Raw genomic sequence first — 230686 nt, 5'->3', positions numbered from 1 at the left:
CCTCGTTCCCGTCCAGCTCGATCACCCCGGTGCGGACGGCCTGGGTGCTGAGGGTGATGCGCTGCTCGGTCAGACTCGCCCGGACCTGGGCGAACAGGTCGTCGTACTGCCGGGCGGCGCGTCCGGACAGCACGGTCCTGGCGGAACGTTCGGCGGCGTCCGCGCTGGTGGGCGCGTAGGAGAAGATCCGGGCGAGGCCTTCGCCGACGTCGCCGCTGACGCGGCTGGTGGTCGCGGTGTCGGTGAGCGCGTGGTTGCGGGCCGAGGGGGTGGACCGGAGCTCGTGCGCGCCGTAGAAGAACGCGCCGCCGCCGAGGAGCAGGAGGGCGACGGCCCCCGGGAGGGCGGCCCTCCGCCACCGGACAGAGCCTCGGCCCCCGCCGTCGCCGGTGTCCCCCGTCCCGTCGGCCACGTCCCCGGCAGCCTCCCTGAACGCGCCCCCGGACGCGTCCCCGGCCCTCTCCTCGGGCGGTTCCCCGGCCACGTCCCCGGCCGGTTCCGGCAGGTCGTCGCGGACGGGCTCCGGCCTCTCCCCCGGGTCGGCCTCGGGTCGGCGACCGGTCGCCCTGCGCAGGAGTCTCGTCACTCGTCCCCGCCCTCCCCGCTCTCCCGCGCCTCGACGACGGGCACCGCGCTGAGCGCGGCGACCCTCCAGGTGTCCTCGCCGGTGCGGTTCAGGACGGCCTCCAGGCGCTTGCGGTCGGTGGTCGCGGCGGCGGCTCCACGGGGGGTGACGTCGACGCGGACGGTCGCGATGAGTTTCGCCGTACCGGCTCGGGTGTCGAGCGCGGTGAGGGCGGCCTCGGTGACCGTGGCGCGCGCCGAGGCCCCCACCGCGGGTTCGGTGGAACCCAGTTCGGCGCGGAGCGGCCCGGTGGAGGCGTCGCGCCAGGCCCGGATGCCCGCTTCGGCGCGCTCGCGGGTCGAGGCGTCGAAGGTGTTCAGGACGGTGAGGCCGTGCCGGCCCGCGGCGAGCGCCGTGTCCCGTTCACGGCCGAAGGCGAGTTCCTCGTCGGTGCGGGCCTGCGCGTAGGTCCACGCGCCGGTGCCGCAGAAGCCGAGGGCGGCGACGAGGGCGCCTATGCCGAGGGCCTTCGCCCGCCTCATCGGGTGCTCCCGGTGTTCAGGCCGAGGAGACCGGCCATGTCCGTCGGCCCGCCGCCCTGGCCGGGCAGCGCGAGCGCGCCGGGCAGGGACACAGGCGAGCCCGTCGTGGTGCGGGCGGTGCCGGAGGGCAGGGAGCCGGGCCGGGCCGGGACCGGCACGCCGCCGCTCCTGGGGGCCTGTGCGGAGCCGCGGACGTTGACCCCGGCGGCGGCGGAACCGGTGCAGGAGGCGCCGGTGTTGAGGGCGGGCGCGGTCCCCAGGTCGAGCCCGTTGCGGTAGCGGGTCGCGCCGTAACCGGAGGTGCAGGGCAGCGGCTTGAAGAAGGTGACGGCCATACCCATGTTCACGCGTCCTCCGTCGACGGCGGTGGCTCCGGCCGAGACGGCCGCCGGGACCTTCACCAGCAGTTCCTCGGTGCCGCGCTGTCGGGTGACGGCGACCTCGGCGGTGGTGAGGAGGTTGGCGAGGACGACGCTCAGGCTCGGGTCGAGGTCGCGCAGGAGGCCGCTGACCTGCCCGGCGGCGTCGGGTGTGACGGCCAGGAGGCGGCGGAGGTCGGCGTCGGAGCCCTTGAGGGTGGCGGCGAGGTCGCGCGCGCCGGTGGCGAAGCCGCGGATGGCGCGGCTCTCGTCGGCCTGGGTGCGCAGGACGACCTCCCCGTCGTGGATGAGCCGGGTGGTGGCGGGGAGCGAGCTGTCGGCGGCCTGGACGAACCTGCTGCCGTTGTCGAGGAGGACCTGGAGGTCGTCGCCGTGTCCTTCGAAGGCCTTGCCGAGTTCGTCGACGACCGTGCGCAGGGACTCCAGTGGTACGGAGTCGGTGAGGTCGTTCATGCCGGCGAGCACGTCGGTGACGGGTGCCGGGACCTGGGTGTCGTTCTGTTCGATGCGGGCGCCGTCGGCGAGGAAGGGGCCGTCGTCGCTCTCGGGGCGCAGGTCGATGTACTGCTCGCCGACGGCGGAGAGGCCGGCGACCACGGCCCGCGCGTCGGCGGGGATCCGGGGGGCGGACTTCTTGATGCGCAGTTCGGCCACGACTCCGTCGGCGGTGAGTCCGATGTCTCCGACGCGTCCCACGGACACGCCCCGGTAGGTGACGTCGGAGTGGGTGAACAGGCCTCCCGTACGGGCGAGATGGACCCGGACGGTGTAGTGGTCGGCGACGCCGACATGGCGGCCGAGGTCGGCGTAGCGGATGCCGACGAAGCCGAGGACGAGCACGGCGATGACGAGGAACGCGATGTTCTTCAGCCGTACGGTGCGGGTGATCACCGGGTGTCGCCTCCGTCCTTCGGTGCGGTGGCCGGGGGCAGCGGCAGCGCCGTCCGCGGGCCCTGGGAGGTGCCCTGCGCCGGCCGGCGGTCGGCCGGGGCCGGTGTCGTCGGGGCGGGGGTGGGTTCCTCGGTCCTCGGGATCAGCGCCGGGATCACCTCGGTTCCCGGGGCGGCGGCGAGGTGCAGGTAGGTGTTGAGGTAGTCGCCCCTGATGCCGCGCATCACCTCGTCGGTGAAGGGGTACGTGAGCAGCACCTGGAGCGATTCGGGCAGGTCGGCGCCGGCGTCCGCGAGGGCCTTGAGGGTCGGCGCGAGGGCCTTGAGGTCGGCGACCATGTCCTTCTTGCCGGCGTCGATGGTGGAGACGGCGACGCCGGACAGGGTGTCCAGGGCGCGCAGCATGGTGAGCAGGGAGCCCCGCTGGTTCTCCAGCGTCTTCAGGCCGGGCGAGAGGCCGGTGAGGACGGTGTCGACGTCCTTCTCGCGGCCGGCGAGGGTGGCGGAGAGCCGGTTGACGCCGTCGAGGGCGCGGGTGATGTCGCCGCGGTGCGCGTCCAGGGTGGTCACCAGGGTGTTCACGCGCCTGAGCATCGAGCGGACCTCGGGTTCGCGGCCGCCGAGGGCCGCGTTGAGTTCGCGGGTGATGGTCTTGAGCTGGTTGACGCCGCCGCCGTTGAGCAGCAGGGAGAGCGCGCCGAAGACCTCTTCGACCTCCGTGTTGCGGCTGGTGCGGGCGAGCGGGATGACGCTGCCGTCGGTGAGCCGTCCGCCGCTGTCCTGGCGCGGGGCGACGAGCTGGATGTACTTCTCGCCGAGGAGGCTGGACTGTTCGAGGCGGGCGCCGGCGTCGGCGGGCAGCCGGACGGCGCCGTTGATCTTCAGGGTGACGCGGGCGGACCAGTTGCCGGGGTTCAGTTCGATGGCGGTGACGCGGCCGACGGCGACGTCGTTGACCTTGACCGCGGACTGCGGCACGAGGCTGAGGACGTCGTCGAGTTCGGCGGTGACCGTGTACGGGTGGGGGCCGAGGTCGGCGCCGCCGGGCAGGGGCAGGTCTTCGATGCCGTCGAACCGGACGGGGTTGGCGGGGACCGCGCCGAGGATCACGACGAGGCCCAGGCCGAGGGCGACGACTCCGACGGCGGCGGCTCCGGCCGCCTTGCGGGAGGGCAGGGTGCCGTCTCTCATCGTTTCTCCTCTCCGGTGCTCGTGGCGGCGCTGCCGGTCACCGGCAGCGGGAGCAGGGGTCCGCCCATGCTGATCTCGTTGAGGTTGGCGCGGCCGTCGAGGGTGCGGGTGTCCTTGTTGTACGCGTTGACGAGGTTGCCGGCGGCGAGCGGGGCGACGTCGAGGGCCTCGGCGAGGGAGGCGCGCTGGTCGACGAGGGTCTGGGTGAGGGGGACGAGGCGGTCGACGTTCTTCTTGAGTTCCCCGCGGTTGTCCTTGATGAAGGTCTTGACCTGGGCGAGGGCCTTGCCGAGTTCCTTGAGGGCCCCGGCGAGGTCTTCCTTGTTCTCGGCGAAGTAGCCGACGACCTCGTCCAGGCGTTCCTGGGCGGTGCGGACGTCGCCGTCCTTGTTCTTGAGCATGGTGGTGAAGGTCTGGAGCTGGCGGAGGGTGGTGAACAGGTCGTCGCCGCTGCCGTCGAGGGTCTTGGCGGCCTTGCCGAACTGTTCGATGGAGGTGCCGATGGCGGCGCCGTTGCCCTTGAGGTTCGCGGCCCCGGTGTCGAGGAGTTCGGAGAGGGCTCCCGTGGAGTTGGCGCCGTTCGGTCCGAGGGCCCTGCTGAGGTCGGTGATCGAGGCGTAGAGCTGGTCGATCTCGACGGGCACGCGGTTGCGGGAGGCGGGCAGTCGGGCGCCTTCGCCGAGGGCGGGTCCCGTGGTGTAGGCGGGGCTGAGCTGCACGTACCGGTCGGCCACGATGCTCGGGGCGACGACGAGGGCCCGGGCGTCCGCGGGGACGCGGACGCCCTCGTCGAGGCGGAGTCCGACGCGTACGCGGGTGCCCTGGGGTTCGACGGACTCCACCTCTCCGACCCGTACCCCGAGGACGCGCAGGTCGGATCCGGCGTAGATGCCGACGGCCCGGTCGAAGTAGGCGGTGACGCTGATGCCGCCGGGGTCGAGGGCGCGTACGGCGACGACACCGCAGGCGGCGAGCAGCACGAGGGTGAGCCCGGCGACGAGGGGTTTTTTGGGCTTGGTCATCATTCACCGCTCCCCTTGGCCGTCGCCGTCTGTTTCGGCGGCAGGCATCCGGTGGTGGGCTGCGACGCTTCGGGCAGATAGGTGCGGGGCACCACGCCGCACAGGTAGCTGTCGAACCAGCGGCCGCTGCCGAGGGTGTTGCCGACGAGCCGGTAGTACGGGCCGATGAGCGCGAGCGTCTTGTCGAGCTGGCCGCTGTTCTTCTCCAGGACGCCGGTGACGCGGCTGAGGGCCTTGAGGGTGGGGCCGAGCTGCCGGTCGTTGTCGCCGACGAGGCCGCTGAGTTCGGTGCCGAGCTCCCGGCTGCCCTTGAGGAGGGCGCGAATGGCGTCGCGGCGTTTGCGCAGCTCGCCCAGGAGTGAGCCGCCGTCCTCGATGAGCGTCTCGAAGCTGGACTTCTTGGTCTCCAGGGTCTTGGTGAACTTCTTGCTGTTCGCCAGGAGCCTGGCGAGTTCGGTGTCGCGCTTGGAGACGGATCTGGACAGTTCGGAGAGGCCGGTGGCGGCGTTCCGTACGTGCGGCGGTGAGTTCTTGAAGGTGTCGGAGATCGTCTCGAAGCTCTCGGCGAGCTTCTCGGTGTCGATGGCGTCGACGGTGCCGCTGAGGTCCTGGAAGGCCTGGGTCACGTCGTACGGGGAGGTGGTGCGGGACTGCGGGATGCGGGTCCCGGGGTGCTGCCGGGCGGAGCCGAGCGGGTCGACCGCCAGGTACTTCTCGCCGAGGAGGGTCTTGACGGCGATGGCGGCGGTCGACCGGTCGCCGACCCAGGCGTCGCCGACCTCGAACGTCACCTTGACCTTGGCACCGTCGAGGGCGACGTCGGTGACCTTGCCGACCTTGACCCCGGCGATGCGCACCTCGTCGCCGGCGTCGAGTCCGGCGGCCTCGGAGAAGTCGGCGCTGTAGGCGGTGCCGTCGCCGACGAGGGGGAGCCGCTCCACGTTGTAGACCAGGACGGCGGCCAGGGCGAGGACGAGCAGTCCGGCGACGGCGACGACGACGGGGTTGCGTTCCTTGACCGGCTTGATCCGGCCGTGCGGGCTCATCCGCGGCACCTCGGTTCGGTCACGGCGATGCCGGTCGGCGGCTTGGAGCCGTCGGAGGTTCCCACGCCGCTCACGCGCGCCTCGCAGAGGTAGAGGTTGAACCACGATCCGTACGAGGAGAGGCGGGCGATGGCGGTCATCTTGGCGGGGGTGCGGGCGAGGAACCGCTCGATGAGGGGCGTGTGGTCGCCGAGGGTGCCCGAGAGCCTGCCCAGTTCGCGGATGTCCTTCTTGAGGGGGGCGCGGCCGTCGTGGAAGAGGCCGGCGGTGGTCGTGGTGAGGTCGCCCATGGCCTTGACGGCCTCGCCGAGGGGCTTGCGGTCGGTGTTGAAGCCGGTGACGAGCTTCTGGAGGGTGACGACGAGGTCGCCGAAGGCGGCCTCGCGGTTGTTGAGGGTCGTCAGGACGGTGTTGAGGTGGGTGACGACCTGGCCGATGACCTGGTCCTTGGCGGCCACGGTCTTCGTGAGGGAGCCGATGTGCCGGACGAGGCTGTCGACGGTTCCGCTCTCGCCCTGGAGGACCTGCACGAGCGATCCGGCGAGGTCGTTGACGTCGGCGGGTGAGAGGCCCTCGAACAGCGGCTTGAACCCGTTGAACAGCAGCGTCAGGTCGAGTGCGGGGGTGGTGCGCTCCAGCGGGATGGTCTCCCCCTCCCCCAGCGTGCCCGCCAGGTCCCCGCTGCCCCGGTCCAGGGAGACGTACCGCTGTCCGACCATGTTGAGGTACTTGACGGCGGCGGTCGCCGACCGGGGCAGGGTGCGGTCCTCGCGGACCGAGAAGGTGACCTGGGCGGTGCGCCGGTCGACGACGCGGACGTCGGTCACCTCGCCCACCTGGACGCCCGCGATGCGCACGGAGTCGCCTTCGACGAGCCCGGTGACGTCGGTGAACAGGGCCTTGTACGCGCGGGTGGCGGAGCCGACGCCGGTGTTGGCGATGCTGAAGCCGAGCACGGTGGTGGCGAGGGCCGTGACCAGGACGAACGCGAGGGACTTCAGGAGTGTCCCGGTCAGGCCGCGCCGTCGCGTGTGGGTGGGTCGGGTCGTCATCGGAGGGTCACCTCCGCGCCGCGGAAGGCGGGTCCGGCGAGCAGGCTGCTCCAGTCCGGCAGGTCGCCGGGCCGCTTCTGCGCGGTGGGGGCGAGGAGTTCGTTGACGAGGTCGTTCTCCTGCGGGGAGTTGGCGGGGCCGAGGCTCTGGTCGGCCGCGGCGGACGCCCGGGCCGCGGGTGCGGCCGGGAGGCCGAGGTAGGGCACGGGGTGGCAGCGGGGGCCGCCGCCGGAGCCGTACGAGGGGGTGTCCCGGCCGGGGACGTACGCGCCGCGCGAGGGGACGGTGGTGACGTCGACGTGCAGTCCGGGCTGGTTGGTGCCCTTGCCGAGCGCCTTGTCCATGGCCGGCACGAACTGGGCGAGGGTGCGCAGGGTGCAGGGGAAGGACGGGGAGTACTCGGCGAGCAGTTCCAGGGTGGGCCTGCCGGCGGCGCTGAGCCGGATGATGTTGTTCTTGTTCTGGCGCAGGAAGGCGGTCAGGTCCTGGGCGGTCCGGGTGGTGACGCCGAGGGTGCCGGCGAGCTCGCCCTCCTTCTCGGCGAGGGTGCCGCTGGTGGTGGTGAAGTCGGTGAGCGCCGTGACGATGTCGGGGGCGGCGTCGGCGTAGAGGTGGCTGACCTTCACGAGTTCTTTCAGGTCGCGGGTGAGGGCGGGCAGCTGGGGGTTGAACTCGCGCAGGTGGGCGTCGAGTTGGGCGAGGGTGTCGCCGAGCTTGTCGCCGCGTCCCTCCAGGGCCCTGGAGACGGCCGACAGGGTCGCCGAGAGTTTCTGCGGCTGGACCGCGGTGAGCAGCGGCAGGACGTTGTCCAGGACCTGCTGGAGTTCGACGGCGTTGCTGGAGCGGTCCTCGGGGATGACCGCTCCTGGGTCCAGCGGTCGCGCCGAGGGGTTGCCGGGCGGTACGAGGGCCACGAACCGTTCGCCGAAGAGCGTCGTGGGGAGCATCTGCGCGCGTACGTCGGAGGGCACGTGGCTCAGGGTTCCGGGCCGCATGGCGAGGGTGAGCCGGGCTCCGCCGTCGACGGCGTCGATGGCGCGGACCTCGCCGATGACGACGCCGCGGAGTTTCACCTCGGCGCCGAGGTGCATCTCGTTGCCGACGTCGCCGGTCTCGACGACGATCGGGTCGGATTCGGTGAAGCGCTTGTCGTAGACGGCGACCGCCAGCCAGGCGAGCAGGGCGGGCACCAGCAGGAAGACGACGCCGGCGAACCGGCGGCGGAGGGTCTCGGCACGTGAGTCGCTCATCTCACCCCGCCACCTTCACGGTCGTGGTCGCGCCCCAGAGGGCCAGCGACAGGAAGAAGTCGGTGACGCTGATCAGCACGATGGCGTTGCGCACGGAGCGGCCGACGGCGATGCCGACGCCGGCGGGGCCGCCGGAGGCGCGGAAGCCGTAGTAGCAGTGGGCGATGATCACCATCACGCTGAAGATCAGCACTTTGAGCACCGAGAGGAGGACGTCGGTCGGGGACAGGAAGAGGTTGAAGTAGTGGTCGTACGTGCCCTGTGACTGGCCGTTGAAGAGGACCGTCACGTAGCGGGAGGCCAGGTAGGAGGAGAGCAGGCCGATCGCGTACAGCGGGACGATGGCGACGACGCCCGCGATGATGCGGGTGGTGACGAGGTACGGCATGGAGCGGATGCCCATGCCTTCGAGGGCGTCGACCTCCTCGTTGATGCGCATGGCGCCGAGTTGGGCGGTGAATCCGGCGCCGACCGTGGCGGAGAGGGCGAGTCCGGCGACGAGGGGGGCGATCTCCCGGGTGTTGAAGTAGGCGGAGACGAAGCCGGTGAACGCGGCGGTGCCGATCTGTTCGAGGGCCGCGTAGCCCTGGAGGCCGACGACGGTGCCGGTGAACAGCGTCATCGCGATCATGACGCCGATGGTGCCGCCGATGACGCCGAGGCCTCCGGAGCCGAAGGCGACCTCGGCGAGCAGCCGTTGGACCTCCTTGAGGTAGCGGCGCAGCGTCCGTGGGATCCAGAGCAGGGCCCGTACGTAGAAGAGGAGTTGGTCACCGGACCGGTCGAGCCAGACGAACGGGGAGGCCATCGGTCTCAGCCCCCCTTCGGCGGGACGATCTGCAGGTAGATGCCCGTCAGGACCATGTTCACGAAGAACAGCAGCATGAAGGTGATGACGACGGACTGGTTGACGGCGTCGCCGACCCCCTTGGGGCCCCCGCGGGGGTTGAGCCCCCGGTAGGCGGCGACGATGCCCGCGATGAAGCCGAAGATCAGGGCCTTCACTTCGCTGATGTACAGGTCGGGCAGTTGGGCGAGGGCGGAGAAGCTGGAGAGGTAGGCGCCGGGGGTGCCGCCCTGGAGGACGATGTTGAAGAAGTAGCCGCCGAGGGTGCCGACGACGGAGACCATCCCGTTGAGGAGCACGGCGACCGCCATGGTGGCGAGGACGCGTGGGACGACCAGGCGCTGTACGGGCGAGACGCCCATGACCTCCATCGCGTCGAGCTCCTCGCGGATCTTGCGGGAGCCGAGGTCGGCGCAGATGGCGGAGCCGCCGGCGCCGGCGATCAGGAGGGCGACGATGAGCGGGCTGGCCTGCTGGATGACGGCGAGGACGCTGGCGCCGCCGGTGAACGACTGGGCGCCCAACTGCTGGGTGAGCGAGCCGACCTGGAGCGCGATCACGGCGCCGAACGGGATGGAGACGAGCGCGGCCGGCAGGATGGTGACGCTGGCGACGAACCAGAACTGCTCGACGAACTCCCGGAACTGGAAGGGCCGCCGGAAGACGGCCCGGCTCACCTCGGCGGCGAGGGCGAAGAGCCGGCCGGTCTGTCGCAGCGCGCCGGTGATCACGAGCCGCTCCCGGTGGCCGGCATCGACAGGGTGGGCGCGGTGGCCGTCCTCGCGTAGGTGTCGCGGATGGCGGCGCGGGCGGCCGGCGGCAGCTGGTCGAGCATGCCGAGGACGCGCTCGCGGCGGCGGGCGACGGCGGCGCGCGGCGGCAGGCCGGGCGACGGTTCGAGTTGCGGGACGATGCCGGGGGGACCGCCCGCCCGCTGGTTGGCTGGATCGACCAGCTCGGCGGCGAGCAGGGCGGCGTCCTTCTCCTCGGACATGCCGATGGGGCCTTCGCGGCGGCCGGCGAGGAACTGGGTCACGACCGGTTCGTCGCTGGTGAGGAGGACCTCGCGCGGGCCGAAGGTGACGAGGTTGCGCCGGAAGAACATCCCCATGTTGTCGGGCACGGTGGCCGCGATGTCGAGGTTGTGGGTGACGATCAGCATCGTCGCGTCGATCCGCGCGTTGAGATCGATCAGCAGCTGGGAGAGGTAGGCGGTGCGGACGGGGTCGAGCCCGGAGTCCGGTTCGTCGCAGAGGACGATCTGCGGGTCGAGCACGAGCGCGCGGGCCAGTCCGGCGCGCTTGCGCATGCCGCCGCTGATCTCGCCGGGGAGCTTCCCCTCCGCGCCGAGGAGGCCGACCAGTTCGATCCGCTCCATGACGATGCGCCGGATCTCGGTCTCCCGCTTGCGGGTGTGCTCGCGCAGCGGGAAGGCGATGTTGTCGAAGAGGGTCATGGAGCCGAAGAGGGCGCCGTCCTGGAACATGAGGCCGAAGAGCTTCCGGGTCTCGTAGATGTCGCGTTCGGGGCTGCTGACCATGTCGACCCCGTTGATGAGGACACGGCCCTGCTGCGGTTTGAGCAGCCCGATGAGTGATTTCAGGAAGACCGTCTTCCCTGTTCCGGAAGGGCCGAGCATCACGCTCACCTCTCCGGCCGGCAAGGTGAGGGTCACGTCCTGCCAGATGTTCTGCTTGCCAAAGGACATGGTCAGACCCTCAACGACTACTTCGATTCCCATCCCACCTCCAGCAAGCGTGCGTCGGATGTGCGCCGCGGGCGCACGGTAAGTCGTTGCGGATCACTCGGACAATAGGTGTGGCGCAGAATCCTTGATCCGCTCGCTCGTTTGTCACCGTGGAGACAAAGCCGGGAAGGCTTTTGTCTCCACCGAGACAGAGCGGGCCCACGGAGCCGCGCCGACCTGCGACTCGGCGCCGCCCCGGGAACGCTACGGCCGAGTAACCTTTTTCGGCAATACCGGATTCCGAGTTTTCCCGAGACGGGATCCGACAGCGGAATACTTGTCAGGCGGGAGACAGTTCCACGTCGGGACTTGTCACCGGAGAGAGCGATGGGCGGTCGTCGGGCCGGTCGGGGCGCTGAATACGGAGCGGCCACCCGGATATGAGCGATCGATCATAATTGTCGACATTGCGCACCCCGGAACCAAGTGGATTCACGCCACCGCTCACCGCCCTGACAGGCATTTCAAGCTCTTCAAAGAATCATGGACTGCGCCATTGTTCAGCTAAGTTTCCCGCAAGTAACGTCAGGTTTCGCGGCCGAGGAATACCGAGCCGCCGGCCGCTCCGCCCCCACCGCGGCCATCCCTCTGCCGGTCAATCCCCAAGGAGAGTCCCAGAGTCATGAAGAAGTCCCTCAGAAACCTCGCCGTCGTCGCCGGAGCCGCATCCGCCGCGTTCGCCCTCGCGGCGGCCCCCGCCTCGGCGGTGCCCTCGACGGTCTGGACCGTCAACCCGACGCCGTCCAGCTTCACCGCGACCAACTCCGGCAACGTCGTCCTGAGCGTCAACGGCATCGCCATGACGTGTACGAAATCGAACGCCGCGGGCACCATGGCGAGCGCCACCGGCAACCCGGCGACCGTGGCCTCCATCAGCTCCATCGCCTTCGGCGCCAGCGGCGCGCCCTGCACCAGCGTCCTCGGCAACGTGACCACGGTCGCGACCACCCCCTGGACCGTCGTCGCGCAGGACTACACCGCCGGGACCGGCGTCACCAAGGGCTACGTCGGCAACGTCGACGCCAAGGTGACCGTCGGCGCCTGTGTCTTCCGCGTGACGGGCAAGGCGTCCGGCACGTACACCAACTCCACGGGCGCGCTCGCCGTCAACAGCGTCGCCGGCGAGCTCACGGTCGTCTCGTCGACCAACTGCGGCTCCGCCGTCCCGGTCGGCGCCAAGCCGACCTTCAAGGGCACCTACCTCGTCAAGAAGGCGGGTACCACCACCATCCCGACGATCGTCGGCTCCAACCCGTAGGACGCAGGAACCCGCGTCCGCCCGGCCGGCCACCCCGGCCGGGCGGACGCGGGCTGTCCGCACCCCCGCCCCCGCGCCCCGGGGCGCCCTACCCTTACGCGCCCGCGCGCGCACGACCCGAGCGGAGCACCAGATGAGAGGCCAGCGAGCCGCCCTACGACCCTCCCGCGCCCATGCGCGCGGCGCGGCGATCGCCGCACTCGTGGCACTCGCCCCCCTTCTCCCGGCGGCGGCCGTCGCGCTGGGCTCGCACGAGGTCGACACCGAACTCCCCTACCGCTGCACCCTGCCCTCCGGAGAACAGCCGGCGAAGGTACGGATCAAGGCCACCGTCCCCGAACGGGCGGCCGTCGGCGAGGAGGTCCGGCCCACCGACGTCTCCACCACCGTGGAGCTCCCGGCCGCGGCCGTGGCCGACCTCGTCGCGCTCAAGGCCGCCACCGTACGGGCGGAGTCGCTGCTCACGGTCGGCGCCGCCCAGAACGGGCAGCGCACGGAGGCGGGCTGGCGCGGAACCGCGCAGCCCCTCGCCGTCCCCTCCGAAGGACCCCTCACGCTCACGACGACCGGTGACGTCCCGGCCCTGACGACGGACGCCGCCGGCGAACTGACCCTCACCGCCGAGGGCTTCACCGTCGACCTCGCGCCGAGCACGGCCGACTCCACGGCCACCGCGCCCCCGTCCGTCTCCGTCACCTGTGTCCCCGGCAAGGAGACGGAGGGCGGCAGGGTGCTGGCCACGGTCCCGATCGGCGCCGCTCCCACCGGGGAACCGAGTGGGCCCGCCACACCGTCGACCGGCCCCACCTCATCCACGCCCTCGGTCCCCGCTCCCTCCTCCGGCCCCTCGCTTCCGTCGCTCCCGACGGAACGGGAGACCCCCCGGGGCGGACCGCAGGCGGGCCCGAAGGACCCGGGGGCCGTCCCCGGGGCGGGCCGGGGCCCGCGGGCGGCGGACGCGGACGCGCCGGACGCCGACCCGACGAACCGGCCGGCCGCACCGCCCTGCCGCAAGGAGAACCCGACCTCCACCTCGCTGACCGCGTACATCACCGGCTACTCCAACGTGCGCAAGCTGAACGGCGCCTCGCTCATCCCGGTGACCTGCGTCCTGATCGAACAGGGCAGCCCGGAGATCGTCTTCCCGCCGGAGGGCCCCCTGCACCTGGTGCAGACCTCGGACGCCGTCCTCTCCTACCAGGGGCGCAAGCAGTCCCCGCCCTTCACCTCCACCTTCCTGACCTTCGACTTCGTGCCGGCGACGGCGACGATGATCCTGGAGCAGTCGGGGCCCATGACCGTCTCGTCGGACGTCACCCTCGCCTTCCCCGACAACATCGCGGAGACCTACGTCCGCGCCCCCCTGGTCCTGCGCGTCCTCGACGTCCGTGTCAACGGCACCCGGCTGGACGTGGGCCCCTCCTGCCGCACGGAGAAGCCGCTCACCTCGCCCGAGCCCGACCCCGCCAAGTACCCGGGAAACCACCTGGTGATGCTGGGCAAGGGGCAGCTCATCAACGGCACCGACGCCGTCGGCTACGTCCTGACCAGCGGCGGCCCGCTCACCGGCGAGGTGACCGTCCCCGCCTTCAAGGGCTGCGGCACCGGCGGCGAGAACCTCGACCGGCTGCTCACCGCGTCCATCTCGGGCCCCGGCAACCACATCAAGCAGATCCAGGGCCAGACCTGCGCCGTGGGCGTCGAGGTGCCCACCGAGGGTCAGTGCACGAAGGACCGTCAGCCGTACGTGGTCCCCAAGCCGGAGCGCTGAGCCGACGCGCCCGGCCCCACCCCGTCCCCTCCGCCCGTCCCGCTCCCCTCACCGGAAGGCCCCGCCATGCCCCTCGTCTCCTCCCGCACGCGACTCGCCACCCTCTCCGCCCTGACCGCGCTCGGCGCCTTCGTCTCCGTCGGTACGGCGACGGCGGCCGGCCCGCAGCCGAACGGCTCCTGGGCGCCGTTCGACCGCTGCCCCGTCGACGCCCCGGCGATGCTCGCGGCCGACGGTCTCGACAAGGCGCCGCAGTGCGTCTCCTCCTTCTCCGCCAGCGGCTCCATCAAGCTGGGCAAGACCACCGTGATCACCGGCAAGAGCGACCTCCAGATCGGCGTCATCCAGAACGCCGACGGCACCAGCACGGTCGTCGCCCCCGCCGCCGGCTCGATCATCGCCGACTCCGCCACCGTCCCCGGCGGTCTGATCGGCCTGATGTGTCCGAGCGACATCCCCTTCATCACCGACATCTGCCGGCAGCTGTCGGACGCCAGGCTCAACAAGATCACCGCGACCGTGGAGTCCGTCGGCACCCCCTCGGACTTCAACCAGATCGCGGGCGTCCTCACGGACATGCCGATCGTCAACATCCCGGTCCGCGTCCGCCTGCAGAACCCGTTCCTCGGCAACAACTGCTACATCGGGACGAAGGCCAAGCCGATCATCCTGCGCCCGAGCAACCTCACCTCGCCCTCCTTCGCCGTCGAGCGCTTCAACGGCGACGGCTCCGCGAACGAGGAAGGCGACATGAGCCGCCTCAACATGCTGGGCTCCACCCAGGTCGACAACACCTTCGCCGTCCCCGGCGCCAGCGGCTGCGGCCTGGGCCTCCTCGGCCTGATCGACGGCGCGGTCAACCTCAAGACGGGGCTGCCCTCCCCCGCCGGCAAGAACAGCCTCACCCTCAACGACACCCAGTCCTACCTGACCGGTCTCTACGCGCCCGGCCTCATCGCCCCCGACGCCGGGAAGGTGTTCGCGCAGAACTGGCACTCGGCCGTCAACTAGCGGCCACATAGGGGCGATTCCCGGCCGACTCGGTGGCCCACGCCCTCCCGGAACGCCAAACTCTTGCGCAAATTGTGTACAGCACACAGAAGGTGTCTTAGCTTCAGCAGTCCACGTCGGTACGCGCCTGACGGCCCCGGCGGCGCCCATCCAGCCAGGCTGGGCGCCGCGCCGTCACCCCCCACCGGTCGCGCAGGAGAACAAGGGATCGGTCCATGCCCGCAATCGCACAGTCACCGGACCTCGGTGAACCGCTCGACCCGCTTCCCAGGGAGTTCGCCGACTTGATGAGGCCGGAGATCCCCGGCCTCATCAAGGAGATCGGCGTGGAGGTACAGCGGGCCTACCCCGTGTACGCCCATCTCTTCAACGGACCCCACTCCGACGCGATCCGCCAGGGCGTCGAGCAGGCCCTGGCGGCCTTCGTGGAGCGGGTCGCCGCCCCCGGAACCCAGTCGGCCCTCCGGGACGAACTGCTGCGCAAGTTCGGCCGGGTGGAGGCCTACGAGGGCCGGGACCTCGACACCCTGCAGGGCGCCTACCGCCTCGGCGCGCGCATCGCGCTGCGCCGGGCCAAGAGCATCGGGCGCACGTACAACCTCTCCCCCACCCTGATCCTGGCCTTCGCGGACGCCCTCTTCGCCTACGTCGAGGAGCTCGAAGCCCTCTCCCGCGAGGGCTACGTCATGGTCCAGTCCCGCGCGGTGTCCGACGTGGCCACGCTGCGAAGACAACTGCTCCACCTCGTCGTCGCAGGTCCGCCCCTGCCCCGGGCGACCATCAACGAACTGTGCCAGGAGGCCTCCTGGCAACTCCCCGCCGAGTGCACCCTGGTCGCCCTCCGCACCCCGGTCGCCGAGCTCGTCCAGGCGGGTCTCGACCGGGACGTCCTCGCGGACCTCGGCCTCCCCCACCCGCACCTGCTCATCCCCGGCCCACTCACCGCCGAGCGGCTCACCATGCTCGAATCGGCCCTGGCCGGCACCCCCGCCGTCGTCGGTCTGACCGTGCCGCCGGTGCAGGCCGCCCACTCGATCCGCTGGGCGCGCCGCGTCCTCCAGCTCATCGACGACGGCGTCGTGGCGCACGCGCCCCTCGTGCACTGCGCGGACCATCTGACAACGTTATGGTTACTGTCCGATCCCGCCCTCACGGCCCACCTCGCCGCGCGTGAACTGGCCCCGCTCGACAGCCTGTCCGGCACCCGGCGCGAGCGGCTGATCGAGACCCTGCGCGTCCACGTCTCCACCCGGGCCCCCGCCGAACAGGTCGGCGAGATGCTGGGTGTGCACGCCCAGACGGTCCGCTACCGCCTGCGGAACCTGGACAACCACTTCGGCGCCCGGCTCCTCGACCCCGACCACCGCTTCGCCCTCGAAGCGGCCCTGCGCTCGCTCCACCTCCTCGGCGCGAGGCGCCCGGACTGAGGGTTCACCCCCGGGTCCCCCACCACCCGGCGAGGTGGGCACGACGTCCGGTACGGCCGTGGACCTGCCGTACCGGACGAACCGCCCGGGCTCTCCCGTACGGGCCGCCGTACCCGAGAGCCCGGACGGGCCGCCGTACCGGACGGACGGGCGTCAGGCCTCGCGGGCACCCTCGTACATCGCCTCGATGACCTCGGCGTACCCCCGCTCCACGACGGGCCGCTTCACCTTCAGGCTCGGGGTCAGCTCGCCGTGCTCGATGTCGAGGTCGCGCGGCAGCACCGAGAACTTCTTGATGGTCTGCCACCGCTGCAGATCGCCGTTGACGCGCTGGACGAAGCCGTCGACCAGCTCGTGCGCCTCCGGTGAGGAGACGACCTCGGCATAGGTCCGGCCCCCCAGTCCGTGGGCCGCCGCCCAGGGCATGACGGCACTCTCGTCGAGCGTGATCAGGGCCGTGCAGTAGTTGCGGCCGTTCCCGATGACCAGGATGTTGCTCACGTACGGACAGACGGACTTGAAGCGGCTCTCGATCTCCGTGGGGGCCACGTACTTGCCGCCGGACGTCTTGAACAGGTCCTTCTTGCGGTCGGTGATCCGGACGAAGCCGTCCTTGTCGACCTCGCCGATGTCACCGGTGCGGAACCAGCCGTCGCTCTCCAGGACCTCGGCGGTCCGCTCCGGAAGGTTGTGGTACCCCCGCATGACCCCGGGGCCCCTCAGGAGCAGCTCCCCGTCCTCGGCGACGCGGACCTCGGTGCCGGGCAGGGGCCGACCGACCGTGCCCACCCGGAAGTCCTCCGCGGGGTTGACGGTGACGGCGGCGCTGGTCTCCGTCAGGCCGTAGCCCTCCAGGACGGGCACCCCGGCGCCGGCGAAGAAGTAGCCGATGTCCGGGGCGAGCGCCGCGCTGCCCGAGGCGCTGCCGCGCAGCTCGCCGCCGAAGGCCGCCCGGATCCTGCCGTAGACGAGTCTGTCGGCGACGGCGTGCCGCAGGGTGAGCCACCGGGGCACCGTGCGCCGTCCCGTCGCCACGAGGCTCTCCTGCCCGGTCCTCGCGTAGTCGCGGGCGACCTGCCCCGCCCACAGGAAGATCCGGTACCGGACACCGCCCTCGGCCCTCGCCCTGGCCGCGATGCCGTTGTAGACCTTCTCGAAGATCCGCGGCGCGGACGCCATCACGGTGGGCCGGACGGCGGGCAGGTTGGTGACGATGCGGTCGACGCGTCCGTCCACCGCGATCACGCTTCCCGTCCTCACCTGACCGGAGATCAGGGCGTTGCCGAAGACGTGGGACAGCGGCAGCCAGAGGAACTGCACGTCGTCGGGGCGCAGCAGCCCGCTGACCTCCTGCGCGACCCCCTGGTAGGACCAGCAGTCGTGCACCAGGCGCACGCCCTTCGGGCGGCCGGTCGTCCCGGAGGTGTAGATGAGGGTGGCGAGCTGCTCCCGCTCGATGGCCCCGACCGTCGTGTCGATCAGGTCCGGACGCTCCCGCAGGTGCTCCGCTCCGCGCTTCTCCAGGTCGGCGAGGGTCAGCACGTCGACCCCCTCGACCCGGGGCAGGTCCGCCTCCGCGTCGATGAGGATCGCGTGGTCGAGCGCGGGCAGTCGATCCGTGTGGGCGGCCACCTTGGCCAGCTGGACCGCGTCCTCGACGAAGATCGCCCGGCTGCCCGAGTCGGCGAGGATGTACGCCGTCTCCTCGGCGTCGGTGCTCGGATAGACGGCGGTCACGGCCGCTCCCGCGCACATCACGCCCAGGTCGGCGAGGATCCACTCCAGCCGGGTCGAGGAGGAGATGGCCACCCGCTCCTCGGGCCGCAGTCCGAGGGTGAGCAGGCCGGCCGCGATCGCCTTGACGCGCTCCGCGGTCCCGGCCCAGGTCAGCGAGCGCCACTCCTCCGCGCCCTGAGCGCCGTGGTCCGTCGCCACCGGGTAGCGATAGGCCTCGCCGTCGGGTGTCGCCTCGACCCTGGAGAGGAAGAGGTGCGCCAGGGAGGGCGGGCGGCTTTCGAGCGGGTACTGCGCCGAACTCATGGCGGCCTCCGGGCCCGGTGTGGCCGTCAACGATTCATTGACCGGCAGGTAACTTGTGAGCGGTGTGGCGAGGCTAGGACGAAACGTCTCGGCGCGTAAGGGGGCGGGAGGATCTGGTCCCCGGATCACGGCCCGGCCGGACCGCGGCCATCACCGACGACTCAGCGACACCCGCCGTCCGCGTCGAACGCGAGGGGCCGTGACGACCGCGGGGTTGTCGCGGCCCGCCGCACGCGACGCCGTGGACGGACCGACGGCCCGGCAACTGAGCGACGCCTTCCGGGCGTTCGACGCGGCCCCTGATGCCTCGGTGGCCGCGCTGTGGGGCGAGGGCGGGACCTTCCGCGCCGGTGCGGACCTCACGTCGATCGGCACCGGGCGCGGCAACCGGAAGGAGCCGGACGGCGACGGCCTGATGGGCCCGGCCCGCCCGTCCCTGTCCGAGCCGGTCATCGCGGCCGTCGCGGGCCCCGCCTTGACCGGTCCGGGTCGTGGCGCGAGCCGGGGCGTCCGTTGCGCCGTCCGGGGGACCGGAGGCCGGTCGGCGATCTACGATCGACCGGTGGAGACGGAACGGGCCTCGGCCCTGCTGCTCGTGGCGATGTACCAGGCGAACGAGGCCAACCCGGTCGACTACACCGCCATCGACCTGCTGCCCGGCTGGGGAGAGCTGGGCGTCCACCGGCTCCGTGTGCTGGTCGGACACCTTCAGCAGGCGGGGCTCGTCCAACCCCTGGGCGCCGCCTACCAGATGATCTGGAGGGTCACTCCCGCCGGTGCCGTCCACGCCGAGAAGCTCCTGCACGACCGGGACCGTCCGATCGTGCGGTACGACGCCGCGGTCAACGGCCTGGTCACCGCCGCCATCGACGTGTTCCCCGAACACCGTCTGGATTTGGGGACCTTCGGGGAGTCGGCGCACGCGCAGGTCCTGGACACGGCACTGAGCCCCGACGAGATCGCCGCCGCGGTCACGTTCCTGGAGGAGGAGAGACTCATCACGGTCGAGCGGGTCGACGGCCACCCGGCGGCGATCACGCTCACCCCGCGCGGACGGGAGTGCGGGTGGGTCGACAAGACGGACGTCAGGGGCTACCTGACCGGTCGACGGCCGGGCGGCATCCAGCAGAACTGGAACATCTCGGTCCATGGGGGCGCGCCCCAGATCGGCCAGGGCAACGTCCAGCACAACCACGGACCGGACCTGGGACAGGTCATGAGGTTCGCGAGCGAACTGCACGAGATGGTCTCCGGCGGCTCGTTGACCGTCCCGGAGACCGTCCGGGACCGGATCGTCGAGGACGCCGAGGCGTTGGAGCGCGAGGCGGGCCGGGAGGACCCACGGCCCGGCCGGGTCCGGAGGCTCCTCGAAGACCTCCGGGAGAGCCTCATGACCTCGGACGCCCAGATGGCGCTCCTCGCGGTCCAGCGCCTCCTGTGAAGCCGCGGCACGAGCGCCGCACGGCGGCCGAGGGCCCCGAAGCCCCGGACCCACACGCACCCCCACACCCACACCCACACCCACACCCACACCACTGCGAGGATGACGTGAGCGAGCAGCAGCACAACGTCCGGAACACCTGGAACGTCACCGTCAACGGCGGAGCGCCCCAGCTGGGTCAGGGCAACGTCCAGCACAACACGTTCGGTTACGACCCCCAGCAGCTCGCCGCCTTCGCCCGCGAGGTGCTGGCCGCCGCGCGGACCACGGACCTCTCCGCCGAGGACCGGGCCGCGGTCGTCGCCGACGCCGAGGCGCTGCGGGCGGAGCTCGCCGGTGCGGCGCCCGACGCGGGCCGCGTGCGCGGGCTGGCCCAGCGGGTCTGGCAGGGCGCGCGGACGTACCTGCCCCCGGTCCTCGCGACGGGTTCCGCCCAGGCGGTCGCGGGCTTCCTGGGCATCCCGATCGGGTTCTGACCACGGGGCAGAGGCCCACGGTCTCCGGCAGCCACGACCAGCAGGGGGAATCGCTTGAGCGTCAAAGCAGCCATCGACGGCCGGCTGGCGGGCGCGGCCGCGGGGCGTCTCATCGGCCGTGTGGAGCGCGAACTGGTCCGGCGGGGGCAGGCCGGGGGAGGTCTCGCGCAGGTCCTGGCGCGCCTCGCCGACCTGGCCGCGGATCCGTCCGCCGTCCCCGCGGCCGCCCTGGTCGACGCGCCTCCCGGCGACATGACCGGGGACGAGGTCCTCCGGTTCCTCGACTCCCCGGAGATCAGGGCGATCGCGCGGCATCTGGTCGCCATCGAGCTGGCCGGCGACGGTCCGCGGGCCACGACGAAGGTGAGGCTGGCTCTGCGCGGCCGGTTCAGGGAGCGCTTCCCGGACACCGACGCCGTCGCCATGACCACGTACGCGGAACTCGTCTTCTCCCACCTGCATCGCCGCTGCGTGGAGCTGGTCGGCGCGCTGCGCGCGGCGCAGAAGCCGGACACGGACGCCGTCGACTGGGCGCACGTCACCCTGGCGAGGACCACGGCCGACTCCCTCGACTCCTACCTCTCGTCGCTGGCCCGCCCGGACCGGCCGACGGCCGGGGAACGGGAGGAGTGGACCGAGCGCTACCGCAGGGCCTTCGCGCTCCACGAGGAGATACCGCTCCCGGACCTCGGCAACCGCCGCCGCATCCACTACAGCAAGATCTTCGTCCCACCGCGTCTGGTCGACGGGCAGGCCGAGCGGCACGTCTCCTTCGACACCTTCCTCGACGCCGTCGACCGGACCGTACTGCTGGGCGACCCCGGGGCCGGTAAGTCCACGAGCAGTTCCCTGGCCGCGTGTCTCCTCTTCCGGCAGGGCCGGTCGGTCCCCTTCTACGTGGTGATGCGCGAGGTCGACTTCACCGCTTCGGGCTTCTCGTTGATCAAGGTCATCGAAGGCCAGCTGTCCCACCGGTACCAGATCAAGGTGCCGGAGGGCCTGGTCGAGGAGATGCTCCTCGACGGCTCGGCCCTGCTGCTGTTCGACGGTCTGGACGAGGTGCAGTCGGAGAGCGTGCGGCGCCGGTCGTCCGAGATCATCGAGACCGCGAGCCGTCTCTATCCGTTGTCCCGCATCCTCGCCACCTCCCGCATCGTGGGATACAGCTCGGCGCGGCTCAACCCGTCGACCTTCCACGAGTTCCGCGTCCGCCCGTTCGACGACGGCGAGGTCCGCGCGTACGTCTTCAAGTGGTTCTCGGTGGGATCGCGCCTGCCGGAGCCGCCCGGCCGGGTGACGGAGGCGTTCATGCGGGAGAGCGCGAACAGCCCGGACCTCCGGTGCAATCCACTCCTGCTGGCCTACATCTGCGTGCTGTACCGGGGGCACCGCTTCATACCCCGCAGCCGGGCGCAGCTGTACCGGAAGTGCGCGGAACTGCTCCTGGCCGACTGGGACAACTTCCAGGGCCTCCCGGTGGACAGCGAGACGGACCTGGACACGGTGCGGCACACCCTCGCCGCCCTGGCCTACCGGTCGATCACCGACCCCCGGTGGCTGGCCGGCATGCCCGAGGCCGACGTGCGGCTGGTCGCCTCGTCGGCCATGGCAGACGAGTGGGTCCCCGCCCACGAGGAGGCGCGCCGACTGGCCGGGGAGCTCGTCGACCTCTGCCGTGGCCGTGCGTGGATCTTCACGGAGATGGGCACGGAGGCGGACGGGTCGGGGATCTTCGGGTTCACCCACCAGAGCCTTCAGGAGTACTTCGCCGCCCTTCACCTCGCGCGCAACAGCGGCACCCCGGAGCTCCTCGCGGATCACCTGCTGCCCGAACTGATGGGAGGCCGGTGGGAGATCCTCGCGCAGATCTGCATGAACCTGGCCGACGAGAAGTGGGCCGGCGGGAGCAGTCGTGTCGTGACGCGGCTGCTCGAACGCGGCCGTACTGCCGAGGGCGGGGGGCTGCGGACGCTCGTCGAGTTCATGGCGCGCTGGCTCGACGTGGTGAAGATCAACGTCGCGACCATGCGGCTGCTCGTCACCCTCGCCGTCGACACCTATCTGATCAGCGGCTCGGACGAGCTGAGGAAGTTCCTGTCGCCGTCGGGGCCCTACACGGAGGCGGCCTGGACGGCGTTCCGGGAGGTGGCCGAGGAGTACCTGTCCGAGGAGTCCCTGGTGGGGACCTCACGCGGCCTCGCGATGGCGTGGCTCGTCGCGAACGTGCAGTACCTGCCCGGAGAACAGGCCGAGCGGCGGCAGGTGAGCGTCCACGCCGATCCCGTACGCGGCCACCTCGGCCGGCTCGCGGGGCTGCACCGGATCGCGTCGAGCTGCGTGCGGCGCTCCGCCGCGGGGTGGGCCCTCTGTCTGTACACCGGTGCGGCGGAGGTCCGGACGCTGGCCGGCCCGCGGGCCCGGCTCGCCGCCGGTCCGCCGGACGCCGCGCGCACGAACGTCCTGTCCGTCATGCTCGACACGGCACCGGTCCCGAACGGGCTCGGCCCCGTGTCGCCGGCCGCCTGGATCTTCGACGTCGTCGGCGGCGCCCCGCCGGACGTCCAGCGGTACGACACCGCCCTGAGCGCCCTGAGCGGGCTGGCCGACGTCCTCGGGAACCCCTTGGACACCCTGGTGAACCTCGACGTACCCCGCCTGGACAGCTCTTTCCTCACCTACTGGAACTCCGGCGGTTCCGTCCGCTGCGACAGGGCGTTCCGAGCGCTGTACGACCGGGCGGCCGAAGCGGGACACGGAGGGGAGAGCGGGGGGAGCGGGGCGCTCACGGGTCTGCTGTACCTGTGCATGGGGCTCGTGGAGATACTCGACGACAGGTACGCCGCGAGGGAGTTCCGCCGCCCCCTGTCCGTGGCGCTGCTGCTGAAGGCCCGTACGGAGGGTGCCAAGCACCTCGACCCGCTGATGCCCCGGCTGCTCCCTCCCGCCCAGAGGTTCGTGCGGAACTGGTCGGCGGGCCACGACATCTGGAGCGTGCCCGCCGCGCAGGTCTCCTGAGTCGGGTCCGGACTCCCCGGCGGCCGCGGACCTCCGGCCGCCCGACAGCCGCTGTCCGGGCTCGTCGGCGCGCGCGGTCGCGGCGTACGGCCGGTTCTCCGTCAGCCGGCCCAGCGGCCGGAGAAGAAGGTGACGGCCACGACGACGGACAGCGGCGCCACCAGGCACAGGTAGACGGTCATGAGGCGCGGTCCGCGGAGGGTCCACCCGGCGAGCGTGATCCACAGCGGCCACCACAGGAGGGTGGCGCGGGGGATGGACATGTACCAGTACGAGGTCCCCAGCGCCCAGAGGCTCAGCGCGATGTAGCAGGCCTCGGGCCACCGGCGTGCGCGGACCAGGAGCGCGACCATGAGCAGGCCGAGAGTCATGGCCAGGAGTTCGGCCTGCCAGAGAACGGCGTACGGCGTGGTCTGGACGTGTCCGAAGGCGGACTCCCAGGTCGTGCTCCAGGCGTCCCAGGGGGTGTGGAAGTCGCGGTACCAGCCGCGTTCCTGCGCGTGCTTCCACGCCATCCAGTCGCCGGTGTGGGCGTGCAGGTAGACCGTGTAGAGCAGTGGGGGCAGCGCGGGCAGGGTCAGCCAGGGCAGCAGGCGCCAGGTGCGGCGGTCACGGGCCGTCAGGGCGAAGTGGACGGCGAGCGCGGCGGCGAGGAAGAGTCCGCTGATCCGTACGGTGGTGGCGCAGGCGGTCAGGACGGCGGCGAGGGGCCAGGCGCGGCGCTGTGCGGCGAGCCAGGCCGGCAGGGCGAAGGCGAGGAAGAGGGCTTCGGTGTAGCCCACGGCCAGGAAGACCGCGCACGGGGAGAGCAGCAGCAACAGGACGGTGCGGCCCCCGCCCCCGGCCTGCGGCAGGTGGAGGCGGGCGACGCGGGCCAGGGCGAGCACGGCGACGGCCCCGGAGACGAGCGAGACGAGGAGTCCGGCGACCGTCCAGTCCGGCACCACGGTGTGGACGGCGCGCAGGACGAGGGGGAAGCCGGGGAAGAAGGCCTCGCGGTTGTCCCACGGCTCCGGCGAGGCACCCGGGTCGTCGGGGAAGTACCCGTCACGGGCGATGTGCAGGTAGTGGCTCCAGTCCCAGCGCTCGAAGACGGCGAGGGCCGGTCCCGGGTCACGGGTCTCGGGGTCGGCGGGGAAGATCCAGCGGGTGCAGTAGGCGGTGAGGAGGACGGCGAGCCGGGTGAGGAGGTAGAGCCACAGCACCTCACGATCGGCGGCGTCGGGACGGAATCGCCGGAGCCGGTCCAGAAGGGTGGAGGTGGGGGTGGACGCGGTGGCGGGGGCACGGGCCGGGGAGGACGCGGAGCCGGGCGCGCGTGTCTCCTCACCCGCCACATAAGTGAATATAAAGGGCATTCAGGACTCTCAAGGGTACGGAAGGCCGCGGGATCGCTCCCCGTCGAGGGGCGATCCCGTCGCAGGCGGCGGGGAACGGTGGAGGCGTGGGGCGGCGCGGCGGCGGGGCGCCGTTCCGGGCCGGAGCCCTCAGCCACCGGACACGCTCAGCCGTCGGGCGGCGTCGAGCCGTTCGACGTCGAGGAGGGCGGGCCGCCCGGCGGGGACGTCGTCGTGCCGATGGTCGGCGGGTTCGTGCCGGTCGGACGGTCGAAGGACGGGGGCGGGCTGGTCGTGCCCATGGGCGACGGGCCGCTCACCGAAGGGGTGGTGGCGGGCAGGACGGGGTCCGCCCGACCGGGCAGAAGCGCGGCGAGGGCCGCGCCGCCGCCTCCGACGACCAGGCAGGCTCCCGCGGCGAACACCGCGAGGCGGCGCCGCCGGGCGCCGCGGCCCCGGGCGGTGATGTCGGCCGCCGAAGGCTGCACCGACCGCGACCGCCCGTCGGCGGCGGCCTGCTGGAAGAGCGACCTGAGAGGGTCGTGGTCGTGGGGCTCAGTCACCGGGCGCCTCCTCGATACGCGGGTCCTGGAGCCGGCCGGCGAGCGCCGCCCGCCCCCGGGCCAGATGGGTCTTGACGGTGCCGGTCGACAGTCCGGTCTCGCCCGCGACCTGCTCCACGCTGAGGTCGCAGAGGTAGTGGAGGGCGAGCGACCGGCGCTGCTGCGGCGGCAGCTCGCGCAGGGCGTCGACCAGGACCAGGTGGTCCGGCCCCGGCCCCTCGACGGCCGGCGGCGCTCCCCCGCGCTTCCACGCCTCGGAGGTCCGCCGCCGGAAACGCCAGCGGCTCACCGCGAGCCGCCACGCGACGGTGCGGATCCACGCCTCGGGCTGACCCTCCCGGTCCAGCTGACGCCTGCGGCTCCAGCCCTTGACGAAGGCCTCCTGCACGACGTCCTGCGCTTCGTGCAGGTCGCCGAGCATCACGTACAACTGGCCCGTGAGTCGTGCCGCCGCTTGGGCGTAGAACTCTTCGAACTCCTCGACGGTCAACAGCAACTCCCGGATCTTCCGACTTCACCCCGCATACGCCCGCCGCGGGCCTTCCGGTTGACACCGGGCTCCGGGAACAAAGGTGATCGTCATCACGGAACCGCACCACGGGGACACGCGTCAGGGCAGCGCACCTCAGCCCCTCGGCCGATCCCGCCGCCCGGGGCCGCACCCCCGCCCGGAGAGCTCGGACGGGGTGGCGAGGTCACCAGCCCATGGCCGCGGGGTCGTCGCCGAGGGCGGCGGCGAGGAGGGCGCGGAGGTGATCGGCCTCGGGGAGCAGGACGGCCTCGATCTGCTCGTCGGCGCGGCCGGCCAGGGTGAGTTCCTGGATGCGCCGGAACAGCAGACGGTCCGCCGCGGCGATCAGGGCGGCGGCGGCCCGGGGCGCGATGGCCGGGGCGGGGCCGGAGGCGGGGTCGGGGGTGGCGTCCGGGGCCGCGGCGGCGAGCGCCTCGGCGAGCGCCTCCTCCCGCCGGTCGTGCAGTTCGCGCAGCCGGGCGGTGAGGGTGGGGCTGTCGGCCACCATGCGGGCGAACGCGGGGCCGGTGAAGCCGACGACGGGGCTGTGTTCGAGCAGGGCGGTGCGGAACGTCCGCCCCAGGGCGGTGAGCGGCTCCTCGCCGGGATCGCGTTCGGCGACGGCCCGGGCCAGGCCCTGGGTGAACGCCTCGTGGTGGTCGAGGGCCAGGTCCTCCTTGCGGGGGAAGTAGTTGGTCACGGTCTTCTTGGCCACGCGGGCCGCGGTGGCGATCTCGGCGATGGTGGTCCGCTCGAAGCCCTGCTCGATGAAGAGCCTGGTCGCGCGGTCGGAGATCAGCTGCCTGGTCTCCTGCTTCTTGGACTCGCGGAGTCCCAGCTCGTTGCTCATGGGGAAATCTTACCTCCGTAGCAACATTACGCTTGACCTATCATCAGGCCCTGTCTAAAGTTACGTCCGTCGCAAAAATCGCCCGAGTAAACGAATCCACTCCTTGCCCTGGAGCAGCCCTGAACGTCACCGCCTCCACCCTGTCCCTCACCGTCGCCGACGTGGACGCCTCGCGTGAGTTCTTCCGCACGTACCTCGGCTACCAGGTCGCCATGGCCGCGGACGGCTTCGCGTCCCTGACCCGCGGCGACGGCGCCGCCGACGTCGTGCTGCTGCGCCACGGCAGCGACGTACTCCCGCCCGAGCAGCGCGACCGGCGGGCCACGGGCCTGATCCTCGCGCTCACCGTCACCGGGATCGGGGACGAGGAACGGCGTCTGCGCGAGGCCGGTGCCCCGATCACCATGCCGCTGCGCGAAGAACCCTGGGGCGAGCGGCTGTTCCAGCTCACCGACCCGAACGGAGTGGTCGTCCAGTTCGTCGAATGGGCCACCCCCGACGAGCCGGTGCGGTCCGAAGAGGCGGAGGAGCCCGCCGCGGTCGTCATCACCCCCGCCCCCGAACACGTCACCGAGTCGCCGAACGCCCGCATGACCGGCCTGGCCGCGCCCAGCAGGGGCAGCACGGAACTGAGCACCTGGACCGTCGCCATGGAGGCCGGCCGGACGGGCCCCGAGCACGCCGTCGACCGCGAACAGGTCTGGACGGTCACCTCCGGAACGCTCGACATCACCTGCGCGGGCCGCACCGAGAAGATCCCGGCCGGGCGGACCGTCGTCCTGCCGCCGGGTGCGCTCCGCCAGGTCCACGCCCCCGAGGCGGCCGAGGCCCACGTCGCCATGCGCGCGGACGGCGTGGCCTCGGTCCCCGGCACCGAGGGCACCCGCGTCCTGCCCTGGGCCGAGTGACGGCCCGGCGCGGAACGGCCCCGCGCCGCCCCCGTGTCCGAGGGCGGCGCGGGGGCCGTTCCCGGCCCGGCTCGCCCACCGTTTTGCCGGACCGGCAACAGCGCTGGCGCGGCGGGGACACGAGGGGCGACGCTGAGCCCGTGACCGACGACATCGCAGCGGGAGCGCCCGCCCACGACACCCTCTCGCCCACCGACGGCTACCTCGGAGACCCCGCGGTACGCGCGGAGTGGGACAACAGGTACGCCGACCGGCACCGACTCTGGAGCGGCCGGCCCAACGGCGCGCTCGTGGCCGAGGTGGCCGGGCTCACCCCCGGGCGGGTCCTCGACGTCGGGTGCGGCGAGGGCGCGGACGCCGTCTGGCTCGCGCGCGGCGGCTGGGACGTGACCGCCCTCGAGGTCTCGGGCATCGCGCTGGAACGGGCGACCGGTCACGCGCGGGACGCCGGCGTCACCGTTCGCTGGGTCCACGCCACGCTCACGGAGGCGGCCCTCCCGCCGGCCTCGTTCGACCTGGTCTCCGCCCAGTACCCGGCCCTGCTGCGCACGCCCGACGCCGCCGCCGAGCGGGCGCTGCTCTCGGCCGTGGCCGTCGGCGGGGTGCTGCTGCTCGTGCACCACGCGGGCATGGACACCCAGCCGCCGAACGACAGCGGCTTCGACCCCGCCGACTACGTGTGGCCGTCGATGGTCACGGAGCTCCTCGGCGAGGACTGGGCGATCGAGGTGGACGAGCAGCGCCCGCGCGTGGCACCGGACGGCGGCGCCGGCGCCCACCACACCGACGACCTGGTCCTCCGCGCCCGCCGGCTCCGCTGAGCCCGGTCACACCCGCGCCTCCGTGAGCGGCCGGTCGGCCTGACACGGTCCCGAGCCGGGCACCCCCGTGTCAGTCCGGCCGGCTCCCGGCACGGTCCCGCTCGACGAGCCCCGCCAGGCGGGCCAGCATGCCCCGGTGGCGGAGCTGGATCGCGGCCTCGCTGACCGAGTTGTGCAGCTTCCCGCCCAGACCGCGCAGGGGGTGCTCGTCACACACGACGAGGGTCTCCTCGCCCCACGGCCTGAGCTGGAGGAAGATCCTCGCCGTGCCGAGGGACGCGAACGACGCCTCCAGCTCCAGCTCACGTCCGGAAACGGTGTGCCGGACCGTGGTCACCCCGTCGGCCGACCAGGGGCCGAACCGCACGGAGTAGCGGATCCGGGAGCCGACCTCGGGCCAGGCCGCGTCGAGCGGCGTGGACTCGGACGGACCGATCACCCACTCGCCGTAGAGACGCGGATCGGCGAGGACGGCCCACACGGCGTCCGGGGGACGGCGAATCAGCTGATGACGGGTGGCCATGGGAGTGCGCCTCCTCCGAGATCGGACCGCGGCACGTCGGACCCACTGGTCGGGCCGCGCTCAGGATCATCGTGCGCGCGGTCCGGCGCCACCGCAATCTCCCACGGCGTCCACCGCTCCCCGGCGACCTGGGCGGCGCGACGGCCGGACACGAGGACACCGGGCGATGGTGACCGTTCCACGACAGACCGCGGGGGGCGGCCGGTACGACGGCCGTCCAGGCGCCCGCGAGGTCAGGCCGTCCCGGGCCCGCCGTTGGTCGGCGGGTAGCCGGGGCGGGCCGGGACCGGCGGGGTGGGGAGCGGAGGGAGGGCGGTCCCGTGGAGCCAGGACGTGAGCAGGCCGTCCACCGGTTCGGTCGCGTAGCGGGACACATGGGCGGTGAAGCCCGCGGTGGTCACCACGCCGTGGCGGTGCACGGCGGCCCAGTCGCGCAGCATGCGGAAGAACGGCCCGTCACCCAGCGCGCAGCGGATCGCGTGCACCGTGAGGCCCCCGCGCTGGTACAGGCGGTCGTCGAACATCAGCTTGCGGCCGGGGTCGGCGAGGACCAGGTCCTGCGGCTGCGCGGCCAGCAACCGGTGCGCGGCGAGCGCCAGTTCGTGGGCGGTGCGGCCGCCGGAGCGCTCCGACCAGAGCCACTCGGCGTACTTCGCGAAGCCCTCGTTCAGCCAGATGTGCCGCCAGTCGGCGATGGTCACGCTGTTGCCGAACCACTGGTGAGCGAGCTCGTGGGCGACGAGCCGCTCCGAACCCCGTACGCCGTCCACGTGGTTCACGCCGAAGAGGGACAGCCCCTGGGCCTCCACCGGCACGTCCAGCTCCTCGTCGGCGACCACCACCGCGTACTCGCCGAAGGGGTAGGGGCCGAACAGCTCCTCGAAGAGCCGCATCATCGCGGGCTGCCGCGCGAAGTCCCGGGAGAACCTCGGCAGCAGGTGCGCCGGTACGTGGGCGCTCTGCGGAACCCCGCCGAGTCCGGGGTCGCCGAGCAGCACGGTCTGGTACATGCCGATGGAGAGGCCGACCAGGTAGCTGGAGGTCGGTGCGGTCTGCTCGTACACCCAGGTGGTCGTGGAGGCCCTGGTCGTCCGGGTCAGCAGCCGGCCGCCGGCCACCACCGTGTACGGGGAGGGCGTGTTGACCGAGATCTGGTACGAGGCCTTGTCGGCGGGCCGGTCGTTGCACGGGTACCAGGACGGCGCGCCCACCGGCTGGCTCGCGACGAGCGCGCCGTCGGTGAGCTCCTCCCAGCCGAGGCCGCCCCAGGGGCTGCGGACCGGCTTGGGGTTGCCCGACCAGTGCACCTCCACGGTGAAGGCGGCGCCGGCGGGGAGGGGCTTGGCCGGCCGGAGGCGCAGTCTGCCGCCCCGGTGGGAGTAGTGGGGCGCCCGGCCGTTCACCTGGACCCGGCCCACCTTGAACTCGGCCAGGTTGAGGGCGAACTCGGTGAGCGGCGCCCGGCCGACGATCGCGCTGATGCGGGCCGTCCCGGCCAGCCGGTTGGGGCCGGGACGGTAGTCCAGAGCGAGTTCGTACCGGTGCACGCGGTAACGGGGATCGCCGTTGGCCGGAAAGTACGGGTCCGACGCCGTTGTCCTCTGGCCGCTCACTGCCGCTTCCGCTCCCTGCGCTGTGCTCGTACGCCGTGGCCCCTTCAGGACCGCCACGCCTCGATCGGATTGCCCAGCCAGCGAGTGTCGGCGGGGACGGATTCCCCGGCCATCACGAGAGAGGCGGGTCCCAGTGTGCTGCGGGCCCCGACCGTGCTCCCGGGCAGGACGATTCCGCCCGGGCCCAGGGTGGCGCCCTCGCGGAGGACCACAGTATCCGTCCTCAAGATCCGGTCGTGGAAGAGGTGGGTCTGCAGGACACAGCCGCGGTTCACGGTGACGGCGTCGCCGAGGGTCACCAGGTCCGTCTCGGGCAGCCAGTAGCTCTCGCACCAGACACCCCGGCCGATCCGGGCCCCGAGGCCGCGCAGCCACAGGGCGAGGAGCGGCGTCCCGGGCACCGATCCGGCCAGCCAGGGCACGGCCAGGACCTCGACGAACGTGTCGGCCAGTTCGTTGCGCCACACGAAGCCGCTCCACAGCGGGTGCTCCCCCGTCCGGTGCCGGCCCACGAGGAGCCATTTCGCGGTCACGGAGACCAGCGCGGCGCTCGCCCCGGCGGCGAGCAGGACCACTCCGGACAGCAGCGCCGTCCCCGCGGTCCCGAGTCCGTCCGTCGCGGCCAGGGCGCACAGCGCGGCCACGGTCAGGACGGCGAGCGCCGCCGAGCAGAACACCGGGACGAGCCGGCACAGCTCCACCAGGCCCCGGGCCCACAGCAGGCGCGCGGGCGGGTCGTAGGTGCGGCTCCGGTCCGCGGCGGCGGCCGAGCGCGGCAGCTTGACCGGCGGCAGGCCCAGGTACGAGCTGCCCTTCTTGGCCTTCTTCGGCGTGGCCGACAGGACGCCGACCAGCCCGTCGTCGGGCACGCTGCGGCCCGGCGCGGTCATGCCGGAGTTGCCGAGGAACGCACGGCGGCCGATCACGGAGTGTCCGACGCGGACCCAGCCGCCGCCCAGCTCGTAGGGGGCGGTCAGGGTGTCGTCCGCGAGGAACGCGCCTTCGCCCACGGTCGTCAGGCTCGGGAGCGCGAGCACCGTCGACACCTCGGCGCCCCGGCCGATCCTCATCCCGAGCAGCCGCAGCCACACGGGGGTGATCAGCCCGGCGTACAGCGGGAACAGGGTCTCCCGGGACAGGTCCATCAGCTGCGTGACGGTCCAGGCCTGCCAGCCGACCCGGCTGTGCGTCGGGTGGGTCCCGGTCCTCAGCCCGAGGCTGAGCAGACGCACCGCGACGAGCAGGAGCAGCGCGTAGGCGAACCCGAAGGCGAGCGCTCCCGGCACCACGGCCGTCAGCGCGCCGAGGAGGGCCTCGGCGAGCCCGGCGCCGGCGGGTACGAACAGGCTGACGACGAGCAGCGCGGGCAGGGCGGCGAGCACGGGCAGGGCGGTGAGGAGGAAGCCGGTCACTCCGTACACGGCGCGCCAGCCGGCGGGACGCGGCGGGCGTTCCTTGGGCCAGTTCCGCTTGGCCTTGCCGAGCTTGACGGCGGGCGCTCCGGCCCAGCGCTGGCCGGTCGGGACCGGTCCGGTCACGGCGGCGCCGGGGGCCACCTCGGCGCGCTTGCCGACCCGCGCGCCCGGGAAGAGCATGCTGCGGGTGCCGACGACGGCGCCCGCCCCGACCTTGACGGGTCCGATCTCCAGCCGGTCGCCGTCCAGCCAGTGCCCGGAGAGGTCGACCTCGGACTCCACGGCGCAGCCGCGGCCGAGCTTGAGCATGCCGGTGACGGGAGGCAGGGAGTGCAGATCGACCTCGGGGCCGATCTTGGCGCCGAGGGCCCGTGCGTAGCGCTGCAGCCAGGAGCCGGTGAGGGCGGTCGCGCCGACGAGATCGGCCAGTCGCTCGGCCGTCCACAGCCGCAGGTGCACGCTTCCGCCGCGCGGGTGGTGTCCCGGCTCGACCCCGCGGAGCAGGAGGCGGGCGCCGCCGGCCGCGAGGGCCAGTCGGCCCGGCGGGCTGTAGAACAGGGCCGCGCCGGCGGCGACCAGCCACCACGACGCGGTGGGCGCCCAGGGGTAGGACCCGAACCGGTCCAGGACGTTGCCCAGGGCGAGGAGCGCCACCGTCCAGCGCAGGCCGACCAGGGTGAACAGCGGGAGCAGGAGCAGCGACTGTGTCACCTGGGTCCGGAGCGGGACGGGGGCGACGGTCCGGGCCGCGCCGCCGTCCTGTACGGACTGTTCGAGGTGGCGGGCGAGCTTCCGCAGGGTGGGCTGCTGGTAGATGTCGACGACGGCCGCGCTCGGGTAACGGGTGCGAAGCCTGGTGGTGAGCTGGGCGGCGGCGAGGCTGCTGCCGCCGATCGCGAAGAAGTCGTCGGCGGCGCAGGTGACGGCCACGCCCAGGGTCTCGCTCCACTGCTCGGCGAGCCAGGCCTCGGTGCCGTAGAGCTGCTCGACGGAGCCGGCGGGTTCCAGGTCGGGCAGCGGCCAGGGCAGCGCGTCCCGGTCCACCTTGCCGGAGGTACGGGTCGGGAGGTCGTCGACCGGCGCGAGGAGGGGCACGAGGGCGGCGGGCAGATCGGCGCGCAGTCTCTCGACCGCCGCCGCGCGGTCCCATCCCTCCTGCGTGACGAGGTAACCGACGAGCAGCTGGTTGCCGCTGCGTGCCGTGCGGACGGCGGCGGCCGCGCCGGCGACGCCCGGAAGGGCCTGGAGCGCCGCGTCCACCTCGCCCAGTTCGATCCGGCGGCCGCCGAGCTTGATCTGTTCGTCGCCGCGGCCGAGGAAGACGAGCCCCTCCGGTTCCGCGCGGACGAGGTCTCCGCTGCGGTAGGCGCGCTGCCAGCCGAGGGAGGCGAGCGGGGCGTACTTCTCGGTGTCCTTCGCGGGGTCGAGGTAGCGGGCCAGGCCGACGCCCCCGATCACGAGCTGGCCGCTGCCGCCCATGGGCACCGGCTCGCCGGACTCGTCGACGACGGCCAGTTCCCATCCGTTCAGCGGGAGGCCGATGCGGATCGGTTCCTCACCGGTCAGGAGCGAGGCGCAGGCGACGACGGTGGCCTCGGTGGGACCGTACGTGTTCCAGACCTCGCGGCCCTCGGTGACCAGGCGCTGGGTCAGTTCGGGCGGGCAGGCCTCGCCGCCGAAGATCAGCAGCCGGACCTCGGCCAGGTCCTCGGGCTCCCAGAGCGCGGCCAGGGTCGGCACGGTGGAGACCACGGTGATCTCCTGTTCCACCAGCCAGGGGCCGAGGTCGGCGCCGCTGCGCACCTGGGAGCGCGGGACCGGCACGAGGCAGGCGCCGTAGCGCCAGGCCAGCCACATCTCCTCGCAGGAGGCGTCGAACGCGACCGAGAGTCCGGCCATGACCCGGTCGCCGGGTCCGATCGGTTCCTCGGCGAGGAAGAGCGCGGCCTCGGCGTCCACGAAGGCGGCGGCGCTGCGGTGGCTGACGGCGACGCCCTTGGGCACGCCGGTGGAGCCGGAGGTGAAGATGATCCAGGCGTCGTGCTCGGGCCCGGGGCGGGCGGCGGGGGCATGGCCGGGCTCCGGGTCCCGGGTGACCTCGACGGAGTGTCCGGCGCCGAGCACCGCGCGCACCCCGGCCTCGCCGAAGACGAGTTCGGCCCGCTCGTCGGGGTCCTCGGCGTCGACCGGCACGTAGGCGGCCCCCGCGGCGAGGACGGCGAGGACGGCCACGTACAGCTCGTTGGTCCCGGAGGGCACGCGTACGCCGACCCGGTCGCCCAACCCGACCCCGGCCGCGGCGAGGGCGCGGCGTCGGCGTTCGACCTCGGCGGCCAGCGCACGGTAGGTCAACCGGGTGGTGCCGTCGTCGAGTGCGAGCTCGTCGGGGTGGGCCCGTACGGTCGCGTCGAGGATGTCGACGAGTGTTCGGGGCGCGGCGGCGGGCGCCGCGGAGAACCGGGCCGCTTTGCCGGACTCCTCGTACGTCTCCCCGCCGTCGAGCAGAGTGACTTCACCGCGCTCAGGTGTGGCTGACATCGGCCCTCGCGTCTCGCTCCCGGAAACGTCCGGGTCGCCGGTGGAGCCCGGGTCTGCCCAGGTTGTTCCGGTCCAGCGCCAAGCAGCCCGCCAGTCTAGTGCGCGAACCGGGATTTCCCCGTCGAACCGCTTGCGCGTGGCCGAGGAAGGACGGTAGGAGGCCGTGGGCGGCCACCCCGGCCGCGGTGTCCGGGGTGGGCGCCCGAGGTCGACGGTCGTGTCAGCGGTCCCGGTGGCCGGGGCGTCCGGAGTCCTCCAGGTACGCGGTGCACTCGGGGTTGTGGCAGGGGCCCGGGCGCCACACGGGCACGAAGACTCCCAGGGTCTTGTGCCGCGTCTTGACGGTCGAGGTCAGGGGCTGTTCGCAGACCGGGCAGACGAGAACTCCTCGGGGTCCGGCCTCATGCTCGGTTTTACTCATTCTTTAACCATAGGCGTGACGGCAGAAAAGGGAAGAGTCGTGCCGTATCAGGCATCCGGCGGCGGATCCGCCTCCTCGCCCCTCCCCGGGGGCACCGGGTCGGGCGGTGGTGGGGGCCGGAGCAGACTGAGGGCCACGGACCCCGCCAGGACGAGGACGATGACCGCGAGGCTGACCGGTGAGGGGATCTCGGGGATGTCGCCGCTGATCGTCTTGTGGGACGCCTGGAGGACGAGCTTGACGCCGATGAAGGCGAGGATGATCGCGAGGCCCTTGTTGAGGTAGTGGAACCGGTCGAGGAGCCCGGCGAGCATGAAGTAGAGGGCCCGCAGGCCGAGAATGGCGAACGCGTTGCTCGTGTAGACGATGAAGGCGTCGTCGCTGACCGCGAGCACGGCGGGAACGCTGTCGACGGCGAAGATCAGGTCGGCCGCCTCGATGGCCGCCACCACCGCCAGGAGCGGTGTCGCCACGCGCTTGCCCGCCTCCTTGACGAAGAACCTCATACCGGCGTACTCGTCACGGACCGGCATGATCTTGCGCAGCAGCCGTACGGCGAAGCTCTTGCCCGGCTCGAAGCTCTCCTCCTGATCCCTGAGGAGTTTGTAGCTGCTGTAGAACAGGACGGCGGCGAAGGCGAAGAGGACGGCGGTGAAACGGCTGACCACGGCCACGCCGAGGGAGAGGAAGATCCCCCGGAAGACCAGGGCGCCCATGACGCCGAAGAACAGCACGCGGTGCTGGTAGGCGCGGGGCACCTTGAAGTACGCGAAGATCACGGCGAAGACGAAGAGGTTGTCGACCGACAGGCTCTTCTCCAGCAGCCACGCCGTGGTGTACTCCGTGCCGGCCGTCGTACCGAGGACGACGAAGACGACCCCGCCGAAGACCAGGGCGAGCCCCACCCACAGCCCGCTCCAGGCGGCGGCCTCCTTGAAGCCGATGACGTGTGCGCTGCGGTGGGCCAGCAGGTCCACCGTCAACGACACCACCACCGTCGCGGCGAAGGCCGCCCACAGCCAGAAGGGGACCTCTAGCACCTCGGTCACTCCCCGACGGCCCGCGCGGGCGCGCAGGCCCTTACCTCGCATTCTGGGGCCATTCGCCCGATGGGGCGATCCGGCGCCGCGCCGGACGGCCGACGGAAGGGAGGGCGGAGGGGACGGGCGGAGGCACAAGCGGCGCGAAGAACGGCGGGAAGCCGAGGATCCCCTGGCTTCAGTCCTCTCCCTCCCGGGACTCCTGGGCCAGGAGGTCGCGGAGGACCCGCTCGTCGTCGACGGAGAGGGTGGTCACGAAGCTCGTGAGGACGGCCGCCCGGTCCGACTCCGCATCCAGCACCTTGCGCATCCGCAGGGCGGCGAGGCCCGCCCCGTCGGCGACCGCGGTCCACGCGAACGACCGACCGGTCCGTTCACGGGTCACCGCCCCCTTCACGCGCAGCCGGGTGAGGATGGTGATCACGGTGGTGTAGGCGAGATCGCCGCCGAGACGTTCCCGGACCCACCCCGCGTTCACCGCGCCGGGGGCGTCCCGCAGCGCGCCGAGCACCTGGGCCTCCAGCTCTCCCTGGCCCCGCCTCGGGGAGGACCGGTCGCGCCCGCTCCCGCTCCGGCCCGTCATGCGGTCTCCCTCCCGCCCACGCGCCCGCCCGGTGCGGGGCGGTTCATCGTACTGAGCGTTCTCCCGGACGATCGGCTCCGTTTCCGCGGTGTTGTGCTCGGCCGCCCCGCCCGTGCACCCCCGTCCGGTGGGGTGGGGTGGGGTGGGGTGGATGGGCAGGGGTGGGAGTGGGCCCGGTCTTCCGCCGGGCTCGGCCGCCCCTCCTCCCGGACGCTCGCGGTAGGACTTTTGCGGCTGTTCGGGGGGTTGTCGGCCTTCGTACCGATCCGCTCCGGGTGGGGCTTCGAAGCACCCGCGGACCCGCCTCGCTGAGGAGGCGGGCCGCAGATCGATCGGAGCTCTCTCGTGCGTACTCGACGTGCCGCCATCACGGTGGCCGCGGCAGCGGTGGCTGTTTCCCTGCTCTCCCCGGTCCTGGCTTCCGCGACGGCGGCGGGCGGCGATCCGTTCGCGCCGCAGGGCCGTGCGGCGGGCCACGGTCTGATCAGCGTGGGTCTGACCTCGGACCAGCGCCTCGTCGGCTTCGACGTCCACGACCCGGCCCGGAGCTGGTCCCTCGGGAAGATCAACGGCCTCCAGGGCGACGGCAAGCTGGTCGGGATCGACTTCCGCGTCCAGAACGGCAAGCTGTACGGCGTCGGCGACAAGGGCGGCATCTACACGGTCGACAGCAACGCCAAGGCCGTCAAGGTCTCCCAGCTGACCGTGGCCCTCCAGGGCCGGCACTTCGGCGTCGACTTCAACCCCGCCGCCAACCGCCTGCGCGTCATCAGCGACACCGGCCAGAACCTGCGCCACAACACCGACGACCCCGCCGCACCGAAGACCACCACCGTCGACGGCGCACTCACCAACCCCACCACCCCGCCGTCGACCGCCCTCGGCGTCACCGGCGCCGCGTACACGAACAACGATCTCGACACGGCGACCGCGACCACCCTCTTCGACACCGACACCACCAACGACCGCGTCTCACTGCAGTCCCCGGCCAACGCCGGCACCCTCGCACCCACCGGCGGCCTCGGAGTCAACGCCGGCCCCTCGGCCGGCTTCGACATCTACCACGAGGCCTCCAACGGCTCGAACCGCGGCTACGCCGCACTCTCCACGAGCGGCAGGCAGCGCTTCTACAAGGTCGACGTCCTCACCGGAAAGGCCACCCTCGTCGGCGCCTTCCCGGCGGCCCGCCAGGTCGTCGACGTCGCCCTCCCCCTGAACCAGCACTGACGTCACCCTCGCGGTCGGCAGGTCACCCAGGCCTGCCGACCGCCTCCCTGTCGTGCGGTGCGCGAGCCGTGAGCCGTCAGATCTCCTCGCGGAGGCCCCACGGCGAGCCGTACGCGGTGAGCAGGTCCAGGAAGGGGCGGGGCGGCAGGGCCTCCGGGCCGAGGACGCCGGTGGCGGACCAGGCGCCGTTCGCGACGAGTTCGAGGGCGACGACGGGGTTGACGGCGGTCTGCCACACCACGGCCTGGGACCCGTACTCGCGCATCGACCACTCGTTGTCGACCACGTGGTAGAGATACACCTCGCGCGCCGAGCCGTCCTTGGTGCCCTTGACCCAGGTGCCGGCGCAGGTCTTGCCGGTCATGCGGTCGCCGAGCGTCGCCGGGTCGGGCAGGCAGGCGGCGACCACGTCGCGCGGGGAGACCGCCACGGGGCCGTTCTCCGACGGGACGGTCACCTTCGTGGTGGAGTCGAGCCCCAGCTCGTGGAGGGTCTTCAGCTTGGCGATGAAGTCGTCACCGAGGCCGTACTTGAACGTCACCCGGCGGGCGTCGACCCAGCGCGGGATGAGCAGCACCTCCTCGTGCTCGACGTTGACGCACTCGACCGGACCGATGCCCTCGGGGAAGTCGAAGACCTCCGGCTCGCTGAAGGGGGCCGTGGTGAACCAGCCCCGGTCCTTCTCGTACACCACGGGCGGGTTGAGGCACTCCTCGATGGTCGTCCAGATGTTGAACGACGGGGCGAAGTCGTACCCCTCGACCGTCAGGTCGGCGCCGTCGCGGATGCCGATCTCCTCGATCTCGTCGAAGAGTTCGTCGGCCGCGTACCGTGCGAAGACGTCCGACAGGCCGGGCTCCACCCCCATGCCGACCAGGGCGAGGCGCCCGGAACGCTCCCACGGACCGGCCTGCTCGAACTGCGCGTCGCCGAGCTTCACTCCGCATCGCTCGTACGGGTGGGTGGCGTGCGGAGCGGACAGGGACATCGCCATGTCGAGATAGTGCGTGCCCGCCGCGAGCGCGGCGTCGAAGAGCGGCATCACGAACCGGGGGTCGGTCGCGTTGAGCAGGGCGTCACACCTCTCCTCGACGAGCGCCCGCCGCACCGCGTCCTCGTCGGAGGCGTCCAGGCGCCTGGCGCTGAACCGGTCCCCGTGCTCCTTGAGGGCCGCGACGGCCGCCTCGGCGCGGGCGAGGTCGTAGTCCGCGACGACCATGTGGGTCAGGAAGTCACGGCGGGCCGCGATCCGGGTGACGGCCGTGCCGACGCCACCGGCGCCCACGAGCAGTACGCGCATGTCACTCACCTTTCGTTGCCGGAGACGGTCGCCTCCACGGCTGGGACAGATGCAACGGGACACGTTCGATTAAGGTCAATCACGTTGGCATAAGAACGCCGGACGGACAGCGGGGAGAGCGGTCGTGGCGAAACAGGTGGTGCCGGAGGCGGCACGGCGCAGGCGCCGGCCGACACGGCAGGGCACGGTGCTGTCCGAGGAACTGATCGTGCGGACCGCCCTGAGGATGCTACGAGAGCACGGCAGCGACGGCCTGACGGCACGCAGACTGGGAGCGGCCCTCGGCGCCGATCCCAGCACCCTCTACCGGTACTTCGCGGGGCTCGACGACCTGACCCGGGCGATCGGCGAGGAGCTGACGGGGCGGGCCCTGGACTCCTGGACGCCCACCGGTGAGTGGCGGTCCGACCTGCGGGCCCTCGGCCTGGCCATCCACGCCTCCTACCTCGACCACCCCCAGGCCGCGGTGCTCACCGCCAGCCGGGTCACCGGCCGGCCGCGGGAGATCGCGGTGGACGAGGCGATCCTCGGCCTGCTGCGCGGCGCGGGCTTCGCTGACCCCGACGCGGTCGTCGTCTACCACGCGTTCATCGACCTCAGTCTGGCCTTCGCCGCCCTGGACGCCGGGTCGATGGTGCTGAAGGACGAGGCCCGCGCGGCGGACGAGGAGATGTGGAACTCCACCTACGCCGCCCTGCCCGCCGACACCCACCCGCACATCGCGGCCACCGCACGGCTCCTCGCGGGGCGGATGACGCACAGCGCCTACCCCGTCGTCCTCGACACGCTGCTGAACAGCGCGGCGGAACAGCTCAGCTGGGCGCGGGCGCGGCGCGCTCCCGGGACGACGAACTCCTGACACGGCCCCGGCGACGCACGCACTCGAACCCCGGCTCCAGGGCTTATGCCAACGCCCTGCGCTCCCTCCACTCAGCGCTCCCTCCGCACGGCGCGAGCTCCGCGGGTCGGCGTCGGTCCTCAGGGCGCGGGGGCGGGGGCCAGGCGGGCGACGAGGAGGGCGATGTCGTCGTCGGCCGAGGCCGGGACCAGGTGGGTGACGAGGGTGTCGCAGAGCCCGTCGAGCGAGGGTCCGGGCCGGGTCAGGAGATCGGTGAGCGCACCGAGGCGGTCGTCGATGTCGTCGCCGCGGGACTCGACCAGCCCGTCGGTGTAGAGCACCAGGATGCTGCCGGGCTCAAGGGTGATGTCGACGGTGGTGAAGGAGCCGCCGCCGACGCCGAGCGGGAGTCCGGCGGGCAGGTCGAGGAGGCGTGCGGTGCCGTCGGGGCCCACCAGGACCGGCGGCGGATGGCCGGCGCGGGTGATGCGGCAGTGACCGTCGGCCGGGTCGAGGACGGCGTAGCAGAAGGTCGCGAGCATCGGCTCGGCCAGGTCCTCCAGCGTGGCCTCCAGCTGGTCGAGGAGTTCCTCGGGCGCGAGGTCGAGGCGGGCCAGCGCGCGGACACTGGCGGAGAGGCGGCCCATGACCGCCGCGGCGAGGGTTCCGTGGCCCATGACGTCACCGATGACCAGCGCGGCCCTGCCGCCGGGCAGCCGGATCACGTCGTACCAGTCGCCGCCGACCTCGTTCACGTCACTGGCGGGGAGGTAGCGGTGGGCCACCTCGATGCCGGGAGGCGGGGTGACGTGCTGCGGCAGCATGCTGCGCTGGAGGATCACGGCCGTGTCGTGTTCGCGGTGGTAGAGGCGGGCGTTGTCCACGCACACCGCGGCACGTGAGGCGAGTTCGACGACGAGCGCCGCGTCGTCCTCGGTGAAGGGGCCGAGCGGGCGGCTGCGGTAGAAGGTGGCGAGCCCCAGGACCGTGCCGCGGGCGAGCAGCGGCACCATCATGAACGAGTGCACGCCGAGGGGCAGGAGCTTCGCCGGGGCGCTGGAGTGCCGGGCCGCCGGGGCGATGGCCTGCGCGTCCAGGTGGGCGATGCGGAAGACGCGGCGCTCGGCGAGGGCCTGGGTGTAGGGCGCGTTGCCCGGGAACGCGAGGGTACGGCCGAGGGGGGCGAGCGTCTCGGTGATCGCGGAGCCGGTGACCGGCGCTTTGCCCAGTCGGCGCAGGGCGGCGCCGCCGACGAGTCCGGAGCCGATGTCGCCGTTCGCCGCGAGGCTGTCCAGGACGTCGACGGTGACGGCGTCGGCGAGGGCCGGGACGCAGACGTCGGCGAGCTCCTGCGCGGTGCGTTCCAGGTCCAGGCTCGTGCCGATCTTGAACGTGGCCTCGTTGACGAGGGCGAGGCGCCGCCGGCCGGCCGCCGCCTCGACTTCCGCCCGCTGCTGCGCCGTGATGTCGATCAGGGTGGCGGTCAGGCCGATGGGCAGACCGTCGGCGTCCTCCAGACGTACGTAGGAGCAGGACCACACGCGGTCGTGGGCGGGGTCCGCCGGGGTGCGGCCCGTGCGGCGGAAGTCCAGGATCGGCTCGCCGTTGTCGAGCACCTGCCGCATGGCGTCCTCCATCGCGGAGGCGTTCACGTCGGGCAGGATCTGCGCCAGGCGCCGGCCGATGTGCTCGGCCTCCGGCAGGCCGTTCATGGCCTGCAGGGCGGGGTTGACGCGCAGGAACCGCAGAGCGGTGTCGAAGACCGCGATCCCGACCGGCGAGCGGGCGAACATGCCGTCCCACACGGCGGAGGAGCCGCGGACCGCGCGGGCGGCGTGCGCGTCGGCGGCGAAGACCAGCACCGTGCCGGCGCCACGGGAGTCCTGCGGAACGGATGTCGCCCACACCTCCAGTTCGACGGGGCGTCCGTCACGGTGCCAGGCGGTCACGCTCCCCGTCACCCCCGGGCCCGAGACCGCGCGCTCCCACAGCGAACGGCCCAGGCCCCGGTCCGCTCCCGGGTGCAGGAGATCGGCGATGTGCCGTCCCCTGACCTCGTGGAAGGCGTAGCCGAGGAGCCTCTCCGCCGTGCTGTCCCAGCGCACGATCGCCCCGGACCTGCTGGTGGCCACCGCGGCCACGGGAAGCGCGCCGAGCCAGCCGCCCGCGTCCCGAGCGGCACCGCTCGTCGCTTCCGCTGCCCTGTGAGCCATCGCTGTGGAGTCCCGGTCGTTTCGCACTCGGCCGTCGTCCCCAGTATCGGCATATGCGCGGGGGAACGCTCGCGGTGCGGAGTACTCGGGTTCTCCCGCCGGCGCGACGCCGTCGTGCGGCGGCGGCCGGGGCGCGTCGGCGCGCCCCGGCCGGCGCGCGCGTCACCTGGCCGGGCACTCCTTCCACGCCAGGTGGTAGACGGTGCTGATGTCACCGTCGGTGGAGTCCATGGTCATGTAGCTGGTGGTGGTCGGGCTCGACGTGCCGGCGTTCACCCGCAGCTCGGTGTTGATGTTGAAGTTCCGCTGCACACCGCAGGGGGCCCACACGAGCTGCGCCCAGTCGGTGTCGTCGGTCGCCTGCCAGTTGTCCTCGTACGGGCCCCGGAAGGTGTGCGTGCGGGAGGCGGTGCTCGGCGAGCCCTGGAAGTAGTACGAGGCCTTCTCCGTACTGCTCGCTCCGCGCTGGAGCGACGCGTAGCCCCGGTAGTCGGCGCTGGCGATCGCGTAGGTGAAGCCGTGGGGCACGTGCACCAGGAGGTTCAGCTGACAGTTTCTGCGGGCCGCCGTGGTGGGGGCGCCGCCGCCCACCTGTGCGAGGTACTCGCTGTAGGTGACGGTGAAGGCGGTGTTGTCCTCGGACACGGCGATGGCGGCGGTGCCCAGGGGGCAGCCTGAGCCGTTCACCGTGGCGATGTCGATGACGATCCTGTCCGGCGGCGGGTCGACGATCGACGACGGGCCGGCCTGAGCGGGCAGGGCCGAGGCGAACAGGGCGGCGACCGCCCCGCTCACGAGCAGGCGAGCTCTCATGGTGTTCTCCCATCCGGTGCTTCGGTTCCCGACGGGCGCGGACGCACGGGTGCGTCCGGCCACGGGCCGGGGGATGCGGCGCGCCACGCGTCGGGGCGGCGGCCGTCACGGACCTACTGCGGTGAAGACCTGGTGCGGGCGGTGGATCGGGAAGGCGGGCGGTACGCGGAGGGGTAGTCCAACCGGCAATGATTGAACTATCATGCGCATGACATCCGCCCGGCACGCCCCGCGCCTGTGAGCGGGACTGGTCGAATGCTAGAGGCCCGCGTAGGGCGAGGCAGGGTGGCGCCCGGCCATTAACCGCCTCGCGGAATGCCCGCTTTTTGGCGCGGAAGGGCTCATGGGGCACCCCGAGCCCCATGAGACGCAGGCGCCCCGTCCGACACACGTGGCCGCAGCAGATCACGCGGTCACCGCCGTCACGTGGTCAGTGCCGTCACTTGGTCAGCGACGCAGCGGCCACACCACGGCGGCGGCCCCCCGGAGCACCGCGATCGGCGAGTGGCCGACGCGGCTCCCCTGCCCCGTGACGGCGTCGAACGCTCTCAGCCGCCCTGGCCCGCGCTGCCGACCGGGCCGACCTTCACCGGCGATCCGGGGCCTTCCGTCACGGGCAGGGTGGCGGCGCCCGGCCAGTCGAGGGTGACCGTCCTCGTCTCGTTCGGCGGGGTCACCAGAAGCCCCGTGACGCGCACGCCGGAGCCGCCCGTCCTGTTGAGCGGGTAGCTGACGCCGAAGGCCACCGACTCCCCGCTCCTGAGGGTGACCGAGGTGCCCGGCTCACCCGTGCGCTTCGCGGACAGCGGCCCCGCTGCGGTCTTCAGGTCGACCCCCGCGTACCCGGACACCACGCACTCCCCGCTGCCCCGGTTCCTCAACTGCACGGCGACGGTGCCGTCGAGGTCGCCCTCGATGGTGTGGTCCATCGCGGTGACCTCCAGTTCGTCGGTACGGCACCTCCCGGTCTCCTCGCTCCCGCCGGAGCCGGTCCCGGCAGCGGCCGCGCCCTTCCCACCGGACCTCTTCCCGCCGGAACTCTTCCCGCCCGATCCCTTCCCGCCGGAGCTCTGCCCGCCCCCCTGGTCCGAACCGTCCGCGTCCGCACCACCGGCCGCGGACGCCGTGGCGGACGGAGCGGACGGGGCGGACGGGGCGGATGTGGCCGGCGCCGAGCCCTTCCCCGTACCGCCGTCACCGCCGCAGGCCGTCAGCGAGAGACCAGCGGCAACGGCCAGGGCAGCGGCGAAGGTCAGCTTGTGAGCGCGCATGGTGTCTTCCTCGGTTCTCGGTGGGCCGGGCATCGGTCGGTCGGCAGGAGCGAGCGTCTCCGGTCACCAAGAGCCGTCCGGAACGGCCGGCCGTTCCGCCCAACCACCCCGTGGTACATGCCTGTTACACAGGCGGCACGACGCACCCCCTGCGACCGGTCCGTCCCCACGGGCGGATCGCCCCTCCTTCCTCAGCGTCGGCGCGCCCCGCAGAGGGGACGCGAGGTGACGATGGTTCGCGGAGGCGTAACCCCCTCAGAGGCTCAGCCCCGCCAGCCTGCGCCGGTCGAGCGGGGAGGCGCGTCGATCGAGGCGTTGTTCGAGGAGGTGCCGGGCGGTGTCGCTGTGCCCCGCCTCCACCAGCGCGTACAGCAGGGTCTCCTCGACGATCTCGCGCTGTGCCGCGCTGCCTCCCACGCGGCGCAGGGACGGCAGCAGTCCGCGCAGTTCCCGCACCGCGGTGGCCCACTCCTCCTCCAGGACCGCTTCCAGCGCGCTGCACAGCGGGACGACGACCTCCCGCTGCACCGGGTCCGCGCCGGCCGCGTGGGTGCGCAGGCGGCGGAGTGCGGAGAGGTCTCCGGCGGCGGTGAGGGCGACGGCGCTGTGCAGGGCCGTGAACGCGGTCGCGGGTCGTTCGACCAGATCGCGGGCGACCGCGTCGAGCACGCCGTCGACCGGGACGCGGCCGGTCCAGTTCCGGGACATGCGGGCCCGCCACAGCAGGGATCCGGAGTCGACGAGGGCCCGCACCCCGTTCACCTGGCCCGGGGCGAGCTGGGCGAACCAGCGGCGGCGTACCGCCGCGGAGTCGTCGAGGGCCAGCTCGTGGAGCGCCACGTGCCAGGAGAAGTGCGCCCGGTGCACGGCGCCCCGTCCCTGGCCGCCGATCCAGCCGTCGAGCCAGTCCCGGCCGGTGCGGTGCTCGCCGGATTCGTAGTGGACGTGGGCGAGGGCGTGCACGGCGTGTCCGGAGGCGGGTTGCGCGGCGAGCGCCGCCCGGGCGAGCTCGCCGGCCTCGTCGATCCTGCCCTGTTCCTGCCGGACGAAGGAGAGGAGCGAGGTGTGGAACCAGTGTCCTTCGTAGGCGGACGCGGTCCGTTCCACCAGGCCGAGGGCGAGTGAGCCGTCGAGATCCACGACGCCGGAGAAGGCGATGGTGGGGACGGCGATGCCGAGGGCGAACGCGTCGGCGGGGTATCGGCCGAGGTGGTCGACGAGCGCCGTGTCGCCGTCGCCCGTTCCCCAGGCCGTTCCCCCGGTGGCGCCCGCCTGGGCCTCGTGCTCCCCGATGCGGCGCGTGACGACGTCGACGAACGACCGCTCCCGCTCGTCGCCGCGTTCCCGCACGCTGCGCTGGGCGTCCGCCAGCTCCCGGGCGACGTCGACGTCCGCTCCGCACTCGTGACCGAGCAGGGCGAGTGCGGCGTGCCCGAGCGCGAACCCGGGGTCGAGTTCGGTGGCCCGCGCGAACGACTCGGCCGCCTTCGCCCGTACCGTGATCACGCGGGCGAGTCCGCAGCGGAAGGACGCCGCGGCGGCGGCATGGGTGGAGAGCGGCAGCCCGAACTGGTCGGTGGGCCGGCGGCGTACCGACCGGGGGGCGCTGGTCAGCGGGGCGAGTACGGCCTCGGCGACCTCCTTGGCCTGGGCACGGATCTCGGGGATCGCGGTCGTCTCCCACAGTTCGCCTCTGCGGGGCGCTCCCAGCGTGAACAGCGGCCGCTCCCGGTGACCCTGGGCGTCGAGCAGCCTGCCGCCGTCGGTGGAGACGCCGATGCCGAGCGGTCCGGGTGCGGCGAGGCCGTCGGACAGCAGCCCGCTCCACAACGGGTCGCCGTCGGCGTCGACCCGCAGCCCGGGACCCGTACAGTCCACCACCCATGCCACGCGCAGTTCACGCCCGTCGGCGAGGGAGACGATCAGGCCACCGTCCTGGTGCGGTGCCACGGAGGCGATCCGGCCGGCGTGCACCCGGAGCCGGTGGGCGGCGCGCGCCCGGGCGACGGTCTCGGCGGTGGAGGGTGCCATGCGGTGCCGGTGCACGTTCCACCGGGTGGCGTCGCGGCCGAGGAACTCCGCCCGCTCGTCGTCGGTGAGACCCTGCCAGAGCCGTACGATCTCGGGCCGCAGCCCGTCGAACGCGGGCCGCCAGTCACCGTGGGCGCGACGCGTGGCGGCGAAGTGCCGCGTCAACTCCCGTCGGAGGCGGTGGAACGGGAGGCCGGCGAGGCCCGGCGGTGGCGGTACGGCGGGCAGCGGGGCGACCGCGTGCGGCTGGGGCAGCAGCCCGCCACGGGACACCGCGTGAACCGTGCGGCCGGGACGGTCGAGGACGAGCGCGAGGTCGACGGCGGTGAGCCCGGTCCCGACGAGGAGGACGTCGTCCGAGGCTCCGACGGCGTCGAGCGCGCCGGGCGTCCAGGGCCGCGGGACGAACCGGTCGGAGGCGACCAGTTCGGCCGGGGCCCAGCCGGCCCGGCCCGCCGCGGGCCCGGTGGCGAGGACCACGCTGTCCGCCGTCACGGTGCCGCCGTCGGCGAGCCGGAGTTCCAGCCGCCCCCCGGCGGCGTCGTCGCACCCCGTCGCCCTGGTGCGCAGCCGCCGCACGGAGACCGTGCCGTGCGCCGTGATGATGGCGCGTCCGAGCGTGTCGGCGAGATACGAGCCGTAGCGGTACCGGGAGGCGAAGTCCGCCGCGGTGACGGTGGACTCGCCGTGCCGGCAGAGCCAGCGCTTGAAGTGCCCCGGGTCGTCCGGGTAGCAGCTCATGCCGCCGACGGGCACGTTGAGCCGGTGCTCGGGGACCTCGGTGGCGTACGCGGTGCCCCGGCCGGCCTCCGGCGCGGGGTCGACGAGGACCAGATCGAGCGGGATACGGCGTCGGGCCGCCGCTTCGCACAGCTGGACGGCGACGAGCGCGCCGGCCGCGCCCGCGCCGACGACCGCCACGGTCGGTCGAGGGCGGGCGGACTCGGCGGACGGCGAGGACACGACGGGCACCACGGACACCACGGAAACCTCCGGACCAGGGGCGGGCTGGACGACCAATGTTCACTATGTCGATGAACAAAGTGGAGTGGAATGCCGCTTCAGGACAACATCGCCGCGCCGGTCCGCTGTTGACGAGCCCTTGAGAGTGGCCGCGGGCCAGGCTTCCGCCGTACGTGAGACATTGAGTCCGTGAGGATCTCAGCACGAACGGACTACGCCATCCGGGCCATGGCCGAGTTGGCCCGGTCCCCTGACCGGCCCCTCAAGGCCGAGGACGTCGCCGGACGCCAGGACATCCCCGTCCGCTTCCTCTTCGTCGTGCTCGGCGACCTGCGGCAGGCGCGTCTGGTGCGCAGTGTGCGGGGCCCCGACGGCGGCTACACCCTCACCCGGCCGGCCGCCGAGATCACCCTCGCCGATGTCATCCGCGCGATGGACGGACCACTCGTCAGCGTGCGGGACCTGAAGCTGACGGGCCTGGAGTACCAGGGTGCGGCGGCTCCGATGCCGGATGTGTGGCGCGCCGTGCGGACGAGTCTGCGCCAGGTCCTGGAGGGCACGACCCTCGGGGACCTGGCGACGGGCACCCTGCCGGAGCTCGTACGGGACCGGGCCCGCGACTACAACGACGACGTGCGGACGTACCCCTAGCGTCGACGGCCGGGGAGCGTGACCGGCCGGGGAGCGTCACCGGTCGGGGAGCGTCACCGGCCGGCCGGACACAGCACGGGTGGGTGGCATCGGAAAAACGGTTCGGCACAGGTGCGTGGTGCCGGGCAGCGGTCGGCGCGGGTGGGTCGCGCCGGGCAACGGTCTGCGCGGGTGGCCCGCGCCGGAACGGGTCGGCCGTGAGCGGGAGTTCCGGCGCACGGCCGGCGGGCGCCCGATCGTGCGGCTCGATCGGGCGCCCTGCCCGGGTCGTGCACGGAGAGGAGCGCCGTCTGCCCGCAGGGCAGGGCCAGGTGGGACTCTCCGTACACGACCCGGCGGTTGCCCTGTCAGGGCATGTCCACGAGCATCCGGCCGTCGGTGGGAACCTTCAGGGCGGCGCCGTTGGCGTAGGCGGACTCCACCCGGGCCTGCTCGGTCGCGTTGGGGACCGCGTTCACGCAGCTCGTACCCGCGCTCGAACCCGACATCAGCTGCGTGCACGGGCCCGGCTTGGTGTCGGGGAGACCCAGGCTGTGGCCGAGTTCATGGGCGGCTATGCGGGTCTTGTCGTACCCCTGGGACACCGCCTGGCTCCCGAGCTCGACGCGGACCTGCCGGCCCGGGCGGACGGGGCCGAGGGTGGCCTGGGGCCACCCGGTGGTGGCCACGATGACGATCTCGGCCCGGACGCCCGGTGCGGCCTCGACCAGCTTGACGTTGTCGACGTTCGCGTTCCATGAGGCGACTCCGGCCGCGATCGCGGCCTCCCAGCCGCCGGCCCGGCTGTCGTCGTACCGGAGGGTCACCACCGCCGCCGCGCCGGACACCGACGACTCCGGTGCGGGCGCGGGTGCGGCGCTCACGGCGGTCGCCGTGGCGAGGACGAGCGCTGCGGCCGTCGTGCCGGCCTTCAGCCATGTGCTGAGGGGCATTGCTGCTCCTTCACTCGTGGGGGACTCGGAACCCTGCGGAACCGAGAGCGTGGGAAGAGCGCGCCGGCACTCGGCCGACCGGGACGGTCGGGAGTGCCGAACCTCTGGGGCCCTCCGACGATAGGCCCCCATCGCCCCGTACGTCATGCACCTGTCAGGTAGTTGCCTCTTTTCAACTCCCCTGCAGCCGGATCGAGTTACCGCTCAGCCGTCCCGCCGACGGCTGAGGCCTGGAGGAAGTCGCCCTCCCGGCCTCGGCCCACGCGTCGGGATCTGCGGGCGTGGAGACATCGGCCGAGTCCTGGTCGCACCGGGCGTACTGACTGACTCTCACACCAGTGGAACTCCGGGACTGAGACGTGCGCGGCTGTTCACCCTTCACCCGAACGCACCACACGGTGCGAAAGGGATTCTTCCGTGCCCGGACGCCGCGCCGCGCCGACGGGACCGGTGCCCCGTCGGGTACCCGCTCCGCGCCTCCGACAGACAGCGGCGTCGCGATGATCCATGTCACTGTCGTGGGATCTTCAGAAGGCCACCGCGCAGCCCTTAGCGTTGCCGAAACGAGCCGGGCGCGACGCGGGCGGGTGCCCTCCCGGGGCACCGCGTACGCGGGGGTGTCGGCGACCCGTAGCTCATCACCGGCAGGGTGAAGGGATCATGATGTTCCGCAAGGTACTGGTGGCCAATCGCGGGGAGATCGCGATTCGCGCGTTCCGCGCCGGCTACGAACTGGGGGCCCGCACGGTAGCCGTCTTCCCCCACGAGGACCGCAATTCTCTGCACCGGCTGAAGGCCGACGAGGCGTACGAGATCGGAGAGCCCGGACATCCCGTACGGGCCTACCTCTCCGTGGAGGAGATCATCCGGGCGGCCCGCCTGGCCGGCGCCGACGCCGTCTATCCGGGGTACGGATTCCTCTCCGAGAACCCGGAACTCGCGCGCGCCTGCGAGGCGGCGGGCATCACCTTCGTGGGCCCGGGCGTCCAGACCCTGGAGCTGACCGGGAACAAGGCGAGCGCCGTGGCCGCGGCCCGGGAGGCGGGCGTCCCGGTCCTCGGTTCCTCGGCGCCCTCCACCGACGTGGACGAGCTGGTGGCGGCCGCCGAGGGCATCGGATTCCCGGTGTTCGTCAAGGCCGTCGCCGGTGGTGGCGGTCGCGGCATGCGGCGGGTCGAGGACCCGGCGACGCTGCGCGAGTCCATCGAGGCGGCGGCCCGCGAGGCCGAGTCCGCCTTCGGCGACGCGACCGTCTTCCTGGAGAAGGCCGTCGTCGATCCGCGCCACATCGAGGTGCAGATCCTCGCCGACGGCGAGGGCAACGTCATCCACCTGTTCGAGCGCGACTGCTCGGTGCAGCGCCGCCACCAGAAGGTGATCGAACTCGCCCCCGCCCCGAACCTCGACCCGGAGCTGCGGCAGCGCATCTGCGACGACGCCGTGAAGTTCGCCCGCCGGATCGGCTACCGCAACGCGGGCACCGTGGAGTTCCTCCTCGACCGCGAGGGCAATCACGTCTTCATCGAGATGAATCCGCGCATCCAGGTCGAGCACACGGTGACCGAGGAGGTCACCGACATCGATCTCGTGCAGTCGCAGCTGCGCATCGCCGCCGGCGAGACCCTCGCCGATCTCGGCCTGGCCCAGGAGTCCGTCGTCCTGCGCGGTGCCGCCCTGCAGTGCCGGATCACCACCGAGGACCCGGCCAACGGCTTCCGCCCGGACACCGGCATGATCAGCGCGTACCGCTCCCCGGGGGGCTCCGGCATCCGGCTCGACGGCGGCACCACCCACGCGGGTACGGAGGTCAGCGCCCACTTCGACTCGATGCTGGTCAAGCTGACCTGCCGGGGCCGGGACTTCGACAGCGCGGTCAGCCGGGCCCGGCGCGCGGTGGCCGAGTTCCGCATCCGGGGCGTGTCCACGAACATCCCCTTCCTGCAGGCCGTGCTCGACGACCCTGACTTCCGGGCGGGACGCGTCACGACGGCCTTCATCGAGGAGCGGCCGCACCTGCTGACCGCGCGCCACTCCGCCGACCGCGGCACCAAGCTGCTCACCTACCTCGCCGACGTCACCGTGAACAAGCCGCACGGCCCGCGGCCCGAGCTGATCGCCCCGGCCACGAAGCTGCCCGCGGTGCCCGCCGGCGAACCGGCCGCCGGCTCGCGGCAGAGGCTGCTCGCGCTCGGCCCGGAGGGCTTCGCGCGGAGCCTGCGCGCGTCGCCGACCATCGGTGTCACGGACACCACCTTCCGCGACGCCCACCAGTCGCTCCTCGCCACCCGGGTCAGGACCAAGGACCTGCTGGCCGTCGCCCCCGCGGTGGCACACCACCTCCCGCAGCTGCTGTCCCTGGAGTGCTGGGGCGGCGCCACCTACGACGTCGCGCTGCGCTTCCTCGCGGAGGACCCCTGGGACCGCCTCGCCGCCCTGCGCGAGGCCGTGCCCAACATCTGCCTGCAGATGCTGCTGCGGGGCCGTAACACCGTCGGGTACACCCCGTACCCGACCGAGGTGACCGACGCCTTCGTGCAGGAGGCCGCCGCCACCGGCATCGACATCTTCCGCATCTTCGACTCGCTCAACGACGTCGACCAGATGCGCCCCGCCATCGACGCCGTACGGGAGACCGGGACGGCGGTGGCCGAGGTCGCGCTGTGCTACACCTCGGACCTCTCCGACCCGGCGGAGAAGCTGTACACGCTGGACTACTACCTGCGGCTGGCCGAGAAGATCGTCGCCGCCGGGGCGCACGTCCTGGCGGTCAAGGACATGGCGGGCCTGCTCCGGGCCCCCGCCGCGGCGACGCTGGTCTCCGCGCTGCGCCGGGAGTTCGACCTCCCCGTGCACCTCCACACCCATGACACCGCGGGCGGCCAGCTCGCCACCTATCTCGCGGCGATCCAGGCCGGGGCGGACGCGGTGGACGGCGCGGTGGCCTCCATGGCCGGCACCACCTCCCAGCCGTCGCTGTCGGCGATCGTCGCCGCGACCGACCACTCCGACCGGCCCACCGGGCTCGACCTGCAGGCGGTCGGTGACCTGGAGCCGTACTGGGAGAGCGTCCGCAAGGTGTACGCCCCCTTCGAGGCGGGTCTCGACTCGCCGACCGGTCGCGTGTACCACCACGAGATTCCCGGCGGGCAGCTCTCCAACCTGCGCACCCAGGCCGTCGCACTCGGCCTCGGCGACCGTTTCGAGGACGTCGAGTCGACGTACGCCGCCGCGGACCGGATGCTGGGCCGGCTGGTGAAGGTCACGCCGTCGTCGAAGGTGGTGGGCGACCTCGCGCTGCATCTCGTGGGCGCCGGCGTGGCTCCCGAGGACTTCGAGGCGGCGCCGAACCGCTTCGACATCCCCGACTCGGTCATCGGCTTCCTCCACGGCGAGCTGGGCACGCCGCCCGGCGGCTGGCCCGAGCCGTTCCGCAGCAAGGCCCTCGAAGGCCGCGCCGGTCCCAAGCCGATGCGGGAGCTGACCGCGGAGGACCGCACCGGCCTGGCCGAGGACCGGCGCGCGACGCTGAACCGCCTCCTCTTCCCCGGCCCGACGAAGGCGTACGAGACACACCGCCAGGCGTACGGCGACACCAGCGTGCTCGACAGCAAGGACTTCTTCTACGGGCTGCGCCCCGGGAAGGAGTACACGGTCGACTTCGGGCCCGGTGTACGGCTGCTGATCGAACTGGAGGCCATCGGCGAGGCCGACGAACGCGGTATGCGCACCGTCCTGTCCACCCTGAACGGCCAACTGCGGCCGATCCAGGTGCGCGACAACACGGCGGCCGCCGACCTCCCGGTGACCGAGAAGGCCGACAGGTCCGACCCCGGCCATGTCGCCGCGCCGTTCGCCGGCGTGGTCACGCTGGCCGTCGCCGAGGGCGACGAGGTGGAGGCCGGCGCGACGGTGGCCACGATCGAGGCGATGAAGATGGAGGCCTCCATCACCGCCACACGGAGCGGACGCGTCTCCCGTCTGGCCATCACCAGGATCCAGCAGGTGGAGGGCGGGGACCTTCTGGTCGAGATCGGGTGACCGACTGATCGGCCGAACGGCCGGGACGCCGAAGCCAGATGGCCCGGCCGACGGGCGGCCGGGAACGCCGATGGTGTCCCGGCCGCCGGTCCCCGCGACCGGCGGCCGGAACGACGGACTGCCGGGACGCCTTCGGCACTCACCCGAGGCCACGGTGCGCGGGGCATGGGCACGACATCGGCGCCACCGCCTCAGCCCTCCTCGCGGGGACGGCGGGCCCTGAAGCCGTCAGGGCTCACGGCATCCCGACGTCAACAGCCGGGCTACGGCAGCGTGGCGGTCGTCCACTTCCCTAGCGGCGCCCGCCGAACTCCCACGGGTGCACCTCGATGGCGGCGTACCCGTCCGGAGTGAGGACGGCGCGTGCCGCGTCCCGGTTCGGAGCGCTGAGCAGCGCCGCCGTACCCACCCAGGTGTCGCCGTCGTCGGACAGCAGCGGCCCGAACGCGATCAGTGCGTCCCGGCCCGGCGGCGGGACCAGGTCCACGGGTCGGCCGCCGCCGAGGCCGAGTACCAGGTACCGGTCGTCTCCGGCCGGCCCGCCCGGGAACTCCCACATGGTGCGTCCCAGCAGGTTGCGCCACCGGCGCAGCAGCACGTCACGGTACGCGCCGGCCTGGTAGTTGGGCTCGTCGAAGGCGAACGCGCGGGCGGCGGCGGGATCGGGCAGGTCGACGAGGTGCACGCTGCCGATGGGCGTCTCGCCGTCGGCGGCGAAGACCGGACCGCGGGCGATCAGCTCCTTGGCGTACCGGTCCATGTACGACCAGTGCTCCTGCAGCAGCTCCCCGCGCAGGGTGAGGGAGTCGGGACGGTCGCGGTGGTAGCAGAAGAACTCCATGCCCCTCACCCTCTCCGACGTACGGCAGCGTCTCAACAGGCTTTCGCGGCCCGTTCCCGATCTCCGGTTCCCGCCGGCGAAGGCCGGATGGTACGAAGGACGCGTGCCAGGGAGGGGTGGGGGTACGCGGAGGCGCGTGCGCGGCCCCCGACCAGGGGGCGACCCCGGAAGGAGCGGTGGCGGTGGCGATGCGGGAGGTTCCGCTGACGGGCGGGCCGGTGGAGTTGCGCGGCGCGCTGGACGCGGAGATCACGGAGAACGGTGTGATGCCGCGCCGGCTGCCCGCGTGGACCAGGGAGCAGTACCAGAATCCGTCGGTCGACGGGGTGACGGTGATGCCTTCGGGCGTGCGGCTGGTGTTCCGCACCGACGCCCGTGAGCTGGAGTTCGAGGTGCTCACCTTCACGGGGCAGCTCGACGGCGATCCCCACCCCCGCCCGACCGGGATGCTGGAGCTGCTCGTGGACGGAGTCCTCGCGGGGCGTCGGCGAGCTCCGTTGGGCAACGTGCTGCGGATGGCGGGTCCCGGGGCCGAGCAGCGTCTGGTTCCGGGTGAGCCGGGGGTCGTGCGGTTCGCGGGGTTGCCGGTCGGCATGAAGACCGTCGAGCTGTGGCTGCCGCCGCAGACCCCGACGGAGCTGGTGGCCCTGCGCGCCGACGGCGACGTGCTGCCGCCGTCGCCGGACGGGCGGCGCCGCTGGGTGCACCACGGCAGTTCCATCAGCCACTGCGTCGAGGCCGACGGCCCGACCGGAACGTGGCCGGTGGTGGCGGCCGCGCTCGGAGGGGTGGAGGTGATCAACCTCAGCCAGGCGGGCAACGCGCTGCTCGACCCCTATGTCGCCCGGACGATCCGCGACATGCCCGCCGACCTGATCAGCCTCAAGGTAGGCATCAACATCGTCGGTCTCGCCGCCTTCCGGCTGCGGACGTTCGGCCCGGCGGTGCACGGATTCCTGGACACGATCAGGGACGGACACCCGGACACCCCGCTGCTGCTGATGTCTCCCGTCAGCTGTCCGGCGCTCGAGGAGACCCCCGGCCCGACCACGGTGGGCCCGGACGGGAGGATCATCGCCCTGGGCGACCCGGCGCAGGTGCCCGCCGGGGCGTTGTCGCTGGCGGTGGTCCGCGCCGAGCTGGAGAGGATCGTGGCGGTGCGGCAGGCACGCGATCCCCACCTCCACCATCTCGACGGCCGCGACCTGCTCGGCCCGGACGAGGTGGACGATCTCGCCGACGGCGTTCACCCCACGGCCGCCGCGTACCGCCGGATGGGCGAGCGCTTCGCCGCCCACGCGTTCGCGGACGACGGTCCCTTCCGCTGAACAGCGCCTTCTCGACGGATCGGCGGCCCGACGCACACCGATCCCGTCTCCCGGTACGCGGAAGCCGACCGTCTACGCCTGTTCGGGGCCGCCGGGCGCTTCGGCGCGCAGGCGTTGGGAGCGGAGGACCAGGAGCATCTCGAACCGGCGGTCGGGGTCGTCGAGTGTGTCGCCCCACAGTTCACGGATCTGCCGCAGCCGGTAGCGAGCGGTCTGGGGGTGGATGCCGAGGCGGTGGGCGACCTCCGGGGCCCCGCCGGAGGTCTCGATCCAGGCGAGCAGGGTGTCGGCGAGGCGCCGTGCCTGGCTGGGGCCGACGCTGTTGAGAGGGGTCAGGCAGCGGGTGGCGGCGGCGTCGATGAGCTCGGGGGAGGGGAGCAGGAGCAGTTCCTCGACGCGGTCCGTGCAGTGCTGCACCTCGCCGCGGGGCAGGAGACCGGTCTCGATCAGCCGGACGGCGGTCTCCGCCCAGCGCAGGGATTCCACCGCGACGGCGAGCGGCACCGTCGGCCCGATCGCGCCGGACCAGCCGGCCGTGGCCCGCCGGACGTGGTCGGCACGACCGGCGGTGTCGGGGTCGGGGATGACCACGCGGGGCTGCTCGCTCTCCATGTCGAGGAGGACGCCCCGGCCCAGGGCGGGGGCGACGGCCTCGCGCGCGGGCCGGATCAGCACGCCCACGGCGACGCTGGCCGGCAGCTCCCAGCCGATGCGCGCGGCGCGTTCCCCGAGGGTCTGGGTGGGATCGGGGTGGCGGCCGGACAGCAGCCGGTCGATCAACCTCCGTTGCAGTCGGAGGCGTTCTCCCTCCTGGCGGGCCGCCGCCTCGGCGTAGCCCCGTACCGACTGCTCCACCAGACCGTCCAGGTACTTGAAGCCGGATTCGGCGAGTTCGTACATGGCGGGTGCGGCGATGTCGACCTGCTGGCCGATCTCGGCGAACCGTCGCCAGGCGAGCCGGACGCCGAGGCGGTAGACGGCCTGGAGCGAGTTGAGGCTGCGTCCCTTCACCCCCTCCACCCGGCCGAACTCCTGGAAGACCTCGTCGGGCACGCACGGGTCGGCCTCCCCGGACACGAGCTGCTGGACGAAGCCCTCGATGGCGCGCCGGATCCCGGCGAGGGACTTCGGCTCGCCGGACTCGTCCTCCGTGAGGCGAGGCCTCGGGAAGTCGTGGCGGATCGTGCGGAGGATCTCCCCCGCCAGATCGGCCGACTCGGCCAGCACGATGGCCGCGAACCGGTCCACCTTCGGTTGGGGTACGTCGCTCCAGACGCGTCGGGTCATCGGCTCGCCGGGGCCGTGTCATAGGTGACCAGGGGCACGTTCGGCTGTTCGGGTACGGCGTCGAGCACGGCCACGATCCCGAAGGCGGCGCCCACGGCGAGCGCGGCGGCGATCACGACGGTTCCTGTTGCGGCGATCAGTCTGCTCATGGTGTCGGGTCAGCTCCTCGTTGGAGACGTCCCCATCCCGGCCGGCCCCCACAGCCGACCGCCAGTGTTGACAGGACATTGACATCCCGTCAAGTGCTGCCTAGCGTCGTCGGTCACAAGGGCTTGACCGGGTCCTGAGGTCCGTGCGTCTCCGTGCGAGTTGTCACCACAGGAGTCCCGGATGCGCCGTACCGCTTCACCATTGTCCCTGATCCTGCTGGGAGCAGGGGTTTTCCTGCTGGTCCTCGCCCCGTTGCTGGTGTCCCACGTCCTGCCGGAGGCCAAGCGCACCCCGCTCGACGTCGACACGACGACCGTCTTCGCGGGCACCGGAAGCTATTTCGACACCACTCGGCTCAGGACGGTGCACGACCGGCCGCTGACCGTCACGCGACAGGTCCGCGGTGACGTCGCCGACGGCGTGAAGAGCGGGAACGCCGTCTGGGACGTGTCCACATCCGTGGACATCGACGCCACACTGCCCGCCTCCGACACCCGCGATTCCCTTCAGTGGACCCTGGAGCGGTGGGTGACGGACCGGCGTACGAACGAGCCGGCGCACTGCTGCGGCGAGTCGCCCGTCTTCGACGGTGAGGCGTACCTGAAGTTCCCCTTCGACGTCGAGAAGCGGGACTACCGCTGGTGGGACGGCACGCTCGGCGCCGTCGTACCGCTCCGCTACGTGGGCCCCGGCACGGTGCAGGGGCATGAGGGAGTGCGCTTCACGGGCAGCGTTCCGCCCACCCGGACGGGCGTGCGCCAGGTGCCGGGCAAGCTGGTGGGCCTCCCGAAGCGACCGCAGGTGCTCGCCGAGGAGTGGTACGCCAACAGCGGGATCGAGCTGATCGTGGACCAGCCCACCGGGCGCATCCTCTACGCGGCGATCGGCCCCCGGAAGACCCTGCGCGCGCCGGAGGCGGACAAGGACGCCCTGGTGCTGCTGTCCAGCGGGAAGCTCGCGTTCACCGAGCCCACGCAGCGACAGCAGGTGCGTCTCGCGGCGGCGGACGGCGGCAAGCTGGAGCTGCTCGGCAGCACCCTTCCCCTGGGTGCGGGGGTGCTCGGGGGGTTGCTCACCCTGATCGGCGGGATTCTGGTGGCGCGGGGCCGGATCGTCCCGACTGTGCGCACCTGACGCTCACTTGACGACACATAGCTTCGCCTGAGCGGCGGCCAAGTTGTCATACCGGTGAGTAGCCCCGCGTCGATCACCTGCCGAAGACTGACGGTCCCCACCACGCACGGCCCCACCCCGGTCACCCCTGCCCACTTCATCCCACTCCTTCCCCCGCCTCTCCCCCAGCCAGGTCGTCCCCGTCGAACGTCCCCACCCGAACGAGTTGGAGCGCGCATGCCCCAGCACGTCCCGCCCCTGCGGCTCACCCCCGTTCCGCCCCCTCTCCAGCAGCCCGTGGCCGGGCGCGTCCAGGCTCGGGTCCGCCGGTGCGAACCGCCCCGGCGCATCGCCTTCCTCGCCCACCGCGGCATGGGAAATCCGGCCGCGGGAGGCTCGGAACTCCTCGTCGACCAGCTCGCGTCGGGGCTGACCGAGCTGGGGCACGACGTCACCCTGCTGTGCGGGGGCGACGCCGCGCGGCGCCCGTACCGCGTCGTGTCCGCCGGGAGCCCGCTCGGGCACTTCGTCGGCGCCCGGTCCGCGTTCACGCGGCACGTCGGTTCGTGCGACCTGCTCGTCGAGGTGTGCAACGGCATGCCCTACCTGTCGCCGTTGTGGCACGACGGCCCGACGGTGTGCCTGGTCAACCACGTCCACACCGATCTGTGGGCGATGCGATTCCCCCGGCTCGTCGCCCGTACGGGCCGGGTCATCGAGCAGTGGGCCCTCAGCCGGGCCCACCGGGGCAACCTGCTGGTCGCCGTGTCGCCCTCGACCGAGGCCGCGCTCCACGCGATCGGGGTGCCGGCGGAGCTGATCCGCGTCGTGCACAACGGTGTCGACGAACCCCCGCCTCGGCTCCCGCGCTCGGCGACGCCGACCTTCGTCGCGCTCGGCCGGCTCGTCGACTACAAGCGCATCGATCTGCTGCTGCGCCTGTGGGAACGGGTCAGACCGGTGACCGGCGGCCGGCTCGTGATCGTCGGTGACGGACCGGAACGCGGCCGTCTCGAACGACTCGCGGGGGCCGGGGTCGAGTTCGCCGGCCAGGTGTCCGAGGAGGAGAAGCACCGTCTGCTGTGCGAGGCATGGCTCCTGCTGCACCCCGCCGCCGTCGAGGGGTGGGGGCTCGTCGTGACCGAGGCGGGCGCGCGCGGCACGCCGACGCTCGGCTTCGACGTGCCGGGGCTGCGCGACTCCGTCCAGGACGGCGTCACCGGAGTCCTGGCCCGCGGGGAGTCGTCGTTCGCCGCGGCCTGGTGCACCCTGGCCCTCGACACCGCCGGGCGGGACGCCATGGGCGAGGCCGCGGCCCGGCACGCCGCCGAGTTCCGGTGGACGAGCACGGTGCGCCGGTTCCGTGCCATCGCGCTGGAGGCGGTGGAGCGCGCCCGCCCGCACGGCCGGGGCGAGCCGTCGGAAGGCGCGTACAGGTGAGGGATCCGTCGTTCCGTCGTTCGCTGGCGCTCTTCCGGGCCTTCCTGCGCGAGCAGGACGATCCGGGCACCGCGTACGAGCTCCTGGCCCGGGACGCCGCCGACCAGGTCGAGCGTCATGTCCGGCTGGACGGCAGGGTCGTCGTGGACGTCGGTGGCGGTCGGGGCTACTTCACGCGGGAGTTCCGTCGCCGGGGCGCCCACGGGTACCTGTTCGAGCCCGACCTCGCCGAACTGGCGTCCGGCCCGGGAGCGGGGGCCGTCGTCGCGGACGGCTATCTCCTGCCGCTGGCCGACGGCGCGGCCGATGTCTGCTTCTCCTCCAACGTCCTGGAGCACGTGCGTGATCCCGCCACCTTCCTCAGCGAGCTGGTACGGGTCACCCGGCCCGGCGGCCTGATCTACGTCTCGTACACCAACTGGCTCTCGCCGTGGGGCGGCCACGAGTGGGCGCCCTGGCACTACCTGGGTGCCGAGCGGGCCCGGGCCCGCTACGAGCGGCGCACCGGCCGGGCGGCCAAGCACCGGCTGGGCGAGAACCTGTTCGTGATCGGTGTCGGCCCGACCCTGCGCCATGTCAGGGGCCGGGGCGACGTCGAGATCGTCTCCGCGCGCTCGCGCTACTGGCCGGTCCTTCCCGGTGCCGTCACCCGGGTGCCGGTGCTCCGCGAGTTCGCGACGTGGAACCTCCTCCTTCTACTTCGGCGGTGCCCATGACCACCACTGTCCATGCCCGCCCGCCGGCCCCGCCCGGCCCCGAGACCGTCGCGGCGCCGCCGCCGAGGTCGTCGCGGCGCCCGCTGTTCGGCTTCTGGGCGGCGGTCCTCCTCGCCTTCCTGGCCGTCTCGCCGGGCCGGATGACGTTCGACACGAAGCTGGGCGTCGTCTCCGACCCGTGGAAGTTCCTCGACGACCTGGGCCGGTTGTGGCACGACCGGGCCGGCTTCGGCGGCATCGCCGACCAGTACATCGGCTACGTGATCCCGATGCTGCCGTTCCACGCCGCCGCCGACCTGGTGCGGCTGCCGGTCTGGCTGGCCGAACGGCTCTGGCTGTCGATCGTCGTCACCACCGCGTTCTGGGGCGCCCTGCGCCTGGCCGAGCGGTTCGACGTGGGCTCGCCCGCCTCGCGGCTCCTCGGCGCGGCGGCGTACGCGCTGTGGCCGACGTTCACCATCGTCGTCGGCTCCACGTCGGCCGCCGCCCTCCCCGGCGCGATGCTGCCGTGGGTCCTGCTGCCGCTCACACGTCCGGAGACGAGCGCCCGGCTCGCCGCGGCGCGCTCGGCGCTGCTGATCCCCCTGATGGGCGGAGTGAACGCCGCGTCCACGCTCGCCTCGTTGCTGCCGGTGGGCCTGTACCTGCTGTCCCGCCCCGGCGGTCCCCGCAAGCGGACGCTGATCGCCTGGTGGACGCCGTGCGTGGTCCTGGCGACGGCCTGGTGGATCGTCCCGCTGCTGCTCCTGGGGGCGTACGGGGAGAACTTCATGCCGTACGTGGAGACCTCCGCGACCACGACGGGGACCATGTCGGCGACCGAGGCGCTCCGCGGCGCGGGGAACTGGGTGGGCTATCTCCACTTCGGCGAGGCGTGGCTGCCGGCCGGCTGGACGGTCGCCGCGTCGGCGCTCGTGGTGGCCTCGTCGGTGCTGGCGGCGGCGCTCGGTCTCGCCGGCCTCGCCCGGCGGGACCTGCCGGAGCGGCGCTGGCTGGTGCTGACCGTCACGGTCACCGCGCTGATCACGCTCGCCGGGTACGGGGGCGCGCTCGGCGCTCCCTTCCACGCGACGGTGCAGGACTGGCTGGACGGACCGCTGGTGCCGTTCCGGAACATCTACAAGTTCCAGACGGGGCTCGCCCTCGCACTGGCCCTTGGTGTCATGCACCTGACGGCGCTCGCTCTTCCCCGCGCGCTGCCGGTCCGGGCACGTCGTCTCGGGCCCGCCGTGGCCGCCGCGCTCGTCCTACCCGGCCTCGCCTGGCCGTACCTCAACGGCACGATCCTGCAGCCGGGGGCGTTCAGGAAGCTGCCCACCCACTGGGAGGCCACCGCCGACTGGCTGGCCGAGCACGCGCCCCGGGACCGCGCCCTCGTCGTCCCGGCGACCGCGCACGGCATCTACACCTGGGGCTCGCCGATCGACCAGCCCCTGGACGTCCTCGCCCGGTCCCCCTGGGCGCAGCGCGACTACGTGCCGTTCGGCACCCCCGGCAACCGGCGCGCCCTGGACGCCGTCGAGCAGGCCCTGACGTCCGGCGGCGAGGTCCCCGGGCTCGCGGCCCACCTCACCCGGGCCGGGCTCTACCACGTCGTGGTCCGCAACGACCTCGACCCCGACCAGCTCGGACACGTCCCCACGGCGACGGTGAAGCGGACCCTGGAGGCCTCCGGGTACCGCCGGGTCACCGGCTTCGGTCCGCTCCTGACCGACGGACGCATCCCCGACGACACGCCCTTGCAGGTCGAGGGCCTCTACCCGCGCCAGCGCGCGGTCGAGATCTACGCGCCGCCGTCCGGGACCCCGCGTCCCGGTCCGGCCCGCCTGACCCCGGTGGCCGCCACGGCGGTGGTCAGCGGCGGACCCGAGTCCCTGCTGCCGCTGTCCGCGTCGGGCGCCGTGACCGGGAGGCCGACCGTCCTGGCCGGCGACGCCCACCCCGGGGTGGACACGCCGTCGCTCTACGCGGCCGGCGACGGACTGCGCCGCGCCGACACCCGCTTCGGCCTGGTCAACTCCGGTACGTCCCACACGTACACCGCCGACGAGCGCAACCCCGAGCGGGCCGTCCAGGACCCCGGGGCACGGCCCCGCCAGATCCTGCCCGTCTCCGGCGTCCGCCACCAGACCACCGCCGTCCTGCGCGGCGCGGAGTCGGTGACGGCCTCGTCGGTGGGGAACTGGCTGTTCCACCTCCCCCAGTACGACCCCGTCAACGCCTTCGACGGCAACCCGGACACCGCCTGGGCCGAGGGGTCGCCCGGATCGCCGAAGGGCGAGTGGCTGCGGATCGCCTTCACCGGCCCGACCACGATCCCGGGGACGCTGGACCTCACCCCGCTGGCCGGCGGCGAGGTACGCGCGGCACCCACGGTGGTACGGGTCGAGACCGACCTCGGCAGCCGGGTCAGCCCGCTGCGCTCCGACGGCAGCACCCAGCAGGTCGCCGCGCCGCGGGGCGAGGCGACGTGGCTGAAGGTGACCGTCCTCGAATCCCAGCAGGGCCGCCCCGGCCTGACCGGCGCCGGAATCGCCGAGGTCTCCGTACCCGGCGTCCAGGTGACCCGGATGCTCCAGCTGCCGACCGACGCGCCCCGCGAGGTCACCGGCGCTGTGGTGTACACGCTGAACCGCGGCAGCGATCCCGGCGGACTCTCCGCCGCGCCCGCCGAGGTGGGGCTGCACCGCCAGTTCACGGCGGCGCGGCCCGGCGACCACACGGTACGGGCCTTCGCCCTTCCCGTACCCGGCAAGGAACTCGACGACCTGCTGTTCGACCTCACCGGGCAACGGGACAAGATCGTGGTGGCCGCCGACTCGACCGCGCGACTCGGCACGAACCTGAGCCCGCGCAACCTCACGGACGGCGACCTCACCACGGCGTGGGTCGCGGGCGATCGGCCCGTGCTCCGGCTGACCTGGCCGGAGAAGACCGCGGTCGGCGAGATCGTGCTCGTTCCGGCCGGAGGACTGGCGAGCCGGCCGGAACAGGTGCGGATCAGCTCCCCCGACGGCGCCGCGATCGCGTCGGTCGACGAGAACGGGGTCGCGCGGTTCGCCCCCGTCGTCACCGACCGGATGGACGTCACGATCTCCCGCGTCGCACCGCTGACGCTGCACAACCCGGTGGCGGACGCCCAGTTGCAGCTGCCGGTCGGCCTGAGCGAACTGCACGTACCGGCCCTGGAGAAGTACCGGGCGCCGCAGCCGGACCCCGCGAAGAGGTTCACCCTGCCGTGCGGGAAGGGCCCCGTCCTCTCGGTCGACGGCCGGTTCCTGGAGACCCGGGCCGAAGGCCGGGTCCGGGACCTGACGGAACGACGCCCGATCGCCGTCTCCCTGTGCGCCGACGGCGGCCGGGTCTCCCTCGGCGACGGCACCCACACCGTCGAGGCCGGTGACACCGGACCGCTCGCGGTCACCCGCGTCGACCTGTCGATCGGTGAGCCGCGGGCGAGCTCCACCGCCCCTCGGACGATGGAGGCCTTCTCCGGCGGCGGCGACCGCCGCACCGTCCGGGTGGGCGCAGGCGAGGCCTCGTACCTCCAGCTGCACGAGAACCACAACTCGGGCTGGAAGGCCGTGCTCGACGGCCGCGAACTGCGACCGCTGCGCGTCGACGGCTGGCAGCAGGCCTGGCTCGTCCCCGCCGGCGCGGGCGGCACGGTGACGCTGGTGTACGAACCCGCCCGCCTGTACGGCACGGGTCTCGCGGTCGCCGGAGGGCTTCTGGTGGTGCTCGCCGGACTCGCGCTCGTCGGCCGCCGCCGCCGCGCAGCGGAAGCGGCGGCGGAGCTGGGCGGAGACCCGAACGGCGGGGCGCCCGCGCCCGGGCTGCTCCTGGGCACGGTGGTCCTCACCCTGGTGGGCGTCGTGGTCGCGGGGCCGCTGGCGGCGCTCGTTCCCGTGCTCGCCGTGCTCGCGTGGCTGCGTCCGAGCCTCCTCGGCCCCCTCGCCTTCGCGGCGATGACCGGGGCCGGGATCGCCGCCCTGACGGGCAGCGGCGAGCCGACCTCCCTGGGCCGGGGAGCATACGGATCGCCGGCACAACTCCTCGCCGTCGTGGCCCTGTTCGCGGCCATGGTGACGGTGGGGCGCGAGCGCGACTCCCGGACCGGCGCCCATCGCGCCGGGTCGGCGGGCCCCCGGACGACCGAGGAGGCGGACCACGGGGCCGACGGCCCACCGCCGCACCACCGGCCCGACCGGCCCGACCGCCCCGACCGGCCCGGGCAAGGGGGGTACTGATGGCCTCGGATCACCGGGTGGACATCCCGAGCCCTCCCCGCGACCGGGCACCGACACGGGTCCCGTTCGCGGTGCCCGACGAGATCGCCCGGCACTGCGCCGACGCCCGCGAGACGAACACCGTGCACATCGAGCTCCATCTGCCGGGCCGGATCCGGCCGGACCTGCTGCGCACGGCGTTCCACCAGGCCCTCTCCCGGCACCCCCGGGCGCTGATGCGGGAGCGGGAACGCGGGCCGCTCGCGAGGCGGTACGAGTGGGAGCTGACGGACCACGCCCACGGTGACGTGGTGCGCTTCCCGGCCCCGGCGCACGGAGCACTGGCGCTGGCCCGGCAGCGGTCCCTCGCCGTGGCTCCGTCGCTGCTCTCCGCACCGCCCCTGCGGCTCGAAGTGGTGGAGGAGCCGGGTTCCGAAGGCTGTGTCCTGGTGCTGACGGTGCACCACACCGCGCTCGACGGACCCGCCGCTCTGCGGATCATCGCGACCGCCGCGGAGATCTACAGCGGTCGCCCGTCCCCGCCGGTCGCCCCGCCGGTCCGTCCGCCCGCGGGGCCGGCGCCCGAGCGGACGGGCCGGGCGACGGCGGTGGCACGGGTCGCGGCCGGAACCCCGGGCACGACGCCGGGAAACGCGATGCTGGTCACCGAACTCCCGGTGCCCCGCCGGGCGTCCGGCGCCACGTACACCGTCAACGACCAGCTGATGGTCGCCACGGCCCTGACGATCGCCGACTGGAACCGTCGCCAGGGGGCACGGGAGCGGCCCCTGCGCGTCACCATGCCCGTCGACGACCGCACCCGCGGCCCCGCCATGCCGATCGGCAACGGCACCCGGCTGGTCGAGGTGGGTTTCGCACCCGCCGAGGTCGGGCCCGGCGCGGACGTCGGCACCCTGCTGCGGAGCACGGCGGCGCGCACCCGCGCGCTCAAGGGACTCGAACGACCGCCCCTGGGGCGCGGTGCCGCGATGCTCGCGGCACCGGTGCTCCCGGTCGCCGCGCGCCGAGTGCTGACAAGGGGTGCGCGACGGCTCGCCGCCCCGTGGACCTCCACCACGCTGCTCAGCAACCTCGGCCGGATCCCCTACCCGTTGGACTTCGGCGACGCGGGCCGGGCCTCCGCCGTCTGGGTGTCGGCCCCGGCCGCCCTGCCGCGCGGCCTGACGTTCACGACGGCGTCGACCGGGGGGCGGCTCCACCTGGCGCTGCGGTGGTCCCGGACGCTCCTGGGCGACGAGGACGGCGACCGACTGAACCGGATGTTCGCCGCGCACCTCGCGGCGACGGACGCGGAGGCACTGTGAGACGCGAAGGCAGTGTGGACGGACGGGACGCGCGGCCGACCTCGGGTCCGAGGCACGGCACGAGCACAGACACCGGCCCAGGCACAGGCACAGGTACCCATGGTCCAGTCACTGGCACTGGCACTGGCACTGGCACTGGCACTGGCACTGGTGGCACTGGCACCGGCGGTCCCTCGGGCCTGCGGACCTTCTACGAGAACCCCGCCGTCCCGGTGGCATCGGGCGACGCCCGGACCCGGCGGCAGGCACGCCTGTTGGCCGAGGCGCTCGGCGAGCCCGGCGCGCTCGTCCTCGACGTCGGCTGCGGCGACGGCACCGCCGCCGCGACCGCGGGGCCGATCCTCGCCGGACACCGGATCGTGGGCGTCGACTGGTCGCAGGACGCCCTGCGTCGCGCCCGGCCGCGCCTCGCCCACGTCGTGCGGGGCGAACTGGACGACGGCGGACTGCCGTTCGCCGACGGATGCGCGGACGCCGTGCTGTTCAGCGAGGTCGTCGAGCATCTCGTCGACCCCGACCGCGCCATGGACGAACTGCGCCGCGTCCTGCGCCCGGGCGGCCATCTGATGCTCTCCACCCCCAACATCGCCGCCTGGTACAACCGGGCACTGCTGCTCGCCGGCGTCCAGCCGGTGTTCTCGGAGGTGAGTCTCCGGGGCATCCACGGGCGTCCCGGGACCGAAGTGGTCGGCCACCTGAGGCTGTTCACGGCGAGGGCCCTGCGCTCGTTCCTGTATGCGGCCGGCTTCGAGGAGGTACGCGTCTCCGGCGCCCCGTTCCACGGCGTGCCGCGCGGACTGCGCCTGATCGACCGCGCCGCGTGCGCCGTGCCGTCGGCGGCGTCCATCCTCCTGGCGCACGCCCGACGGAGGTAGCGCCCGTGTGGTGGGGGGTGGGTGCCGCGCTGATCGCCAACGTCCTCTACAGCGTCGGCTTCGTCCTGGAGAAGCGGGCGCTCGGCACGCTGCCCGCGCTCTCCGCCGGGCGGCCGGTGCGTGTGATCGCCACGTTGCTGAACAGCCCCCTGTGGATGGCCGGTTCGCTGGCGCTCGCCGCCGGTTTCGGTGCCCAGCTGGTCGTCTACCGGACGCTGCCGGTCGCCGCCGCCCAGGGCATCTTCGTCTCCGGCCTCGTCCTGCTGCTCCTGCTGTCGTCCACCGTCCTCGGCGAACAGCCCACCGGTCGGGAGCGTCACGCGCTCGGTGCGGTGCTCGTCGCGCTGCTGATGGTCGTGGCGTCGGTGCGCGAGGGGGACGAGGTCGGCAGGGAGGCGCCCTGGGGCCTGGTCGTCCTGGTGGCCGTACCCACGCTCGCGACGGGAGTGGCGCTGTACGCGCGGGTCGAGCGGCGCGCGCGGCGGCGCCACCGGGTGCCGACCAACGGCATCGGGTACGGCGTGGCCGTGGGGCTGCTGTACGGCGTGAGCTCCCTCGCCATCAAGGGTGCGGCGGGCAGGCTCACGGGCGCGGGAGTGGGCGAGGTGACGCGGGCGCTGTTCGGCTCGCCCTACCCGTACCTGCTGCTGTTCACCGCCGGGGCGGGGCTCGTCATGTCGCAGACCGCGCTCCAGCGGTGCCGTGCGTCGCTGATCGTGCCCGTCTGCACGACGGTGACGGCCCTGTTCACGGCGGTGGCGGGGACGCTGGCCTTCGGGGAGAGACTGCCGGACGATCCGCTCCTGCTCTCGCTTCGCGTGGCGGGAACGGTACTGGCCCTGTCCGTGCTGCTCGCCATGGACCGCCACGACCCACCGACCGGGGACACGGCCGCACCGGCACCGGCGGCGCACCACCGAGACCGGCACCATCCGTCATCGAACAGCGAGGACTCCCGTGAACACCGACAAGATCCTGCTGCGCATCCTGGCCTGCCCCCTCGACAAGGGACCGCTCACGCTGCCCGCCGACCAGGGCGCGCTCTATAACCCCCGGCTGCGGCTGAGCTACCCCATCGTGGACGGCATCCCGCAACTGCTGCCGTCCTCCGGCCGACGCGTGTCGGCCGAGGAGCACGAGAGGTACGCGGCTTCGACGGCCGAGTGAGGACACGGGGGTTCCGGGGGAGGGCGTCGCGGAGGTCCCGGAGACTGAAGCAACGTGTGTGCGACGGAGGTCATCCCACGGGGCGACCACCGTCGCAGAACAATGCCTCGGGCGGAAGATCACAGGAGAGACCCCCACTCGGCCTCTTTCGGTCAACTGTGCCATTTTCACGGCCCCTTAGCATGCCTCAGGTGACCGAACCGACCGACGCCGTCCTCACCGGCGGGGCGCTGGCCCGTCTCGTCGACCTCGCCGTGGCCTCGCGGAATCCGGGGGCCGCCCCGTTGGAGGACGAACTCCAGCGCTTCCCCCGGCTGATGCAGGACTCGCACGCCCTCGCCTGGGTCATGCCCCTCGGCACGGTGGCCGCACTCCTCGACGCCGTGGCGGACGAGTACGGCACGGAGCGGTTCGGCGCCCGGTCGGCCGCCGTCCGCGACCGGCTCGCCCGGGCGGCCGGCGACGAGCCCGTCGACGCCTTCCTGCGCTCCCTGGCGGAGCTCGTCCGCGACCCCTGGTTCGGTGTCTGTCCGGGCTACGACGAGCTGCCGCTCTCGCAGTGGGAGGCACTCGCGCGTTTCGGCGTCGTCAACGAGTTCGCGTCACAGATGCCCACCGGTGAGTACGGCAGCGACCCGGAGGCGGAGGCACGGGAGCTGGTCGCCATGGACCACCCCGACTGCCACGGCAGGATCGCCGATCTGGCCGGCCAGCTCCAGCGCGTCCTCTACATGTTCCGTTCGGCCGCCGAGCTCGACAGGGCCTTCGCGCCCGTCATGCCGTCGGTGACGAGCGCCGGCTGCGACTGCTCCTCGATGCGGTCCACGCCCACTTCGCCGAGCAGCACTGACCCCCTCCCCCACTCTCTTCGGAAGGAGCCGCCACCATGCCCACCGACCCGAACCTCGACGTGTCCGCGGAGGAGCTGAAGCGCCTCGCGGACGACCTGGACGCCATGCGGACACACATCGACGGTCACGTGCGCAGGATGGACGCCATCGTCGACCGGGCCGAGGCACGGTGGCGCGGCGAGGCGGCGACGGCGTACCGCAAGCTGCACCGGGAGGCCGGCGCGGACGCCGTCCGGGTCCGGGAGATCCTGGGGGTCCTGGCACAGGCCGTACGGATGAGCCGCGACGGCTTCACACGCCAGGAGCTGGACGCGCTGCGGCAGTTCCGGGCCGAGTCGAAGAAGGTCGCCATCGACGCGGAGGTACGCGGCCTGTCCGGCGAGGGGCCGGGCGGCGCGGGCCCCGGCGGCGGAGCCGCGCCGACCAGCAGGATCAGCGACATGTGAACGTCCGGAGGTGTGCGCACCTCCGGAGAACAGGGGGAACAGTGAACGACGACGGTTCGATCTCCGTCGACCTGGTCGCGCTGCGCGAGATCGCCGGCGACCTGGAGAACGTGCTCAAGACGCTCAACGAGCGGCTGACCGCGCTCTACGACCGTGCGGTGCCGGTCGTCCTCGCCTGGCAGGGGGAGGCCCGCGAGGCCTTCGTCGACGAACTCGACCGCTGGGACCGTCAGATGGAGGATCTTCAGGGCGCCCAGAAGTGGCTGCACGCCATCGCCGCCACCGGGCACGCCAACTACTCCGCCGCCCATCGGGCGACGCTGCGCGGCTGGGGCGGGGCCTGACATGACGACGACACCTCCCACGCCACACGGACATCCTCCCGCACCTCGCGCCCGCGCCGACCGGGCCGCGACCTTCCCGGACCGGGCGACCGCCCAGTGGGCGACCCAGCAGGTGATCGCCCTGAACGAGCAGCTCATCCACCGCTGGCTCGCCCAGTCCACCCGGCGACGGCTCGTCATCGAGGCCGCCTGGCCTTCGCGGCCCGACCCGGTGGGGACCCTGCTCACCGGCGGGATGGCGCTGGTCGGACAGGAGCCGATCCCGGTGCGCGCGGCCCGGGTCGTGCTCCTGCGGACCGGATCCGGCGAGCCGGGCGCGCTCCCCTTCACCGTGCACTCCTCCCTGCCCGTCGAGCTGTAGAGGCCCCCGTGTCCCTGAACCCCGCCGAGCACGACCGCAAGTACGGCGAGCTCGACCAGGTCGTCCGCTCCCACCTGGGCCTCGGCCCGCACGCGCCCGAGGCGCTGGCCGGATATCTCCGGCAGACCTGGCGCACCCGGCCCTGGGCCATGGCCGTCGCCGCCGAGCAGCTGCGCACCCTCGCGGAGAATCCTCCCGGGCGGCTGCGGTTGCGGCTCGGCGAGTACTACCGGATGCCCGACGTGGGGCTGGCGCCCGAGGAGCTGCGGGGGTGGCTCACGGGCCTCGCCGACCGTCTCGACGAGAGCATGGCGACCGGACAGACCCCGCCGCCCGGTCCGCCGGTGACGCCCTGGGAGTGGCGGGCCCGCTTCCCCGAGCTCACCCAGCTGTTCGGCGGCTGGTTCACGCAGGACATGCCGGAGGAGTTCGGCGACCACGAGGCCGCGCTCGCCGACTACCTGGAGGGCACCGATCCGGGCCTGGTCGCCCAGCTGACGGGGGAACTCCACGATCTCCTCGCCCTGGGTCTCGACGAGGACTCCCTGGCCGTGGCCCTGGTGACGCTGGGCTCGGAGGTAGAGCCTCCGGTGCCGTACACCCCCGGCGCCTGGCTCACCGTGCTGGCGGCAAGGCTGCGCGGCTGACGGGTCGGGGTTCCGCCTCGGCCCCGTGCCCTCAGCGTCCTCCCTCGTCCGCGTCGGCTCCACGTGGGCGGTGGCCGCGCACGGGCCGTAGGAGCACGGTGAGCAGGACGGCCGTCAGGGTGCCGGCGACGACACCGCTGCCCAGGATCGTACGGGCCCAGCCGGGGAACCCCTCGTACAGGTTCGGGGTGAGCAGGGGCAGGAGTCCCGCGGTGAGGGCGAGCGCCGCGGTGAGGCTGCCCGTGCCGGTGCCCGACAGGTCGGCCCTGCGGAGCATCTCGACCCCCATCACGGCGATGACGGCGTAGACGACGAGGGACGATCCGCCGACGACGGCCTCCGGTATCCCGGCCAGGGCCCGGGACACCGGTGTGGCCAGGCCGAGGACGACGAGGAGGACGCCCGCCCCGGCGGTCACGAAGCGGCTGCGGACTCCGGTGAGCCGGCCGATGCCGATGTTCTCGGCGCTGGTGACCATGAGGGACGTGCCGAACAGCCCCCGCCCACCATCGAGACGAGTGCGTCGGCGCGGGCGACGCGTGGGACGTCTCGCTCGGGGGCGGGAGTCCGGCCCACGGTCTCGCTGTTGAGCACCGTCTGTCCGGTGATCTCGGCCAGGGTGGTGAGGCTGAACACGAGCAGCGGCAGGGCGGCCAGCAGATCGAACCGGGGTGATCCGAACGGCAGGAGGTCCGGCAGGGCGAAGCCGCTTCCGGCTGCGGGGCCGAAGGTTCCGAGACCGGTGGTCACCGCCACGGCGGTTCCCGTCGCCATCCCGATCAGGACGGAGGTCTGGCGCCAGACGCCGCGCAGGAGGACGTACGCGGCGACGGTCGCCGCGACCGTGAGCGCGGCCAGGAGCACCGCGCGCGGTTCACCGGTGCCGTCCGGGCCGGTGATGAGCCGGGCGGCGACCCTGATCATCGCGATCCCGATGAGCAGCACGGTCACCCCCATGACCAGGGGCGGGAAGAGCCGTACGACACGGGCGTACAGGGGCAGCACGGAGAGCAGCAGGGCCGCCGCCAGGAGGACGGCGCCGGTGGCGGTCGGAGCGCCGTGTTCCTGGGCGATCTGGAGGAACAGCGCGGTGGCGGCGCCGCCGGGCAGCATGACGAACGGCAGCCTGCCGCCGATCCGCCACACTCCGAGGGACTGGAGCAGGGCACCCACGCCGCACAGCAGCAGGACGGCGCTGAGCAGCGACGCGGTGGCGGCCGGCGGCATCTTCAGGGTGCCGGCGACGAGGAAGACGGTGGAGACGGGCGCGGCGATCATCGCCAGGACGTGCTGGGCCGCCAGCGGTGCCAGTCGCCGCGGCGGGACCGGCGCGTCGACGGCCTCGGCGGGGTGGGCCGAGGCGGCGTCGGGGTGGGCCGAGGGGGCGTCGGAGGGGGCCGAGGGGGTGTCTCTGGTGGTCGTCATGCCGTCGCCTCCAGCCACGGGATCTCGGCCGACGCGTAACGGTAGGCGCGGAAGACCGCGTTGGGCTCGGACGGGAAGAGGCCCCGGACCTCGCTCTCCTCGTAGCCGGCGAAGTGGGGGACCACGTACTCCCAGCACAGATAGCCGTCCTTCGTCACCTCGAAGAGCCGCCCGGACGGGGAGTCGGTGACGAGGGTGTTGCCGTTGGGCAGACGCTGCGCGGAGCCCATGAAGGGCGCGAAGAAGAACTCGCGGGCCGGATCGTGGTACTCCCACACGACGTCTCCGCCGGTCCGGTCGATCTCGACGACGCGGGAGAAGGGGACGTCGTGTCCGGGGCGGAAGACGCCGTTGTCGAAGACCAGCAGCCGCCCGTCGTCCAGTTCGGTGGGCGCGTGCTGCTGGCTGACCGTGCCGGGGCGGCTGCGCCAGAGGATCTCACCGGTGTCGCGGCTGATGACGACGACCGCCGAGACGCTGCGGAGGCCGGCGAGGATGTTGCCGTCCCGCAGGGGCGTGACGCTGTTGATCAGGGGCCAGTGCTCTCGGGCGTACGCCTCGTGGAGCGGGTACGAGGCGGGGTCGAGGTGTTCCGCGGCGCGCCAGGACCACAGGAGTTCGCCGTCCGGGCCCACTTCCCTGATGGTGTCGGCCCAGACGATGCCGTCCGCGGCTTCGGAACCGGGCACGCCGCCTCGTACCGCCGCGGCCTCCTCCCCGGTCAGGGGCTCCAGGGCGGTGTAGAGGATGCGGCCGTCGTCGAGGTGGTGGGCGTCGTGGTGCTGGAGGGGGTCCCTGTGCTCCCGGAGGACGGATCCGTCGGGCGCCGCCCGGAGCATGACACCGCCCCGGTACTTGTGCCACAGGGGGAAGAGTGCCCGCTCGCCCGGGAGGACGCCGTTGTAGGCGAGGGTTCCGTCGGCGAGCAGCCGGGCGTGGCGGCCGGGCCGGTAGGGCAGGTCCCAGCGGTGGACGGTGCGGCCGTGGATGTCGACGAGGTAGACCTCTCCCGTTCCGGTGAGCGGCGCGTAGAGGGTGAGGCCGTCGTACACGGCCGTCTCGTCGCAGGCGATGAGGCCGGTGGGGCGCCGGCGGCGTGAGTTCTGGTCGATCGGGGGCATGTCGGCACTCCAAGGAGTCAAAGTTTCTTTGATCAGATCAATCGACTTTGACGGTAGGGCCGTTATGTGACGGGCGTGTGTCGGCCGTACGAAACCGTCTCCGGGTTCCCGGCGCGGGGCGCGTAAGGTGCCGTCAGGCGCCGTCGACCAGGGAGAACGGTGCCGTGGGGTGGGGAAGGACGGGACATCCATGGAGGCCGTGAACACACCCCGGGTGGGTGCCGCCGTACGCCGACGGCGCAGGGCGCTCGATCTGACGCTCGCCGACGTGGCCGAGCGCAGCGGGCTCTCGTCCCCGTTCCTCAGCCAGATCGAGAACGACCGGGCGCGGCCCAGCATGCGGTCGCTGCAGCGGATCGCGGACGCGCTCGGCACCACGGCGGTGCAGCTGCTCGCGGCCTCGGACGAGTCCCGCACGATCGATCTGGTGCGGGCCGGCGACGACAGCGGCCTCGACCGGGAGGCACGCGTCCGGCCGGTCGTTCGCGGCCGCCATCAGCTGCACGCCCTGGAGTTCGTCGGCGAGCACGAGGCGGACCGCGAGTTCCGGCACCGCAACGACGAGTTGATGTACGTGGCGGACGGCGCGGCGGAGGTGGAGGCCGACGGCCGGGTCCACCGGCTGGCCCGCGGGGACAGCCTGCTGCTCTCCGGCGGTGTCCGGCACCGCTGGCGCACCACCGAGCCGGGCTCGCGGGTCCTGGTGGTCGCGATCGGCGACCACGTGGAGGTCCTGGGGTCCTGACGGGGCGGGAGCCGGCGGCTTCGCACGACGGGCGCTGCCCGGCAGGGAGTCGGCCGGACACCCGTGCGCGGTCGCGCGGATGCCCGGCCGGGGCGGTGGTGGGGCGGTCAGGACACGCGGTCGGCGGCGAGCTGGGCGGCCAGGGCGGGAATGCCGAGTGCCTGCTCCTGGGCAGGGGTGGCCTGGTAGAGCTTGTTGGTCAGCTGGTGCGGGTCGTTCGTCAGGTCGTAGTACTCACGGAACTTCACCTGGCCGGTGCCGGACACCGTTCCGTTCGCGTCGGTCGTCAGGTCGTAGTACTCGGTGTACTGCTTGTCCTTGGCGACGTACGAGGACCAGGTCGGCGCCCCGCCGGTGCCGGCGCCCTGCTTCCACCACTCCACCAGCAGGTGGTCGCGGTCGTAGGAGGAGAGCAGGGACCGGCCGTCCTGGGGCGCGGCCGGGGTGATGCCCGCGGCGTCGAGGATCGTCGGCGCGATGTCGATGTTGGCGACGACGCGGGTGTCCACGGTCCCCGCGCCCCGTCCGCCGGCCGGCCAGGAGAGGTAGAACGGCACCTCGTGCGCCGGCCGGTAGGGCACCGACTTGGCGGTCCAGCCGTGGTCGCCCCAGCTGAAGCCGTTGTCACCGATGTAGATGACGAGGGTGTTGTCCAGCTGTCCCAGGGCCTGGAGCCTGTCCTTGAACGCCTGCACCGCGTCGTCGACGGAGAGCAGGGTGCGCAGCTGCTCGGCACGGATGGCCTTGCCGTCGGCGAGGGTGCCGGTGGCTTCTTTGATGTAGGCCGGCTTGTCGCTGCGGTCGCTCTCCGGGACCGAGGGCCTGCCGTTCCACTCGGGTACGGCGGTACCCGCGTACTTCGCCTCGGGGGTGCGCGGACCGTGGGAGGCGTACGGGGTGACGTACGCGAACCAGGGCCTGGTGTCGGTGGCGGCCTTGTCGAGGAAGGTCAGGGTGCGGTTCTTGATGACGGTGGTGGTGTAGTTGTCGATCGTCTTGACGGTGCCGTCGATGTTCCACCGGGCGTTCACGTATCCGGGCTGGAGGAGTGCGAACTCCTCGAAGTGCGGCGGGTTGTCCTCCAGCGCCCAGGCGTTGAGGTACTTGCCGAACAGTCCGGTGCGGTAGCCGGCCTGCTGGAGGTACCTCTGCACGGTGGTGCTCTGGTCGAGCACGTGCGAGGCCTGGTTGTTGCGCACACCGTGGTTGTGGGCGTGCCGGCCGGAGAAGACGCTGGAGCGCGAGGGGGAGCACAGCGGGGTCGTGACATGACCGTTGGTGAACCGCACGCCCTGGTCGGCGAGCCAGCCGACGGTCTTGGGCAGGGCCCACTCGGTCTGCTTGGGCTGGTCGTCGGTGACGATCAGCAGGATGTTCGGGCGGGCCGCCGCGGCGGCGGGGCCGGCCGCGGCGATCTGGGCGAGGCCGGGTAGCGCGGTGGCGGCGGCGACGGCGGCACCGCCGAGGAAACCGCGGCGGCTCACCGGTGGACGTCGATTCTCACTCATGGGTCCGTTCCTCCTGGGCGCGTCGGCGTACGGGGGCACGACGGGCCGTCGGCTGCGGCCGACGGCCCGGAAGGCGGGGAAGAGGGTGTGCGACGGGACCCGGGCGAGGGCGCCGGGTGGGGATCCCGCGGGGAAGGAGGCGTTCAGCGCGCCTGGGCGACCGTACAGAGGGCGCTCGCCGCACGCCCGTGATCGACGTGGCGGCGCCCGGTCAGGGTTCCTGATGCCATGCCCACGACACTAGGGGCGCCCCAACTCCGTTTCCATGTACGGCGGATGAAATACGGAGCGCGGTGGTCTCCGCTTCCTGCGATCCCCGCTCCCCGCGATCCCCGCTCCCCCGCCCCGAGACGGCCCTTGAGGTGGCTCCTTGAGGTGGCTCCTTGAGGTGGCGGCCGCATCGGCCGCCGGCACCGGACGTTAGGGGGTGAGCCAGTCGCTCAGGAGTCGGCTGACCGCGGGCATCGCCACGTAGGTCATCAGCACGTTGAAGACGCAGGCCACGACAGCGCTGCTGAGCAGGAGCGGGAGCGGCGTCAGGTGTGGCACGAGGAAGAGGCTGCCGAGCACGGAGATCGGGTAGATCGCCAGGGTCGCGCTGATCGCCATCTTCCATCGGGGAGGTGCGGGACGTGTCGACCCCGGCTTGGCGAACCATGTCTCCATGCCGGTCAGTTCGCGCCGGGCGACCTCGGTGTGATGGTGCCCCTGGCAGTCGTCGAACCAGGCGGCACGCTCGGGCGACTCCTGCCAGGCCCGGCATGCCTCCGCGTCGCGGAAACGGTGGACGAGGAACCACGGGGCGTCACCCCCGGACGAGCGGAAGAAGCCGTATCCCAGGTGACCGGGGAAGGCGGCCGCGCTGTCGAGGATCCCCTTCGCCCACCGCTCGAAGGCGGCCTCGTGGCCGGGCTCCACCCGGCGGGCTATCAGGAGGGTCACCTCGCCGGTGTCGGCGGGGACGGTGGCATGCTCCAGGCTGACGGCGGTCACCCATACTCCTCATGATCACACCGCGCCCGCGCACACTCTACGCGCCGTTCGGCACAGCGGCGCCGTACCCCATGGCGCTCCTCACCTCACGGAGACCCTGCCTCCGCTCGGCGGCGCGCCGCCCCAAGGCGTCATCTCCTCCCGCGGAGGCGCGGCCGGGACCTCGGGTCATCCGCGCGGGAGCTACCGGACACGGGGAGGGTCCCTGATCGCCGGGCCCGGCGTTCGGCTGTCTCTCGTCGAGACGTCACGACCGGGCTCCGCAGACCCCTGGATCGGACCGCCTCCGCCCTCGGAACGAGGTGAGGCGACAGAGGGACAAAAGGTGCACACTGGTCACGAAGCCTTGCGTGCGCCCGCCTCCGGCCCCCGCGAGAGGCATCTCGTGCCTCCGAGCACCGCGAGGCAGGCGTCCACCCGGGCGAGCGGAGGAGGACGCATGACAACCCCACAGGGCCCCGCATCCCATGCCGGAGCGGGCGGGGAGCCCCCCGCCCACGCGGTCGACCCGGCGGACCAGTTGGAGCGTCTGGGACGCTCCTGGATGTGGCTCCTCGGGGCCGCGCTGGCGACACTCGTGCCGGGCGTTCTGCTGCTCGTCTGGCCGGACGCGACGCTGCACGTCCTCGCCGTACTCATCGGGCTGTACCTGCTGGTGATCGGCGGCTTCCGCTTCGTGGCCGCGTTCGGCCGCGACAGCGGAGACCGCGTGCCCGGCCTGATCGTGGCCGTCCTGTGCGTGCTCGGCGGGGTGCTGTGCCTGAGGAACCCGCTGCAGACGATCGCAGCGCTCTCGCTCATCGTCGGCGCCGTCTGGCTGGTGTCCGGCATCGTCACCCTGTACACCGCCATCGCCGCCAAGGACATGCCGCACCGCGGCGTCGTCATGGCGGTCGCGGCCCTCGGCATCGTCGCGGGAATCGTGGTCCTGGCGCTGCCGACCGAATCGGCCCGGGCGCTGACCAGGCTGCTCGGCCTGTGGCTCGTCCTCCTCGGCCTGGCCGAGACCGCGGTCGCCCTCAGCTGGCGTTCCGCCCTGCGCAGGGCGGGAATCCCGGGCCGCGACACCTCCGGCCCGCCCCTCTGACGCCGGTCTCTCGGGCGGGCGCGCGGCGGCACGGCCGGATCAGCCCTCCGTCGGCCCGCCGCGCGGGTCAAGGGTCCAGTTCTGGCCGACGAGGTCGTGGCCGGCGCGGGCGCGCGGAGGCCCGCGTGTCCGTGGCACGCCCGACCGGAGCGGCCTCAGGCCGGACCGGGGGTCCTCGCGTCCGTGTCGGCGGCCCTTGGCGCGGCGGGAGCAGGCATCGGGGAGTGCCGCCGGCGGTCACGGAGATCCACGCCGTCACCCGCTTCCGCCGCTGTTTCGGGGCTGTCCCCGAAGGCGCCCGGGCGGCCTGCTTCGGAGGCGCCCACGAAGGCGTCCTCCATGGCGTCCTCCGCGTCGTCCTCCAGGGCGTCCTCGCCGTAGAGGGCCTGCACCCAGTTGGACTGGTAGACGGTGTCGAGGTAGCGCTCGCCGAGGTCGGGGGCGATGGCGACGGAGGTGAGCCCGGGCCGGCCGTGCTCGGCCAGCCACTTCGTGGCACCTCTGACCACCGTGCCGGTGGAGCCGCCGAAGAGGAAGCCGCGCCGGGCCAGTCGGCGGCAGGTGCGGATGCCGTCGGCCTCTTCGACGGACACCGCCTCGTCCACGTAGTCCCTGTCGAACAGCGGTGGCGGGACGCTCATGCCCAGGCCGGGAATCATGCGCCGGCCGGGAGGGCCTCCGAAGGTGACCGAGCCGACGCTGTCGACGGCGACGATCCGCACGGGCCGGTGCCAGGTCCGGAAGAAGCGCGCGCAGCCCATCAGGGTGCCCGTGGTGCCCACCCCGACGAACAACACGTCCAGCTGCGGGAACCTCCGGCCGATGGCGGGCGCCGTCCTCAGGTAGTGGGCCTTCCAGTTGTCCGAGTTGGTGTACTGGCTGAGCCAGACGAAGCGGTCGTCGGACGCGCAGAGTCGGCGCACATGGGCCAGTCGGGCGCCGAGGAGGCCGCCGTCGGCCTTCGCCGTGGCGATGACGTGTACCTGGCTGCCCAGGGCCTCCATCGTCAGCCGGGTCGAGAGGTTGCACCGTGAGTCCGTGACGCAGACGAAGCGGTACCCCCTGCTCGCCGCGATCATGCTGAGGGCGACGCCGAGGTTCCCGGAGGAGGATTCGACCAGGACCGAGTCCGGCTTCAGGACCCCGTTCCGCTCGGCGGCCTCGACCATCTCGCGGGCGGCCTTGAGCTTGATGGATCCGGCGAAGTTGAACCCCTCGCACTTGAGGAACAGCGAGCATCCGAACAGGTGCCGGAGGTCGACGTAGAGGTCCTCTTCGTTGAATGCCTCGGGGGCGGTGATGACGGGCACGATGGTCACTCCTCGGTCGTGGCGAGCACCCGGTGTCCCGTCGGGCGGTGTGCCGGGCCTCGCTGCCGCGGGATCGGGTCCACCTGCCGGGGACGCGGGGGAACGTCCGTTGTGGCACGGGGCTTTCGGGCTCAGCCGTAGCGGCTCAGTTCCGTGAAGAAGTCGTCGACGAGGTGCAGGCCGCCGCGGCTCGCCACCTCGTCGTAGACGAGGTTGCCGACGGCGAGATCGAGCACGCCCAGACCGAACGGGGAGAACACCGCGGGCCGGTCGCGCGGGATCGCCACCTCGCCACCGACGACCTGGTCGAGCGTGCCGTCCACGAAGTCCCGGTTGCCCGTGAGCTGCTCGGCCAGGTGGGGTGACGTCGCCGCCCGGAGGCAGTGGTCGATGTCGTCGACGATGTTGGTCGACGCGAGCAGGACCGTCGGCGCGAGGTCGCGGAGCGAGACGTGGAGCACCACGGGGTTGTGGGCGAACCATGACGCCTCGTGGACGTGCGGCTGCGCGGCCACCGTGGCGAACACGACGAGATCGCTCTGGCGGATCAGCTGCTCTCCTCCGCTGTGGACCGTGATCCGGGCGGCCGTCCCCGCCTGTTCGAGGTAGGTGCGGAATCCGGCGGAGCTGTCGGGCGAGAGGTCGTAGACGCCGATGTCGTCGAACGACCAGCCGGTTCCCACCAGGAAGGTGTGGATGTAGCGGGCGATCAGTCCCGCGCCGAAGAACCCGACGCGCAGGGGTCGCGGCCTGTCCCTGCTGAGCCGGTCGGCGGCGGACGCGGCGGAGGCGGCGGTCCTGGTGGCGCTGATGATCGAGCTCTCGATGCAGGCGAAGGGATAGCCGGTCACCGGGTCGTTGAGGATGAGGACGGCGGAGGCCCGGGGAATCCCCGCGGCCACGTTGGCGGGGAAGCTGGAGATCCACTTGAGACCGCTGACCGGTGCTTCGCCGCCGAGCGAGGCGGGGAGCGCGATGATCCGCGCCGTCGGCCTGTCGGGGAAGTGCAGGAAGGACGAGGGGGGGTTGACCGACTGGCCCGAGCCGTGCAGCCGGTAGGTCGCCTCGACGAGCTCGACGACCTGCTTCTCGCGTCCGATGAGGGCGCTCTGGACCTGGGATCCGGGAATCACGGCGAACGGCGGGGGGCCGGTGCGGCCGGCGGCCGGGGGTACGGAGCGGGTGGTGGTCATCGGTCGGCCCTCCCGAAGAGCGGCGAGCAGTCGTCCATGCGGACCGGATCCGCCATGGCGACGACGACGTCCCGGGGCCCTGTGTACGGTTCCCGGCTGTGCGCGGTGCTGATGTTGTCGATGAGCAGCAGGTCGCCGGTCTGCCAGGGGATGCGTACGGTGTGGGCCTCGTAGACCGAGTTGATCAGGCGCACGGTGTCGTCGCTGATCGGGTCGCCGTCGCCGTAGGCGGTGTCGAACGGCAGGCCATCGGATCCGTACTCGTCGACCAGGTACTCCCGGATCTCCGGGGCCAGTGTCCAGGCGTTGAGGAACGCGATCTGGTTGAACCAGCACGGCACGCCGGTGACGGGGTGGTGGACGACGGCGTTGCGGCGCTGGCGCGTGCGCAGTCCGCCGTCCGGCCGCCGGTCGAAGTCGATGGCGTGGGCGCGGCAGTAGTCCTCGACGGCGGCCGGATCGTCGGTGCCGAAGGAGTCGGAGACGCTCGCCCCGATGTCGTCGTTGTAGTTCCGTGTGAGGAGCCATCCCTCGCGCGCGAAGCGTGAGGTGAGCTCGGCCGGCAGTGCCTGGAGGACGGCGTGGGCGTCCGCGACGGCGGTGGCCCCGCCCTCGTCCGGCGCGCGGAGGCACGCGCAGAGCAGCAGTCCGGGGAACTCGACGGTGTAGCTGAGCTCGTGATGCATGCACATGGGTTGGTTGGGCGGCCACGTGGCCGAGGAGTAGAGGCCTTCGCCGTACGCCTCGCGGGCGGCGAAGGCCTCCCTCTCGGTCACCGCTCCGGCGGTCAGGTGCCGGGCCAGCACGCGCAGGTCGGACACCTCACGCAGTCCCAGGCCGCGGACCATGAGCGAACCGCGCTCGGCGACGAGGGCGCGCAGGGTGTCGCGCTGCTCGACGGCCCAGTGCGTCAGTCCTTCGGCGGCCTCGGTCTCGTAGGGCGTGGGTGCGGTCGGGGAGGTGTTCCTCGGCAGCAGTGTGGAGGTCATGGCCTTCGTCCTTTCGTCGCGACGCTGGGGGTGGGTGGGACGGGTCGGGGGGCGCGGCTGTCGATCAGGGTGGCCAGGTCGGCGAGGACGGGGTGGCTGAGCACGTCCGGCAGGGGCACGACCCTGTCCAGGTGGAGGGCGAGCCGCACCGCGGAAAGGGAGGTTCCGCCCTGGTCGAAGAAGTGGTCCCGTCGCCCGACGCGGTCCCGTGGCAGGCCGAGGACGGTGGCGAACGCGTCGGCCAGGCGCTTCTCCGTGGGGGTGCGGGGCGGCTCGTGGGCCGCGTCGGCCGAGGTCAGCGTCTGCGCCAGCCCGGCGAGGGCCTTCTTGTCGACCTTGCCGTTCGCGGTGAGGTCGAGTGCGTCGCGCCGGTGGAGCGCCGAGGGGACCATGTAGGCGGGCAGGGACCTGGCCAGTCGCTCCACCAGGACGTCGGTGCCCAGCGGGGCGTCGGAGGTGTAGAAGCCGACGAGCGACGTCCGGTCCCCGGTCGGCGTGACGACCACGGCCGCGTCGCGGACTCCGGGGACCGCCAGCAACGCGTTCTCGACTTCCCCTGTCTCGATACGGAAGCCGCGGATCTTCACCTGCGTGTCCCGGCGGCCCAGGAATTCGAGCTTCCCGTCCGGCAGCCAGCGGCCGTAGTCTCCGCTCCGGTACAGGCGCTCGCCGGGGCGGTGCGGGTCCGGCACGAAGGCGTGCCGGGTGCGTTCGGGGTCGTTGATGTACCCGCGGCCGACGCAGACGCCCGAGAAGACGATCTCGCCGGGCGCGCCCAGGGGTACGGGTGTCAGGTCCTGGTCGACGACGTAGACGTACACGTTGGGGATCGGGCGCCCGAGCGGGACGCGCGCGCTGTCCGGGGCGGCCTCCATCACCTCGTGGTTGGTGTCGTCCGAGGTCTCCGTCAGTCCGTACGCGTTGACCAGGCGGGTCCCGGGTGCGGCGGCGAACCACCGGCGCACGAGGTCCCTCTTCAGCGGCTCGCCGGTCACGGACACGCACCGCAGGTCCGGCAGTGCGCGCGGCCGCCTCTCCAGTGCGGACAGCACGACGTCCAGGTACGAGGGCACCAGCTGGACGACCCCCGCCCGTCCGCCGGCGATCGTGTCGAGGAACCGCGGGACGTCCAGGATCGCGGTCTGTTCGACGATCAGGGTGCGTCCTCCCACCAGCAGGGCCGACACCAGCTGCCAGAGCGAGATGTCGAAGCACTGCGGGGCCGTCTGGGCGACGACACCGCCCTCGTGGATCCGCAGGTCGTCGATCTTGGCGTACAGGTGGTTGAGCATCCCCGCGTGCTCGCAGACTGCGCCCTTCGGCTCGCCCGTGGAGCCCGAGGTGAAGTAGACGTACGCGGGGCGGGAACCTTCGACGGTGACACCCAGGTCGGCCGAGTCGGCGCCGCTCAGGCTCTCCTTGTCGATGGAGAGGGTGCGGGTGCCGGGCCGACCTGCCAGGGCGCGGTCGAGGTGGTCCGTACCCGGTGCGGTCAGTACCAGATCGCAGTCGGCTCGGGAGAGCATCCTGGCGATGCGATCGGGCGGGAAGTGCGGTTCGACGGGCATGTAGACGCCGCCGGCCTTGAACACCGCGAGGACGGCCGCCATCCAGTCAAGGCCGCGTTCGGCCGCCACGGCCACCACGTCCTCGGAGCGCATCCCCGCCCCCAGCAGCGCCCGGCCGAGCCGGTTGGCGCGCGCGTTGAGTTCTCGGTACGTCCACGTCTCTCCCGCGCACTCGGCCGCGATCGCGTCCGGGCAGGACTCCGCCCGCTCCTCGAAGAGTTCGTGGAACCTGCGGTCCGGCAGCGGCCGGGACCGCCCCGCGAGTGCGTGGATCTGGAGGAGGCGCTCTTCCTCGGAGACGAGGCTCAGGTCGGCGGGCGCGGAATCCGGAACGGAGGCGAGCTGTTCGAGGGCGGCTCGGTGGTAGTGGGCGACGCGGGCGGCCGCCTCGGCGTCGAGGCGGTCGGTGCGGAATCGCACGCGGAGCACCGGCCGACCGTCACGGCGGGCCAGAGCCACCGCCAGCACCGGGCCGTCGGCCGCCGGCCGTCCGAGGTCCGCCGTGCCGAGGAGCGCGTCGGGCGGCCCCCGGCCGTCCGACGGCTCCGGCGGTGACTGCTCGGAGCGGGCGGGAGCGGACGCTTCGGCGCGGGCGGGCGCGAACTCCTCGGTGCGTACGGAGACCTCGGAGCGTTCCACAGTCGGCTCGGCGCGTTCTCCGGCGGGCTCCGCGGGCGACTCGGCTCGCGCCGGGGACAACTCGGTCTCGGCGGCGGCCAGCAGCTCGCGCCAGGTGGGGACTTCCGCCGTCAGGGACCACGGCACCCAGCGTCCACCGGGCTCGATCACGCGGCCGCCGGAGACCACCGTGTCACCGGAGAGGGCGGAGAGCACCTTCGCGTGGGCCGCGAGCAGCACGGCGGAGACTGTCACTCCGGCGTCGTCGGCCGCGCGGTGCAGCGCGGTGAGCAGGTCCTCGGTGACGGGCGTCTCGTGCAGGGCACGGCCCGGAGTCGGGGTCGGCGACCACGGGGGCACCCGGGTGAATCCCGCGGTGGTGTTCCCGTCGACGCGGGTCCGCGAACCGGTCGGGGTTGGCGCGGTCATCACAACGCTCCTTCGTCGCCACGGTGGGTACGGCCGGCCGGTCTGGCCGGGTTGCCTCCCCAGACCGCCCCCTGTGGGACCACCTCGCCCTTCATGAGGAAGGAGTCCGCTTCGAGCACCGATCCGTCGCCGACGGTGACGCCGTAGTGGACGAAGGCACCCACCCCGAGGGTCACCTCGGAACCGATGGCGATCCGGTCGGACTTGAAGGTGCCGTCCTCCTGCGAGTGGCATTGGGCGACGCTTCCGGCGTTGAGCGTGCAGTGGTCGCCGAGCGACACCATGGTTCGCTCCGTGAGGCTGCAGCCGTCGTCGAAGAGCCTTCTGCCGACGTCGACTCCGAGGAGCCGCCACACCAGGCCCTTGAACGGAGTGCCGTCGAAGATCCGGACGTAGGTCTCGGAGGGGACCTTCCAGTAGCGCTCGCGCAGCCAGAAACGTCGGTCGTAGATGGAACAGAACAGCGGCCCGGGCGGGTGGCGGAGGGTCACGGCGCGTTCCACCAGCACGAAGTAGGCCGTGCTGAACAGGAGGACGAGGACGTTGGCCAGCGCCAGTGCCGAGACGCCGAAGGTCGCGTGGAGATCGGCGGCGGCGGAGAACGTGAGCGTGACGCAGAACAGGTAGATCCATCCCACGGCGAGGTGGACGGCCATGGTGGCGACGTTGTGGCGGTTCTTCGCCGCGAGGCGGCGGCGCAGTTCCCCGCCGCTCTTCTCGTCGTCGAACGTCCGGTCCCGCCGTACCGACCGCGGGATCTCGAAGCTGGGTGAGCCGAGCAGGCCGACGCCCTCACGGAGAGGGCCGTCGAGCGGGACCCTGACCTTGGTGGCGAGGAGGCAGTCGTTCCCCGTCCGGCCGCCCGCCGGGTAGGCGATGCGGTTGCCGAGGAAGTTGTGCGCTCCGATCTCCGTCCTGGACACGCGGAACGAGGTACTGGAGTAGTCGGCGTTCATCAGCGAGAGCCCGTCCGCGACCATGGTTCCGGTGCCCACCGCGCTCAGGGTGGGGCTCTCGTGCTTGACCTGCGTGCCGAAGTTCGACCCGGTCTGTTGGACGGGGGAAAGGGCGTACCCGAGGGCGCGCAGGTAGGGGACGACGGCCGAGCTGTCGCCGAAGAGGCGCGTCAGGAACCGCCGGTTGGTGAGGAACGTGCTTGCCCGGTGCACACCGTGGTGGAGGCCGAAGAGCGGGTAGACCCTGCCGGGTGTGATGATCCGGTGGAGCATCCTCGGGGCGATCGCCAGGAGCAGCGCGAGCGGAACCGCGCCGAAGTACACCAGCGCGGACACCGCGAGGATGTCGAGGTAGAAGACCCAGGTCGTCAGGACCGCGGGCCCGGTCTCCAGGACGGCGGTGAACTGCGGTGCCCCGGCGAGCAGCATGTCCACCCCGCCGGCGACCAGCGGCACGTAGACGAAGATCGCGGTCAGCAGTTGCAGGACGCCGTGCGCGGTTCGCCGTGCCGTCCCGCAGTCGCGGGCGGGTACGGACGGGAAGTCCTCGTCGCCGGGCTGCGCGGGTGATCCGTACCAGTGCTCACCGGCGGGCACCGTCTGCCCGGCGTGGAGGGCCGAGGCGTGGCCCAGCCGGGAGCCGTCGCCCATCGTGGTGTCGATGTCGAGCACCGTCGACTCGCTGACGATCACATCGCTCCCGAGGGTGACCCTTCCCGTCTGGATCACCTCCGCGGACGCCCGGTAGCAGCTGAGGCGCGCGTCCTTGCGTACGAGCGAGTCGTCGCCGACGGTCAGCAGGTCGGTGCAGACCGGCAGGCTGCGGGTCAGGACCAGCGAGCGGCGGCCGATGTGGGCGCCCAGGGCCCTGAGGTAGAGCGTGTAGAGGGGCGACCCCACGAAGAGGACCAGCGGACTGGAGCGGGTCAGCGTCTTGACCACCCAGAAGCGGACGTATCCCAGACTCCAGACCCGCAGCTCACCCGGTGTCCACCGGCCGACGAGGATCCACTTGAGGAGGATGGGGAGGACGCTCAGGACGGTCAGGGTGACGAGGCCGAACGCGACCGCACGCAGATACGTGTCGAAGAGTCCTTCCCCGGCGGCGATCCATCCGTACCCGAGCGTGGCGACCAGGGCGACGAGATACGCGTAGCCGAGGAACGCGACGGTCTGCAGGACGCCGCAGAGGACGTAGTGCGGGCGGCCGGTCGGCTCCGGCGACGCGGCGGTCGTTCGCCCGGCCGCCACCGGCTCGGCAGAAGTCGTCGGCGGGGGGCCGGCGTCGCAGGCGGACGCGAGAGCCCGGATCGTCGGGTGGCTGTAGACGTCCTTCATGGATACGGGGGGCAGGTCCGGGTTCTTCCTCACCCGCGCGCAGAAGTGGGCCATCACCAAGGAGTCGGCGCCCAGCTCGTCGAAGAAGTGACGGTCGTCCGGCACGCTGCCGGCTCCCATCACCTCGGCGAGCAGGGTGGCGAAGCGCTCGCGGGTGACAGCGGCGGGGTCCGCTCGGTCGGCGGCCGGTACGGACCGCTCGGCCGAACCTGCCGGCAGCACTTCGAGTTGATCACGCCTCATCGGAACTCCTCGGGACGGCAACGTCCGCGAACCGAAGGACAGGAGCGAGAGCCGTCCGAATCGGTCGGTACCACGCGTGTCTCGATCAGCGGTCGATCGTCACAGGGGATTCGGACCCGGGGGGCGGCCGTATGAGGGTGGCGGCGCGCTTCTCAGCGCATGGACGTGGATCTCACATGGTGGGACCCGGAGTCCGGGTGCCGTGTGTCCATGACCAGCGAGAGCGGGGGTCACCGCCAGTGAGCCCATGAGCGGCGGGGCGGTGACCCCCGCCAGTGAACGGCGGAGTCAGCGGTCGGCACCTCGGAACAGCAGGCGGAACGGTCAGCCACCCCTGAACAGCGGCGGCGGTCAGCACCCCGGAGGAGCGGCCTTCTTCCGCCCCACGGCGACCGCTGCGGCGAAGCCCGGCGGCACCGGCAGATCGGCCAGGATCCACTCGGGGTGAAGGGCCGGACGCGGTCCCGCTCCCACATAGGAGACGGCCGTGTCCTCGTTGAGGCCGACGCCTCGGGCCTTGAGCAGGGATTCCTTGCGGGTCCAGCACCGCGCGACGGCCGGCGGCCGGTCGGCCTCGGCGAGGCGGCCGATCTCCGCGGCCTCCCTCGGATGCATCCGGGGCGCCAGATCCGCGGCGGCGCGTTCGTCCGGGACGGCCTCGACGTCGACACCCACCGGCTGCGACGCCAGGGCGATCACCACGAGCTCCCTCGTGTGCGAGAGGGAGAAGTGGACGCCACCACCCCGGACGTACGGTCGCCCGTGCGGACCTCCGCAGGCCGTGCAGGGCTCGCGCGACAGCTCGACGCGTTCCGGAGTCGTCGCCAGCCGACCGGCGAGGAGGGCGCGCAGCCTGACGTGCGCCACCAGGTAGGCGTCGCGGTCCGCACGGGCGGTGAACGCCCCGAGCCGCCTGGTCTCCTCCGCGTCGAGCCGGTCCGTGTGGAGCGCGGCCTCCGGGGCGTTCTCGGTCACGTTCCCGCACCACAGCGTCTCCACGCCCGGTGGTCGCGGGTGATCCTCGAATGTCACGGTGTCCGCTCCTCGGCCGGCCCCGGCCCGGTCCCCTGCGGCGGGGCGTTCCGCGGGTGGGCCACCGGCGCCCCGGCTGCGAGGAACCCGATCCGGCTGCCCGTGACCCGCGGAAGCGACCCGTACCGCTTACACGTCTGTGCCTCCATGCTAGGGGTCCGTTCCCGGGCCGAGGGATCTTCCGGGCCGCCTCGCCCCCCAGCCGGGCGCGCCGCTCCCCCACCCCGGCCGCACGGCGCGCCAAGGTTTCCCGGGCGTACGCTGAAGGGACTCCCGTCCCACCGTCCGAGCAGCGTTTCCGAGGGCGAGATGACCGACCCCTTCGGCTTCCTCACCACTCCCCGGGAACCCGTCCCCGCGAGGAGTTCCGAGGAACGTCTCGGCGACTGGAGCGAGGTGTACGCGGGCCAGTTCTTGCTTCCCCTGATCTCTCGGCAGGCTCGTCGCTGTATGGACTGCGGCGTCCCCTTCTGCCACGGGGGCTGCCCTCTCGGCAACCTCATACCCGAGTGGAACGTCTACGCCGCGCACGGCGACTGGCTCGCCGCTTCGGAGCGGCTCCACGCGACCAACAACTTTCCCGAGTTCACCGGGCGCGTCTGCCCGGCGCCCTGTGAGGACGCCTGCGTCTTGGCGCTCACCGAGGAACCGGTGACCATCAAGAACGTCGAGCAGGCCATCGCCGACGAGGCCTGGTCCCTGGGCCATGTTCGCGCCCACCCGCCGGAACGGCCGACGGGCAGGTCGATCGCGGTGGTGGGCTCGGGGCCGGCCGGGCTGGCGGCGGCCCAGCAGCTCACCAGGGCCGGCCACGGCGTCACGGTCTTCGAGCGGTCCGACCGCATCGGCGGGCTGCTCCGCTACGGCATCCCCGCGTTCAAGCTCGAGAAGCGGCATCTCGAACGGCGCATCGCACAGATGCGGGAGGAGGGCACTCGGTTCCGCCCCGGCGTCGACGTCGGCACCGATCTGGACGTGACCGCGCTGAGAGACGCGCACGACGCGGTGATCGTGGCCGTCGGCGCGACGGAGCCACGCGAACTCGGCGTACCCGGGAGGACGTTGGAGGGTGTTCACCTCGCCATGGAGTACCTGACAGCGGCGAACCGCGTCGCCGAGGGCGACCGCGAGCGGCCGTCCGTGACGGCCGAGGGCAGAGACGTGGTGATCATCGGAGGCGGCGACACGGGGACGGACTGCCTCGGTACGGCGCTGCGCCAGGGTGCCGCCTCCGTCGTCCACCTCGACATCAACCCGGTGCGGGGCACCTCACGACACGCGGAGGAGCCGTGGCCCCTGGTGCATCCGAGGATCCACCGTTCCTCGCACGCCCACGAGGAGGCCCTCCACCGTGACGGCGCCGATCCGAGGGTGTTCTCCGCGGCCTCCGTACGGTTCGACGAGGGCGCCGACGGGCGGGTCGGGGCGGTGCGCATCGCCCTGGTGGACCCGTCCGACCGGACTCCACGCCCGGGAACCGAGCGGAGCCTGCCCGCGCAACTGGTCCTGCTCGCCCTGGGGTTCCGCGGCCCGGGGCACGACACCCGCCTGGCCGCGGGGCTCGGACTCGTCCCCGACGACCGGGGGAACTTCGCCCGCACCGCCGATTTCGCGGCCCGCAGGACGGACGGGAGCCCGTCGACGGGCGGGCCGGGACCGGCGGGGGTCTTCGTGGCCGGCGACGCCGGGCGCGGACAGTCCCTCGTCGTCTGGGCCCTCGCGGAGGGCCGGTCCGCCGCGGCGGCGGCGGACCGCTACCTGATGGGGTCCAGCAGCCTGCCCGCTCCGGTCGCGGCCACGGACGGACCACTGGTGTAGCGCGGGGAGCCGGGGGCGAGCACGCTGCGGCGCGGCCGGTTCATTCGCTCCAGTACCGGGCGAGGGCGCCCTCCCGGTACGGCGCGGGGCTCACGCTGAGTTCGCCGGCGAAGGGGCGGTCGAGGACGAGGACCAGGAGCAGGCTGAAGCCGATCAGGGCGGCGACCGAGGCGACGAAGAGCAGTTGGACGCGCAGCTTGCGCATGCCGTACAGGAAGGTGAGCGGGATCAGGACGATCGCTCCGCCGAAGGCCAGAACCTGGAGCAGCGGGGGCAGTTCCTGCTCGGCCATGGTCAGGCGGGCCCGGCGCTGGGCGGCGACGTCGTTGAGATGGCTGACGGCCTCCCCGTAGAAGACCTCCTCGCGCGGGCTCTTCGGGTCGTACGACTGAAGCACGTCGAAGGCGGCCTGAAGGTGCCTTTCCGTGGCCCCGTAGCTCGGCTGCCCGGCGCGCATCCGGGGCCACTGGTCCTCCACGACCGCGTGGACGTAGCCGCTCAGCGCGGCGTCGAGTTCGGCACGGACCGCGGGCGGGAAGGCGGCGGCGTCGCGGGCGATGAGCGCCATGTCCGTGGCCTCCGACGCGACGATCGTCTGCGTGCTGTCCAGCTGCGTCCAGAGGGTCACGATGACGAACGCGAGGATGATCCCGTAGATGGCGCCGAACATCCCCAGCGTCACCCCCACCATGTCGTTGTGCTCGCCCCTGGCGAGCGACGGGTAGCGGCGGCGGAGCGCGACGCTGCCGGCGACGGCGACGAGGACGGTCCCGCCGACGGTGATCGCGGCCAGGGTGAAGGTGCTGAGTTGGTTGAGCAGCCAGAGGGACATGTGGGGGAAGTCTAGGAGCGCGACGCGCGACGGCCCCGTCGCGGACGGCGTCGCGCTCGCGGCCCGTCTCCCCCGTTTTGACGGCCCCTCAGGCCCTGGTGGCGGACGCGGAGCGCACGGGCGTCCCGCGGAACTCCACACCATCGGGTGAGCCTCGCGAGCGCCGTCGGGTCCACCGGGGCCGAGGAGCTGCCCGGCGTCCGACCGAGAACGTCTGGCGCGGGCCGCGCCGATGTCCTCCACGACGTTGAACGATCCGTCGGGCACGGGGGCCGTCACGGAGTGCTCGGGGTGCGCCGTGAGGGGCGTCGGGGCTCTCGACCGCTCGGTGCGCGGGCGGCGTGCGGCCGGTCGCCTCAGGGCGCGAACGACAGCATGCGGGGCTCGTGTTGGGTGTCGTCACCGTTCAGGCCCCCCGGCGCGAGCACGAGGCGGTCGCCCACGTAGGCGTTCTCCCCGACGACCCCCATCCCGAACTCGACCCTCGCCGTGGACGCGGGAAGCCGCAGCACGTCCTTCACGGTGTCCGCTCCCCCGGGACCGATGCGGAGGACGCGCCCGGGTTCGCTCCGCGTCCCCGGCTGGTAGACGAGCCCGGTTTTGCCCGGTCCGACGCGCAGTGGGAAGTAGCCGTACGAGGTCCCCCCGGCCTTCACCCCCCAGACCAGCTTCCCGGTGCCCAGGTCGTAGGCGCCCACGCGGTCGGTGCCGCCCAGGAGCACGAGGCCCCCGCCGACGACGGCCTCCCGGCACGCCTGGGCGTCGGCGGAGGTGTCCACCGTGTCGCCGCAGTGCTTGAAACCCTTCGGCCGCGGGTCGATGGTTCCGCGGACCCGGCCGTCGGGGCCGAGGGCCAGCACCCGCCAGTCGTCGGCGTGGGTCTCCCGGTGCACGGTGGTGATCACCGCCGGGGCGACGGAGAGCACCTGCCCGATCCTCCGGCCCGGCTCGGTCCGGTGGCGCCACCGGACCTTGCCCGTGGCCGGGTCGATCTCCCGGATCTGGTCGTACGCCTTCTCCGTAGCGATCGCGCAGCTGGCGAGCACCAGGAGCCGGCTGCCGCCCGCGACCCGGCCGGGGTAACACTTCCCTGGGTTCTCCAGGGGGATGTCGTACAGCCTCCTCCCGTCGGCGACCCGGTAGGCGGCGGCCTTCATACTCTGGACGATCGCCACGGTGCCGCCGCTGATCGCGCTGTCCACGATGATCGTGCCGTCCGCCGCGCCGGTCTCGGTCAGCCGCTTGTGCCAGCCCTCCTTTCCGGTGCGCAGGTCGATCATCCGGAGCTGGTTGCACCGGGCGCCGGTCCAGGCCTCGACGTTCTGCAGGACGATGACGACCTTGCCGTCGGGGGTCGGGTTGACCGGGGTCTCGCAGACGGGGGTCGGGAGGGTGACGCTCCACACCTCGGCACCGTCGCCGAGCCGGTGGGCGACGACCCTCTTGTAGACGGCCTGGACGACGGTGTCGCCGACGATCCACAGGTTCTCGGTCGGGATGTTCCGGCGGGGCAGGTCGGTGCGGTCGTCGACGATCCAGGCGCTCGCCTCACCGGCCTTGCGCTCCTGGGCGATCTCCTCGGTGGTGGGGACGCGGGAGGGCGTCGGGGTGGGGCGGGCACTCGCCTTCGGCGGCGCCGTGGTGGGCGGGGCGCCGCTCTCCGATCCGGCGCGGTCCTGTCCGGCGCCGTACGATCCCCCGCGCTCCGGTCCGGAGCGCGCGTCGAGGAGGTACACGCCGACGCCGCCGAGCAACAGCAGCGCGAGGGCCGCTGCCGCCACCGGCCACCATCGGCGGCGCGGGCGGGGAGGCGGCGGGCCGTAGCCCTCGGGCGCGTACGGGTTGTCCGGCGCGGGCCAGGGCTGCGGGCGATGCCTGTACCAGGGCTCGTGCGACTGCGACATGCGGTTCCCCTACACCTACGACGATGTGAGCGGCCTCCCCGGAGAGCGGTTCTTCGGAGAGCTGTTCTGGACCGTGGCCGGTGCGGTCCGGTCCACGGGGGCGCTGCGGCGGCCCGTCCCGGGCCTGATGACTGCGCGGAGGCTGCGTGCGGCCGCCCTGTGCGGGACCGGGAGGTCCGGGAACGACGGCACCGGGGCGTCCACCGGGAGGAGCCGTCGACCGTCCTCGGGTACGTCCCTCGGGGTGCGGCGTTCCGCGTCGCGCGGGGCCTCTAGGGTGGGCTCACGCCCTTGTCGAGTTGTCTGCGCAGTTCGTAGAGGGCCTCGGGGGTGGCGACTCGGACCAGAAGGTCCAGCAGCCGGTCGGTGCCGGCCTCGTCCCCGGCGCGCACGGCATCGACGATGCCCGCGATGACGTCGTACACGGCGGTCGGCACAGGGGCGTCCGTCACACTCCCGCGGGCAGCCTGCTCAGGGTTGTTCCCGCCGCCCGGATCCTCGGTCACCGCCTCATGCCGCAGGGCGTTCGCCCGCGGGCTCGGCGACGACGATCCGAAGGTGCGACGGAGCGTACTTGCCCGCCTTCCTGGTCATCTTCGCCAGATCGAACCTGGAACGCGGCACGGCGACATGGATCGGCGCGGGCATCGCCTCGTTCGGCGGAAGGACGGACGCGCCGTGCGGCAGGGACGCGCCGGGGCGCAGCCGGGCCCCGATGAGCGCGTACTCCTCGCCGGGCGGGGTCGAGACGACGAACTGGGTGACGTCGGACCACGGCAGCGGGGTCTCGCCGAAGCGGGCGCCGGCCGCGTCGAACTGGAAGGCCGTGCGTCGCTGCTCGAACCAGGAGACGATGAAGGGGGCCGCCGCGACCAGGATGACACCGCCCTTCATGTCGAGTGCCCAGCCGAGCAGGGCGGCGACGGCCAGGACACCCGCGATCGACCCCCACAGGAGTGCCAGATCCCGTGCGGAGAACGGGTGGGTGACGCGGTAGCGCTCCCATCGCCCGCCGCGGCGGGTGGGCGGGAGACCGGATGCTCCACGGGTCTGGGACACAGTGATCGACCTTTCTCGATGACGGGTTCGGGCGCCGTACGGATCACGCCGGGGTGTCCACGACGGACCGGCGGGGCCGGGCTCGTGACGGGACGCCCGGGGGCACCCCCGGGCCTCGCGGCCGAGTCGGGTGTGCCGACCCGTCCGCCCGGCGCCCGTACAGGCCGGACGCCAAGGGCACCGCGACCTGGCCGCGCAAGGCCGACCACGGGCCTGACAGACTCTGGCGGAACGCGCTGCTCTTCCGATGAACTCCTGTTGAAAGGGGCTCCGGTGGCGAGTGGCACCGGACGCACGGGGGCATGGGGATTCGACGTGAGCGTGAATTCATCGGGGACGGGCACGGACGCCGCCGACACCTGGAGCGACCTGCGCGTCGATCTGCTCGGGCCGGTCCGCGCCCGGCGCGGCGACGCGCCCCTCGCGCTGGGTCCGGTGCGGCGGCAGGCCGTGCTCGCCTCGCTGATCCTGCGGGCCCCGGCGTTCGTCACGTACCAGCAGCTCCTGGACGACGTGTGGGGGGACGAACCCCCGGGCACGGGGCACCGGGTCCTGCCGAGCTACGTCTACGCGCTGCGCAAGGCACTGGACGCGCCTGACACCGGGGCGGAGCGCTCCGTCGTCCGCGGCGGACGCGGCGGCTACCGGCTCGCCGCCGACGGAGTCCGCACCGACCTGGTCGAACTCGCCGAGGAGACCGCGAGCGCCCAGCGCGCGAAGGCCGCCGGCGACCTCGACGCCGCGCTCGAGCACGGAGGCCGGGCTCTGGAGCTGCTTCACGGGGAGCCGCTCCCCGGTCTGCCGGGCCCGTTCGCCGACGCCCAACGACGCCGCCTCGGCCAGCAACGGCGCGCGTTGCGCCTGGACCTGGCGGAGTGTCTGGTGGGGCTCGGACGCGGCACGGAGGCCCTGGACGCCCTCCTGGCCGCACCTGTCGCACAGCAGTACGAGGAGCCGTTCGCCGCGCTGCGCATGCGGGCCCTGTACGGCAGCGGTCGGCAGGCCGAAGCGCTCTCCGTCTACCGCGAGACGCGTCGACGGCTCGTCGACGAGCTGGGCGTGGAACCCGGGGAGGAGCTGCGGCGGGTGCACCAGGCGCTCCTGCGCCGGGACGATGCGCTGTTGCTCGGCCGGACGGAAGGGACGCGCGCGGCGACCACGGCGGCCGCGGGGCGCACCGGGCCCCGGGGCCGCCCGCTCGGGCCTCCGGTTCCGGACGGGTCCGGCCTGTCCGGGGGGTCCGGGGTGTCCGCGAGGTCCACGGGGTCCGCAGGGTTCGGGGGGTCCGCAGGGTTCGGGGGCCGGCACGACCCGGACACGGACACGCACCCAGACACGTCGCACGACGTGCACGCCTCGCAGGCACCGCACGACCCACGCGACCCACGCGACCCACGCGACCCACGGTTTCCGCATGACCCGCGCGACCGGCCTCGTCCCCGCCCGCGTCGCAACGACCTGCCCGGAAACATCGCGTGTCTGGTCGGGCGCGAGACGGAACTCGCGCTGCTCACCGCCCCCACGCCACCCGGGGCCGTGTCCGTGACGACGGTCGACGGCACGGCGGGCGTCGGCAAGACCGCCCTCGTGGTCCGGGCCGCCTGGACGCTCGCCGACGCCCACCCCGACGGCTGCCTCTTCGTCGACCTGCACGCGTACGGCGCCGCCCATGAGCAGGTCGCCCCGCAGCGGGCCCTGCGCCGGATGCTGCGGGCGGTCCTCGACGAGGGTGACGTGCTGCCGAGCCCCCCGCCCGGCCCCGACACCCGCGACGAAGACGTCGGGGACGACCTGGCGGACCTCGTGACGGCCTGGCGTTCGGCCACCAGCGGGCTGCGGCTGCTGCTGGTCGTCGACAACGCGCGCAGCGCCGAGCAGGTGCGGCCGCTGCTCCCCGCGGGAGCGGGCAGCCGGGTCCTGGTGGTGGGCCGGCAGCGACTGACCGGCCTCGACGCCGACCTGCGGCTGACCGTGGAGCCGCTCGGCACGGACGAGGCCGTCGGACTGCTCCGCGAACTCCTCGGGGAGTCCCGGGCCTGCGGCGAGCCCGAGGCGGCGCACGCGCTCGTACGACGGTGCGGCGGCCTGCCCCTGGCCCTGCGCATCGCGAGCGCCCGGCTGCAGAGCCGCCCCTCCTGGACCCTGGCCTTCCTGGTCGACCGGATGTCCGACGGCACGCGGGGCCTCGACGAGCTGAGGGCCGAGGACCGCAGCGTGGAGGCCGCCTTCCGGATGTCGTACGACCAGCTCGGTCCGGAACTGCGGCGCGGCTTCCGCGCGTTGGGCGTGAATCCCACCGCCCGCTTCGACAGGCTCACCCTCGCCGCCATGCTGGGCGGCTCCCGTGAGGATGCCGAGGACGTCCTGGAGGACCTGGTCGACGCGAGCCTGCTTCAGCAGCCGCGACCCGGCCGGTACCGGCTGCACGATCTCGTACGGGCTCATGCGCGGCGCGTCGCCTCGGAGGCGCCCGGGGAGGCCGCCACGAACCTTGACGCCGTCCTGTCCCTCTATACGGCGGCGGGCCGCATGGCCAGCGACTGGGGACCCAGCGGCTTCCCGCCCGTCCCCGATGCCGACGGTGCGGCGATCCCCGGACCGTCCTCCGCCGGTGCGCCCTTCAGCAGTTGGCGGGAGGCCTCGGCGTGGCTGGAAGCGGCGGAGGGTGAACTCGTCGACGTGGTGGCCCATGCCGTCGCCGCGGGCCAGGGCGACCACGCGTGCCGGATCGCGGAATCCCTGGTCGACCACCTGGCCGGCCAGGGGCACCACCACGAGTGCCGTACCGCGCTGGACCTCGCCCTGACCTGTGCGGACGAATCGACCGACCGGCGGATGCCCGCCGCACTGCGCAACTGCATGGGGCTGGTCGACGTCTACCAGGGGCGGTTCCGGCAGGCGAGGACCTGGTTCGCCGAAGCCCTACGGTACGGCCGGGCGTCCGGTGACCTGCGGGAGGAGGCCCGGGCCATCGCCGGGACGGGCATCACGCTGGGACAGCTGGGACACGAGGAGGAGGCGATCGCCCAGCTGAGCAGGGCGGTGGAGCTGGCGGCCGAGGTCGACGACGACTGGCTCACGGGGATGTCGCACTGCAACCTGGGCTTCCTCCACCACCGGCGGGAACGGCACGAGCAGGCCCTCGCGCACTACGACACGGCCCTCGCCCTCGCCGAGAAGAACGGCCGGCCCAGGACGATCAGCAGCACGCTCTGCTTCTCCGCCGAACTGGAACTCGCCCTCGGCAGGCCCGCTGAGGCCGCGAGCCTGCTGCGCCGGGCCGCCGAACTGGCGGGCGAGGTCGAGGACCTGCCTCTGCGCACGGCGTCCCTGTCGCGGCTCGCCGCCGCGGAGCACAGCCGGGGGAACCTCCGCTCGGCCGTCGACCTCCACCACGAGGCCCTGTCCACGCTCACCCCGCACACGAGCACCTGGCTGGAGATGGGGGTCCGCATCCGTCTCGGCAGCACGTACACGGCGACGGGTCGTCGCGCCGAGGCGCGGCGGGAGTTCCGTACCGCCCTCTCCCTGCCAGGAGCAGGTGACCACCCCCGCGAATACCGGATGGCACGCGAGGGCCTGGACGCCACCGGTGCCCACCCGGACGCCCCACCTGCCCGGGTCCGTACGGACATCGGCTGAGGAACCGGCCCCGAGACGCCGACCGCAGGTCACCGACCGGCGGCACCGGGCGGCCTGCCCGGTGCCGCCACCGCGGTCCTCGACCGCGTGTCACCGCTGGAATCCATGCTTCCTCCCCACACCACGGCCCCTCCCCAGGGCCCGAGGCACGGAGGATATCCGGCCCGTGGACGGGGGCCGACCAGGTGGTGGACTGGAGCCGACCAGGAGGTTCCCGGCTGTCGGCCACGGAGCCGGGATCCCGCGAGCGGCCGGCGGGGACGCGCCCCCGGCGCGCCGCTGCCAGCGGTCGCCGCCGCTGCCGTGCGAGGCGAGGATGGTGCGCGAGTCGTGGCGGACATTCCTCGGAAGGGCGGCGCCCATGGAGCATCATCCTCGCGCCGGGGTGGGGCGGGCGCGGCTGGGGCTCCAGGCCGTGGACGAGATGCTGGCCGCCCAGCGGCAGCGGATCGCCACCTACACCCAGTCCCACCGGCCGCCGTCCCGGCAGCACGCGGGCCCGGTGGCACGAACCTCGGCGCGGGTCCCGGGCCCCGTGAGGGAGCTGCTGGAAGCCCTGCCGATGGCGGCGATGCTGATCAGGCCGGTGACCGGCGGCGACGGCAGGATCGAGGACTTCCTGTACGTGGCGCAGAACGAGGCCGCCCGCGACTACGCCGCCGCCTACCTGCCGGAGGAATCCGTACCGCGATGGTCCGGCCCGGTCCCGCTGTTCGAACGGTTCCCGGTCATGGAGAACACGGGACTGCCCCGGATGCTCGCCGACGCCCACCACGAACGCGCGGCTCAGGGGCCGGAGCCGGTGGAGTGGTTCGTCCCCCGCCCCGCCGGACCTCCCGCGCGGCTGAGCAGCGAGGTCCGCGTCGCCCCCTGCGGTCAGGACCTCCTCGTCACCTGGGAACCGGGGCATCGCGTCCGGATGGCCCGGGCCGCCCAGAAACTGGTCAGGACCTGCTGGGCCGAGTGGAACCTCGCCGACGGCACGGTCGAGCCGTCCCTCGGCTTCGCCTACGTCCTCGGCCTCGACCCGGCGGACCCCGTCCCCGACCTGCGTGGTCTCGCCTCCCTCGTCGCCGCCGACAGCCTGCCCGAGTTCTACGGTCTGCTCTACGACGTGCTCCTGCGCAAACGACGCTCCGCGTGCGAGCTGCGCATGCGGGGCCCCGCCGAACGGTTCATCCGCCTGGTCGCCGAGCCGGTACGCCCCCGGGGCGGCCCCGTGTGGGCGGTGCGGGCCGTCCTCGTCGACGTCAGCGACGATCACCGCCGCCGCGCCCTGACCCGGGCCGCCGACGAGGAGGCCCGCCGCCAGCGCTCACGCGCCGCGGCACTGACCGAGGTCGCCGACGTGCTCCGCGACGCCGTCCTGCCCCGCTTCGAGGACGAGCTGGCCTCGTACGGTCTCGACACCGCCGTCGTGTACCGGCCCGACTCCACCGGTTCCGGCGTCGGCGGGGACTGGTACAAGGCCCGCAGACTCCCCGACGGCCGGCTTCTGGTCGCGCTCGGCGACGCCCGTGGGCACGGTCTGGAGGCGGTGACCCTCATGGCGAAGCTGCGCTACGCGCTCGCCGGTCTCGCCTACACGGAGGAGCCGGTGGAGGAGCTGACCCGGTGGCTGAACGAGGTCGCCTGCGGCGACGGGATCGAGTCGACCGCCACCGCCGTCATCGCCCGCTACCACCCCGAACGCTCGCTGTTCCGCTGGACCTGCGCCGGCCACCCCCGCCCCGTGCTGCTGCGCGGCGGCCGGGCCACCCAGCTCGCCGACCCGCCGGGCAGCCCCGGGCTCGCACTCGGAGTGCTGCCGGGCACGACCTATACGGCGGCCGAGACCGTCCTCGCCGACGGCGACATCGTCCTCCTGTACACCGACGGCCTCGTCGAGCGCCGTGACACCGACCCCGACGAGGACAGGGCCCGCTTTCTCGACGCGGCGGAGCGGTGCGCACGCGAGACGGCTCCGGCGGCCGGGCACGACGGGCTGCAGGAGTACGCCGAACGTGTCCTGGACCGTCTCGACGGCCCCCACCGCACCGACGACGCGACCCTCCTCGCGCTGCGTCGCGTCCCTGCCGCGCAGGAGCCCGCCGACCTGCGGTGACGTCGACGTCAGCCCCTTGGATCCGGCCGGTCCGGACGCCGGGCACGCGCCACGTTTCAGGACGGCCCGCCCGGGCAGCCGCCGTGGGACGGACGACTTCCCGAGGGAGCGAGGCCGATGTCAACAGGAACGATTCTGGCCATCGTCATCGGCGCTGTGGTGGTGATCGCGCTGATCGCCGTGGTCGTCACCCTCAGCATGCGACGCCGACGTCGTCTCCGTGAGCAGTTCGGGCCGGAGTACGACCGGACGGTCGAGGACGCCGGGAGCAGGCGAGCCGCCGAGGACGAACTGGGGGCCCGTGAGAAGCGCCATGAAGAGCTGGACATCAAGCCGCTGTCGAGTGGGCAGCGGGAGCGCTACGCCCAGGAGTGGCGCGGAGTCCAGGAGGAGTTCGTGGACCGGCCCGAAGGCGCGGTGCACGACGCGGACCGGCTCGTCACGTCCCTCATGCACGAGCGCGGGTATCCCACCGAGGATTTCGAGCAGCAGGTACGGGACCTCTCCGTGGAGCACGGGCGCACGCTGGAGCACTACTGGGCGGCGCACGAGATCAACACCCTCAGCACCACGCAGCGGGCCACCACCGAGCAGTTGCGGGGAGCCATGGTCCACTACCGGGCTCTCTTCGACGATCTCCTCACCAACGGAAGCTCGGCCGGTCCCGGCCGGAGCTGATACGGAAGGTGCGCCATGCGCGATCGTGAAGCACCGTCGCGGACCGCGAGCGGGCTGTCGACCGAGGACATCGCCCAGCGGGGCGGTCGCGGGACGGACCCGGAAGGCGAACGGGAGCGGGAACGGGGCACCGAGAACGCGCCCGTGTACCCGGGAGAGAGCACGGCCGTCGGTGACACCACCGATTCGGGCGGAGAGTTCGGACGAGGCGAGGCTCCCGAGGAACGCACGCGGGAGGAGACGGACGCCGGAGGCCGAGCCCTGAGGGAGACGGACACCGGAAGCCGGGCCCGGCAGGGGACGGACGCCGGAGACTCCGCCCGCGAGGAGGCGGAGGCCGCAGGTCCCGCCCGGGAGGGGGCGGGCGCCCCACGCGCGGCCCGGCAGGAAGGGGACTCCGCGGAACCGGCCCGGCAGGGAGCGGGTGCCGCCGAACCGGCCCGGGAGGAATCGACGGCGGAGGACCGGGGCGACGACTCGGCCCGCCTGCTGGACAGCCAGGACGACGCGTCGTTCCGCGACCGCTGGAGCGACGTCCAGAGCATGTTCGTCGACGACCCCCGGGAGGCCGTGCTCGCGGCCGACGCCCTGGTCGCCGATGTCATGCGGCAGCTCGCCGCGACCTTCGCCGACCACAAGAGGAACCTCGAAGGACAGTGGGGCGAAGGGGACGCCGTCGACACGGAGAGCCTGCGGGTGGCACTGCGCCAGTACCGGTCGTTCTTCAACCGGCTCCTCTCCCGGTGACCCGGGGGCGACGAGGAGGCCGGGCGCGGCGCTGACAGGACAGCGCCGCGCCCGGCCTCCTCGCCCGCGTCTCGGTCGCCCCCGTCTCGGTCGCCCGAGTCTCTGAACGGTCCCGTCTCGGAGCGGTCCCCCGCGGGTGACCGCTCCTCGGAGCTGTCCCGTCGCCGGCACGCCTCCCGGAGCGGTCCCCCACGAACGCCTCCCCCGTCAGGTCGCCCCCTCGTCGGGATCCTGGATGACGTGCATGGCGGCCTCCTCGGCGGACGCCGCCCCCGCGTCGATGCCGACATCGCGCGCGCGTACGTTGTTCTCGTGGGGGAAGTCGGTGGCCGGCGCCAGCCGTCCGGCCCGCTCACGGCCCGCCTGGGGGTCGACGGGCTCGCCGTCGCCGTCCGCCAGATCCCCGATGCCGTCCCCGGCGGGGCTCTCCAGGTCGGGCCGCTCCCGGGCGAGGCGGCCGTCGAGGCTCTCACCCCTGCGCTGCCCCTCGGCGGTGGTGTCGTTCCGCTCGCTCGCGTAGGGGCGCTCGGGAGGCGAGTACCCCTGGTCGAGGAGGGCGTCCGTGTCGGGCTCGTCGATGCTGTCGTCCCTGTCCGGCTGGAGTTCCGAGGGCTCGTCCTGCGGCTGGGGCTGGTAGACCTCGTCGCCGCGGCCGTCGTTCTGGCTCATGGGGGGTCCTCTCGTCTGCGCGGTGTCCGTCCAATGTCCACCGCGTCACCCCCTGGCGCCTCCCCGGAAACGCGCGGATCACGCACGCAGCCGCCACGCACCCGTCGACCGAGGGCGGCACCGCTCCCCGGCGCACCCTTGTGGGCCGTACGGAGGAGCGCCGGAGATCCGGGGACATTCGGGTGGCCTGCCCGGGTAGCCGGATCAGGGGGGCCGATGTGAAGGGAACGCGCGATGACGTCGTACGGCTACTTCCTGTCCTGCGAGGAGTTCACCCCCGCCCAGCTGCTGCACCAGGCGCGTCTGGCGGCGGACGCGGGCTTCACCCGCCTGGCCATCTCCGACCACTTCCATCCATGGACCGGCGCACAGGGCAGCAGCCCTTTCGTGTGGTCCATGATCGGCGCCCTGTCCCGGACGGTGGAGCTGCCCGTGACCACGCTCGTGACCTGTCCCACCGTGCGGCTGCACCCGGCCGTGACCGCGCAGGCCGCGGCGACGTCCAGCGTGCTGCTCAGCGGCCGGTTCGCGCTGGGGGTGGGCACCGGTGAGGCCCTCAACGAGCACGTCCTCGGTGACCGGTGGCCCGCCTTCGACGAGCGGGCGGAGATGCTGGAGGAGGCGGTGGAGGTGATGCGGAAGCTGTTCACCGGCCGCGAGACCAGCCACCGGGGCCGGCACTACACGGTCGACAACGCCCGCCTCTACACCGTCCCCGAGAACCCGCCGCCGGTCCTGGTCTCCGGCTTCGGCCCGAAGGCGGCCGCGCTCGCCGGACGGATCGGGGACGGGTTCGTGACCATGGGTCCCGACGTGGAGGCCATCGCGTCGTTCCGCGACGCGGGCGGCGCCGGCAAGCCCGTGGTCGGCGGCCTGAAGGTCTGCTGGGGCCAGGACCGGGAGGCGGCCGTCGACACGGCGCACCGCATGTGGCCGACCGAGCAGCTGCCGGGGGAACTGAACCAGATCCTTCCCACGCCGGCCCACTTCGAGCAGGCCACCGAACTCGTCACCCGACAGCGAGTGGCCGACTCCGTGCCGTGCGGCCCGGACGTCGAGGAGCACGTCGACGCCGTCCGCGCGTACGTGGACGCCGGGTTCGACGAGGTGTACGTCGGGCAGATCGGGCAGGACCAGGAGGCCTTCTTCACGGCCTACCGCGAGAAGGTCCTCCCGGCCCTGGGCGGCTGACACAGGGCCCGATCGGGTGATCGCGCCCCCTTCCCCCGCGTGCCGCGCCGGGGGAAGGGGCGCGATCACCCGTGCGGGGGCGCGTGGGGCCTACCACCCGAGGAAGGGGTGTACCTGGGTACACCCCTTCCTCGCGGTCCCCGGCCGGACTGTCGCCGGGCGGGGTGACGTCTGCTCACCCGGGGCGGGTGCCGTGATCGCGCGCGGCCGATCGGGCCGCGCGCCGGCCCCGCGGTCCTACCGGAAGAACGCCAGGTAGTAGTCGACGAACTTCATCTTGTGCGGTCCGGTCGCGTCGTCCTCCCCGGGAACGAACTCGGGGGCGTTCTTGATCTGCTCCCTGGTGCAGTCGACGAAGACGGTCTCCGCCGCGGGGTCGACGGCGGTGACGACTCCGGCCGGGATGACGACCTGTCGGCCGATGATCCACGGACCGGTGTCCACGACCAGGTGACTGCGGCCGACCTCCGCCGAGTGCTTGTCCACCTTGCCGATGCCGCCGTCGGAGCACTCGACCTTGTATCCCGTCAGATCCACCTCTGTCGCGTGGGTCGCGGTCTCGCCATAGGTCCAGACATCACGAGTCATGTCCGCTTCCTTCCTCCCGTGCGGCCGGTGGCCGTCGTGTTCTGCCGTTCCGTCTATCCGGAAAGCGTCACTTCACACGGCTCGGCCCGTCGAGGGTGATCGTCTGCGGCGCGTCCGGAGTCTGCTGGGTGGTCACGCGGTGGGAGACCGGGTCCACGACGCCCCGGGTCCCCGCGGGGGCGGCGCCGATGGAGCCCGTCAGCGTGACACCGAGGGCGGCCAGGGCCGCGCTCTTGGCGAGCAGTCGCCCCGGGCGGCGGGGGGAGGAGGTCCTGGACCCCGACTTCGTGGGTGTGGTCCGCCCGCTCGGGGACGTACCGGGCGAGCGGCGGACTCCGGACCGGTGCGCGTGGCCCTCGGGCGGCGCCACCGGCTGTGCGGCGTGCCGGGGGCCGGTGGGCCGGGCGTCGCACGCGGCGAGGATCGGCAACGCGGCCAGTGCCTTCTGGCAGGTGTGGGCGTCGGGTCGGCTGTCGGCCTCGTGCGCCGTCATGGCCTTCAGCAACTGGCCGAGCTCCGGGGGGAGTCCGTCGGGCAGGGTCGGCGGGCGGTGCAGGCGGGCGAGCGCCGCCTCCAGGGGCGGGCCGTCGTACTCCCGTTCGCCTTTGAGGGCCTCCAGGAGCACGAGGCCGAGGCTGTAGACGTCGGCCCGCGGCCCCGTGGTCCAACCGAGCGCCTGTTCCGGGGCCATGTAGGAAGCCGTCCCCATGAGGACGCCCTCACCGTCGGCCGCGGGGTCGGTCGCGCCGCGCGCCGCGTCGTCGGGCGCGGCCGTACGGACGTCGGTGGTGGCGGTGGCGAAGCGGCGGGAGATCCCGAAGTCCGTGAGGCGCGGGGCGTCCGTCGGGTCCAGGAGGATGTTGGACGGCTTGACGTCACGATGGACGATTCCCCGCCCGTGCACATGGGCGAGCGCGGAGGCCAGCGCGACCCCCATGCGGCAGGCCTCGGTCACCGAGAGCGCGGAGCGGGCGATGCGCCGGCGCAGGGTCGTCCCTCTGACGAGCTCCATCACCAGGAAGGGGCGGCCTTCGTCGCGACCGGAGTCGAAGAGGGTCACCAGACCGGGATGCTGCATCTGGGCCAGGAGACGTCCCTCGTCCTCGGAGTGCTCCTCCGTCCGGGCGTCGCCCCTGCGGAAGACCTTCACCGCGACGGGCCTCCGCAGCCGCAGGTCCACGGCCTCGTAGACGTCGGCCGCTCCCCCTCTCCCCAGCAGGCCGTCGAGCCGGTACCGGCCGGCGACCGCGTGAGCCGTCAGCCGGGGATCGGGTTGGACGCGCCACGGACGGACCTGCATCGGTGCTCCCTGTGTTCCGTTGCCGCCTTCTGCCGTCCGCCCTTTCGTCGGCGAGCGGTGTGCCGCCCCTCGCCCCCGCTCGGATCCGGACCGTCCGGCCCGGGGCGGTGGTCGCCTCCGAAACGCCGCGGCCGTGCGGCCGCCGCGTGCGGACCTCGGGGTCCGGCTGCCCCGGATGCTCCGGGACATCCCTGTGACTGCCGGACATTTGAGCGACAGGAGCGTCCGGACGCGTTCGGGCGGCGAAGGCCGCCTTTCGGACGGCCCCGGGGAGAGTGGCGTGAACTCTCCTCCCCGGAGCGGGAAGCCGCCCACCGGGTCCCCGCCCACGACGTGACCGACCGCGAGACGCTCGAAGGCGCGCGTGGACTCGCCGACAGCCCCGGGACCGCACGTCCCGACGACTTCGCCCCACGGGTCGTGCACATCGTCCACACCGAGGGCCCACGCCCCTGCGCATCCCGGTCGGCGTCGACGCGTACGGATGCCTGGACGTCGTCCGGACAAGCAGCCCGCGAGGAGTACGCGGCGATGCGGGCCCTCGCCGGTGGTCCGCCGCCCGCGGTCTGACGGACCGTGCCGGGGCCGTGAGGCCCGGTCGGCGGGCCGGCGGGAGCCCTCTCCGTCCGTGGCAGGACGGCCACGGACTGGGCGCGGTCGTGCGGAGCGGAGGACATGCGCGGGGCTGTTGTCACCCGTGCGTTCCGCATAGGTGGAAGGTGACAGCGGCGACTGTCGGGGCTCTCGGGTGACGTGACAGCGTCGTGTCCGTCACCGACCGAGGGAGTGCGCAGTGAACAAGGGGTACGCGGTGTTCTGCGACGCCGACCGTCACTTCTACGACGCGCCGCACCGTCTGGTCTTCGCCGAGGGAGCGGGCGGCTCCCTCTACCGGGCGGCCACTCTCCCCGTACCCGACGGCTGGACGTCTCACCGTACGGGTGACTGGCTCGCCCTGCGCCCCCTGGACCACCCGCTCCCGTCCCAGGGCTGGAAGATCCACGTCTCGGCCTGTCTCGACGACGCGGAGGCGGTCCTCGCCACGGTCCGGGAGTACTGTCTGGGACAGGACGTGGCCTTCAAGTTCGTCCCCAGCCGGTACCTGCTGCACCAGCGCAACGCCAAGTACGCGGACCGCTCGGCGAGCGGCAAGTTCATCACCGTGTACCCGGCCGACGACGCGGAGTGCGAGCGCGTGGCGACCGATCTGGCGGGGCTGCTGGAGGGCCGATCGGGTCCGTACATCCTCAGCGATCTGCGCTGGGGCTCGGGTCCCGTGCACCTGCGGTACGGCAGCTTCACCCGCCGCCACTGCTACGACGAGCACGGGGAGCTGCGGCCGGCCGTCGAGGACGGGTCCGGCACGCTCGTGCCCGACCGGCGCGATCCCGTCTTCCACGTGCCCGCCTGGGTGACTCCGCCGGCCTTCCTGCGCCCGCACCTCGACGCGAGGGCCTCGGTGACCGTCCAGGACATGCCGTACGACATCGAGAAGGCCCTGCACTTCTCCAACGGCGGCGGAGTGTACGAGGCCCGGGACCGGCGGACGGGGCGGCGGGTCGTCCTGAAGGAGGCGCGGCCGTACGCCGGTCTCGCCGCCGACGGCGCGGACGCCGTGACGCGGCTGCACCGCGAACGCGAGGCGCTGGAACGGCTCTCGGGACTCGCCTGCACGCCGGAGGTCCTCGACAGCTTCACGGTGGGCGACCACCACTTCCTCGCGATGGAGTTCGTGGAGGGCAAGCCGCTCAACACCTTCTTCGCGCGGCGGCATCCGCTGATGGAGGCCGATCCGCCGGCGGAGCGGCTCGCCGAGTACACGGAGTGGGCGCTGCGGATCCACGGGCTCGTCGAGCGGGCCGTGGCCGCGGTGCACGCCCGCGGGATCGTCTTCAACGACCTGCATCTGTTCAACATCATGGTGTCCGAGGACGAGTCCTCGGTGGTGCTGCTGGACTTCGAGGCGGCCCAGCCCGCCTCGGAGGGCGGTCGCCAGACCGTCGCCAACCCGGCGTTCGTGGCGCCCGCCGACCGGCGTGGCTTCGATGTGGACCGGTACGCCCTCGCGTGCCTCCGGATCGCGCTGTTCATCCCGCTGACGAGTCTGCTCGCGGTGGACCGGGCCAAGGCCGCGCACCTGGCGGAGGCCGCCGCGGCGCGGTTCCCGCTGCCTCCCGGCTTCCTGGACGAGGCGGTTCGGGAGATCACGCGCGAGCCGGCCGGCGGCCGGCCCGGCGGGGGGCTGCGGGCGCCCGACCGTCCGGCGGGCCCCTCCCGGTTCCTGCCCACGGAGCCGGGAGACTGGCCGAACAGCCGTGACTCCATGGTGGGCGCGATCCTGGCGTCGGCGACGCCTGAGAGGGAGGATCGTTTCTTCCCCGGTGACATCGCGCAGTTCGCCACGGCCGGCGGGGGCATGACCGTCGGGCACGGCACCGCCGGAGTCCTCCACGCCCTGCACGAGAGCGGGGCCCCTCGATGTCCGGAGGCCGAGGACAGGCTCCTGCGGTATGCCAAGGAACCCGACTCCGGCACACCGCTCGGCTTCTACGACGGGCTCACCGGTGTCGCGTGGACCCTCGACCGGCTCGGGCACACGGCCGCCGCGCTCGACCTGGCCGCACTCGTCCTCGAACAGGACCACGAGGGCCTCGCCCCCGACCTGTACGGAGGGACGGCCGGGATCGGCCTCGCCCTGGACGCCCTGGCCACGGCCACCGGTGAGAGCGGCCTCCACGCGGCGGCCCTCCGATGCGCCGAGCTGTCCGCCCGTCCGCTCCGGGCGCCCGCCCGGACGGCGGGGGCGCCCGGCAAGGTGCGCACCGGGCTCCTGTACGGAGCCGCCGGACGGGCCCTGCTGTTCGTACGGCTCTACGAACGCACCCGGGACACCGCCCTGCTCGACCTCGCCGCCGAGGCGCTCCACGACGACCTCGGCCGCTGCGTCCGCGGCGTCTCCGGGACCCTGCAGGTCGACGAGGGCTGGCGCACGATGCCGTACCTCGGCGCGGGCAGCGTGGGCATCGGCATGGTGATCGACGACTACCTGATCCACCGGCGCGACGACGCCCTGGACCGGGCGCGCCACGAGATCGTGCGGGCGGCGCAGGCCACCTTCTACGCCCAGCCGGGTCTCTTCCGCGGCGTCGCCGGGATGGTGCTCCACCTCGCCCGTACGAACGTCGGCGGGCCCGGTACGACACCGGAGGACGTACGCCGCCAGGTCGGTTGCCTGAGCTGGCACGCCATGTCCTACCAGGGCCGGCTCGCCTTCCCCGGCGAGCAGATGATGCGCCTCTCCATGGACCTCTCCACCGGCACCGCGGGCGTCCTGCTCGCCCTCGCGGCGGCCCTGGGCGACCGCCCGGCCCACCTGCCGTTCCTTCCGCCGCTTCCGCGGCCCCACGAACCGGCCCCGTGACGGGGTCGCCCCGCACCACCCGTCCCCTTACGAAAGGAAACAATCATGAACCTGTTCGACCTTCAGTCGCTGGAGACCCCCAAGGACGAGGCCATCGGCGATGTCGAGACCGGCAGCCGCGCGAGCCTGCTGCTCTGCGGTGACAGCAGCCTCAGCATCACGACCTGTAACTGACCCGATCCGGCTTCCCGCACGGCGCCCCGAGCGCCGGTGAGGAGTCACGGGGCCCCGGGAGCGCCGCTCCCGGGGCCCCGGCCGTCGGGGCCGGACTCCGGCGGCCCGGCCCGGACGTCGCTCCCGGAGGGGAAGAGAGGGGATCGGATGGCCTCGCCGACCGGTTCCGACGGGCTGCTCCGCGGCGCCGTACGGCACACGGCGGGCACCACCGCGGCGCTGCTGCTCTGCTCGGTCGCCGGCGCGGCCTGCTCGCTCGCCGTACCCGCGCTCGCCGGCACGACCCTGGACCTGCTGCTGCGTCACCGGCCCGGGGCGGGGACGTGGCTGCTGTGGACCGCCGTACTGCTCGCGGCGGAAGTCCTCCTGGAGACCGGCTCGGTGCTCCTGACGCAGCTCGCCAACGCCCGCGCCACCGCCTGGATCCGGCTGCGGGCCCTGGCCGGTCTCCTCGGCACCGCGCCGCACCGGGCGGCGCCCCACTCGGGCGGCGACGTCGCCGCCCGGCTGTGCGTCAACGCCACGGACAGCGGCACCGCCCCGGCGGCTCTCGCGACCTCGGTGTCGTCCGTGCTCGTGCCGATCGGAGCACTCGTGGCCCTGGCGCTCATCCACCCCTGGACCGCCGCCGTCTTCGTGGCCGGTCTGCCGCTGCTCCTGCTGTTGCTCCGCGCGTTCGCCACCCAGTCCACCGACTCGGTCGGCCGCTACCAGCGGGCACAGGGCGCCGTCGCCGCCCGGCTGGCCGAGGCGCTCGCCGGCGCCCGTACCATCGCCGCCGCCGACACGGCACGGCACGAGGCGGAGCGCGTCCTCGCCCCGCTGTCGGACATGACCCGGCACGGCACGCGCATGTGGCTCGTCCACGGCCGCGCCGTGGCCCGGAGCGGTGTCCTGCTCCCCCTGCTCACCACCGCCGTCGTCGCGGTGGCGGGGGTCGGTCTCGCCGCGGGTGAGGTCAGCGTGGGCGAACTGCTCGCCGTCTCCCGGTACGCGGCGCTCGCCGCCGGGATCGGAGGCATCGCGGCGCCGCTCGGCACCCTCGTCCGAGCCCGCAGCGCGGGACGCCGCACCGCCGAACTCGCCGATCTGGCGCCGATGCCGCACGGCTCCGCCGCCCTGCCGGCCGACGCGCCCGGGAACCTGGAACTGCGGGGAGTGCGGGTGACGCGTGGCGGCGTCCCCCTGATCACGGACGTGACGCTCGCGATCGGCGGCGGGTCGACGGTCGCCGTCGTGGGCCGCTCCGGAGCGGGCAAGTCCACCCTGGCGGCCGTCGCGGGCAGGCTGACCGACCCCGACGCCGGGCGCGTCCTCCTGGACGGAGTCGACCTGGCCGAGCTGTCGCGCGCGGAGCTGCGCGGGGCGACCGCGTATGCCTTCGCGCGTCCCGTCTTCGACGGCGGCGCCACCCCCACGGTCGGTGCCGCGCTGGCCGCCGGGACCGGACCCGCCCGGGGCCCCGCCACGGCGGCGAGGGTCCGGGACGCCGCGACGGCGGCCTGCGCCGACACCTTCGTCCGACTGCTGCCGCTGGGCTACGAGACCCCGGTGGACGACGCCCCGCTCTCCGGCGGCGAGGCCCAACGCCTGGGGCTGGCAAGGGCGTTCACAGGCGGGGGCCGGCTGATGATCCTCGACGACGCGATGTCGAGCCTCGACACGGCCACCGAACGGCAGGTGGAGATCGCCCTCGGCACGCCCTCACGGGCGTGCACCAGGCTGATCGTGGCCCACCGGGTGTCCACCGCCGCCCGGGCCGACCTGGTGGTCTGGATGGAGGCGGGCCGCGTGCGGAGGTCCGGGCCGCACAGCCTGCTCTGGGAGGAACCGGAGTACCGCGCGGTGTTCACGGCGGAGGCCCCGCCGGCGGACGCCCGGCGGTCGTCCGCCGGGCCGGACGCCCTCCCGAGGTCCGTCGGCTCGGGCGCTCTGCCGTCGTCCGCCGGCTCCGGCGCCCTCCCGGGGACCGCCGACTCGGGCGCCCTGCCGTCGTCCGCCGTCTCCGGGACGGGAGCGGGCGAGTGACTCCCGCTCCGGGCCCGGGGCAGGCGCGGGAACCGGCGCCGCCGAAGGCGGCAGACCGTCCCGCACCGGCGGTCGCCTCCGGAGAGACGGACACGGCCCGGCGCGTCATGGCCTGGCTCCGGTCCCTCCTCCTGCGCCGCAAGGGCGTCCTGGTGAAACTGGCGGCCTGGTCGGCCGCCGAGTCCGCGCAGACGTTCCTCGGCGGCTACTGCGTGGCCCGCTCCCTCGACGACGGATTCCTGAGGGGCGCTCCCTCCACGGGGCTCCTCTGGCTGGCGGGGGCCGCCGTGGCCGTCCTGCTCGGCGCTCCCGTCGTCCGGGGGGTCTTCGCCCAGCTCCCCCACCTCACGGAACCGCTGCGCGACCAGCTCGTACGGGGGTCGGTGGTGCGCGCCCTGCGCACCGCGACCACCACCGGCGGAGGCGCGGACGCCACCGCGGTGTCCCGGCTGACGAGCCAGACCGAGATCGCCCGGGACAGCTTCGCCGGACTGGTGCTCGCCACCCGCTCCTTCGTCTTCGTCGGCGTGGGGGCCCTCGTCGGCCTGCTGTCGCTCGCCCCGCAGTTCCTCCTCGTCGTGCTCCCTCCCCTGGTCCTGGGCCTCGCCCTGTTCGCGGCCTCCCTGCGGCCCATGGCGCGGGCCCAGCACCGCTACCTCGACGCGGACGAGGTCGTCGGCCGGCGCGCCGAGATCACCCGTACCGCTCTGCGGGACACCGTGGCCTGCGGCGCCCAGGACGCGACCGCCGCGCGGAACCGCCGTGCCGTCGAGGAGGCGGCGGCCGCCCAGCGCGCCCTGGCCCGCTGGGCGGCCGTCCGCACGTTCTCCGTGGCGACGGCCGGACAGCTGCCGGTGCTCCTGCTCCTCGCCACGACACCGTGGCTCCTCCGCCAGGGCGTCACGGCCGGGGCGGTGGTGGGGGCGCTCACCTACGTCCTCCAGTCGCTGCTCCCCGCCCTGCACACGCTGATGACCGTCCTGGGCGCCGCGGGCGCGCGGCTCTTCGTCGTCCTCGACCGGCTCACCCGGCCGCTGCCCGCGGCCCCTCCCCCCGCCGCCGCGCCCGGCCCGCGCCGTGCGGGCCGGGCGACCACGGCGCTGGAGCTGCGCCACGTACGAGCCGCGTACGGCCCCGGGGCCCGCCCCGTCCTGGACGCGCTGGAGCTGACCGTCGAGCAGGGTGAGCACATCGCCGTGGTCGGCCCGAGCGGCATCGGCAAGTCGACCCTTCTGCACGTCGCCGCGGGCATGCTCGCACCCGATCAGGGTGACGTACGGCTCTTCGGCCGGGCGGTCGCGGCCTGCCCGCCCTCGGAGCTCACCGCCCTGCGCGTGCTCATCCCCCAGGAGGCATACGTCTTCACGGGCACCCTGCGGGACAACCTGCGGTACCTGCGGCCCGACGCCGACAGGTCCGCCGTCGACCGGGCCGTGGACGCGCTCGCCCTGGAGCCGCTCGTCGACCGGGTGGGCGGCCTCGACCGCACGCTGACGCCCGACGCCCTGTCCCTCGGCGAACGCCAGCTGATCGCGCTGGGGCGCGCTCACCTGGCCCCCGCCCCGCTGTTGCTGCTCGACGAGGCGACCTGCCACCTGGACCCCGTCGCGGAGGCCACGGCCGAGCACGCCCTCAGCGCCCGGCCGGGCACCCTGGTCGTGGTGGCCCACCGGTTGTCGTCGGCGCTCCGGGCGGACAGGATCCTCGTCCTCGACGGCACCCGGGCCGCGTACGGAACGCACGGGGAGCTACTCGTGCGTTCCGCTCTCTACCGCGACCTGGTGGGGCACTGGAGCGAGGTCCGGGGGTGAGCGGACCGCGTCCGCGGGGCGCCGCCGGGCAGGGCTCAGGTCCACCCGGCGCCCTGGGCGATCCGAATGGCGTCCACGCGGTTCCGGGCGCCGACCTTGCGGATGACGCTCGCCATGTAGTTGCGGACGGTGCCCTTGGTCAGGAAGAGCGTCGCGGCGATCTCGGCGACCGGCGCTCCGTCGGCGGCCAGCGAGAGAACGCTCAGCTCACGCCGGGTCAGGGGCATCTCCGCGGCCTGCAGGAACCCGACCGCGAGCGTGTCGTCGATGAAGCGCTCCCCCTTGGCCAGACGGTGCACGGCCTCCAGTAATCGACACTTCGGACCGTTCTTGTCGACGAAGCCGGTCGCCCCCGCGGCATGGGCCCGTCGCAGCACCCCCGGCCGCTGCCCGGGGACGAGCGCCAGCAGGGCCGAACGGCCCGCCGAGCCCTCTCCCGACGGTGGTACGGCAGCGACCGCGGGCCGCATCGCCGAGGGTGGCAGACACTCGGCGTCCGCCACGTACACGTCGGGCTCCGACATCCCCGACGCCGGGCCGTGCGGCCATCGGGGCAGCGAGGAGACCACCATGACCCCGCTCGACCGCAGCAGTTCCACCAGCGCGGTCCGCAGGAGCTGCGCCTCGTAGACCACCGTCACTCGTATCATTCCCACCCCTTCTGTCCTCCGTCGTGCCAGGGGTGCACGACGCGAGCAGCCACCCTCACCCCTCTGCCCTTGCCGCACCGCAGGGAACACAGCACCGGGTGCACAGGGGGCGCACTCCGGAGCGCCTCGGCCGGATCCGGTTCGTTCCCCCGAAGGGGACGCAGGTTGACGGCGTGGGATGCCGCCTGTGCCGAACCAGGAATGTCCAGATCGGACCCGTACGGCGCGCGGTGGCGGGAGTGCGCCCCGGGGCGCCCTGGGGGGGCGGGCGCGTAGCGACGAACCCGCGTGGGCCGGTGCCCCGTATCCGCCGTATAGGCGTTCGGTTAGGCTGACCTTGCCTGGCGAGCGGTGCGGGTCCGGGCGCCGCAGGTGGTATCCCAGAGGTCGGAACGGCAGAGGCGGGGCGCAGGTGAGAGACGGTGACCGGGCTTGCGCGCCCTGTGCGTCCGGTGAGATGGGACGCCCATGCGGGTGACGAGGGAGGCGGGCTTCGGCCCGGCGTCCAGGAGGAGGCGTCGTGGGTAAGGTCGCGCTCACGGCCGCAGCCCTGTACGTCATCGTCCTGCTCCGCGCCGGAGGGACGTTCGCCGTCGGATGGCTCGCCGGCGCCGGCGCCCGGCGCAGCAGATACGCCGGACGGATCTCTTCGGCGAAGTTCCAGCGCGCCGAACGGGCGATTCAGCGGTGGGGCGCGCCGGTGGTCGCCGTCTCCTTCCTGACCGTCGGGTTCCAGACCGCCGTCAACTTCCTCGCGGGCAGCATGCGCATGCCGTTGCCGCGCTACCTCCCCGCCCTGTTCGTGGGCGGAGCGGCCTGGGCGCTGATCTACGCGACGGTGGGGCACGGTGTGTTCGAAGTGCTGGGAAGGCTCTTCGCCGAGCGGACGGCGCTCGGGGTGTCCGCCGTGGCCGCCCTGCTCCTCGCGGTGTGCGGGGTGGTGGTGTATCGCAGAAGGAGGGCGGTCCCGTCCTCCGGTGACCCCGTGGCCGACGAAGCGTAGGCCCGCCCCCTCCCGTACCGTCCGTGGGGGCGGTGGAATGGCAGGTACGTTCGATGCATACGACAGAGCCGACGGAAGCCCGCGTCGACGAGGCGCGCACCGTCCTGGTCGCGCCTTCGGCGTTGCGGGACAACGGCTTGATCAGGGACTTCCTCGGGTCCGTCATCACGCCGGAGGAGCTTGCCGCCGGTTCGCACGACCTCGCGCGGAAGACCGTCTACCTGTGCGGTGACCTCTCCGGGATCGGCGACCGCCCGCTGGACGCGGCGGCCCGGGTGTTCGTCGTCCGGGAGCTGTCACACGGTTACCACGAGGACGTCGACAGGGCGTGGACCCTGGTCGGCCTCGGCCGGGTCCCCCTCCGCGTGCACGGCGTCGGCGTGTACTACCGCCGCTTCTTCGGCATCGACGCCGACTACTTCGGACGGATCCGCGCGGAGCACGCGTTCCAGTCCCTGACGGAGTCCACCAAGCCCGGGACGGCCCACCGCAGCGGGATCTACCTGACCCCCGTCACACGAAGCGGTGACGCTCTGCGTTTCCGGCTGCTCCGGTGCTCCACGAACCTCTCGGGGCCGACCGAGGGCTTCCGCCCCACCGACACCCACATCGTCGAGGCGCTGAACCGCGAGGCCGCCGCCGTCTTCCGGAACCAGGCACCGCTGAACCACGTCCTCGCCCAGATCTACCACAACACCCTAGCCACGCCCGAGCGCAAGCAGTCCAAGGCCAGGATCTCGGCCCACGCGGACAAGACCAAGGACATGCCCGTCAACGGCCTCATGGCCTTCTGCACCTTCTACGACCGGCTGGACAAGCTGCGGCCCCTGGCCGAAGACGCCTTCGACTACGGCGTGAAGGGGGCCAGCGGGCTGACGAGACTCCACTTCCGCCTCAAGGAGCCGGCCGCACGACACGACGGGGTCGCACTCCCCTCGCAGTTCACCGTCACGCTCCACCCCGGCTCCGTGTTCCTCGTGCCGCTGTCCACCAACCGCCTGTACACGCACGAGATCCGGCCCTCGGGGTTGGACGCCGCACTGCTCCCGACCCGCCTGGGATACGTGGTGCGCTGTTCGAGCACCGAGGCCGTCCACCAGAACGGCCACACGTTTCTCGACAGGGCCGGCGACCTGGTGCGACTGGGACCACCCACACCGTCCGGCATGGACGAGCTGCGCAGGCTGTACGCCGAGGAGAACAGGACCTCGTCCTTCATCGACTACGGCGACCGGTTCCTCTTCAGCATGAACACGGGAGACTACCTTGCGCCCCGGGTCTAGGATCTCGGACGCGATCCGCTCGTACGCCCTGCCGGCCGAGGAGAACCTCTTCGCGGAGCTGTCCGCTTCGGCTCACCTGGAGGACACGGGAAAGGGCCGGCGAGGTGCCGTGCTCACCAGGACGGACGAGGCGGGCGGGGTGCCTCTCGTCCGTACCACCACGCGATACGGCAGCCCGGCGCAGCCTTTCCGGGCGCTGCACGACCGGCTGGCGCGACGGATTCGGGAACGTGCGGCGCTTCCGGTCGGATTCGACAACGCGCTCGTCGAGCGGTACACGAACGCCTACAGAACCATGGGCGCCCATTCCGACCAGGCCCTCGATCTGGCCGACGAGTCGTTCATCGCCGTCTTCTCCTGCTATCGACACCCCGAAGCGGGCCCGCCCAGGAAGCTGATCTTCGAGTCGAAGGAATCCGGCGGCGAGACGTTCGAGATCCCCCTCGCCCACCACGGTGTCGTCGTGTTCTCCGTCGAATCCAATCGACGACTCAGGCACAGAATCGTTCTGGACGCGCCCGCCCAGGCGGCGGACAACGAATGGCTGGGTGTGACGTTCCGGACGTCGAAGACCCTCCTTCGGTTTCGGAACGGCCAGGCCTTCCTTCCGCAGGGTGCGCGCCTCGTGCCGGCGGACGACGAGCAGAGGCAGGAGTTCTACCGGATGCGGCGGCGTGAGAACCACGAGACGGACTTCGTCTACCCGCCGCTGGCGTACACCGTCAGCGAGAGCGACCTGATGCCGCCCGCCCGGCCTGGGCACTAGAGACCGACGCGCGTCACGACGCTGGTCATATGACCTATTCGCAGCGCCGAGGCCTCCTCTCACACTGGTTCCGGGGGCTCTCGGGCCGCACGGCCTCGCGGATCGGCTCCCTCACACCACCCGAACCGAGGAGCCCTGTGCACACCGTCCGCAGCGCGGCGTCCGTTCCCGTCGCCGACCGCCCCGAGTGGTGGCAGCAAGGGGTACGGCACTGGTTGGCTCCGCTCCGGGTCCTCCCCGTCGGGACGCGCTCCTGCGCCGGGCTGCTCCGGGCCGATGACCTCGGTTACGTCCGCATGGTGTCGATCGAGGCCGAACCGATGCGGATCAGCAGGACGCCCCGGCTGGTGGCGACCGCGCCCGACGACCGACTCGTCCTCGCCGTGCAGACGCGCGGGACCGCCGCGCTCCACCAGGACGGGCAGAGCGTCCTCGTCGAGCAGGGCGAGCTGGCGCTGCTCGACCTCCGCCGCTCCTTCGCGCTGGAGCAGCGGGCGGAGTTCCGCACGCTCCTCCTCCGCGTCCCCCGATCGGGGCTCGGCGCGTCGGAGAGGCGGGCGGACCGGGTCACGGGCAGGGCCTTCGCGACGACCGGTGGCGTCGGGGCGGTCCTCGGACCGTTCGTCACCGGCCTCGAGGCCTGCGTCGCCGGCGCGTCCCCGGCGGTCCGGGACGGCTTGGGCGGCCATCTCGCCGACCTGATCGCCACCTGGATCGAGGAGGCGACCGAGGACCCGGGCACGGGCAGGATCCAGCACTTCCCACACCTCCAGCACCCCCAGCACCCCCAGCACCCCCAGCACCGGGACCCTCGCCCGCACCGGAGCCACCTGCTCGCGCGCATACGTGGGTTCATCGACGAGCGTCTTCGCGACCCCGGGCTCTCGCCCTCCGTCATCGCCGAGAGCCATCGCATCTCCCTTCGTTCCCTGCACCACCTCTTCGAGGCCGAGGAGACGACCGTGTGCCGGCTGATCAAGCGCAGGCGCCTGGAGGAGTGCGCACGGGAGCTCGCCCGGCGCGGCGACGGCCGCACCCTCAGCGCCGTGGCGCAGGGTTGGGGCTTCCGGAGTCCGGCTCATTTCAGCCGCTCCTTCAAGGAGGCGTACGGACACGCTCCCCGCCACGTCCGTCCCGACGGCCCCGCGGTCGCGGGGCGCTCCTCCTCGGGCTGATCACCGGAGCGCACGTTCCAGGCGTGCCCCGTCGGGTGACCCGGACCGTTCGTGCCGGGAACGGCTCCACGGCCCCGATGCCCGTGCGTGCACTGTCGATGCCCTACACCGCAGGGACGGGGCGTCGGCCGGGAAACACCTGGTCCGGCCCGGTTTCCCGTACCTAGACTGCAGCCCGAGCGGTCACGCAGGAGGGTTTCGATGACGACGACGACGTGGGGAACCTCGGCACTTCCACTGGCGGATCGGGCCGACGCTCTGCGTCAGACCATCAGGGAGCAGCTCGTGCCGGTCGAGTTGGTGCTCCCACGGCGCGCGGACGACGTCTTCGCCGACGTGGCGATCACCAACCTGGGCTCCATGCAGGTCAGTTCGGTCAAGGCGAACCCGGCGAGGGTGCACCGCACACCTCGGCTCGCGGACGCGGACGACTGGGAGGAGGTGCTGTTCGTCAGTCTCCAGGTCTCCGGCGAGAGTTCGGTGATCCAGGACGGGCGGCACGCCGTCCTGAGACCGGGTGAGATCGCTGTCTACGACACCCGGCGTCCGTACACCCTGCTCTTCGACCGGGGTGTCGACATGCACTTCTTCCGGATCCCGCTGAGCGACCTCGCCCTGCCCGACGCGGCCGTCGGCGAGGTCACGGCCCGCACGCTGGGCGCCGAGGGCACCGTCCCGGGGCTCACCGCCGGGTACCTCGCTCAGCTGGCCGCCCATCCCCACCTGCGCACGGGGCCGGCCTCGGAGTTCCTCGCCTCGCCCAGCACGGAACTCGTCCGCGCCGCCATCGCGGCGGAGGCCGACCGCCCCACGCTCGCGGCGGGTCCGCTCCACGAGACGCTCGGCGTCCGCATCCTCGCGTACATGCGCACCCACCTCGCCGACCCCGGGCTCTCCCCGGCGTCGGTCGCCAGGGCCAACCACATATCCGTGCGCTACCTGTACGCGATCCTGGCGCGTGGCGGCGTCGGCTTCGGCGAGTGGGTGCGCACGCACCGCCTGGAAGCCTGCCGCAGAGAGCTCGCCCGTCGTCCGCCGAGCACGGACACCATCTCGACCATCGCCCGCCGGTGGGGATTCAAGTCGACGTCGCACTTCAGCCGCGCCTTCAAGAACGCGTTCGGCGTCTCCCCGCAGGCCTGGCGCGACGCCCACGTCCCCACTGTCCGCCCTTCCTCCGAGGCCGACAGCCGCCCGCGTCCCTGACCGGACAGGGCCCGTCCGACTCCGCGCGGACCCGCGCCCCTGACCGCACCGGGCGAAGCCGTGGGCGTCGGCGGAACCGACGAGTGTGCCGTGCGTGCACACGGCATGCCCAGCACGGCACAGCTGCGATCGTCGCGCGGTTCTCCTCACCTCGCCCTCGAACACGCTGGCAATAATCAGTGGTTCGCGCCTATGTGGAGGAAATCTCCCTGCGACCAGGGGACATGAGGGGGCTGTCGTGTCGTTGTCCGGTGGGAGGGGTCTGGTGGGCCGGGAACGCGAGACAGGGCTGTTGGGACGCGCTCTCGACGAGGTCCGCGGCGACGCCGGCGGCGCCGCGGTCCTGCTTCGGGGGGAGGCGGGGATCGGCAAGACCGCCCTGCTGGACTGGACGGAGGCGCGTGCGCGTGAGCGTGGCTTCGCCGTCCTGCGGGCCGTCGGCGCCGAAGCCGAGGCCGAACTGCCCTTCGGGGCGCTCCACCAGGTCCTGTGGCCGCTGCTCGAACGGTCCCGGTCACTCGCACGCCGTCAGCGCGAGGCCCTGGAGAGCGCCCTCGGGCTCCGCGACGGGATGCCCCCCGGTGGTTTCATGGTCGGCGCCGCCGCCCTCGCGCTGCTCGCGGAGGCGGCGCGTGCCCGGACACTGCTGCTGCTGGTGGACGATCTGCACTGGGTGGACTCCTCCAGCACCGCGGTCTTCGCCTTCCTGCACCGCAGGGTCGGCGAACTCCCGCTGGCGATCGTCAGCACGACCCGGCCCGACGGCGCCGCGGTCGACGGCTGGCCCGCGCCCCCGGTGGATGTGGAGGCACTGGGGCACGCGCAGGCCGACGCGCTGCTGCGGCGGTCGCATCCACGCCTTGCGGCCGTGACGGCCGACCGGGTCCTGTCGGAGGCCGGGGGCAACCCGTTGGCTCTGGTGGAGCTGCCGCTCCAGCTGCACCAGGACCACGTCCGGGGCATCGTCCCGCTGCCGGACCGGCTCCCGCTGGGTGAGCGTCTGGAGCGGATGTTCGCCGACCGGCTCGCCTCGCTCTCCGGCGAGGCCGCCCGTGTGCTGCTGCTGACCGCGCTCGGCGGCGGCGCGGCGACGCGGAACATCGGGACGTGGCTGCGGGCGGTGGCGGGCGAGGACTCCGAGGAGGTGCTCGAAGACATCGCGGGCAGCGGCCTGGCCCGCCTCGACGGCGCGGGCGGACTCGCGTTCCGCCACCCCCTGGTCCGCAGCGCCGTCGTCTCCATGGCCTCGGGGACGGAGCAGCGGGCGGCACACCGGGCCCTCGCGGACGGTCTGCCCGCGGACGATCCACGCCGGCTGGTCCACGAGGCGTCCGCCGCGCTCCTCCCCGACGAGGGGCTGGCCGGCCGGCTGGAAGCGGCCGGGCAGCGGATCGCGCGGCGCGGCGGTGACGCGGAGGGGGGGCTGCTCCTGGACCGCGCCGCCGCGCTCAGTACCGACCCGGACGCCCGCGCCCGGCGGCTGACCTGGGCCGCCGTCACGGCGGCCCGGAGCGGGCAGCTGCGGTACACCGCGCGGCTCGTCGAGGAGCTGAAGCGCGGTCCGGTGCCGCCCGACATCGCCCCGTTGTTCGCGTACGCGGTCGTGTACGTGGACCAGAGCCACCGGGTCGACTTCTCCTCCTCCGTCGCCCTGCTGCCCGAGGCGCTCGACGCGCTGGCGGCGCGGGACACCGAGGCGTTCGGCGGGCTGGCCGAGCAGGTGTACTTCAAGCTGCTGCTCGCCGCCACGTACACCGACGACCTCCGGGCCTGGCGTGCCCTGGAGCGGCATCGGGCGCACGTCTCCCCGCTGGCCCGGCTCTGTCATCGCGCCTGGTCCGACCCGGCCCGTACGGCGCACGGGGTGTCCGAGGAGCTGTGGGCACTGGTCGAGGGGATGAGCGCGGAGCAGGAGGCCGGCGGCGGCTGGCTGCTGCTGTGGACCGCGTCCGCCGTCGACGTCGCGCACGGGGAGCTGTGGCGGCGCTTCACCGGCCAGCACGCGTACGCGACGCAGGGCTCGATCGCGAAGGCCAGGAGCTACCAGGACTACCTGCACGGGCGCTGGGACACGGCCGAGGACTGTCTGCGGGAGGCGGAGGCGGCCGACGAGCTCGGCTACCACTGCAACGCGCTGATGTTCCGGCTCTACTACGCGCACTTCCTCGCCGGGCGTGGGGACGAAGCGGGTCTGGAGGAGGCCGAGCGGCTCGTCCGGCCCGCGGCGCAGCGGGCCAGAATGCGGTTCGTCACCGGCCGGCTCACGCACCTGCGGGGGCTCGTGGCCCTGGCCCACGGGCGGTACGAGGAAGCGTGGTCGTACGTCTCGACGCTCACCCCGCCGGGCGTCCTGCCGCGTGGTCTGCCCTGGTTCCACCTGCTGTTCCTCGACGTCGTGGAGGCCGCCTCGCACACCGGTCGACGGCGGGACGCCGAGGCGCACCTGGCCGCCGGGCGTGCGGCGCGGATGACGGAGATCTCCCCGCACCACGCCTTCCTCTTCACCGCCGCCGTCGCCCTGGCCGCCCCGGACGAGGAGGCGGAGTCCAGGTTCCGGGAGGCGTACGCCGTGCCCGGGTCCGAACAGTGGGTCTTCGAACTGGCCCGGCTGCGGCTCGCGCACGGTTCCTGGTTGCGGCGCCGACGCCGCGCGGAGGCCCGGGACGTGCTGGGCGAGGCTCGCCGTACGTTCCGGGAACTGCGGGCCGTGCCGTGGGTGGAACGCTGCGAGCAGGAGCTGCGGGCGGCCGGCCATCCCGTGGGGCCGGCGGCGAGTGGGCCCGGGCTGCTGACCGGGCAGGAGTCGCGGATCGCCGAACTCGCGGCGACGGGTCTCTCGAACAAGGCGATCGGCGCCCGTCTGCGGCTGTCTCCGCGTACGGTCGCCGCCCATCTGTACAAGATCTTCCCCAAGTTGGGGATCACGTCCAGGGCGGCCCTCGCGCAGGCCCTGCGCGGCGGTGAAGGACGACCGGAGGGCTGAACGTCGGGCGGGAACGTCGGGCGGGGGTGGTGGGTGCGTGCCCGTAGGTGGGCACCCACCACCCCGACCGGGTCCCGCTCCGGTGTCAGTCGGCGAAGCGCCGCACGAAGGTGAGCGCGGTGTCGGCGACCTCGCGCCAGCCGTTGTCGATGGTCAGCGCGTGTCCGCGGCCCTTCATCTCCACGATCTCGGTGACCGCGCCCTCGTTGCGCTCCTGCTTCCTGAAGGAGGCGTGGGCGATCGCCCATGGCACGGTGTTGTCCTTCTCGCCCGAGATGACAAGCAGCGGGCCGCGTTCCGGGTTGAGGGTGTCGACCTTCACCTCGGTCCACGGGTTGACGTTCGCCACGGCCGCCTGGAACAGCGGCTCACCGGGGGCGGGAACGGCGAACTCCTCGTACAGCTCCCTGGCCTCCACCTCGCTGACCGCGTTCGCGAAGGAGTAGCGGAACTGGTCGTACGTGAGGGGTACCGCCCGGTGGTAGTTGGCCGGGTTGCCCAGGACCACGCTCGCCGCGCGCAGCGAGGAGATCGGCAGCGGAAGGACACCCCGGAACGGAGCGGGATCGATGGCCACCGACGCGGCCGCGAGGCCTCGACCGGCGATCATCTGCGTGATGAGGCCTCCGAAGGAGTGCCCGACGACGACCGGCTTCCGGTCCAGACGTCCGATCAGATCGGCGAAGTGGTCGGCGACCTGACCCACGCTCTTGCCCGCGAGGACCTCGGGGTGGGCGTTGGCCTCGGCCACGGTCTCCGGATCGTCGGGCCAGCCCGGCGTCAGGGGCGCGAAGCCGGCGTCCTCGAAGACCCGCGCCCACCGCTCCCAGCTGCTGGGGAGCAGCCAGAGGCCGTGGACGAAGACCACAGGGGTACGGTCTCCCTGGTTGATGCGCTCGATGCTCTCGAGGTCGGCCGATGCGCTCATGACTCGTGTCCTTACTGGGGAGGGCGGGGCGGACGTGGGAGGGGCCGGACGGGGTCCCCGGCCGGACCTCTCGGGGATTCTCAGGACCGGTCGGCGGGGACGGAGCGGGCAGCCGAACGGATGAGCTCGGCGACCGCGCCGGGGCGGCTCCGCAGGGGCAGGTGCGAGGTGGGTACCTCCACCGTGCGCGAGCCCGCGCGCTTCGCCTGGAAGCGCTGCAGCTCCGGCACGATCCCCCGGTCCCGCGTGGCGACGAGGTTCCAGGACGGGATCGTCCGCCAGGCCGCCGCCGTGGCCCGGTCCCCGAACGCGGCGGCGCTCACCGGCCTTTGCACGGCCTCCAGTTCCCGGGCCGTGGAGGCCGGGACGTCCTGGCAGAAGACCGGGTGGAACCGGTCCGCGCGGATGTACAGATCGAGGCCGGGCGCTCCGTCGGGTCCCGGCGCGGGCACGGCCGTCAGCGCGGGGTCCAGCAGGGAGCCGGGGAAGCGCGCCGACAGCTCCCCCAGGACCTCGCCCACGTCCGGCACGAAGGCCGCGACGTAGACCAGGGCCTTGACGTTCGCGGCACCGGCCGCCGCTTCCGTGACCACCGCGCCTCCGTAGGAGTGCCCGGCCAGGACGACCGGCCCCGGAATCGTCGCGAGGACGGACCGTACCTGGGCCGCGTCGATCGCCAGTCCGCGCAACGGGTTGGCGACCGAGCGCACGGCGTACCCCCACCGCCGCAGGTGCTCGGTCACCGGCCCCCAGCTCGAACCGTCCGCGAACGCTCCGTGGACGAGGACGATCGTCGGCTTCTCCGTGTGGTGCCGGCCGGTCGCGCTGTCCGCCGCCAGGGCGGGCGCGGCGGGCAGCCCCATGGTGGCGGCACCCGCCGCCACCGCGGCTCCCGCGGCCACGATGCCGCGGCGGCTCACCGGATGGGATTCGGTCATGTCGTCGTTCTCCTCGGGCTGGTGGGATTGGCCCTCACGCTAGGAAGGCGTCGCCCCGCGCGGGATGACGGGCCGTGCAAGAAGGTGTCCCGACGACGCACGTCTACCGCGCGGGAGTCGGGTCGTGGTCGCCGTGCCGGAGGCGGTGCCAGTGGCTGGGTGAGATCCCGTAGACGGCGCGGAACTGGCGGCTGAAGTGGGCGGAGCTGGTGAATCCCCAGCGTTTGGCGACCGCGGACACCGACACCGAGGGGACCCCCGTCCTGCCCAGTTCGCGGCGGCACTCCTCCAGTCGACGCCGCTGGATCCACCGGCTGAGCGTCGTGCCCTCGTGGACGAAGACCTTGTGTACGTAGCGGACCGACACATGGTGGTGGGCGGCGATCGTCTCCGGGCGGAGGGACCGGTCGCCCAGGTTCTGGTTGACGAAGACGCGGACGCGGTGCGCCATGTCGAGGCGGGCGGCGTTCTGGTCCGTCTCCCCGGTGCCCGTACGTGCCGGGGCGGTCAGCTCCGAGGACAGGGCGCCGAGCAGGTCGGCGACGGTGCCGGCGAGCCCGTAGGCGACAGAGCCCCGGGACGTGGTGACGAGGTCCGCGACGGTCTTCAGGAGCGGCGCGAGGAGGGGGACGACCCCTTCGCCGGTCCGCGGGTGGACGCCCCACAGCACGTCCGTGCGTGCGGCGGGCAGCCCCAGGAAGTCCCGGGGGATCCTGAGGAGATGAAGACGGAAGTCGTCGAGCTCCGTCACCGCGAACGGGGCGGCCATGTCGAGGACGAGGACGTCGCCCGGCGCGCAGGGAAGCGTACGGCCGTGGGTGGTGATCCGAGCCGTGCCCGCGGTGTGGATGCCGACCCCGATGATGTCGTGGGCGTCGCCGGCCTCGTACGGAAGGGTGGTACGGGAAGCAGGACGGGAAGTCGAGAGCACGGACGACGGGCCCACGAGGCGCTGCGGGGCGCCTTCGGTGGTGGTGACCCGGAGGGCTCCCCAGCGGTGGGACGTGCTTCTGCCGCTGAAGGACAGTCCGGTGGGGAGGTGGAGTTCCTCGCGCGGGTGGGACCGTCGGTCGGCGACGGGCACGGTGGTGGACGCCGGGCTCATGAAACCCCCTGGTGCGACGTGTCGTTCGGCGGAGCGCCGGCTGACGTTGGCAGCCGGGAGAGCCCCGGGACAGGTGTCCCGGACCGCACGTTCGAGTCTGCTCACCCACCTACACGGAGGGTTAGGTCATCTGACTGCGCCCCGGGATGCGTCGCTTCCGCGCCGTCCGGGCGGAGACGACAGACAGCCGTGGCGCCCCCGGACCCAGGGGACACCACGGCTGCCTCACCGGTGGGAGTGCTTACTTGGGCATGAGGACGGTGTCGACGATGTAGACGGTGGCGTTGGCGGTGGGAACGTTGCCGCAGACGACCTTGGAGGATTCGTTGACGGTGTACGCCTCACCCGAGCCCTTCGTGGTGACCGTGCCCGTCTGCAGGGTCTCGAAGGAGCCGTTCTCCAGCTGCTTCGGGGTGAGCTTCTGGCCGACGACGTGGTAGGTGAGGATCTTGGTCAGGGTGGCCTTGTCGGCCAGCACCTTGTCCAGGTCGGCCTTCGGGATCTTCGCGAAGGCCTCGTTGGTCGGGGCGAACACGGTGATGTCCTTGGCGTTGTTGAGGGTGTCCACCAGGCCGGCCTGCTTGACGGCGGCCACCAGGGTGGACAGCGCCGGGTTGTTCGAGGCGGCCGTGGCGACGGGGTCCTGCGCCATGCCGTCGAAGGAGCCGGCGCCGTCCTTCGGCACGGAGGCACAGGCCGGGCCGAAGGGGCCGTCCGCGGCCATGTCGGCACCGGTGGAGGGCGTGCTCTCCTTCGTCGCGGATTCCGAGGCCGCGGAACCGGCCTCGGCCTTGGTGTCCGAGCCGGAGTCGGAACAGGCGGCCAGCGAGAGGGGCAGCACCGCGGCGGCGGCCACGGCTACGGCGGCGCGACGGAGGCGAAGGGCGTTCATGGTGGAGATCTCCTTGGAAACGGGGGATGAAAGGGTTCGTTCGGTAGGTGGTCAGTCGGCGGTGACCACGACGGAGTGCCATCCACTGGCGCCGTCGGGCACGGTCCGCGTGCGTCGTTCGGTCTGGGTCTCGCCGGTGCGGTCGGTGGCACGGACGGTGAGCGTGTGCGTCCCGGGGGCGGCCTGCCAGGGAAAGGACCACTGGCGCCAGGTGTCGCGGGTGGCCTCGGGGGCGAGTTCGGCGTCCTGCCACGGGCCGTCGTCGACGCGGATCTCGACGCGGTCGATGCCGCGGTGCTGCGCCCAGGCGACTCCGGCGACCCTCACGGTTCCGGTCCTGGGGCGCCCGAACGGCTTGGGGGTGTCGATGCGGGCCTGGGTTTTGACGGGTGCCTCGCGGGCCCACTTCCGCTTCACCCAGTAGGGGTCGTAGGCGTCGAAGGTGGTGAGCTCGATGTCCTCGATCCACTTGCAGGCGGAGACGTAACCGTAGAGGCCGGGGACGAGCATGCGGACCGGGAAGCCGTGCTCGAAGGGGAGCGGCTCGCCGTTCATGCCGACGGCGAGCAGCGCGTCGCGGCCGTCCATGACGTCCTCCACCGGAGATCCCAGCGTCATGCCGTCCACGGAACGTGCCACCAGCTGATCCGCCGGACCGCCTCGGGACGGGGGACGCACACCGGCCTCGGCGAGCAGCTCGGCCAGGCGTACGCCGAGCCAGCGGGCGTTCCCGACGTACGGCCCGCCGACCTCGTTGGACACGCAGGTCAGGGTGATGTCCCGCTCGATCAGCTCACGCCGCAGCAGGTCGTCGAAGGACAGCCGCAGTTCCCGCCGTACTCCCTCGCCATGGATCCGCAGTGACCACTCCCCGGTGCTCACCTGGGGAACCACGAGGGCGGTGTCGACGCGGTAGAAGTCCCTGTTCGGCGTGGTGAACGGGCTGACGCCCGGAACCCGCAGCGCCGCGCCGGCGGGAACCGGCGGCGCCGGTGAGGCAGGCCGGGTCAGCACCACGGCCGCCCTCGAAGCGACGGCGTCCCGCGCCCGCGACGAGTTCAGCGCCCGTCCGACCCCGCCCGCCACGGTTCCGCCGACAGCGGCCGCTCCGGTCGCCACCAGGAAACGCCGCCGATTCCACGCCCGTCCCACGTCGGCGTCCCGGCTCTCCGCCGGCGCCGTGAGCAGGCCGGCCAGGACGTACAGGAGTACGCCTCCGATCAGGCCACCGGCAAGGGACGGCACCGCGTCGGAGAAGGACTCCGAGTCCGGCCGCTCCAGAGCCGCGGCGGCACCGACCACACCGAACAGCGCCACTCCCGCCGCGGCGATCCGTCGCCACCGGAGGGAGAGCACGCCCAGTGCCATGGCCAGCAGAGCGATCACCACAAGGATCCCGGCCCGCAGGACGAGCTTGTCGTTCGTCCCGAAGTTCCGGATCGCCCAGTCCTTCACCGCGGCGGGCGTACGGTCGATCGCCGCGCCTCCGACCGCCGTCAGCGGACCGGACTCGGGCCTCACCCACGCGGACACCAGCTCCGCCGCGGCCAGGGCGACGTAGCCGGAGACCAGGCCCGCGAGGGCCGCCCACAGCGCGCGTACGAGAACGGTCCTGTTGTTGCTCACGAGGGGACTTCGGTGCCGCGCCCGTGGCGGATGGGTGACTCACCCCACCCAGTGAGAATCCGCCGGGAGGTTGACGACTCGCGCCCGGTGCGCGACGACCGATGTCCGCGCCGCGCCCGTACGCGCCCCCTGCCCGCGGGCCTCCCCGTCCACGCCGAACCGGTATCCGCCCCCTTCCCGAGGGGCCTCCATGTCAGCGCCGCCTGAGATGCTCCTGCGTATGAAGCGGGAGATCGTGCCGGACCTCGTCCAGATCACCGGGGTGCGGGAGGTCACCCCCGGGCTCCGGCGTCAGCTCGTCGACTGCTGGATCGCCGTCACGAACTCGGGTGGTGCCGCGGGGTTCCCTTTCCCGCCCGTCCGCGACGGCGAGGTCACACCGGTCGCGGACGAGCTCCTCGCCGGTCTCCACCCGGCGCGCAGCCGACTCGTCGTCGCCACCTGCGGTGAGGCTCTTGCCGGATGGGTCGTCCTGAAGCTCGATCCCTTTCGACTCGTGGCGCACTGGGGCACGGTCCATCACCTGCAGACCCACCCCGGCTTCCGTAACCGGGGCGTCGGATCCGCGCTCATGCGGGAGTTGCGGAGGATCGCGCGTGACGAGCTCGGGCTCGAACAGCTCCGGCTCGCGGCCCGGGGCGAGGAGGGGCTGGAGGAGTTCTACGGCCGCCTCGGTTGGCGTGAGGTCGGCCGGTGGCCAGGAGCCCTGCGCTTCACGCCCGACGACACGCGGGACGAAGTCCTGATGCTTCTCGATCCGCTCTGACCGACAGCCCGGGCCTCAGTCGGCCGCCTCGACGTCAGCCCGCGCCGTCGTAGACACGGACCACGGGCGGCGTGGCTCGGCCGTCGCGCGGGGGCTCTCGTGGAGCGTCCCACGGGCCAGGCTCCGGTGGTCCGCTGGGTGAAGGGGCCGGTTCGCCAGGGGGCGCCAGCCGACGCGGGTCCTTGCGGGCCACGGGCCCCTGGTCGAAAGCGACGCCGTGTCCCGCGTGGACGAGGGCGAGCACGAACTCGGCGATGACCGGCGGCCGAACCCCGTCGGCCGGGCCCTGTGGAAGGAGAGGGAGCGCTACCGGACGGCACGACCGAGCGCGGGCTCGCAGTGCTCCTCAGGAAGCGTCACGAGACCGTCTACCGCCTGGACCGTGTGACAGGCTTCCTGCACCAGTTCAAGCAGCAGCCGTGACCGACCCCAGAAACGGAACAGTGCGCCCATGACCGACGAGAACAGCCACGCCACCGAGGTACGGGACCGATGGGCCCGGCCGGAGAACGCCCCCGCCCTCGACGGCATCCGCGCCGCGCTCGCCGACGGCGGCGACTGGCGCGCCCTCGTGCGCGAGTGGACGCTGCCCTGGGAGACCGAGCACGACCTGGCCGGCATCCCGCTCGCGGGCGTGGGTCTCGGCGGCGTGGACCTGACGGGCGTCATCCTCAGCTACGCCGACCTGAGCGGCTGCGACCTGAGCGGCTGCGACCTCACCGACGCGTTCCTGACGGGCACCGACCTGCGCGACGCCACGCTGGTGAACGCCACCCTCACCCGCGTCAACGCCGGGCTCTGCGACCTCAGCGGCGCCGACCTGAGCGGCGCGACCGCGGACGACGCCGTGTTCTCCCGAGCCCGCCTCGTCGGCACCCGCCTTGCCGGCGCCTCTCTGCGCCGGGTGAAGTTCGTCGCGGCCGAACTCGGCGACGCGGACTTCTCGGGCGCGGACCTGTCGGACGCCGTCGTGGTCGCGGCCAGGACGGCGGGCATCATCCTGGACGGCGCACACCTGGAGGGGACCCGCCTCGGCTCGCCGCGCCGGTGAGTGCTCGAGTCCTGGCGCTTCGGTCGCCCGACGGTCGAGAGACCCTCACGGCGACTGAACGCACTCGCATCACTTGAACGCACTCGCATCACTCCGGCTCTGGGCAAGACCGATGTGAGGACGGACCCCGCACCCGGGTGCTCGGTCCGGCCGTGCGCACGTCCAGAGGGACGCCGCCGATGCGGTAGCCCTGTTCGTCGAGGAGATGGCCGCTGAGCTTCAGCGGCCACAGTGCCACGGCCCGGTCGGTGATCTCCAGACCGGGTACGCGCTGGGCGAGCCGTACCTCGAAGCGCTGCACGTCGGTGAGGGACTTCACCCAGGCGATGATGAGGACGTTGTTCCGGCCGGTGACGCCGGCGCACAGCCGGACCTCCCGGGCGCCGGTGACTCCGCGCGAGACGCGTTCCAGCTCTGCCGCGGCCGCCCGCCCCCATTGGATCACCGTGACCGGCCACTCCGACAGGGGGCGTGCGACCTCGCAGCGGGTGTGGAGCATGCCGGCGGACCGTGTCCGGGCTCGCCCCCCAGGCGTCGGCGAGCGCTCGGTAGGTGGCGCGGCCGTTCATGGAAAGGGCGGCGATGAGGGCGTGGTCCAGGTCGGTCGGCGGGAAGACGGGTGCCTCGGCGCGGGCGGGCTACACCACCGCCTTCCTCACCGCCGCCGCGGTGATGGTCACCGCGGGCGCCCTCGCCCTGACGACCATCCGGCCGGAGCGCGACGCCCACCGCCTCGGCCTCGATCACGCCGTGGCGGGGGCCACCCCGAGGGAGAGGAAGATCCCCGGAAGACCAGGGCACCGATGAGGCCGAAGGACAGCACTCGGTGCTGGTAGCGCGGGGCACCTTGAAGTACGCGAAGGTCACGGCGAGGACGAAGAGGTCGGGGAGCCGGGTGAGCCGAGTCCCGCCAGCAACGCCTCCGCATGAGACGCACCGCTCTCCTCCACCACCTCAGCCATCGTCTGAGGCGACCGCACCGGGGCGAACCGGACCTCTCCGTCGCGGTGGAGGATTCCGTACACTCCCGGCCTGGGCAGGCTGTTGTACGCCCAGGGAGCAGAGAAGTAGTAGGCCCCTGTGTCGTGCAGGACCACCAGGTCGCCTTCCGAGAGTTCCGGCAGCAGGCGTTCATGTGCCACCACGTCCCCGGCGAAACAGAGCGGGCCCGCGACGTCCTGCGGCACGGCGGAGGTCGTCTTCGGCAGACCGTCCGGCCCGTGGGCTGTGATCCTCACCGGCCAGGCGTCGGGCATGAATACGGTACGGGCGGCCACCTGCGCTCCGGCGTGAGTAACCGCGATCCTCCGGCCCCCGGCTTCCTTGACGTACTCGACCATCGCCGCGGTGAAGCCGTTCTTGGCGAGGAGCGACCGGCCGAATTCCGTGACCAGCTGGTAGCGGCCGTCCAGCAGGGCCGGTTCGGTGTCGGTGAGGGTCCGGACGTAGTCCTGGTGTGTCGGCGTGATCGTTTCGTCGGAGAAGTTGACCGGCAGCCCTCCGCCCAGGTCCAGGCTGGTGATCTGACGTCGGCCCACGTACTCGTCTATCTCCTCGGCGAGTCGGTGCAGCGCGGCGAGGCCCTTCGCGATCAGTGGCAGCGGGCAGCCCTGCGAGCCGACGTGCGCGTGGAGACGGGTGAGCCAGGGGCGCCGCAGGAAGGCCTCGAGTACGCGTGCGCGGGCCCCGGGGTCGTCCAGGGCGACCCCGAACTTGGAATGCGGGGTCGCCGTGCTCATCGCCGCGATGGTGCCGCCCCCGAGCTGCGGGTTGACGCGAAGGCCGATCACGGACCGGGAACCGCTGGGCCGCAGGGTGTCGATGCGATCGAGTTCGGCGAGGTTGTCCGCGTTCAGCGCGATGCCCAGGGTGAGCGCCTCCCGGATCTCGGCGCGGGTCTTGGCCGGGGAGTCCAGGACGATGCGCTCGGGTGCGAACCCCGCGGCCAGTGCCAGCCGGGTCTCCCCCGGGCTCGCCACTTCACAGCCCATTCCGGCGTCTGCGAGCAGCCGCAGCACCGGAACGAGCGGACACGCCTTGACCGCGAAGGCGTGCAGGACGTCCGGTACATGGGCGAAGGCCTCATGGAGCGCGGTGACGCTGTCACGGACGCCCTGGACGTCGATGAAGCCGACGACGGGGTGATCCTGTCCCAGGACTCCTTCGAGAGTCGCCCGTCTCAGTACGGTCTGGATCTTCTCTTGGTGCAGCACGCGTCTTTCCCTCGCTTCCAGCGGGTGTGGCGCCCGGTCACCTCAGGTGAGCGGGCAGGCGGGCGTGGTCTCGGTGGTTCTCCGGACGAAGGCCCCGGCCTCCGGCGGACACGCCCTACCGAGGCCGTTCCGGTACGGCAGGTCCGTCGGAGGCCGGTCATTCGACGTCCAGTCGCAGTACGTCGTCGATCGTCTCTCTCCGGACGATGACGCGTGCCGCGCTGTCGCGCACGGCGACGACGGGCGGACGGGGCTGGCAGTTGTAGTTGTTCGCCATGGAGCGGTGGTAGGCGCCGGACGCGGGAACGGCGAGGAGGTCCCCGATCGCGAGATCGGTCGGCAGCCGCGCGGAGTCCACGACGATGTCTCCGGACTCGCAGTGCCGGCCGCAGACGGTGACCGTCTCGACGGCGCTCCTCGTGGTGGTCCGGCCCGCGCGGGAAACCGTGTAGGAGGCGTCGTACAGAGCGGGCCGCATGTTGTCGCTCAGACCGCCGTCCACGGACACCCACGTCCGCAGTCCTTGCTGGCGCTTGATCGTGCCCACGGTGTAGAGCGTCACCGTGGTGGGCCCCGCGATCGCCCTCCCGGGCTCGACGGCCAGCCTCGGCATGGGGATTCCCGCCTCGGCACACGCCTTCTGGACCCGGTCGATGATGACGGGGGCGAGGTGACGCACGTCCAGGGGCCTCTCCTCGGGAAGGTAGGCGATGCCCAGTCCTCCTCCCAGGTCGAGTCGTCGCAGCAGCACTCCGTGCGTGCGTGCGGTGTCGGCCATCAGGCCGACGAGCCGGTCGGCGGCCAGCTCGAAGACGTCGGGGCGCAGGATCTGCGAGCCGAGATGACTGTGCAGGCCCACGAGTTCCAGGCCGGGCGCCCTCAGGACCTGGGATATCGCGCGGTGAGCGCTTCCGGTGGACAGGGAGAACCCGAACTTCTGGTCGTCGGTGCCGGTGGTGACGTACGCATGCGTGTGTGCCTCCACGCCCGGAGTCACCCGGATGAGGACCTGCTGGCGCACGCCGTGCTGTGCGGCGATGGCCGACAGCCTCGCTGTCTCGTCGTCGGAGTCGATGACGATCAGCGAGACGCCGTAGGCGACGGCCTCGGCGAGTTCGGCTGTCGACTTGTTGTTGCCATGGAAGATGACGGAGGCCCCCGGGATTCCCGCGCGCCGGGCCGTGCGCAGCTCACCGGCGGAGCACACGTCGATTCCCAGGCCCTCTTCCTTGAGCCACCTGGCGACCTGGTGGCAGAGGAACGCCTTGCCGGCGTAGAAGACGTCGTGGCCGGTGAAGGCGTCGCGCCAGGATCGGCACCGCCGGCGGAAGTCCTCCTCGTCGAGGACGAAGGCGGGGGTGCCGAACTCCTCGGCGAGGTCGCTCAGAAGCACTCCGCCGATCTTGAGGCCTTCGGTGCCGCTCGTGGTCGTGGCGGGCCACAGATGATCAGGAATGTGCACGGTGGTTCACCCTTCGGGACGGCACTCAGTAAGTGGTCAGAAACCGGTGGAGGACGCGGACACCGAATTCGAGGCCGGTCAGGGGCACTCGCTCGTCCACTCCGTGGAACATGCCGAAATAGTGCAGATGGGGGTCGAGCAGGAGGGGCGTGAACCCGTAGGTGCTGATCCCGATCTTCGCGAAGGCCTTGGCGTCGGTCCCTCCGGACTGGACGAACGGCACCGGATGCGCGTGGGGGTCCTGGCTGCGGAGCGCTTCGGCCATCGCGGCGAAGGCAGGCCCTTCGTGATCGGCCGCGACCGCCTCTTCGCAGTTGATGAACTCTCTTGTCACCTTCGGGCCGAGGAGCCGGTCGACGGTCTCCAGGAAGGCGTCCTGTGCGCCGGGAAGGAACCTGCCGTCCACCTCCGCGTAGGCGTGTGAGGGGATGACGTTGACCTTGCGGCCGGCGTTCAGCACGGTGGGATTGACCGTGTTGCGGGTGGTGCAGTCGAACAGCTCTCCCAGCTGTCCGAGGCGGTTCGCCTCCTCCTCCAGTCGGGTGCGGTCGATCCGGCACCCGAGCGTTCGGTCGAGGGTGTCCAGCAAGGTGCGGACGGCCGGAGTGAGACTGGTGGCCCATCGGTGGGCCGTGAGTCGCGAGAGGGCGTGGACGAGTTCCGCCACGGCGTTGTCCTCTCCGGGGCCCGAACCGTGTCCCGCCGTGCCCTGCGCGCTGAGCCGCATCCACGCGGTGCCGCGCTCTCCCACGGCGATGGGGTACACGCGCGCGTCCGGCCCGGCATGCGTCGGCCTCGTGGTGATCGAGAAGCCGCCGGACTCGCTGATCGCCTCCTTGACTCCGGCGAAGTGGTCCCTGTGCTCCGTCACGACGTGCCGGGATCCGTGTTCTCCGGTCGCCTCTTCGTCCGCGAGGAGGGCGAGGACCAGGTCACGGCGGGGCCGGTGTCCCGTGCGGGCCCAGGCGCGCACGAGGGAGAGGGTCATGGCGACGGTCCCTTTCATGTCGACCGCGCCACGCCCCCACAGGCAGCCGTGGCGGAGGTCTCCGGAAAGGGGGTGGAGCGTCCAGTCACCGGGCTCGGCGGGCACTGTGTCGAGGTGCCCGTGCACGAGCAGGGGAGGGAGAGAGGGGTCCTGCCCCGCGATCCGGGCGAGGACGCTCGTGCGGCGGTGCCTCGGTTCGGTGAGGGTGGTGGAGACACCGGCCTGTTCCAGGGCTTCGGCGACGTACTCGGCGGCTTGCCGCTCGCCGGGTCCTGTTCCGTCCCCTGCGTTGGTGGAGTCGATGCGCAGAAGGTCCGAGCACAGTTCGGCGACGTCGGTGGCGTAGCCGTCGTGCAGCCCGTGCGGTGGTGCGGGGGTCACGAGGTTCTCCACGGAGAGTAGGGGACGGGGGTGTCGGCGGTCAGCCGAAGTGGTCCTCCATCGCGGTGCCCGCGATGGAGGTGCACACCTTGAAGGTTCTGGCCGCCGTGGTCGCGTCGGGTGCCGTGAAGGCGATGCCGCGCGGGCCGTGGGGTTCGACGGTCGGGACGGCGAGGACCGCCGCGGCCAGATGGGGGGCGTGGAAGTCGAGCTCGAAGCGGAGGGACCGTGCGGGGGCGCCGCCCGCACGCGGTGTCTCCGCGTCCGGGCGCTCGCTTCGGACGCGATGCCGGCGAGCGGCCTCCACGGCCTGCTCACGCAGCAACTCGGCGCTTCGCGCGGGAGGAAGACAGAGGGCGGCGTACCGGCTGACGCACTCCTTGACCGCCACGACGCGGGCCCCGGGGGCCCAGGTGCCGGCGGCCTCGCAGGTGAGGTCGTCGCCGGTCACCAGGACGACGGGGACACCGTGCTCCTCTGCGATCAGCGCGTTCATGCGGCCCTCGTCGGCCGGCTCGCCGTCGATCCGGAACGCGGTCAGCCCGGTTCCGAGATAGGTGTGCGCCAGGACTCCCTGCTGTCCGGCGCCCGTGTGGTAGCCGAGGAAGACGACCGCGTCGGCCCGTTCGATCCCCTCCATCATGCCCAGCGGTTTGTGACGGCCGGTGAGCAGGCGCGCACGCGGGTCGAGGGCCTCCAGGAGCAGGTTGCGCTGTGTGTAGTGGGCGTCATTGACCAGGACCTCGCTCGCGCCGCCGGCGAGGAGCCCGTCGACGACGGCGTTGACGTCGCCGGTGAAGAGCGGGCGCATCCGCTCCCAGGAGGCGGTGCCGGGTTCGACGTCGTCGGGGCACGTGACGCCGGTGACGCCTTCCATGTCCGCGGAGATGAGAACACGCGTCACCGCGGGGTCCTTTCCCGGAGGGGGAGGGTGAGGCGGTGCAGGGCCGTCTCGAGTACCGCGCCCGCGCCGAGGGGGACGGTCAGCTGGCGCCTTCCGTGACCTGCCGGCAGTCCCGTCGCCACGGGGACACCGAGGTCCGACAGACGGTCACGCAGCAGAGCCTCCACCTGGTCCGGGGGGCCGCAGTCGGTGAAGTCACCGAGGACGACACCGGCCGTGCGCCGCAGGACACCGGCGCGCCTGAGCTGGGTCAGTGCCCGGTCCAGGCGGTAGGGGTCCTCGCCGACGTCTTCGAGCACGAGGATGCGGCCTTCGGTGTCGGGAGCCGTGGGGGTTCCGACCGATGAGGCGAGCATGGTGAGGTTCCCCCCGGTGAGGGGTCCCTCGGCCGTTCCCGGGACGAGGACGGGGCCGGTGAGGGGAAGAGAGCGCGGCGACGGCCCGAAGAGGGCCGCATGAAGGCCTTCGGCGGTGGACCTGTCTTCGTGGACCGGCCGGCAGGCGGGCATGGGGCCGTGAAGCGTCACCAGGTCGAGCCGCTCGCCGAGTGCGTGATGAAGGCAGGTGATGTCACTGGAACCGACGAGAAACTTGGGACCCGCGGCCGCGAGGCGCCGGTAGTCGAGGCGGTCCGCGATGCGCTGGGTTCCGTATCCGCCCCGTGCGCACACGACCGCTCGGACCTCGGGATCGAGCCATGCTTCGGTGAAGTCCTCGAGGCGTTCGTCGTCGGTTCCCGCGAGGTAGCCCTGGTGGGTGGTGAGGAGCCGGGGCGTGATGCGCACCCTGAGGCCCCAGCTCTCCAGCAGATGCCGGGCCGCGGTCGTCTCAGGTACCTCCACCGGACCGGCGGGGGCGACGACGGCGACGGTGTCGCCCCGCCGGAGGAGCGGAGGGTGCGTGCGGTACGGCTCCGGGAGCCCTTCCGCGGTGGCCCGCCAGGCGGTGCCGGCCGTCATGAGCGCTTCCCGGAGGCCGGGGAGCCGACGGGTCCGCTCGTGCCCGTACCGGAACCGCTGGGAGCGGTGAAGATCCGCTCGTAGAAGCGGATCTCGGCGTCGAGGGCCGCCCGGATCGTCTCGGCACGCCGCCAGCCGTGCCGTTCTCCCGGGAACTCCGCGTGCTCGTAAGGCCGGCCGGCCGCTCGCAGGGCCTGGGCCATGGCGGAGGACTGCTCGGGATCCACGATGGCGTCCTCCAGGCCGTGGAGCAGTAGGGCGGGGCCGCTGGCATGGCCCGCCGCGAGGACCGGGGAGCGCTGTTCGTACAGCGCGGCACTCTGCGGCAGGGGGCCGATCAGCCCGTCCAGGTAGCGGGACTCGAAGTCATGGGTGGTGGCCGCCCAGGTGAGGGGGTCGGTGATGCCGTAGAAGGACACCGCACCGGCGAAGGTGTCCGTGTGGGTGAGGGCGGCGAGCGCGGTCCAGCCGCCCGCGCTTCCTCCACGGATCGCCAGTCGGCAGGGATCGGCGAGTCCTTCGCCCACCAGGGCCTGTGCGACGGTCACACAGTCCTGGACGTCGACGACGCCCCAGGCGCCGTTCAGACGCTCTCGGTAGGCGCGGCCGTATCCGACGGACCCTCCGTAGTCGACGGTCGCGACGCCGATGCCACGGCTGGTGAAGTAGGCGATCTCGAGGTCGTGCACCATCGGGTAGTCACCGGTGGGACCGCCGTGCACGAAGATCACCCAGGGCGGGCTCTGTCCGTCCGGCGTCGTGTGGTGGGGATGGGTGGGAGGGTACGTGTGGGCGTGCACCAGGCAGTCCCCGCTCGCGGGGTCGCCCTTCGCCGGCTTCTGCGCGTCGCGGTGGAAGGTCCTGGCCGTGGGACGCGGCAGCCAGGCGGGGTCGACGGACGGGATCGACGAGGAGGAGACGACGCGTACGTCCTGGTCGTCCGCGGCACCGGTGCCGGGGAGGGCCGCGGTGAAGACGCCGTAAGGGAGGGTCGTGCCGGCTCCGGCGGCGACCAGACGGCTCGCGTCGGCGTCGATGCTCTGGACGAAGTCGGTGTAGGGCAGGCCGAGATCGGTCAGTGCGGGGAGTCCGGGGCCGGCGTCGGGATCCACGAGGGAGATCCGTCGACCCGCACCCGTTCCGTTGATGGCCACGGCCCGGCCGTCGGGAAGTGGAGCGAACCACGAGGCGCCCGGTTTCCACAGGGCACCGCCGAACTCCTCCTCGGCGGTGGCGACGGCGCGTGCGGGGCCTTCGTGGGCGGGCACGATGTGCAGATTCCACCAGCCGTCAGGGTCGGTGACCGCCCAGAGGTTACGGGGGTCCCTCCATTCGGCCTGGGTCACGGACTCCCTGGGGCCGCCGGCTCTGACCCTGTGGACGCCGGCGGTCCCGTCGTTCTCCAGCGGTGCGACGCACAGCTCCGTGCCGTCCCACGGCATGTTCGGATGGTTCCATCCGATCCAGGACAGATGAAGGCCGTCCGGTGACAGCCGGGGGCACGTCATGAAGTGATGGGTCGCCGCGATCGTTCGTTCGGCGCCCGTGCCGAGTGAGACGGCCACGACGGCACGTTCGACGTCGCGTACTCCGTCGAGGCGCGTCTCGCGGACGGCCCACACCTCGTCGCGCGACGGCGGCAGGTAGAGATCGCCGTAGGTGACGTTCTCGCGCGCGGACGTCAGGGGCCTGGGCACGTCGTGACCGTCCGGGTGGTGGACGTACAGGCGCTGGTCGTGCCAGTGGGTGAAGACCAGACCGTCACCGGTGGGGCGCCAGGCACGGCCGCCGTACTCGTGAAGGCTGTTGCGGGCGTCGAATCCGGGCGGGAGAACGTCCTCGACCGTGCCGTCCGGTTTCGCGCGTACGACGCACCGGCGGCCGGCCTCGTGCGGTCGCGGTTCGTCCCACCACACTGCGTCGCCGACCAGGGAGACCCACCCTGGCGTGCCGTCCTGGCGGGCGACGGTCGCGGCGCTGATGTCGGAGGCCCAGGCCCGGAACGCGGTCGGCGCGATCTGAGCTGCGGAGGAGTACTTCATAGGGTTACCGCCTTGCGCCCGTGTGAGGGGGCATCGGGAAGATCATCACGGAGGGCCCTGGCCGGATCGAGCGCGTTCCGGGCCGGGCTGCGGTGTGGGTTCGTCGTTCGCGGAGCGGAATGCGGGCCTGGTACCTCACCGCTGGTCCGTCTACGGCGTACGGGGGAGCACATGTGCGGACGGGTGCCGCATGGCGGCTTCAAGGCGCGGTGTCGCGCAGCTGCGGAGTCGTTCCGCGAGATGACGTGCGCCGATGAACCGAACGCGGGATACGCGCCTCAGGGACACAGTGCCGGGGCGGCCTGCGGCGGCGAACAGATGTGGACGTTCGTGTCCCGTGGACTGCGGCCGTATGGCGGAGCCGTTCTCATGACGTACACGTTAGGGAGGCACCACGGCAGCAGCGATCAACAAAAAGTCCCGCCTCGGGAAGTGGGACACGACGTTTCGTCGGACCTCGGAGGCGGGGAGGCAACGGGCGTGCGAGCGCTACCAGTTGGGGTCGAGACCGGGTACGTTGGCGGGGAGGGGCAGGTCGCGCGGGTGCACGAGGTAGACCACTCCCCCGCCGCCGGACGCCGAGAGCCATACGCGTTCGAACTCGCCGCGGGGGTAGATCCTTCGCACCTCCTCGTCGGTGGCCGAGAGCGGGTCGTTGGCCACCACGTCTCCGTCGGCCGTGAACCCACAGACGATCTTGATGCTTCCGGCCGGCGAGTAGCCCGCGCCCGCGAGTTCGCCGATACGGAAGCTCTGGGCCGTGGCGATCGGTATGCCCGCGCAGATGAAGCGTTCGAGCTCGCTCAGCGAGCGCAGGCGCGTGACCATTCCGCCGAACCCGTAGCGGGCGGGATAGGCGGCGTTGAAGGCCCAGTTGCCGCACCCCTTGTAGGCGTAGTCGTAGACCGCCCGGGCGGTGAAGTCGACCTGGGGTGCGGTGTCCGCGGGATCGATCCACGCCATCTCGCCGTCACCCGGGCCGCGCCCGAAGTACTCGACGAGCATCGCGGTGCAGGTCGGGGCCGACCACGCTTCTCCGCCTCCGTCCCATTGCGGACTGTGGCCGGTGTGCAGCTCCTGGGAGCGGCGCGGGACGTCGAGGACCTTGCCCCAGGCGCCGGCGGGGCCGCTCACCGCCCGCCGGTGGTCGGGGGGTGTCGACGAGGCGGCGAGGTGGAGGGCTTGCACGAGGGGACCCTCCGCGACGCCCCGGGTACGCGCGAGCCGAATGTCGAGCTCGTAGGCCAGGACGGGCCGGTCGGCAGCCGCGACGAACACGTCGACGTCCGCCGTTCCGAAGGGGCCCGTCTGACCGGGCACGGTGGTGCGGTGCACCACGTCGTCGTCCGACGCCCAGTGCGCCATGACGTACCAGGGTGAGACGTCTCCCTCCGCGTCGCGGACCCGGAGCCTCACCGTCAGCCGGGTTCCGGCAGGCGTGAGCGCCGTCCACGACGGAATGAGCTCCTCGGCGGGAAAGGGCAGTTCACGCCAGCCGGTCGAGCAGGTCGCGTAATCCCATTCGAGGGCGGCGTGGCCGTGCTGGTCCACGAAGGTCTCGTCGCCTTCGACGGACTCCAGGCGCAAGGCCCCGTCCGACCACGCCGTGCCTCTGAAGGTGGCGGCGGCGAAGTGACAGGCTTCCGACCAGCGGTGCAGCACCGCCTGAGGCACGAACGGGTCGTTCCTTCGCCCATGCTTCTCGCCTGTCACGGTCTTCCTGCCGCTCTCTTGTAGCTCCGGTACGACCCAGCCCGACGCCGGTGCCGGGGCAGGCCCACATGGTAACGGCCTGGAGTTCCCGATCAGGAGCTCCAGGCCGCGCCAGGGCCCGCCCATGATCATTTCGGTACGCGAGGCAGCCTGGCGGCGGATGTGAGGACCACGTCGTCCGCCTTGACGAACATGATGCGGTGGCCGAACTGGACCTGGTGGTACCTGAGCGCGCCACGGACCACGGTGTGGCCGGCGAGCTCGAAGGTCTTGGAGTGGTAGTACTCGCCGTTCACCGTCTGGCCGACGCTGTACAGCTGTCCCGGGCGAAGCGCGTACTGCAGTGGCACGAGGGGCTGGACGGGGATGGCGGCGGGATACGCCTCGGGCTCGGGGTAGGCGCGCCCGTAGAGCGGCGCGCTGTCGAGCCCGGGCCGCAGCCGCGCCACCAGCCCCTTGGCGGGCAACGTCTTCGCGCACCGGGGGGCGTCCTTGAACCAGCCCTTCTGCCCGAGGTACCACAGGGCCGTCCAGTCTCCGCGGCGTTCGGCGACCACGTACTTCTGCCCTGTGCTCACACGGGCGGCGTGGTTGTAGACGGACCAGGTGCCGGGGGAGGGACGGATGCCGATGTCGGTGAGCAGGGGGGCGTCGTCCCGGGGTTCGGTGCGCAGTGTGAGGGAGGCCGATCCGTGCACGGGGCAGAGGTCGGCGGGGGTCGCTCCGCAGTAGTACGGCTCCGTGTTCGAGCCGTAGTCCGGGTGGATGGTCACCAGGGGTGAGGTGGCCCCGCCCCGCGCCTTGAAGGGCTTGCCCAGAAGGTCGAAGTAGTGGTCCCAGTCCCAGTAGGGTCCGGGGTCCTGGTGCATGCCGGCGACGTTCGCGGGCGTGGTGCCCGGCACGTTGTCGTGCCCGATGACGTGGGCCCGGTCCAGGGGGACGTCGTACTTCTCGGCCAGGTAGCGGACGAGGCGCGCCGAGGTCCGGTACATCGCCTCGGTGTACCACTGGCCTCCCTGGGCCAGGAATCCCTCGTGCTCCAGCCCGACGGCCTTGGAGTTGACGTACCAGTTGCCGGCGTGCCACCCGACGTCCTTGGCGCGCAGGTGGTTGGCGATGTGACCGTCCGCGGAGCGGAGGCTGTAGTGCCAGGACACGTAGGTGGGGTCCTGGACCAGCTTGAGAGTGGTGTCCCAGGTGGCTTCGGTGTCGTGGACGACGATGTAGTCGATGGACTGGTTGTACGGACGGTCGGAGAGGTCGTGGTTGCCGAAGTCGCCCGGCTCCTCCGAGAGCATCCGGTAGGGGGCGGGCGTCCAGTCACAGCCCAGGTCGCGAGGACATTCGGCCCCCGGGACGGTGGCCCTCAGTTCCAGCCTCTCCAGTTGCCGGGTCTCCGGCCGGACGGGCACGGGAGGCAGGGTGACGACGGTTCCGTCGTCGGTGCGTCGCGACTCGCCCGTGTTGATCAGCGAGAAGGCGTCGTCGGCGAATCGGCGCGCCGCAGCGGCCTCGGTCGCGCCCGAGTAGGCGGCGACCGCCGCGTACCACTGTGCCGGGTCGGCGCTCGGGGGAAGACCCGCGGATCGCTGGTGGGCCGCGAGGAGCGCGGCGCCGCCCTCGATGTTGGCCCCGGGGTCGGTCCTGAGGCGGTCGGCGGGAAGTCCCGTGAGTGCGGCCGCGCGGCCCAGGGTCTCCAGCGCGGCGGGGAAGCGGTCGGGCTCGTCGGGTGTCCCACGGTGTGCGAGGGGCGGCCGGGAGGTGTCGCCACGCGGATTCTCGTCGCCGTCCGAATGGTGGGGTGCCTCGGCGAGCGCCGCCCGGGCGTCGGTCAGGTGCATGGGACCGTAACCCGCGTCGACGCTGGGCGCGCCACGGTGGTCGTCCCAGCGGCTCTGCAGGTAGGACACCGCGAGCAGGACCGTCTGGGGTACCCGGTACCGCTCGCCGGCCGAGCGGAAGAGGTCCGCGCGGGACGGTGCCCCGGACGCGGCGGTGTGCTTCGTGTCGACGGGTGACTGCGCCCGAGCGGGGACCGTGGCGAGCGTTCCGGTCAGCAGGACCGTCACGGCTGCCGCCGCGCAGGCTGACCGTCGGCGCTGGGTACGTCCTCTTGTCACGTGTTCCTCCTTCATGCCGTGCTTTCGACGGGGAAATGACAGGCTGTCGGGTGATCGGCCCCTTCGCGCGGGCGCAGTTCGGGTTCCACCAGGCACTGCTCGCGGGCGTAGGGGCAGCGGGTGCGGAAGCGGCACCCGGACGGTGGTGAGGCCGGGGAGGGCAGGTCGCCTTCCAGGAGGTGCTCGTCGTCGGCCGTGCGTCGCCTCGGGTCCGGTACGGGGGCCGCGGCGAGGAGCGCCCGGGTGTAGGGGTGGCGGGGAGTCGTGTAGATCTGCTCGCGGGTGCCGGTCTCCACGACCTTCCCCAGGTACATCACCGCGATCCGGTCGCAGAGGTGCTGTACCACCGCGAGGTCGTGCGAGATGAAGACGCAGGCGAGGTCGAGGTCGCGGCGGAGGTCCCGCAGCAGGTTGAGGACCTGTGCCTGGACGGAGACGTCGAGGGCCGACACCGGCTCGTCGCACAGGAGCAGTTCGGGCCCCAGCGCCAGTGCGCGCGCGATTCCGAGACGCTGGCGCTGCCCGCCGGAGAACTGGTGCGGGTAGCGGTCCCGGTGGGTGGGGTCCAGGCCGACCGTTTCGAGGAGTTCGGCCACGCGTCGGCCGCGGGCGGCCCTGGGCACCGCCTCGGGGTGGATGGCGAACGGTTCTCCGACGATCTGGCCGGCCGTCATCCGCGGGTTGAGCGAGGTGTACGGGTCCTGCAGGACCATCTGGACGCGTCGGCGGACCGTGCGCAGTTCCTTGGCGGAAAGGGAGAACGGATCCTGCCCGTCGATCGTGACCGCGCCCGAGGTGGGCCGGTCCAGGGCCATCAGGAGAGAAGCCAGGGTCGACTTGCCGCACCCGGATTCGCCGACGATGCCGAGTGTCTCCGCGCGCCTGACGGTCAGGTCGACGCCGTCGACCGCTCTGACCGCCCCGGTGGGGCGTTTCCACAGCACGCCTTCCGTGATCGGGAAGTGGCGGGTGAGCGCCGTGGCCTGGAGGAGGGGGGGAGCTGCCTCAGCCGACGGGGACACGGTGAACCTCCTCGGCGAAGTGGCAGGCACTGCGATGTCCTGCGGGCGAAAGGGTCTGGAAGGGGGGTGCTTCGCTGCCGCAGCGCGGCTCGGCCCGGGGGCAGCGGGGATGGAAGGCGCATCCGTCGGGGACGGAGGACGGCAGGGGCGGAGCACCGGTGATGGGGACGAGCGGTTTGCCGATGCGGTCCAGGCGGGGTACCGAATGGAGCAGGCCCCGGGTGTAGGGGTGGCCGGGGTGGGTGTAGAGGTCTTCCGCCTCCGCGGACTCCACCGTGCGGCCGGCGTACATCACGGTGATCCGGTCGGCGGCCTGGGCGACCACGCCGAGGTCATGGGTGATCAGCAACAGGCCCATACGGGTCTCGTCCTGGAGCTGTTTGAGCAGTCGCATGATCTGGGCCTGGACGGTGACGTCGAGGGCCGTGGTGGGTTCGTCGGCGATGACGACTTCCGGATCCAGGGCGAGCGCCATCGCGATCATGACGCGCTGGCGCATGCCGCCGGAGAACTGGTGCGGGTAGTCGTGGACCCTGCGGGAGGCGGCCGGGATGCGGACGCGGTCCATGAGGGCGACGGCGCGGGCGAGTGCGTCCTTGCGTCCCATTCCTCGGTGCACCCTGTACATCTCGGCCAATTGGTCGCCCACCGACATCACGGGATTGAGCGCCGTAAGCGCGTCCTGGAAGATCATGGAGACACGCGTGCCCCGTACCGCGTGGTGGCGCTCGGGCGGCATCGAGAACAGATCCTCGCCACGGAGCCGGACGGCACCGCGGGTGATGTGCGCCGGCGGGGTGTCGAGCAGCCCCATGACGGCCTGTGCCGCGACGGACTTTCCCGATCCGGATTCACCGAGCAGTGCCAGGGTCTCGCCTTCGCGAAGGGTGTAGGACAGCCCGTTCACCGCCCGGATGATGCCGCGTCGCGTGCGGAACTCGACGCAGAGGTCCTCGACCTCCAGGAGCGGATGCGCGGTGGTGGACATGTGCGCTCATTTCAGCCGGGGGTCGAAGGCGTCGCGTACGGCGTCCCCGAGCAGGATGAAGCTCAGGACGGTCGCGGACAGGAAGAGGGCGGGGAAGAGCAGCAGGTGGGGGTGGTCGAGGACGAAGGCCTGGGCCGCGTTCAGCTGGAGCCCCCAGGAGACCTGGGGGTACTGGAGGCCGACTCCGAGGAAGTCGAGCGTCGCCTCGCCCGAGATGACCGCCCCGACGTTCAGCATGGCGACCACGATGACGGGGGTGATCGCGTTGGGAAGGATGTGGCGCAGCATGAGGCGTACGGGGCGGGCGCCCAGCATCCGGGCGGCTCGCACGTAGTCGGCCTCGGCCAGTGCGATGACCTGGGAGCGCATGATGCGCGTCATGGTCGTCCAGCCCAGCGCCGTCAGGACGAGGATCATGGCACCGAGGCCGTGATCGGGGAAGGCGACCAGGATGACGGTGGCTCCGAGCACGAAGGGCAGACCGAAGAAGATGTCGGTCACCCGGGACACGGCGGCGTCGATCCAGCCGCCGTGGAAGCCGCACAGGAGTCCGAGTACGACGGCGATCAGGAGGGAGCCTGCCGTGACGGTGAGACCGGCGATCAGCGAGGGCCGGGTGCCGCGGATGACCTGTGCCAGGTAGTCACAGCCTTGCAGGTCGAATCCGAAGGGGTGGTCGGCCGAGGGACCCAGCTTGGAGTCGGCGAGGTCACAGCGGTCTCCTCCTTCGGTGAGCAACGAGGTGAGGACTCCGGGTGCCAGAGCCATCGCCGTCATGAGGAGGAGGGTGATCAGGGCGGCCCACACCGTGGGGCGCCGCCGCAGTTCGAGCCAGGCGTCCTTGCTGAGGGAGGCCCGCTCCGACGACGGTGGGCGCGCCGTGTCGGACGCCGCGGTGTCCTCGGCCGCGTCACGCGTGGCCTCCAGGGTCCTGGTGGTGTCAGTCATGACGGATCCTCGGGTCGAGCAGCCCGTAGAGCAGGTCCACGAGCAGGTTGGCGAGCAGGAAGATGAGGACGAGGGCGGTTGTGGTGCCTACGACGACGGGACCTTCACGGAGCTGGATGGACTGGAAGAGCTGCTGGCCGACGCCCGGCAGGTTGAAGATGTACTCGGTGACGATCGCGCCGGCCATGAGTCCGCCCAGCTCCAGGCCGAGGAAGGTGACCACGGGGATGAGCGAGTTGCGCAGGGTGTGTCTGACCACGACGCGACGCCGGCTCAGCCCTTTGGAATGGGCGGTGCGCACGTAGTCGGCCCGCAGGTTCTCGATGAGGGAACTACGCGTGAGTCTGGCGACGTAGGCGAGACCGAACGAGGCCAGGACGAGACCGGGCAGGAGGTAGGCCAGTGGCCATCCTGCTTCGGTGCCTGCCACCGGCAGCCAGCCGAGCTGCACGCCGAAGACGAGCTGGGCCAGGTATCCGACGACGAAGACCGGTATCGAGATGACCAGAGTGGTGCCGAAGAGCACCGCGCTGTCGTCCCACTTGCCTTTTCGCAGACCCGCCCAGACACCGAGAGCCATGCCGAGGACCAGCTCCAGGACCCATGCGGTGAGGCCGAGTTGCAGCGTGACGGTCCATCGGTCGGCAAGCAGGTCCGACACCTCGCGGCCGGTGAAGGTGGTTCCGAGGTCACCCGTGAACAGGCCGGTGAGGTAGTGCGTGTACTGCACCCACAGGGGGTCGTCGAGGTGGTAGCGGGCACGCAGCTCGGCGAGGACCGCCGGCGGTACCGGCTTGTCACCGGCGAGGCCCTGGATGGGGTCGCCGGGCAGGACGAAGACAAGCGTGTAGATGAGGAAGGTGGTGCCGAGGAGTACGGGCAGGGCATGCAGCAGGCGACGGGCGACGAATCTCCACACGACGGACGGTCCTCAGGGAATAGGTTTGTGTGAAGCACCGGAAGAAGTACTCCGCAGAGGGGTCGGCTACGGCGTCACTCGTTGACGGTGACGCGGTCCAGGTGCAGACCGGCGGCGTAGGGGTCGATGACGACGTTTCCGATCCTGTCGCTCCACGCCGACTGGTCCTGCCAGTTCCACAGCGGGATGTACGGCAGCTCCCGCAGGGCGATGTCCTCCGCCCGCTGGTACGCCGCGATGGCTTCCGCGCCCTGAGCGGCGTTTCCCTTCGCCACGAAGGCGGCGAACTCCTTGTTGCTCCAGCCCGACCGGTTGCCGGGGTAGTAGAGCCCGTCGAGGTAGTTCTGGATGCTGGGGTAGTCGATCACCCAGTTCTGCCGGAAGGGTCCCTTGTTCTTTCCTGAGTTGAGCAGCGAGGACAAGTCGGCGGGCGCCATCTTGCGGAACTTCACGTCCTCGATGCCGAGGTTGTCCTTGAGCTGGTTGGCGACCGAGGTCATCCACTGTTCGTAGGTGGGGTCCGAGTTGGAGAAGTGGAGCTCCAGCGGGCCGTCGAAGCCGCCGGCCGCTTCGAGCAGCTGCTTGGCGGCCGCCGGGTCGTACGCACAGGTCTGGCCGCAGGCGTCGGGGCGGTGTCCGGGGATCATGTCGCCGACGATCGAGGTGGCGGGCTTGTAGACGCCGTTGTAGATGGCCTGGGTGATGCCCTTGCGGTCGATGGCCATGGAGATGGCCTTGCGGATTCGGGGGTCCGCGAAGCGCGGGTCCCTCACGGGCAGTCCGAGGTAGTCCATGGTCCCGCTGGGGCGGATGGAGAAGCGCTCGCCGAAGAGACGCTTGGCCTGTATGGAGTTGGCGGCGGGGACCGTCGTCAGGATGTCGACGTTGCCCGCCTGCAGTTCGGTGAAGGCGGTCTCACGGCTCGTGTAGATCTTGAAGTCGATGCGGTCGGCCATGGACTTGCGGGTACCGCGGTAGGCGGAGAACTTCTCCAGCTTGATCTTCCGGTTGCGCTCCCACTGGCCGTCGAGCCGGTAGGGGCCGTTGCCTATCGGTGCGATGTCGAAGGCATCCGGATCGGCCGTGGCCGCCTTGGGAAGGGGGGCGAAGGCCGGGAACGACAGCAGCATGGGGAACTGGCCGAAGGCCGCGTTCAGGGTGACCCGCAGGGTCGTCTCGTCGAGTACCTGGAGGCCGGCCAGGGTCCGCGCGGACGGCTTGACGCCCTCCTCCGCCGGGTTGAGCGCCTCGTATCCCTTGATCTGGGCGAAGTAGTAGTTGGCGTCCCAGCCGTTCGGCCCGTAGGCGGCGGCGTTCCACGCGTCCGCGAAGCTGGCGGCCGTGACCTTCTCGCCGTTGTGGAACGTGGTGCCGGATCTGAATTTTATCGTCCAGACGACGTTGTCGTCGGTGGCCCAGGAGACGGCGGCCAGCGGTTTCACACTGCCGTCCTTCGGGTCGAGGGAGGCGGGCGGGTCGAAGAGCCCCTGCAGGACCTGGAGGGAGTAGCTGCTGGTGGTCTTCCCCGGCAGGAGGTGATCCGGCTCTGTCAGCGCCACCGAGTAGGCGCCTCCGGGCTTGCCGGACGGGTTCTTCGACTTCGCCGGCTCGCCCTGGCCACAGGCGGCCAGGGCGAGGGTGAGAACGGCGGATGCCGCGAGGGCTGTGGAGCGGGTGGGGTTCATGGGGCGTGGTGCTCATTTCGGGAAGGCGGTCCGGAGCGCACGTGGGACGGCGGCTGAACGGACGGCTCTCGGAAGGAGGTTGGGGCGACACGGTAGAGACCTGGCCGGCGAGGAGACGATCGACAGGATGTCCAGCCCTCCTGCGGAGCGGTGGACATCGGGTCGTTACCGCCGTGGATCCACGAGGACGAGCATGGGCTCTGGCACATCGACTGTCCCCTGGGCTCCCGCTGCTGTCGTGGGCCTCCGACTGCCGGCGGCGGTCACACGAGCCGTGCGGTTCAGGAGGGCAGCGGCTCGCCGACGCGTCGGCGTGGCCACCACCTCGCGACCGAAACAGACGATACATATTCCGGATCAGATCAGCCAGGCTTACGTACGTTACGTACGTTACGTGCGCGACGAGGGCAGGACGCCTGCGGCACTCGTCGCGCGGTCTCTTGACGGCACCCTGACGCCGGACACGACAGTGTTCCCGCTCCCACCCGTCGCCACATCGCCCGCGGAGGCATCCATGACACCGAAACGCACCGCTGGTTCCTCGCCGCGCCCCGCCCTTGATCGCCGCACGGTCCTTGCCGCCATCGCGGCGGCAGGCTGCACCACAGCGCTCACCTCGGTGCCGGCCCATGCCGCGGCCCCTTCCGCCGATCCCGTCAGACGGCAGATGCGAGGCATGTGGATCGCATCCGTGGTCAACATCGATTGGCCGACCCGTACGGGCCTGGACGCCGCGGCGCAGCGTGCGGAGTTCGCGCGGCTGGCGGACGACGCCCTCGCGTGGGGATTCAACGCCCTGTTCGTCCAGATCAGGCCGACGGCCGACGCTTTCTGGCCCTCGCCCTTCGAGCCCTGGTCTCAGTGGCTCACCGGCACGCAGGGACAGGATCCCGGGTACGACCCGCTGGGTTTCATGGTCGAGACAGCGCACAACCGAGGCCTCGCGTTTCACGCCTGGTTCAACCCGTACCGGGTCTCCATGCAGTCCGACCCGTCCGCGCTGACTCCCGGCCATCCGGCCCGCACCCATCCGGAGTGGACCGTGTCCTACGGCGGCAAGCTCTACTACGACCCCGGCGTGCCGGCCGCGCGTCGCTTCTGCCAGGAAGCCATGCTCGACGCGGTCAGGCGGTACGACATCGACGGTGTTCACTTCGACGACTACTTCTACCCGTATCCGGTAGCGGGTTCCGACTTCCCCGACGAAGAGACTTTCAGGACCTACGGATCGGACTACGCGGACAAGGCCGCCTGGCGTCGCCACAACGTGGACCTCATGGTCCGTGAGATGAGGGACGCCGTACGTGCCGTGCGCCCGAACGCACTCTTCGGCATCAGCCCCTTCGGCGTGTGGCGCAATGCCACGACGGATCCGCGCGGCTCTCGAACCGCTGCCTTCCAGTCGTACGACGGCCTGCACGCGGACACCCGAGGATGGGTTCAGCAGGGTTGGCTCGACTACGTCGCGCCGCAGGTGTACTGGCACATCGGGTTGCCGGTCGCCGACTACGCCGTCCTCGCTCCATGGTGGGCCGAGGTGGTCAGGGACACGGACACGGAACTGTGGATCGGGCAGGCGGTCTACAAGTCGGGGGCGGCGGGGCAGCCGACTCCGTGGCAGGACGGCAAGGAGCTGACGCGCCACCTGACGCTGAATGCCACGCTCCCCGAGATCGGCGGCGACCTCTTCTTCAGCGCCAAGGACGTCCGCGCCGATCGCGTGGGCGACTTCGCCGCCATGCGGATCGCACACTGGCGGCAGCCCGTCCTCGGCCCTCTGCCGGCCAGGCTGGACAAGGGTCCTCTCCCGCCCCGGCCCGACGTCGAGGTGCTGCGGGAAGGCGGTACAGGCGCCGCGACCCTCCTCATCACCGCAGGGGCGCCCGGCAGCAGGAGAAGCCCCTTCCGTTACGCGGTCTACCGCTTCCCGGGCAAGCCCGGCCACCACCACGAAGGTGGGAGTGCCTCCCTCGTCGCAGTGGTTCCCGGCGGGAGGCAGGCCGTCTACCACGACTCCGAAGCGCCGGCGGGATGCTGGTACGCGGTGTCGGCCGTGGACCGCCTCCAGCGCCAGGGCCGGATGTCCCGACCCGCGTACTGACACCCGTGCTCCTCACCGGCCGATCCCCGTGTCGGGAGCGGCCGGTGAGACATGCGCTCCTCCCCTGTCACCTCGACGGTCACCCGCATCGCCCACCGCGGTCCGCAGCACTGTCGCCCCAGGTATGCGCGGCGTCCCTCCGCCCGATCAACTCCACGGAAGGGCATGCCGGATACCGGAGCGGACGACCATCGGCGGGACGCTGGACATACGGTCGACAGGCGGACCCACTTCATGGACCATGCGTCCCATGCCTCTCACCGTTCGCGATCTGTTGGCCATTCCTTCTCTCCACCTGCGTCTGGTGGCGGGCAGCACGGGCCTCGGACGGGTGGTCGAGGCAGCGCACGCGACCGAGAACACGCGTCCCGCCTCCTGGCTCGAAGGCGCCGAAGTGGTGATGACCAGCGGCCTGTTGCTGTCGGCCGACGAGACCGGCTGCGCGGCATATGTGGAAGATCTCAGCGGCGGCCACGCCGCTGCCCTCATCGTGGGGGTGGGTCCCGGCCTTCCCTTGCAAACGGTGCCGGCCGCTCTGAGCCGGCACGCCGAGCAAGCCGGAATACCCCTGCTCACCGCGCCGCCGAACGTCTCCTTCGCCTCCATCACCAAAGCGGTCTTCGTGGCTCGCGCGTCCGAGGAACGACGCCTGTTGGAACGGACCCTTCGAACGCAGCGGCGCCTGTCCTCGGCAGCGGCCTCCAGCGACGGGCTGGCGGGACTTCTTTCGTCCTGGTGCCAGGCGATGAACTCGGGCGTGGCCGTGTGCGATCCCTCAGGAAGGCTCCTCGGTTCAGCCGGGACCGACGGACAGAAGCTGCTGGCGGACGCCGCCTCGGTGATCGACACCGTCGCGCTGCACGGACTCCGGGGAAGCGGCGGTGCGGACCTGCCGTGCGGGAGAGTCGTGGTGCAGCCCCTCGGCACGACGCGCCTGCGTGGTTTCCTCGTCCTGCTCGACGCGGACTCGCCCGAGGCCCGGTTGCTGATCAGCGTCCTCGTGTCACTGCTCTCCGTCGAACTGGAGCGCCGTCACCTGGCGGACGAGCCGCAACGCCGTCGTCGAGCGGCCATTCTCGCCAGGCTGTTCCACACGGACATCACAGCGGATCAAGCACGCGCCCTGCTGCGGACGGCCGATGTCCCCTCGTCGACCGTCCGGGCCGTGGCGGTGCAGGCCGCCGGGGAGCCGGTCGAACTCGCGGCGGACCTCGCCCTGGCAGTGCCAGGAGGACTCGCACGCGTGACAGGTGACACGGTCGAGATGGTCGTCTCGGAGACACTGGACACGTCGGCCGTGCTCCGCCGGTTCGCGCCGGGCCGTCCAGCGGGGATCGGCCCGGCCGTCGCTCCGCAGCACGCGGCCCTCTCCCTGCGACAGGCGATCTCTCTGCTCTCCTCCAGTGCCGAACTGGGACGCCCTGTCAGCGCCTCGGAGGCGGGTTCGGTCAGGCTCCTGCTCAACCTGGGCAGTCCCGCGACGCTGGCGGCCTTCGCCGACACCGTACTGGCTCCGCTCGATGCCGCGGACCCGGGCGGGGAACTCACCGAGACGCTCCGCGTCTGGCTCGAGACGAACGGCTCCTGGGCAGAGACCTCCACGCTGCTGGGCCTGCATCGGCACACCGTCCAGAACCGCATCGAGAAGGTGGCCAGGCTGACGGGGAGGCAACAGGACCGCGCGGAGGACCGGGTCGACCTCTGGCTGGCGCTGACGGCACGAGCGGTCGGCGCGCCCCTCACCCATCAGCAGAAATACGGCAACGCCGTTTTCCCCCAGGGATAAACAGTCCAAGCCGCCCGTGGACGGATCGACATCCCGTCCATGTCCAGAGGGCCGCGCGGGTTCCTAACGTACGCCTGTCGCGCTGACCCCCGCGGACAACGGCCAAGGCGGTCCGCTTCCCCATGGGGTGACCCCCTGCCGAGGTCACCGGGGCCGACCGTCGTACGAGCAGAGAGGACCGTTCGTGACCTCACCATCCGCGACTCCCTCCGCGCGGAGCTCCCGTTCCAGAGCCAGGCGAGCGATGATCACCGGCCCTGCGGCGGCACGGAGCGGCGGCGACCGGCCGATGACGGTCCTCCGGGTTCGCCGGGCCCTCGATCTGTCCTCCATGCGCGGTACCCGCGCGGGAGGACCGTTCCACCTCCCCCCATCACACAGGAGAAACAGTATGAGACTCCGGTCCGTCCTCACCGCCCTGGCCCTCGTCCTCGGCGCGTTCCTCGCGCCCGGCGTGGGCGTCCTCACCGCCGCGGGCGAGGCCCACGCGGTCACCAAGATCAGCCACTCCACCGCGACCTCGATGTTCCAGTCGTCCGGGATCACCTGGTCCTCGTCCGGAGGCTGCTCCAACCGCAACAACCCCACGTGCACCTCGTTCGACCAGCTCAACCTCGCCACCGCCCAGGGCGCCCAGACCCTCAGGAGCGCCAGCGGCTGCGCCCTCAACATCACCGGCGGCACCGAGACCGGCCACGCGGGCGGCACGTACTCCCACTGGAACGGCTACAAGCTCGACTTCAGCAAGTACACCTGCCTCGGCAACTACATCAAGAACACCTTCACCTACATCGGCGTACGCGGTGACGGAGCCCCGCAGTGGAAGTCCGGCGCGGGCAACGTCTACGCCGACGAGGGCAACCACTGGGACGTGACCTTCTACAACTGCGGCGGCTGCTGACCACCCACCCCCGCGTGGTCGGTGGCCCCGCGACGGGTCACCGGCCTCCAGAGCCGACGTGACGTCCCTTCCTTCCGCCGAACGCGTCGCCCGGCAGACCGTGGCTCCGGCTCCGGAGGCATCGGCGGGTCCCGCGTCTCCCCCGGCCCGCGCGCAGAGGACCCGACAGCTGGCATACGCGTGGGCTGCGGGCATGACATGCCCGGCTGCGCACCGCTCACGCCTCCGAACAGATACGTCCGACTCGCCTTACCTGGAGGACTGTTGACCCGGAAAATGTCCCGCCGCGCCGCACTGCTCGCGGCAGTCGGCAGTGCACTCGTACTGCCCGTCGTTCATTCTGGAACCGCGCATGCCTTCGCCAAGCTCCCGCCAGGGAGGCGCGGCCACTCCATCGCGACGAACCCCCGCGACCCCGACGCGGTCTACGGCTCCGACGCCGCCCGGAACGCGCACGCCGAACCGTTGAACGCCGCCGTCGGCTGTGCCACGGATCGCGGAGGACGCAGCTGATGGCCACGTTCGTCACGCGCGCTCAGTGGGGCGCCCGAGCGCCCCTGAGCGTCAGCGGTGCCATCACCCCGGCCCAGGGCGGTGTGGTCGTCCATCATGTCGACGCCGTGAAGACGGCCAAGGCCGACCACGCCGACTGTGCCGCTCAGGTGAGGGGTATCCAGAACTTCCACATGGATTCCAACGGCTGGTCGGACATCGCCTACAGCCATCTCGCCTGCGTCCACGGCTACCTCTTCCAGGGGCGTGGCGAGAACGTTCGCACGGCCGCCCAGGGCACCACGCAGGGAAATGACGACTGGTACGCGGTCTGTGCGCTGACCGGTGGCACCAGCGGCGGCTATGACGTCATCACCGCCGCGCTGATCGACGCCATCAGGTACGGGATCAACCGCCTGCGGGTGTCGGGCGGAGCGGCGCGAGCCATCACCGGCCATCGCGACCACCACTCGACCGCCTGCCCCGGCAATCTGTACGCCCGGGTCATCAGCGGGGAGGTCAACCCCGGTGGCGGCCCCCTGCCCCACCCCGGGATCAGTTTCCGCCAGTCCCCGGCCACCGTCCACGCGAGCGTAGCGACCTGGCAGTACCGGATGAACAGCGCGCACGGCTATTCCCTCACCGTGGACGGCCAGTACGGACCAGGCTCCGACGCGGCCTGTCGCAGCTTCCAGTCGAGCAAGGGTCTGAGTGTGGACGGCGTCGTCGGGCCGGCCACTTGGGGCGCCACGTTCGCCTGACGTGATATCCGACGTGCGCCGTCGAACGATGCGTCGACCTTGATCACTCGGTTCGACATCCGTCGTCCTCGGAAGCGGCCTTCGTCTGAGCATGTGCCCCGGCCGAGGAGCACATGTCCAGCACGAAGGCCGTACGCACGAGTTGGCCGCGTCAGAGACACACGGATATCCCTCCCAGACCCAGCACGGGAGTCAGCACCGCACCACCAGAACGTGCCCGGTCAGTACAACCCGGACAGCCCCTCTCCCGGCCCCTCTCAGGCCTTCGGCAGGGTCGCGACAGCAGGCCATGGAGGCCGGGCGCACACGGCACACCCGAACTATGGTGTCCCACCACATACGCCCCTGACCTGCCGCTTCCTACGGTATGGCGACACCGAATCGTCCCCGTACCTGCCTGGAAGTGGTGCACATGGCCGCCGCAACACCCTCCCCCACGCCACCCAACTCCCTCAAGCGGATCGTCGCCGCCAGTCTCATCGGGACGACCATCGAGTGGTACGACTTCTTCCTGTACGGGTCCGCCGCCGCGCTCGTGTTCAACAAGTTGTTCTTTCCCGACTCCGATCCGCTGGTCGGTACCCTGCTGTCCTTCCTGACGTACGCGGTCGGGTTCGCCGCCCGGCCCCTCGGGGCGCTCGTGTTCGGGCACTACGGGGACCGGCTCGGGCGGAAGAAGCTGCTGGTGCTCAGCCTGCTGCTCATGGGTGGGGCCACGTTCGCCATCGGATTGCTGCCGACGCACGCGACCGTCGGGTCCGCCGCCCCGGTGCTGTTGACCGTGTTGCGGCTGGTGCAGGGCTTCGCCCTCGGCGGGGAGTGGGGCGGGGCCGTACTGCTCGTCTCCGAGCACGGGGACGCCAAGCGGCGCGGGTTCTGGGCCTCCTGGCCCCAGACCGGCGCGCCCGCCGGGCAGTTGCTCGCCACCGGTGTGCTGTCGGCGCTGACCGCGCTGCTGTCGGACGCGGCCTTCCTCTCCTGGGGCTGGCGCGTTCCCTTCCTGCTCTCCGGTGTGCTGGTGATCGTGGGCCTCTGGATCCGGCTCTCGGTCGACGAGTCGCCCGTCTTCAAGGCGGCCCTCGCCGCCGCCGAGGAGCGCAAGTCCGTCGCCGGGCAGGTCGAGAGGATGCCGCTGGTCGCGGTGGTGCGACACCACTGGCGGGACGTCCTGATCGCGATGGGCGCGCGCATGGCCGAGAACATCTCGTACTACGTGATCACCGCCTTCATCCTCGTGTACGCGACCACCCAGGTCGGCCTCTCCAAGCAGACCGCCCTGAACGCCGTCCTCATCGGCTCCGCCGTCCACTTCGCCGTCATCCCGCTCTGGGGGGCGCTCTCCGACCGGATCGGCCGCCGTCCCGTGTACCTGATCGGCGCGGTCGGTGTCGGTGGCTGGATGTTCCCCTTCTTCATGCTGATCGACCGGGGCACGTTCGGCTCCCTGCTGCTCGCCGTGACCGTCGGCCTGGTCCTGCACGGGGCGATGTACGCGCCGCAGGCCGCCTTCTTCTCCGAGGTGTTCGCGACGCGGATGCGCTACTCCGGTGCCTCCATCGGCGCCCAGTTCTCCTCCGTGGCCGCCGGCGCGCCCGCCCCGCTCATCGCGACCGCGCTCCTCGCCGACTACGGCAGCTCGACCCCGATCTCCCTGTACGTGATCGCCGCCGCCCTGCTGACCGTGGTCGCCATCGTCTGCGCCCGCGAGACCCGCGACCGTGACCTCGGGGACATCGAGGAGGGGACCCCGGTGGACGCCAGGGTCGGCGTCGACGCCTGAGTCTCCGACACCCGCCCACGCCGAGGCCCGTGCCCCGCTCGCGATCGAGTCGGGCACGGGCCTCGGCGTGGTTCCTACCGTCCCGAGACCGCGTCCGAGAGGCCGTGCAGGCGCAGCGCCAGTTGTATCTCCAGGGCGCGGGCGGGCGACTGCCAGTCGGGGCCGAGGAGCCGGCCGACGCGTTCCAGCCGCTGGGCCACCGTGTTGACGTGGACGTGGAGTTCGTCCTTGGTGCGGGCGGGGCTCATGCCGCTCGCGAAGTAGGCGTCCAGGGTGCGTACGAGGTCGGTGCCCCGGCGGCGGTCGTAGGCGACGACCTGGCCGACGGTGCGGTCGACGAAGCCGTCGATGTCCCGGCCGTCGGCGAGCAGCAGACCCAGGAAGCCGAGGTCCTCCGCGGCGGCGCCCTGTCCGGAGCGGTGCAGGAGCCGGAGCGCGTCGAGGCAGCGGCGGGCCTCCTCGTACGCGACGGCCACCTGGTCCGGGCGGTCGAGCGGGTCCCGTACGGGGGCGGAGGCGCCGACGGTGACCGGTTCGCGCAGGGTGCCGCCGAGGCTCCGGGCGGTCTGCCGGGCGAGCTCGGCGGCGCTCTCGCCGGGGCCGAGCGGCAGCAGCAGCACCGTGCCCCCGTCGCGCGCCGAGGCGAGTCCGTGCCGGGTGGCGGCCAGGTGGGTGGCGGCCGACCAGAGGCGCTGACGGTCGGCGCTCTCACGGCCGCCGGCGTCGGTGTCGGCCGCGCCGCCGGCCCGGTCGATGCGGGCGGCGAGCACGACGTGCGGGGCTGCGCTGTCGGTACGGAGCCGGGCCGCGCGCTCACGGAGCAGGCGGCGGTCCCGGTCGGGGGCGTCGAGGAGGTCGTCGAGGAGTTCGCCGCGCACGCGCTGCTCGGCCTCGCCCGCGGAGCGGCGGGCGAGCAGGAGCAGGGAGGTGACCAGGGCCGCCCGTTCCAGGGTGCGCTGGTCGACCGGGTCCAGGTCGGGCTGTCCGTGGAGCACGAGGGCGCCCAGGGTCTCGCCGCCCGCGGAGACGGCGGCCACCCAGTCGTCGCCCTCGCGGACCGCGTGGCCCCCGGAGCGGCGGGCGGCTCCGGCGCCCTCCTCGGTGAACTCGACGGTTCCGCCGAGGACTTCGGAGACGGCGTCGGCCACGTCGTGGACGCCGCCGCCGTGCAGGACGAGTTGGGAGAGCCGGTCGTGGACCTCGGAGGCCCGCTCGATCACGCCGCTGTGCTCGCGGATGATGTCGTTGGCGCGCTCCAGCTCGGCGAGGGCGGAGCGGGTCTCCGCGAGGAGGTTGGCCGTGTCGATGGCGACGGCGGCGTGCGCGGCGAAGGAGCAGAGCAGAGCGACCTGCTCGCGCTCGAAGACCCTGGCCCTGCGGTCGGCGGCGAAGAGGACGCCGATGACCTGGCTGCCGAGGCTGAGCGGGACGCCGAGGATGGCGACGAGGCCCTCGTCCCGTACCGCCGTGTCGATGGTCCGCGTGTGCTGGAAGCGCCCGTCGCCGAAGTAGTCGTCCGTGACGTAGGGGCGGGCTGTCTGGGCGACGAGCCCGCCGAGGCCCTCGCCCATGCCGAGCCGCACCTGCTGGAAGCGCGCGGAGACGGAACCCTCGGTGACCCGCATGTAGGTGTCGCCCGCGGCCGGGTCGTTGAGACTCAGGTAGGCCACCTCGGTGCCGAGCAGGGAGCGGGCGCGTTGGACGATGGCCCGCAGCACCGCGTCGAGGTCGCGGAGTCCCGCGAGGTCGTGGGCGGTCTCGAAGAGCGCGGACAGCTCCGCCTCGCGGCGGCGCCGTCCCTCCAGCTCGGCCCGGACCCGCAGGGCGAGCTGCTTGGCCTCTTCTAGCCCGGCCAGCTCCTCGGGGCCCGCGCCGCTCGCGCGGGCGAGCAGCACGGGGCGGTCGTAGGCCTCCGTCGCGGCTCCTCGGGCGAGGAGTTCGAGGTAGGAGACGTGTTCGTGGGACATGGACACAGGGATACCTGCCGAACGTGTGGTCGCACCACCCCTGTGGACAACCTTCCCGGGAGCGACAGGGGGCTCGCTCAGTGGGCGGTCCAGCCGCCGTCGAGGGTGAGGGAGGTGCCGGTGATGAACGAGGCCTGAGGGGTGCAGAGATAGAGGACGGCCTCGGCGACCTCCTCCGGTTCGATGAGCCGCTTGAGCGCGGAGTCCTTCAGCAGGACCTCGGTGAGGACGCGCTCCGGGGGGATGCCGTGGGCGGCCGCCTGGTCGGTGATCTGCCGTTCGACGAGCGGGGTGCGGACGTAGCCGGGGTTGACGCAGTTGGAGGTGACCCCGTGCGGGGCGCCTTCGAGGGCGGCGGTCTTGGAGAGGCCCTCCAGACCGTGTTTGGCGGCCACATACGCGGACTTGAAGGGGGAGGCGCGCAGGCCGTGGACGGAGGAGAGGTTGACGATCCGGCCCCAGCCCTGGGCGTACATGTGCGGCAGGGCGCCCCGGATGAGCCGGAAGGGCGCCTCCAGCATGACCGTGAGCACGGTGTGGAAGACGTCCGGCGGGAACTCCTCGATGGGGCGGACGAGCTGGAGTCCGGCGTTGTTGACGAGGATGTCGGCGCCGGCGGCGGCCGCCTCGGCGGCGTCGAGGTCGGTGAGGTCGAGGAGCCGGGGTTCGAGGCTCCCGGGGAGCCCCGCGGCCTCCTCGGCCAGGGTCTCCAGACCCTCGGCGGCCCGGTCGACGGCTCTGACCTCGGCCCCCGAGGCGGCGAGCCGCAGCGCGCAGGCGCGCCCGATGCCGCCGGCCGCGCCGGTGACGAGCGCGGTGCGGCCGCTGAGGTCGAGGACGACGGCACGGGGCTGGGGTGCGGCGGCGACGGAACCGGGGCCGAGTCCGGAGTCGGAACCGAGTCCGGAGTCGGGACCGGGATCCGCTGCGGCACCGAGGGCGGTGATGGGGGCGCTCATGCTCCGCACCCTATGAAGGGCCCTCTCCCCCACCGATGTGTGTCGGACCCACAGTTCAGCCGGTTGCTGTGGTGCTGAACCATGTGGGTTCGTCGGCCAGCGCCTTCTCGATCCTCAGGTATGAGAAACGCTTCATCTCCGGCAGGTCGTCCACGTCGAACCAGCCGACCTCGGTCGACTCGTCGTCGTTGACCCGGGCTTCGCCGCCCACGGCGCGGCAGCGGAAGGACACGTCCATGAACTGGCACCGGTCGCCGTTGGGGTAGACGACGGGCTTGCGGAGGGTCTCGACGAGCACGATCCGCTCGACCTCGACGTGGACGGCGGTCTCCTCGTACACCTCGCGCACCGCGCCGTCGGCGGGCTGCTCACCGGGTTCGAGGATGCCTCCGATGACCGCCCACCGTCCGTTGTCGGACCGCCGGCCGAGCAGCACCCGGCCCCGGTCGTCGAAGACGACGGCGCTCACCCCGGGCAGGAAGAGAAGCTGGTGGCCGGCCGTCTCGCGCAGGGACCGGATGAAGTCAGGGGTAGCCATGCACCCGACCCTAGATCACGTACGGATCGGGCCGGGACGGCCGGTCCTCACTCCGCCCGGGTGCGGCGGGCCCGCACCGAGCGGAGGGCCGACCAGCCGAGACCGGCGGCGGCGAGCGCCACGAGCAGGGCCTCCGGCAGGGTGCCCATCCGGGTCGCCGGCGTCAGCGAGGAGCGCAGGGGCACCTTCTCGACCAGGACGTCCGGGGTGAACATCTTCGTCCGCGAGACGATCTCGCCGTCGGGGCGGATGATCGCGCTGACCCCGCTGGTGACGGGCACGACCACCGAGCGGCTGTGCTCGACGGCCCGCACCCGGGACATCGCGAGCTGCTGGTAGGTCATCTCGGTGCGGCCGAAGGTGGCGTTGTTGCTGGGAACGCTGATCAGCTGGGCGCCGTGCGTGACGGTGTCGCGGACGGCCCAGTCGAAGGCCGCCTCGTAGCAGGTGGCGAGGCCCACCTTCGTACCGGCCAGGTCGAAGACGCCGACCTTCGTGCCGGCGCCGAAGTCGCGGCTCACCCGGTCGACGTTGCTGTTGAAGACGCGGACCAGGGGCCGCATCGGGATGTACTCGCCGAAGGGCTGGACGTGCCGCTTGTCGTAGGTGGCGACCGGGCCGCGCTCCGGGTCCCATTCGATGAGGGTGTTGCGGAGCTTGCCGGTCTCGGGGGCGACGACCGCGCCGATCACGGTGGGGACGCCGATCGCCCGGACGGCGCCGTCGATGACGTCGGCCGCGTCGGCGTTGGCGTACGGGTCGATGTCGGAGGAGTTCTCGGGCCACAGCACGAAGTCGGGCCGGGGCGCGCGGCCCGCCTCGACGTCCTGGGCGAGTTCGTGGGTGCGGGCGACGTGGTTGTCGAGGACGGCCCGGCGCTGGGCGTTGAAGTCGAGGCCGAGGCGCGGCACGTTGCCCTGGACGGCGGCGACGGTGGCGGTGCCGTCCTCGGCCGAGTCGTCGACGAGGGGCAGCGCCGCGAGGGCTCCGGTGACCGGGACGAGCACGGAGAGCGCGGCGACGGCGAGGGGGCCACGCGGGACGGTGCCGGTCGCGCGGTGGGCCCGGACCTGCCGGCAGGTCTCGTAGAGGCCGAAGCCGCAGAGGGCGACGGCGAAGCCGAGGACCGGGGTTCCACCGACGGCGGCGAGGGGCAGGAAGACGCCGTCCGCCTGTCCGAAGGCGATCTTGCCCCAGGGGAAGCCGCCGAAGGGCACGCGCGCGCGTGCCGCTTCCGCGAGGATCCACACCCCCGCTGCGAAGACCGGCCACCACGGCAGTCGGGAGACGGCGGCGATGCCGAGGCCCGCGGCGGCCACGAAGAGGGCTTCGAGGGCGGCGAGGGCGAGCCAGGGCACGGGGCCGACCTCCTCGCCGGTCCAGATGAGGAGCGGCAGCAGGAAGCCGAGCCCGGCGAGGTGTCCGAGGCCGAACCCGGAGCGGAGGCGGCGGCCCCGCAGGGTCCAGCCCAGCAGGGCGAACGCGGGCAGCGCGAGCCACCACAGCGGGCGCGGCGGGAAGCTCAGGTAGAGCAGGAACCCGGACAGCAGGGCCGCCCCGGGTCGCACGAACCGCGGCAGCCGGGAGACCGGCTCGGGCGCGGGGTCGGTGCCGGACGCGTCGACGGGGGTGATGGTGGCGCTCACCTTGCGGAGTCTACGGGTCGTTCCTGTCGAGGGGCCGGGCGGTGGGGCCGGGCGCGGGCCCGGGTGATCTGCGCCGATTCCCGCGCCCGGGCGGAGTGCGTCGTCCTCGGCGGTCAGACGCCGGTGGGCGTGGGCGGTCCCGGCGGGGCGGGGTGGCGGAGGTGGTCGCGGATGACGCGGACGGCGGATTCGGCGTCGTCGACGGTGACGGTGAACGTCCGCCCGTCGCCCAGCCGCAGGATCAGGCCCTCGCCCCGCCGCACGACCACGGCCGTGCCCCTCTCGGGGCGCCAGCGGTAGCCCCAGCCGCCCCAGTGGCGCGGGGTGACGCTCGGTTCGAAGTCGGCGCCGACGACGTGCGAGAGGAGGATGCGGCGGCGCGGCACGCCGATGTGGCCGCAGCGGACCTCCATGGCGCGGTCGTCCACCCGCACGGCCACGTGGACGAAGGCGAGCGTGCCGAAGAGGACGAGCACTCCGGCGGCGACGCAGCCGACGACGGCCATCAGGAGGGGTGCGATCCCGGAGGTCCAGGCCGACACGACGGCGAGCGTGATGCCGAGGCCCACGCAGGCGGCGCCGGCGAGTGCGGCGACCCACTGGAAACGGTTGGTGGCGCGGCCGGTCCAGACGGCGGGCGTCCGCTCGTCGGGGTGGTCGTCCGGGTCGTACTCCCTCATATCGGGAAGCGTACCCAGGATCCCCGGGGACAGCGCGGCGGAGCGGGGTCATCCGCTCACGCTCGGTGAGCGGGCGCGGGTTCAGGTCACCTCCGGTGGGCCCGGGCCCAGGAAAGGGGTCCGCTCAGTGGGCGGCCGCAGCCGCGTCGAGGAGGCGGCCTTCGGCGTAGCCGAGGGCGGTGGCGGGGAGGGGGCCGGGGCGTCCGCTGAGCAGGACGGAGATGTTCCCGGTGGGGTCCGCGTCGGGGGCGGGCTCGGCGCCGACGCGGCGCAGGGCCTGCGCGGCGACGGCGTCGGCGGAGCCGTGGAAGACGAGCGGGGGCAGTCCCGCGCGGCCGCGGGCTTCGAGAGCGGCGAGGATGCGGCCCTCGACCAGTTCGTAGTGGGTGCAGCCTAGGACGACGGCGCGGACGTCCCGGGGGGTGAGCGCGGCGGCGGCGGCGACGGCGCGGTCCACGGCCTCCGGGTCGGCGTGCTCCACGGCGTCGGCCAGCCCCGGGCAGGGCACCTCGGTGACCTCGGCGCCGTCGGCGAAGTCGCGGATGAGTCCGCGCTGGTAGGCGCTGCCGGTGGTGGCCGGGGTGGCCCAGATGGCGACCTTGCCGCCGGCCGCGGCGGCGGGCTTGATCGCGGGCACGGTGCCGATGACGGCGATGTCCGGTTCGAGGGCGGCGCGCAGGGCCGGGAGGGCGTGCACGGTGGCCGTGTTGCAGGCCACGATCAGTGCCTGGGGGCGGTGCTCGGCGGCGGCGAGCGCGACGGCCAGGGCGCGCCCCGTGAGGTCCTCGGGGGTGCGCGGGCCCCACGGCATGCCGTCGGGGTCGTTGGAGAGGAGCAGATCCGCGTCCGGCCGGAGCCGCCGCACCGCGGCCGCCGCCGGGAGGAGGCCGATTCCGGAGTCCATGAGCGCGATCTTCACCCGGTCACCCTAGCCGATGGGCCTTGCATCCCCCGCGATCTGGGGCAGACTGCCGCGAATGAGCACTCTCGCCTGGTTCGCGCTCGTCTCCCTGTCCGTCTGGGTCTGGCTGCTGCTGGGCCAGGGGTTCTTCTGGCGTACGGACCAGCGTCTGCCGCCGGTCGACGGTGGGCACGCGCGCGGGGACCGGCCCGGCCGGGGCGGCCCGTGGCCGCGGGTGGTTCTCGTCGTGCCGGCGCGGGACGAGGCGGAGGTGCTGCCGCTGAGCCTGCCGTCGCTGCTCGCGCAGGACTACCCGGGCGTCGCCGAGGTGATCCTCGTGGACGACGGCAGTACGGACGGCACGGGGAAGCTCGCCGCCGAGCTGGCCGACGGGTGCGGCGGCCTGCCGCTGACCGTGGTGTCGCCGGGTGAGCCGGGGCCGGGCTGGACGGGGAAGCTGTGGGCGCTGCGGCACGGCATGGCGCTGGCACGCGCGCGTGGACCCGAGTTCCTGCTCCTGACGGACGCGGACATCGCCCACGAGCCGGACAGCCTCCGCCTCCTGGTGTCGGCGGCGGTCGGGAACGATCTGGACCTGGTGTCGCAGATGGCCCGGCTCCGGGTGGCGAGCCCGTGGGAGCGGCTGGTCGTGCCGGCGTTCGTCTACTTCTTCGCGCAGCTCTATCCCTTCCGCTGGATCAACCGGGCGCGGCCGCTGGCGACGGCCGCCGCGGGCGGCTGCGTGCTGCTGCGGACGGAGACGGCGGTGGCGGCGGACGTGCCCGAGGCGATCCGGCAGGCGGTGATCGACGACGTGTCGATGGCGCGGGCGGTGCGGCGGGCCGGCGGGCGGATCTGGCTGGGGCTGGCGGAGCGGGTCGACAGCGTGCGCCCTTATCCGGGGCTCGGCGAGCTGTGGCGGATGGTGGCCCGCAGCGCCTACGCGCAGCTGCGGCACAACCCGCTGCTGCTGGCGGGGACGGTGGCGGGCCTGGTGCTCGTCTATCTGGTACCGCCGGTGTGCCTGGTGGCGGGCGTGGTGGGCGGGGACGCCGTGGCGGCCTGGGCGGGGGGTGCGGCCTGGGTGGTGATGGCGGGGACGTACGTGCCGATGCTCCGCTACTACCGGCAGCCGCTGTGGCTCGCCCCGCTGCTGCCCTTCACCGCGTTCCTCTATCTCCTGATGACGGTGGATTCGGCGGTACGCCACTACCGGGGGGTCGGTGCGGCGTGGAAGGGCCGGACGTACGCGCGTCCGGAGGCGGCGCCGGACCGGTGACCGTGGTGGCCTTCTGGTGACCGTGGTGGCGCACCCGTGACCGTCGGCGCCGGACCGGTGACGGTGGTGGCCCTCCGGTGACCGTGGTGGCGCCCGGGGCGAGCGTGCCGCCCTTCTTCACGGAAATGGTTTTCCCGACACGGGGAGTAGCGCCGTCAATTCGGCGTGTACACATCGCCCGGGGCAGCCTCGGATTGACACTTTAAGCATGCCCATGATCACTTCCCCCGCCCGTTCTCGGCACCTTTTCTTTATGTGTTCTTCATGCCCGGGGCACCGAGCCGGCCCCGGGGCGACGGACCCGCCGGTAACCCCCTCCGAACTCGGCTTTTACACGATCTTGGCGCGTTCCGCCGCCCGTTTTTGGCACGTTCGCTCGGATTGGGGATCCGCTTCTTCACGAAGCCCGTCAAACAACCCTCTAATCAGGCTCCCCAACCAGCACATCGTGGGCTTAACTTATGTGCCATGACCTCCCCCCGCTCCACCTATGGAGGCGGTTACCACACCGCGCCGTCCTTCCCGGACACCCCGATCTACGACTCCCTGGTCGCGGAGCGGGGCACGCCTCAGATCGCCCCGATCCGAGTGCCCGCCGCCTACGACACCGGCAGCAGCTTCCCCTCGAGCGGCTCCTACCTGCCGGCGCTTCCCGCGGCACTGCCCGCCCTCCCGGCGGCGCCCAGCCCGCAGCCCTCCTACGGCAACGGCTACGGATACCCGCAGCCCACGCCGCAGATGGCCCCCGTGCCCCTGCAGCACGCCCCCGCCCCGTACATCCCGCAGCAGCAGGTGGCCCCGCGCGGCTACCAGGGCGGCCAGTACCCGCAGCAGGCGCGCCCCGCGCCCGCGGGGTACGAGGCGATGCGTCCGGCGGCACCCCGGCCCGCCCCCGCGCCCATGCAGTACGAGGACCCGTACAACCGTCCCTACCAGGGCGGGGGTTACTGACAGGCCCTCACCACCGGCGGCGTCGGGGCCGGAGCGGCTGGCAGGATGACCCCATGGCGACTCCCGTTCTCCGCTCCGTCCACGTCCATCCGGTGAAGGCCATGCGCGCGCTGGCCCTCGCGGAGGCCGAGGTCCAGCCCTGGGGGCTGGCCGGGGACCGCCGCTGGGCGGTCGTCGACGCGGCGGACAAGGTCGTGACCCAGCGCCGTCACCCCCGGATGGCGCTGGCCACGGCCGAGCCGCTGGCGGGCGGCGGGATCACCCTGTCCGCGCCCGGCCACCCGCCGCTGACCGTCGAGGTGCCGCACCCCTCGGCCACGGTCACGGTGGAGATCTTCGACAAGCCGGTGGAGGTCGTGCCGGCCGACCGCGCGGCGGCCGGCTGGCTCTCGGCGTACCTGGAGGGCGATTTCCGGCTCGTCCACATGGACGCGCCCGAACACCGGCGCCCCGTCGACCCGGCGTACGCGCGGCCCGGTGAGACCGTCAGCCTCGCGGACGGCTATCCGCTCCTCGTCGCCACCTCGTCCTCGCTCGACGCCCTCAACTCCCTCATCGCGCAGGGGGACCACGCCGACGAAGGCCCCCTTCCCATGAACCGCTTCCGGCCGAACCTGGTGATAGAGGGGAGTTCCCCCTGGGCGGAGGACGGCTGGACGCGGCTGGCCGTCGGGGAGGTCACCTTCCGTGTCGCCCGGCCCTGCGGGCGCTGCGTGGTCACCACGACGGACCAGTTCACCGCCGCGCGCGGCAAGGAGCCGCTGCGCACCCTCGCCCGGCACCGCAAGAGCGACGGCCGGGTCGTCTTCGGCCAGAACCTCGTCCCCGAGCACACGGGCACGGTCCGGGTCGGCGACGCGGTGAAGATCCTCGACTGACCCGTGGCCGACCCGGGCCCGCCCGGCACCCGCACCCGCACCCGCACCCGCACCCGCACCCGCACCCGCACCGGGACATGGCCGACGGGACCCCCGTCACACTTCACCGGCCCGACGGGCGCGGAACACTCCCCCGGGGCAGACTCGTCGGAGGAACGGCGGTGGACGACGAGGGGGTTCCGACGTGCGCGCAGCCATCGGCCTCTGGCGCTGGCGGCACAACTCGCTGCGACGGACCACCGATCTCGTCGAGGCCTGGGTCGCGTTCACGGCACTCGTCCTGCTCTGCGTCGTGGTGCCCCTGACCGGCTGGGCGGCCGGCGCCTCCGCCCACGGCTCGCTCCAGCGCGCGGTCCGCGCCCAGCAGGAACAGCGGGTGCCGGCCACCGCCCGGGTGCTCCGCCCGGCCGACCGGCCCCCGAGCGGCGCGCGGACCGCCGACGCGGCCGGGGAGGAGCGGCTCCGCCGCCCGGTGGTGGCCGAGTGGACCGCACCGGACGGCACGGCCCGGACGGGAACGGTGACGACGGCCCGGCGGAACTCCGCGCCCGGCGCCACCTTCCCGCTCTGGACGGACCGGGACGGTCATCCGGTGACGGCTCCGATGCACGCGGACACCGCCCGCGCGCATGCGGTCATCGCCGGTCTGACGGCCGCACTCCTCGCGGGCCTCCTGGTGGAGACCGTCCGCCGCCTCGCCGTACGCCGGGTGGTGCTCCTGAGGTACGCGCGCCTCGACCGCGCGTGGGCGGCGACCGGGCCGGACTGGGGCCGCACGGGCACCGGGAGCTGACGGGGCGGGAGGGCCTCGCGGGGGCTCCCGCGGAATCGTCTGCCGCGCGATCGAGCCCGACCGACATCGACCACCCGCGACCGTCCCCTGACCGCGTGTGACCCGCGCGGACGCCCACCCCGTGCCCGCACGCCCGCGGCCCCGCGACCCGTCAACCCGTCGGCCCCGCGCGCGCTACGGTGGGGCATCGGATCAGCGGCGAGGCATGAGGCGGGGGCAGGACACACCCATGGCACAGGGCACGGTCCAGGTGACGCACACCGGCACATCGCGTTGGCGGCGCCGCACGGGTGAGTACCCCTCGCTTGCCGCCGCCCTGGAGGCCGCCGGGGACGGGGACGTGCTCACCGTCGCCCCGGGCACCTACCGGGAGAACCTCGTGGTGCGGCGTGCCGTCACCCTGCGCGGCCCCGAGGGCGCGATCGGCTCGGTGCGGATCGCGCCGCCGGACGGAGTGCCGCTGACGCTGCGCGCCTCCGTCACCGTCCAGGACCTCCACATCGAGGGGCAGGACGTCGCCGCCCCGGCGCTGCTCATCGAGGACGGCACCCCCGAACTCCTCGACCTGCGGATCATGACCCGCTCCGCCGCCGGGATAGAGGTGCGGGGCGCGGCCCGGCCGACGGTCCGCCGCTGCACGGTCGACAACCCGGCCGGGATCGGCATCGCCGTACTCGACGGCGCGGGCGGCGTGTTCGAGGAGTGCGAGGTGGTGTCCGCCGGACAGGCGGGGATCTCGGTGCGGGGCGGTGCGCATCCGCGTCTGGAGCGCTGCCGGGTGCACCACGCCTCGGGCGCCGGGATCGCCGTGACCGGCGAGGGCAGCGGCCTGGAGGGCGTCGGCTGCGAGGTGTACGAGATCAAGGGCTCCGGTCTCCAGATCGCGGCCCGCGCCACGGCCCATCTCACCGACTCCTCGGTGCACCGGACCTCGGCCGACGGCATCACCCTCGACACGGACGCGGTGCTCACCCTCTCGGACTGCGACATCCACGACGTCCCGGAGAACGCCGTCGACCTGCGCTCCCGCTCGGTCCTGACCCTGACGCGGTCGACCGTCCGCCGCTTCGGCCGCAACGGCCTCTCCGTGTGGGACCCGGGGACCCGGGTGGACGCCAACCAGTGCGAGATCCACGACAGTACGGGCGACTACCCGGCGGTGTGGGTGAGCGACGGGGCGACCGCCGTTCTCGACTCCTGCCGGGTGCACGACGTACCGGACGCGCTGTTCGTCCTCGACCGGGGATCGCGGGTGGACGTCGTCGACAGCGATCTCTCGCAGGTGCGGAACACCGCGGTCTCGGTGAGCGACGGGGCGACCGCCCAGCTCGACGACTGCCGGATCCGGGAGGCCTCCACGGGCGCCTGGTTCCGGGACCACGGCAGCGGCGGCACCCTCGGCGGCTGCACGATCGACTCCGTACAGACCGGGGTCATCGTCACGAAGGGCGCCGACCCCACGATCGACCGGTGCACGGTCACCTCGCCCGCCGAGGCCGGCTTCTACGTGTCGGCGGAGGGGCGCGGCTCCTTCACCGGCTGCCGGGTCACGGGCAGCGGCGGGTACGGCTTCCACGTCACCGACGGCTGCCGGACCACCCTGCGCAAGTGCCGTACGGAGCGCTGCGCGCGCGGCGGTTACGAGTTCCCGGAGGAGGGCGCGAGCGCGGAGGACTGCACCAGCGACGAGAGCGCGGTCCGCTCCTCCGTACCCGACGGCGGGACCGTCCTGACGGCCACCCAGACGGCGGGGCTGCTCGGCGCGGTGCCCGTTCCGCGTACCACTCCGGTCGCGGCCGTCCCGGTCGAACCGGAGCCGGTGCCGTCCGCCCGCTCCTCGCAGGACGTGCTCGGGGAGCTCGACGCCCTCGTGGGCCTGGAGAGCGTCAAACTGGAGGTGCGGACCCTCACCAACATGATCGAGGTGGGGCGCAGACGCCAGGAGGCGGGGCTCAAGGCGGCCTCGGTCCGCCGCCACCTGGTCTTCACGGGCAACCCGGGCACGGGAAAGACGACGGTGGCCCGGCTGTACGGCGAGATCCTGGCCTCCCTCGGCGTCCTGGAGCGCGGACACCTGGTCGAGGTGTCCCGGGTGGACCTGGTGGGCGAGCACATCGGCTCGACGGCGATCCGGACCCAGGAGGCCTTCGACCGAGCGCGCGGCGGGGTGCTGTTCGTCGACGAGGCCTACGCGCTCTCGCCCGAGGACTCGGGCCGGGACTTCGGCCGCGAGGCCATCGACACGCTGGTGAAGCTGATGGAGGACCACCGGGACGCGGTGGTGGTCATCGTCGCCGGGTACACGGCGGAGATGGAGCGCTTCCTCACCGTCAACCCCGGTGTGGCGTCCCGTTTCTCCCGGACCATCACCTTCGGCGACTACGAGCCGGACGAGCTGCTCCGGATCGTCGGCCAGCAGACGGACGAGCACGAGTACCGGCTCGCCCCGGGCACCGACGAGGCGCTCCTCACGTACTTCACGAAGCTGCCGAAGGGCCCGGCCTTCGGCAACGGCCGTACGGCGCGCCAGACGTTCGAGTCGATGGTGGAGCGGCACGCGGGCCGGGTCGCCGCGCTCACCGAGGCGAGCACGGACGAACTGACCCTGCTCTATCCGGAGGATCTCCCCGAACTGCCCTGACCGATCTGTGTGTCCGGCTCGCGCTGGTGCGGCAGGGCGGGCGGGAGCCGGTCGAGGAGATCGGTGCGCCGCTCGGCGAACGCCGGGTCGGCCTGGTAGTCGGAGTGGCCCAGGATCGGTTCGGGCAGCGGGTGCCGGCGGGTGCGGCCGTAGACGACCGGGTCGAGCAGGACCGCCGCGTCGACGGTCGGCCGGCCGCCCTCGGCGGGGACCCTGACGGGCCCGCCGATGGGGTCGGTGGCGCGGTACAGATTGCTCCAGCAGTGCACCGTACGGTTCAGGCCGCGCAGCGCCTCGGGGCCGAAGTAGGCGGGGAACCAGCGCCCGTAGAGCCGCTCCAGGGGTGAGCCGTACGTGAGGAGCGCGACCCGGCCCCGGGTGGCGGGCGGCAGCTGCCAGACGGCGGCCGCGGCGAGGACGCTGCCCTGGGAGTGACCGGAGATGACGAGCCGGCCGCCGGTGCTCCGCGTCCAGGAGCTCATCCGCCAGGTCAGGTCGGGGACGGCCCGCTCGGCGTAGCAGGGCGGGGCGAAGGGGTGGGCGGCGCGGGGCCAGAACGTGCCGACGTCCCAGAGGATGCCGATGGTGCGGCGGGCCGAGGCGTCCTTGTAGGCGCGGCGGCCCCAGGTGACGAAGAGCAGGAAGCCGAAGCCGATCATCCAGGAGCCGACGGCCTGGGTGACGGAGGCCAGGGAGGCGACCGCCGGGTGGGCCCCGTCGAAGGCCCGGCCGGGGACGTTGCCGCTGGCCCAGGCGCCCGCGACGGAGGCGGCTCCGAGGAGCAGGGTGGCGCCGGAGACGACGCCGACGAGGACGGGCGCCGAGTCGGTGAGCGAGGCCCGTGCCCGGCCCGTCGCGATCTGCCCGGTGCGGACCGGGTCGCGTTCGTCGGCGGCGTCGTAGTCGGCCTCGACCTGGGGGCGCAGGCGCTCGGCGGCGAGCACCGTGCGGACGGCGAGGAGGACGGCGGGCGCGAGCAGCAGCAGGAGCAGGACGGGGATGACGGAGGCCTGCCAGCTGAGCAGCACGGGAGGAGCTATCCGGGGGCCCGCGTCGCCCATGCCGGGGGTGGCGGGTCCGTCGAGCCAGTCGGCGACGCGCTGGGCCACTCCCCCGGACATGACTCCGGCGAGGGCGCAGGCGAGCATGGCGACGGCCGGTCCGCCGAGGCCGCGCAGCGCGGTACGCGGGTCCCTGCGGGGCCGTTGGAGGAGCAGGGCGACGGCGCCGAGGGCGACGACGAGGCCGCCCTGGACCAGGGTGAGGGCGCCGAACACGGCGTCGCCGGGGAGGGACCCGCCGGATTCCCAGCCGGGGCGGGACCAGCCGGCGTACAGGGCGGTGAGGGCGAGCAGGGCGAGGGAGAGGCCGGGGAGCCGGGAGACGAGGGCGCGTTCGACGCGCAGGTCGAGACGGCGCTCGCTGCGGCCCCGGCGGCAGACCACCGAGAGGACGAGGACGGCCAGCGCGGCGACGGCGGCCTGGAGGGCCCGGCCGAGGACGGCCCCGGCTCCCGGGACGGTGGCGTCGTACCGGGCGGTGGCCGTGGCGAGGGCGGCGGCGACGGTGAGGAAACCCGCCGCGGTGTGGGCCGCTCTGAGGCGGGCGACGAGGCGGCGGCCGTACCAGAAGCCGGGGCGGCCGAGGGCGGGCCGCGGCTCGACGGGACCGGGGGCGCGCTCCCCGTGGTCGGCCGGCTCCGTGTCGGCCTGGAGCCGGGGACCGGTCCCGAGTCCTCGGGCGGTCCCTCGGTCGACACGGAGGGACGGTGGGGCGTCGAGGCCCGGGGCGGCGCCGAGGTCCGGGGCGGCGCCGAGGTCCGGGTGGGGCCGGTGCCCCGGAGCCGGCCGGGGCTCCTCCACCGGGTCGTCGTAGCCGGTGGGCGGGCGCTGCGCCTCGTACGCGCTCCAGGTCCGGTTCGACAGGTACCAGAGGAGGCCGACGAGGAGGGCCGGAACCAGGGCCGCCAGGGCGAGCCGGCGGCCGGGCAGGGACCACCAGCCACCGCGCCCGGCGGAGAGGAAGCCGAGCCAGGAGTGGTCGTCGGCGCAGCCGGTGCTCGCGGCGCACTGCCAGGCCGTCAGGTCGAGCGCGACCTCGCACGCGGCGGCGGTGAGGAGCACGGTGAGGGTGAGGGCGACGAGCCGGACGAGGACTCCGTACAGCCGGGCCAGCCCCGGCCGGCCCTGGGAGGGCGGGCGCATCCAGTGCGCCAGGTTGGCGACCATGAAGGGCAGGAGCAGCAGCCACAGGGCGCGGGCGCCGTCCCCGGAGGTGAGGTTGGACCAGCAGTACGCCTCCCGCACCGGGCCGGCCGCGTACCGCTCGGGGTGGTCCTCGGCGTCGAGGTCCTCGGCGCGCCGGTGCATGGCGGCGGTCCGGTCGCCGGTGATCCGTACGGTCCTGGGGTCGTCGAGCATGGACTGGGGGGTGGCTCCGCCGACTCCGTGGACGAGGAGTTCGAGCGCCGCGCCCCCGCCCTTGGGGGCGGGTGTGGCAGGGGACACTGAGGGGACTTCCTCTCAGGGTGGGAAGATGCGACGTCGGCACCAGGATCGCGGACGGTCGTGCGCCTGCGCACCGTTCCTCACCGAATCCGACACCCATCCCCTTGTCTCCTGCGGAAGGACCGGCCCCGGCGGTGACTGACAACCAGAACCTCCTCGCGGAGCAGCGGCGTGCCCTGATCCTCGACGAGGTACGGCGGCGCGGCGGTGTACGGGTCAACGAACTGACCCGCCGCCTGAACGTCTCGGACATGACGATCCGCCGCGACCTGGACGCGCTGGCCCGGCAGGGCATGCTGGCGAAGGTGCACGGCGGGGCCGTTCCCGTGGTGGAGGCGAGCACCCACGAGCCGGGCTTCGAGGCGAAGTCGGTGCTCGAGCCCAGTGCCAAGGACGAGATCGCGCGGGCGGCGGCGGCCCTGGTCGCGCCGGGCACGGCGATCGCCCTCTCCGGCGGTACGACGACCTACGCCCTCGCCCGCCACCTGCTCGACGTGCCCGACCTGACGGTGGTGACCAACTCGGTACGGGTCGCCGACGTGTTCCACGAGGCCCATCTCGCGGGCGGTGGCGGTGAGTCGCGGCGCGGGGCGGCGACGGTCGTCCTGACGGGCGGGATGCGCACGCCCTCCGACGCGCTGGTGGGTCCGGTGGCGGACCGGGCGATCCGCTCGCTCCACTTCGACCTGCTGTTCCTCGGGGTGCACGGGATCTCGGTGGAGGCGGGGCTCTCGACGCCGAACCTGGCGGAGGCGGAGACCAACGGGTGCCTGATGCGTTCGGCGCGCCGGGTGGTGGTCGTCGCCGACCACACCAAGTGGGGCACGGTGGGACTGAGTTCGTTCGGCGCGCTGGACGAGGTGGACACCTGGGTGACGGACGGCGGCCTGCCCCCGGGCGTACGGACCGAGGTCACGGAGCACCTGCCGGGACTCGTGGTGGCGGGCGAGGAGCAGGCGTGAGCGTCTTCCGGGTCGAGCGGACGGCGCCGCTGGCGCCCGAGGAGACGTGGCGGCGGCTCACGGACTGGCCGGCCCACGGCCGTCAGGTGCCGCTGACCCGGACGAGGGTGCTGACGCCGGGGCCGAACCGGGCGGGGACCCGGTTCACCGCCCGCACCGGGCTCGGCCGGCTCGCGTTCGACGACCCGATGGAGGTCGTGCGCTGGGAGCCTCCGGCGGCGGGCCGGTCCGGGGCGTGCCGGCTGGAGAAGTCGGGCCGGCTGGTCAGGGGCTGGGCGCTCGTCGAGGTGATGGATTCGGGCGACGGCGGCAGCCGGGTGGTGTGGACGGAGGAGTTGTCGGTACGCGGGGTGCCCCGGGTCTTCGATCCGGTGCTGTCGCGAGCGGGACGGTTCCTCTTCGGCCGCGCGGTGGACGGGCTGCTGCGGAAGGGCTGAGCATCCCCGGGGGAGGCAGTGACCGACCTCGGCGGAGAGGCGGCCGCCGACGTGGCTTTCGTGGACCTGGTGGCCGTCGACGTGGTGTCCGTAGACATGGCGGCCGCCGACGTGGAGGCCGTCAAGGGGCGGGACCCGGGGGCCTCGGCCTCCGCCGCCCCCTGTGCTGTTGACAGCATGTCAGCTAAGGTCGCACTTCCGTCCGCGACCCGGGAGGTACGGTCCATGGCACGCCGACTCAGGCCGGTGGAGCTCGACTTCACCGCGTCCGCACCCGTCCGCCTGGTCCTCACCGCGACCCTGACGGCCCCACCGGCCGCCGTCTTCCGGTCGCTCGCGGTGGAGGTGGGCAGTTGGCCGCACTGGTTCACCGCGATCACCTCCGCCGTCCCGACGGGGGACGGCGCGGGCCGTACCGTCCGGCTGCGCGGCGGGGTCCACTTCGAGGAGACGATCCTGGCCGCCGAGCCGGAGGTCCGCTACGCCTACCGGGTGGACCGGACGAACGCGCCCGGGGTCACCGCCATGGCGGAGGAGTGGCACCTCTCCCCCGCCGGGACCGGAACCCGGCTGCGCTGGACGATGGCCGTCGACGGCGCCGCCCCGCTCCGGATCGGGCTCCGCCTCGCCGGGCCGGGCGTGGGGCTGTCCTTCCGGGACGCCGCGCGCAGGCTCGACCGGCGGCTCACTCCGGCCAGACCCCGGTCGCCAGGAACCGTTCGATAGCGGCGCTGTAGGGGGCGATGTCCAGCCCCTGGGCGGCCAGCCAGTCGTCGGAGTAGTACTTGTCGAGGTAGCGCTCGCCCGGGTCGCAGATGAGCGTGACGACGCTGCCGGTCCGCTCGTGGGCGACCATCTCGGCGATGATCTTGAAGGAGCTCCACAGGCCGGTGCCGGTGGAACCGCCCGCCTTGCGGCCGATCGCGGTCTCCAGGGCACGGACGGCGGCGATGCTCGCCGCGTCGGGCACCTTCATCATGCGGTCGACGGCCCCGGGCACGAAGCTGGGCTCCATGCGGGGGCGGCCGATGCCCTCGATCCGCGAACCGCAGTCGGAGGTGGCGTGCGGGTCGTGGTGCGTCCAGCCGTCGAAGAAACAGGAGTTCTCGGGGTCGGCGACACAGATGCGGGTGTCGTGCTGCATGTAGTGGACGTAGCGGGCGATGGTCGCCGAGGTGCCGCCGGTGCCCGCGGTGGCCACGATCCAGGCGGGCTCCGGGTAGCGCTCCAACTTCAACTGCTGGTACATCGATTCGGCGATGTTGTTGTTGCCGCGCCAGTCCGTCGCCCGCTCCGCGTAGGTGAACTGGTCCATGTAGTGGCCGCCGGTGCGTTCGGCGAGCGCGGCGGCCTCCTCGTACATCGTGCGCGAGTCGTCGACGAAGTGGCACTGCCCGCCGTGGAACTCGATGAGCCGGCACTTCTCCGGGCTGGTCGTGCGGGGCATGACGGCGATGAAGGGGACGCCGATGAGCTTCGCGAAGTACGCCTCGGAGACGGCGGTCGAACCGCTGGAGGCCTCTATGACGGGCTTGCCCGGCCGGATCCAGCCGTTGCAGAGGCCGTACAGGAAGAGGGAGCGCGCGAGGCGGTGCTTGAGGCTGCCGGTGGGGTGGGTGGACTCGTCCTTGAGGTAGAGGTCGATGCCCCACTTCTCGGGCAGCGGGAAGCGGAGCAGATGCGTGTCGGCCGAGCGGTTGGCGTCGGCCTGGACCTTGCGGACGGCCTCCTTGAGCCAGGACCGGTACGCCGGATCGCTGCGGTCGACGTCGACGGTCACCGCGGCGGTGGCTGCGGCGATGGTCACGGCGCTCGCCGTACTGTTCTCCGCGCTGTTCTCCGTGGTGCTCATCCGCGCCTCTCCTCGGTGACTTCCATGGGGGTGCCCCCTGCCGACGATACCGCTCCCACCTGGGCAAACGTTTCCTTTGAGTCTCCATAGGGATGGCTTGCGGAAGGGCCACTGGTGCGGGCCGCGACGGCCCGGCACACTGGGAACGGCAACCGGGCGAGAGGGGCGGATCGGCATGTCGGAACCCGAGTTCAGCGCCAGGGGCGTGGGGATCGCCCGCTGGCTGCGTTCACTGACCCGCGCGGGCGAGGTACGGATCGAGGACGGCCGGCTCGCCCTGCTCACGAGCTACGGCAGCGAGATCGACAGCGCCCCCGTCGGCGCGGTCCGGGCGGGGCGCCCGTGGTTCGCGAAGCCCGACGAGGCGGTGGCCACCGTGAACGGCACCCGCTACCGGCTGACGCTGCACAGGAACGGCGACGCCGGGAACGACGACCACGAGGCGTCGGAGGAGCCCGGGCGCTTCCTGGCGGCCCTGAAGCGGGCGGCGGGGCGGCGGTGAGCTAGGACTCGGCTCTTCGGGCGGTCGCGCACCGACGGCCGACCGCCGTCGGTCACCCGTCGCGACGGGCGACCCGTCGCCGGTGCCCCGTCGCCGGTTGCCGGTTGCCGGTTGCCGCCGGTCGCCCGTCGCCGCGAGTTGCGGTGCGGTCACGGGTGGCTCACGCTGGAACCACCTCACCGAGGGTTGACCGGTGGTGACACAGCGTGCAGGTCGCCACCCTGCCATACCGCACCAGAGATCCGAATCTTCGTCTTCTTCCGGACTACTTCGGGGAGTCGCAGCCGTGATCAGCGAGCCGAGCAGGTACTACGCGGTGGAGCTACAGGCCCTGCCGTCGCGGATCGGACAGGTCCGCAGGATCGTCTCCGCGCACCTCCGACATTGGCACGTCGACGCACTCGTCGACCATGCCGTGCTCGGTCTCACCGAGCTTCTGACCAACGTCCACCGGCACGCCCGGCCGGACAAGGGGTGCACCGTCGAGATCGAGCTGCTGCTCGACCGGCTGACGGTCTCCGTCCGGGACCACGACCCCCGCATACCGGAGGCGTGCACCCGGGACCCGCTCGACCCGGCCGAGGGCTTCGACGCCCTCGACGCCTGCGAGGAACTGGCCACCTCCGGCCGGGGGCTGGCCATCGTCGGCGCCGTCAGCGAGAGCTGGGGCGTGCGCTCGTGCGGGGCCGACGGCAAGGTCGTGTGGTTCACGCTCACGGCGCCGCCGTCGCCGAGCGACACGGTCGAGACGTGTCGGCAGGTCGGGTACGGCGCCGTGGCCGAGAGCGCCTTCACGGAGTACGGACCGTTCCCCGGTGTGCCCGTCGGCACCTCGGTCGCCCCGGTCCTGGCCCCGGTGGCCGCTCCGGCGCCCGCCGTCACACCCGCCGTCGTCACCGCCAGCGCGGTCCGGGCCGTCGTCATGGCGGCCCGCGCGGCCCACCGCCCGGCCCGTCCGGTCCCGGCGGGCTGAGCTGGCCACGCGGGCCTTGGGGCGGGGCGGGCGGTGGGCCGCGCGGGCCCGGACCCCGGTGCCTCGCGACCGTAGACGTTCCGGACTGTACCTACTGGTATGTACAGTGGCGGCATGAGCATGAACACGTCCGAGCGGCTGATCGAGGCGACCCGCGAGCTGCTGTGGGAGCGGGGATACGTGGGGACCAGCCCCAAGGCCGTCCAGCAGGCCGCCGGGGCGGGGCAGGGCAGCATGTACCACCACTTCGCGGGCAAGCCCGACCTGGCGCTCGCCGCGATCCGGCGCACGGCGGAGGAGATGGGGGCGGTGGCCGAGGCGGTCCTGGGCGGCGAGGGCACGGCGTACAGCCGGATCGAGGCCTACCTCCTGCGCGAGCGTGACGTCCTGCGCGGCTGCCCGGTGGGGCGGCTCACGATGGACCCCGAGGTCGTCGCCGAGCCCGCGCTGCGCGCCCCGATCGACGAGGTCATCGGCCGGCTGCGGATCCGGCTCGCCGAGGTCGTCCAGCAGGGCCTGGACCGTGGGGAGTTGAGCGGCTCCCTGGACGCGGACGAGACGGCGGCGACGGTCCTGGCGACCGTGCAGGGCGGGTACGTACTGGCCCGCGCCACGGGGTCGCGGGCGCCCTTCGACAGCGCGGTGCGGGGGCTGTTGGCCCTGCTCGCCCCTCGTGACGCCGACTGACCGTCCCCTCCGGAGAGAGAAACGGAGCCCCTTCCGTGCACGCGATGCAGTACGAGATCACCCTGCCCGCCGACTACGACATGGAGATCATCCGCAGACGCGTGGCGACGAGGGGGCATCTGCTCGACGCCTTTCCCGGGCTCGGTCTGAAGGCGTACCTGATACGGGAGCGGGGGGACGGGCCGTCGGAGTCGCCGTCGTCCCCCTCGGCGTCGGCGTCGGACTCGCCCGTCAACCAGTACGCGCCCTTCTATCTGTGGGCCACCCCCGAGGGCATGAACTCCTTCCTCTGGGGTCCGGGGTTCCAGGGCATCGTCGACGACTTCGGCCGGCCCGTGGTGCAGCACTGGACCGGGCTGTCGTACGAGGAAGGGCCCGCGGCCGCCTCGGTTCCGGGCACCGCGACGCGTCGCAGGACCCCGCTCGGGGAGGCCGTCCCGCCCGGCGCGGCGGTCGCCGACGCGGTGACCCGGCACGCGCGGGACGCACGGCGGGACGGGGTGGTGGCCTCCGCCCTCGCCGTGGATCCGCGCCACTGGGAGCTGCTGACCCTCACTCTCTGGGCGGGCGCGGAAGCGCCCGCCGACGAGGGCGAGCGCTTCCAGGTGCTGCACCTTTCGGCTCCCGGACGAGCGGGGTTGGGGGCGGGGCGGCAGCGGTGACCCGCGCCCTGCCGACCGCCGTTGCCCCTACGCCACCGCGACGAGGGTGAGGTACGTGATGCCGAGGACGCGCCGGTAGCCGTTCAGCCAGGTCGCGCGCTGCCGGTCGACGCGCTCGCGGGTCTCGGCCGCCAGCGGGTGGTCCGGGTGGGCGGCGAGCCACACCTCGGTGTCGTACCGGTAACCCGACTCGAACTCCTCCCACTCCTCCGCGCTCGCCGTCTCGATCCACGCGGGCCGGAACCCCGCCTCGATCGCGAGGTCGACCAGAGCACCGAGGGACAAGTGGTCCCCGACGTGCGCGCCGGGCCACATGGCGGCCAGCTCCGCCTCGGTGGGCGTGCGCTCCCAGAAACCCTCCCCGAGCACCACCCGCCCGCCCGGCCGCACCAGCCGGCGCAGCTCGCGCAGGGCGGCGGCGGGGTCGTGGGGCTGTTCGGGGTCGCACAGCGCCTGACTCGACCCGAGACAGAGGATCGCGTCGACGGGGCCCCGGCCCGTGCCGAGCGCCGACTCCTCGACGAACTCGACGCGGTCGGCGATCCCCCGCTCCTCGGCGAGCGCCCGGCCCCGGGCCAGGTCCTCGGCGTTGATGTCGATCCCCACCCCCTTGGCCCCCTGGGCGGCCTCCAGGACCCGCAGGAGCAACTCTCCCCAGCCGCAGCCGATGTCGAGCACGTCGGCGGGCCCCGTGTCGGCGAGCCGCCCGATCAGGCGGGTGGCGCGGGCCTCGGAGAGCGGGCCGTGGAAGGTGAGGCCGCCGAGGCGCGGAGGAAGATCGTTTTCTGAAGAGGTCATGAGGCGGAACGGTACGTCCTCCGGTCGCTCCGGCCCAGGGGGTTTCCCATCGGCCGGGACCCGCCCGGTCATAGAGCGCTCGCGGCGCCCACGGCCTAGCCTGGTACGGGTGTACACCACGCGCGTGTCCCGCCACATCGACGCTCCGCCCGCCACCGTCTACCGCGCCCTCCTCGACCCGGGGGCCGTCCCGCGCTGGCGGGTGCCGTACGGGATGACCTGCGAGGTGCACGACTTCGACGCGCGCGAAGGGGGAACGTTCCGGGTCTCCCTCACGTACGAGACGGCGGACGGCGTCGGCAAGTCGGGGGCGCGCACGGACACGTACCACGGGCGCTTCGTAGAGCTGCTGCCCGACGAACGTGTCGTCGAGATCCTCGAGTTCGAGACCCCCGACCCGCGCCTGCGGGGCGCCATGACCGTCACGACGACGCTGATCGCCCTGGAGGGCGGCACGGACGTGGTCCTCGTGCACGAAGGCGTTCCCGACGCCGTTCCCGACGCCGACAACGAGGCGGGCACGCGCACGGCCCTCGACCGGCTCGCCGCGCTCGTGGAGGAGCGGCCCTGACGTCAGACCGCTTCGCGGCCCAGTGCCGCCAGCGGGTCGTCCAGCACCGGCTGCCAGGCCAGTTCGGCCGCGCCGACGAGGCTGTTGTGGTCCAGGGTGCAGGGGAGGATCGGCACCCCGCCACTGCGGCCCCAGAGGCTCCGATCCGCCACGACCGCCCGGAGCCGCTCGGGGTCGGCGTCCAGGAGCTCGCGGTGCAGCCCCCCTAGGATGATGCGGTCGGGGTTGAGAATGTTCACCAGACCGGCGAGACCCAGTCCCAGACGGTCGATCAACTCCCCCACCGCGACCCGGACCCCCGGATCATCGGGGCTGGTGCGCAACAGGTCACGGGACTGCTGGAGCAGCGAGACCTCAGGTCCCGGCGCGCGGCCCGCCACCGTCAGGAAGGCGAGCGGGTCGGTCTCGACGTCCAGACATCCCCGGCTGCCGCAGTGACAGGGACGGCCCTCCGGATTGACCGTGAGGTGACCCACCTCCAGGGCGAGGCCCGCGCTGCCGGTGTGCAGGCGGCCGTCGAGGACCAGCGCGCCGCCGACACCCCGGTGGCCGGTGGCCACGCAGAGCAGGTCCCTGGCGCCACGGCCCGCGCCGTGGCGGTGCTCGGCCAGGGCCGCGAGGTTCACGTCGTTGCCGGTGAAGGCCGGACCCTCGATACCGGCGGCCCGTACCCGCTCGGCGAAGATCTGCCGCACCTGCGCTCCGGCCGGCCAGGCGAGGTGCAGCGGGTTGAGCGCGGTGCCTTCGGGCTCCGCGACGGCGGAGGGGGCGGCGAGGCCCGCGCCGACGCAGCGGCGGCCGGTCTCGTGCAGCAGGGCCGCACCCGCGTCGACCACGGCGCCGAGGACCTGGGCCGGGTCCGCGGAGACGGTGACGCAGCCGGGGGCGGTGGCGACGATGGTGCCGCCGAGACCGACGAGAGCGGCGCGGAAGCCGTCCGCGTGCACCTGGGCGGCCAGGGCGACGGGGCCCTTCTCGTCCACGGCGAGACGGTGGGACGGCCGGCCCTGGGATCCGGCGGCGGCGCCGGGGTTGGAGTCGACGCGGATGAGGCCGAGAGCCTCCAGCTCGGCGGCGACGGCGCCGGCGGTGGCTCGGGTGACGCCGAGTTCGGCGGTGAGGACGGCCCTGGTGGGTGCCCTGCCGGTGTGCACCAGCTCCAGTGCGGGGCCGAGCGCGTTGCGCCCTCTGTCCAGCCGTGTCCGGGTCGTCGTCGCCTTGCCGTTCATGGGGGCGAGTCTCCCATGATCAGGGGGTGGGGCGGTTCCGGGTGGGGGTCTGGGGGGGGCGGGAGGGTGGTCGGACTGTCTGTGGTGGGGCTGGGGGGTGGTGTTCCGGTGGGGCGGGGCGGTGGTGGCCCGGTGGGGCGGGGTGGTGGCCCGTGGTGGGGTTCCCGGTCGGGGGTGGGGCGTCTCCGCCCGGGGGTGGGCCGTGGGGGCCGCTCCGGGGCCGTGTCCGGGACTGCATGATTTACGGCGCGTTCTGGGCCTTGGAACGTGGGCGCACTTCCTACGCGCCACAAATCACGCTCTACGTCCCGAACACGGCCCCCGCGCGTCCCCCACTCCCGCGCGTGGCCGGCTGACCCGTGGAGGACTGACCCGTCGGAGGAGCGACCCGCCGGAGGAGCGATCCGCCGGGAGGGCTCACCCCGTCGGGATGACTGACCCGCCTGGAGGGCTGGCCCCGAAGCCGAGCTTGGAGGTCGAGTCCGGAGGCCGAGAGCCGTGGGTGGGGTGGGTGCCCCGTAGGGGTTGGCGTGGGTGGGGTGGGGGTCCATGCGGGCCGGCGTCGATCGCGTCCTGGGGTGGGTGGCTCGTTGGGGCTCCTGGCGTGGTGGGCGAGGGGGCCGTGGGGTGAGTGGCGTCGGGTGGGGCTCGTGTGTGGGGGTCTCGGGGTTCGTTCGCCGTTCGCTTGATTGCGGGTGGGGCATCCCCCTATCCTGAGTTTGTGCCGCTACTAAACAAAGTACGGACGGCCACATCAGGGGGCTCCGGCGGAGACACCGTCGCGCACTCCCTGTCCCGCCTCCGCCTCGCCCTGACCCTCTTCTTCGCCCTCGACGGCTTCCTGTTCGCCGGCTGGGTCGTCCGGATTCCCGCCGTCAAGCAGCAGACCGGCGCCTCCGCCGGCGATCTCGGCCTCGCCCTCCTCGGAGTGTCCGCCGGTGCCGTCATCACCATGACGCTGACGGGTCGCCTCTGCCGTCGGTACGGCTCCCATGCCGTCACCGTCACCACCGCCGTACTCCTCTCGTTCTCCGTCGCCCTGCCGGCGCTCACCCGGTCCCCGCTCGCGCTCGGCCTCGTCCTGCTCGTCTTCGGCGCCGCGTACGGCGGGATCAACGTCGCCATGAACAGCGCCGCCGTCGATCTCGTGGCCGCGCTCCGGCGCCCCGTGATGCCGAGCTTCCACGCCGCGTTCAGCCTCGGCGGCATGATCGGCGCAGGGCTCGGCGGGCTGCTCGCCGGAGGGCTCTCCCCCACCACGCATCTGCTCGGGCTCACCGTCGTCGGCCTGGCTCTGACCGCGGTCGCCGGGCCCGTACTCCTGCGTCACCCCTCCCCCGGGCCGCGGCCCGAGTCCCTCGCGGCCGGTGCCGGGGACGGACCGTCGCGCGGATCCCGCCGTGTCGTCGTCGTCTTCGGGGTCATCGCGCTCTGCACGGCGTACGGCGAAGGGGCACTCGCCGACTGGGGGGCGCTCCACCTGGAGCAGGATCTGGGCGCGCACCCCGGGGTGGCCGCCGCCGGATACTCCGTCTTCGCGTTGACCATGACCGCGGGCCGGCTCTCCGGAACCGCCCTGCTCGAACGCCTCGGCCAGACCCGCACCCTGGTCGCGGGCGGTGCGACGGCCGCGGCGGGCATGCTGCTCGGCGCGCTCGCGCCGACCGTCTGGGCCACCCTGCTGGGCTTCGCGGTCACCGGTCTCGGTCTCGCCAACATCTTCCCCGTCGCCGTGGCCCGCGCCGGCGCCGTCGCCGGTCCCGCCGGGGTCGCGACCGCGTCCACGCTCGGGTACGGGGGAATGCTCCTCGGTCCGCCGTCGATCGGGTTCCTCGCCGACTGGTTCTCCCTGCCGGTGGCCCTCACGACGGTCGCCGCGCTCGCCGCCGGCGCCGCCGTGATGGGGTACTGGGCCCGTAACGCGGGAGCCCCGCAGGCGAGTTGAGGGCCGTACTCCTGGTGCGACGTCGGGTGCGGGCTGCCAGAATCCGGCCTTGGAGATGAAGAGTTCCGAGCCCCGGACCCTGCGGGTGCGGGCGAGCGACACGGGCGACGTCTGGACCGTGCGGCTCTCGGCCGAGCGGCCCCGGGCGGAACGCGGTGGCGGGGCGGCGGAAGCCGACACCGAACTGAGCGGTCCCGCCGACCGGTTGTACCTGACCCTGTGGAACCGGCTGCCCGTCGGCGCCGTGACGATCACCGGGGACGAGGGGCTCGCCCGGCTGTGGCGCGAGACCTCGGGGATCGGGTGATCTAGGCCAGCATCCGGGTCAGTACGTCGCGCTGCAGCGGCAGTACCTCCGCGTGGCGGGCAAGGCCCTTCTCGGTCAGCCTCACCTGGACACCGCGCCGGTCCTCGGGGCACATCCCGCGCAGGACCAGGCCGTCCTTCTCCAGGCGCGCGACCAGCCGGGACAGGGCGCTCTGACTGAGATGGACCCGTCCGGCCAGCTCCTGGACGCGCCAGGAGGCCGGGCCGTCCTCGGCCGCGCCCTCGGCGAGGACGTCGAGGACCTCGAAGTCGCTGGCTCCGAGTCCGTGGGGATGGAGCGCCCGGTCGAGCTCACAGGTCGTACGGGCGTGCAGGGCGAGGACGTCACGCCACTCGTCCACGAGCGCGCGTTCGGACTTGTTCGCTGCCATGACCGCACGTTAGCAGAAACGACCTCTTTTGTTGCACGGGAATTAAATGCACTTGCATTCAATGCATGCGCATGTACCGTGCTGCCCATGACCTCTCCGCTCACCGACGCGCCCGACTCCGTCCAGGAACGCTGGAGTCCGCGTCTCTGGGGCACCCTGCTCGTGCTCTGCGCCGCGATGTTCCTCGACGCCCTCGACGTCTCCATGGTCGGCGTCGCCCTGCCCTCGATCGCCACCGACCTCGGCCTCTCCACCGCCACCCTCCAGTGGATCGTGAGCGGCTACATCCTCGGCTACGGAGGCCTGCTGCTCCTCGGTGGCCGCGCCGCCGACCTGCTCGGCCGCCGCCGGGTCTTCCTCATCGCCCTCGCCGTCTTCGCGCTCGCCTCCCTGCTCGGCGGCCTCGTCGACTCCGGACCGCTGCTGATCGCCAGCCGCTTCATCAAGGGCCTCAGCGCCGCCTTCACCGCCCCCGCCGGCCTGTCGATCATCACCACGACCTTCAAGGAGGGCCCCAGCGCAACCGCGCCCTGGCCATCTACACCACCTGCGCGGCCACCGGCTTCTCCATGGGCCTGGTCCTGTCCGGGCTGCTCACCGAGCTGAGCTGGCGCTGGACCATGCTGCTCCCCGCCCCCGTCGCCCTGATCGCCCTCGTCTTCGCGCTGCGCCTCATCCCGCACAGTGCCCGCGAGGACTCCGTCGGCGGCTACGACCTGCCGGGCGCCGTCACCGGCACGTCCGCGATGCTGCTGCTCGTCTTCACCGTCGTCCAGGCCCCCGAGGTCGGCTGGACCTCCGCCCGCACCCTGCTGTCCTTCCTGGCGGCCGCCGCCCTGCTCGTCTCCTTCGCCCTGATCGAACGGCGCAGCGCGAGTCCCCTCGTACGGCTCGGGGTGCTGCGTTCCGGCTCGCAGGTACGGGCCCAGCTCGGCGCCGCCGCGTTCTTCGGCTCGTACGTCGCCTTCCAGTTCATCGTCACCCAGTACATGCAGTCCCTGCTCCACTGGTCCGCGCTCCAGACGGCCCTCGCCTTCCTGCCCGCCGGTGTGCTCGTGGCCCTCTCGTCCACGAAGATCGGCGGCATCGTGGACCGCTTCGGCACGCCCCGGGTCATCGCCACCGGCTTCACGCTGCTCGTCGTCGCGTACGCGCTGTTCCTGCGGATCTCGCTCACCCCGCAGTACGCCGCGGTCATCCTGCCGTCGATGCTGCTCCTCGGCGCTGCCTGCGCCCTGGTGTTCCCCTCGCTCAACATCCAGGCCACCAACGGCGTGGACGACCACGAGCAGGGCATGGTGTCGGGGCTGCTCAACACCTCGATCCAGGTCGGCGGCGCGCTGTTCCTCGCCGTCGTCACCGCCGTGATCACGGCGGACGGCGCCGAGGGGGCCGCCTCCCCGCAGGCGGTCCTGGACCACTACCGTCCGGGCCTGGCCGTCGTCACCGTCATCGCGCTGGCCGGGCTGCTCATCACCCTGCCCGGGCTCCGGAGGCAGCGGGGCGGGGAACCGTCGGTCGTGGTGGCCCGTTCCACGCCCGCCGAGGCGAGCGGGACGGCCGCCGAGGACGCTCCCGCGAAGGTCGCCGTCCGCGACTGAGGCACGGCGCTCGCTCAGCCCAGCCGGCCGGGCCTGCGAGAGTGTCGGCGTCGGCCTTGACGACGTACACCTCCCAGGACTCCTTTCCGGGTCCGTGGACCCACACCTTGTCCTGGAGGGCGTAGCAGCAGGAGGTGTCGGTCTCCGGGAGGGTGGCCAGACCGGCCCGCGCCAGCCGGTCGGTGGCGGCGGCGACGTCCTCGGTGGAGCCGACCTCGACGCCGAGGTGGTCGAGGCGGGTGTCCTCACCCGCCTCGCCCTCGATGAGGACGAGCTTGAGCGGCGGCTCGACGAGGGCGAAGTTCGCGTAGCCGGGGCGACGCTTGGCGGGCTCCGCGCCGAACAGCCTGGAGTAGAAGGCGATCGATCCTTCGAGGTCGGCGACGCGCAGGGCGAGCTGAACACGTGACATGACGGGGCTCCCCGATCGGGTTCCTGTACGGCGATCACCTGGGCCACGGCATCGAACGCCGCGAACCTTGTATCGATGACTGTCGATATCTTGCTCCCCAGGTTGCCCCTGGAGAGACAGCCGTCAATGTCGACACATGTCGAATATGAAGCTGCCGCTGCTCGAACCGGACGGCGCCGAGGCCTGCTGCTCGCCGATGGTCCGGGAGCCCCTGGGCGCGGAGGCCGCCGTCGACCTCGCGCGGATGTTCAAGGCTCTGGCCGACCCCGTCCGCCTCCGACTGCTGTCCCTGATCGCCTCGCACGAGGGCGGCGAGGCCTGTGTCTGCGATCTGACCGGGCCTTTCGACGTTTCCCAGCCGACCATCTCCCACCATCTGAAGGTGCTCCGGGAGGCCGGTCTGGTCGGCTCCGAGCGGCGCGGGACCTGGGTCTACTACTGGGTGCTGCCCGCCGCCCTGACGCGACTCTCCTCGCTGCTCCGGGCTCCCGGGGAGGCGACCTCGGGGCCCGTCGCGCCCGAGGGGGCGGTGGAGTCGGTCGCGGCGGTCGAATCGCTCGGGGCAGCCGGGGCGGCGGGGACCGCCGGGGCCTCCCGGTGAGTTCCACGGCTCCGCTCGGGCGCCGTGCGGCTGCCGAGTTCGTCGGCACCGGCGCACTCGTCGCCGTGGTGGTGGGCTCCGGAATCCAGGCCTCCCGGCTCAGCGAGGACGTCGGAGTGCAGCTGCTCGCCAACGCGGTGGCGACCGTGTTCGGCCTCGGCGTCCTCATCGCCCCTGCTCGGCCCCGTCTCGGGCGCCCACTTCAACCCGGTCGTCACCCTGGCGTCCTGGGCGACCGGCCGCCGCTCCGGCGACGGCGCCGGCCCGCGCGGGCGCGAGGTCGCCGCCTACCTGCCCGCACAGATCGCCGGGGCGGGCCTCGGCGCGGTCCTCGCGGACGCGATGTTCGCCGAGCCGCTGGTCCGGTGGTCCACGCACGAGCGGTCCGCCCCGCACCTGTGGCTGGGTGAGGTCGTGGCGACCCCGGGCCTTGTGCTGCTGATCCTCGGACTGAACCGGGCCGGGCGCGCGCACCTCGCCCCTGCCGCCGTGGCCGCCTACATCGGCTCGGCCTACTGGTTCACCTCGTCCACCAGTTTCGCCAACCCGGCCGTCACCGCCGGCCGCGCCCTCACCGACACCTTCGCCGGCATCGCACCCGGCTCGGTGCCGATGTTCGTCGTGGCCCAGCTGGGCGGACTGATCGCCGGACTCGCCCTGTTCGGCCCGCTCTTCGGCCGCCGCACGGCCGGGTCCGGGTCCGCGGTCGCATCCGCCGGCGCGACCGCGACCGTACCCGCACCCGAGCCCGCGGCCGTACCCGGTCCCGCACCGGAGCCCGCGGTCCCGCCCACGTCCGTCCCCGTACTCCCGTCTCCTCCCGCCCGTGAAGGAAGTGCCCACCCGTGAGCGCCACCCCGGTCCCGTCCGTCCTGTTCGTCTGTGTGCACAACGCCGGACGCTCCCAGATGGCCGCCGCGTTCCTCACCCACCTCGGGCGGGGAGGCGTCCAGGTGCGCTCGGCCGGGTCCGCTCCGGCCGACGCGGTGAACCCGGCCGTCGTCGAAGCCCTCGACGAGGTCGGGATCGACATCTCGGCCGAGACCCCGAAGGTGCTCACCGTCGAGGCGGTGCGGGAATCCGACGTGGTCGTCACCATGGGCTGCGGCGACGCCTGCCCGTACTTCCCGGGCAAGCGGTATCTGGACTGGCGCCTGGACGACCCGGCCGGCCAGGGCGTCGCCGCCGTCCGGCCGATCCGCGACCGGATCGAGCACCTCGTACGGGAACTGCTCGCCGACCTCGGCATCGAGGGGGCTGCCGCGTGACCGGCAGCGTGACCGGTCGGGCCGGGGACTCCGCCACCGGTCGGGCCGAGGGGTCCGTGCGGATCGCCGCGATGCTGCCCGCGCACGCCGATCAGGTGCGGGAGATCTACCGGCTCGGCATCGGGGGCGGCGACGCCACGTTCGAGACGGCCTGGGAGGCGTTCGACGGCACCCGGGCACCGGGACACCGTCTGGTGGCCGTCGACGAGGACGGCCGGGTCCTCGGCTGGGCGGCCGTCACGCCCCTCTCCGACCGGTGCGTGTACGCCGGAGTCGTCGAGCACTCCGTCTACGTACACCCCGACGCCCGTGGTCGCGGCACCGGACTGGCCCTGCTCACGGAGCTGCTGGCGTCCACCGAGGCGGCCGGGGTCTGGACGGTCCAGTCGGGCATCTTCCCGGAGAACACGGCCAGCCTCGCCCTCCACACGAGGGCCGGCTTCCGCGTCGTCGGCACCCGCGAGCGGCTGGGGCGCCACCGGGGAGTCTGGCGGGACGTCGTCCTCGTCGAACGCCGTAGCCCCGCGATCGACTGACCGGACCCCGGGCGCTCCCGCGCACCGCGCCGGGCCCTCCCGCGCACCCCGCCGGGCGCTCCCGCAGCCCGCGTCCGGCTCAGCCGCGCGGCAGCAGGCCCACGTCCTGGCCGAGTCGGCGTGCGGCCGTCGCGAAGAACGTGTCACGGTCCTCGACGATGTTCTGGAAGTGGCCGAACACCTCGAAGGAGACGAGGCCGAACAGCTGCGACCAGGCGGCCACGAGCGTGACCGCGAGGGCCGGCGGGAGATCCGGGGCGACGTCGGCGGCCAGGCGGGCGGCTTCGGGGGCGAGCGCCTCCGGGAGCGGGGCGAGGGCGACGCCCTCGCCGTGGTGCGCGCCACGGGTGATCTCGATGAGGACGAGGCCGACGCGGGCGGCGGGTCCGATGGTGTCCTGGGGCGCCGTGTAGCCGGGCACCGGGGAGCCGTAGATCAGGGCGTACTCGTGCGGGTGGGCGACGGCCCAGGCGCGGACCGCCCGGCAGACCGCGGTCCAGCGGTCCAGGGGCCGCTGCCCGGCGGTCGCCGAGGCCGCCTGTTCGGCGGCGGCGCCGAGGGCGTCGTAGGCGTCGACGATCAGGGCGGTGAGCAGGTCGTCGCGGCTCGGGAAGTAGCGGTAGAGCGCGGACGACACCATGTCCAGCTCGCGGGCGACCGCCCGCAGGGACAGCTTGGCGGCGCCTTCGGCGGCGAGCTGGGTGCGGGCCTCGCCCTTGATGGCGGCGGTGATCTCGATGCGGGCGCGGGCGCGGGCTCCTTGAACGGTCGTCATGGAGAGCAGTGTATCCACTTTCGGAGCGGTGATTCGAAATGAGAGCACTGCTCTTGCCCGGAGGCGCGGACGCGTGCACACTGGTCTCAAGCGAGAGCAGTGCTCACACTTTGCTTCCGCGGCCGCCCTCGGCTCCGATCCCGCCCGCAGGAGGACCCCCATGACCCCTCAACCCGCCGCCCAGCCCGCCGGCTCGAACGGCACCCCCGGCCCCACCGGCCCCACCGGCCCCACCGGCGCGAACGGCTCCGCACCCGCCGCCCACGTCATGAAGCCCGGCTGGATCACGGTGAACGTCCTCAACCGCACGGTCGCCTGGTTGACCCGCCGCGGCATCAGCGTCTGGGGGTCCCGCGTTCTGGCCGTCCGCGGCCGCAAGAGCGGCGAGTGGCGCCGTACCCCCGTCAACCTCCTCACGGTGGACGGCGTCCGGTACCTCGTGGCCCCGCGCGGACACGTCCAGTGGACCCACAACATGCGGGCCGCGGGCGGCGGGCAGCTGATCCTCGGCAAGCACACGCAGGAGTTCAACGTCACCGAGGTGGCCGACGACGACAAGCCCGCGCTGCTCCGCGCCTACCTCAAGCGCTGGAAGGCCGAGGTCGGCGTCTTCTTCGGCGGCGTCGGCCCCGACTCCTCCGACGCGGAGCTGCGCGCCATCGCCCCCAAGCACCCCGTCTTCCGTGTCACGCCGACGGGCCCCGCCACCCCGGCCGCGTGAACCGGCCGGAGTGGCGGAGCCCGTCCGCCGCACTCACTTCGTCGCCCGCGATCGCCTCGACCGCTTCGCTCGCCTCAGCCGATTCGCTCGCCTCAGCCGCTTCGCTCAGACCGCTTCAGGGGCCTGCGGCTTCTCGGGAGCCCCGGCGTCCGGGGAGTTCGGCGCCTCGCCCTGGACCTCGTCGAGGACTTCGCCCTCCGGCGCCGACCGCTCCCGCTGGCCCACTCCGCGGCCCGCGGGTCCGACACCCGTCGTGGTGTCCATCCGCCGGTCCAGCATCTCCAGCGCCCGTCGTGCCATGCCGTTCGAGCGGACCATGCCGCCGAGCGTCGCCGAACCCCGCGTGATGTCCGCGAAGGCGTTCCAGGCCGGGCGCAGCCCGGTGAGCGTCGCGTGCAGCAGTCCCGGGCGGCGCTCGAAGACGGTGAGCATCCGACGGCCGACCGCCATCTCGACACCGAGCCCGGCCTTGATGGCGAAGGCGTAGTTCAGGGCCTGACGTCGGGCGTCGACCGCGTCGTTGGCCTCGGCGACCCGTACCGCCCACTCACCGGCGAGGCGGCCCGAGCGGAGCGCGTACGAGATGCCCTCGCGCGTCCAGGGCTCCAGGAGCCCGGCCGCGTCGCCGCAGACGAGGACCCGGCCGCGGGAGAGCGGCGAGTCGTCGGTGCGGCAGCGCGTCAGGTGACCGGAGGAGATCGTGGGCTCGAAGCCGGCGAGGCCGAGCCTCGCGACGAAGTCCTCCATGTACCGCTTGGTGGCGGCGCCCTCGCCGCGCGCCGAGATGACGCCGACGGTCAGGGTGTCGCCCTTGGGGAAGACCCACCCGTAACTTCCGGGCATCGGGCCCCAGTCGATGAGGACGCGGCCCTTCCAGTCCTCGGCCACGGACGGGGGCACGGGGATCTCCGCCTCCAGGCCCAGGTCGACCTGGCCGAGCTTGACCCCCACATGGGCGCCTATGCGACTGGCGCTGCCGTCGGCGCCGACGACCGCGCGGGCGAGCACGGTCTCGCCGTCGGAGAGGACCACGGCGACGGTCCGCCGGTCCGGGACGGCCGGGCCGTGCTGCTCCACGCGGGTCACCGTCGCGCCGGTCCGCAGTTCGGCTCCGGCCTTCTGGGCGTGCTCGACGAGCTGCGCGTCGAACTCCGGGCGGTTGATGAGCCCGAAGAGCGTCCTGCGCGAGCGGCGGGTGCGGGCGAAGCGTCCGTCCAGGGAGAAGGTGACGGCGTGCACCCGGTCCTGGAGGGGCAGTTCGAAGCCGGGCGGCAGGGAGTCGCGGGAGGGGCCGATGATGCCGCCGCCGCAGGTCTTGTACCGGGGCAGTTCGGCCTTCTCCAGGAGCAGGACCCGGCGTCCGGCGACGGCCGCCGCGTAGGCCGCGGAGGCGCCGGCCGGTCCGGCGCCGACGACCACGACGTCCCAGACGTCGGCCGACTCGTCGTCCTCGTCGTCCTCGTCGGCCACGTACGCCGCGTCCGCCCCTGCCGTCCAATCCGCCGTCTCGTCCGGCGAGGCCGGGCCGTCCGACACCGCGTCATCCGTGACGTGGACGGCCGCGTCCGCGGCCCCGTCCGCACTCCCGCCCGGGGTCCCGTCCGTGACCTCGTCCGACGCGGCGGTGTCCGGTACCGATTCCCTCGCCGACTCCACACCGATGCCCTCAGGAGCCGCGCCTTCGGGCGCGGTGTTCTCCGGACCGGCGTTCTCTGCGTGCTCGCTGCTCACGATGTGCTTCTGCTCCTGATCCGACCGGTGGTCTGCTCCTGACGCATCCTACGGCGCGGTAGCCGGAGCCCCGCGCCGTAGGATCGGCGGTGCGTTCGACGTACCACGACATACGCCGAACGCCGTCCTCACGTCGTAACGTCGCACCCATCAGGAGCGTGCCCATGACCTCGAATCCGATCGCCGAGACCGTACGGTCCCTGATGCCCCGGGCCAAGGCCGAGCTCACGGAGCTGGTGGCCTTCGAGTCGGTGGCGGACGAGGCCGTGGCGCCCCGCAGCGAGTGCGAGGCCGCGGCCGGCTGGGTCGCGGACGCCCTGCGCGCCGAGGACTTCCAGGACGTGGCGCTGCTCGACACCCCCGACGGTTCGCAGTCGGTGTACGGCATCCTGCCCGGCCCGGCCGGGGCGCCGACCGTCCTTCTCTACGCGCACTACGACGTACAGCCGAAGCTGGACGAGTCCGCCTGGCTCACCCCGCCGTTCGAGCTGACCGAGCGGAACGGCCGCTGGTACGGGCGCGGCACCGCCGACTGCAAGGGCGGCTTCATCCTGCACCTGCTCGCGCTGCGCGCCCTCAAGGCGAACGGCGGCGTGCCCGTGACGGTCAAGATGATCGTCGAGGGTTCGGAGGAGCAGGGTACGGGCGGTCTGGAGCGGTACGCCGAACAGCACCCCGACGTACTGGCCGCCGACACGATCGTGATCGGCGACGCGGGCAACTTCCGCGTGGGTCTGCCGACCGTGACCGCGACCCTGCGCGGTATGACGATGATCCGGGTGGGGATCGACACCCTGGAGGGCAACCTGCACTCCGGTCAGTTCGGCGGTGCCGCGCCGGACGCGCTGGCCGCGCTGATCCGCGTACTGGACTCGCTGCGCGGCCCGGACGGCTCGACCGTCATCGACGGGCTGCCGGGCGACCAGGTGTGGGAGGGGCTCCAGTACCCGGAGGAGGACTTCCGTCAGGACGCCAAGGTCCTCGCCGGGGTGGCGCTGCCGGGCGCCGGCACGGTGGCCGACCGGATCTGGGCGCGTCCGGCCGTCACGGTCATCGGCATCGACTGCCACCCGGTGGCCGGGGCCACCCCCTCGATCCCGGCGTCGGCCCGTGCCCAGCTCAGCCTGCGGGTCCCGCCGGGCCTGGACTCGGCCGAGGTGACGAAGCTGCTCTTCGCGCACATCGAGAAGCACACCCCGTGGAACGCCCGGGTCTCCCTCGAACAGGTCGGCCAGGGCCAGCCGTTCCAGGCGGACACGTCGAGCCCCGCGTACGCGTCGATGGCGGAGGCCATGCGGATCGCCTACCCCGGTGAGGAGATGCAGACGGCGGGCATGGGCGGCTCGATCCCGCTCTGCAACACGCTGGCGTCGCTGTACCCGGAGTCGGAGATCCTGCTGATCGGTCTGAGCGAGCCGGAGGCGCAGATCCACGCGCCCAACGAGTCCGTGTCGCCCGAGGAGCTGGAGCGCCTGTCGGTGGCCGAGGCGCACTTCCTGGTCAACTACGCGCGTTCGAAGCAGGCCTGACGTCCCGTCGCGGCCGGTTCCGGCCGACCGGCCCCGACGGACCGTCCCCGATCGGCCGGCCCCGATCGGCCGGTTCAGCGTTCGGCCGGTTCAGCGTTCGGCGAAGCTCGCCGAGAGCGTAGAAGCCCACGGCGGACCCGCGCGGGTGCGTAGGTTCGCCGTATGGAAGCCCTCCGGATCACCCCGCGCCTGCACCTCCTCGACTTCTCCATCGGCCAGGCCTACCTCTGGCGGGACGAGGAGGAGCTGACCCTGATCGACGCCGGCTGGGCCGGTACGGCGACCGGGACGGCCACGGCGATACGGGCGGCCGGACTGGACCCGGACCGGCTGCGCCGCATCGTGCTGACGCACTGCCACCGGGACCACGTCGGTGCGGCGCGGGAGCTGGCGGACCGGTACGGCGCCGAGATCCTCGCGCACCGGCTGGACGCGCCGGTGATCCGGGGCGAGGCGCCGGTGCCCGAGCCCGACCTCCTGGAGTGGGAGCTCCCGCTGTTCGAGCACGGTCTGACGGTGCCGGAGGCGCCGCCGACCCGGGTGGACCGGGAGGTCGAGGACGGCGAGGAGCTCGGTTTCGGCGACGGCGCGGTGGTGGTCCACACCCCCGGCCACACCCCCGGCTCGATCGCCGTCCATCTCCCGCGCCACGGAGTGCTGTTCACCGGGGACACGGTGGCGTCGGTCCAGGGCGTGACCTTCGGCGTGTTCCACGTCGACCGCGCGCTCGCCATGGACTCGATGCGCGCGCTCGCGAAGCTCGCGCCTTCGGTGCTGTGCTGCGGCCACGGCGCCCCGGTGACCCAGGACACGGCGGCCCGGCTCGCCGCCGCGGTCGCGTAGCGACGACGTCCGCGGAGGCCGCGCGGAGAGACAGCGGCAGCGCCGAGGCGCGCGTCGGTGCCTCAGCCCACCGGGACTCCCGCCTCCAGGTTGAGCACCGTGCCTCGTTCGCGGGCGCGCAGGGCCCAGCGGAGGCGCCGGTAGCGGACGGGGGGCAGGAGGTCGGCGGCCTCCTCCTCGGTGACGAAGCGCCAGCCGCGGAGTTCGGCGCCGGGGAGGTGGAGGCGTTCGGTGTCGGCGGGGCCGAGTCTGCCGCCGTCGAAGAGGAGGCGCAGCCCGCCATGGCCGGGGGGCTGGGGGCGTTCCCAGTCGACGAGCAGGAGGCGGGGTACGGCGTCGAGTTCAAGGCCTATCTCCTCGGCCACCTCGCGCATCCCGGCGCGGGCGGGAGGTTCCCCGGTCTCGACGACACCGCCGGGGAACTCCCAGCCTGGCTTGTAGGTGGGGTCGACGAGCAGGAAGCGGTCCTGCTCGTCGAAGAGGAGGACGCCGGCGGCGAGGGTCTCGCCGGTGGGCTCGGGGGTCTGGACGATGGAGCAGGGGGCGGCGAGGCCGGAGCGGACCGCGTCGGCGACGGACCGGGCGGCCTCGGTCACGGTCAGGGCCGAGGTGTCGACGGTGTACGCGTCGGCGGCGAGCCAGTCGAGCGCGGCCCGGTAGGGCGCGACGTGGCCGTGGCACCACTCGCGGACGCGGGCGTCGACCTCGGGGTCTCCGTACTCCGCCCGGCTGTCGATCCGCTGACGCAGGATCGTTTCCTCCGCAGCGAGCAGGATGTGGCACACCTCGATGCGGCGGGCGGCGAGCCCGCCGAAGATCTCGTCCCGGTACTCCTGGCGGAGCAGGGTCATGGGGACGACGAGGACGCCGCCGACCTCGGCGAGCAGCGCGGCGGCCGTGTCGACCACCAGCCGCCGCCAGATCGGCAGGTCCTGGTAGTCCTCGACCTCGGCGAGCCGCTTGGCCGGAAGGAGGCGGCGCAGCCCCCCGCCGGTGAGCTCGGGGTCGTACAGCGTGCTGTTCGGGATCAGATCGACCAGCTCGCGCGCGGTGCTGGACTTTCCCGCGCCGAACGTCCCGTTGATCCAGACGATCACGATTCCCCCTCTTCGGTAGCCCCCAGTGGCTTGCCCGCAACACCCTGCCACGGAAACCCGCGACGGCGTGTCTCGGCATGTGCGTGACACTTCCGGGCAGCCGTCGTTGAGAACGGCAAGCACGAGGGGGTGCGGAGAATGAGTCGTAGGGTTCTCGAACGTTTCCCGGCCGGCGGCCCGCGGGGCAGCTGGCCGGCGGAGGAATTCGCCGGGGCGCGACGGGACGAGGGGGTGCCGGCCCGGGTCGTGATGGACCTGGAGTCCGACACGTTCCTGGTGATCGTGGAGCAGCGGACGGCGGAGCGGGTACGGGAGGAGTGACGGGCGCGGGGGTTCGGTGCCCCGGCCTGTCCGGCGGCGCCGGGACTCCATCGGCGCACCAGGCTCGCCCCGCACACCCGGCTCGATCGGCACGCCCGGCATGCCCGGCTCGATCGGCGCACCCGGCACACCCGGTGCGCCCGGCTTGCCGCACGTGGGTCTCCCTCGCCGGCGCCACACCGCCCGGGATCCGGCGCACTCCACACCACCCGGGGACGGGCACCACTCCACACCGCCCGGGTCCTCCGCGCCGGGCCGCAACACCCGGGGCTCCCGGGCCACTTCACGGCGCCCCGGGATCCCCGCCGCGCTCCGGCGTCAGGACAGCGAGTCCGCCCCCGCGCGCCCGCTCGTCCCGCTCGGCGCGGCGGCCGCCGCGGCCGCCGCGCCGAGGAGGCCCGCGTCGGCGCCGGTGAGGGCCGGGACGACGGTCAGGTCCCGGACGAAGGAGAGCGTGGCGTACCCGCCGAGGCTGCGCCTGAGCGGGGCGAAGAGGATCTCGCCCGCGCCCGCCACCCCGCCGCCGACGACCGCGATGTCGATCTCGACGAGGGCCGCCGTCGCGGCGATGCCCGCCGCGAGCGCCTGCGCGGCCCGCTCGAAGGAGGCGACGGCGATCGGGTCCCCCGCGCGCGCGGCGGCGGCCACCGCGGCGGCGGAGACGTCGCCGTCGGGCCCGGGGCGCCAGCCGTTCTCCAGGGCGCGGCGGGCGAGGTTCGGGCCGCTGGCGACGCGTTCGACACAGCCGCGTCCGCCGCAGGCGCAGGGCTCGCCGTCCATGTCCACCACGATGTGGCCGATGTGACCGGCGTTGCCGGTGGGGCCGGGGTGGACCCGACCGCCGAGGACGAGGCCGCCGCCGACGCCCGTGGAGACCACCAGGCACAGGGCGTTGTCGTGGCCGCGGGCGGCGCCGAGCCAGTGCTCGGCGGCGGTCATGGCGACGCCGTCGCCGACCAGGGTGACGGGGCGTCCGCCGGTCGCCCGGTGGACCCGTTCGACGAGCGGGTAGTCGCGCCAGCCGGGCACGTTGACCGGGCTGACCGTGCCGCGGAACGCGTCGACGGGGCCCGCGCTGCCGATGCCGACGGCCCCCGCGGACTCCCACAGGGGCGAGGCGGCGAGCTCGGCGAGCACTCCCTCGACCGCCCCCATGACCGTCTCGCCGTCCTCGCGCGCGGGCGTGGGCCGTCGGGAGCGGACACGGACGCGACCCCCGCCGTCGACGAGGGCGCCGGCGATCTTGGTTCCCCCGATGTCGAGGGCGACGACGAGACCGTCGGCGGGGCCCGTGGCGGGATCGGTGTGCATGGGCGCGGGGTCTCCACTCGGCGGCGGCGGAACGGTGTTCCGCGGGCGGACGGACGGAACGGTGTTCCGTACAGTCTCCCCTGCCGTGACAACGTTGTCCAGGCCCTATGCTTCGACCAGAGGCACGACACCGATCCCGACGGAGGAAGCGCACACCGTGGCCGAAACCGCCCGCCGCCCCGAGCACCGCTACGGCAACCGGCCCACGATGAAGGACGTCGCCGCACGCGCGGGCGTCGGCCTGAAGACGGTGTCCCGGGTCGTGAACGGCGAGCCGGGGGTCACCCCGGACACCGAGCGCCGGGTCCAGGAGGCCATCGAGATCCTCGGCTTCCGCCGCAACGACAGCGCGCGGGTCCTGCGCAAGGGCAGGACCGCGACCGTCGGACTCGTCCTGGAGGACCTCGCCGACCCGTTCTACGGGCCCCTCAGCCGGGCGGTCGAGGAGGTCGCGCGGGCGCACGGCGCCCTTCTCATCAACGGCTCCAGCGCCGAGGACCCGGACCGGGAGCAGGAGCTGGCGCTCGCGCTGTGCGCGCGGCGGGTCGACGGGCTGATCGTGATCCCCGCCGGTGACGACCACCGCTATCTGGAGCCGGAGATCAGGGCGGGTGTCGCCACCGTCTTCGTCGACCGCCCCGCCGGTCTGATCGACGCCGACGCCGTCCTCTCCGACAGCTTCGGCGGGGCCCGTGACGGGGTGGCCCATCTGATCGCCCACGGGCACCGCAGGATCGGTTTCATCGGTGACCGTCCCCGTATCCACACCGCGTCCGAGCGGTTGCGCGGCTATCGCGCGGCGATGGAGGACGCGGGCCTTCCGGTGCGGCAGGCGTGGGTATCGCCGGGGTCCACGGACCCGGAGCGGGTGAGCGCGGCGGTACGGGAGATGCTTGCCGCGCCGGAGCCCGTGACGGCGCTGTTCGCGGGGAACAACCGGGTCATGGTCACGGTGGTCCGGGTCCTCGCCGGGCAGTCGCGGCCGGTGGCCCTGGTCGGCTTCGACGACATCGAGCTGGCCGATCTGCTCGGTGTCACGGTCATCGCGCAGGACGCGGCCGCGCTCGGACGGACGGCGGCGGAGCGCCTGTTCCGGCGCCTCGACGGGGCCGACGAGGCGCCGGAGCGGGTGGTCCTGGGCACGACGCTGCTCGCCCGTGGGTCGGGCGAGATCGCGCCGTCGAGCGACTGAGCGGGCTCGGCGGCGGGGTTCCCGCTCCGCCGCCGAGCCGGCGGGGTTCCTACTCCGCGGAGGCCGTCAGGTCGCCGCGGCGCGGGGCGGCGAAGCGGTCGAGCGCGGCACGGTCCATGCCGGTGAGCGCGTCGACCTCGGCGGTGTCGAGGGCGCCGCAGTCGATGCCGCGCAGCAGGTAGGAGCTGAGGGCCTTGGCGGTGGCGGGCTCGTCCATGACGTCGCCGCCCGCGTGGTTGGCGTAGGCGGAGAGGCGCTTGGCGGCGGCCTCGAAGCCCTCGCGGTAGAAGGCGAAGACGGCGGCGTAGCGGGTGGGGATGTGCCCGGGGTGCATGTCCCAGCCCTGGTAGTAGGCGCGGGCGAGGGCGCGGCGGGTGAGGCCGTAGTGGAGCCGCCAGGCCTCGTGGACGTGCTCGGTGGTACCGACGGGCAGCACGTTGGTGGAGCCGTCGGAGACGCGGACGCCGGTGCCGGCGGCGGCGACCTGCATGATCGCCTTGGCGTGGTCGGCGGCCGGGTGGTCGCTGGCCTGGTAGGCGGCGGAGACGCCGAGGCAGGCGCTGTAGTCGAAGGTGCCGTAGTGCAGTCCGGTGGCGCGGCCCTCGGCGGCGCCGATCATGCGGGCGACGGCGGCGGTGCCGTCGGATGCGAGGATGGACTGGCTGGTCTCGATCTGGATCTCGAAGCCGAGGCGGCCGGCGTCGAGGCCGTGGGCCTTCTCGAAGGCCTCCAGGAGGCGGACGAAGGCGGAGACCTGCTCGGGGTAGGTGACCTTGGGGAGGGTGAGGACGAGGCCGTCGGGGAGGCCGCCGTTCTCCAGGAGACCGGTGAGGAAGACGTCGGTGGTGCGGATGCCCCGGTCGCGTACGGCGGATTCCATACACTTCATCCGGATGCCCATGTACGGGGCGGCGGTGCCGTTCCGGTACGCCTCGGAGATCAGCCGGGCGGCGCGGGCGGCGTCCGCGTCCTCGGCGGCCCCGCCCTGTCCGGCGTACCCGTCCTCGAAGTCGACGCGGAGGTCCTCGATCGGCTCGCGCTCCAGCTTGGCGACCACGCGGCTGTGGACGTCCTCGGCGAGGTCGTCGGAGAGGCCGAGGACGGCGGCGAAGGAGGCGGCGTCGGGGGCGTGCTCGTCGAGGGCCGCGAGGGCCTGGTCGCCCCAGGAGCGGATGGTGCCGGCGTCGAAGACGTCGCCGGGGACGTAGACGGTGTGGACGGGCTGGCGGGTGCCGGGGTCTCCCGGGTAGCGGCGGTCCAGTTCGGCGTCCACCGCCGCGAGGGAGGCGCTGATGCCCTCGCTGACCGCGCCCGCGAGGCTCGTCGACACCTTCTCCTGCTGACCCATCCCACATCCTCCTGTTTTCCGCTTCACGGAATCAACAATCCGTATAGCGAAGTTAGTAGTCCGTCGGGACCCACGTCAATGGGTGTCCGAAACGGCCGGGGGCCGCGTGGCGATGATCACCACGCGGCCCCCGGACCGTACAGAAACGCAGGTCAACCCTGTCGAGCTCAGCCCTTGCGGCTCTTGACCTCGTCGGTCAGCTGCGGGACGACGTCGAAGAGGTCGCCGACCACGCCGTAGTCGACGAGGTCGAAGATCGGCGCCTCGGCGTCCTTGTTGATCGCGACGATCGTCTTCGAGGTCTGCATGCCGGCGCGGTGCTGGATCGCGCCGGAGATGCCGGAGGCGATGTACAGCTGCGGCGAGACCGACTTGCCGGTCTGGCCGACCTGGTTGGAGTGCGGGTACCAGCCGGCGTCGACCGCGGCGCGCGAGGCGCCGACGGCGGCACCGAGCGAGTCGGCGAGCGCTTCGATGATGCCGAAGTTCTCGGCACCGTTGACACCGCGACCGCCGGAGACCACGATCGCGGCCTCGGTCAGCTCCGGGCGGCCGGTCGACTCGCGCGGGGTGCGGGCGGTCACCTTGGTGCCGGTGGCCAGCGCGCCGAAGGAGACCGTGAGGGCCTCGACGGCGCCGGCGGCCGGGGCGGCCTCGACGGGGGCCGAGTTCGGCTTGACCGTGATGACCGGGACGCCCTTGGAGACACGGGACTTGGTGGTGAAGGAGGCGGCGAACGCGGACTGCGTCGCGACCGGGCCCTCGTCACCGGCCTCCAGGTCCACGGCGTCGGTGATGATGCCGGAGCCGATGCGGACCGCGAGGCGGGCCGCGATCTCCTTGCCCTCGGCGGAGGAGGGGACCAGGACGGCGGCCAGGGAGCCGGCGGCGGACACCGACTCGTAGGCGGCCTGGAGGGCGTCGACCTTCGGGACGACCAGGTACTCGGTGAACTCGGGGGCGTCGGCCGTGAGGACCTTCACCGCGCCGTGCTCGGCGAGGACGGCCGCGGTGTCCGCGGCGCCGTTGCCCAGCGCGACGGCGACCGGCTCGCCGATGCGGCGGGCGAGGGTCAGCAGCTCAAGGGTGGGCTTGCGGACGGCTCCGTCGACGTGGTCGACGTAGACGAGAATCTCAGCCATGGGACTTCAATCTCCTGCGAACGAAAGGGACGGTCTGAGGGGCTCGCGCGAGCCTTAGATGAACTTCTGGCCCGCGAGGAACTCGGCGAGCTGCTTGCCGCCCTCGCCCTCGTCCTTGACGATCGTGCCGGCGGTGCGCGCCGGACGCTCGGCGGCGGAGTCGACCGCGGTCCACGCGCCGGCCAGGCCGACCTCGTCCGCGTCGATGTCCAGGTCGTCCAGCTCCAGGGACTCCACCGGCTTCTTCTTGGCGGCCATGATGCCCTTGAAGGACGGGTAACGCGCCTCGCCCGACTGGTCGGTCACGGACACGACCGCCGGGAGGGAGGCCTCCAGCTGCTCGGAGGCGGAGTCGCCGTCACGGCGGCCCTTCACGACGCCGTCCTCGATGGAGACCTCGGAGAGCAGCGTGACCTGCGGGACGCCCAGACGCTCGGCGAGGATCGCCGGGAGGACACCCATGGTGCCGTCGGTGGAGGCCATGCCGGCGATGACGACGTCGTAGCCGGTCTTCTCGATCGCCTTGGCGAGCACCAGCGAGGTGCCCATGACGTCGGTGCCGTGCAGGTCGTCGTCCTCGACGTGGACGGCCTTGTCGGCGCCCATGGAGAGCGCCTTGCGCAGCGCGTCCTTGGCGTCCTCGGGGCCGACCGTCAGCACGGTGACCTCGGCGTCGTCCGCCTCTTCGGCGATCTGCAGTGCCTGCTCGACGGCGTACTCGTCGAGCTCCGACAGCAGGCCGTCGACGTCGTCGCGGTCGACCGTCAGGTCGTCCGCGAACTTACGGTCTCCGGTCGCGTCGGGCACGTACTTCACACAGACAACGATCCTCAAGCTCACGCCGGCTCTCCTACTGCATCGTCATAACTGGGCTGCCTTGTTGCTCGCAGCATAGGCGCCTGAAGGGCGGGTTTCCGGTCGGGGCGCCGGACGCCCCGACCGAAATATTACTCGCCAGTACATCCAGTCCGTTGCCAGTAAGCAAGCGCTCAGCGGTGTGATCTGCCCAACGCGCGGAGAGCGGCGCGTACGGGAACCCTCAGTCGCGCAGCGCGTTGAAGCGTCCGTGGTGGTAGAGGAGCGGCCGGCCCGCCCCCTCGGGGTCTCCGGCGATCGCCTGCGCGATCACGATCCGGTGGTCGCCGGCGGGCACGCGGGCCACCACACGGCAGACCAGCCAGGCGAGTACGCCGTCGAGCACGGGCACGCCCTCGGGGCCCACGCTCCAGCGGGTCCCCTCCCCGAAGCGGTCGGCGCCGCTGCGCGCGAAGGTGGCGGCGAGCTCCTGCTGGTGCTCACCGAGTATGTGCACGCCGATGTGCTCGGCCTCGGCGAGCACGGGCCAGCTGGAGGAGGAGGTGCCCACCCCGAAGGAGATCAGCGGCGGTTCGGCGGCGACGGAGTTGAGCGAGGTCGCGGTGAAGCCGACGGGCCGCTCCCCGTGGGCGGTGACCACCGCGACACCGGCCGCGTGCCGGCGGAAGACGGAGCGGAGCAGATCGGGTGAGGCCTGCCGGGGGGCGCCTATCGTGGGAACGGCGCGGAGCTCGGGCGAAACCGTCATGGAGTTGTCCTTCTGCGAGGGCGGCATGGATTAGGTCCTGGGGTCGTCAGACGCCCGGACAGCGCGCGCTCGCGTTGCGGGCCAGGTCCACGTGGGTCCGGCCGTAGAGAAGGAGTTCTGGGGGCACTCCGTCAGAGTGACGATCGTTGTCGCGTGCAGTCAAGTGCGTACCGCGATGTGGGAGAAGTGTCACCGCGTCAGACCGCCCGCCCCAGGGCCGCGATGACGTCCACCCTGCGCGGCTGTCCGGCGGCCCGGCGGACGACGCGGCCCGTCCGGTCGAGGACGAGGACGGTGGGGGTCCGCTCGATGCCCAGTTCGCGTACGAGATCGAGCCGCTCCTCGGCGTCGATCTCCACATGGCCCACCCCCGGCACCATCGCGGCCACCTCGGCGAGGGTGCGGCGGGTGGCGCGGCAGGGCTGACAGAAGGCGGTGGAGAACTGGACCAGCGTGGCCCGCTCCCCCAGTGGGACGCCGAGCGTCTCCGGTCCGAGCGTCTCGGTCACCCTTCTTCCCCTCTCTTCACGGTCTCTCCGGCGTTGTCACCGGGTGCAGCGTCGGACGGGAGCGTTCGATTCCCGCCACGACCACCGCGAGTGACGAGAATCTCCCTGTACGAAGCCGCGTGGACTGGTCACGGCGGCCCGCATGGGGCACGATCTGCCCAAAGCCGAAAACCTACGGCTGCGTAACTTCGCTCGGGGGACCCCTCCCCAGGCACACGAAGAAGAGGTTCCTCCCCGATGGCAGAACTTGTCTATCGACCGGTCGTCGGTGCCGCGCTCACCCTGTTCAAGGCACTCGACCTGAAGATCGAGACGCAGGGCTCCGAGCACATCCCGCGGACGGGAGGGGCGGTGCTGGTGAGCAACCACATCAGCTACCTCGACTTCATCTTCACCGGTCTCGCGGCGCTGCCGCAGAAGCGCCTGGTGCGCTTCATGGCGAAGGACTCGGTCTTCCGGCACAAGGTCTCCGGACCGCTGATGCGCGGCATGAAGCACATCCCGGTGGACCGTTCGCAGGGCGAGCACGCCTACGAGCACGCGCTGGAGTCGCTGCGGGCCGGTGAGATCGTCGGCGTCTTCCCCGAGGCGACCATCTCCCAGTCGTTCACGCTCAAGGGCTTCAAGACGGGTGCGGCGCGCCTGGCGCAGGAGGCGGGCGTCCCGCTGATCCCGATGGCACTGTGGGGTACCCAGCGGATCTGGACGAAGGGCCGTTCGCGGAACTTCAGGCGGAGCCACATCCCGGTGACGATCCGCGTGGGCGAGCCCATGGACGCGCCCACCGACCAGTACGCGGGCGCCATCACCCGGCGGCTGCGCGAGCGCGTCCAGGAGCTCCTGGAGGCCGCGCAGCGCGCCTACCCGGTCCGCCCGAAGGACGCGAGCGACACGTGGTGGGTGCCCGCGCACCTCGGTGGTACGGCTCCGACGCCGGCCGAGGTCAAGGACGCGGGCTGACGGCAGGACGCCGGCGGGGACTCTCCGGCCCGCCCCGACGCGGAATCGTCACTCCGGTTCCCGGACGGTGATCCGGGCCCCCGGGCTGAGCCTCTCCAGCGACTCCGCCAGTTCGGAGCCGGCCGCGAGCAGCTCCTCCCGGGTCATGGGGGCGAGCGATTCGAGCAGGAAGACCGCGTCGACCGTGTCGTCGTCGATGCGGGTACGGGGACCCTGGCGCCAGTTCCAGCGGCGACAGGTCACGCCCTCCTCGTCGCACCAGACGACCTCCCCGGGCGCGGGGTGCTCCACCGCCTCCTCCCCTCCCGCCACGGTGACGAAGGACTCGTCGCCGGTGGCCCGCACGAGGCTCATGGCGCCCCTGATCCGGCCCAGGTCCTCACCGCCGACCGGGATGAGATGGGCGACGCTCACCGCGTTGTAGGCGTCGACGAGCCGGTTGACGCGGGGCAGTCCGCCGTCGGCGAGCGCCCGCCTGGCGAGCGCCTCCGCGGAGTTGCGGGTCCGGGAGGGCTTGGCGCCGAACGCGGTGTACGCGGCGCGCCAGGCGGCGATGTGCGGGTCCTGGTCCGGGGTGCGGCCGTCGAGGCGCGCGGCGAGCCGTCGCGCGGCCTCGTCGAGGAGGGCCGAACTGGTGTCGTCACTGGGCCCGTTGACCAGGCCGTGGGCCTCGACGACGAGCGCGGTGAAGCCGGGGACGAGGGTGCGCACCTCGTCGGAGACGGTGAGCGTGAGGGTCATGATCCGCCGTTCGCTGATGTCCGGGGCACAGGGTCCAGTTCAGTCTAGAGCACTGAATAATTCACTGTGCTGCACTGTCCTGCGCGCGCACGCGGAAACGGCCGGTCCCGAAGTCGGTGACTTCGGGACCGGCCGTTCTCGTCGGATCGCGAGCGCTACCGCGCCAGCTCCTCCTTCAGCGCCTGGAGGAAGGCGTCGACGTCGTCCTCCGTGGTGTCGAAGGCGCACATCCAGCGCACGTCGCCGGCGGACTCGTCCCAGAAGTAGAAGCGGAAGCGCTCCTGGAGCCGCCGGGTGACGTCGTGCGGCAGCCGGGCGAAGACCGCGTTGGCCTGCACCGGGTAGAGGATCTCCACCCCGTCGACCTCGCGCACCCCGGCCGCGAGGCGCTGGGCCATCGCGTTGGCATGGCGGGCGTTGCGGAGCCACAGGTCCTTCGCGAGGAGGGCCTCCAGCTGCACCGACACGAAGCGCATCTTCGACGCGAGCTGCATGGACAGCTTGCGCAGGTGCTTCATGTGGCTGACCGCGTCGGGGTTGAGGACGACCACGGCCTCGCCGAAGAGCATGCCGTTCTTCGTGCCGCCGTACGAGAGGACGTCGACGCCCACCGCGTTGGTGAACGCGCGCATCGGGACGTCGAGCGAGGCGGCGGCGTTGGCTATCCGGGCGCCGTCGAGGTGCACCTTCATGCCCTTGGCATGGGAGTGCTCGACGATCGCGCGGATCTCGTCCACCGTGTAGACGGTGCCCAGCTCGGTGTTCTGGGTGATCGAGACGACCTGTGGCATCGCCCGGTGCTCGTCCTCCCAGCCCCACGCCTGCCGGTCGATCAGCTCGGGGGTGAGCTTGCCGTCCGGGGTGGGCACGGTGAGCAGCTTGAGGCCGCCCATCCGTTCCGGCGCGCCGCCCTCGTCCACGTTGATGTGTGCGGACTCGGCGCAGATGACGGCGCCCCAGCGGTCGGTGAGCGCCTGGAGGGCGGTCACGTTCGCGCCGGTCCCGTTGAAGACCGGGAAGGCTTCGGCGGTGGGGCCGAAGTGGCTGTGCATGATCCGCTGGAGGTGCTCGGTGTACTGGTCCTCGCCGTAGGCGACCTGGTGGCCGTCGTTGGCGAGGGCGAGGGCCGCGAGGACCTCGGGGTGGGCGCCGGCGTAGTTGTCGCTGGCGAAGCCCCGGACCGACGGGTCGTGGTGACGACGTGCGTCGGTCCTGGGGCCGAGGGCCGCGGTCACGGCTTGGGGGTCAGCCACAGACGCTGTCCATTCACTTCCTGGGCGGGCCTGCTCCACAGGCCGGCGATCTCGTCGGCCAGGACGGTGACGTCGGTGAAGCCCGCGAACTTCGCGTTGGGGCGTTCGGCGCGCATGGCCTCGTGCACCAATGCCTTGATCACCAGGATCGCAGCAGCCGCCTGCGGGCCGTCGTCGCCCCCCAGCTTGCGGAACGAGTCCGCCATGGCCAGGGTCCAGGCCTCCGCGGCCGCCTTGCCGGCGTTGTACGCGGCGTTGTTCGCGAGCGGCTTGTGCGCGCCGACCTGGCTGATCAGGGCGTAGCGGCCGCGGCCGCCGCTCCGGAGCAGTCCGTCGTGGAAGGCGAGCGAGGTGTTCTGGACGGTGCGGACGAGGAGCTTCTCCAGGAAGTCCCAGTCCGTGAGGTCGGTCTCGGTGAAGGAGCCGCTGCCGCGCCAGCCGCCGACGAGGTGGACCAGGCCGTCGATCCGGCCGAACTCCTTCTCGGTCTTGTCGGCCCAGTCGCGGGTGGCGGCCAGGTCGAGGAGGTCGACGGTGTCGCCGACGACCTTGGCGCCGCCGTGGGCGTAGCGGGCGGCGTCCACGGCCTCCGCGAGGCGCGCCGGGTCGGCGTCCGAGCCGACGACGGTCGCGCCCGCCTCGGCGAGACGCAGGAGCGTCGCGCGGCCCGCCGGGCCGGCCGCGCCGGCGACCGCGATGACGGCGCCGTCCAGCGGCCCGCCGTTTCCGTTCGCGTTCATGGGCGCGGCCTCCTCGGTGTCGTCCGTACGAGCGCTCACGCGGCGGCCCGCTCGGTGCGCGGGACGTCGGCGGCGGTGATCCCCTTGGTGTCGGCGATCACGCCCTTCAGCTTCTTGGCGAGGGCCTCAAAGAACATGCTGAGCGGAAACTCGTCCGGAAGCACGTCGTCGACGAGCTTGCGGGGCGGCAGCGACAGGTCGAGGGCGTCGGGGCCCTTGGCCCACTTCGATCCCGGGTGCGGGGCGAGGTAGGTGGAGACGAGTTCGTACGCCTTGAACCAGTGGACGAGCTTGGGGCGGTCGATGCCGTCGCGGTAGAGCTTCTCGATGTCGCCGCAGAGCTGGTTGGTGACCTCGGGGGCGCGCTGCCAGTCGATCTTGAGGGTGTTGTCCGTCCAGCGCACCACGTCGTTCTTGTGGAGGTACGCGAAGAGGAGCTGGCCGCCGAGGCCGTCGTAGTTGCGGTTCCGGTCGCCGGTGAGCGGGAAGCGGAACATCCGGTCGAAGAGGACCGCGTACTGCACGTCACGGCCGTGCGTGTTGCCCTCGGCCTCCAGCTTCACGGCCTCCTTGAAGGCGGTGAGGTCGCAGCGGAGCTCCTCCAGGCCGTACATCCAGAAGGGCTGGCGCTGCTTGATCATGAAGGGGTCGAAGGGCAGGTCGCCGTGGCTGTGGGTGCGGTCGTGGACCATGTCCCAGAGCACGAACGCCTTCTCGCAGCGCTCCTGGTCGTCGATCATCGCGGCGATGTCGGCCGGCAGCCGGATGCCGAGGGTGTCCACGGCGGCCTCGGTGACCTTGCGGAAGCGCGCGGCCTCGCGGTCGCAGAAGATGCCGCCCCAGGTGAAGCGCTCGGGGGCCTCGCGGACGGCGATGGTCTCCGGGAAGAGGACGGCCGAGTTGGTGTCGTACCCGGCGGTGAAGTCCTCGAAGGTGATGCCGCAGAAGAGCGGGTTGTCGTAGCGGGTGCGCTCCAGCTCGGCGAGCCACTCCGGCCACACCATGCGGAGCACGACGGCTTCGAGGTTGCGGTCGGGGTTGCCGTTCTGCGTGTACATCGGGAAGAGCACCAGGTGCTGGAGCCCGTCGACACGGTCGGCGGCCGGCTGGAAGGCGAGCAGCGAGTCCAGGAAGTCCGGGACCGCGAAGCCGCTCTCGGCCCACTTGCGCAGGTCGGAGACGAGGGCGCGGTGGTAGGCGCCGTCGTGGGGGACGAGCGGGGAGAGCTGCTCGACCGCGGCGGTGACGCGGTCGAGGGTCAGCTCGGCCAGGGAGCGGGCGGGGGCGCCCTCGCGTTCGAAGTCGATGGAGCCGTCCGCGCTCTGCCAGGCGCGGAACTCCTCCACGGCATTCTTGAGCTCGGGCCAGGCGGGGTGGTCGATCACCCGGGCGGCGGTGGATATCCCCCCACCGGTCACGTCCTGCACAAGAATTTCCGTCATGCCTCTTCCTTCACAGGAGAACCTCGCGTCAAGACACCGTAACCATTGACGGTTCTTTGCCACAAGGGGAGCAAGAGAAATTATCCTGCGCGACCCCCCTGATCGCAGAAGTTTTTCCTGTCAGTCAGGGTTGAAGCCACCCTTCCGCCGCCCTGCTCAGCCCAGCGGCTTCACCAGGAGCTCGAACTCCAGGTCGTCGCGCTGGGGCAGCCCGAAGCGCTCGTCGCCGTACGGGAAGGGCGTCGTCAGCCCCGTACGCCGGTAGCCGCGCCGCTCGTACCAGGCGATCAGCTCCTCGCGCACGGAGATCACCGTCATGTGCATCTCGCGCACGTCCCACAGCTCGCGCACCCGGCGCTCGGCCTCCGCGATGATCTGCTTGCCCAGACCCGCGCCCTGCAGTTCGGGGCGGACCGCGAACATGCCGAAGTAGGCGGCGTCGCCGCGGTGCTCCAGCTGGCAGCAGGCGACGATCCCGCCGTCGCGCTCGACGACCAGGAGCCGGCTGCCGGGCGCGGTGATCACGGCGGCCACGCCGTCGGGGTCGGTGCGCTGCCCCTGGAGGATGTCCGCCTCGGTGGTCCAGCCGCCACGGCTGGAGTCGCCCCGGTAGGCCGACTCGACGAGCGGGACGAGTGCGGGGACGTCGTCCAGGACCGCTTCGCGGTAGCTGATCCGGCCGGTCTCCTGCGACGTGGCGGTGTCCATGTGAACGGGGGCTCCCCTCGGGCGCTGACGATCGGCGTACGCGATCGTCCCGAGCCTAACGCGACCCCTTCACTCCCCCTCGTACGCCTGTGCGCACCCGTGCGCCCGCGTGTTCACCAACGGCGGCGGGCATCTTCCGGGGAGGGACGGCGTCGAGGGGGAGGTGTGGCGTGCACGGACCCGCCCTGTCCGGGTGGCTGATGGTCGCGCTGTGCGTGACGACCGGCGCGTACTGCCTGGCGCGCATGCGCGCGTGCACCGGGGAGGAGCGCCGGGCCGCGGGCGGCGAGGCCGTCATGGGGTTCGGGATGGCGTCCATGGCCCTGCCCACGGCGGCGCTCACGCCGCCGGAGTGGAGCTGGGCGGTGTACGCGGTGGTGTTCGGCGCCGCGGCGCTGCACGGCCTCCTCGCGGTCCGGCGCGGCGGACACCATGTGCACCACCTCGTCGGCTCGCTCGTCATGGTCTACATGGCGCTGACCATGGCGGCGCCGGCCCCGGGGGCGCACGCGGGGCACACGGCGGCCACGGCGGGCGGCGTACCGGTGCTCACGGGCGGGCTGCTCCTCTACTACATGGCGTACGTGCTGCACACGGGCGCGAGACTCGTCCCGGTCGCGCTGCCGGTCCCGGCCCCCCTGGCGGGGGCGGGCGACGGGGGGGCCGCGAGACCCCCGGTGGGGGCGGGAGGCACCGGGCCGGCCTGGGCGACCCGGCCGGAACTGACGCTCGCCTGCCGGCTGTCGATGGGGCTCGCGACCCTCGCCATGCTGGTGACCCTCTGAGGACGGGCGGACGGAGGTTCGCGGGAGTCGCGGTCGCCTCCGAGGGCGGCTCGGGGATCAACGAAACCGTGGCGTACGTCACTTGCCGTCCGAGGCCATACCCCCGCACCGTACCGCGCTCATAGGCTGGCGCCCATGTGGGTCTCCCTCGTGCTGTTCCTGCTCGGCCTCCTGACCGCCCTCGCAGCCCCCCGGCTGCTGTCCCGGGCGGACTGGGTCGAGCGAGAACCCGTGGTGGCCCTCTGGGTCTGGCAGTGCGTGGTCGCCGCCGTGCTGCTGAGTTTCGCCCTCTCCATGACGTTCAGCGCGTCGACCGCCTGGCAGGCCGTACGGGGGCAGCTCTTCGCCCCCGCGCCGCGCGCCGTGGTCGACGCCTACGAGCTGGGGACGAGCGGACCCTGGTCCGCGGTGCTCGCGGTGGCCCTGGCGGCCGGCGGGGTCTGGTCCGGGGCGATGCTCGGCCGGGAGTTCAGCCAGGCCCGGACCCGGCGCCGGCTGCGCCGCTGCGATCTGCTCGTCCGCGCGCCGCTGTTGCCCGGGGAGGAACCCGGCAGCGAGCGGCTCGTGGTCCTGGAGGGCGAGCGGGCGGACGCCTGGTGGCTGGCGGGGACCACGCCGCAGCTCGTCATCACCACGGCCGCGCTGCGGCGGTTGAAGGGCCGCCAGCTGGACGCCGTCCTGGCGCACGAGCAGGGCCACGCCCGCGCCCGGCACGACTGGCTGCGGCACTGCTCCGCCGCGCTGGCCGCCGGCTTCCCGGGCATCCCGGTCTTCGCGGCCTTCCGCGAGGAGATGCACCGGCTGGTGGAGCTGGCCGCCGACGACGTGGCCTCGCGCCGGTTCGGGCGTCTGACGATCGCGCTCGCCCTGGTCGAACTGAACGAGGACCGGGGTGTGTTCGGCCCCGGCCCGGCCCCTTACGGGGATCTGCCGCGGCGGGTGAACCGGCTCCTCGCCGCGACACCCCGGCTCACGGCCGGCCGCCGCCTCCGGCTCACCGCGGCCGCGTCCCTGGTGCCGGTGGTCCCGGTGCTCGTGGCCCTCGTCCCGGCGCTCAGCGCGCTGGGATAGGTGGTTCCTCGTCGATCACGCCGGAAGGGGTGCGGCGGCGCGCGCGGGACGACCGGAGGATCATGCGGGGCCGGATGTCGGGCAGGATCGAGGCATGCGCTCCTCCGCTCTGGTCTCCGGCGTCCTGTTCCTCCTGTTGCTCGTCCTCGTCGCGGCGGGGTGGACACCCCTGCTCTCCTTCGACCGTTCGGTGGCCGAGGCGCTCCACCGTGACGCCGTCGCCGACCCGGGACTCACCGGCCTGAACCGCGTCCTCAGCGACTGGGTCTGGGACCCATGGACGATGCGCGCCCTGGCCGCGGCCGCCGTGGTGCTGCTGTGGATGGGGCGGGAGCGGCGGCTGGCCCTGTGGGTGGCCGGGACGAGCCTGCTGGCCGTGGGGCTCCAGCAGGGTCTGAAGTCGCTGGTGGGGCGGGAGCGGCCCGAGTGGGACGACCCGGTCGACTCGGCGCGGTTCGCCGCATTCCCGTCCGGGCACGCGATGACGGCCATGGTCACCTGCGGGCTGCTGCTCTGGGTCATGGCGCTGCGCTGGCGTGACGAGTGGCGCGGCTGGGGCGCCCTCACCGTCGCCGCGGTCGTCTCGGTGCTCGGCGTGGGCTGGACGCGGATCTACCTGGGCGTCCACTGGCCCACGGACGTCCTCGGGGGCTGGCTGCTCGGCTGGTGCTGCGTGGCCGTGTCGGTCCTTACTTACCGCTGGAGCGCGCGACGCGGCCTCTGGACCGGGGCGGGGATCGCGGCTGCCGGAGCCGGGGGGACCGGGGCCTCCGGGAGGGACGGATCCGGGGCCGGGGGCGCCGGGGCCGGAGACGCCCAGGACGGCGGCATCGGCGGCGGGAGCAGAATGGGGGAAGCACGATGAAGCCGCCTGTTCTGGACGATCCCCCGTGTCGCCCAGAACAGACGGCATCCCCGGCGGCCTGCCACGGAGGCATGCCGACGGGATGCGCCGAGTATATTGGCCGGCAGCCAGTCAACGCAGGAGTCCAGCATGTCCCCGCGTAGCCCATCGGTCAATGAAGAGCTCCGGCGCAGGTCGCGGGAGCGCATTCTGCAGGCCACGGTGGAGCTGGTCGACACCCATGGCTACGAGGCGACCACGCTCGGCGACATCGCGGAGCGGGCCGGTACGGCGCGGGGACTGATCTCGTACTACTTCCCGGGCAAGCGGCAGTTGCTCCAGGCGGCGGTGCACCGGCTGATGCACCTCACGCTGGAGGCGGCGCTGGAGCGCGAGCCGCGCTCGGAGGACGGCCGCGAGCGGCTGGCCCGCGCGATCGACGCGATCCTGGGGCTCGCGGCGGAGCGGCCCACCCTGATGCGGACCCACATGGCGGGCATCCTGCAGGCCGAGGGGTTCGTGCGGTGCGAGGAGCAGCAGCGCCTCGCCTTCCTGCTGCGCGACACGGTCACCCGGTACGGCTCCGAGGACGTGGACACGGACTATCCGCTGCTGCGCGCCCTGTTGATGGGCGCGGTGGTGGCGGTCCTGCTTCCGGGCGCGCGGATGCCGCTGGCGCGGCTGCGGTCGGAGCTGTTCCACCGGTACGGCCTCGACTGGGAGGCGGGCGTGCCGCCGGACGGGGGTCCGCCCGACGGCACGCCGCCGCTCAGGCCGTCAGGCGGCCGTCACGGTCCCGCTCAGTCGTCGAAGTCGAAGTAGTCCGGCTGGGTCTGGACGTTGAGCTCGTCCATCCGGATCCGCTTCGCGGCGTCGGTGCGCCGGTCGGAGAGCTTCAGGACGTCGAAGCCCTTGGCGATGTCGTTCGAGTAGATGTAGCCGTTGTAGTAGTACGCGGACCACGAGCCACCGGTCGCGATGGTGGTGGCCGAGAGCGGACCGCGCTCGAAGTAGGCGATCTCCTTGGGCTTGCGGGAGTCGGTGAAGTCCCAGACGGAGACACCGCCCTGGTACCACGCCTGGACCATGAGGTCCTTGCCCTTGACCGGGATCAGCGAGCCGTTGTGGGCGACGCAGTTCTCGGTGTCGGCCTGGTGGCGCGGGATCTTGAAGTAGCTGCGGAAGACGAGCTCGCTGCGCTTGCCCTTGCCGACGATGTCGTAGATGCCGTTGGCGCCGCGGTTCGGGCCGACGGCCGCGTTGCAGGTGGCCGCGCCGCCGCCGCCGAGCTCGTCGGTGAAGACGATCTTGTTGGCCTTCTGGTTGAAGGTCGCGGAGTGCCAGAACGCGAAGTTGACGTTGTCCTGGACGCGGTCGATCACCCGCGGACGCTCGGGGTCCTCGATGTCGAAGAGGATGCCGTCACCCATGCAGGCGCCGGCCGCGAGGTCCTTCTCCGGCAGGACGGTGATGTCGTGGCAGCCGGTGGTCTTCGAGACGCCCGGGTTGGTGGGCGCGCCCGGGTTGCCGCCGCCGTCCGGGCCCTCGCCCGGGAAGAGGACGGGGAAGGAGACGATCCTGGACTTCTCGGGCGCCTTGCGGGGCACCTTGATGACCGAGATGCCGTCGTGCGGGGGCTGGCAGTCCGGGAACGCGGCGCTGGGCGAGTACGAGGAGACGTAGACGTACACGTCCTTGCGCTTCGGCACCAGCGTGTGGGTGTGCGATCCACAGGCGGTCTCGACGGCGGCGACGTACTTCGGGTTCCTGACGTCGCTGATGTCGAAGATCTTCATGCCCTCCCAGGATTCCTTGACCGAGGCGGGCTGCGTGGTGCTGGCGCAGGAGTTGTCGCTCCGGGAGGAGTCCGTCGAGAGGAACAGCAGGTCCCCGGAGACGGAGATGTCGTTCTGGGAGCCCGGGCAGAGGACCTGGGCGACGGTCTTCGGGGCCTTCGGGTTGCTGATGTCGAAGATCCGGAAGCCGTCGTAGTTGCCGGCGAAGGCGTACTCGCCTTGGAACGCGAGGTCCGTGTTGAGGCCCTTGAGCGCGTCCTTGGGGATGTTCGCGAGGTGCTGGATGTTCGAGCTGTGGACGATCTCGTCCACGCCGGGTATCTCACCGCTCTGGATGGCGGAGCGCGCGTCGGCCGCCTGCTCCGAGGAGACCTTGCCCTGGACGAGGGCGTCTCCGGGATCGGGTGTGGCGGCCACGGGGCCTGCCGCGAGCAGTGTGGCCAGCAGACCGGCCGCGGCGGATGCCACGCCCAGGCGTCTGAGCCGTGCACGCGGGTCACGCGTGTGGGACGTGGTACGCGGGGTACGCAACGAAGTCACTCCGTCCTCCCTGGTATCCGTTCAGCCTTGAACGGGTGTTGGACCTCGGCAGTATCTTCCTTGCCGTGCACATCTCAACAGATGGCAACACAGACGTAATGAAGGATTTTGATCGGTCACCCCGAGAAAAGTGCTAGGAACGGTCACTGTCGCCGCAAGAAAATCTGGAGGTCACGTTGTTGATCCGCCGTCACCGGGCCGTCGTCGCCGTGGCCCTGTCCGCCGTCGCCGCACTCGCCCTGGCCGCCTGCGAGTCGGGACCGGACAAGGCCGCACCGAAGGCCGCGGCATCGACCGGAACCACGGTGGTGGCCCCGGGCAAGCCCGGGGAACCGGCCCGGCGGATATCCCCCGAGGAGGCCGCCCGGCTGATGCCGGACGAGAGCCCCAACGGCGCGGACTTCACGTATGTCCAGATGATGATCGCGCACCACCGGCAGGCCCTGACCATGACGGCGCTCGCCCCGCGACGGGCGGGCTCGACTCAGGTCAGGAAGGTGGCCGAGCGGATCGCGGCGGCGCAGCAGCCCGAGATCGGCGCGATGGAAGGTTGGCTGAAAAACAACGGTGGACCGCGTGAACAGGCCGGCCACGACCACCACTCGATGCCGGGCATGGCGACCGAGGCGCAGCTGAAGGAGCTGGGGAACGCGAAGGGCGAGGCCTTCGACGAGCTGTTCCTGAAGCTGATGATCACGCACCACCAGGGGGCGGTGACGATGGCGGCCGAGGTGCTGAGCGAGGGGAACAACGTCCTCGTGGAGGAGATGGCGAACGACGTGATCGCCCAGCAGACCGCGGAGATCAGCCGGATGCGGTCGCTGTAGGAGGCGTCCACCCGGGCGTCACTCCAGGCCGCGCCCGGGCGTCACTTCAGGCCCCGCCCCGCCCGGGGCGCGGGCGCGGGCGCGGGCGCGGGAGCGGGAGCGGGTGGGACAGGGGCGGACGGCGCCGGGCCGTCAGACGAGCTCGCCGTCGCGGGCGGCCTGGGCGTCGGCCGCCGCCAGTACGGTGGCGAGGAGTTCCGGGAAGAGCGCGTCGAGGTCCTCCCCGCGCAGCGCGCTGAGCTTGGCCGTCCCCCGGTACGTCTGCTGGATGACGCCGCTCTCGCGCAGCACCCGGAAGTGGTGCGTCGTCGTGGACTTGGTCACCGGGAGGTCGAAGTACGAGCAGCTCAGCTCGGCGCCCTCGCGCGCCAGCTCCCGCACGATGCTCAGCCGCACCGGGTCCGCGAGCGCGTGCAGCACCGATTCGAGACGGATCTGGTCACGCGTGGGGTGTTCGAGGGCGCGGGGGCTCGTGGTGGTCGTCACGGTGGCGGCTCCACTTCATCCGGGATACGGACCCATTGTACGAGATCTCTCGTAGTTTGACAGGCGCCGTACTACGATGGTTACCGTACTAGCGTCCTTCGAGGCATCCCGAAACGGAGTCCGTCATGAGCGTCGCCCTGTTCCAGCCCTACACCCTGCGATCCCTGACCGTGCCCAACCGGGTCTGGATGGCACCCATGTGCCAGTACTCGGCGGAGATGACCGGACCGAACGCGGGAGTCGCCACGGACTGGCACTTCGCCCACTACGCCTCCCGGGCCACCGGCGGCACCGGGCTGATCCTCGTCGAGGCCACGGCCGTCTCCCCCGAGGGGCGCATCAGCCCGGCGGACCTCGGCCTCTGGAACGACACCCAGACCGAGGCCCTGCGGCGGATCGCCGACTTCCTCAAGGAACACGGCACCGTGCCCGGCATCCAGATCGGGCACGCGGGCCGCAAGGCCTCGACCAGGCGCCCCTGGGAGGGCCGCGGGCCCGTCCCCGAGGGCGGTCCCGGCTGGCAGCCCGTCGCCCCCAGCCCCGTCGAGTTCGCCGAGGGCTACCCGGTCCCCACCGAGCTGACCGTGGAACGGATCCGGGAGATCACCGGACAGTTCGCGGACGCGGCCCGCCGCGCCCTCGACGCCGGTTTCCAGGTCGTCGAGGTGCACGGCGCCCACGGCTACCTCATCGGCGAGTTCCTCTCCCCGCACAGCAACCACCGCACCGACGCGTACGGCGGCTCCTTCGAGAACCGGACCCGTCTCGCCCTGGAGGTCGTCGACGCGGTCCGGTCCGTATGGCCCGAGGAACTCCCCGTCTTCTTCCGCGTCTCGGCCACCGACTGGCTTGAGGAACAGGGCTGGACGGCCGACGACACCGTGCGGTTCGCCGCGCTCCTGCGCGAGCACGGCGTCGATCTCCTCGACGTCTCCTCCGGAGGCAACGGCGGCCCCGCCCGGATCCCGGTGGGCCCCGGCTACCAGGTGCCCTTCGCGGCCCGCGTCAAGGCGGAGACCGGGCTGCCCGTGGCCGCCGTCGGCCTCATCACCGAGAGCGAGCAGGCGGAGAAGATCGTCGCCAACGGCGAGGCCGACGCGGTCCTGCTCGGCCGCGAGCTGCTGCGCGACGCCTCCTGGGCCCGCCGCGCCGCCCGCGACCTCGGCGCGGAGACGCACGCGGCCCCGTCGCCGTACGCCTGGGCGATCTGACCGCCGGGGCCCGGCGGCCGCCGCCGGGCCCGTCAGGACGGCCGTCCGGGCCGGGTGGTTCCGGGGCGGCTCGGCGGGCGCCCCGCGACGCGGGGCTGTCGCGGGGCGGCGGGGCGGGTGCGGGAGTGTCCGGGGGCCGTTGTCAGTGGGCGGGTGCAGACTGGCCGGTGTCCGCGACAACGGCGTCCTGGAGGTGGCAGACATGCCCGACGTACTCCTCACCGTAGGCACCCGCAAGGGGCTCTTCATCGGCCGCAGGCACGACGGCCGATGGGAGTTCGACGATCCGGCGTTCCCCGCGCAGGCGGTCTACTCGGTGGCCGTCGACACGAGGGGGCCGACCCCGCGCCTGCTCGTGGGCGGGGACAGCGCCCACTGGGGGCCGTCCGTCTTCCACTCCGACGACCTCGGCAGGAGCTGGACCGAACCGGCGCGCCCCGCGGTGAAGTTCCCCGAGGACACCGGCGCCTCCCTGGAGCGCGTCTGGCAGTTGCATCCGGCGCCGGAGCACTCGCCCGGCGTCGTCTTCGCGGGCACGGAGCCGGCCGCGCTCTTCCGGTCGGCGGACGGCGGGGAGTCGTTCGAGCTCGTCCGTCCGCTGTGGGAGCACCCGACACGTTCCCGGTGGGTGCCCGGCGGGGGCGGCGAGGCCGTGCACACCGTGGTGACCGACCGGCGCGACCCGGACGCCCTGACGGTCGCGGTGTCGACGGCCGGGGTGTTCCGCTCACAGGACGGCGGGGCCGCCTGGGCACCGTCCAACCAGGGCGTGTCGGCGGTGTTCCTGCCGGACCCGAACCCCGAGTTCGGGCAGTGCGTCCACAAGATCGCCCAGGACGCGGGCGACCTGGACCGGCTCTACCTCCAGAACCACTGGGGCGTCTTCCGCAGCGACGACGCGGGGGCCAGCTGGACGGACATCGGATCCGGACTCCCCTCCGACTTCGGCTTCGCGGTCGCCGCGCATCCGCACCGCGCCGACACCGCCTACGTCTTCCCGATCACCGCGGACTCCGACCGGGTGCCGGCGGGCCGCCGGTGCCGGGTCTACCGCACGACCGACGCCGGAACCACCTGGGAACCGCTGACCCGGGGACTGCCCGAGGGCGACCACTACGGCACGGTGCTCCGCGACGCGCTGTGCACGGACGACGCGGACCCGGCGGGCGTGTACTTCGGCAACCGCAACGGCGAGTTGTACGCGAGCGCGGACGACGGCGACACCTGGCGGCTCCTCGCCGAACACCTGCCGGACGTGCTGTGCGTCCGGGCGGCGGTGATCTGAGACCGGCCTGGACCCCGCGCCCGCTCCCCGGCACCCCCTCCGTAGGAGACGCGAGTCCCGTACGGAGGGGCCGGGGTCAGGGCAGGCGCCAGTCCACGGGCTGGGCGCCCAGGTTCAGGAGCATCTCGTTCGCGCGGCTGAAGGGCCGGGAGCCGAAGAAGCCCCGGTCCGCGGACATCGGGGACGGGTGCGCCGACTCGATCGCCGGCAGGTCGCCGAGGAGCGGGCGGGCGTTGCGGGCGTCGCGGCCCCAGAGGATCGACACCATCGGCTTGCCGCGGGCGGCCAGCGCGCGGATGGCCTGCTCGGTCACCTCTTCCCAGCCCTTGCCGCGGTGGGCGGCCGGCTTGCGCGGGGCCGTGGTCAGCGCCCTGTTGAGGAGGAGAACGCCCTGTCGGGTCCAGGGGGTCAGGTCGCCGTTCGACGGGCGGGGCAGCCCCAGGTCGGTGTGCAGCTCCCGGAAGATGTTCTCCAGGCTCCCCGGCAGCGAACGGACCTCCGGCGCGACCGCGAAGCTCAGTCCGATCGCCATCCCCGGCGTCGGGTAGGGGTCCTGACCCACGATCAGGACCCGTACGTCGTCGAAGGGCTGCTGGAACGCGCGCAGCACGTTCGGCCCGGACGGCAGGTACGTCCGTCCCGCGGCGATCTCCGCACGCAGGAAGTCGCCCATCTCCGCCACACGCCCGGCCACCGGGCTCAGGGCCTCCGCCCAGCCGGGCCCCACCAGTTCGTTCAAAGGTCGCGCTGTCACGGTCCGTCACTCTACCGGCCTACAGTGACACCCCGGTCCGGCGCCGGTGAACCCTCGGTACGGCGTCGGTGACACCCCGGTCCGGCGTTCCCGCCGGCCCACCCCCTAGACTCCGCCCACTCCCCCGCCCCACCCGCTGCGAGGACGGTGCACCGTGGTTTCCGTGAACGAGCCCTCCACCCCCTCCGGCCCGTCCGGCGGCCTGGTCGTCGGCATCGACTCCGGTGGTTCGGGGCTCCGGGTCGCCCTGGCCGAGGCGGCGAGCGGCGTCGTGCTCGGCACCCGCGCCTCGCGTGAGCCGGTGCGGACCGGACCCGGCGGGATCTCCGCCCGGCACTTCCTCGACCAGGTCCTGCCGACCGTGCGGGCCCTCACGGAACCCCTGGGCGCGCGGCCGGTCGTCGCGGTGGCCGTGGGCGCCGCCGGGATGGCGACCCTCGGGGACGAGCTGCGGGCCGAACTGCCGGCCGCCTTCGCCGAGGCGTGGGGGGTGCGGCGGCTCGCCCTCGCGGCCGACGCGGTCACCGCGTACGCCGGAGCGCTCGGACAGCGGCCGGGCGCCGTCGTCGCGGGCGGCACCGGCATGATCGCGCTCGGCACGGATCTGACCTCCTGGCGGCGGGCCGACGGCTGGGGGCACCTCCTCGGGGACTGCGGCAGCGGCGCCTGGATCGGCCGGGCCGGACTGGAGGCGGCGATGCGCGCGTACGACGGGCGACGCGGCGGTTCGGCGGCGCTCCTGGCCCGCGCCGAGAAGCTGTTCGGACCGGCGGCGGGACTGCCCGCCACGCTCTACCCCCGTACGGACCGGCCCGCGGTGCTCGCCTCCTTCGCCCCGGAGGTGGGCCGGTGCGCCGCCGAGGACCCGGTGGCCGCGGACATCCTGGCCAGGGCCGCCGGGCACATCGCCGAGGCCGCCGCCGCGGCGTGCCCCGCGGGGCCCGGGGCGCTGGTGGCGTTGACGGGGGGCCTGTTCAAGATGGGCGACCCCTTGCTCGTACCGCTGCGTGCCGCGCTCGGGGAGCTGGTCCCGCACGCCCGGACCGTGGCCCCCGGGGGAGATCCGCTGGCCGGGGCGGTCGCCCTCGCGTCCGGACTCGCCACCGGCACGCTGCGGCTGCCGGGGGACGTCTCGCTGCTCCGCCTGTTCTACGACGGGGCGGACGAGGTCGACGGGACTCACGGGGACTGCGGGGCGGACGGGGACTGCGGGGCGGACGGGGCCTCGTAGGCGGAGGCATCCGCCCAGGTGGGAGGCGGTGTGTCGGGGTGGAACGGAGACGTGGACCTCGACCGGAGGGGACATAGGGGGGCAGAAGCCGCGTGACCGTACCTCAACCGACGGCGCGCCGGGCGAAACCAGTAGCATGCGGCGCCATGAGCTCCCCCAATGGGCCTGCTTCCGGCCTGCCTGTACGAATGCCTCGACCCCGTCAGTCCGGGCGGCACCGTCGCCCCGAACCCGCGGCGGCGCCCGAGGGCGCTCCCGCACTGGTTCTCGCTGTGCCCGGCGCGCCCTCCGCCGCCATACGCTCGCTGGCCGAAGAGGTCGTGAGCATCGCCCGTTCCGAGCTGCCCGGTCTTGAGGCCCTGATCGGCTTCCTGGAGGGCGACGACACCGAGTACCCCACGCTGGGGACCGTGCTCGCGCACGCCGCCGCGCTGCGCACCCAGCGGTACGAGCTGGCCGTGGCCGCCGGCCGCGAGGCCAGCGCCCCCACGGGCCCGGCCGCGGTCGTCGTCCCGCTGCTCGCCGGTCCGGACAGCGCGCAGACGCGCCAGGTGCGCCAGGCAGTGATGGACGCGGGCAACACCGCCGAGCTGACCGACGTCCTCGGCCCGCACCCGCTGCTCGCCGAGGCCCTGCACGTGCGTCTCTCCGAGGCGGGTCTGGCCCGCGCCGACCGCGCCCGGCTCTTCACCGTCGCGACGGCCGCCGACGGCATCATCCTGGCCACCGTCGGTGGCGAGGAGGCCGTGCAGGCCGCCGGGATCACCGGCATGCTCCTCGCCGCGCGCCTCGCCGTGCCGGTGATGGCCGCCGCGCTCGACCAGGAGGGCTCGATCGCCTCCATCGCCGAGCAGCTGCGCGCCGCCGGTTCGGAGCAGCTGGCGCTCGCCCCGTACCTGATCGGCCCCGAGCTGGCCGAGGGGCTCCTCGACGAGGCGTCGAAGGAGGCCGGGTGCGCGGCCGCCGAACCGCTGGGCGCCTACCCCGCGATCGGCAAGCTGGTGCTCTCGCAGTACACGACCGCCCTGGGCATCCCGCCGCAGCAGCCGCAGGGCGTGCCCTCGCTCTGAGGACCGCCACCACCGCCCGTATGCCGAAGGGCCCGCCACATCGGTGCGGGCCCTTCGGCGTACCCCGCGTCATCGGGGGCGGCCGGTTCAGCCGAAGACGACGCAGGAGGCGGCGGGGGCCTCGATCGCTCCCCCGCGGGCGGGGATCCCGGTCTCCGGGTCGAGGGTGAACCAGGTGACGTCGCCGGAGCGCTCGTTGGCGGCGTACAGGTGGCGCCCGGACGGGGCGAGGGTCAGATCGCGGGGCCAGGTGCCGCCGCAGGGGACGGTGGCGACCAGGGCGGCCTCGGCGCCGGCGGCGCCGAGGGCGAGCACGGCGAGGGTGTCGTCACCACGGACGGCGGCCCAGAGGAAGCGCCCGTCGGGGGCGACGACGACCTCGGACGGGTAGCTGGGGCCGGTGGTGCCCTCGGGGACGACGGTGGTCTCGCCGAGGGGTTCGAGCACCCCGGTCCCGGCGTCCCAGCGGCAGACCGTGAGGGTGGGCTCCAGCTCGTTCAGGACGTACGCGTACGCGCCCGACGGGTGGAAGGCGAGATGGCGCGGGCCGGTGCCCGGGCGCAGCGCGGTCTCGCCGTGGAGGGTGAGGGTCCCGGTGACGGGGTCCAGGGCGCAGACGCGCAGGGAGTCTGTGCCGAGGTCCACGCTGACGATCCACCGGCCGCTCGGGTCGGGGAGGACCTGGTGGGCGTGCGGGCGGGACTGGCGCGCCGCGACCGGTCCGCTTCCCTCGTGCCGCAGGACGGTCGTGGCGGGGCGGGCGGTGCCGTCCTCGGCGAGGGGCAGCGCGGTGACGCTGCCGGAGGTGTAGTTGGCCGTGAGCAGGTGCCCGGCGGCGACGGCGAGGTGGGTGGGGGCGGCGCCTTCGACGGGGACGGGTGCGCCGAGCGGCAGGGGCGCGGGCCCGGCGATGTCGAAGGCGGCCACGGCGCCCGCCTCGGTCTCGGAGACGGCGTGCAGCACGGGGCCCGCGAGAGCGAGGAAGGACGGGTCGGCGACGGCGTCGCTCCCGCCGGTGACGGTCAGCTCGCCCGTCGTCTCGTCCACGTCGGCGGCGAGCACGCCGCGCCCGCCCGCCGAGGTGAAGGAACCGATGTACGCCCGCACCCCGCTCCGGCCCCGAACCGTCCCTGTGCCGCCCACGGCGCCTCCCCTGTCCCCGGGGCCGGTCGCGGTCGACCGGCCTTCGTCCGGCCGACGGTAGCAGGCGGTCTAGACCAGAACGGGGCGGCGGGTGGCGGGCGGGCCGGGCACCGCGTGCCCGGTCCCCGCGTCAGGCCGCCGGGACAAGCGGGGCGCGCGGCGACGTCCGCAGAGGGGCCGCGAGGTCCACGAGGGCCTGTTCCAGGCCGTGCAGGTGGCCGAGGGCCGCCTCCGCGCCGGGATGATGGTGCGGGACGCCGGCGGGACGCTCGACCGTGGCGCCCACCGGACGGGACGGGGGTACGAGGGCGTGGACGGCGGCCTCCACCCGCCAGGCGGCGGCCGTGAGCCGGGCGTCGTGCGAGGCGTCCGGGTCGGCGGCGACGGCGGCGAGGCCCCGGATCTCGCGGGCGCAGTCGTCCAGGAGCGCGAGCACGCGGCGGGCGCGTGCCTTGCGGGCGCGCAGCGGGCTCAGGGGGTGCACGAGCGGCGCGAGGGAGAGCCGGGCCCGGCCGAGCAGCAGCTCCAGCTCGGCGGCGTGCGGGGCGGGGTCGGCGTCCGGGTCGCCCGCGAGCCGGCGGGCGGCGGCCGTGGTGCAGGTGTGCACACAGGTCACGGCCCGCTCGATCCAGGCGTTGGTGGCCGCGTGTGTGGTCACCGGCAGCAGGGCCACGCCGATCGCCGCGCCGATCGCGCCGACGGCGGTCTCCTGGAAGCGGAGGAGGAGTAGTCCGGGGTGCAGGACGCCGAGCAGTCCGTACAGCAGCCCCGCCATGACGGTCACGAAGAACATCATCCAGCTGTACGAGAGCGGGGCGGTGTAGAAGATGCCGAACACGCAGACGGCGACGAGCAGGGCGGTGGGGGTGGTCGCGCCGCCCAGCGGGACCGCGACGAGCAGCCCGGCGGCGATGCCGGTGACCGTGCCGAGGACCCGGCGGAAGCCCCGGACCAGCGTCTCGCCGCGCGAGGCGGTGTTGACGAAGATCCACCAGGCGGTGCCGACGGCCCAGTACCAGCGGTCGTGCGAGATCAGCTGGCCCGCGGCGAGGGCGAGGGTGCAGGCGACCGTGGCCTGAAACGCCTGGCGGGTGGTGGGGCGGGCCAGGCCGGTGCCGGGCATCGGGGCGGGTGCGGCGGGCGGCGGGACGCGCCGCTCGACGCACCAGGCCCCGAAGCGGACCGCTCCGGCGGCGGCCAGCGCGAGCGTGACGGCCGCGTACAGCTCGGGCAGCTGCGCGGGGAGCGCGTGCAGGAACTGGGTGACGAAGAACTGCATGAAGGCGAAGATGCCGAGCGCGTGCCCGCGCGGCCCCCACCGGCGGGCGTAGACGCCGGCGAAGACGACGAGCATCCAGGCGGTGTCGCGGAGGAGCGGTGCGTCGTGGAGGAGGGTGGCGAGCGCGAGTACGGGGAATCCGGCGGCCGGCAGCAGGGCGGTGGTGACGGCCTGGCGGCGCACGGTGGGGTCGCCGACGGTGAAGAGCGCGAGGAGGGCGGCGAGACCGGCCGTGATGGAGGCGGTCAGGGAGAGGCCGAACAGCTCGGCCAGGGCGACCGCGAGGGTGATGCCGAGGACGGCACGGAGCGAGATCCTGAGCCGGACGAGCCCCGGGTCCGGGGCCATGAAGTACTTCCGCACGGCGGCCAATCCCGCCCCCCTGTTCCTGTTCCGCGCCGCGCGCGAGGCTCCCCGGGGGTGGTGGGGGCTCGGACACGACGAAGGCACCGCGGGCCGGTCCGGCCTCGTCGCCGGACGGCGCTGCGCGGCGCCGAAGGTGTGTGATGGCTCCAAGGATAGGGGCAAGGGGGTACGGCGGCTCAACCGATGGACGGAGAGCTGGGCCAATGGTCCACCGCCCCGGGCCATCAGGTGACCGGGAGGAGCCAATGGCTCAGGAGCGGTTTCGCCCGGCCCGTGCGTCAGCCGTCCTCGGCCCGTGCGTCAGCCGTCCTTGAAGGGGCTCGCGTCGAGGTGGGCGAGGAGGTCGGCCGGGTCGTCGTACACGGCGGCGGCGCCCGCCTCGATCAGGTCCGCCCGCGGAAGGCCGCCGCAGAGGAGGCCGACCGCGACCACGTGCGCGCGGCGCGCGGCCTTCATGTCCCACACGCTGTCGCCGACGAACACGGCCCGGTCCGGGGCCACCCCCACCAGGGAGAGCGCGTGCTCGATGGGGTCGGGGGCGGGCTTGCCCTCCTCGACGTCGTCGGCCGTCGCCGTGGCCGTGATCGCGTCGTCCGCGTCGACGGCCCGGCGCAGCGCCGTCAGCTCGCGGTCCTTGGCCGAGGTCACCAGGACGACCCGATGGCCACTCTCCGCGAGCGTCCGCAGCAGGTCGGCGGCGCCGTCGAAGGCGTGCAGCCGCTCGAACCAGGTGCCGTAGAGGGCGTCGTGGGCGGCGCTGAGGCGGTCGTCCCGCGACCGGTCCCGGCCGGGTCCGAGCAGGTGCTCGAGGAGGCTCCCGCCCGGCAGGCCGATCGCGCGGTGGACGGCGTGCGACGGGACGTGGTGTCCGTCCTGCCGCAGGGCCTCCCACCAGGCGACGACGTGGAGCGGGTTGGAGTCGACGAGGGTTCCGTCGACGTCGAAGAGCGCGGCGCGGTCCATGGTCGGGGCTCCCTTCGGAGACGGAACCTACGATGCCTCTCCGGCACGTACCCCGCCGGGCGGGGCGCATGCCCGGCCTGCCTGCCGGGACTGCCCACCTGCTCCCGGCCCGCTTGCCCGGCCCGCCTACCTGCCTGCCTGCCCGCCTGCTCCCGGCCTCCCGCCTGCCGCCTCCCCGCCTCCCCGCCTCCCGCCCGGCCCTGCCCTGCCCTGCCCTGCCCCGCAGTGCACCAGAGTGGAGCGATCCGAATGGAAGGAGGCCTGCGGAGCATGGCGGTGGACGAGCTGGACACCCGGATCCTGCGGCTGCTCATCGAGCAGCCCCGGACGAGCGTGCGCGAGTACGCGCGGATCCTGGGGGTGGCGCGGGGCACCGTGCAGGCCAGGATCGACCGTCTGGAGCGCGACGGGGTGATCACCGCGACCGGCCCGGTCCTCTCCCCCGCCGCCCTGGGGCACCCGGTGCTCGCCTTCGTGCACGTCGAGGTGACCCAGGGGCATCTGGACGAGGTCGGCGACGCGCTCGCGGCCGTGCCGGAGATCGTCGAGGCCTTCTCCATCACCGGCGGGGGCGATCTGCTGACCCGTGTGGTGGCCCGGGACGCCGGGCACCTGGAGGACGTCATCCAGCGGCTCATCCAACTGCCCGGCGTCGTCCGCACCCGGACCGAGATCGCGCTGCGCGAGCGGGTGGCGCACCGGCTGCTGCCGCTGGTCGAGGCGGTCGGGCGGCGTCCGGGCTCCGGCTGAGCCGGGGGTCCGTCCGATTGTCGATCACCGCCCGTACGACCTAACGTGTCGCCCATGCAGTCCTACACCATCGGCCAGGCGGCACGTCTGCTCGGCGTGAGCCCCGACACCGCGCGCCGCTGGGCGGACGCCGGCCGGGTCACGACCCATCGCGACGACAACGGGCGCCGTCTCATCGACGGCCGCGACCTGGCCGCCTTCTCCGTCGAGGTCGCGCAGAGCGGCCCGGGCGACGAGGACGTGCCGTACACCTCGGCGCGCAACGCGTTCGCCGGCATCGTCACGGCGGTGAAGCTCGGTGACGTCGCCGCGCAGGTGGAGATCCAGGCGGGCCCGCACCGGCTCGTCTCGCTCCTCACCCGCGAGGCCGTGGAGGAGCTGGGCCTGGAGGTCGGTATGCGGGCCACCGCGCGCGTGAAGTCGACCAGCGTGCACATCGACCGCGCCTGACACGTGACCGCACGGTCGTGTGGTCATGGGGGCGTGGCCGCGCGCCGCCTCGGCCGAGCGGCGAGACGGTCACGCGGCGGCGCGGTCCACGAGGCGGCGCGGTTCACGCGAAAGCGGGAAGGCGCGGGCGTACGGGCCTGTGGCAGGGTTCGAAGCCCTCTGCCCTCCCATTGATCCGGAGCGTCCGATGGCGGTACCCGCACGGCTCGTCCCCCTCCTCGACCAGTTCGACTTCGGCCGGCAGCGGCTGACCGACCGTATGGCGGGGCCGGTCGTGGACAGCGGGAACGGCACGGACGTCCAGGTCGGTCCGATGACCGACGCGGAGTACCTCTGGGAACCGGGACCGGGCTGCTGGTCCGTCCGGCGCCGCGCCGACGGCCCCGGGCCCCGCGCCACCGTGCTGACCGGTGTCGGTGACTGGGGCCGGGACGCGACTCCGCCACCGCATCCGTCTCCCCCGCCGTTCACGACGATCGCCTGGCGGCTGAGCCACCTCAGCGAGCTGCTCGCCCTGCGCACCGACCACACGAACGGCGGCCACACCCTGACCCGTGACGACCACGCGAGCAGCGGGGACGCGAAGACCGCCGTCGCCGCCTTCGACGCGGCGGCCGGCGCGTGGCGCGACGCCCTGCTCTCCACCGACGACGCGGCGCTCGACACCGTCGGACACAGCACCTACCCGCACGGCAGCGATCCGGAGGACCCCTTCCTCGACGTCGTCTGGTGGGTGAACCAGGAGCTGCTGCACCACGGGGCGGAGATCGCCCTCCTCCGCGACCTGTACCGGCTCCGGCACCCGGGCGCACCGGCCTGACCCGTGGTGCTCAGCGGGTCGTACGGGCGAGCAGCATCGCCACGTCGTCCTGGGCGGGTGCCGCGAGGAGCTGTTCCAGGATCTCGTCGCACAGCGTGTCCAGGGGACGGTCCAGGTGCCGCAGCGCCCGGCCCAGCTGCCGCATCCCCTCGTCGAGGTCGCGGTCGCGCGCCTCGATGAGACCGTCGGTGTAGAGCACGAGCAGGCCGCCCACCGGCAGCGCGACCTCCTCCGTACCGAAGTCGTGGGCGCCCGTTCCCAGCGGGGTTCCCGGCGGTCCGTCGAGGAAGGTGATCGTCCCGTCCGGGGTGGCCACGGCCGGCGGGGGATGGCCGGCGCGGGCGATGACCCAGCCGCCGGTGGCCGGGTCGTGGACGGCGTACACACAGGTCGCCATCGTGTCCTCGCCGAGGTCGGCCACGACGGCGTCGAGGGAGCTGAGCATCGACGCCGGGGGGATGTCGTGCCGGGCCAGGGTCCGTACGGCCGTCCGCAGCTGCCCCATGACGGCCGCCGCGTGGATGCCGTGTCCCATCACGTCGCCGATGACGAGTCCCGTCCTGCCGCCGGGCAGGGCGATCGCGTCGTACCAGTCGCCGCCGACATCGTGGGCGCTCGCGGGCAGATAGCGGCCGGTCAGTTCGAGCCCGGTGACGACGGGGAGGGCGCTGTTGGTGAGGCTCCGCTGCAGGGTGAGGGCGGCCTCGCGCTGGGTGGTGTAGAGGCGGGCGTTGTCGATGTTGAGGGCGGCGCGGGCCACGACCTCGTCGATGAGGACGGAGTCCTGCGCGTCGAAGGGCTCGCGGGTCCGCAGCCGGGTCACCGTGACCGCGCCGAGCACCTTGCCCCGGGCCACCAGGGGAACGAGCCGCGCCGACCCCATCCGCGAGGCGAAGTAGGTGCGGAGCGCCTCGGTGCGCGGGTCCGTGAAGAGCGCCGGGATGTCGGACGTGAAGAGGTTCGTGGGCCGCCCGCGGGCGACGACCTGCTCGTACACGGAGTCCAGCGGGATCTGGAAGGTCTGCCCGGGGACGAGCGACGACGTGGGGGCCGTCGGGTCGGGGAACCGGGCCGCGAGGCGACGCAGCACGCCCCGCGTGGAGGCGGCGGGGTCGTCGGGTTCGAGGACGGCCTCCAGCATCTGTACGTCGGCGGAGTCGGCGAGCTGGGGGACGAGGAAACGCACTGCCTCCTCGGCCGTCTGCTTCAGGTCCAGGGTCGTGCCGATCCGGGCGCCCGCCTCCGCGAGCAGCGCGAAACGGTGACGGGCCCGCTCGACCTCGCTGTGGGCCTCCTGGCTCTCGGTGATGTCGACGAGGGAGGCGATGAGCCCGAGGGACCGGCGGTCGGTGCGGTCGATGAGCGGGGCGTACGAGCAGGACCAGATGTGGTCGCGGTCGGGGTCCGCGGGGGTGCGGCCGACCCGGCGGGCGTCGACGACGGCGTTCCCGCTCTCCAGGACCTGGCGCATGAGGGACTCCAGCGAGGCGGCGTTCACGCCGGGCACGACCTCGGTGAGCCTGCGGCCCACGTGCTCGGCCGCCGACACCCCGTTCATCCGGGCCAGCGCGTCGTTGATGCGGAGGAAGCGCAGGTCGGGGCCGAGCAGGGCGAGGCCGATCGGCGACTGGGTGAAGAGGCTCTCCATCGCCGCGAGGTTCTCCCGCATGCGCAGGACCTCGGAGGTCTCGACCGCGATGAGCATCGCTCCCGGCCGCCCCGCCGGGTCGGCGGCCGGCACGATCCACATCTCCATCGCGATCGTGTGGCCGTCCCGGTGGCGTACCGGGAGCGTGCCGACCATCGTCTCGCCCGCCTGCACGCGTCGGGTCAGCCGTTCGGCCAGTTCACGGTTGGCGTCGGGGACGAGCAGCGGGGTGGCGAGCAGTCCGAGCACGTGCTCGGGGCGGTGGCCGAGCAGATCCTGCGCGGCGAGCGACCACTCGACGATGCGGCCCTCGGCGTCCTCCCGCCACAGGGCGATCGGCAGCAGCTCGCGGAGCACACCGGCGTCACCGACGGCCGCCCGGGGCGGCTGCGGAACCCTGCTCGACGACTGGTGAGTCTCCAACGCATCGACCTACGCATCGGCCCGGCCCCGGGGGGCATTCCCTGTCGAATCACCCTAACCGAGTACGTGACGGCGGGCGCTGCGCAGTGCGGCCGATCGATGGGGCGGGGGCGGGGGCGAGCGTCTGTGGCGGGGGCGGGGGCGGCGGCGGTCGGGCGTCTGTGGCGGGGGCGGGGGCGGGGGTCGGGCGTCTGTGGCGGGGGCGGGGGCGGGGGTCGGGCGTCTGTGGCGGGGGCGGTGGCGTGCGGCGTCGCGCGTCGGCGGCGGCAGAGGGGCGTCGCGGCTCCGGTGGCGGGCGGCGCCGAGGCCCGGTGGCGGCGGGTGATGCCGAGGGTTCCGTAGTTCTACGGATGTGCGGGCGGCGCGGGACTGCGAGAGTCGGTCCGACCTCTGTGTGCGCGCGTCCCGCCGCGGAGGCCGGTCGTCCCCCTCCCCCGTTCCTTCCGCATTCCCACTCCCCGGAGCACCCCCCATGAGCAGCCGCTCGCCCGACGAGTTCCGCCTCGGTGCGCCTCCGTCCGGCCCTGGAGCCCGCGCCGGCGACGAGCCCGAGGACCCGCACGAGCTGCTGCACCGGGCGCGGCGGCTCACCGCCCATGGTCACCCCTGGGCCGGGAGCGCCTGGGAACGGGCCGCCACGGCACTGCGCCGGGCCGGCGGGTCCCTCACCCCCGGGGACCACGCCGACGCCCTGGACGCGACCGCCCTCGACTGCCGGGGCGCGGCTCTGCCCGCGGCGGGACCGCTCTTCTTCCGCGCCGCCGACCTGCACGAACAGGCCGGGCAGCGCGGCAAGGCCCTGGTCTCGCGGGCGCGGGCGGTCGCCGTCGGCCCCGGCCCGGGCGCGACCGCCTTCGCCCGGCTCACCGAACTGTGCGAGCGGGCGGTCGCGCTCCACGCGATCGGGCGGGCCGGCGCCGCGGAGACCGCGACGGTACGACTGCTGCACGCCCGCGCCCGCGCCGATCTGCTGGACACCGCGCCCGACCCGGCCGCCGAGGCCGGGGCCCTGCGGGAGGAGCTCACCCGGCTCCTCGCCTTCGCCGCGCCCCACCGGGCCGACCCCGCCGTCCTCGGCGTGCTCTCCGACACCCGCGCGCTGCTCGGCCGGATCACCGCGTCCGACGACCCGGCCGCCGCCCTCGCCCATCTGAGGGCCGCGATCGAGGACCACCGCGCGGGAGGGCGGCCATGGCCGGCCACCGACCACGAACTCCTTCTCGCCGCCGTACTGCGGGCCACCGGCGCCCACGAGGAGGCCGCCGCGCTGCTGCGGACCGCCCTCGCCTCCGACGTACCGGAGACACCGCTGCGCGCCGCCGACCGGGCCCGGCTCTGTCTCGCCCTGGCGTGGACGGTCGCCGGGCCGGACGGGCCGGGGCTCACGGCCGGAGGACAGGAAGAGGGCGCGGACGGGGACGAGGGGATGTCCCTCCTCGCCGAGGCCGTACGGCATGCCGACGGTACGGCCCAGGACGTCCGCGTCGGCGCCCTCGCACGCCTCCGGCTCGGCGTGGCGTACGCGGAGCGCGGCCGCTGCCACGAGGCCCGCGAGCTCCTCGAACAGGCACCGGCCGGGCTCGTGGACGACGGGGACACGGCGGCTCGCGTCCGGGCGAGGGCCTGGCTCGCGGAGTGCGCGCTGCGCCTGGGCGAGCCCGGGCGGGCCGCCCGCGAGTACGCGCTCGCGGCGGCGGAGACCCTGACGTGGGACGACCGGCGCCACGGAGCGGCCCTGAGCCACCGGACGGCGCACGCGCTCGGCGTGGCCGGTTCGCCCGAGAAGGCCGCCCGCGCCTACGAGCGGGCGGCCGACCTGTGGCGGGCCGCCGGTGACCACGCCGCCGCCGCGCGGTCCCTGCGCGCCCGGGCCCGGCAGGTACGGGCCGTGTGGGGCGACGCCACGGCCGAGGTCGTCCTCGCGGAGGCCGCCCGGGAGGCCGGACGGGGGTCGCACCGGGCGTCCGGGCCGGTGGAGCGCGATCGGCCGGGCCGGACGCCGGAAGGGACCTGCCGCCCGCCGACCGGGGACCGCGCACCGGACGGTACGGTCGGTGCCGACGCCGTGCCCGGCCTCGACGCCGCCTGCGCCGAGGCGGAGGCCGGTGAGGACTCGGGCCCGGAGGGGGCCCGGCGGGGCCTGCGCGAGCTCCCCGAGGCGTTCGGGCCGCGGGGGCGCTACCAGGTGAACGTGTACGGCGACGTGGGCGGGGACGGGCCATGGGCCACCACCGCCCCGGGGACCCGAGTGCAGGGGTGCGTGTGAGCAGAGTGATCGACGGCCGCTTCGAGCTGGTGGAGCGGCTGGGCGGCGGCGGCATGGGGACGGTCTGGCGCGCCCGCGACCTGGCCCTCCACCGCGACGTGGCGCTCAAGGAGGTCCGCCCGCCGGACCCCGCGATGGCCGAGCACGACGTCGAGGGCGCCCGGATCCTGCGCGAGCGGGTCCTGCGCGAGGCACGCGCCCTGGCCCGGATCGACCACCCGAACGTCGTGACCATCCATCACATCGTGGACGCGGGCGAGGGGACGTACCCCTGGCTCGTGATGGAGCTGGTCACCGGCGGTTCCCTCCAGGACCGGCTCGACCGGGGCACCATGACCCCCGCCGAGGCCGCCACGATCGGCCGCGAACTGCTCTCGGCCCTGCGGGCCGCCCACGAGCGGAACATCGAGCACCGCGACGTGAAGCCCGCCAACGTCCTGCTGCGTCCCGACGGCCGGCCGGTGCTCACCGACTTCGGCATCGCCGCGATCCAGGAGTCCACCGTCCTGACGGCGTCGGGCTCGATCATCGGCTCGCCCGACTACATGGCGCCCGAACGGATCCGGGGCGGCGGCGCCAGCGGTCCCGCCGCCGACCTGTGGTCGCTCGGCATGCTCCTGTACGTGGCGGTCGAGGGCCTGCACCCGTTGCGCCGGGAGAACACCCTCGCGACGCTGGCGGCCGTCCTCTCCGACGACGTGCCGCCCCCGCGGCGGGCCGGCGAGCTGACCGGGGTACTGAACCGCCTCCTCGTCCGCGACCCGGCCGCCCGCCCGGACGCGGAGGAACTCGACCGCGCGCTCGCCGCCCTCACCCAGGCACCCCCGCCGGCCCGGCCGGCCGGACGTCAGGACGCGACCGTCGGCGGGACGACCTCCTTCCACCTGGCGCCGCCACTGCCTTCGGCTTCGGGAACGCCCGCGGCTCCTGGAGCAGGTGGGACCTCGGGGGAACCCGCGGCTCCTGGAGCAGGCGCGACCTCGGGGGGACGAGCGGCGTCGGCGACCGATCCGTCGGCCGGATTCCCGGCGGACGTTTACGCGGGCGGCCCACCGGGGCCTGCTTTCCCGGGCGGCCCGCCCGCCGCTGCTTTCCCCGGCGGCTCGCCGGCTGTTGCCTTCCCGGGTGGCTCCCCCGTCACCGTTCCCTCGGCCGGTTCTCCCACGGACGGCACCGAGCGGCGTCGGCGGAGCCGTACCGGCCGGTTCCTGGGGGCCGCCGCCGTGGTGGTGCTCGCCGTCGGCATCCCCGTCGCCGCCATGAACTGGGACTGGCGGCCGGGCGATCCCGGCAGCGGGCCGAGCGGCGCGACGCCCTCGCGACAGGGGCCGGTGGCCCAGGGACCCGCCGCGTCGAAGACGCCGACGCCGACGCCCTCGAAGGACGCGGAGCCCGTGCGGCGCGACCTTCTGACGCCCGCCGGGGTCCGGGCCGCCATCGCCGCGATCAAGGCCTCGGCGGGCGGGACCACCGTCACCGGATTCGTCGTGTACCCGGACTACGCGATCTCCGAGTCCGTCGTCAAGGGCAGCACGAAGCGCTACGACCGGTACATCTACCGGGGCGGCGACGTGGCCGTCCGTCAGGGATCCGGCACCGCGTTCCCCGGCTCGGTCCCGGTCGACCTGAACTCCTTCTCGTGGGACAACCTGCCGGCCCTCATGAAGCGCGCGGAGAAGGAACTCGGCGTCGCCGAGCCCACCAGCCGCTACCTCGTCCTCAGCCCGGCGTCGACACTCACCGGGAACAAGGCGGGAATGAGCGTCTACCTGTCCGACTCGTACGGCTCCGCCTACCTCCAGGCCGACGCGCAGGGGCGGGTGACCGCCGCCTACCCCCGCGAGGACTGACCGCCGCCCGCCCCGTCCCTGACGACGAGGGAGGCGAGTCCGGCCCGGGTCTCCACCCCCGTCTTGCGGTAGACCCGGGCGACATGGCTCTCGACCGTGCGCGGGCTCAGGCAGAGCCGGTCCGCCACGGCCTGGTTGGTCAGCCCCTCGGCGACCAGGACCGAGATCTCCCGCTCGCGCGGGGTGAGGACGGCGAGCCGTCCCCCGGCCGGCCCCTCCGGAGGTACCGGCCGGGTGCGGTCGGCGAGGTCGACCAGCATGCGGGCGCCGCCCTCGGCGGCCAGCCGGCGGCCCCTGCGCCACTGCGCGGCGGCCCTGGCCGCGTCACCCGCCTCCTGGGTCCGGGGCGCGGCGAGCAGCAGGCTGTGCGCCTCGCGCAGGAGGGCTCCGGAACGGGCGCTCTCACGCGCCGCGTCGGTGAACGCCTGCGCGGCGGCGGCCGGTTCGCCTCTTCCCGCCAGCACCTGCCCCCAGGCACGCAGGGCGGCGGAACGCTGGACGGGCAGCCCGAGCGGCTCCGCCTCCGCAAGGGCCCTGCGGGCCACCCGCTCGGCCTCCGCGAGGTCCCCGGTGGCGAGGGCCGCGCCCGAGAGGAGTTCGAGGTAGCCGGGGCGCAGCGAGGGCTGGAGCCGGGAGAGGTCCCGGTCGCCGCCGGCGCGCACGAGCACCTCCCGCACCCGGTGCGGGTCCCGGCCGAGCGGCACGGCGTAGCCGAGGAGGCTGCGGGTCTGGGTGGCCCACCAGCCCTCGGCCGTCCCCACCGTGGCCGCCGCCTCCCCGGCGGCGCGCGGCGCCTCGGGGTCGCCCAGGGGCCGGGCGTGGAGGAGGACCACGGCCCTGATCGCCCCGCTGAATCCGACCAGTTCGGCGCCGCCCAGGGTGCGGGCGACGGCGAGGGACTCGTCGGCCAGGTCGAGCGCGGTCGCGACCCTGCCGGTCAGGAGGTGGACGTACGCCGAGCAGAGGAGGAGCTGCGAGAGCGCGAAGGGGCGTCCGGCGCGGCGGGCCATCCCGATGCCCCGGGTGGCGTGACGCTCGGCCGCCCCGTACTGCTCCAGGAAGACCTCGGTCCAGCCGAGCCGTACCAACGACTCCGCGTGGGAGGCCAGTTCGCCGTCGGTGAAGGCGTCGGTGAGGGCGGCGGCCTCCGCCGCGTGGACGCGGGCCGCGGCGGTGTCGCCCTCGTACGCCTCGCCCAGCGCGGCCAGCGTGAGGACCTCCGCCGTGCCCGCTTCGTCGCGCCGTCGCCGGGCCTCGTCGAGCGTTCGGGTGAGGACGGGGCGGACCTCGGGGTACCGGGCGGCGAACAGGGCCCGGCAGCCCCACTCGACGACGAGCCAGGTCCGCAGGTCGGCGCGGGGTCCCGGGGTCCGTTCCAGTTCGCGGCGGAGCAGCGCGTCCGCCTCGGGGTAGCGGCCCAGGTGACGCTCCATGAAGGCGCAGAGCAGAACAGCGTAGGTCCGCAGCTCGGCCGTCCCCTCGTCGGTCGTACCGCCGGGGCCACGGGCGTCGTCGGTCGTACCGTCGGGGCCACAGGCGTCGATGAGCTGGTGGAGGAGGTCCCGGCTCTCCGCCACCCGGCCCGCCGATCCGAGCGCCCGGGCCCGCCGGAGCGTCAGCTCGCGCCGGGTGGCGAGGTGCTCGTGGGTGTCGGGGAGCAGTACGAGGACGGCCGCGAGCCAGTGGGCGGCGCGGGCGGGGTCGGCCGGGCCGATCCGCTCGGCGGCCTCGACCAGCTCGCCGGCCACGGCCGGGTCCCAGGCCGTCGCGGCACGGACGAGGTGCGGGGCGCGCTCGGTCACCGGAGCCCCGGCCCCGGCGAGGGCGTCGGCCGCCCTCCGGTGCAGCTCGCGGCGGCGCCAGGGGTCGAGCGTGCTCCGGACGAGTTCCGCCAGGGCGGGGTGGCGCGGCACGAGGACACGCCCGTCCTCGGCGGGCCGGACGAGATCACGACGGGTCAGCGCTCTCAGGGCCCCGTCGGTCGTGGACCGGTCGGCGGAGTGCGGGGTCGTCCGGGCGACGGCGGCGAGGAGCTCGGGCGTCGCGCGGCCCCCGAGCACGGCGAGCGCCTCGACGAGCGCCCGTTCCGCCCCGCCGAGCGGGCCGAACTCGTCGAGGAGCACCGCCATCGGTCCGGTGCCGGGTGCCTCCCCCCGGCCGGTACGGGCGTGTGCGAGGGCCCGGTGGTAGAGCGGGTTGCCGAGGCTTTCGGCGTGGATCTCCCGGGCGAGGTCCGACGCCAGCCCGGGCACGAGCCCGTCGGCACAGTCGTCGGGCGTCAACGGCCCGAGGACGAGCCGGGTGAGGTCCCCCGAGTCGGCGGCCCGGGCGAGGACCGAGGTGAGCGCGGGCTCGGTCTGCCGCTCGCGGCGGACGAGGACGAGGAGGACGGGGCCCCGCGGCGGATGCCGCAGGAGCTGGTCGACGAGGGCGACGGAGGCGGGGTCGGCCCGGTGGAAGTCGTCGAGGACGAGAACGAGCCCGGAGGAGGTCGGAACCCGGCGGATCGCCGCGGCGATCCGCCGCGCCTGCGCGAGGCGGTCCAGGCTGGGCGCCGTGAAGCCCCGCCGGTCCGAACGACCGGCCCGACGTGAACGACCGGCCCGGTCCGGCTCGCCGTCGTGGTCGGGGCCACCGACCCAACCCGGCTCGTCGGCCCGGTCCAGCACACTGGCACCATCCCTCCAGCCCGGTCCACCCGCACCCTCCGGACCACCCGCGCGAACCGCACCGCCCGTCCGGACCGGTCCACCTGGACCGTCCAGGCCACTCCTGTCGGCCGCACCACCCCTCCAGCCCGGTCCACCCGCACCCTCCAGGCCGCCCGCGTCAGCCGACGCGCCTTCAGGGGCCCGATCGCCCCAGCCCGCCGGGCCGG

At 72.9% G+C, this 230686-nt stretch carries 194 protein-coding genes and 5 pseudogenes (2 of these 199 running past the window's edge); 96 read left to right on the top strand and 103 right to left on the bottom strand.

Annotation, left to right across the window (positions count from 1 at the left end; all coding sequences use genetic code 11):
• The 11 genes and pseudogenes from ACRRSS_RS14050 to ACRRSS_RS14000 form a co-directional block, all read right to left on the bottom strand.
• Nucleotides 1-586: the 5' portion of a hypothetical protein gene (locus ACRRSS_RS14050; protein WP_435971539.1), read on the bottom strand. Its footprint begins 134 nt before the window's first position; 586 of the gene's 720 nt are visible here — the first part of the coding sequence; its start codon is at nt 584-586; its stop codon lies off the left edge, out of view.
• Nucleotides 583-1107 (bottom strand): hypothetical protein, encoded by a 525-nt coding sequence (locus tag ACRRSS_RS14045; RefSeq protein ID WP_435971538.1) that lies wholly within the window; start codon nt 1105-1107, stop codon nt 583-585. Before ACRRSS_RS14045 ends, ACRRSS_RS14050 begins: the two co-directional genes overlap by 4 nt.
• Entirely contained in the window at nt 1104-2378 is a 1275-nt protein-coding gene (locus tag ACRRSS_RS14040; RefSeq protein WP_435971537.1) for an MCE family protein, read from the bottom strand. The genes ACRRSS_RS14045 and ACRRSS_RS14040 overlap by 4 nt, the downstream gene beginning before the upstream one ends.
• Entirely contained in the window at nt 2375-3568 is a 1194-nt protein-coding gene (locus tag ACRRSS_RS14035; RefSeq protein WP_435971536.1) for an MCE family protein, read from the bottom strand. The genes ACRRSS_RS14040 and ACRRSS_RS14035 overlap by 4 nt, the downstream gene beginning before the upstream one ends.
• Nucleotides 3565-4590, bottom strand: coding sequence for an MCE family protein (locus ACRRSS_RS14030; protein ID WP_435975326.1), 1026 nt, complete (start codon nt 4588-4590; stop codon nt 3565-3567). The genes ACRRSS_RS14035 and ACRRSS_RS14030 overlap by 4 nt, the downstream gene beginning before the upstream one ends.
• On the bottom strand, nt 4590-5636 hold the full coding sequence (locus ACRRSS_RS14025; RefSeq protein ID WP_435971535.1) for an MCE family protein: 1047 nt from the start codon (nt 5634-5636) through the stop codon (nt 4590-4592). The genes ACRRSS_RS14030 and ACRRSS_RS14025 overlap by 1 nt, the downstream gene beginning before the upstream one ends.
• Complete coding sequence (locus tag ACRRSS_RS14020; RefSeq protein ID WP_351906020.1) at nt 5633-6688, bottom strand: MCE family protein; 1056 nt, start codon at nt 6686-6688, stop codon at nt 5633-5635. Before ACRRSS_RS14020 ends, ACRRSS_RS14025 begins: the two co-directional genes overlap by 4 nt.
• Nucleotides 6685-7938 carry an MCE family protein gene (locus ACRRSS_RS14015; protein ID WP_435971534.1) on the bottom strand — a complete coding sequence of 418 codons (1254 nt, stop codon included), beginning with the start codon at nt 7936-7938 and terminating at the stop codon, nt 6685-6687. Before ACRRSS_RS14015 ends, ACRRSS_RS14020 begins: the two co-directional genes overlap by 4 nt.
• 1 nt (nt 7939) lies before the next feature.
• Nucleotides 7940-8746, bottom strand: a complete 807-nt coding sequence (locus tag ACRRSS_RS14010) for an MlaE family ABC transporter permease (protein ID WP_189801008.1) — start codon at nt 8744-8746, stop codon at nt 7940-7942.
• 5 nt (nt 8747-8751) lie between these two features.
• Nucleotides 8752-9501 (bottom strand): annotated as a pseudogene (locus ACRRSS_RS14005) (MlaE family ABC transporter permease); the annotation flags it as partial.
• A gap of 11 nt (nt 9502-9512) precedes the next feature.
• Nucleotides 9513-10526: an ABC transporter ATP-binding protein gene (locus tag ACRRSS_RS14000; protein ID WP_435971533.1), complete on the bottom strand. Its 1014-nt coding sequence runs from the start codon at nt 10524-10526 to the stop codon at nt 9513-9515.
• Between the two features lie 628 nt (nt 10527-11154).
• Here ACRRSS_RS14000 and ACRRSS_RS13995 point away from each other — a divergent pair.
• From ACRRSS_RS13995 to ACRRSS_RS13980, 4 genes are all read left to right on the top strand, one after another.
• Nucleotides 11155-11790 carry a hypothetical protein gene (locus tag ACRRSS_RS13995; RefSeq protein WP_435971532.1) on the top strand — a complete coding sequence of 212 codons (636 nt, stop codon included), beginning with the start codon at nt 11155-11157 and terminating at the stop codon, nt 11788-11790.
• 133 nt (nt 11791-11923) lie between these two features.
• Complete coding sequence (locus tag ACRRSS_RS13990; protein ID WP_435971531.1) at nt 11924-13561, top strand: DUF6801 domain-containing protein; 1638 nt, start codon at nt 11924-11926, stop codon at nt 13559-13561.
• A 66-nt stretch (nt 13562-13627) separates the two neighbouring features.
• Nucleotides 13628-14572, top strand: a complete 945-nt coding sequence (locus ACRRSS_RS13985) for a hypothetical protein (RefSeq protein ID WP_435971530.1) — start codon at nt 13628-13630, stop codon at nt 14570-14572.
• A 215-nt stretch (nt 14573-14787) separates the two neighbouring features.
• Nucleotides 14788-15999, top strand: a complete 1212-nt coding sequence (locus ACRRSS_RS13980) for a helix-turn-helix domain-containing protein (protein ID WP_435971529.1) — start codon at nt 14788-14790, stop codon at nt 15997-15999.
• Nucleotides 16000-16152: 153 nt separating this feature from the next.
• Here the strand turns inward: ACRRSS_RS13980 and ACRRSS_RS13975 are convergent, their stop codons facing one another.
• Nucleotides 16153-18039, bottom strand: coding sequence for an AMP-dependent synthetase/ligase (locus ACRRSS_RS13975; RefSeq protein ID WP_435971528.1), 1887 nt, complete (start codon nt 18037-18039; stop codon nt 16153-16155).
• 149 nt (nt 18040-18188) lie between these two features.
• Here ACRRSS_RS13975 and ACRRSS_RS13970 point away from each other — a divergent pair.
• From ACRRSS_RS13970 to ACRRSS_RS13960, 3 genes and pseudogenes are all read left to right on the top strand, one after another.
• Nucleotides 18189-18523, top strand: a pseudogene (locus ACRRSS_RS13970) (crotonase/enoyl-CoA hydratase family protein); the annotation flags it as partial.
• A 1064-nt stretch (nt 18524-19587) separates the two neighbouring features.
• Nucleotides 19588-19956, top strand: coding sequence for a hypothetical protein (locus ACRRSS_RS13965; protein WP_435971527.1), 369 nt, complete (start codon nt 19588-19590; stop codon nt 19954-19956).
• Between the two features lie 54 nt (nt 19957-20010).
• Nucleotides 20011-22971, top strand: coding sequence for an NACHT domain-containing protein (locus ACRRSS_RS13960; protein ID WP_435971526.1), 2961 nt, complete (start codon nt 20011-20013; stop codon nt 22969-22971).
• Nucleotides 22972-23072: 101 nt separating this feature from the next.
• Here the strand turns inward: ACRRSS_RS13960 and ACRRSS_RS13955 are convergent, their stop codons facing one another.
• The 4 genes from ACRRSS_RS13955 to ACRRSS_RS13940 form a co-directional block, all read right to left on the bottom strand.
• Nucleotides 23073-24329 carry a mannosyltransferase family protein gene (locus tag ACRRSS_RS13955; RefSeq protein ID WP_435971525.1) on the bottom strand — a complete coding sequence of 419 codons (1257 nt, stop codon included), beginning with the start codon at nt 24327-24329 and terminating at the stop codon, nt 23073-23075.
• A 146-nt stretch (nt 24330-24475) separates the two neighbouring features.
• Nucleotides 24476-24871: a hypothetical protein gene (locus ACRRSS_RS13950; protein ID WP_435971524.1), complete on the bottom strand. Its 396-nt coding sequence runs from the start codon at nt 24869-24871 to the stop codon at nt 24476-24478.
• Entirely contained in the window at nt 24864-25361 is a 498-nt protein-coding gene (locus ACRRSS_RS13945) for a SigE family RNA polymerase sigma factor (protein WP_435971523.1), read from the bottom strand. The genes ACRRSS_RS13950 and ACRRSS_RS13945 overlap by 8 nt, the downstream gene beginning before the upstream one ends.
• Nucleotides 25362-25566: 205 nt before the next feature.
• Entirely contained in the window at nt 25567-26232 is a 666-nt protein-coding gene (locus ACRRSS_RS13940) for a TetR/AcrR family transcriptional regulator (protein WP_435971522.1), read from the bottom strand.
• Nucleotides 26233-26264: 32 nt separating this feature from the next.
• Between ACRRSS_RS13940 and ACRRSS_RS13935 the strand changes: the two genes are divergently transcribed.
• Together ACRRSS_RS13935 and ACRRSS_RS13930 are read left to right on the top strand one after the other, a co-directional pair.
• Nucleotides 26265-27140, top strand: a complete 876-nt coding sequence (locus ACRRSS_RS13935; RefSeq protein ID WP_435971521.1) for a VOC family protein — start codon at nt 26265-26267, stop codon at nt 27138-27140.
• Between the two features lie 140 nt (nt 27141-27280).
• Nucleotides 27281-27961, top strand: a complete 681-nt coding sequence (locus tag ACRRSS_RS13930; protein ID WP_435971520.1) for a class I SAM-dependent methyltransferase — start codon at nt 27281-27283, stop codon at nt 27959-27961.
• A gap of 70 nt (nt 27962-28031) precedes the next feature.
• Here ACRRSS_RS13930 and ACRRSS_RS13925 read toward each other — a convergent pair whose 3' ends face one another.
• The 6 genes from ACRRSS_RS13925 to ACRRSS_RS13900 all read right to left on the bottom strand — a co-directional run bounded on the left by ACRRSS_RS13925 (nt 28032) and on the right by ACRRSS_RS13900 (nt 36094).
• Nucleotides 28032-28484, bottom strand: a complete 453-nt coding sequence (locus tag ACRRSS_RS13925; protein WP_435971519.1) for an SRPBCC family protein — start codon at nt 28482-28484, stop codon at nt 28032-28034.
• Between the two features lie 233 nt (nt 28485-28717).
• Complete coding sequence (locus ACRRSS_RS13920) at nt 28718-30097, bottom strand: M1 family metallopeptidase (protein WP_435971518.1); 1380 nt, start codon at nt 30095-30097, stop codon at nt 28718-28720.
• A gap of 44 nt (nt 30098-30141) precedes the next feature.
• Nucleotides 30142-34050, bottom strand: a complete 3909-nt coding sequence (locus ACRRSS_RS13915; protein WP_435971517.1) for a Pls/PosA family non-ribosomal peptide synthetase — start codon at nt 34048-34050, stop codon at nt 30142-30144.
• Nucleotides 34051-34270: 220 nt separating this feature from the next.
• Complete coding sequence (locus tag ACRRSS_RS13910) at nt 34271-34471, bottom strand: hypothetical protein (protein ID WP_435971516.1); 201 nt, start codon at nt 34469-34471, stop codon at nt 34271-34273.
• Between the two features lie 47 nt (nt 34472-34518).
• A complete protein-coding gene (locus tag ACRRSS_RS13905; RefSeq protein WP_435971515.1) occupies nt 34519-35511 on the bottom strand; it encodes a TerC family protein in 993 nt (330 codons plus the stop codon).
• Between the two features lie 178 nt (nt 35512-35689).
• Nucleotides 35690-36094, bottom strand: a complete 405-nt coding sequence (locus ACRRSS_RS13900) for a BlaI/MecI/CopY family transcriptional regulator (RefSeq protein WP_435971514.1) — start codon at nt 36092-36094, stop codon at nt 35690-35692.
• A 345-nt stretch (nt 36095-36439) separates the two neighbouring features.
• Between ACRRSS_RS13900 and ACRRSS_RS13895 the strand changes: the two genes are divergently transcribed.
• Nucleotides 36440-37321: a DUF4394 domain-containing protein gene (locus tag ACRRSS_RS13895; protein ID WP_435971513.1), complete on the top strand. Its 882-nt coding sequence runs from the start codon at nt 36440-36442 to the stop codon at nt 37319-37321.
• Nucleotides 37322-37397: 76 nt separating this feature from the next.
• Here ACRRSS_RS13895 and ACRRSS_RS13890 read toward each other — a convergent pair whose 3' ends face one another.
• Nucleotides 37398-38621, bottom strand: a complete 1224-nt coding sequence (locus tag ACRRSS_RS13890) for a saccharopine dehydrogenase family protein (RefSeq protein ID WP_435971512.1) — start codon at nt 38619-38621, stop codon at nt 37398-37400.
• 124 nt (nt 38622-38745) lie between these two features.
• Between ACRRSS_RS13890 and ACRRSS_RS13885 the strand changes: the two genes are divergently transcribed.
• On the top strand, nt 38746-39480 hold the full coding sequence (locus tag ACRRSS_RS13885) for a TetR/AcrR family transcriptional regulator (protein WP_435971511.1): 735 nt from the start codon (nt 38746-38748) through the stop codon (nt 39478-39480).
• A gap of 119 nt (nt 39481-39599) precedes the next feature.
• Here ACRRSS_RS13885 and ACRRSS_RS13880 read toward each other — a convergent pair whose 3' ends face one another.
• The 4 genes from ACRRSS_RS13880 to ACRRSS_RS13865 all read right to left on the bottom strand — a co-directional run bounded on the left by ACRRSS_RS13880 (nt 39600) and on the right by ACRRSS_RS13865 (nt 46708).
• Nucleotides 39600-41672 carry a SpoIIE family protein phosphatase gene (locus ACRRSS_RS13880; RefSeq protein WP_435971510.1) on the bottom strand — a complete coding sequence of 691 codons (2073 nt, stop codon included), beginning with the start codon at nt 41670-41672 and terminating at the stop codon, nt 39600-39602.
• Nucleotides 41673-41834: 162 nt separating this feature from the next.
• On the bottom strand, nt 41835-42485 hold the full coding sequence (locus ACRRSS_RS13875; protein ID WP_435971509.1) for a DUF4360 domain-containing protein: 651 nt from the start codon (nt 42483-42485) through the stop codon (nt 41835-41837).
• A 548-nt stretch (nt 42486-43033) separates the two neighbouring features.
• Nucleotides 43034-43756 carry a DUF4232 domain-containing protein gene (locus ACRRSS_RS13870; RefSeq protein WP_435971508.1) on the bottom strand — a complete coding sequence of 241 codons (723 nt, stop codon included), beginning with the start codon at nt 43754-43756 and terminating at the stop codon, nt 43034-43036.
• A 255-nt stretch (nt 43757-44011) separates the two neighbouring features.
• Complete coding sequence (locus ACRRSS_RS13865) at nt 44012-46708, bottom strand: FAD/NAD(P)-binding protein (RefSeq protein WP_435975325.1); 2697 nt, start codon at nt 46706-46708, stop codon at nt 44012-44014.
• A 231-nt stretch (nt 46709-46939) separates the two neighbouring features.
• Here ACRRSS_RS13865 and ACRRSS_RS13860 point away from each other — a divergent pair, with 231 nt between their 5' ends.
• The gene (locus ACRRSS_RS13860) at nt 46940-47401 is read left to right on the top strand and encodes an RrF2 family transcriptional regulator (RefSeq protein ID WP_435971507.1); all 462 of its coding nucleotides are present in this window, start codon (nt 46940-46942) and stop codon (nt 47399-47401) included.
• A 347-nt stretch (nt 47402-47748) separates the two neighbouring features.
• On the opposite strand, the gene ACRRSS_RS13855 is transcribed toward ACRRSS_RS13860, so the two are convergent.
• Entirely contained in the window at nt 47749-48333 is a 585-nt protein-coding gene (locus tag ACRRSS_RS13855; protein ID WP_435971506.1) for a snapalysin family zinc-dependent metalloprotease, read from the bottom strand.
• 663 nt (nt 48334-48996) lie between these two features.
• Between ACRRSS_RS13855 and ACRRSS_RS13850 the strand changes: the two genes are divergently transcribed.
• A complete protein-coding gene (locus tag ACRRSS_RS13850; protein ID WP_435975324.1) occupies nt 48997-52371 on the top strand; it encodes a pyruvate carboxylase in 3375 nt (1124 codons plus the stop codon).
• 292 nt (nt 52372-52663) lie between these two features.
• On the opposite strand, the gene ACRRSS_RS13845 is transcribed toward ACRRSS_RS13850, so the two are convergent.
• On the bottom strand, nt 52664-53212 hold the full coding sequence (locus tag ACRRSS_RS13845) for a YciI family protein (protein ID WP_435971505.1): 549 nt from the start codon (nt 53210-53212) through the stop codon (nt 52664-52666).
• A 188-nt stretch (nt 53213-53400) separates the two neighbouring features.
• Here ACRRSS_RS13845 and ACRRSS_RS13840 point away from each other — a divergent pair, with 188 nt between their 5' ends.
• Nucleotides 53401-54540, top strand: coding sequence for a GDSL-type esterase/lipase family protein (locus ACRRSS_RS13840; protein ID WP_435975323.1), 1140 nt, complete (start codon nt 53401-53403; stop codon nt 54538-54540).
• A 72-nt stretch (nt 54541-54612) separates the two neighbouring features.
• Here ACRRSS_RS13840 and ACRRSS_RS13835 read toward each other — a convergent pair whose 3' ends face one another.
• Together ACRRSS_RS13835 and ACRRSS_RS13830 are read right to left on the bottom strand one after the other, a co-directional pair.
• Nucleotides 54613-55827 carry a helix-turn-helix domain-containing protein gene (locus tag ACRRSS_RS13835; RefSeq protein WP_435971504.1) on the bottom strand — a complete coding sequence of 405 codons (1215 nt, stop codon included), beginning with the start codon at nt 55825-55827 and terminating at the stop codon, nt 54613-54615.
• A complete protein-coding gene (locus ACRRSS_RS13830) occupies nt 55824-55976 on the bottom strand; it encodes a hypothetical protein (RefSeq protein WP_435971503.1) in 153 nt (50 codons plus the stop codon). The genes ACRRSS_RS13835 and ACRRSS_RS13830 overlap by 4 nt, the downstream gene beginning before the upstream one ends.
• Before the next feature lie 181 nt (nt 55977-56157).
• Here ACRRSS_RS13830 and ACRRSS_RS13825 point away from each other — a divergent pair, with 181 nt between their 5' ends.
• The 13 genes from ACRRSS_RS13825 (at nt 56158) to ACRRSS_RS13765 (ending at nt 69491) form a co-directional block, all read left to right on the top strand.
• Complete coding sequence (locus tag ACRRSS_RS13825; RefSeq protein WP_435971502.1) at nt 56158-57111, top strand: DUF3068 domain-containing protein; 954 nt, start codon at nt 56158-56160, stop codon at nt 57109-57111.
• A 216-nt stretch (nt 57112-57327) separates the two neighbouring features.
• Nucleotides 57328-58530, top strand: coding sequence for a glycosyltransferase family 4 protein (locus ACRRSS_RS13820; protein WP_435971501.1), 1203 nt, complete (start codon nt 57328-57330; stop codon nt 58528-58530).
• Nucleotides 58527-59246, top strand: a complete 720-nt coding sequence (locus tag ACRRSS_RS13815) for a class I SAM-dependent methyltransferase (protein ID WP_435971500.1) — start codon at nt 58527-58529, stop codon at nt 59244-59246. The genes ACRRSS_RS13820 and ACRRSS_RS13815 overlap by 4 nt, the downstream gene beginning before the upstream one ends.
• On the top strand, nt 59243-63496 hold the full coding sequence (locus tag ACRRSS_RS13810) for an alpha-(1->3)-arabinofuranosyltransferase domain-containing protein (RefSeq protein WP_435971499.1): 4254 nt from the start codon (nt 59243-59245) through the stop codon (nt 63494-63496). The genes ACRRSS_RS13815 and ACRRSS_RS13810 overlap by 4 nt, the downstream gene beginning before the upstream one ends.
• Complete coding sequence (locus ACRRSS_RS13805) at nt 63496-64800, top strand: condensation protein (protein WP_435971498.1); 1305 nt, start codon at nt 63496-63498, stop codon at nt 64798-64800. The genes ACRRSS_RS13810 and ACRRSS_RS13805 overlap by 1 nt, the downstream gene beginning before the upstream one ends.
• 179 nt (nt 64801-64979) lie before the next feature.
• On the top strand, nt 64980-65675 hold the full coding sequence (locus ACRRSS_RS13800) for a class I SAM-dependent methyltransferase (RefSeq protein ID WP_435975322.1): 696 nt from the start codon (nt 64980-64982) through the stop codon (nt 65673-65675).
• A gap of 5 nt (nt 65676-65680) precedes the next feature.
• Entirely contained in the window at nt 65681-66724 is a 1044-nt protein-coding gene (locus tag ACRRSS_RS13795; RefSeq protein ID WP_435971497.1) for a hypothetical protein, read from the top strand.
• Nucleotides 66633-66842 carry a Trm112 family protein gene (locus ACRRSS_RS13790; RefSeq protein WP_435971496.1) on the top strand — a complete coding sequence of 70 codons (210 nt, stop codon included), beginning with the start codon at nt 66633-66635 and terminating at the stop codon, nt 66840-66842. The genes ACRRSS_RS13795 and ACRRSS_RS13790 overlap by 92 nt, the downstream gene beginning before the upstream one ends.
• 191 nt (nt 66843-67033) lie before the next feature.
• Entirely contained in the window at nt 67034-67771 is a 738-nt protein-coding gene (locus ACRRSS_RS13785; RefSeq protein WP_435971495.1) for a hypothetical protein, read from the top strand.
• Nucleotides 67729-68139 carry a WXG100 family type VII secretion target gene (locus ACRRSS_RS13780; protein WP_435971494.1) on the top strand — a complete coding sequence of 137 codons (411 nt, stop codon included), beginning with the start codon at nt 67729-67731 and terminating at the stop codon, nt 68137-68139. The genes ACRRSS_RS13785 and ACRRSS_RS13780 overlap by 43 nt, the downstream gene beginning before the upstream one ends.
• 41 nt (nt 68140-68180) lie before the next feature.
• Nucleotides 68181-68483, top strand: coding sequence for a WXG100 family type VII secretion target (locus ACRRSS_RS13775; protein ID WP_435971493.1), 303 nt, complete (start codon nt 68181-68183; stop codon nt 68481-68483).
• 1 nt (nt 68484) lies between these two features.
• Entirely contained in the window at nt 68485-68844 is a 360-nt protein-coding gene (locus ACRRSS_RS13770) for an RNase A-like domain-containing protein (RefSeq protein WP_435971492.1), read from the top strand.
• 8 nt (nt 68845-68852) lie between these two features.
• Entirely contained in the window at nt 68853-69491 is a 639-nt protein-coding gene (locus tag ACRRSS_RS13765) for a contact-dependent growth inhibition system immunity protein (RefSeq protein WP_435971491.1), read from the top strand.
• Nucleotides 69492-69522: 31 nt separating this feature from the next.
• Here ACRRSS_RS13765 and ACRRSS_RS13760 read toward each other — a convergent pair whose 3' ends face one another.
• The 3 genes from ACRRSS_RS13760 to ACRRSS_RS13750 are packed head-to-tail and all read right to left on the bottom strand — an operon-like array spanning nt 69523 to nt 72037.
• A complete protein-coding gene (locus ACRRSS_RS13760) occupies nt 69523-69969 on the bottom strand; it encodes a solute carrier family 23 protein (RefSeq protein ID WP_435971490.1) in 447 nt (148 codons plus the stop codon).
• On the bottom strand, nt 69906-70916 hold the full coding sequence (locus ACRRSS_RS13755) for a solute carrier family 23 protein (protein WP_435971489.1): 1011 nt from the start codon (nt 70914-70916) through the stop codon (nt 69906-69908). Before ACRRSS_RS13755 ends, ACRRSS_RS13760 begins: the two co-directional genes overlap by 64 nt.
• Nucleotides 70913-72037, bottom strand: a complete 1125-nt coding sequence (locus tag ACRRSS_RS13750; protein ID WP_435971488.1) for an aryl-sulfate sulfotransferase — start codon at nt 72035-72037, stop codon at nt 70913-70915. The genes ACRRSS_RS13755 and ACRRSS_RS13750 overlap by 4 nt, the downstream gene beginning before the upstream one ends.
• Before the next feature lie 190 nt (nt 72038-72227).
• Here ACRRSS_RS13750 and ACRRSS_RS13745 point away from each other — a divergent pair, with 190 nt between their 5' ends.
• Complete coding sequence (locus ACRRSS_RS13745) at nt 72228-72782, top strand: helix-turn-helix domain-containing protein (RefSeq protein WP_435971487.1); 555 nt, start codon at nt 72228-72230, stop codon at nt 72780-72782.
• Between the two features lie 107 nt (nt 72783-72889).
• Here ACRRSS_RS13745 and ACRRSS_RS13740 read toward each other — a convergent pair whose 3' ends face one another.
• Entirely contained in the window at nt 72890-74290 is a 1401-nt protein-coding gene (locus tag ACRRSS_RS13740) for a sulfatase family protein (RefSeq protein ID WP_435971486.1), read from the bottom strand.
• Between the two features lie 420 nt (nt 74291-74710).
• Entirely contained in the window at nt 74711-75283 is a 573-nt protein-coding gene (locus ACRRSS_RS13735; RefSeq protein ID WP_435971485.1) for an antibiotic biosynthesis monooxygenase, read from the bottom strand.
• 439 nt (nt 75284-75722) lie between these two features.
• Between ACRRSS_RS13735 and ACRRSS_RS13730 the strand changes: the two genes are divergently transcribed.
• Entirely contained in the window at nt 75723-76370 is a 648-nt protein-coding gene (locus ACRRSS_RS13730) for an HdeD family acid-resistance protein (RefSeq protein ID WP_435971484.1), read from the top strand.
• Nucleotides 76371-76525: 155 nt separating this feature from the next.
• Here ACRRSS_RS13730 and sbnA read toward each other — a convergent pair whose 3' ends face one another.
• The 6 genes from sbnA to ACRRSS_RS13700 form a co-directional block, all read right to left on the bottom strand.
• Nucleotides 76526-77680 carry a 2,3-diaminopropionate biosynthesis protein SbnA gene (gene sbnA, locus ACRRSS_RS13725; protein ID WP_435971483.1) on the bottom strand — a complete coding sequence of 385 codons (1155 nt, stop codon included), beginning with the start codon at nt 77678-77680 and terminating at the stop codon, nt 76526-76528.
• Nucleotides 77681-77811: 131 nt separating this feature from the next.
• The gene (sbnB, locus tag ACRRSS_RS13720) at nt 77812-78873 is read right to left on the bottom strand and encodes a 2,3-diaminopropionate biosynthesis protein SbnB (RefSeq protein ID WP_435971482.1); all 1062 of its coding nucleotides are present in this window, start codon (nt 78871-78873) and stop codon (nt 77812-77814) included.
• The gene (locus ACRRSS_RS13715; RefSeq protein ID WP_435971481.1) at nt 78870-79862 is read right to left on the bottom strand and encodes a TauD/TfdA family dioxygenase; all 993 of its coding nucleotides are present in this window, start codon (nt 79860-79862) and stop codon (nt 78870-78872) included. The genes sbnB and ACRRSS_RS13715 overlap by 4 nt, the downstream gene beginning before the upstream one ends.
• Nucleotides 79859-82477 carry a non-ribosomal peptide synthetase gene (locus ACRRSS_RS13710; protein WP_435971480.1) on the bottom strand — a complete coding sequence of 873 codons (2619 nt, stop codon included), beginning with the start codon at nt 82475-82477 and terminating at the stop codon, nt 79859-79861. The genes ACRRSS_RS13715 and ACRRSS_RS13710 overlap by 4 nt, the downstream gene beginning before the upstream one ends.
• Entirely contained in the window at nt 82477-85014 is a 2538-nt protein-coding gene (locus ACRRSS_RS13705; protein ID WP_435971479.1) for a Pls/PosA family non-ribosomal peptide synthetase, read from the bottom strand. The genes ACRRSS_RS13710 and ACRRSS_RS13705 overlap by 1 nt, the downstream gene beginning before the upstream one ends.
• A 351-nt stretch (nt 85015-85365) precedes the next feature.
• Complete coding sequence (locus ACRRSS_RS13700; RefSeq protein WP_435971478.1) at nt 85366-86046, bottom strand: 4'-phosphopantetheinyl transferase family protein; 681 nt, start codon at nt 86044-86046, stop codon at nt 85366-85368.
• A 309-nt stretch (nt 86047-86355) separates the two neighbouring features.
• On the opposite strand from ACRRSS_RS13700, the gene ACRRSS_RS13695 reads away from it, so the two are divergent.
• Complete coding sequence (locus ACRRSS_RS13695; protein WP_435971477.1) at nt 86356-87864, top strand: glutamate synthase subunit beta; 1509 nt, start codon at nt 86356-86358, stop codon at nt 87862-87864.
• 40 nt (nt 87865-87904) lie between these two features.
• Here the strand turns inward: ACRRSS_RS13695 and ACRRSS_RS13690 are convergent, their stop codons facing one another.
• The 4 genes from ACRRSS_RS13690 to ACRRSS_RS13675 all read right to left on the bottom strand — a co-directional run bounded on the left by ACRRSS_RS13690 (nt 87905) and on the right by ACRRSS_RS13675 (nt 91659).
• Nucleotides 87905-88696, bottom strand: coding sequence for a DUF4239 domain-containing protein (locus ACRRSS_RS13690; protein ID WP_435971476.1), 792 nt, complete (start codon nt 88694-88696; stop codon nt 87905-87907).
• Between the two features lie 356 nt (nt 88697-89052).
• Nucleotides 89053-90600, bottom strand: coding sequence for an outer membrane protein assembly factor BamB family protein (locus ACRRSS_RS13685; protein ID WP_435971475.1), 1548 nt, complete (start codon nt 90598-90600; stop codon nt 89053-89055).
• A 272-nt stretch (nt 90601-90872) separates the two neighbouring features.
• A complete protein-coding gene (locus tag ACRRSS_RS13680) occupies nt 90873-91037 on the bottom strand; it encodes a hypothetical protein (RefSeq protein WP_435971474.1) in 165 nt (54 codons plus the stop codon).
• Nucleotides 91038-91110: 73 nt separating this feature from the next.
• Nucleotides 91111-91659: a hypothetical protein gene (locus ACRRSS_RS13675; protein ID WP_435971473.1), complete on the bottom strand. Its 549-nt coding sequence runs from the start codon at nt 91657-91659 to the stop codon at nt 91111-91113.
• 315 nt (nt 91660-91974) lie between these two features.
• Between ACRRSS_RS13675 and ACRRSS_RS13670 the strand changes: the two genes are divergently transcribed.
• The 4 genes from ACRRSS_RS13670 to ACRRSS_RS13655 all read left to right on the top strand — a co-directional run bounded on the left by ACRRSS_RS13670 (nt 91975) and on the right by ACRRSS_RS13655 (nt 98830).
• Nucleotides 91975-95301 (top strand): AfsR/SARP family transcriptional regulator, encoded by a 3327-nt coding sequence (locus ACRRSS_RS13670; RefSeq protein WP_435971472.1) that lies wholly within the window; start codon nt 91975-91977, stop codon nt 95299-95301.
• 361 nt (nt 95302-95662) lie between these two features.
• On the top strand, nt 95663-97405 hold the full coding sequence (locus ACRRSS_RS13665) for a PP2C family protein-serine/threonine phosphatase (protein WP_435971471.1): 1743 nt from the start codon (nt 95663-95665) through the stop codon (nt 97403-97405).
• A 117-nt stretch (nt 97406-97522) separates the two neighbouring features.
• Nucleotides 97523-98083 carry a hypothetical protein gene (locus tag ACRRSS_RS13660; RefSeq protein ID WP_435971470.1) on the top strand — a complete coding sequence of 187 codons (561 nt, stop codon included), beginning with the start codon at nt 97523-97525 and terminating at the stop codon, nt 98081-98083.
• Nucleotides 98084-98098: 15 nt separating this feature from the next.
• Complete coding sequence (locus ACRRSS_RS13655; protein ID WP_435971469.1) at nt 98099-98830, top strand: hypothetical protein; 732 nt, start codon at nt 98099-98101, stop codon at nt 98828-98830.
• A 207-nt stretch (nt 98831-99037) separates the two neighbouring features.
• Here the strand turns inward: ACRRSS_RS13655 and ACRRSS_RS13650 are convergent, their stop codons facing one another.
• Nucleotides 99038-99499, bottom strand: coding sequence for a DUF5709 domain-containing protein (locus tag ACRRSS_RS13650; RefSeq protein WP_435971468.1), 462 nt, complete (start codon nt 99497-99499; stop codon nt 99038-99040).
• Nucleotides 99500-99733: 234 nt separating this feature from the next.
• On the opposite strand from ACRRSS_RS13650, the gene ACRRSS_RS13645 reads away from it, so the two are divergent.
• Nucleotides 99734-100690: a TIGR03557 family F420-dependent LLM class oxidoreductase gene (locus tag ACRRSS_RS13645; RefSeq protein WP_435971467.1), complete on the top strand. Its 957-nt coding sequence runs from the start codon at nt 99734-99736 to the stop codon at nt 100688-100690.
• Between the two features lie 237 nt (nt 100691-100927).
• Here ACRRSS_RS13645 and ACRRSS_RS13640 read toward each other — a convergent pair whose 3' ends face one another.
• Both ACRRSS_RS13640 and ACRRSS_RS13635 read right to left on the bottom strand, forming a co-directional pair.
• On the bottom strand, nt 100928-101278 hold the full coding sequence (locus ACRRSS_RS13640; protein ID WP_435971466.1) for a PRC-barrel domain containing protein: 351 nt from the start codon (nt 101276-101278) through the stop codon (nt 100928-100930).
• 67 nt (nt 101279-101345) lie between these two features.
• Nucleotides 101346-102578 carry a serine/threonine-protein kinase gene (locus ACRRSS_RS13635; protein WP_435971465.1) on the bottom strand — a complete coding sequence of 411 codons (1233 nt, stop codon included), beginning with the start codon at nt 102576-102578 and terminating at the stop codon, nt 101346-101348.
• A 333-nt stretch (nt 102579-102911) separates the two neighbouring features.
• On the opposite strand from ACRRSS_RS13635, the gene ACRRSS_RS13630 reads away from it, so the two are divergent.
• The 5 genes from ACRRSS_RS13630 (at nt 102912) to ACRRSS_RS13610 (ending at nt 110012) form a co-directional block, all read left to right on the top strand.
• Nucleotides 102912-103148: a hypothetical protein gene (locus ACRRSS_RS13630; RefSeq protein WP_435971464.1), complete on the top strand. Its 237-nt coding sequence runs from the start codon at nt 102912-102914 to the stop codon at nt 103146-103148.
• Nucleotides 103149-103371: 223 nt separating this feature from the next.
• A complete protein-coding gene (lanKC, locus tag ACRRSS_RS13625) occupies nt 103372-105999 on the top strand; it encodes a class III lanthionine synthetase LanKC (protein ID WP_435971463.1) in 2628 nt (875 codons plus the stop codon).
• Between the two features lie 45 nt (nt 106000-106044).
• Nucleotides 106045-106173, top strand: coding sequence for a SapB/AmfS family lanthipeptide (locus ACRRSS_RS13620; RefSeq protein WP_030325150.1), 129 nt, complete (start codon nt 106045-106047; stop codon nt 106171-106173).
• Between the two features lie 147 nt (nt 106174-106320).
• Nucleotides 106321-108201, top strand: coding sequence for an ABC transporter ATP-binding protein (locus tag ACRRSS_RS13615; protein ID WP_435971462.1), 1881 nt, complete (start codon nt 106321-106323; stop codon nt 108199-108201).
• A complete protein-coding gene (locus tag ACRRSS_RS13610; RefSeq protein WP_435971461.1) occupies nt 108198-110012 on the top strand; it encodes an ATP-binding cassette domain-containing protein in 1815 nt (604 codons plus the stop codon). Before ACRRSS_RS13615 ends, ACRRSS_RS13610 begins: the two co-directional genes overlap by 4 nt.
• Before the next feature lie 35 nt (nt 110013-110047).
• Here the strand turns inward: ACRRSS_RS13610 and ACRRSS_RS13605 are convergent, their stop codons facing one another.
• Entirely contained in the window at nt 110048-110662 is a 615-nt protein-coding gene (locus ACRRSS_RS13605; protein WP_435971460.1) for a helix-turn-helix transcriptional regulator, read from the bottom strand.
• Nucleotides 110663-111182: 520 nt separating this feature from the next.
• On the opposite strand from ACRRSS_RS13605, the gene ACRRSS_RS13600 reads away from it, so the two are divergent.
• From ACRRSS_RS13600 to ACRRSS_RS13575, 6 genes are all read left to right on the top strand, one after another.
• Nucleotides 111183-111665 (top strand): DedA family protein, encoded by a 483-nt coding sequence (locus tag ACRRSS_RS13600; RefSeq protein ID WP_435971459.1) that lies wholly within the window; start codon nt 111183-111185, stop codon nt 111663-111665.
• A gap of 53 nt (nt 111666-111718) precedes the next feature.
• Nucleotides 111719-112948 carry a hypothetical protein gene (locus ACRRSS_RS13595; protein WP_435971458.1) on the top strand — a complete coding sequence of 410 codons (1230 nt, stop codon included), beginning with the start codon at nt 111719-111721 and terminating at the stop codon, nt 112946-112948.
• On the top strand, nt 112932-113714 hold the full coding sequence (locus ACRRSS_RS13590; protein WP_435971457.1) for an alpha-ketoglutarate-dependent dioxygenase AlkB: 783 nt from the start codon (nt 112932-112934) through the stop codon (nt 113712-113714). The genes ACRRSS_RS13595 and ACRRSS_RS13590 overlap by 17 nt, the downstream gene beginning before the upstream one ends.
• 137 nt (nt 113715-113851) lie before the next feature.
• On the top strand, nt 113852-114889 hold the full coding sequence (locus ACRRSS_RS13585) for a helix-turn-helix domain-containing protein (RefSeq protein WP_435971456.1): 1038 nt from the start codon (nt 113852-113854) through the stop codon (nt 114887-114889).
• A gap of 201 nt (nt 114890-115090) precedes the next feature.
• Nucleotides 115091-116095, top strand: coding sequence for a helix-turn-helix domain-containing protein (locus ACRRSS_RS13580; protein ID WP_435971455.1), 1005 nt, complete (start codon nt 115091-115093; stop codon nt 116093-116095).
• 238 nt (nt 116096-116333) lie between these two features.
• The gene (locus ACRRSS_RS13575; RefSeq protein WP_435971454.1) at nt 116334-119078 is read left to right on the top strand and encodes an ATP-binding protein; all 2745 of its coding nucleotides are present in this window, start codon (nt 116334-116336) and stop codon (nt 119076-119078) included.
• A gap of 85 nt (nt 119079-119163) precedes the next feature.
• Here ACRRSS_RS13575 and ACRRSS_RS13570 read toward each other — a convergent pair whose 3' ends face one another.
• The 5 genes from ACRRSS_RS13570 to ACRRSS_RS13550 form a co-directional block, all read right to left on the bottom strand.
• Nucleotides 119164-120006, bottom strand: coding sequence for an alpha/beta hydrolase (locus ACRRSS_RS13570; RefSeq protein WP_435971453.1), 843 nt, complete (start codon nt 120004-120006; stop codon nt 119164-119166).
• A gap of 80 nt (nt 120007-120086) precedes the next feature.
• Nucleotides 120087-120944: an alpha/beta hydrolase gene (locus ACRRSS_RS13565; protein ID WP_435971452.1), complete on the bottom strand. Its 858-nt coding sequence runs from the start codon at nt 120942-120944 to the stop codon at nt 120087-120089.
• A 103-nt stretch (nt 120945-121047) separates the two neighbouring features.
• Nucleotides 121048-122049: a helix-turn-helix domain-containing protein gene (locus tag ACRRSS_RS13560; protein WP_435971451.1), complete on the bottom strand. Its 1002-nt coding sequence runs from the start codon at nt 122047-122049 to the stop codon at nt 121048-121050.
• Between the two features lie 241 nt (nt 122050-122290).
• A complete protein-coding gene (locus ACRRSS_RS13555; RefSeq protein WP_435971450.1) occupies nt 122291-122941 on the bottom strand; it encodes a fasciclin domain-containing protein in 651 nt (216 codons plus the stop codon).
• 51 nt (nt 122942-122992) lie between these two features.
• Complete coding sequence (locus ACRRSS_RS13550; protein WP_435971449.1) at nt 122993-124567, bottom strand: molybdopterin-dependent oxidoreductase; 1575 nt, start codon at nt 124565-124567, stop codon at nt 122993-122995.
• A 190-nt stretch (nt 124568-124757) separates the two neighbouring features.
• Between ACRRSS_RS13550 and ACRRSS_RS13545 the strand changes: the two genes are divergently transcribed.
• From ACRRSS_RS13545 to ACRRSS_RS13535, 3 genes are all read left to right on the top strand, one after another.
• The gene (locus ACRRSS_RS13545; protein ID WP_435971448.1) at nt 124758-125333 is read left to right on the top strand and encodes an N-acetyltransferase family protein; all 576 of its coding nucleotides are present in this window, start codon (nt 124758-124760) and stop codon (nt 125331-125333) included.
• Nucleotides 125334-125621: 288 nt separating this feature from the next.
• The gene (locus ACRRSS_RS13540) at nt 125622-125756 is read left to right on the top strand and encodes a polymorphic toxin type 28 domain-containing protein (protein WP_435971447.1); all 135 of its coding nucleotides are present in this window, start codon (nt 125622-125624) and stop codon (nt 125754-125756) included.
• Nucleotides 125757-125784: 28 nt separating this feature from the next.
• A complete protein-coding gene (locus tag ACRRSS_RS13535; RefSeq protein WP_435971446.1) occupies nt 125785-126384 on the top strand; it encodes a pentapeptide repeat-containing protein in 600 nt (199 codons plus the stop codon).
• A gap of 88 nt (nt 126385-126472) precedes the next feature.
• On the opposite strand, the gene ACRRSS_RS13530 is transcribed toward ACRRSS_RS13535, so the two are convergent.
• Nucleotides 126473-126883 carry an Lrp/AsnC ligand binding domain-containing protein gene (locus ACRRSS_RS13530; RefSeq protein ID WP_435971445.1) on the bottom strand — a complete coding sequence of 137 codons (411 nt, stop codon included), beginning with the start codon at nt 126881-126883 and terminating at the stop codon, nt 126473-126475.
• A gap of 83 nt (nt 126884-126966) precedes the next feature.
• Here ACRRSS_RS13530 and ACRRSS_RS13525 point away from each other — a divergent pair, with 83 nt between their 5' ends.
• On the top strand, nt 126967-127191 hold the full coding sequence (locus tag ACRRSS_RS13525) for a hypothetical protein (RefSeq protein ID WP_435971444.1): 225 nt from the start codon (nt 126967-126969) through the stop codon (nt 127189-127191).
• Nucleotides 127192-127247: 56 nt separating this feature from the next.
• Here the strand turns inward: ACRRSS_RS13525 and ACRRSS_RS13520 are convergent, their stop codons facing one another.
• From ACRRSS_RS13520 to ACRRSS_RS13460, 13 genes are all read right to left on the bottom strand, one after another.
• Nucleotides 127248-128597: a diaminopimelate decarboxylase gene (locus tag ACRRSS_RS13520; RefSeq protein ID WP_435971443.1), complete on the bottom strand. Its 1350-nt coding sequence runs from the start codon at nt 128595-128597 to the stop codon at nt 127248-127250.
• Nucleotides 128598-128754: 157 nt separating this feature from the next.
• Nucleotides 128755-130059 carry a diaminopimelate decarboxylase gene (gene lysA / locus ACRRSS_RS13515; RefSeq protein ID WP_435971442.1) on the bottom strand — a complete coding sequence of 435 codons (1305 nt, stop codon included), beginning with the start codon at nt 130057-130059 and terminating at the stop codon, nt 128755-128757.
• A 25-nt stretch (nt 130060-130084) separates the two neighbouring features.
• The gene (locus tag ACRRSS_RS13510) at nt 130085-131428 is read right to left on the bottom strand and encodes a M20/M25/M40 family metallo-hydrolase (protein WP_435971441.1); all 1344 of its coding nucleotides are present in this window, start codon (nt 131426-131428) and stop codon (nt 130085-130087) included.
• Between the two features lie 40 nt (nt 131429-131468).
• Entirely contained in the window at nt 131469-132332 is an 864-nt protein-coding gene (locus tag ACRRSS_RS13505) for a M55 family metallopeptidase (RefSeq protein WP_435971440.1), read from the bottom strand.
• Nucleotides 132329-133291 (bottom strand): S66 peptidase family protein, encoded by a 963-nt coding sequence (locus ACRRSS_RS13500; RefSeq protein ID WP_435971439.1) that lies wholly within the window; start codon nt 133289-133291, stop codon nt 132329-132331. The genes ACRRSS_RS13505 and ACRRSS_RS13500 overlap by 4 nt, the downstream gene beginning before the upstream one ends.
• Nucleotides 133288-135333: a S9 family peptidase gene (locus ACRRSS_RS13495; protein ID WP_435971438.1), complete on the bottom strand. Its 2046-nt coding sequence runs from the start codon at nt 135331-135333 to the stop codon at nt 133288-133290. The genes ACRRSS_RS13500 and ACRRSS_RS13495 overlap by 4 nt, the downstream gene beginning before the upstream one ends.
• 489 nt (nt 135334-135822) lie before the next feature.
• Nucleotides 135823-137007, bottom strand: coding sequence for a C39 family peptidase (locus ACRRSS_RS13490; RefSeq protein WP_435971437.1), 1185 nt, complete (start codon nt 137005-137007; stop codon nt 135823-135825).
• Between the two features lie 167 nt (nt 137008-137174).
• Nucleotides 137175-139181, bottom strand: a complete 2007-nt coding sequence (locus ACRRSS_RS13485) for an N-acetylmuramoyl-L-alanine amidase (protein WP_435971436.1) — start codon at nt 139179-139181, stop codon at nt 137175-137177.
• Nucleotides 139178-140188: an ABC transporter ATP-binding protein gene (locus ACRRSS_RS13480; protein WP_435971435.1), complete on the bottom strand. Its 1011-nt coding sequence runs from the start codon at nt 140186-140188 to the stop codon at nt 139178-139180. Before ACRRSS_RS13480 ends, ACRRSS_RS13485 begins: the two co-directional genes overlap by 4 nt.
• Nucleotides 140172-141176, bottom strand: a complete 1005-nt coding sequence (locus tag ACRRSS_RS13475; protein ID WP_435971434.1) for an ABC transporter ATP-binding protein — start codon at nt 141174-141176, stop codon at nt 140172-140174. The genes ACRRSS_RS13480 and ACRRSS_RS13475 overlap by 17 nt, the downstream gene beginning before the upstream one ends.
• 6 nt (nt 141177-141182) lie before the next feature.
• A complete protein-coding gene (locus tag ACRRSS_RS13470) occupies nt 141183-142124 on the bottom strand; it encodes an ABC transporter permease (RefSeq protein ID WP_435971433.1) in 942 nt (313 codons plus the stop codon).
• On the bottom strand, nt 142117-143043 hold the full coding sequence (locus ACRRSS_RS13465; protein ID WP_435971432.1) for an ABC transporter permease: 927 nt from the start codon (nt 143041-143043) through the stop codon (nt 142117-142119). The genes ACRRSS_RS13470 and ACRRSS_RS13465 overlap by 8 nt, the downstream gene beginning before the upstream one ends.
• 74 nt (nt 143044-143117) lie before the next feature.
• Nucleotides 143118-144728 carry a peptide ABC transporter substrate-binding protein gene (locus ACRRSS_RS13460; protein WP_435971431.1) on the bottom strand — a complete coding sequence of 537 codons (1611 nt, stop codon included), beginning with the start codon at nt 144726-144728 and terminating at the stop codon, nt 143118-143120.
• Between ACRRSS_RS13460 and ACRRSS_RS13455 the strand changes: the two genes are divergently transcribed.
• From ACRRSS_RS13455 to ACRRSS_RS13435, 5 genes are all read left to right on the top strand, one after another.
• Nucleotides 144727-146829, top strand: coding sequence for a glycoside hydrolase family 10 protein (locus ACRRSS_RS13455; protein ID WP_435971430.1), 2103 nt, complete (start codon nt 144727-144729; stop codon nt 146827-146829). The genes ACRRSS_RS13460 and ACRRSS_RS13455 overlap by 2 nt on opposite strands.
• 250 nt (nt 146830-147079) lie before the next feature.
• Entirely contained in the window at nt 147080-148615 is a 1536-nt protein-coding gene (locus ACRRSS_RS13450) for a PucR family transcriptional regulator (protein WP_435971429.1), read from the top strand.
• A 391-nt stretch (nt 148616-149006) separates the two neighbouring features.
• The gene (locus ACRRSS_RS13445) at nt 149007-149516 is read left to right on the top strand and encodes a hypothetical protein (RefSeq protein WP_435971428.1); all 510 of its coding nucleotides are present in this window, start codon (nt 149007-149009) and stop codon (nt 149514-149516) included.
• Between the two features lie 512 nt (nt 149517-150028).
• Nucleotides 150029-150769, top strand: coding sequence for a peptidoglycan recognition protein family protein (locus tag ACRRSS_RS13440; protein WP_435971427.1), 741 nt, complete (start codon nt 150029-150031; stop codon nt 150767-150769).
• A 412-nt stretch (nt 150770-151181) separates the two neighbouring features.
• On the top strand, nt 151182-152549 hold the full coding sequence (locus ACRRSS_RS13435; RefSeq protein WP_435971426.1) for an MFS transporter: 1368 nt from the start codon (nt 151182-151184) through the stop codon (nt 152547-152549).
• 74 nt (nt 152550-152623) lie between these two features.
• Here ACRRSS_RS13435 and ACRRSS_RS13430 read toward each other — a convergent pair whose 3' ends face one another.
• The 6 genes from ACRRSS_RS13430 to ACRRSS_RS13405 all read right to left on the bottom strand — a co-directional run bounded on the left by ACRRSS_RS13430 (nt 152624) and on the right by ACRRSS_RS13405 (nt 159258).
• The gene (locus ACRRSS_RS13430; RefSeq protein ID WP_435971425.1) at nt 152624-154516 is read right to left on the bottom strand and encodes a helix-turn-helix domain-containing protein; all 1893 of its coding nucleotides are present in this window, start codon (nt 154514-154516) and stop codon (nt 152624-152626) included.
• A gap of 77 nt (nt 154517-154593) precedes the next feature.
• A complete protein-coding gene (locus tag ACRRSS_RS13425) occupies nt 154594-155475 on the bottom strand; it encodes a 3-hydroxybutyrate dehydrogenase (protein ID WP_435971424.1) in 882 nt (293 codons plus the stop codon).
• A 55-nt stretch (nt 155476-155530) separates the two neighbouring features.
• Nucleotides 155531-156013: an NUDIX hydrolase gene (locus tag ACRRSS_RS13420; protein WP_435971423.1), complete on the bottom strand. Its 483-nt coding sequence runs from the start codon at nt 156011-156013 to the stop codon at nt 155531-155533.
• Between the two features lie 47 nt (nt 156014-156060).
• The gene (gene lnt / locus ACRRSS_RS13415) at nt 156061-157659 is read right to left on the bottom strand and encodes an apolipoprotein N-acyltransferase (protein WP_435971422.1); all 1599 of its coding nucleotides are present in this window, start codon (nt 157657-157659) and stop codon (nt 156061-156063) included.
• 113 nt (nt 157660-157772) lie between these two features.
• Nucleotides 157773-158339 carry a hypothetical protein gene (locus tag ACRRSS_RS13410; RefSeq protein WP_435971421.1) on the bottom strand — a complete coding sequence of 189 codons (567 nt, stop codon included), beginning with the start codon at nt 158337-158339 and terminating at the stop codon, nt 157773-157775.
• A gap of 124 nt (nt 158340-158463) precedes the next feature.
• Nucleotides 158464-159258, bottom strand: a complete 795-nt coding sequence (locus ACRRSS_RS13405) for a glutamate racemase (RefSeq protein ID WP_435971420.1) — start codon at nt 159256-159258, stop codon at nt 158464-158466.
• Nucleotides 159259-159316: 58 nt separating this feature from the next.
• On the opposite strand from ACRRSS_RS13405, the gene ACRRSS_RS13400 reads away from it, so the two are divergent.
• The 5 genes from ACRRSS_RS13400 to ACRRSS_RS13380 all read left to right on the top strand — a co-directional run bounded on the left by ACRRSS_RS13400 (nt 159317) and on the right by ACRRSS_RS13380 (nt 165782).
• A complete protein-coding gene (locus tag ACRRSS_RS13400) occupies nt 159317-160519 on the top strand; it encodes a glycosyltransferase (RefSeq protein ID WP_435971419.1) in 1203 nt (400 codons plus the stop codon).
• Between the two features lie 468 nt (nt 160520-160987).
• A complete protein-coding gene (locus ACRRSS_RS13395; protein WP_351897628.1) occupies nt 160988-161470 on the top strand; it encodes a DUF6643 family protein in 483 nt (160 codons plus the stop codon).
• Between the two features lie 53 nt (nt 161471-161523).
• The gene (locus tag ACRRSS_RS13390; RefSeq protein WP_435971418.1) at nt 161524-162348 is read left to right on the top strand and encodes an MOSC domain-containing protein; all 825 of its coding nucleotides are present in this window, start codon (nt 161524-161526) and stop codon (nt 162346-162348) included.
• 184 nt (nt 162349-162532) lie between these two features.
• Entirely contained in the window at nt 162533-163141 is a 609-nt protein-coding gene (locus tag ACRRSS_RS13385; protein ID WP_435971417.1) for an Rv1733c family protein, read from the top strand.
• Nucleotides 163142-163370: 229 nt separating this feature from the next.
• The gene (locus tag ACRRSS_RS13380) at nt 163371-165782 is read left to right on the top strand and encodes a right-handed parallel beta-helix repeat-containing protein (RefSeq protein WP_435971416.1); all 2412 of its coding nucleotides are present in this window, start codon (nt 163371-163373) and stop codon (nt 165780-165782) included.
• Here the strand turns inward: ACRRSS_RS13380 and ACRRSS_RS13375 are convergent.
• On the bottom strand, nt 165752-168289 hold the full coding sequence (locus tag ACRRSS_RS13375) for a hypothetical protein (RefSeq protein ID WP_435971415.1): 2538 nt from the start codon (nt 168287-168289) through the stop codon (nt 165752-165754). The genes ACRRSS_RS13380 and ACRRSS_RS13375 overlap by 31 nt on opposite strands.
• 134 nt (nt 168290-168423) lie before the next feature.
• Here ACRRSS_RS13375 and ACRRSS_RS13370 point away from each other — a divergent pair, with 134 nt between their 5' ends.
• The 3 genes from ACRRSS_RS13370 to ACRRSS_RS13360 all read left to right on the top strand — a co-directional run bounded on the left by ACRRSS_RS13370 (nt 168424) and on the right by ACRRSS_RS13360 (nt 170414).
• Nucleotides 168424-169251 carry a DeoR/GlpR family DNA-binding transcription regulator gene (locus tag ACRRSS_RS13370; RefSeq protein ID WP_435971414.1) on the top strand — a complete coding sequence of 276 codons (828 nt, stop codon included), beginning with the start codon at nt 168424-168426 and terminating at the stop codon, nt 169249-169251.
• Complete coding sequence (locus ACRRSS_RS13365; protein WP_435971413.1) at nt 169248-169688, top strand: SRPBCC family protein; 441 nt, start codon at nt 169248-169250, stop codon at nt 169686-169688. Before ACRRSS_RS13370 ends, ACRRSS_RS13365 begins: the two co-directional genes overlap by 4 nt.
• A 225-nt stretch (nt 169689-169913) precedes the next feature.
• Complete coding sequence (locus ACRRSS_RS13360; protein WP_435975321.1) at nt 169914-170414, top strand: SRPBCC family protein; 501 nt, start codon at nt 169914-169916, stop codon at nt 170412-170414.
• On the opposite strand, the gene ACRRSS_RS13355 is transcribed toward ACRRSS_RS13360, so the two are convergent.
• Nucleotides 170374-171540 carry a PLP-dependent cysteine synthase family protein gene (locus ACRRSS_RS13355; protein ID WP_435971412.1) on the bottom strand — a complete coding sequence of 389 codons (1167 nt, stop codon included), beginning with the start codon at nt 171538-171540 and terminating at the stop codon, nt 170374-170376. The genes ACRRSS_RS13360 and ACRRSS_RS13355 overlap by 41 nt on opposite strands.
• Nucleotides 171541-171715: 175 nt before the next feature.
• Here ACRRSS_RS13355 and ACRRSS_RS13350 point away from each other — a divergent pair, with 175 nt between their 5' ends.
• The 4 genes from ACRRSS_RS13350 (at nt 171716) to ACRRSS_RS13335 (ending at nt 174364) form a co-directional block, all read left to right on the top strand.
• A complete protein-coding gene (locus ACRRSS_RS13350; protein WP_435971411.1) occupies nt 171716-172042 on the top strand; it encodes a hypothetical protein in 327 nt (108 codons plus the stop codon).
• A gap of 286 nt (nt 172043-172328) precedes the next feature.
• Nucleotides 172329-173015: an ATP-binding protein gene (locus ACRRSS_RS13345; protein WP_435971410.1), complete on the top strand. Its 687-nt coding sequence runs from the start codon at nt 172329-172331 to the stop codon at nt 173013-173015.
• Between the two features lie 99 nt (nt 173016-173114).
• Nucleotides 173115-173702, top strand: a complete 588-nt coding sequence (locus ACRRSS_RS13340) for a TetR/AcrR family transcriptional regulator (protein WP_435971409.1) — start codon at nt 173115-173117, stop codon at nt 173700-173702.
• A gap of 35 nt (nt 173703-173737) precedes the next feature.
• Nucleotides 173738-174364, top strand: coding sequence for a DUF4865 family protein (locus ACRRSS_RS13335; RefSeq protein ID WP_435971408.1), 627 nt, complete (start codon nt 173738-173740; stop codon nt 174362-174364).
• 27 nt (nt 174365-174391) lie between these two features.
• Here ACRRSS_RS13335 and ACRRSS_RS13330 read toward each other — a convergent pair whose 3' ends face one another.
• Complete coding sequence (locus tag ACRRSS_RS13330) at nt 174392-175162, bottom strand: SAM-dependent methyltransferase (RefSeq protein ID WP_435971407.1); 771 nt, start codon at nt 175160-175162, stop codon at nt 174392-174394.
• Between the two features lie 109 nt (nt 175163-175271).
• Here ACRRSS_RS13330 and ACRRSS_RS13325 point away from each other — a divergent pair, with 109 nt between their 5' ends.
• Nucleotides 175272-175733: an SRPBCC family protein gene (locus ACRRSS_RS13325; RefSeq protein ID WP_435971406.1), complete on the top strand. Its 462-nt coding sequence runs from the start codon at nt 175272-175274 to the stop codon at nt 175731-175733.
• 2 nt (nt 175734-175735) lie between these two features.
• Here the strand turns inward: ACRRSS_RS13325 and ACRRSS_RS13320 are convergent, their stop codons facing one another.
• Entirely contained in the window at nt 175736-176962 is a 1227-nt protein-coding gene (locus ACRRSS_RS13320) for an ROK family protein (RefSeq protein WP_435971405.1), read from the bottom strand.
• 721 nt (nt 176963-177683) lie between these two features.
• Between ACRRSS_RS13320 and ACRRSS_RS13315 the strand changes: the two genes are divergently transcribed.
• Nucleotides 177684-178907: an MFS transporter gene (locus tag ACRRSS_RS13315; RefSeq protein WP_435971404.1), complete on the top strand. Its 1224-nt coding sequence runs from the start codon at nt 177684-177686 to the stop codon at nt 178905-178907.
• 34 nt (nt 178908-178941) lie between these two features.
• Nucleotides 178942-179214: pseudogene (locus tag ACRRSS_RS13310) on the top strand (maleylpyruvate isomerase family mycothiol-dependent enzyme); the annotation flags it as partial.
• Nucleotide 179215: 1 nt separating this feature from the next.
• Here ACRRSS_RS13310 and ACRRSS_RS13305 read toward each other — a convergent pair.
• Nucleotides 179216-179605, bottom strand: coding sequence for a MarR family winged helix-turn-helix transcriptional regulator (locus ACRRSS_RS13305; protein ID WP_435971403.1), 390 nt, complete (start codon nt 179603-179605; stop codon nt 179216-179218).
• Between the two features lie 87 nt (nt 179606-179692).
• Between ACRRSS_RS13305 and ACRRSS_RS13300 the strand changes: the two genes are divergently transcribed.
• Complete coding sequence (locus ACRRSS_RS13300; RefSeq protein ID WP_435971402.1) at nt 179693-180211, top strand: MFS transporter; 519 nt, start codon at nt 179693-179695, stop codon at nt 180209-180211.
• Nucleotides 180175-180891, top strand: a pseudogene (locus ACRRSS_RS13295) (MFS transporter); the annotation flags it as partial. The gene ACRRSS_RS13300 and the pseudogene ACRRSS_RS13295, both read left to right, overlap by 37 nt.
• A gap of 187 nt (nt 180892-181078) precedes the next feature.
• On the opposite strand, the gene ACRRSS_RS13290 reads toward ACRRSS_RS13295, so the two are convergent.
• On the bottom strand, nt 181079-181618 hold the full coding sequence (locus ACRRSS_RS13290; protein WP_435971401.1) for an ArsI/CadI family heavy metal resistance metalloenzyme: 540 nt from the start codon (nt 181616-181618) through the stop codon (nt 181079-181081).
• 196 nt (nt 181619-181814) lie between these two features.
• On the opposite strand from ACRRSS_RS13290, the gene ACRRSS_RS13285 reads away from it, so the two are divergent.
• The 4 genes and pseudogenes from ACRRSS_RS13285 to ACRRSS_RS13270 all read left to right on the top strand — a co-directional run bounded on the left by ACRRSS_RS13285 (nt 181815) and on the right by ACRRSS_RS13270 (nt 184023).
• On the top strand, nt 181815-182219 hold the full coding sequence (locus ACRRSS_RS13285; protein ID WP_435975320.1) for an ArsR/SmtB family transcription factor: 405 nt from the start codon (nt 181815-181817) through the stop codon (nt 182217-182219).
• Nucleotides 182216-182900 (top strand): annotated as a pseudogene (locus ACRRSS_RS13280) (aquaporin); the annotation flags it as partial. The gene ACRRSS_RS13285 and the pseudogene ACRRSS_RS13280, both read left to right, overlap by 4 nt.
• A 164-nt stretch (nt 182901-183064) precedes the next feature.
• A complete protein-coding gene (locus tag ACRRSS_RS13275) occupies nt 183065-183487 on the top strand; it encodes an arsenate reductase ArsC (RefSeq protein ID WP_435971400.1) in 423 nt (140 codons plus the stop codon).
• A 71-nt stretch (nt 183488-183558) separates the two neighbouring features.
• Nucleotides 183559-184023: an N-acetyltransferase family protein gene (locus ACRRSS_RS13270; RefSeq protein ID WP_435975319.1), complete on the top strand. Its 465-nt coding sequence runs from the start codon at nt 183559-183561 to the stop codon at nt 184021-184023.
• A gap of 79 nt (nt 184024-184102) precedes the next feature.
• Here the strand turns inward: ACRRSS_RS13270 and ACRRSS_RS13265 are convergent, their stop codons facing one another.
• The gene (locus tag ACRRSS_RS13265) at nt 184103-184798 is read right to left on the bottom strand and encodes a TetR/AcrR family transcriptional regulator (RefSeq protein WP_435971399.1); all 696 of its coding nucleotides are present in this window, start codon (nt 184796-184798) and stop codon (nt 184103-184105) included.
• 268 nt (nt 184799-185066) lie between these two features.
• Here ACRRSS_RS13265 and ACRRSS_RS13260 point away from each other — a divergent pair, with 268 nt between their 5' ends.
• On the top strand, nt 185067-185519 hold the full coding sequence (locus ACRRSS_RS13260; RefSeq protein WP_435975318.1) for a nitroreductase family deazaflavin-dependent oxidoreductase: 453 nt from the start codon (nt 185067-185069) through the stop codon (nt 185517-185519).
• Nucleotides 185520-185624: 105 nt separating this feature from the next.
• Here ACRRSS_RS13260 and ACRRSS_RS13255 read toward each other — a convergent pair whose 3' ends face one another.
• The gene (locus ACRRSS_RS13255) at nt 185625-186989 is read right to left on the bottom strand and encodes a geranylgeranyl reductase family protein (protein WP_435975317.1); all 1365 of its coding nucleotides are present in this window, start codon (nt 186987-186989) and stop codon (nt 185625-185627) included.
• 425 nt (nt 186990-187414) lie between these two features.
• On the opposite strand from ACRRSS_RS13255, the gene ACRRSS_RS13250 reads away from it, so the two are divergent.
• The gene (locus ACRRSS_RS13250; protein ID WP_435971398.1) at nt 187415-188779 is read left to right on the top strand and encodes a dipeptidase; all 1365 of its coding nucleotides are present in this window, start codon (nt 187415-187417) and stop codon (nt 188777-188779) included.
• Nucleotides 188780-188941: 162 nt separating this feature from the next.
• Nucleotides 188942-189622 (top strand): MBL fold metallo-hydrolase, encoded by a 681-nt coding sequence (locus tag ACRRSS_RS13245; RefSeq protein ID WP_435971397.1) that lies wholly within the window; start codon nt 188942-188944, stop codon nt 189620-189622.
• Nucleotides 189623-189684: 62 nt separating this feature from the next.
• Here ACRRSS_RS13245 and ACRRSS_RS13240 read toward each other — a convergent pair whose 3' ends face one another.
• Entirely contained in the window at nt 189685-190719 is a 1035-nt protein-coding gene (locus ACRRSS_RS13240) for an NUDIX domain-containing protein (protein ID WP_435971396.1), read from the bottom strand.
• Nucleotides 190720-190857: 138 nt separating this feature from the next.
• Between ACRRSS_RS13240 and ACRRSS_RS13235 the strand changes: the two genes are divergently transcribed.
• On the top strand, nt 190858-191040 hold the full coding sequence (locus tag ACRRSS_RS13235) for a hypothetical protein (RefSeq protein ID WP_189831520.1): 183 nt from the start codon (nt 190858-190860) through the stop codon (nt 191038-191040).
• A gap of 318 nt (nt 191041-191358) precedes the next feature.
• On the opposite strand, the gene ACRRSS_RS13230 is transcribed toward ACRRSS_RS13235, so the two are convergent.
• Nucleotides 191359-192351 (bottom strand): ROK family protein, encoded by a 993-nt coding sequence (locus ACRRSS_RS13230; protein WP_435971395.1) that lies wholly within the window; start codon nt 192349-192351, stop codon nt 191359-191361.
• A 157-nt stretch (nt 192352-192508) separates the two neighbouring features.
• Here ACRRSS_RS13230 and ACRRSS_RS13225 point away from each other — a divergent pair, with 157 nt between their 5' ends.
• Nucleotides 192509-193543 (top strand): LacI family DNA-binding transcriptional regulator, encoded by a 1035-nt coding sequence (locus tag ACRRSS_RS13225; protein WP_435971394.1) that lies wholly within the window; start codon nt 192509-192511, stop codon nt 193541-193543.
• 49 nt (nt 193544-193592) lie between these two features.
• Here ACRRSS_RS13225 and ACRRSS_RS13220 read toward each other — a convergent pair whose 3' ends face one another.
• From ACRRSS_RS13220 to ACRRSS_RS13200, 5 genes are all read right to left on the bottom strand, one after another.
• Entirely contained in the window at nt 193593-194891 is a 1299-nt protein-coding gene (locus tag ACRRSS_RS13220; protein ID WP_435971393.1) for a DUF6986 family protein, read from the bottom strand.
• A gap of 167 nt (nt 194892-195058) precedes the next feature.
• A complete protein-coding gene (locus tag ACRRSS_RS13215) occupies nt 195059-196033 on the bottom strand; it encodes an electron transfer flavoprotein subunit alpha/FixB family protein (RefSeq protein WP_435971392.1) in 975 nt (324 codons plus the stop codon).
• 54 nt (nt 196034-196087) lie between these two features.
• On the bottom strand, nt 196088-196873 hold the full coding sequence (locus tag ACRRSS_RS13210; RefSeq protein WP_055599476.1) for an electron transfer flavoprotein subunit beta/FixA family protein: 786 nt from the start codon (nt 196871-196873) through the stop codon (nt 196088-196090).
• 199 nt (nt 196874-197072) lie between these two features.
• Complete coding sequence (locus ACRRSS_RS13205) at nt 197073-197597, bottom strand: flavin reductase family protein (RefSeq protein ID WP_351897709.1); 525 nt, start codon at nt 197595-197597, stop codon at nt 197073-197075.
• 197 nt (nt 197598-197794) lie between these two features.
• Nucleotides 197795-198106, bottom strand: coding sequence for a TlpA family protein disulfide reductase (locus ACRRSS_RS13200; protein ID WP_351897711.1), 312 nt, complete (start codon nt 198104-198106; stop codon nt 197795-197797).
• Between the two features lie 237 nt (nt 198107-198343).
• Here ACRRSS_RS13200 and ACRRSS_RS13195 point away from each other — a divergent pair, with 237 nt between their 5' ends.
• Nucleotides 198344-199066, top strand: coding sequence for a lysophospholipid acyltransferase family protein (locus tag ACRRSS_RS13195; protein WP_435971391.1), 723 nt, complete (start codon nt 198344-198346; stop codon nt 199064-199066).
• A gap of 48 nt (nt 199067-199114) precedes the next feature.
• Here the strand turns inward: ACRRSS_RS13195 and ACRRSS_RS13190 are convergent, their stop codons facing one another.
• From ACRRSS_RS13190 to ACRRSS_RS13170, 5 genes are all read right to left on the bottom strand, one after another.
• Nucleotides 199115-199807: a B3/B4 domain-containing protein gene (locus ACRRSS_RS13190; RefSeq protein WP_435971390.1), complete on the bottom strand. Its 693-nt coding sequence runs from the start codon at nt 199805-199807 to the stop codon at nt 199115-199117.
• Between the two features lie 155 nt (nt 199808-199962).
• The gene (locus ACRRSS_RS13185; protein ID WP_351898086.1) at nt 199963-201042 is read right to left on the bottom strand and encodes a threonine aldolase family protein; all 1080 of its coding nucleotides are present in this window, start codon (nt 201040-201042) and stop codon (nt 199963-199965) included.
• Entirely contained in the window at nt 201039-201800 is a 762-nt protein-coding gene (locus tag ACRRSS_RS13180; RefSeq protein ID WP_435971389.1) for an SDR family NAD(P)-dependent oxidoreductase, read from the bottom strand. The genes ACRRSS_RS13185 and ACRRSS_RS13180 overlap by 4 nt, the downstream gene beginning before the upstream one ends.
• A 35-nt stretch (nt 201801-201835) precedes the next feature.
• Nucleotides 201836-203242, bottom strand: a complete 1407-nt coding sequence (locus ACRRSS_RS13175) for a DUF6421 family protein (protein WP_435971388.1) — start codon at nt 203240-203242, stop codon at nt 201836-201838.
• Between the two features lie 156 nt (nt 203243-203398).
• Nucleotides 203399-203950 (bottom strand): GNAT family N-acetyltransferase, encoded by a 552-nt coding sequence (locus ACRRSS_RS13170; RefSeq protein ID WP_435971387.1) that lies wholly within the window; start codon nt 203948-203950, stop codon nt 203399-203401.
• 170 nt (nt 203951-204120) lie between these two features.
• On the opposite strand from ACRRSS_RS13170, the gene ACRRSS_RS13165 reads away from it, so the two are divergent.
• The 4 genes from ACRRSS_RS13165 to ACRRSS_RS13150 all read left to right on the top strand — a co-directional run bounded on the left by ACRRSS_RS13165 (nt 204121) and on the right by ACRRSS_RS13150 (nt 207472).
• On the top strand, nt 204121-204735 hold the full coding sequence (locus ACRRSS_RS13165) for a DUF5134 domain-containing protein (RefSeq protein WP_435971386.1): 615 nt from the start codon (nt 204121-204123) through the stop codon (nt 204733-204735).
• A gap of 135 nt (nt 204736-204870) precedes the next feature.
• The gene (locus tag ACRRSS_RS13160) at nt 204871-205806 is read left to right on the top strand and encodes a M56 family metallopeptidase (RefSeq protein ID WP_435971385.1); all 936 of its coding nucleotides are present in this window, start codon (nt 204871-204873) and stop codon (nt 205804-205806) included.
• Nucleotides 205807-205900: 94 nt separating this feature from the next.
• Nucleotides 205901-206671, top strand: coding sequence for a phosphatase PAP2 family protein (locus ACRRSS_RS13155; RefSeq protein WP_435971384.1), 771 nt, complete (start codon nt 205901-205903; stop codon nt 206669-206671).
• 129 nt (nt 206672-206800) lie between these two features.
• Nucleotides 206801-207472 carry a TetR/AcrR family transcriptional regulator gene (locus ACRRSS_RS13150; RefSeq protein WP_435971383.1) on the top strand — a complete coding sequence of 224 codons (672 nt, stop codon included), beginning with the start codon at nt 206801-206803 and terminating at the stop codon, nt 207470-207472.
• On the opposite strand, the gene ACRRSS_RS13145 is transcribed toward ACRRSS_RS13150, so the two are convergent.
• A complete protein-coding gene (locus ACRRSS_RS13145; RefSeq protein ID WP_435971382.1) occupies nt 207451-208986 on the bottom strand; it encodes an LVIVD repeat-containing protein in 1536 nt (511 codons plus the stop codon). The genes ACRRSS_RS13150 and ACRRSS_RS13145 overlap by 22 nt on opposite strands.
• 176 nt (nt 208987-209162) lie before the next feature.
• Between ACRRSS_RS13145 and ACRRSS_RS13140 the strand changes: the two genes are divergently transcribed.
• Nucleotides 209163-209813 (top strand): DUF305 domain-containing protein, encoded by a 651-nt coding sequence (locus tag ACRRSS_RS13140; RefSeq protein WP_435971381.1) that lies wholly within the window; start codon nt 209163-209165, stop codon nt 209811-209813.
• A gap of 132 nt (nt 209814-209945) precedes the next feature.
• Here ACRRSS_RS13140 and ACRRSS_RS13135 read toward each other — a convergent pair whose 3' ends face one another.
• Entirely contained in the window at nt 209946-210299 is a 354-nt protein-coding gene (locus ACRRSS_RS13135; protein WP_435971380.1) for an ArsR/SmtB family transcription factor, read from the bottom strand.
• Between the two features lie 125 nt (nt 210300-210424).
• Between ACRRSS_RS13135 and ACRRSS_RS13130 the strand changes: the two genes are divergently transcribed.
• The gene (locus ACRRSS_RS13130) at nt 210425-211510 is read left to right on the top strand and encodes an NADH:flavin oxidoreductase/NADH oxidase (protein ID WP_435971379.1); all 1086 of its coding nucleotides are present in this window, start codon (nt 210425-210427) and stop codon (nt 211508-211510) included.
• Between the two features lie 202 nt (nt 211511-211712).
• Nucleotides 211713-212795 carry a WD40/YVTN/BNR-like repeat-containing protein gene (locus ACRRSS_RS13125; RefSeq protein WP_435971378.1) on the top strand — a complete coding sequence of 361 codons (1083 nt, stop codon included), beginning with the start codon at nt 211713-211715 and terminating at the stop codon, nt 212793-212795.
• A gap of 76 nt (nt 212796-212871) precedes the next feature.
• Here the strand turns inward: ACRRSS_RS13125 and ACRRSS_RS13120 are convergent, their stop codons facing one another.
• Complete coding sequence (locus ACRRSS_RS13120; protein WP_435971377.1) at nt 212872-213549, bottom strand: uracil-DNA glycosylase; 678 nt, start codon at nt 213547-213549, stop codon at nt 212872-212874.
• A 163-nt stretch (nt 213550-213712) separates the two neighbouring features.
• Between ACRRSS_RS13120 and ACRRSS_RS13115 the strand changes: the two genes are divergently transcribed.
• Nucleotides 213713-214780, top strand: coding sequence for an N-acetylglucosamine kinase (locus tag ACRRSS_RS13115; RefSeq protein WP_435971376.1), 1068 nt, complete (start codon nt 213713-213715; stop codon nt 214778-214780).
• Nucleotides 214781-214926: 146 nt separating this feature from the next.
• Nucleotides 214927-215850, top strand: coding sequence for a sirohydrochlorin chelatase (locus ACRRSS_RS13110; RefSeq protein ID WP_435971375.1), 924 nt, complete (start codon nt 214927-214929; stop codon nt 215848-215850).
• Between the two features lie 87 nt (nt 215851-215937).
• Here the strand turns inward: ACRRSS_RS13110 and ACRRSS_RS13105 are convergent, their stop codons facing one another.
• The 3 genes from ACRRSS_RS13105 to ACRRSS_RS13095 all read right to left on the bottom strand — a co-directional run bounded on the left by ACRRSS_RS13105 (nt 215938) and on the right by ACRRSS_RS13095 (nt 219601).
• Nucleotides 215938-216993 (bottom strand): lactonase family protein, encoded by a 1056-nt coding sequence (locus tag ACRRSS_RS13105; protein WP_435971374.1) that lies wholly within the window; start codon nt 216991-216993, stop codon nt 215938-215940.
• Nucleotides 216994-217123: 130 nt separating this feature from the next.
• Nucleotides 217124-218620, bottom strand: a complete 1497-nt coding sequence (locus ACRRSS_RS13100; RefSeq protein WP_435975316.1) for an FUSC family protein — start codon at nt 218618-218620, stop codon at nt 217124-217126.
• A gap of 318 nt (nt 218621-218938) precedes the next feature.
• Nucleotides 218939-219601, bottom strand: coding sequence for an HAD family hydrolase (locus ACRRSS_RS13095; protein WP_435971373.1), 663 nt, complete (start codon nt 219599-219601; stop codon nt 218939-218941).
• A 270-nt stretch (nt 219602-219871) separates the two neighbouring features.
• Here ACRRSS_RS13095 and ACRRSS_RS13090 point away from each other — a divergent pair, with 270 nt between their 5' ends.
• From ACRRSS_RS13090 to ACRRSS_RS13080, 3 genes are all read left to right on the top strand, one after another.
• Nucleotides 219872-220351 carry an Lrp/AsnC family transcriptional regulator gene (locus ACRRSS_RS13090; protein ID WP_351897750.1) on the top strand — a complete coding sequence of 160 codons (480 nt, stop codon included), beginning with the start codon at nt 219872-219874 and terminating at the stop codon, nt 220349-220351.
• A gap of 54 nt (nt 220352-220405) precedes the next feature.
• Complete coding sequence (locus tag ACRRSS_RS13085; protein ID WP_435971372.1) at nt 220406-220801, top strand: TOBE domain-containing protein; 396 nt, start codon at nt 220406-220408, stop codon at nt 220799-220801.
• Between the two features lie 187 nt (nt 220802-220988).
• On the top strand, nt 220989-221621 hold the full coding sequence (locus ACRRSS_RS13080; protein WP_435971371.1) for a DinB family protein: 633 nt from the start codon (nt 220989-220991) through the stop codon (nt 221619-221621).
• A gap of 10 nt (nt 221622-221631) precedes the next feature.
• Here ACRRSS_RS13080 and ACRRSS_RS13075 read toward each other — a convergent pair whose 3' ends face one another.
• Entirely contained in the window at nt 221632-223692 is a 2061-nt protein-coding gene (locus ACRRSS_RS13075) for a SpoIIE family protein phosphatase (protein WP_435971370.1), read from the bottom strand.
• 472 nt (nt 223693-224164) lie between these two features.
• Between ACRRSS_RS13075 and ACRRSS_RS13070 the strand changes: the two genes are divergently transcribed.
• Both ACRRSS_RS13070 and ACRRSS_RS13065 read left to right on the top strand, forming a co-directional pair.
• The gene (locus ACRRSS_RS13070) at nt 224165-225958 is read left to right on the top strand and encodes a hypothetical protein (RefSeq protein WP_435971369.1); all 1794 of its coding nucleotides are present in this window, start codon (nt 224165-224167) and stop codon (nt 225956-225958) included.
• Nucleotides 225913-227808, top strand: coding sequence for a protein kinase domain-containing protein (locus tag ACRRSS_RS13065; RefSeq protein ID WP_435971368.1), 1896 nt, complete (start codon nt 225913-225915; stop codon nt 227806-227808). Before ACRRSS_RS13070 ends, ACRRSS_RS13065 begins: the two co-directional genes overlap by 46 nt.
• Here ACRRSS_RS13065 and ACRRSS_RS13060 read toward each other — a convergent pair.
• Nucleotides 227790-230686: the 3' portion of an AAA family ATPase gene (locus ACRRSS_RS13060; protein WP_435971367.1), read on the bottom strand. 394 nt of this gene lie beyond the right edge of the window; 2897 of the gene's 3291 nt are visible here — the last part of the coding sequence; its start codon lies beyond the right edge, outside the window; it ends in the stop codon at nt 227790-227792. The genes ACRRSS_RS13065 and ACRRSS_RS13060 overlap by 19 nt on opposite strands.

Source organism: Streptomyces sp. Qhu_M48 (genome assembly GCF_051305195.1).
Classification (GTDB): domain Bacteria; phylum Actinomycetota; class Actinomycetes; order Streptomycetales; family Streptomycetaceae; genus Streptomyces.
The sequence above is the reverse complement of the archived record's forward strand: the minus strand, read 5'-3'. Positions and strand labels throughout refer to the sequence as shown.

Coding starts and splice junctions, on each gene's coding strand:
- ACRRSS_RS13090 (WP_351897750.1), top strand. CDS start 219,872: ATGGCGGTGGACGAGCTGGACACCCGGATCCTGCGGCTGCTCATCGAG.
- ACRRSS_RS13900 (WP_435971514.1), bottom strand. CDS start 36,094: ATGACGGGCCGGAGCGGGAGCGGGCGCGACCGGTCCTCCCCGAGGCGG.
- sbnB (WP_435971482.1), bottom strand. CDS start 78,873: ATGACCACCACCCGCTCCGTACCCCCGGCCGCCGGCCGCACCGGCCCC.
- ACRRSS_RS13260 (WP_435975318.1), top strand. CDS start 185,067: ATGAAGCCCGGCTGGATCACGGTGAACGTCCTCAACCGCACGGTCGCC.
- ACRRSS_RS13805 (WP_435971498.1), top strand. CDS start 63,496: ATGGCCTCGGATCACCGGGTGGACATCCCGAGCCCTCCCCGCGACCGG.
- ACRRSS_RS13535 (WP_435971446.1), top strand. CDS start 125,785: ATGACCGACGAGAACAGCCACGCCACCGAGGTACGGGACCGATGGGCC.
- ACRRSS_RS13215 (WP_435971392.1), bottom strand. CDS start 196,033: ATGGCTGAGATTCTCGTCTACGTCGACCACGTCGACGGAGCCGTCCGC.
- ACRRSS_RS13525 (WP_435971444.1), top strand. CDS start 126,967: ATGAGGGCGTGGTCCAGGTCGGTCGGCGGGAAGACGGGTGCCTCGGCG.
- ACRRSS_RS13740 (WP_435971486.1), bottom strand. CDS start 74,290: ATGAGTGAGAATCGACGTCCACCGGTGAGCCGCCGCGGTTTCCTCGGC.
- ACRRSS_RS13160 (WP_435971385.1), top strand. CDS start 204,871: ATGTGGGTCTCCCTCGTGCTGTTCCTGCTCGGCCTCCTGACCGCCCTC.
- ACRRSS_RS13910 (WP_435971516.1), bottom strand. CDS start 34,471: ATGAGTAAAACCGAGCATGAGGCCGGACCCCGAGGAGTTCTCGTCTGC.
- ACRRSS_RS13460 (WP_435971431.1), bottom strand. CDS start 144,728: ATGAACCCCACCCGCTCCACAGCCCTCGCGGCATCCGCCGTTCTCACC.
- ACRRSS_RS13265 (WP_435971399.1), bottom strand. CDS start 184,798: ATGACGACCGTTCAAGGAGCCCGCGCCCGCGCCCGCATCGAGATCACC.
- ACRRSS_RS13125 (WP_435971378.1), top strand. CDS start 211,713: ATGCCCGACGTACTCCTCACCGTAGGCACCCGCAAGGGGCTCTTCATC.
- ACRRSS_RS13150 (WP_435971383.1), top strand. CDS start 206,801: ATGTCCCCGCGTAGCCCATCGGTCAATGAAGAGCTCCGGCGCAGGTCG.
- ACRRSS_RS13450 (WP_435971429.1), top strand. CDS start 147,080: ATGCCTCTCACCGTTCGCGATCTGTTGGCCATTCCTTCTCTCCACCTG.
- ACRRSS_RS13875 (WP_435971509.1), bottom strand. CDS start 42,485: ATGAGAGCTCGCCTGCTCGTGAGCGGGGCGGTCGCCGCCCTGTTCGCC.
- ACRRSS_RS13545 (WP_435971448.1), top strand. CDS start 124,758: ATGTCAGCGCCGCCTGAGATGCTCCTGCGTATGAAGCGGGAGATCGTG.
- ACRRSS_RS13230 (WP_435971395.1), bottom strand. CDS start 192,351: ATGCACACCGATCCCGCCACGGGCCCCGCCGACGGTCTCGTCGTCGCC.
- ACRRSS_RS13640 (WP_435971466.1), bottom strand. CDS start 101,278: ATGACTCGTGATGTCTGGACCTATGGCGAGACCGCGACCCACGCGACA.
- ACRRSS_RS13565 (WP_435971452.1), bottom strand. CDS start 120,944: ATGACCGAATCCCATCCGGTGAGCCGCCGCGGCATCGTGGCCGCGGGA.
- ACRRSS_RS13155 (WP_435971384.1), top strand. CDS start 205,901: ATGCGCTCCTCCGCTCTGGTCTCCGGCGTCCTGTTCCTCCTGTTGCTC.
- ACRRSS_RS13615 (WP_435971462.1), top strand. CDS start 106,321: ATGGCCTCGCCGACCGGTTCCGACGGGCTGCTCCGCGGCGCCGTACGG.
- ACRRSS_RS13360 (WP_435975321.1), top strand. CDS start 169,914: ATGGCACGCCGACTCAGGCCGGTGGAGCTCGACTTCACCGCGTCCGCA.
- ACRRSS_RS13300 (WP_435971402.1), top strand. CDS start 179,693: ATGACCTCTCCGCTCACCGACGCGCCCGACTCCGTCCAGGAACGCTGG.
- ACRRSS_RS13205 (WP_351897709.1), bottom strand. CDS start 197,597: ATGACGGTTTCGCCCGAGCTCCGCGCCGTTCCCACGATAGGCGCCCCC.
- ACRRSS_RS14025 (WP_435971535.1), bottom strand. CDS start 5,636: ATGAGCCCGCACGGCCGGATCAAGCCGGTCAAGGAACGCAACCCCGTC.
- ACRRSS_RS13975 (WP_435971528.1), bottom strand. CDS start 18,039: ATGAGTTCGGCGCAGTACCCGCTCGAAAGCCGCCCGCCCTCCCTGGCG.
- ACRRSS_RS13430 (WP_435971425.1), bottom strand. CDS start 154,516: ATGTCCCACGAACACGTCTCCTACCTCGAACTCCTCGCCCGAGGAGCC.
- ACRRSS_RS13305 (WP_435971403.1), bottom strand. CDS start 179,605: ATGGCAGCGAACAAGTCCGAACGCGCGCTCGTGGACGAGTGGCGTGAC.
- ACRRSS_RS13995 (WP_435971532.1), top strand. CDS start 11,155: ATGAAGAAGTCCCTCAGAAACCTCGCCGTCGTCGCCGGAGCCGCATCC.
- ACRRSS_RS13500 (WP_435971439.1), bottom strand. CDS start 133,291: ATGACGGCCGGCACCGCCTGGCGGGCCACCGCGGAAGGGCTCCCGGAG.
- ACRRSS_RS13955 (WP_435971525.1), bottom strand. CDS start 24,329: ATGCCCTTTATATTCACTTATGTGGCGGGTGAGGAGACACGCGCGCCC.
- ACRRSS_RS13330 (WP_435971407.1), bottom strand. CDS start 175,162: ATGACCTCTTCAGAAAACGATCTTCCTCCGCGCCTCGGCGGCCTCACC.
- ACRRSS_RS13650 (WP_435971468.1), bottom strand. CDS start 99,499: ATGAGCCAGAACGACGGCCGCGGCGACGAGGTCTACCAGCCCCAGCCG.
- ACRRSS_RS13745 (WP_435971487.1), top strand. CDS start 72,228: ATGGAGGCCGTGAACACACCCCGGGTGGGTGCCGCCGTACGCCGACGG.
- ACRRSS_RS13400 (WP_435971419.1), top strand. CDS start 159,317: ATGAGCACTCTCGCCTGGTTCGCGCTCGTCTCCCTGTCCGTCTGGGTC.
- ACRRSS_RS13175 (WP_435971388.1), bottom strand. CDS start 203,242: ATGACGGAAATTCTTGTGCAGGACGTGACCGGTGGGGGGATATCCACC.
- ACRRSS_RS13095 (WP_435971373.1), bottom strand. CDS start 219,601: ATGGACCGCGCCGCGCTCTTCGACGTCGACGGAACCCTCGTCGACTCC.
- ACRRSS_RS13985 (WP_435971530.1), top strand. CDS start 13,628: ATGCCCCTCGTCTCCTCCCGCACGCGACTCGCCACCCTCTCCGCCCTG.
- ACRRSS_RS13685 (WP_435971475.1), bottom strand. CDS start 90,600: ATGTCGCAGTCGCACGAGCCCTGGTACAGGCATCGCCCGCAGCCCTGG.
- ACRRSS_RS13850 (WP_435975324.1), top strand. CDS start 48,997: ATGTTCCGCAAGGTACTGGTGGCCAATCGCGGGGAGATCGCGATTCGC.
- ACRRSS_RS14035 (WP_435971536.1), bottom strand. CDS start 3,568: ATGAGAGACGGCACCCTGCCCTCCCGCAAGGCGGCCGGAGCCGCCGCC.
- ACRRSS_RS14030 (WP_435975326.1), bottom strand. CDS start 4,590: ATGACCAAGCCCAAAAAACCCCTCGTCGCCGGGCTCACCCTCGTGCTG.
- ACRRSS_RS13440 (WP_435971427.1), top strand. CDS start 150,029: ATGGCCACGTTCGTCACGCGCGCTCAGTGGGGCGCCCGAGCGCCCCTG.
- ACRRSS_RS13730 (WP_435971484.1), top strand. CDS start 75,723: ATGACAACCCCACAGGGCCCCGCATCCCATGCCGGAGCGGGCGGGGAG.
- ACRRSS_RS13595 (WP_435971458.1), top strand. CDS start 111,719: ATGCATACGACAGAGCCGACGGAAGCCCGCGTCGACGAGGCGCGCACC.
- ACRRSS_RS13830 (WP_435971503.1), bottom strand. CDS start 55,976: ATGAGCAGACTGATCGCCGCAACAGGAACCGTCGTGATCGCCGCCGCG.
- ACRRSS_RS13080 (WP_435971371.1), top strand. CDS start 220,989: ATGGCGGTACCCGCACGGCTCGTCCCCCTCCTCGACCAGTTCGACTTC.
- ACRRSS_RS13715 (WP_435971481.1), bottom strand. CDS start 79,862: ATGACCTCCACACTGCTGCCGAGGAACACCTCCCCGACCGCACCCACG.
- ACRRSS_RS13470 (WP_435971433.1), bottom strand. CDS start 142,124: ATGACTGACACCACCAGGACCCTGGAGGCCACGCGTGACGCGGCCGAG.
- ACRRSS_RS13170 (WP_435971387.1), bottom strand. CDS start 203,950: ATGGACACCGCCACGTCGCAGGAGACCGGCCGGATCAGCTACCGCGAA.
- ACRRSS_RS14045 (WP_435971538.1), bottom strand. CDS start 1,107: ATGAGGCGGGCGAAGGCCCTCGGCATAGGCGCCCTCGTCGCCGCCCTC.
- ACRRSS_RS13555 (WP_435971450.1), bottom strand. CDS start 122,941: ATGAACGCCCTTCGCCTCCGTCGCGCCGCCGTAGCCGTGGCCGCCGCC.
- ACRRSS_RS13840 (WP_435975323.1), top strand. CDS start 53,401: ATGCGGGAGGTTCCGCTGACGGGCGGGCCGGTGGAGTTGCGCGGCGCG.
- ACRRSS_RS14000 (WP_435971533.1), bottom strand. CDS start 10,526: ATGGGAATCGAAGTAGTCGTTGAGGGTCTGACCATGTCCTTTGGCAAG.
- ACRRSS_RS13395 (WP_351897628.1), top strand. CDS start 160,988: ATGACCTCCCCCCGCTCCACCTATGGAGGCGGTTACCACACCGCGCCG.
- ACRRSS_RS13445 (WP_435971428.1), top strand. CDS start 149,007: ATGAGACTCCGGTCCGTCCTCACCGCCCTGGCCCTCGTCCTCGGCGCG.
- ACRRSS_RS13890 (WP_435971512.1), bottom strand. CDS start 38,621: ATGCGCGTACTGCTCGTGGGCGCCGGTGGCGTCGGCACGGCCGTCACC.
- ACRRSS_RS13435 (WP_435971426.1), top strand. CDS start 151,182: ATGGCCGCCGCAACACCCTCCCCCACGCCACCCAACTCCCTCAAGCGG.
- ACRRSS_RS13340 (WP_435971409.1), top strand. CDS start 173,115: ATGTACAGTGGCGGCATGAGCATGAACACGTCCGAGCGGCTGATCGAG.
- ACRRSS_RS13530 (WP_435971445.1), bottom strand. CDS start 126,883: ATGCTCCACACCCGCTGCGAGGTCGCACGCCCCCTGTCGGAGTGGCCG.
- ACRRSS_RS13770 (WP_435971492.1), top strand. CDS start 68,485: ATGACGACGACACCTCCCACGCCACACGGACATCCTCCCGCACCTCGC.
- ACRRSS_RS13915 (WP_435971517.1), bottom strand. CDS start 34,050: ATGTCAGCCACACCTGAGCGCGGTGAAGTCACTCTGCTCGACGGCGGG.
- ACRRSS_RS13980 (WP_435971529.1), top strand. CDS start 14,788: ATGCCCGCAATCGCACAGTCACCGGACCTCGGTGAACCGCTCGACCCG.
- ACRRSS_RS13350 (WP_435971411.1), top strand. CDS start 171,716: ATGTCGGAACCCGAGTTCAGCGCCAGGGGCGTGGGGATCGCCCGCTGG.
- ACRRSS_RS13845 (WP_435971505.1), bottom strand. CDS start 53,212: ATGGAGTTCTTCTGCTACCACCGCGACCGTCCCGACTCCCTCACCCTG.
- ACRRSS_RS13320 (WP_435971405.1), bottom strand. CDS start 176,962: ATGAACGGCAAGGCGACGACGACCCGGACACGGCTGGACAGAGGGCGC.
- ACRRSS_RS13780 (WP_435971494.1), top strand. CDS start 67,729: ATGCCCACCGACCCGAACCTCGACGTGTCCGCGGAGGAGCTGAAGCGC.
- ACRRSS_RS13755 (WP_435971489.1), bottom strand. CDS start 70,916: ATGACGACCACCAGAGACACCCCCTCGGCCCCCTCCGACGCCCCCTCG.
- ACRRSS_RS13580 (WP_435971455.1), top strand. CDS start 115,091: ATGACGACGACGACGTGGGGAACCTCGGCACTTCCACTGGCGGATCGG.
- ACRRSS_RS13475 (WP_435971434.1), bottom strand. CDS start 141,176: ATGTCCACCACCGCGCATCCGCTCCTGGAGGTCGAGGACCTCTGCGTC.
- ACRRSS_RS13420 (WP_435971423.1), bottom strand. CDS start 156,013: ATGGCTACCCCTGACTTCATCCGGTCCCTGCGCGAGACGGCCGGCCAC.
- ACRRSS_RS14015 (WP_435971534.1), bottom strand. CDS start 7,938: ATGAGCGACTCACGTGCCGAGACCCTCCGCCGCCGGTTCGCCGGCGTC.
- ACRRSS_RS13270 (WP_435975319.1), top strand. CDS start 183,559: ATGCTGCCCGCGCACGCCGATCAGGTGCGGGAGATCTACCGGCTCGGC.
- ACRRSS_RS13110 (WP_435971375.1), top strand. CDS start 214,927: ATGAGCTCCCCCAATGGGCCTGCTTCCGGCCTGCCTGTACGAATGCCT.
- ACRRSS_RS13570 (WP_435971453.1), bottom strand. CDS start 120,006: ATGAGCGCATCGGCCGACCTCGAGAGCATCGAGCGCATCAACCAGGGA.
- ACRRSS_RS13605 (WP_435971460.1), bottom strand. CDS start 110,662: ATGATACGAGTGACGGTGGTCTACGAGGCGCAGCTCCTGCGGACCGCG.
- ACRRSS_RS13750 (WP_435971488.1), bottom strand. CDS start 72,037: ATGCCCCCGATCGACCAGAACTCACGCCGCCGGCGCCCCACCGGCCTC.
- ACRRSS_RS13620 (WP_030325150.1), top strand. CDS start 106,045: ATGAACCTGTTCGACCTTCAGTCGCTGGAGACCCCCAAGGACGAGGCC.
- ACRRSS_RS13925 (WP_435971519.1), bottom strand. CDS start 28,484: ATGGCCACCCGTCATCAGCTGATTCGCCGTCCCCCGGACGCCGTGTGG.
- ACRRSS_RS13870 (WP_435971508.1), bottom strand. CDS start 43,756: ATGCGCGCTCACAAGCTGACCTTCGCCGCTGCCCTGGCCGTTGCCGCT.
- ACRRSS_RS13825 (WP_435971502.1), top strand. CDS start 56,158: ATGCGCCGTACCGCTTCACCATTGTCCCTGATCCTGCTGGGAGCAGGG.
- ACRRSS_RS13695 (WP_435971477.1), top strand. CDS start 86,356: ATGACCGACCCCTTCGGCTTCCTCACCACTCCCCGGGAACCCGTCCCC.
- ACRRSS_RS13130 (WP_435971379.1), top strand. CDS start 210,425: ATGAGCGTCGCCCTGTTCCAGCCCTACACCCTGCGATCCCTGACCGTG.
- ACRRSS_RS13195 (WP_435971391.1), top strand. CDS start 198,344: ATGGCAGAACTTGTCTATCGACCGGTCGTCGGTGCCGCGCTCACCCTG.
- ACRRSS_RS13220 (WP_435971393.1), bottom strand. CDS start 194,891: ATGGGTCAGCAGGAGAAGGTGTCGACGAGCCTCGCGGGCGCGGTCAGC.
- ACRRSS_RS13855 (WP_435971506.1), bottom strand. CDS start 48,333: ATGCCCCTCAGCACATGGCTGAAGGCCGGCACGACGGCCGCAGCGCTC.
- ACRRSS_RS13560 (WP_435971451.1), bottom strand. CDS start 122,049: ATGAGCCCGGCGTCCACCACCGTGCCCGTCGCCGACCGACGGTCCCAC.
- ACRRSS_RS13645 (WP_435971467.1), top strand. CDS start 99,734: ATGACGTCGTACGGCTACTTCCTGTCCTGCGAGGAGTTCACCCCCGCC.
- ACRRSS_RS13065 (WP_435971368.1), top strand. CDS start 225,913: ATGGGCCACCACCGCCCCGGGGACCCGAGTGCAGGGGTGCGTGTGAGC.
- ACRRSS_RS13180 (WP_435971389.1), bottom strand. CDS start 201,800: ATGAACGCGAACGGAAACGGCGGGCCGCTGGACGGCGCCGTCATCGCG.
- ACRRSS_RS13880 (WP_435971510.1), bottom strand. CDS start 41,672: ATGGCTCACAGGGCAGCGGAAGCGACGAGCGGTGCCGCTCGGGACGCG.
- ACRRSS_RS13100 (WP_435975316.1), bottom strand. CDS start 218,620: ATGGCCCCGGACCCGGGGCTCGTCCGGCTCAGGATCTCGCTCCGTGCC.
- ACRRSS_RS13835 (WP_435971504.1), bottom strand. CDS start 55,827: ATGACCCGACGCGTCTGGAGCGACGTACCCCAACCGAAGGTGGACCGG.
- ACRRSS_RS13990 (WP_435971531.1), top strand. CDS start 11,924: ATGAGAGGCCAGCGAGCCGCCCTACGACCCTCCCGCGCCCATGCGCGC.
- ACRRSS_RS13070 (WP_435971369.1), top strand. CDS start 224,165: ATGAGCAGCCGCTCGCCCGACGAGTTCCGCCTCGGTGCGCCTCCGTCC.
- ACRRSS_RS13285 (WP_435975320.1), top strand. CDS start 181,815: ATGGTCCGGGAGCCCCTGGGCGCGGAGGCCGCCGTCGACCTCGCGCGG.
- ACRRSS_RS13660 (WP_435971470.1), top strand. CDS start 97,523: ATGTCAACAGGAACGATTCTGGCCATCGTCATCGGCGCTGTGGTGGTG.
- ACRRSS_RS13410 (WP_435971421.1), bottom strand. CDS start 158,339: ATGAGGGAGTACGACCCGGACGACCACCCCGACGAGCGGACGCCCGCC.
- ACRRSS_RS13355 (WP_435971412.1), bottom strand. CDS start 171,540: ATGAGCACCACGGAGAACAGCGCGGAGAACAGTACGGCGAGCGCCGTG.
- ACRRSS_RS13665 (WP_435971471.1), top strand. CDS start 95,663: ATGGAGCATCATCCTCGCGCCGGGGTGGGGCGGGCGCGGCTGGGGCTC.
- ACRRSS_RS13380 (WP_435971416.1), top strand. CDS start 163,371: ATGGCACAGGGCACGGTCCAGGTGACGCACACCGGCACATCGCGTTGG.
- ACRRSS_RS13710 (WP_435971480.1), bottom strand. CDS start 82,477: ATGACCGCGCCAACCCCGACCGGTTCGCGGACCCGCGTCGACGGGAAC.
- ACRRSS_RS13235 (WP_189831520.1), top strand. CDS start 190,858: ATGAGTCGTAGGGTTCTCGAACGTTTCCCGGCCGGCGGCCCGCGGGGC.
- ACRRSS_RS13290 (WP_435971401.1), bottom strand. CDS start 181,618: ATGTCACGTGTTCAGCTCGCCCTGCGCGTCGCCGACCTCGAAGGATCG.
- ACRRSS_RS13455 (WP_435971430.1), top strand. CDS start 144,727: ATGGGGCGTGGTGCTCATTTCGGGAAGGCGGTCCGGAGCGCACGTGGG.
- ACRRSS_RS13760 (WP_435971490.1), bottom strand. CDS start 69,969: ATGGTCACCAGCGCCGAGAACATCGGCATCGGCCGGCTCACCGGAGTC.
- ACRRSS_RS14020 (WP_351906020.1), bottom strand. CDS start 6,688: ATGACGACCCGACCCACCCACACGCGACGGCGCGGCCTGACCGGGACA.
- ACRRSS_RS13425 (WP_435971424.1), bottom strand. CDS start 155,475: ATGAGCGCCCCCATCACCGCCCTCGGTGCCGCAGCGGATCCCGGTCCC.
- ACRRSS_RS13940 (WP_435971522.1), bottom strand. CDS start 26,232: ATGAGCAACGAGCTGGGACTCCGCGAGTCCAAGAAGCAGGAGACCAGG.
- ACRRSS_RS13085 (WP_435971372.1), top strand. CDS start 220,406: ATGCAGTCCTACACCATCGGCCAGGCGGCACGTCTGCTCGGCGTGAGC.
- ACRRSS_RS13655 (WP_435971469.1), top strand. CDS start 98,099: ATGCGCGATCGTGAAGCACCGTCGCGGACCGCGAGCGGGCTGTCGACC.
- ACRRSS_RS13190 (WP_435971390.1), bottom strand. CDS start 199,807: ATGACCCTCACGCTCACCGTCTCCGACGAGGTGCGCACCCTCGTCCCC.
- ACRRSS_RS13390 (WP_435971418.1), top strand. CDS start 161,524: ATGGCGACTCCCGTTCTCCGCTCCGTCCACGTCCATCCGGTGAAGGCC.
- ACRRSS_RS13485 (WP_435971436.1), bottom strand. CDS start 139,181: ATGAAGGAGGAACACGTGACAAGAGGACGTACCCAGCGCCGACGGTCA.
- ACRRSS_RS13635 (WP_435971465.1), bottom strand. CDS start 102,578: ATGCAGGTCCGTCCGTGGCGCGTCCAACCCGATCCCCGGCTGACGGCT.
- ACRRSS_RS13495 (WP_435971438.1), bottom strand. CDS start 135,333: ATGAAGTACTCCTCCGCAGCTCAGATCGCGCCGACCGCGTTCCGGGCC.
- ACRRSS_RS13250 (WP_435971398.1), top strand. CDS start 187,415: ATGACCTCGAATCCGATCGCCGAGACCGTACGGTCCCTGATGCCCCGG.
- ACRRSS_RS13245 (WP_435971397.1), top strand. CDS start 188,942: ATGGAAGCCCTCCGGATCACCCCGCGCCTGCACCTCCTCGACTTCTCC.
- ACRRSS_RS13810 (WP_435971499.1), top strand. CDS start 59,243: ATGACCACCACTGTCCATGCCCGCCCGCCGGCCCCGCCCGGCCCCGAG.
- ACRRSS_RS14010 (WP_189801008.1), bottom strand. CDS start 8,746: ATGGCCTCCCCGTTCGTCTGGCTCGACCGGTCCGGTGACCAACTCCTC.
- ACRRSS_RS13690 (WP_435971476.1), bottom strand. CDS start 88,696: ATGTCCCTCTGGCTGCTCAACCAACTCAGCACCTTCACCCTGGCCGCG.
- ACRRSS_RS13820 (WP_435971501.1), top strand. CDS start 57,328: ATGCCCCAGCACGTCCCGCCCCTGCGGCTCACCCCCGTTCCGCCCCCT.
- ACRRSS_RS13705 (WP_435971479.1), bottom strand. CDS start 85,014: ATGAGGCGTGATCAACTCGAAGTGCTGCCGGCAGGTTCGGCCGAGCGG.